Origin of the sequence: Streptomyces sp. MMG1121 (assembly GCF_001280015.1) — a bacterium.
Taxonomy (GTDB): Bacteria; Actinomycetota; Actinomycetes; order Streptomycetales; family Streptomycetaceae; genus Streptomyces.
On sequence record NZ_LGDV01000085.1, the window covers coordinates 57,451 to 288,136 of the forward strand.

At 72.8% G+C, this 230,686-nt stretch carries 177 protein-coding genes and 8 pseudogenes (2 of these 185 running past the window's edge); 76 read left to right on the forward strand and 109 right to left on the reverse strand.

From position 1 onward, the window contains the following. The 9 genes from ADK64_RS08930 to ADK64_RS08970 form a co-directional block, all read right to left on the reverse strand. Positions 1 to 7,993: the 5' portion of a type I polyketide synthase gene (locus tag ADK64_RS08930; RefSeq protein WP_053656830.1), read on the reverse strand. Its footprint begins 2,720 nt before the window's first position; the window shows 7,993 of its 10,713 coding nt (coding positions 1–7,993); the start codon lies at positions 7,991 to 7,993; the stop codon falls past the left edge of the window. A gap of 91 nt (positions 7,994 to 8,084) precedes the next feature. Next, complete coding sequence (locus ADK64_RS08935) at positions 8,085 to 9,365, reverse strand: methylaspartate mutase (protein ID WP_053656832.1); 1,281 nt, start codon at positions 9,363 to 9,365, stop codon at positions 8,085 to 8,087. Next, the gene (locus ADK64_RS08940; protein WP_234384506.1) at positions 9,362 to 9,799 is read right to left on the reverse strand and encodes a cobalamin B12-binding domain-containing protein; all 438 of its coding nucleotides are present in this window, start codon (positions 9,797 to 9,799) and stop codon (positions 9,362 to 9,364) included. The genes ADK64_RS08935 and ADK64_RS08940 overlap by 4 nt, the downstream gene beginning before the upstream one ends. A gap of 14 nt (positions 9,800 to 9,813) precedes the next feature. Then, positions 9,814 to 11,061 carry a decarboxylase gene (locus tag ADK64_RS08945; RefSeq protein WP_053656835.1) on the reverse strand — a complete coding sequence of 416 codons (1,248 nt, stop codon included), beginning with the start codon at positions 11,059 to 11,061 and terminating at the stop codon, positions 9,814 to 9,816. Continuing rightward, entirely contained in the window at positions 11,058 to 12,611 is a 1,554-nt protein-coding gene (locus ADK64_RS08950; protein ID WP_053656837.1) for an AMP-binding protein, read from the reverse strand. The genes ADK64_RS08945 and ADK64_RS08950 overlap by 4 nt, the downstream gene beginning before the upstream one ends. After that, positions 12,608 to 14,170 carry an amino acid adenylation domain-containing protein gene (locus ADK64_RS08955; protein ID WP_053656839.1) on the reverse strand — a complete coding sequence of 521 codons (1,563 nt, stop codon included), beginning with the start codon at positions 14,168 to 14,170 and terminating at the stop codon, positions 12,608 to 12,610. Before ADK64_RS08955 ends, ADK64_RS08950 begins: the two co-directional genes overlap by 4 nt. Before the next feature lie 25 nt (positions 14,171 to 14,195). After that, the gene (locus tag ADK64_RS08960; protein ID WP_053656841.1) at positions 14,196 to 14,447 is read right to left on the reverse strand and encodes a phosphopantetheine-binding protein; all 252 of its coding nucleotides are present in this window, start codon (positions 14,445 to 14,447) and stop codon (positions 14,196 to 14,198) included. 26 nt (positions 14,448 to 14,473) lie between these two features. Beyond that, entirely contained in the window at positions 14,474 to 15,409 is a 936-nt protein-coding gene (locus tag ADK64_RS08965) for an ACP S-malonyltransferase (RefSeq protein WP_053656843.1), read from the reverse strand. A 20-nt stretch (positions 15,410 to 15,429) separates the two neighbouring features. Further along, a complete protein-coding gene (locus tag ADK64_RS08970) occupies positions 15,430 to 16,326 on the reverse strand; it encodes a proline iminopeptidase-family hydrolase (RefSeq protein ID WP_053656845.1) in 897 nt (298 codons plus the stop codon). 440 nt (positions 16,327 to 16,766) lie between these two features. On the opposite strand from ADK64_RS08970, the gene ADK64_RS08975 reads away from it, so the two are divergent. Genes ADK64_RS08975 through ADK64_RS08995 form a run of 5 tightly spaced genes read left to right on the forward strand, consistent with a single transcriptional unit; the run spans position 16,767 to position 21,816 of the window. After that, entirely contained in the window at positions 16,767 to 17,999 is a 1,233-nt protein-coding gene (locus tag ADK64_RS08975; RefSeq protein WP_053657112.1) for a cytochrome P450, read from the forward strand. 43 nt (positions 18,000 to 18,042) lie between these two features. Next, positions 18,043 to 19,278, forward strand: a complete 1,236-nt coding sequence (locus tag ADK64_RS08980) for a cytochrome P450 (protein ID WP_053656848.1) — start codon at positions 18,043 to 18,045, stop codon at positions 19,276 to 19,278. A 26-nt stretch (positions 19,279 to 19,304) separates the two neighbouring features. Beyond that, complete coding sequence (locus ADK64_RS08985; RefSeq protein ID WP_053657114.1) at positions 19,305 to 19,496, forward strand: ferredoxin; 192 nt, start codon at positions 19,305 to 19,307, stop codon at positions 19,494 to 19,496. A gap of 6 nt (positions 19,497 to 19,502) precedes the next feature. Next, positions 19,503 to 20,579, forward strand: coding sequence for a methylmalonyl-CoA mutase family protein (locus ADK64_RS08990; protein ID WP_053656850.1), 1,077 nt, complete (start codon positions 19,503 to 19,505; stop codon positions 20,577 to 20,579). Positions 20,580 to 20,604: 25 nt separating this feature from the next. After that, complete coding sequence (locus tag ADK64_RS08995) at positions 20,605 to 21,816, forward strand: NAD(P)/FAD-dependent oxidoreductase (protein WP_199829541.1); 1,212 nt, start codon at positions 20,605 to 20,607, stop codon at positions 21,814 to 21,816. A gap of 36 nt (positions 21,817 to 21,852) precedes the next feature. Here the strand turns inward: ADK64_RS08995 and ADK64_RS09000 are convergent, their stop codons facing one another. From ADK64_RS09000 to ADK64_RS09025, 6 genes are all read right to left on the reverse strand, one after another. Next, positions 21,853 to 22,722: an SDR family oxidoreductase gene (locus ADK64_RS09000; RefSeq protein ID WP_053656852.1), complete on the reverse strand. Its 870-nt coding sequence runs from the start codon at positions 22,720 to 22,722 to the stop codon at positions 21,853 to 21,855. Further along, on the reverse strand, positions 22,719 to 23,480 hold the full coding sequence (locus ADK64_RS09005; RefSeq protein WP_053656854.1) for a thioesterase II family protein: 762 nt from the start codon (positions 23,478 to 23,480) through the stop codon (positions 22,719 to 22,721). Before ADK64_RS09005 ends, ADK64_RS09000 begins: the two co-directional genes overlap by 4 nt. A gap of 118 nt (positions 23,481 to 23,598) precedes the next feature. Beyond that, the gene (locus tag ADK64_RS09010) at positions 23,599 to 24,243 is read right to left on the reverse strand and encodes a response regulator (protein WP_053656857.1); all 645 of its coding nucleotides are present in this window, start codon (positions 24,241 to 24,243) and stop codon (positions 23,599 to 23,601) included. Then, on the reverse strand, positions 24,207 to 25,505 hold the full coding sequence (locus tag ADK64_RS09015) for a sensor histidine kinase (RefSeq protein ID WP_199829542.1): 1,299 nt from the start codon (positions 25,503 to 25,505) through the stop codon (positions 24,207 to 24,209). The genes ADK64_RS09010 and ADK64_RS09015 overlap by 37 nt, the downstream gene beginning before the upstream one ends. Positions 25,506 to 25,597: 92 nt before the next feature. After that, positions 25,598 to 28,108: an FtsX-like permease family protein gene (locus ADK64_RS09020; RefSeq protein WP_053656859.1), complete on the reverse strand. Its 2,511-nt coding sequence runs from the start codon at positions 28,106 to 28,108 to the stop codon at positions 25,598 to 25,600. Next, complete coding sequence (locus tag ADK64_RS09025) at positions 28,108 to 28,911, reverse strand: ABC transporter ATP-binding protein (protein ID WP_053656861.1); 804 nt, start codon at positions 28,909 to 28,911, stop codon at positions 28,108 to 28,110. The genes ADK64_RS09020 and ADK64_RS09025 overlap by 1 nt, the downstream gene beginning before the upstream one ends. A 329-nt stretch (positions 28,912 to 29,240) precedes the next feature. Here ADK64_RS09025 and ADK64_RS09030 point away from each other — a divergent pair, with 329 nt between their 5' ends. Beyond that, complete coding sequence (locus ADK64_RS09030) at positions 29,241 to 29,495, forward strand: hypothetical protein (RefSeq protein ID WP_053656863.1); 255 nt, start codon at positions 29,241 to 29,243, stop codon at positions 29,493 to 29,495. Between the two features lie 87 nt (positions 29,496 to 29,582). On the opposite strand, the pseudogene ADK64_RS09035 reads toward ADK64_RS09030, so the two are convergent. The 4 genes and pseudogenes from ADK64_RS09035 to ADK64_RS09050 form a co-directional block, all read right to left on the reverse strand. Further along, a pseudogene (locus ADK64_RS09035) lies at positions 29,583 to 33,414 on the reverse strand (type I polyketide synthase). 26 nt (positions 33,415 to 33,440) lie between these two features. Next, positions 33,441 to 48,827, reverse strand: coding sequence for a type I polyketide synthase (locus ADK64_RS09040; protein WP_053656865.1), 15,387 nt, complete (start codon positions 48,825 to 48,827; stop codon positions 33,441 to 33,443). 67 nt (positions 48,828 to 48,894) lie between these two features. Next, positions 48,895 to 53,649, reverse strand: a complete 4,755-nt coding sequence (locus ADK64_RS09045; protein WP_420712947.1) for a type I polyketide synthase — start codon at positions 53,647 to 53,649, stop codon at positions 48,895 to 48,897. Further along, positions 53,646 to 59,078 (reverse strand): type I polyketide synthase, encoded by a 5,433-nt coding sequence (locus ADK64_RS09050; protein ID WP_053656869.1) that lies wholly within the window; start codon positions 59,076 to 59,078, stop codon positions 53,646 to 53,648. Before ADK64_RS09050 ends, ADK64_RS09045 begins: the two co-directional genes overlap by 4 nt. Before the next feature lie 259 nt (positions 59,079 to 59,337). On the opposite strand from ADK64_RS09050, the gene ADK64_RS48905 reads away from it, so the two are divergent. Beyond that, complete coding sequence (locus tag ADK64_RS48905) at positions 59,338 to 59,532, forward strand: hypothetical protein (RefSeq protein ID WP_053656871.1); 195 nt, start codon at positions 59,338 to 59,340, stop codon at positions 59,530 to 59,532. Positions 59,533 to 59,610: 78 nt separating this feature from the next. Here the strand turns inward: ADK64_RS48905 and ADK64_RS09060 are convergent, their stop codons facing one another. From ADK64_RS09060 to ADK64_RS09070, 3 genes and pseudogenes are all read right to left on the reverse strand, one after another. After that, positions 59,611 to 59,826 carry a hypothetical protein gene (locus tag ADK64_RS09060; RefSeq protein ID WP_053656873.1) on the reverse strand — a complete coding sequence of 72 codons (216 nt, stop codon included), beginning with the start codon at positions 59,824 to 59,826 and terminating at the stop codon, positions 59,611 to 59,613. Positions 59,827 to 59,855: 29 nt separating this feature from the next. Further along, on the reverse strand, positions 59,856 to 60,470 hold the full coding sequence (locus ADK64_RS09065; protein ID WP_078992564.1) for a DUF3887 domain-containing protein: 615 nt from the start codon (positions 60,468 to 60,470) through the stop codon (positions 59,856 to 59,858). A 91-nt stretch (positions 60,471 to 60,561) separates the two neighbouring features. Continuing rightward, positions 60,562 to 62,028, reverse strand: a pseudogene (locus tag ADK64_RS09070) (PHB depolymerase family esterase). A 352-nt stretch (positions 62,029 to 62,380) separates the two neighbouring features. Between ADK64_RS09070 and ADK64_RS09075 the strand changes: the two are divergent. Next, on the forward strand, positions 62,381 to 62,578 hold the full coding sequence (locus ADK64_RS09075; protein ID WP_053656877.1) for a ferredoxin: 198 nt from the start codon (positions 62,381 to 62,383) through the stop codon (positions 62,576 to 62,578). A 439-nt stretch (positions 62,579 to 63,017) separates the two neighbouring features. On the opposite strand, the gene ADK64_RS09080 is transcribed toward ADK64_RS09075, so the two are convergent. Next, positions 63,018 to 63,842 carry a class I SAM-dependent methyltransferase gene (locus ADK64_RS09080; protein WP_053656878.1) on the reverse strand — a complete coding sequence of 275 codons (825 nt, stop codon included), beginning with the start codon at positions 63,840 to 63,842 and terminating at the stop codon, positions 63,018 to 63,020. Positions 63,843 to 64,206: 364 nt separating this feature from the next. On the opposite strand from ADK64_RS09080, the pseudogene ADK64_RS09085 reads away from it, so the two are divergent. Then, positions 64,207 to 64,796 (forward strand): annotated as a pseudogene (locus tag ADK64_RS09085) (PaaX family transcriptional regulator); the annotation flags it as partial. 20 nt (positions 64,797 to 64,816) lie between these two features. Then, on the forward strand, positions 64,817 to 65,122 hold the full coding sequence (locus tag ADK64_RS09090) for a hypothetical protein (protein ID WP_053656880.1): 306 nt from the start codon (positions 64,817 to 64,819) through the stop codon (positions 65,120 to 65,122). 121 nt (positions 65,123 to 65,243) lie between these two features. On the opposite strand, the gene ADK64_RS09095 is transcribed toward ADK64_RS09090, so the two are convergent. Together ADK64_RS09095 and ADK64_RS09100 are read right to left on the reverse strand one after the other, a co-directional pair. Then, positions 65,244 to 65,888, reverse strand: a complete 645-nt coding sequence (locus ADK64_RS09095; RefSeq protein WP_053656882.1) for a dihydrofolate reductase family protein — start codon at positions 65,886 to 65,888, stop codon at positions 65,244 to 65,246. 114 nt (positions 65,889 to 66,002) lie between these two features. Then, entirely contained in the window at positions 66,003 to 66,503 is a 501-nt protein-coding gene (locus tag ADK64_RS09100; RefSeq protein ID WP_053656884.1) for a peptidylprolyl isomerase, read from the reverse strand. A gap of 203 nt (positions 66,504 to 66,706) precedes the next feature. Here ADK64_RS09100 and ADK64_RS09105 point away from each other — a divergent pair, with 203 nt between their 5' ends. Continuing rightward, on the forward strand, positions 66,707 to 66,919 hold the full coding sequence (locus ADK64_RS09105) for a hypothetical protein (RefSeq protein ID WP_324614385.1): 213 nt from the start codon (positions 66,707 to 66,709) through the stop codon (positions 66,917 to 66,919). A 95-nt stretch (positions 66,920 to 67,014) separates the two neighbouring features. On the opposite strand, the gene ADK64_RS09110 is transcribed toward ADK64_RS09105, so the two are convergent. The 5 genes from ADK64_RS09110 to ADK64_RS09130 form a co-directional block, all read right to left on the reverse strand. Then, the gene (locus ADK64_RS09110) at positions 67,015 to 67,983 is read right to left on the reverse strand and encodes a helix-turn-helix transcriptional regulator (RefSeq protein WP_053656886.1); all 969 of its coding nucleotides are present in this window, start codon (positions 67,981 to 67,983) and stop codon (positions 67,015 to 67,017) included. Between the two features lie 98 nt (positions 67,984 to 68,081). Then, on the reverse strand, positions 68,082 to 68,603 hold the full coding sequence (gene msrA / locus ADK64_RS09115; RefSeq protein WP_053656888.1) for a peptide-methionine (S)-S-oxide reductase MsrA: 522 nt from the start codon (positions 68,601 to 68,603) through the stop codon (positions 68,082 to 68,084). A gap of 157 nt (positions 68,604 to 68,760) precedes the next feature. Then, the gene (locus ADK64_RS09120) at positions 68,761 to 70,344 is read right to left on the reverse strand and encodes an alpha/beta hydrolase (protein WP_053656890.1); all 1,584 of its coding nucleotides are present in this window, start codon (positions 70,342 to 70,344) and stop codon (positions 68,761 to 68,763) included. Between the two features lie 185 nt (positions 70,345 to 70,529). After that, positions 70,530 to 72,884 (reverse strand): GMC oxidoreductase, encoded by a 2,355-nt coding sequence (locus ADK64_RS09125; protein ID WP_199829543.1) that lies wholly within the window; start codon positions 72,882 to 72,884, stop codon positions 70,530 to 70,532. A gap of 65 nt (positions 72,885 to 72,949) precedes the next feature. Then, the gene (locus ADK64_RS09130; protein ID WP_053656894.1) at positions 72,950 to 74,056 is read right to left on the reverse strand and encodes an alpha/beta hydrolase; all 1,107 of its coding nucleotides are present in this window, start codon (positions 74,054 to 74,056) and stop codon (positions 72,950 to 72,952) included. A gap of 204 nt (positions 74,057 to 74,260) precedes the next feature. Between ADK64_RS09130 and ADK64_RS09135 the strand changes: the two genes are divergently transcribed. The 4 genes from ADK64_RS09135 to ppk2 all read left to right on the forward strand — a co-directional run bounded on the left by ADK64_RS09135 (position 74,261) and on the right by ppk2 (position 76,927). Beyond that, complete coding sequence (locus ADK64_RS09135) at positions 74,261 to 75,097, forward strand: alpha/beta fold hydrolase (protein ID WP_053656896.1); 837 nt, start codon at positions 74,261 to 74,263, stop codon at positions 75,095 to 75,097. Positions 75,098 to 75,119: 22 nt separating this feature from the next. Then, positions 75,120 to 75,653: a TetR/AcrR family transcriptional regulator gene (locus ADK64_RS09140; protein WP_053656897.1), complete on the forward strand. Its 534-nt coding sequence runs from the start codon at positions 75,120 to 75,122 to the stop codon at positions 75,651 to 75,653. Positions 75,654 to 75,702: 49 nt separating this feature from the next. Then, on the forward strand, positions 75,703 to 76,029 hold the full coding sequence (locus tag ADK64_RS09145; RefSeq protein ID WP_053656899.1) for a hypothetical protein: 327 nt from the start codon (positions 75,703 to 75,705) through the stop codon (positions 76,027 to 76,029). A gap of 94 nt (positions 76,030 to 76,123) precedes the next feature. Next, positions 76,124 to 76,927, forward strand: a complete 804-nt coding sequence (ppk2, locus tag ADK64_RS09150) for a polyphosphate kinase 2 (RefSeq protein ID WP_053656901.1) — start codon at positions 76,124 to 76,126, stop codon at positions 76,925 to 76,927. Between the two features lie 111 nt (positions 76,928 to 77,038). On the opposite strand, the gene ADK64_RS09155 is transcribed toward ppk2, so the two are convergent. Together ADK64_RS09155 and rodA are read right to left on the reverse strand one after the other, a co-directional pair. Then, positions 77,039 to 77,458 (reverse strand): hypothetical protein, encoded by a 420-nt coding sequence (locus ADK64_RS09155; RefSeq protein ID WP_053656903.1) that lies wholly within the window; start codon positions 77,456 to 77,458, stop codon positions 77,039 to 77,041. A gap of 154 nt (positions 77,459 to 77,612) precedes the next feature. Next, positions 77,613 to 78,812 carry a rod shape-determining protein RodA gene (gene rodA / locus ADK64_RS09160; RefSeq protein WP_053656905.1) on the reverse strand — a complete coding sequence of 400 codons (1,200 nt, stop codon included), beginning with the start codon at positions 78,810 to 78,812 and terminating at the stop codon, positions 77,613 to 77,615. A 259-nt stretch (positions 78,813 to 79,071) separates the two neighbouring features. Between rodA and ADK64_RS45820 the strand changes: the two genes are divergently transcribed. Beyond that, a complete protein-coding gene (locus ADK64_RS45820; protein WP_159046202.1) occupies positions 79,072 to 79,365 on the forward strand; it encodes a hypothetical protein in 294 nt (97 codons plus the stop codon). Between the two features lie 28 nt (positions 79,366 to 79,393). Here the strand turns inward: ADK64_RS45820 and ADK64_RS09165 are convergent, their stop codons facing one another. Together ADK64_RS09165 and ADK64_RS09170 are read right to left on the reverse strand one after the other, a co-directional pair. Continuing rightward, positions 79,394 to 83,416, reverse strand: coding sequence for a tetratricopeptide repeat protein (locus ADK64_RS09165; protein WP_053656907.1), 4,023 nt, complete (start codon positions 83,414 to 83,416; stop codon positions 79,394 to 79,396). Beyond that, positions 83,413 to 83,892: a hypothetical protein gene (locus ADK64_RS09170; RefSeq protein ID WP_053656909.1), complete on the reverse strand. Its 480-nt coding sequence runs from the start codon at positions 83,890 to 83,892 to the stop codon at positions 83,413 to 83,415. The genes ADK64_RS09165 and ADK64_RS09170 overlap by 4 nt, the downstream gene beginning before the upstream one ends. Before the next feature lie 206 nt (positions 83,893 to 84,098). Between ADK64_RS09170 and ADK64_RS09175 the strand changes: the two genes are divergently transcribed. The 6 genes and pseudogenes from ADK64_RS09175 to ADK64_RS09200 form a co-directional block, all read left to right on the forward strand. Continuing rightward, positions 84,099 to 84,938 (forward strand): class I SAM-dependent methyltransferase, encoded by an 840-nt coding sequence (locus ADK64_RS09175; protein ID WP_053656911.1) that lies wholly within the window; start codon positions 84,099 to 84,101, stop codon positions 84,936 to 84,938. Between the two features lie 148 nt (positions 84,939 to 85,086). Beyond that, a complete protein-coding gene (locus ADK64_RS09180; RefSeq protein ID WP_053656913.1) occupies positions 85,087 to 87,393 on the forward strand; it encodes a molybdopterin cofactor-binding domain-containing protein in 2,307 nt (768 codons plus the stop codon). Positions 87,394 to 87,407: 14 nt separating this feature from the next. Continuing rightward, complete coding sequence (locus tag ADK64_RS09185; RefSeq protein WP_053656915.1) at positions 87,408 to 87,884, forward strand: (2Fe-2S)-binding protein; 477 nt, start codon at positions 87,408 to 87,410, stop codon at positions 87,882 to 87,884. Between the two features lie 60 nt (positions 87,885 to 87,944). After that, positions 87,945 to 88,634 (forward strand): M24 family metallopeptidase, encoded by a 690-nt coding sequence (locus ADK64_RS09190; RefSeq protein ID WP_053656917.1) that lies wholly within the window; start codon positions 87,945 to 87,947, stop codon positions 88,632 to 88,634. 66 nt (positions 88,635 to 88,700) lie between these two features. Further along, the gene (locus ADK64_RS09195; protein WP_234384507.1) at positions 88,701 to 89,561 is read left to right on the forward strand and encodes a LysR family transcriptional regulator; all 861 of its coding nucleotides are present in this window, start codon (positions 88,701 to 88,703) and stop codon (positions 89,559 to 89,561) included. A gap of 159 nt (positions 89,562 to 89,720) precedes the next feature. Then, positions 89,721 to 89,942: pseudogene (locus ADK64_RS09200) on the forward strand (NAD-dependent formate dehydrogenase); the annotation flags it as partial. Positions 89,943 to 90,018: 76 nt separating this feature from the next. Here ADK64_RS09200 and ADK64_RS09205 read toward each other — a convergent pair. From ADK64_RS09205 to ADK64_RS09235, 8 genes are all read right to left on the reverse strand, one after another. Continuing rightward, positions 90,019 to 91,236 (reverse strand): alginate lyase family protein, encoded by a 1,218-nt coding sequence (locus tag ADK64_RS09205; RefSeq protein ID WP_053656921.1) that lies wholly within the window; start codon positions 91,234 to 91,236, stop codon positions 90,019 to 90,021. A gap of 399 nt (positions 91,237 to 91,635) precedes the next feature. Beyond that, positions 91,636 to 92,772, reverse strand: a complete 1,137-nt coding sequence (locus tag ADK64_RS09210; RefSeq protein WP_053656922.1) for a site-2 protease family protein — start codon at positions 92,770 to 92,772, stop codon at positions 91,636 to 91,638. A 303-nt stretch (positions 92,773 to 93,075) separates the two neighbouring features. Then, entirely contained in the window at positions 93,076 to 93,252 is a 177-nt protein-coding gene (locus ADK64_RS45825) for a hypothetical protein (RefSeq protein ID WP_159046203.1), read from the reverse strand. 168 nt (positions 93,253 to 93,420) lie between these two features. After that, a complete protein-coding gene (locus ADK64_RS09215; protein ID WP_053656923.1) occupies positions 93,421 to 94,716 on the reverse strand; it encodes an FAD-dependent oxidoreductase in 1,296 nt (431 codons plus the stop codon). 57 nt (positions 94,717 to 94,773) lie between these two features. Further along, positions 94,774 to 95,910 (reverse strand): XdhC family protein, encoded by a 1,137-nt coding sequence (locus tag ADK64_RS09220; RefSeq protein ID WP_053656924.1) that lies wholly within the window; start codon positions 95,908 to 95,910, stop codon positions 94,774 to 94,776. Next, a complete protein-coding gene (locus ADK64_RS09225) occupies positions 95,903 to 98,041 on the reverse strand; it encodes a xanthine dehydrogenase family protein molybdopterin-binding subunit (protein WP_053656925.1) in 2,139 nt (712 codons plus the stop codon). Before ADK64_RS09225 ends, ADK64_RS09220 begins: the two co-directional genes overlap by 8 nt. Then, the gene (locus ADK64_RS09230) at positions 98,038 to 99,030 is read right to left on the reverse strand and encodes an FAD binding domain-containing protein (RefSeq protein WP_053656926.1); all 993 of its coding nucleotides are present in this window, start codon (positions 99,028 to 99,030) and stop codon (positions 98,038 to 98,040) included. The genes ADK64_RS09225 and ADK64_RS09230 overlap by 4 nt, the downstream gene beginning before the upstream one ends. Next, on the reverse strand, positions 99,027 to 99,614 hold the full coding sequence (locus ADK64_RS09235) for a 2Fe-2S iron-sulfur cluster-binding protein (RefSeq protein WP_053656927.1): 588 nt from the start codon (positions 99,612 to 99,614) through the stop codon (positions 99,027 to 99,029). Before ADK64_RS09235 ends, ADK64_RS09230 begins: the two co-directional genes overlap by 4 nt. Positions 99,615 to 99,867: 253 nt before the next feature. Here ADK64_RS09235 and ADK64_RS09240 point away from each other — a divergent pair, with 253 nt between their 5' ends. The 5 genes and pseudogenes from ADK64_RS09240 to ADK64_RS44800 form a co-directional block, all read left to right on the forward strand. Continuing rightward, positions 99,868 to 100,467: a TetR/AcrR family transcriptional regulator gene (locus tag ADK64_RS09240; protein WP_078992565.1), complete on the forward strand. Its 600-nt coding sequence runs from the start codon at positions 99,868 to 99,870 to the stop codon at positions 100,465 to 100,467. 427 nt (positions 100,468 to 100,894) lie between these two features. Then, positions 100,895 to 101,230 carry an antibiotic biosynthesis monooxygenase family protein gene (locus ADK64_RS09245; protein WP_053656930.1) on the forward strand — a complete coding sequence of 112 codons (336 nt, stop codon included), beginning with the start codon at positions 100,895 to 100,897 and terminating at the stop codon, positions 101,228 to 101,230. A 67-nt stretch (positions 101,231 to 101,297) separates the two neighbouring features. Then, on the forward strand, positions 101,298 to 101,468 hold the full coding sequence (rpmF, locus tag ADK64_RS09250; protein ID WP_053656931.1) for a 50S ribosomal protein L32: 171 nt from the start codon (positions 101,298 to 101,300) through the stop codon (positions 101,466 to 101,468). 11 nt (positions 101,469 to 101,479) lie between these two features. Continuing rightward, positions 101,480 to 101,527: pseudogene (locus tag ADK64_RS48910) on the forward strand (hypothetical protein); the annotation flags it as partial. 15 nt (positions 101,528 to 101,542) lie between these two features. Continuing rightward, positions 101,543 to 101,841, forward strand: a pseudogene (locus ADK64_RS44800) (GTP-binding protein); the annotation flags it as partial. Between the two features lie 446 nt (positions 101,842 to 102,287). Here the strand turns inward: ADK64_RS44800 and ADK64_RS09260 are convergent. The 8 genes from ADK64_RS09260 to ADK64_RS09295 form a co-directional block, all read right to left on the reverse strand. Continuing rightward, positions 102,288 to 102,665, reverse strand: a complete 378-nt coding sequence (locus tag ADK64_RS09260; protein WP_053656935.1) for a VOC family protein — start codon at positions 102,663 to 102,665, stop codon at positions 102,288 to 102,290. Positions 102,666 to 102,713: 48 nt separating this feature from the next. After that, positions 102,714 to 103,655, reverse strand: a complete 942-nt coding sequence (locus ADK64_RS09265; RefSeq protein WP_053656937.1) for an urease accessory protein UreD — start codon at positions 103,653 to 103,655, stop codon at positions 102,714 to 102,716. Continuing rightward, on the reverse strand, positions 103,652 to 104,374 hold the full coding sequence (gene ureG, locus ADK64_RS09270; protein WP_078992566.1) for an urease accessory protein UreG: 723 nt from the start codon (positions 104,372 to 104,374) through the stop codon (positions 103,652 to 103,654). The genes ADK64_RS09265 and ureG overlap by 4 nt, the downstream gene beginning before the upstream one ends. Before the next feature lie 55 nt (positions 104,375 to 104,429). Continuing rightward, positions 104,430 to 105,116 carry an urease accessory protein UreF gene (locus tag ADK64_RS09275; protein ID WP_053657122.1) on the reverse strand — a complete coding sequence of 229 codons (687 nt, stop codon included), beginning with the start codon at positions 105,114 to 105,116 and terminating at the stop codon, positions 104,430 to 104,432. Between the two features lie 130 nt (positions 105,117 to 105,246). After that, entirely contained in the window at positions 105,247 to 106,971 is a 1,725-nt protein-coding gene (ureC, locus tag ADK64_RS09280) for an urease subunit alpha (RefSeq protein WP_053656938.1), read from the reverse strand. Beyond that, positions 106,971 to 107,384, reverse strand: a complete 414-nt coding sequence (locus ADK64_RS09285) for an urease subunit beta (protein WP_053656940.1) — start codon at positions 107,382 to 107,384, stop codon at positions 106,971 to 106,973. The genes ureC and ADK64_RS09285 overlap by 1 nt, the downstream gene beginning before the upstream one ends. A 28-nt stretch (positions 107,385 to 107,412) precedes the next feature. Then, positions 107,413 to 107,718 carry an urease subunit gamma gene (locus ADK64_RS09290; protein WP_053656943.1) on the reverse strand — a complete coding sequence of 102 codons (306 nt, stop codon included), beginning with the start codon at positions 107,716 to 107,718 and terminating at the stop codon, positions 107,413 to 107,415. A 4-nt stretch (positions 107,719 to 107,722) separates the two neighbouring features. After that, the gene (locus ADK64_RS09295) at positions 107,723 to 108,676 is read right to left on the reverse strand and encodes an urea transporter (RefSeq protein ID WP_063789879.1); all 954 of its coding nucleotides are present in this window, start codon (positions 108,674 to 108,676) and stop codon (positions 107,723 to 107,725) included. 495 nt (positions 108,677 to 109,171) lie between these two features. On the opposite strand from ADK64_RS09295, the gene ADK64_RS09300 reads away from it, so the two are divergent. Beyond that, on the forward strand, positions 109,172 to 112,018 hold the full coding sequence (locus ADK64_RS09300; protein ID WP_053656947.1) for a LuxR C-terminal-related transcriptional regulator: 2,847 nt from the start codon (positions 109,172 to 109,174) through the stop codon (positions 112,016 to 112,018). A gap of 25 nt (positions 112,019 to 112,043) precedes the next feature. On the opposite strand, the gene rfbB is transcribed toward ADK64_RS09300, so the two are convergent. Genes rfbB through ADK64_RS09320 form a run of 4 tightly spaced genes read right to left on the reverse strand, consistent with a single transcriptional unit; the run spans position 112,044 to position 116,590 of the window. Further along, positions 112,044 to 112,994, reverse strand: coding sequence for a dTDP-glucose 4,6-dehydratase (gene rfbB, locus ADK64_RS09305; protein WP_053656949.1), 951 nt, complete (start codon positions 112,992 to 112,994; stop codon positions 112,044 to 112,046). Further along, on the reverse strand, positions 112,991 to 114,055 hold the full coding sequence (locus ADK64_RS09310; protein WP_053656951.1) for a glucose-1-phosphate thymidylyltransferase: 1,065 nt from the start codon (positions 114,053 to 114,055) through the stop codon (positions 112,991 to 112,993). The genes rfbB and ADK64_RS09310 overlap by 4 nt, the downstream gene beginning before the upstream one ends. 10 nt (positions 114,056 to 114,065) lie before the next feature. Further along, positions 114,066 to 115,283: a cytochrome P450 gene (locus ADK64_RS09315; RefSeq protein WP_199829546.1), complete on the reverse strand. Its 1,218-nt coding sequence runs from the start codon at positions 115,281 to 115,283 to the stop codon at positions 114,066 to 114,068. Between the two features lie 5 nt (positions 115,284 to 115,288). Continuing rightward, positions 115,289 to 116,590 (reverse strand): glycosyltransferase, encoded by a 1,302-nt coding sequence (locus ADK64_RS09320; protein ID WP_078992567.1) that lies wholly within the window; start codon positions 116,588 to 116,590, stop codon positions 115,289 to 115,291. Positions 116,591 to 116,958: 368 nt separating this feature from the next. Here ADK64_RS09320 and ADK64_RS09325 point away from each other — a divergent pair, with 368 nt between their 5' ends. The 10 genes from ADK64_RS09325 to ADK64_RS09370 all read left to right on the forward strand — a co-directional run bounded on the left by ADK64_RS09325 (position 116,959) and on the right by ADK64_RS09370 (position 130,875). Then, positions 116,959 to 118,473, forward strand: a complete 1,515-nt coding sequence (locus tag ADK64_RS09325) for a flavin monoamine oxidase family protein (protein WP_053656955.1) — start codon at positions 116,959 to 116,961, stop codon at positions 118,471 to 118,473. 67 nt (positions 118,474 to 118,540) lie between these two features. Beyond that, complete coding sequence (locus tag ADK64_RS09330; protein WP_053656957.1) at positions 118,541 to 121,804, forward strand: ferritin-like domain-containing protein; 3,264 nt, start codon at positions 118,541 to 118,543, stop codon at positions 121,802 to 121,804. A gap of 48 nt (positions 121,805 to 121,852) precedes the next feature. Next, positions 121,853 to 123,100: a cytochrome P450 gene (locus tag ADK64_RS09335; RefSeq protein ID WP_053656958.1), complete on the forward strand. Its 1,248-nt coding sequence runs from the start codon at positions 121,853 to 121,855 to the stop codon at positions 123,098 to 123,100. 23 nt (positions 123,101 to 123,123) lie between these two features. Next, positions 123,124 to 123,951 carry a class I SAM-dependent methyltransferase gene (locus ADK64_RS09340; protein WP_053656960.1) on the forward strand — a complete coding sequence of 276 codons (828 nt, stop codon included), beginning with the start codon at positions 123,124 to 123,126 and terminating at the stop codon, positions 123,949 to 123,951. Between the two features lie 84 nt (positions 123,952 to 124,035). Further along, positions 124,036 to 125,469: an NDP-hexose 2,3-dehydratase family protein gene (locus ADK64_RS09345; RefSeq protein WP_053656962.1), complete on the forward strand. Its 1,434-nt coding sequence runs from the start codon at positions 124,036 to 124,038 to the stop codon at positions 125,467 to 125,469. 1 nt (position 125,470) lies between these two features. Further along, complete coding sequence (locus tag ADK64_RS09350) at positions 125,471 to 126,511, forward strand: NAD-dependent epimerase/dehydratase family protein (protein WP_053656963.1); 1,041 nt, start codon at positions 125,471 to 125,473, stop codon at positions 126,509 to 126,511. Beyond that, entirely contained in the window at positions 126,508 to 127,617 is a 1,110-nt protein-coding gene (locus ADK64_RS09355) for a DegT/DnrJ/EryC1/StrS family aminotransferase (RefSeq protein ID WP_053656965.1), read from the forward strand. The genes ADK64_RS09350 and ADK64_RS09355 overlap by 4 nt, the downstream gene beginning before the upstream one ends. A gap of 38 nt (positions 127,618 to 127,655) precedes the next feature. After that, on the forward strand, positions 127,656 to 128,282 hold the full coding sequence (locus ADK64_RS09360; protein WP_053656967.1) for a dTDP-4-dehydrorhamnose 3,5-epimerase family protein: 627 nt from the start codon (positions 127,656 to 127,658) through the stop codon (positions 128,280 to 128,282). A gap of 50 nt (positions 128,283 to 128,332) precedes the next feature. Next, complete coding sequence (locus ADK64_RS09365) at positions 128,333 to 129,175, forward strand: SAM-dependent methyltransferase (RefSeq protein WP_053657126.1); 843 nt, start codon at positions 128,333 to 128,335, stop codon at positions 129,173 to 129,175. Positions 129,176 to 129,258: 83 nt separating this feature from the next. Further along, positions 129,259 to 130,875 carry an FAD-dependent monooxygenase gene (locus tag ADK64_RS09370; protein WP_053656969.1) on the forward strand — a complete coding sequence of 539 codons (1,617 nt, stop codon included), beginning with the start codon at positions 129,259 to 129,261 and terminating at the stop codon, positions 130,873 to 130,875. A 40-nt stretch (positions 130,876 to 130,915) separates the two neighbouring features. Here the strand turns inward: ADK64_RS09370 and ADK64_RS47065 are convergent. The 3 genes and pseudogenes from ADK64_RS47065 to ADK64_RS09380 all read right to left on the reverse strand — a co-directional run. Then, positions 130,916 to 131,044 (reverse strand): annotated as a pseudogene (locus ADK64_RS47065) (GNAT family N-acetyltransferase); the annotation flags it as partial. Between the two features lie 5 nt (positions 131,045 to 131,049). After that, entirely contained in the window at positions 131,050 to 132,060 is a 1,011-nt protein-coding gene (locus tag ADK64_RS09375; protein WP_053656971.1) for a hydroxyacid dehydrogenase, read from the reverse strand. A gap of 145 nt (positions 132,061 to 132,205) precedes the next feature. Then, complete coding sequence (locus ADK64_RS09380) at positions 132,206 to 132,625, reverse strand: CBS domain-containing protein (RefSeq protein WP_053656973.1); 420 nt, start codon at positions 132,623 to 132,625, stop codon at positions 132,206 to 132,208. Between the two features lie 160 nt (positions 132,626 to 132,785). On the opposite strand from ADK64_RS09380, the gene ADK64_RS09385 reads away from it, so the two are divergent. After that, positions 132,786 to 133,445, forward strand: a complete 660-nt coding sequence (locus ADK64_RS09385) for a dienelactone hydrolase family protein (RefSeq protein ID WP_053657128.1) — start codon at positions 132,786 to 132,788, stop codon at positions 133,443 to 133,445. Positions 133,446 to 133,467: 22 nt separating this feature from the next. On the opposite strand, the gene ADK64_RS09390 is transcribed toward ADK64_RS09385, so the two are convergent. From ADK64_RS09390 to ADK64_RS09415, 6 genes are read right to left on the reverse strand one after another with little or no spacing between them, the layout of a single operon-like run. Then, complete coding sequence (locus ADK64_RS09390; protein ID WP_053656975.1) at positions 133,468 to 134,589, reverse strand: CapA family protein; 1,122 nt, start codon at positions 134,587 to 134,589, stop codon at positions 133,468 to 133,470. Between the two features lie 31 nt (positions 134,590 to 134,620). Beyond that, positions 134,621 to 135,046 carry a hypothetical protein gene (locus tag ADK64_RS09395; protein WP_053656977.1) on the reverse strand — a complete coding sequence of 142 codons (426 nt, stop codon included), beginning with the start codon at positions 135,044 to 135,046 and terminating at the stop codon, positions 134,621 to 134,623. Continuing rightward, positions 135,043 to 135,789 (reverse strand): class I SAM-dependent methyltransferase, encoded by a 747-nt coding sequence (locus tag ADK64_RS09400; protein ID WP_199829547.1) that lies wholly within the window; start codon positions 135,787 to 135,789, stop codon positions 135,043 to 135,045. Before ADK64_RS09400 ends, ADK64_RS09395 begins: the two co-directional genes overlap by 4 nt. Then, positions 135,786 to 136,550 carry a DUF2071 domain-containing protein gene (locus ADK64_RS09405; protein ID WP_199829548.1) on the reverse strand — a complete coding sequence of 255 codons (765 nt, stop codon included), beginning with the start codon at positions 136,548 to 136,550 and terminating at the stop codon, positions 135,786 to 135,788. The genes ADK64_RS09400 and ADK64_RS09405 overlap by 4 nt, the downstream gene beginning before the upstream one ends. Then, positions 136,547 to 137,470 carry a hypothetical protein gene (locus ADK64_RS09410; protein WP_053657134.1) on the reverse strand — a complete coding sequence of 308 codons (924 nt, stop codon included), beginning with the start codon at positions 137,468 to 137,470 and terminating at the stop codon, positions 136,547 to 136,549. Before ADK64_RS09410 ends, ADK64_RS09405 begins: the two co-directional genes overlap by 4 nt. Continuing rightward, positions 137,467 to 137,844, reverse strand: coding sequence for a DoxX-like family protein (locus tag ADK64_RS09415; RefSeq protein ID WP_053656979.1), 378 nt, complete (start codon positions 137,842 to 137,844; stop codon positions 137,467 to 137,469). Before ADK64_RS09415 ends, ADK64_RS09410 begins: the two co-directional genes overlap by 4 nt. Before the next feature lie 375 nt (positions 137,845 to 138,219). Between ADK64_RS09415 and ADK64_RS09420 the strand changes: the two genes are divergently transcribed. From ADK64_RS09420 to ADK64_RS45830, 4 genes are all read left to right on the forward strand, one after another. Next, positions 138,220 to 138,690 carry a MarR family winged helix-turn-helix transcriptional regulator gene (locus ADK64_RS09420; protein ID WP_053656982.1) on the forward strand — a complete coding sequence of 157 codons (471 nt, stop codon included), beginning with the start codon at positions 138,220 to 138,222 and terminating at the stop codon, positions 138,688 to 138,690. Beyond that, a complete protein-coding gene (locus ADK64_RS09425; RefSeq protein WP_053656984.1) occupies positions 138,687 to 140,165 on the forward strand; it encodes an MFS transporter in 1,479 nt (492 codons plus the stop codon). Before ADK64_RS09420 ends, ADK64_RS09425 begins: the two co-directional genes overlap by 4 nt. Next, on the forward strand, positions 140,162 to 140,758 hold the full coding sequence (locus ADK64_RS09430; protein WP_053656986.1) for a cysteine hydrolase family protein: 597 nt from the start codon (positions 140,162 to 140,164) through the stop codon (positions 140,756 to 140,758). The genes ADK64_RS09425 and ADK64_RS09430 overlap by 4 nt, the downstream gene beginning before the upstream one ends. Positions 140,759 to 140,941: 183 nt before the next feature. Then, positions 140,942 to 141,103, forward strand: coding sequence for a hypothetical protein (locus ADK64_RS45830; protein WP_159046204.1), 162 nt, complete (start codon positions 140,942 to 140,944; stop codon positions 141,101 to 141,103). A 45-nt stretch (positions 141,104 to 141,148) separates the two neighbouring features. Here the strand turns inward: ADK64_RS45830 and ADK64_RS09435 are convergent, their stop codons facing one another. Beyond that, positions 141,149 to 141,376: a hypothetical protein gene (locus ADK64_RS09435; RefSeq protein ID WP_053656987.1), complete on the reverse strand. Its 228-nt coding sequence runs from the start codon at positions 141,374 to 141,376 to the stop codon at positions 141,149 to 141,151. 466 nt (positions 141,377 to 141,842) lie between these two features. Between ADK64_RS09435 and ADK64_RS09440 the strand changes: the two genes are divergently transcribed. Both ADK64_RS09440 and ADK64_RS09445 read left to right on the forward strand, forming a co-directional pair. Next, complete coding sequence (locus ADK64_RS09440) at positions 141,843 to 142,106, forward strand: hypothetical protein (protein ID WP_053656989.1); 264 nt, start codon at positions 141,843 to 141,845, stop codon at positions 142,104 to 142,106. Between the two features lie 142 nt (positions 142,107 to 142,248). Beyond that, on the forward strand, positions 142,249 to 143,148 hold the full coding sequence (locus ADK64_RS09445) for a LysR family transcriptional regulator (RefSeq protein ID WP_053656991.1): 900 nt from the start codon (positions 142,249 to 142,251) through the stop codon (positions 143,146 to 143,148). Positions 143,149 to 143,183: 35 nt separating this feature from the next. On the opposite strand, the gene ADK64_RS09450 is transcribed toward ADK64_RS09445, so the two are convergent. Beyond that, positions 143,184 to 143,936, reverse strand: coding sequence for an SDR family NAD(P)-dependent oxidoreductase (locus ADK64_RS09450; protein WP_107092946.1), 753 nt, complete (start codon positions 143,934 to 143,936; stop codon positions 143,184 to 143,186). A 222-nt stretch (positions 143,937 to 144,158) separates the two neighbouring features. Between ADK64_RS09450 and ADK64_RS09455 the strand changes: the two genes are divergently transcribed. After that, positions 144,159 to 145,628, forward strand: a complete 1,470-nt coding sequence (locus ADK64_RS09455; RefSeq protein ID WP_053656992.1) for a dihydrolipoyl dehydrogenase family protein — start codon at positions 144,159 to 144,161, stop codon at positions 145,626 to 145,628. Between the two features lie 151 nt (positions 145,629 to 145,779). Here ADK64_RS09455 and ADK64_RS09460 read toward each other — a convergent pair whose 3' ends face one another. Next, the gene (locus ADK64_RS09460) at positions 145,780 to 146,376 is read right to left on the reverse strand and encodes a TetR/AcrR family transcriptional regulator (protein WP_053656994.1); all 597 of its coding nucleotides are present in this window, start codon (positions 146,374 to 146,376) and stop codon (positions 145,780 to 145,782) included. 88 nt (positions 146,377 to 146,464) lie between these two features. Between ADK64_RS09460 and ADK64_RS09465 the strand changes: the two genes are divergently transcribed. The 4 genes from ADK64_RS09465 to ADK64_RS09480 all read left to right on the forward strand — a co-directional run bounded on the left by ADK64_RS09465 (position 146,465) and on the right by ADK64_RS09480 (position 151,383). Then, positions 146,465 to 147,733 carry an NADH:flavin oxidoreductase/NADH oxidase family protein gene (locus ADK64_RS09465; protein ID WP_053656996.1) on the forward strand — a complete coding sequence of 423 codons (1,269 nt, stop codon included), beginning with the start codon at positions 146,465 to 146,467 and terminating at the stop codon, positions 147,731 to 147,733. A gap of 161 nt (positions 147,734 to 147,894) precedes the next feature. Beyond that, positions 147,895 to 148,362 (forward strand): F0F1 ATP synthase subunit B, encoded by a 468-nt coding sequence (locus ADK64_RS09470; protein WP_234384508.1) that lies wholly within the window; start codon positions 147,895 to 147,897, stop codon positions 148,360 to 148,362. Between the two features lie 152 nt (positions 148,363 to 148,514). Then, positions 148,515 to 149,261, forward strand: coding sequence for a class I SAM-dependent methyltransferase (locus ADK64_RS09475; RefSeq protein ID WP_053657000.1), 747 nt, complete (start codon positions 148,515 to 148,517; stop codon positions 149,259 to 149,261). Positions 149,262 to 149,673: 412 nt separating this feature from the next. Beyond that, entirely contained in the window at positions 149,674 to 151,383 is a 1,710-nt protein-coding gene (locus tag ADK64_RS09480; RefSeq protein WP_053657003.1) for a carbohydrate binding domain-containing protein, read from the forward strand. Between the two features lie 80 nt (positions 151,384 to 151,463). Here ADK64_RS09480 and ADK64_RS09485 read toward each other — a convergent pair whose 3' ends face one another. The 4 genes from ADK64_RS09485 to ADK64_RS09500 all read right to left on the reverse strand — a co-directional run bounded on the left by ADK64_RS09485 (position 151,464) and on the right by ADK64_RS09500 (position 157,324). Continuing rightward, the gene (locus ADK64_RS09485) at positions 151,464 to 154,220 is read right to left on the reverse strand and encodes an alkaline phosphatase family protein (protein ID WP_053657004.1); all 2,757 of its coding nucleotides are present in this window, start codon (positions 154,218 to 154,220) and stop codon (positions 151,464 to 151,466) included. A 4-nt stretch (positions 154,221 to 154,224) separates the two neighbouring features. Then, the gene (locus tag ADK64_RS09490) at positions 154,225 to 155,592 is read right to left on the reverse strand and encodes an ABC transporter permease (RefSeq protein ID WP_053657006.1); all 1,368 of its coding nucleotides are present in this window, start codon (positions 155,590 to 155,592) and stop codon (positions 154,225 to 154,227) included. Further along, complete coding sequence (locus ADK64_RS09495) at positions 155,589 to 156,530, reverse strand: ABC transporter ATP-binding protein (protein WP_053657008.1); 942 nt, start codon at positions 156,528 to 156,530, stop codon at positions 155,589 to 155,591. Before ADK64_RS09495 ends, ADK64_RS09490 begins: the two co-directional genes overlap by 4 nt. 98 nt (positions 156,531 to 156,628) lie before the next feature. Then, on the reverse strand, positions 156,629 to 157,324 hold the full coding sequence (locus ADK64_RS09500) for a hypothetical protein (protein ID WP_159046205.1): 696 nt from the start codon (positions 157,322 to 157,324) through the stop codon (positions 156,629 to 156,631). A gap of 255 nt (positions 157,325 to 157,579) precedes the next feature. Here ADK64_RS09500 and ADK64_RS09505 point away from each other — a divergent pair, with 255 nt between their 5' ends. Beyond that, positions 157,580 to 158,824: a glycoside hydrolase family 88 protein gene (locus ADK64_RS09505; protein ID WP_199829549.1), complete on the forward strand. Its 1,245-nt coding sequence runs from the start codon at positions 157,580 to 157,582 to the stop codon at positions 158,822 to 158,824. A gap of 182 nt (positions 158,825 to 159,006) precedes the next feature. Here ADK64_RS09505 and ADK64_RS09510 read toward each other — a convergent pair whose 3' ends face one another. The 3 genes and pseudogenes from ADK64_RS09510 to ADK64_RS09515 all read right to left on the reverse strand — a co-directional run bounded on the left by ADK64_RS09510 (position 159,007) and on the right by ADK64_RS09515 (position 160,704). Next, positions 159,007 to 160,071: an enoyl-CoA hydratase/isomerase family protein gene (locus ADK64_RS09510; protein WP_053657012.1), complete on the reverse strand. Its 1,065-nt coding sequence runs from the start codon at positions 160,069 to 160,071 to the stop codon at positions 159,007 to 159,009. Further along, positions 160,068 to 160,349, reverse strand: a pseudogene (locus ADK64_RS48370) (acyl-CoA dehydrogenase family protein); the annotation flags it as partial. The pseudogene ADK64_RS48370 and the gene ADK64_RS09510, both read right to left, overlap by 4 nt. After that, entirely contained in the window at positions 160,327 to 160,704 is a 378-nt protein-coding gene (locus ADK64_RS09515; RefSeq protein ID WP_199829550.1) for a (2Fe-2S) ferredoxin domain-containing protein, read from the reverse strand. The pseudogene ADK64_RS48370 and the gene ADK64_RS09515, both read right to left, overlap by 23 nt. Before the next feature lie 174 nt (positions 160,705 to 160,878). Here ADK64_RS09515 and ADK64_RS09520 point away from each other — a divergent pair, with 174 nt between their 5' ends. Next, a complete protein-coding gene (locus ADK64_RS09520; protein WP_234384509.1) occupies positions 160,879 to 168,915 on the forward strand; it encodes a type I polyketide synthase in 8,037 nt (2,678 codons plus the stop codon). 426 nt (positions 168,916 to 169,341) lie between these two features. On the opposite strand, the gene ADK64_RS09525 is transcribed toward ADK64_RS09520, so the two are convergent. The 3 genes from ADK64_RS09525 to ADK64_RS09535 form a co-directional block, all read right to left on the reverse strand. After that, a complete protein-coding gene (locus tag ADK64_RS09525; RefSeq protein WP_053657016.1) occupies positions 169,342 to 171,039 on the reverse strand; it encodes a DUF885 domain-containing protein in 1,698 nt (565 codons plus the stop codon). 64 nt (positions 171,040 to 171,103) lie between these two features. Continuing rightward, positions 171,104 to 171,934: a M55 family metallopeptidase gene (locus ADK64_RS09530; RefSeq protein ID WP_053657018.1), complete on the reverse strand. Its 831-nt coding sequence runs from the start codon at positions 171,932 to 171,934 to the stop codon at positions 171,104 to 171,106. Positions 171,935 to 171,956: 22 nt separating this feature from the next. After that, positions 171,957 to 172,994 (reverse strand): alpha/beta hydrolase, encoded by a 1,038-nt coding sequence (locus tag ADK64_RS09535; RefSeq protein WP_053657020.1) that lies wholly within the window; start codon positions 172,992 to 172,994, stop codon positions 171,957 to 171,959. 157 nt (positions 172,995 to 173,151) lie between these two features. On the opposite strand from ADK64_RS09535, the gene ADK64_RS09540 reads away from it, so the two are divergent. Next, a complete protein-coding gene (locus ADK64_RS09540; protein WP_078992570.1) occupies positions 173,152 to 174,063 on the forward strand; it encodes a PD40 domain-containing protein in 912 nt (303 codons plus the stop codon). Positions 174,064 to 174,111: 48 nt separating this feature from the next. Here ADK64_RS09540 and ADK64_RS09545 read toward each other — a convergent pair whose 3' ends face one another. The 5 genes from ADK64_RS09545 to ADK64_RS09565 all read right to left on the reverse strand — a co-directional run bounded on the left by ADK64_RS09545 (position 174,112) and on the right by ADK64_RS09565 (position 179,274). Beyond that, complete coding sequence (locus tag ADK64_RS09545; RefSeq protein ID WP_053657024.1) at positions 174,112 to 174,675, reverse strand: hypothetical protein; 564 nt, start codon at positions 174,673 to 174,675, stop codon at positions 174,112 to 174,114. Positions 174,676 to 174,747: 72 nt separating this feature from the next. Continuing rightward, a complete protein-coding gene (locus tag ADK64_RS09550; protein WP_234384510.1) occupies positions 174,748 to 176,949 on the reverse strand; it encodes an FUSC family protein in 2,202 nt (733 codons plus the stop codon). Positions 176,950 to 177,023: 74 nt separating this feature from the next. After that, positions 177,024 to 177,881 carry a biotin-dependent carboxyltransferase family protein gene (locus tag ADK64_RS09555; RefSeq protein WP_053657026.1) on the reverse strand — a complete coding sequence of 286 codons (858 nt, stop codon included), beginning with the start codon at positions 177,879 to 177,881 and terminating at the stop codon, positions 177,024 to 177,026. Continuing rightward, positions 177,878 to 178,525, reverse strand: coding sequence for a 5-oxoprolinase subunit B family protein (locus tag ADK64_RS09560; protein WP_053657028.1), 648 nt, complete (start codon positions 178,523 to 178,525; stop codon positions 177,878 to 177,880). The genes ADK64_RS09555 and ADK64_RS09560 overlap by 4 nt, the downstream gene beginning before the upstream one ends. Continuing rightward, positions 178,522 to 179,274, reverse strand: coding sequence for a LamB/YcsF family protein (locus ADK64_RS09565; protein ID WP_053657030.1), 753 nt, complete (start codon positions 179,272 to 179,274; stop codon positions 178,522 to 178,524). Before ADK64_RS09565 ends, ADK64_RS09560 begins: the two co-directional genes overlap by 4 nt. A gap of 174 nt (positions 179,275 to 179,448) precedes the next feature. Between ADK64_RS09565 and ADK64_RS09570 the strand changes: the two genes are divergently transcribed. The 4 genes from ADK64_RS09570 to ADK64_RS09585 are packed head-to-tail and all read left to right on the forward strand — an operon-like array spanning position 179,449 to position 182,868. Further along, a complete protein-coding gene (locus ADK64_RS09570) occupies positions 179,449 to 180,168 on the forward strand; it encodes a DUF969 domain-containing protein (protein ID WP_053657032.1) in 720 nt (239 codons plus the stop codon). After that, on the forward strand, positions 180,165 to 181,139 hold the full coding sequence (locus ADK64_RS09575) for a DUF979 domain-containing protein (RefSeq protein ID WP_053657034.1): 975 nt from the start codon (positions 180,165 to 180,167) through the stop codon (positions 181,137 to 181,139). The genes ADK64_RS09570 and ADK64_RS09575 overlap by 4 nt, the downstream gene beginning before the upstream one ends. 44 nt (positions 181,140 to 181,183) lie before the next feature. Continuing rightward, positions 181,184 to 181,834, forward strand: a complete 651-nt coding sequence (gene pcp / locus ADK64_RS09580; RefSeq protein WP_053657036.1) for a pyroglutamyl-peptidase I — start codon at positions 181,184 to 181,186, stop codon at positions 181,832 to 181,834. Continuing rightward, complete coding sequence (locus tag ADK64_RS09585) at positions 181,834 to 182,868, forward strand: DUF2891 domain-containing protein (protein ID WP_053657038.1); 1,035 nt, start codon at positions 181,834 to 181,836, stop codon at positions 182,866 to 182,868. The genes pcp and ADK64_RS09585 overlap by 1 nt, the downstream gene beginning before the upstream one ends. Here the strand turns inward: ADK64_RS09585 and ADK64_RS09590 are convergent. The 11 genes from ADK64_RS09590 to ADK64_RS09635 form a co-directional block, all read right to left on the reverse strand. Then, entirely contained in the window at positions 182,865 to 183,413 is a 549-nt protein-coding gene (locus ADK64_RS09590) for an HD domain-containing protein (RefSeq protein ID WP_234384511.1), read from the reverse strand. The genes ADK64_RS09585 and ADK64_RS09590 overlap by 4 nt on opposite strands. A 138-nt stretch (positions 183,414 to 183,551) precedes the next feature. Next, positions 183,552 to 184,064 carry a GNAT family N-acetyltransferase gene (locus tag ADK64_RS09595; RefSeq protein WP_053657042.1) on the reverse strand — a complete coding sequence of 171 codons (513 nt, stop codon included), beginning with the start codon at positions 184,062 to 184,064 and terminating at the stop codon, positions 183,552 to 183,554. A gap of 218 nt (positions 184,065 to 184,282) precedes the next feature. Next, on the reverse strand, positions 184,283 to 184,903 hold the full coding sequence (locus tag ADK64_RS09600; RefSeq protein ID WP_199829551.1) for a class I SAM-dependent methyltransferase: 621 nt from the start codon (positions 184,901 to 184,903) through the stop codon (positions 184,283 to 184,285). A 168-nt stretch (positions 184,904 to 185,071) separates the two neighbouring features. Continuing rightward, positions 185,072 to 185,692, reverse strand: coding sequence for a phosphatase PAP2 family protein (locus ADK64_RS09605; protein ID WP_053657044.1), 621 nt, complete (start codon positions 185,690 to 185,692; stop codon positions 185,072 to 185,074). Between the two features lie 203 nt (positions 185,693 to 185,895). Continuing rightward, positions 185,896 to 186,882: an NADPH:quinone reductase gene (locus ADK64_RS09610; RefSeq protein ID WP_053657045.1), complete on the reverse strand. Its 987-nt coding sequence runs from the start codon at positions 186,880 to 186,882 to the stop codon at positions 185,896 to 185,898. Positions 186,883 to 186,886: 4 nt separating this feature from the next. Further along, positions 186,887 to 187,603 (reverse strand): MFS transporter, encoded by a 717-nt coding sequence (locus ADK64_RS48375; RefSeq protein ID WP_267888534.1) that lies wholly within the window; start codon positions 187,601 to 187,603, stop codon positions 186,887 to 186,889. Next, the gene (locus ADK64_RS48380) at positions 187,501 to 188,121 is read right to left on the reverse strand and encodes an MFS transporter (protein ID WP_267888535.1); all 621 of its coding nucleotides are present in this window, start codon (positions 188,119 to 188,121) and stop codon (positions 187,501 to 187,503) included. The genes ADK64_RS48375 and ADK64_RS48380 overlap by 103 nt, the downstream gene beginning before the upstream one ends. Positions 188,122 to 188,153: 32 nt before the next feature. Further along, the gene (locus ADK64_RS09620) at positions 188,154 to 188,909 is read right to left on the reverse strand and encodes a GntR family transcriptional regulator (protein ID WP_053657047.1); all 756 of its coding nucleotides are present in this window, start codon (positions 188,907 to 188,909) and stop codon (positions 188,154 to 188,156) included. A gap of 337 nt (positions 188,910 to 189,246) precedes the next feature. Next, complete coding sequence (locus ADK64_RS09625) at positions 189,247 to 189,621, reverse strand: ACT domain-containing protein (RefSeq protein ID WP_053657049.1); 375 nt, start codon at positions 189,619 to 189,621, stop codon at positions 189,247 to 189,249. Between the two features lie 58 nt (positions 189,622 to 189,679). Continuing rightward, entirely contained in the window at positions 189,680 to 190,873 is a 1,194-nt protein-coding gene (locus ADK64_RS09630; protein ID WP_053657051.1) for an acyl-CoA dehydrogenase family protein, read from the reverse strand. A 326-nt stretch (positions 190,874 to 191,199) separates the two neighbouring features. Next, positions 191,200 to 191,796: a hypothetical protein gene (locus tag ADK64_RS09635; protein ID WP_234384512.1), complete on the reverse strand. Its 597-nt coding sequence runs from the start codon at positions 191,794 to 191,796 to the stop codon at positions 191,200 to 191,202. A gap of 253 nt (positions 191,797 to 192,049) precedes the next feature. Between ADK64_RS09635 and ADK64_RS09640 the strand changes: the two genes are divergently transcribed. Next, on the forward strand, positions 192,050 to 193,345 hold the full coding sequence (locus tag ADK64_RS09640) for an FAD-dependent oxidoreductase (RefSeq protein WP_078992572.1): 1,296 nt from the start codon (positions 192,050 to 192,052) through the stop codon (positions 193,343 to 193,345). 20 nt (positions 193,346 to 193,365) lie between these two features. Here ADK64_RS09640 and ADK64_RS09645 read toward each other — a convergent pair whose 3' ends face one another. Continuing rightward, positions 193,366 to 194,364 (reverse strand): M56 family metallopeptidase, encoded by a 999-nt coding sequence (locus ADK64_RS09645; protein WP_053657053.1) that lies wholly within the window; start codon positions 194,362 to 194,364, stop codon positions 193,366 to 193,368. Between the two features lie 19 nt (positions 194,365 to 194,383). After that, entirely contained in the window at positions 194,384 to 194,785 is a 402-nt protein-coding gene (locus ADK64_RS09650; RefSeq protein WP_053657055.1) for a BlaI/MecI/CopY family transcriptional regulator, read from the reverse strand. 141 nt (positions 194,786 to 194,926) lie between these two features. Between ADK64_RS09650 and ADK64_RS09655 the strand changes: the two genes are divergently transcribed. From ADK64_RS09655 to ADK64_RS09675, 5 genes are all read left to right on the forward strand, one after another. Beyond that, complete coding sequence (locus tag ADK64_RS09655; RefSeq protein WP_063789880.1) at positions 194,927 to 196,306, forward strand: MGDG synthase family glycosyltransferase; 1,380 nt, start codon at positions 194,927 to 194,929, stop codon at positions 196,304 to 196,306. Continuing rightward, entirely contained in the window at positions 196,303 to 197,097 is a 795-nt protein-coding gene (locus ADK64_RS09660; protein WP_078992573.1) for a polysaccharide deacetylase family protein, read from the forward strand. The genes ADK64_RS09655 and ADK64_RS09660 overlap by 4 nt, the downstream gene beginning before the upstream one ends. An 88-nt stretch (positions 197,098 to 197,185) precedes the next feature. After that, the gene (locus tag ADK64_RS09665) at positions 197,186 to 197,854 is read left to right on the forward strand and encodes a DedA family protein (protein ID WP_053657057.1); all 669 of its coding nucleotides are present in this window, start codon (positions 197,186 to 197,188) and stop codon (positions 197,852 to 197,854) included. A gap of 66 nt (positions 197,855 to 197,920) precedes the next feature. Then, on the forward strand, positions 197,921 to 199,105 hold the full coding sequence (locus ADK64_RS09670) for a hypothetical protein (RefSeq protein ID WP_234384513.1): 1,185 nt from the start codon (positions 197,921 to 197,923) through the stop codon (positions 199,103 to 199,105). A 163-nt stretch (positions 199,106 to 199,268) separates the two neighbouring features. Continuing rightward, positions 199,269 to 200,372, forward strand: a complete 1,104-nt coding sequence (locus ADK64_RS09675; protein ID WP_053657060.1) for a sodium-dependent transporter — start codon at positions 199,269 to 199,271, stop codon at positions 200,370 to 200,372. A 48-nt stretch (positions 200,373 to 200,420) separates the two neighbouring features. Here the strand turns inward: ADK64_RS09675 and ADK64_RS45835 are convergent, their stop codons facing one another. From ADK64_RS45835 to ADK64_RS09695, 5 genes are all read right to left on the reverse strand, one after another. Beyond that, on the reverse strand, positions 200,421 to 200,564 hold the full coding sequence (locus ADK64_RS45835; protein WP_159046207.1) for a hypothetical protein: 144 nt from the start codon (positions 200,562 to 200,564) through the stop codon (positions 200,421 to 200,423). Between the two features lie 116 nt (positions 200,565 to 200,680). Beyond that, the gene (locus tag ADK64_RS09680) at positions 200,681 to 201,256 is read right to left on the reverse strand and encodes a TerD family protein (RefSeq protein ID WP_053657062.1); all 576 of its coding nucleotides are present in this window, start codon (positions 201,254 to 201,256) and stop codon (positions 200,681 to 200,683) included. A gap of 142 nt (positions 201,257 to 201,398) precedes the next feature. Continuing rightward, entirely contained in the window at positions 201,399 to 201,707 is a 309-nt protein-coding gene (tatA, locus tag ADK64_RS42675) for a Sec-independent protein translocase subunit TatA (protein ID WP_078992577.1), read from the reverse strand. A gap of 93 nt (positions 201,708 to 201,800) precedes the next feature. Beyond that, positions 201,801 to 202,496: a hypothetical protein gene (locus ADK64_RS09690; RefSeq protein WP_053657066.1), complete on the reverse strand. Its 696-nt coding sequence runs from the start codon at positions 202,494 to 202,496 to the stop codon at positions 201,801 to 201,803. 271 nt (positions 202,497 to 202,767) lie between these two features. Continuing rightward, positions 202,768 to 203,712, reverse strand: a complete 945-nt coding sequence (locus ADK64_RS09695) for a LysR family transcriptional regulator (protein WP_053657068.1) — start codon at positions 203,710 to 203,712, stop codon at positions 202,768 to 202,770. 109 nt (positions 203,713 to 203,821) lie between these two features. Between ADK64_RS09695 and ADK64_RS09700 the strand changes: the two genes are divergently transcribed. Further along, positions 203,822 to 204,454: a LysE family translocator gene (locus ADK64_RS09700; protein ID WP_053657070.1), complete on the forward strand. Its 633-nt coding sequence runs from the start codon at positions 203,822 to 203,824 to the stop codon at positions 204,452 to 204,454. A gap of 227 nt (positions 204,455 to 204,681) precedes the next feature. Here ADK64_RS09700 and ADK64_RS09705 read toward each other — a convergent pair whose 3' ends face one another. Genes ADK64_RS09705 through ADK64_RS09720 form a run of 4 tightly spaced genes read right to left on the reverse strand, consistent with a single transcriptional unit; the run spans position 204,682 to position 208,451 of the window. Beyond that, positions 204,682 to 205,350: a response regulator gene (locus ADK64_RS09705; protein ID WP_053657072.1), complete on the reverse strand. Its 669-nt coding sequence runs from the start codon at positions 205,348 to 205,350 to the stop codon at positions 204,682 to 204,684. Next, positions 205,347 to 206,603 carry a sensor histidine kinase gene (locus tag ADK64_RS09710; protein WP_053657152.1) on the reverse strand — a complete coding sequence of 419 codons (1,257 nt, stop codon included), beginning with the start codon at positions 206,601 to 206,603 and terminating at the stop codon, positions 205,347 to 205,349. Before ADK64_RS09710 ends, ADK64_RS09705 begins: the two co-directional genes overlap by 4 nt. 58 nt (positions 206,604 to 206,661) lie before the next feature. Then, the gene (locus ADK64_RS09715; protein WP_053657074.1) at positions 206,662 to 207,507 is read right to left on the reverse strand and encodes an ABC transporter permease; all 846 of its coding nucleotides are present in this window, start codon (positions 207,505 to 207,507) and stop codon (positions 206,662 to 206,664) included. Further along, positions 207,504 to 208,451: an ABC transporter ATP-binding protein gene (locus tag ADK64_RS09720; RefSeq protein ID WP_053657075.1), complete on the reverse strand. Its 948-nt coding sequence runs from the start codon at positions 208,449 to 208,451 to the stop codon at positions 207,504 to 207,506. The genes ADK64_RS09715 and ADK64_RS09720 overlap by 4 nt, the downstream gene beginning before the upstream one ends. 544 nt (positions 208,452 to 208,995) lie before the next feature. Here ADK64_RS09720 and ADK64_RS09725 point away from each other — a divergent pair. Further along, positions 208,996 to 209,883, forward strand: a complete 888-nt coding sequence (locus ADK64_RS09725; RefSeq protein ID WP_053657077.1) for an MBL fold metallo-hydrolase — start codon at positions 208,996 to 208,998, stop codon at positions 209,881 to 209,883. 300 nt (positions 209,884 to 210,183) lie between these two features. Here ADK64_RS09725 and ADK64_RS09730 read toward each other — a convergent pair whose 3' ends face one another. The 3 genes from ADK64_RS09730 to ADK64_RS09740 all read right to left on the reverse strand — a co-directional run bounded on the left by ADK64_RS09730 (position 210,184) and on the right by ADK64_RS09740 (position 213,677). Continuing rightward, on the reverse strand, positions 210,184 to 212,376 hold the full coding sequence (locus ADK64_RS09730; protein ID WP_053657079.1) for an MMPL family transporter: 2,193 nt from the start codon (positions 212,374 to 212,376) through the stop codon (positions 210,184 to 210,186). A gap of 197 nt (positions 212,377 to 212,573) precedes the next feature. After that, complete coding sequence (locus tag ADK64_RS09735) at positions 212,574 to 213,227, reverse strand: maleylpyruvate isomerase N-terminal domain-containing protein (RefSeq protein WP_053657081.1); 654 nt, start codon at positions 213,225 to 213,227, stop codon at positions 212,574 to 212,576. A gap of 87 nt (positions 213,228 to 213,314) precedes the next feature. Then, complete coding sequence (locus ADK64_RS09740) at positions 213,315 to 213,677, reverse strand: 5-carboxymethyl-2-hydroxymuconate Delta-isomerase (protein ID WP_053657083.1); 363 nt, start codon at positions 213,675 to 213,677, stop codon at positions 213,315 to 213,317. Between the two features lie 206 nt (positions 213,678 to 213,883). Between ADK64_RS09740 and ADK64_RS09745 the strand changes: the two genes are divergently transcribed. Further along, positions 213,884 to 214,489 carry an HD domain-containing protein gene (locus tag ADK64_RS09745; RefSeq protein ID WP_053657085.1) on the forward strand — a complete coding sequence of 202 codons (606 nt, stop codon included), beginning with the start codon at positions 213,884 to 213,886 and terminating at the stop codon, positions 214,487 to 214,489. Positions 214,490 to 214,631: 142 nt separating this feature from the next. Here ADK64_RS09745 and ADK64_RS09750 read toward each other — a convergent pair whose 3' ends face one another. Together ADK64_RS09750 and ADK64_RS09755 are read right to left on the reverse strand one after the other, a co-directional pair. Beyond that, positions 214,632 to 215,840: an amidohydrolase gene (locus ADK64_RS09750; RefSeq protein WP_199829552.1), complete on the reverse strand. Its 1,209-nt coding sequence runs from the start codon at positions 215,838 to 215,840 to the stop codon at positions 214,632 to 214,634. Further along, positions 215,837 to 217,249, reverse strand: a complete 1,413-nt coding sequence (locus ADK64_RS09755) for an MFS transporter (RefSeq protein WP_234384515.1) — start codon at positions 217,247 to 217,249, stop codon at positions 215,837 to 215,839. Before ADK64_RS09755 ends, ADK64_RS09750 begins: the two co-directional genes overlap by 4 nt. Before the next feature lie 125 nt (positions 217,250 to 217,374). Here ADK64_RS09755 and ADK64_RS09760 point away from each other — a divergent pair, with 125 nt between their 5' ends. Together ADK64_RS09760 and ADK64_RS09765 are read left to right on the forward strand one after the other, a co-directional pair. Next, a complete protein-coding gene (locus tag ADK64_RS09760) occupies positions 217,375 to 218,376 on the forward strand; it encodes an Lrp/AsnC family transcriptional regulator (RefSeq protein WP_159046208.1) in 1,002 nt (333 codons plus the stop codon). A gap of 88 nt (positions 218,377 to 218,464) precedes the next feature. Then, a complete protein-coding gene (locus ADK64_RS09765; RefSeq protein ID WP_420712949.1) occupies positions 218,465 to 219,166 on the forward strand; it encodes a hypothetical protein in 702 nt (233 codons plus the stop codon). 320 nt (positions 219,167 to 219,486) lie between these two features. On the opposite strand, the gene ADK64_RS09770 is transcribed toward ADK64_RS09765, so the two are convergent. After that, a complete protein-coding gene (locus ADK64_RS09770; RefSeq protein WP_234384516.1) occupies positions 219,487 to 220,806 on the reverse strand; it encodes a hydrolytic protein in 1,320 nt (439 codons plus the stop codon). A 255-nt stretch (positions 220,807 to 221,061) separates the two neighbouring features. On the opposite strand from ADK64_RS09770, the gene ADK64_RS09775 reads away from it, so the two are divergent. The 8 genes from ADK64_RS09775 to ADK64_RS46595 all read left to right on the forward strand — a co-directional run. Beyond that, positions 221,062 to 221,754 carry a helix-turn-helix transcriptional regulator gene (locus ADK64_RS09775; RefSeq protein ID WP_078992574.1) on the forward strand — a complete coding sequence of 231 codons (693 nt, stop codon included), beginning with the start codon at positions 221,062 to 221,064 and terminating at the stop codon, positions 221,752 to 221,754. Between the two features lie 186 nt (positions 221,755 to 221,940). After that, positions 221,941 to 225,117 carry a TolB family protein gene (locus tag ADK64_RS09780; RefSeq protein WP_053657093.1) on the forward strand — a complete coding sequence of 1,059 codons (3,177 nt, stop codon included), beginning with the start codon at positions 221,941 to 221,943 and terminating at the stop codon, positions 225,115 to 225,117. Further along, positions 225,114 to 225,818: a DUF4255 domain-containing protein gene (locus ADK64_RS09785; RefSeq protein WP_053657094.1), complete on the forward strand. Its 705-nt coding sequence runs from the start codon at positions 225,114 to 225,116 to the stop codon at positions 225,816 to 225,818. The genes ADK64_RS09780 and ADK64_RS09785 overlap by 4 nt, the downstream gene beginning before the upstream one ends. After that, positions 225,815 to 227,896: an ATP-binding protein gene (locus ADK64_RS09790; RefSeq protein WP_053657097.1), complete on the forward strand. Its 2,082-nt coding sequence runs from the start codon at positions 225,815 to 225,817 to the stop codon at positions 227,894 to 227,896. The genes ADK64_RS09785 and ADK64_RS09790 overlap by 4 nt, the downstream gene beginning before the upstream one ends. A 193-nt stretch (positions 227,897 to 228,089) precedes the next feature. Next, a complete protein-coding gene (locus ADK64_RS09795; protein WP_053657099.1) occupies positions 228,090 to 229,649 on the forward strand; it encodes a phage tail sheath family protein in 1,560 nt (519 codons plus the stop codon). Positions 229,650 to 229,684: 35 nt separating this feature from the next. Beyond that, positions 229,685 to 230,128, forward strand: coding sequence for a phage tail protein (locus ADK64_RS09800; protein WP_053657101.1), 444 nt, complete (start codon positions 229,685 to 229,687; stop codon positions 230,126 to 230,128). Beyond that, positions 230,125 to 230,619 carry a hypothetical protein gene (locus ADK64_RS09805; RefSeq protein ID WP_053657103.1) on the forward strand — a complete coding sequence of 165 codons (495 nt, stop codon included), beginning with the start codon at positions 230,125 to 230,127 and terminating at the stop codon, positions 230,617 to 230,619. The genes ADK64_RS09800 and ADK64_RS09805 overlap by 4 nt, the downstream gene beginning before the upstream one ends. After that, positions 230,616 to 230,686, forward strand: the 5' end (the start) of a protein-coding gene (locus tag ADK64_RS46595; RefSeq protein ID WP_177235491.1) for a DUF6760 family protein. 88 nt of this gene lie beyond the right edge of the window; only the first 71 of its 159 coding nucleotides appear in the window; the start codon lies at positions 230,616 to 230,618; its stop codon lies beyond the right edge, outside the window. Before ADK64_RS09805 ends, ADK64_RS46595 begins: the two co-directional genes overlap by 4 nt.

Genomic DNA, 230,686 nt, shown 5'->3' on the forward strand with positions numbered 1-230,686 from the left:
CGAAGGCGTAGGTGGGCAGGTCGACACAGCGTCCCTGGTACGTGTCGTACAGCACCGCCCAGTCGACGTCCGAGCCTCGCGCGTGGACCGCGGCCAACGCGCCGAGCAGGCCCGGCAGTTGAGCGGTGTCCTTGCGGGCGGTGGAGACGAAGGCGGTGTCCTCGGCGTCCGGCAGGCAGTCGGGGCCCATGGCCGTGAGCACGGGCGCGGCACCGAGTTCGAGGAAGGTGTCGGCGCCCTTCGCGGCCAGGGTGGTGACGGCGTCGGCGAAGCGTACGGTCTCCCGCACGTGCCGTACCCAGTAGTCGGCGGAGCCGAGTTCGGCGGCGGTGGCGGGGGCGCCGGTGAGGGTGGAGACGATGGGCACGGTCGGTTCCGTCGCCACGATGCCCGTCATGACCTCCCGGAACGCGGCCAGCATGGGTTCCATGCGGGGCGAGTGGAAGGCGTGCGACACGCGCAGCCTGCGGGTGGTCGTGACGTGCGCGGCGACCTCGGTGACGGCGTCCTCGTCGCCGGAGACGACCACGGCACGCGGGCCGTTGACGGCGGCGATCCCGCACCGCCGCCCGTCCACCAGCGCTGCGACCTCCTCCTCCGACGCCTGTAGGGCGATCATCGCGCCGCCCTCGGGCAGTGCCTGCATGAGCCGGCCGCGGGCGGCGACCGCGCTCACGGCGTCCTGCAGCGACCAGACTCCCGCGACGTGCGCGGCGGCGAACTCGCCCACGGAGTGGCCGGCCAGCCAGTCGGGGCGCAGCCCGAAGGCCTCCAGCTGCCGGTAGAGGGCGACCTGCGTGGTGAAGAGCGCGGCCTGGGTGTAGGCGGTCTGCTCCAGCGTCTGGGCGTCGTCGCCGAACACGACCTCGGCGAGGGGGCGTTCGAGGTGCTTGTCGAAGAGCGCGGCGGCCCGGTCGAAGTGCTCGGCGTAGAGGGGGAAGGCGTCGTACCAGTCGCGGCCCATGCCGGGTCGCTGGGCGCCCTGACCGGAGAACAGGTAGGCCAGGGTGCCGTCGGTGGCGGAGCCGGTGACGAGCAGGCCCGGTGCGTCGGTGCCGCGGGCCAGGGCGTCCAGCGCGGTGGCGGCCTGGTCGTCGCCGGTCGCGAGGAGTACGGCGCGGTGGGGGTGGGTGCCGCGGGTGGTGGCGAGGGCGAGGCCGAGGTCGGCGGGGGCGGTGCCGGTCAGCTCCAGCAGGCGCCGGGCCTGGCCGCGCAGCGCCTCGGGCGAGCGGGCGGAGAGGGGGAGGGCGAGCACCGGCGGGGCGGTGGCGGGGTCGGCCTGCGAAGACTCGGGCTCGATGAACTCCTCGAGGATCACATGGGCGTTGGTGCCGCTGATCCCGAACGAGGACACACCGGCGCGGCGCGGCCGGCCCGGCGTCTGCCAGGGGCGCTGCTCGGTGAGCAGTGCCACGGCGCCGGCGCTCCAGTCGACCTGGTGGGAGGGCGCGTCGACGTGCAGGGTCTTGGGCAGCACCGCGTTGCGCATCGCCATGACCATTTTGATGATGCCGGCGACCCCGGCGGCGGCCTGGGTGTGCCCCATGTTGGATTTGACGGAGCCGAGCCACAGCGGGCTGTCCTCGGTGTGCTCGGTGCCGTAGGTGGCGAGCAGCGCCTGTGCCTCGATCGGGTCGCCCAGCGTCGTGCCCGTGCCGTGCGCCTCGACGGCGTCGACGTCGGCGGGGGCGAGCCCGGCTGCGGCCAGCGCGGCACGGATGACCCGCTGCTGGGAGGGGCCGTTGGGGGCGGTCAGGCCGTTGGAGGCGCCGTCGGAGTTGACGGCGGAGCCGCGGACGACGGCCAGCACCCGATGGCCGTTGCGGCGTGCGTCCGACAGCCGCTCCACGACGATCATGCCGGCGCCCTCGCCCCAGCCGGTGCCGTCGGCCGCGGCGGCGAAGGACTTGCAGCGGCCGTCGGCGGCCAGCCCGCGCTGCCGGGCGAAGTCGACGAAGGTATCCGGCGTCGACATGACGGTGACGCCGCCGACCAGGGCGAGATCGCACTCGCCCTGCCGCAGCGCCTGGGCCGCCAGATGGAGGGTGACCAGCGAGGAGGAGCAGGCGGTGTCGACGGTGACGGCCGGCCCCTCCAGGCCGAGGGCGTAGGCGACCCGGCCGGAGACGACGCTGCCGAGGCTGCCGTTGCCGAGGTAGGCGGCGAGGTCCTCGGGCACCTCGGCCAGCCAGGTGCCGTAGTCGTGGTACATGACGCCCGCGAACACTCCGGTGCGGGAGCCGCGCAGCCGGTGCGGATCGATGGCGGAGCGCTCCAGCGCCTCCCAGGAGACCTCCAGCAGAAGCCGCTGCTGCGGGTCCATGGCGGTGGCCTCTCGGGGGCTGATGCCGAAGAAGCCGGCGTCGAACTCGGCCGCGTCGTAGAGGAAGGCGCCCTCGCGGGTGTAGGTGCGGCCGGGGGTGCCCGGCTCCGGGTCGTACAGGGCGTCGGTGTCCCAGCCGCGGTCCGCCGGGAAGCCGCCGACCGCGTCGACGCCGTCGGCGACGAGCCGCCACAGGTCCTCAGGGGAGCGGACGTCGCCGGGGTAGCGGCAGCTCATGCCGACGATGACGATCGGGTCGTCGTCGTCCGTCGCGGAGCGGATGCCGGGTGCGGAGGTCTCCTGCGGACCGGTGCCGAAGAGCGTGTCGCGGATGTGGCCGGCGAGGGCGCGGGAGGTGGGGTGGTCGAAGACGAGGGTGGCGGGCAGCCGCAGCCCGGTGGTCGCGTTGAGCCGGTTGCGCAGCTCCACGGCGGCCAGTGAGTCGAAGCCGAGGTCGGTGAAGGCGCGGCCGGGGTCGATGGCGGACGGCCCGTCGTGCCGGAGCACGGAGGCCACTTCGGTGCGCACCAGGTCCAGCAGGGCGCGGTCGCGGTCGGCGGCGGGCAGCGCGGTGAGCTGCGCGTCCGCCGTCACCGTGGTGGTGGTGCCCGCCGTGGCCCGGCGGGCGGCCGGGCGGACGAGGGTGGTCAGCAGCGGGGGTATGCCGTCGGGGCGGCGGCGTACGGCGGTGGCGTCGATCTCCACGGGCACCAGGTGGGGTGCGCGGGAGCGGACGGCCGCGTCGAACAGCTCCAGGGAGCGGGTCGCGGACAGGCCGGGGACGCCGTAGCCCGCGATGCGTTCCAGGGCCGTGGCGTCGAGGGCGGCGCCCATGCCGCTGTCGGTGGCCCACAGGCCCCAGGCGAGCGCGGTGGCCGGCAGGCCGAGGGCGGCGCGGTGCTCGGCGAGGGCGTCGAGGTAGGCGTTGGCGGCGGCGTAGTTGCCCTGGCCGGGGCCGTCGAGGACGGCGGCGAGGGAGGAGAACAGCACGAAGTGGGCGAGGTCGCGGTCCCGGGTCAGGTCGTGCAGGTGCCAGGCGCCCAGCGCCTTGGCGTGCAGGACCTCGTCCACCATCGCGTCGGTGAGGCTGTCCACGACGCCGTCGCGGACGGTGCCGGCGGCGTGCACGACGGAGTCGACGGGGTGCTCGTCGAGCAGGCGGCGCAGTGCCTCGCGGTCGCCCACGTCGCAGGCGGCCACGGTCACCTCGGCGCCGAGCGCGGTGAGTTCGGCGTGCAGTTCGGGTGCCCTGCCGCGGCGCCCGGCGAGGACCAGACGGCGTACGCCGTGGGTGCGGACGAGGTGCCGGGCGAGCAGTGCGCCGAGGCCGCCGGTGCCGCCGGTGACGAGGACGGTGCCCCAGTCCGCGGCGGGTTCTTCCCCGGCGGGCTCCGCGGTCAGCCGCGGCACCGTGAACCGGCCGTCCGCGAGGGCGAGTTCGGGCTCGCCGGTGGCGAGGATCCGGCACAGGTCGGCGTCGGAGGGCAGCGTCTCGTGCTCGACGAGGACGTAACGGCCGGGGTTCTCGGCCTGGGCGGAGCGCACGAGGCCGCGGACGGCCGCGTGGGCGGGGCTGGCGGGCGGGGTGACGACGACGAGCCGGGTGCCGGCGAGCCGCTCGTCCGCCTGCCAGGTGCGCAGCAGCCCCAGTACGTGGTGGACGTGGGCGCGTGCCGCGTCGGCGTCGGCGCCCGCCGGACCGGGCACCCGGTGCACGACGGCGTCCGGGGCGGGGCCGTCGAGGAGGGCGTCCACGGAGTCCGCGAGCACGGCGGTGCGCAGGGGTGCGTTGGTCGCCGGTCGAGGGTACGGCGACCACCGCACGCTGTACAGCACCTCGTCCGTCGCTACGGGGCGGGAGGTCAGGGCCGCGATGTCGGCCACCGGGGCGCCGGTTGCGTCGGCGAGGTGCAGGGCGATGGTGTCCGCGCCGGCCCGGGTGATCCTCACGCGGAGGGCCGGGGCGCCGGTGGCGTGCAGGGTGACGCCGGTCCAGGCGAACGGCACCAGCACCTCGGGGCGCGGCGGGCTGTCGAGGTCGGCGGCGTGCAGCGCGGCGTCGAGCAGCGCCGGGTGCAGGCCGAAGCCGGCCGCGTCGGCGGCGGCTTCCTCGGGCAGGGCGACCTCGGCGTAGACGTCGTCGCCGTGCCGCCAGGCGGCACGCAGCCCCTGGAAGGCGGGGCCGTACCCGTAGCCCTGGTCGGCGAGGTCCGCGTACACGCCCGCGGTGTCGATGGGCTCGGCGCCCCGCGGCGGCCAGACGCTCAGGTCGGCCGGGGCAACGGGGGCGGTGACGGTGAGGACACCCGCGGCGTGCTGGGTCCAGGGGGCCGCCTCGTCGGCGCGGGTGTGGATGGTGACGGCGCGGCGGCCGGCGTCGTCGGGTTCGCCGACGGCGACCTGGACGGCGACGTCCGCGTCGGCGCGCAGCACGAGCGGGGCGCCGAGGGTCAGCTCCTCCAGGGCGGTCGCGCCGGCGTGGTCCCCGGCACGCAGGGCGAGTTCGACGAAGGCGGTGCCGGGGAACAGCACCTGTCCGGCGATGACGTGGTCGGCCAGCCACGGCTGGGTACGGGTGGACAGCCGGCCGGTGAGCACGACGCCCTCGGCGCCGACGGCGACCACGGCCGCGAGCAGCGGGTGGCCGGCGGGAAGCTGGCCGAGGCCCGTGGCGTCGGTGGCGGTGCTCTGTTCCAGCCAGAAGCGGCGCCGCTGGAAGGGGTAGCGGGGCACGTCGACGCGGTGGCCGCCCAGGGAGGCGAAGTGCCGCTCCCAGTCGACGGGGACGCCCCGGGCGTGGGCGGCGGCGAGCGCGGCGACGGCCTCGCGTGCCTCGGGCCACTGGCGCCGCAGTACCGGCAGGAAGGCGGTGTCGGGTACGTCGGTGCAGTCCGGGCCCATGGCGGACAGCACCGCGTCGGGGCCGATCTCCAGGAACGTCCGTACCCCGGCGTCGGCGAGGGCGCGGACGGCGTCGTGGAAGCGGACCCGGGCGCGGACGTGTTCCACCCAGTACTCGGGGTCGGACAGCTCGTCGGTGACGGGTCCGCCGGTGACGGTCGAGACGACCGGCAGCGTCGGCTCGGCGTAGTCCAGGACGTGGGCGATGCGCCGGAACTCGGCCAGCATCGGTTCCATCAGCGGCGAGTGGAAGGCGTGGCTGACCCGAAGGCGCTTGGTGTCGTGGCCGCGCGCGGCGAGTTCGGCGGCGATGCGCTCCACCTCCGTCGCGTCGCCGGAGACCACGACGGCGGCGGGTCCGTTGACGGCGGCGATGCCGGTGCCGGGCGTGAGCAGCGGCGTGACCTCGTCCTCGGTGGCGCGTACGGCGACCATGGCGCCGCCCTCGGGCAGTTGCTGCATGAGCCGGCCGCGGGCGGCGGTCAGGATCGTGGCGTCCTGGAGGGTCAGTACGCCGGCCACGTGCGCGGCGGCTATCTCACCGACGGAGTGCCCGGCGAGCTGGTCCGGGGTCAGGCCCCAGCTCTCCAGGAGCCGGTAGAGGGCGACTTCCACGGCGAACAGGGCGGGCTGCGCGTACTCGGTACGGTGCAGCAGCCCGTCCTCCCCGGTGCCCGGCTCGGCGAACAGCACGTCCTTCAGCGGCCGGGCGAGCTGGAGGTCGAAGTGGGCGCAGATGTCGTCCAGGGCCTCGGCGAACACCGGGTAGGCGGCGGCGAGTTCGCGGCCCATGCCGATGCGCTGGCTGCCCTGCCCGGTGAAGAGGAAACCGAGTTCGCCGTCGGCGCGGCCGGCCCAGGGCGCGGTGCCGGAGGCCAACTCGTCGAGAGCCGCGCGCAGTTCGGCGCGGTCGGCGGCGACGAGCACGGCACGGTCGGGCAGGGCGGCCCGGGTGGTGGCCAGCGAGCGGGCGAGGTCCAGCGGCTCCGTCTCGTCCACCAGGGGCAGCAGGTCGGCGGCGCGGGCCCGCAGGGCGGCCGCGCCGCGGGCGGACAGGGCGAAGGGCAGGGGTGTCCCGGCGGGAAGGGCCGGCCGGCCGTTCGTCACGGCCTCCGACTCCGGTTCGGGTGCCGGCTGTTCCAGGATGACGTGCGCGTTGGTCCCGCTGACCCCGAACGACGACACGCCCGCGCGCCGGGCGCGGCCGGTCTCGGGCCACGCGCGCTGCTCGGTGACGAGTTCGACGGACCCCGCGGACCAGTTGACGGCCGGGGTGGGTGCGTCGATGTGCAGCGTCGCCGGTATCCGCCCGTGCTCCATGGCGAGGATCGTCTTGATCACGCCGGCGACACCGGCGGCGGCCTGGGTGTGCCCGAGGTTGGACTTGACGGAGCCGAGCAGCAGCGGGGCGTCGGCGTGACGGCCCTGGCCGTAGGTGGCGAGCAGCGCGGTCGCCTCGATCGGGTCGCCGAGCCGGGTGCCGGTGCCGTGTGCCTCGACCACGTCGACGTCGGCGGAGGTGAGCCCGGAGTCGGCGAGCGCCCGGCGGATCAGCCGCTGCTGGGAGGTGCCGTTGGGTGCGGTCAGACCGTTGGAGGCGCCGTCCTGGTTGACGGCGGAGCCGCGGACGACGGCGAGCACGCGGTGCCCGTGGCGGCGGGCGTCGCTGAGCCGCTCCAGGACGAGGACGCCGACGCCCTCGGCGAATCCGGTGCCGTCCGCCGTGGCGGAGAAGGCCTTGCACCGGCCGTCGGGCGCGAGGCCCCGCTGCCGGCTGAAGGCGGTGAACACACCGGGTCCGCCCATGACGGCGACGCCGCCCGCGAGTGCGAGCGAGGACTCGCCCTGGCGCAGCGAGCGGCACGCCAGGTGGAGGGCGACCAGGGAGGCGGAGCAGGCGGTGTCGACGGTGACCGCCGGCCCTTCCGCGCCCAGCACGTAGGCGACACGGCCGGAGATGACGCTGGAGGCGTTCCCGGCGAGCAGGTAGGCGTCGAGCCCGTCCGGGGCGTCGTGCAGGCGTGGCCCGTACTCCTGTACCTCGGCGCCGAAGAACATGCCGGCCGGGGTGCCGCGCAGCGCCGTGGGGTCGATGCCGGCGTCCTCCAGTGCCTGCCAGGAGGTCTCCAGGACGAGCCGCTGCTGCGGGTCCATGCCGAGCGCCTCACGCGGGCTGATGCCGAAGAACTCAGCGTCGAACTCGGTGGCGGTGTCGAGGAATCCGCCGCTGCGGACGTAGGAGCTGCCGGGTGTCTCGGGGTCCTCGTCGTAGAGGGCGTCGAGGTCCCAGCCGCGGTCCTGCGGGAAGCCCGACAGCACCTCGCCGCCCTCGCTCAGCAGCCGCCACAGGTCGGCGGGCGAGGAGATGCCGCCGGGGAAGCGGCAGCCGATGCCGACGACGGCGACGGGTTCGTCGGCGGTGCCGTCACCGGCCGGCTCGGTGGGGTCGTCCGCCGTGCCGTGGACCTCGGCGAGCAGCCGGGCGGCCAGGTCGTGGACGGTCGGGCAGTCGTAGGCGAGGGCGACCGGCAGCTCCAGGCCCGTCCGCTCGGCCAGCCGCCGGTGCAGGTCGACCGCGGCGAGCGAGTCGAGTCCCTGCGCGGCGAACGGGGCGGACGGGTCGAGCGAGTCCACGGTGCCCGGCCGGGCCGCCTCGATCGCCTCGGTCACGGCCGTGCGCACCAGTTCGGTCACCAGCCTGCGGTGCTGGGACGGTACGGCGGTGGCGAGCCGTCGTGCCAGAGCTGAGTCGGATCCGGGCCCGTTCATCCACGCATCTCCACTTTCGGCCGACACCGGTTTTCCTCACTTTTTCCACACCGTAGTGACGGCCCCCGAAAGGCCACACCCTTAAGCACCCCTAGGGGCGGACTGGTTCGAGGGCTGTCGCGTCCTCGGGGTCGTGCCGGTCGTACGAACGGCGCACAAAGGACAGGGAGTCGAGCAGATCCGCGGAGGTGATGCGCTGTGCCGGGTGTACGTCGGCGATGCCGTTCAGCGGCATCTTTCCGATGTCGGACCAGCACAGCCGGCCGTCCGTGTCGATATAACTCCGGCTGAATCCCGCGTTGTCCGGATGCAGACAGTACGGAACGTCCAGGAGGCCTCGGGTGAACGCCTCGAGCAGCGCGGCACCAAGGTCGTCGTTCAGTTCAAGTACCGTGCTCACCAGGGCAGATGCCTCGGCGTACGTCTGGGTGCCGGTGCCGTCCAGCGGGGCGCGCCGCGTGCGTGCGGCGGTCGCGGCCGCGTATTCGAGGGCGGCGACGTTCTCGGCGACCGTGGGAATACGACGGGATTCGGCGACGGTTTTCACGATGAGCCGTTCGGAACCGCTGGCGACGGTGAGTTCGGCCGCTTTCCCGAGCAGCCGGTAGACGCCTTCCTCGGTTTCCGGAAACAGGCCCATGTAGGCGTAGACGACGACATGCCAATCGGTGTCCGGCAGGAACCGCGCGCACAGACCGCGCAACGCGGCCACCGCTTCGGCGTCCTGGCGCGGGTCGGTCTGCTGGGCGTAACTCAGCGAAATGCTCCGGATGCCGTGCCGGTGGAAGAACATCGCCTCCAGCACGCTGACGGCGACGAGCAGGCTGGGCGGGCAGAGCTGGCCGAGGACGCAGCCGCCGAAGGTCTCCAGATGCGGTTCGGCGCCCGACGCGCGCAGGGTGGCGAGCAGTTCGCAGGAGGCGGCCCAGTGCGTGACGGACTCGCGCAGCGGGACCCGGCCGTAGGGCAGGCAGTAGGAGACCGGGCCGCCCTCGGAGGCGTCGAGCCCGACGGCCATCAACGCCCGGAAGATGTCCTGCGGCGCGGCCGAGCCGTGCCGGACCTGCACCGGGAAGCCAGGGCCGTGGATTCCGTCGAGCACCTGCAGGGTGGTGGCCTTCTCGTGGCTCACGATCGGGTAGCCGTTGAGGGCGACGTCCTCCAGGACGGCCAGTTTGGCCGACTCCAGGTCGCCGACCCGGGTGTAGCTGTCCAGGGTGATCGTGCCGACGGTGGTCGCCGAGGCGCTCCGGGTGGCGAGCAGCCCGGCCCGCATCCGGTCCGGGCCGCTCATCCCCATCCGGGGCTGGACCACCAGGCGGCCGGCGTCGTGAGCCCGGCGCACGAACGCGCCGAACCCGACGCCGGTCACACCAGGGCCCGCTGGGACAGCGCGTCGAGCATCTGCCGGAAGGCGGCGACGCCCTCGGCGCTGTCGTCGAACACCGCGTCGTAGCCGGCGGCGCGCAGCGCGGCCACCTCCTCGTCGCCGCAGGGTCCCGCGATGCCGAGCTTGCCGCCGATGACGGCGGGCACCTGGTCGAGTTCGGGGTGCTCGCGCAGCCGGGTGACCGTGCGCATGCCGTCGTGGTAGCCGTGGCCGTTGACGCTGCTGACCACGATGAGCAGGGGCCGCTGGGCCAGGGCCTCGGCGATGAGCAGGTCCTCGGGGACGCAGGGGCCGAGGTTGACCACGCGGTGCCCGTGCTCCTCCAGGAGGAGCTGGAGGTAGACGAGGTTCCAGGTGTGGGAGTCGGAGATGCCGCCGGCCACGAGCACGGGCTGGTCGCCGGGGGTGGGGGTCATCGGGTAGGGGCTCATCACAGGGCCTGTCCGTGGGTGAGGGGTTCGAATGTGCGGGTGTGCTGGATGCGGGAGACGGAGACGAGCTCGTCGCCGCGTACGACGATCTCGGCGGGGGCGGGCCTGCCGAGGAACATGAGCAGGCTGGCCGTGGGGCCGTAGGCGCCGGTGTTGGGCAGGCGGAGCAGGTCGTCCGGTGCCGGGTCGGCGAGCGGAACGTTTCGGCCGAGCAGGTCGCCCGGGGTGCACAGGGGCCCGGCGAGGCTCGCGGGGGTGCCGTCCACGCCGACGGACTCGTGCGGTTCGACGGACACGGGCAGGATGCGGCCGAGGCCGGACATGCCGCCGAAGGTGTTGATGCCGGCGTCGAGGACGACATAGCGCTGGTCGCGGCTGTCCTTGACGTTGACGACGGAGGTGAGCAGCGTGCCGCTGTCGGCGACCAGATAACGGCCGGACTCGCAGGCGATCCTCGGGGCGCCCTCGCGCCAGCCGGGGAAGTGCTCGTCCAGCGTCCGGGTCAGGGCGTCGCGCAGCTCGCCGTAGACCGGCCGCTCCCCCTGCACGCCGTACGGCGCGGCGAACCCGCCGCCGATGTCGAGGAGGCGGAAGGTGACGCCGAGGGCGTCCTGGAGGGCGGCGGCGGTGACGACGGTGTGGCGGAACTCGGCGATGAGGCTCGCCTCGTCCTTGGCGTTGCTCAGCGGGAAGAAGTGCAGCCCGGCGATGGTGGTGCCGGGCACCTCGCGCAGTTCGGCGGCGAGGCCGGGCAGGGTCTCGCTGTCGAAGCCGAACTGCGAGGGCACGCCGGTCATGCGGATGCCGGTGGCGGCCGCGCCGGTGGCGTTGTTGACCCGGATCAGGCACTCGGCGGTGAGGCCGAGCTTGAGCGCGGTCTCGCCGACGCGGCGCAGGTCGCCGTACGACTCCGTGGAGAACAGGCGCACGCCGCGGGTCAGCGCCTCGGTCAGTTCCTCGGTGGTCTTGCCGGGTCCGGTGTAGAGGATCCGGTCGCCGGGGAAGCCGGCCTGCAGGGCGGCGTCGAGTTCGCCGACGGAGCTGATCTCGGCGCGGCAGCCGCGGGGGCCGCCGGCGCGCAGTTCGCGCAGCAGCTCGGGGTGCGGGTTGGCCTTGGCGGCGTAGAACACCTCGACCTCGTCGGGCAGCGCGGCGAACAGGTCGTCGCGGGCCGCCGCCACCCGGTCCAGGTCGTAGACGTAGGACGGGGTACCGAAGCGCTCGGCGAGTTCGGTGGGGCCGGTCACGGAGTGGTTCCTTCCAGGAGGCGGGCGAGCTGCTTGCGGTCGTGCTTGCCGTGCGGGGTCAGCGGCAGCTCGTCGACGACGCGGCTCACGCCGGGCACCTTGGCGGGCTCCAGCCGCAGCGACAGCTCCTTGAGCAGGGCGTGCGGGTCGATGTCGCCCTCGGCGAACACCGCGAGGGCGCGGCCTTCGGCGGGCGGCAGGACGGCGGCGGCGCGGACGCCGGGGATGTCGGTGGCGGCGCTCTCGATCTCGGTGGTGCTCATGCGCACGCCCTTGTGCTTGAACATGTCGTCGCGGCGGCCCTCGTAGTACAGGAAGCCGTCCTCGTCGACGTGGCCGAAGTCGCCGGTGTGCAGCCTGAGTCCGCCGTCCGGGGCGGGGCGGAACGCGCGCGCGGTCTGTTCCGGTGCCCGCCAGTAGCCGGGCATGACGTGCGGGCCCTCGACCACGATCTCGCCGGTCTGCCAGGGCGGCAGCGCCTTGCCCTCGTCGTCCACGACGAACGCGCGGGTGCCGGGCAGCGGTCGCCCGACCGAGTCGGGCTTGGCGTCCTGGTGGGCGGCCGGCAGCACGGAGACGCGCTTGCACTCCGTCTGCCCGAACTGGATGACCACCTCCGCGCCGGGGAACGCCGTGCGCAGTCCGTCGGCGGTGGTCTTCGCCAGCGCGGCACCGGTGTTGGTGAACATCCGCACCCGGGACTCCTGGCTCGGTTCGCGCTCGGCGAGGGCGACGATCATGGTCGCCAGGGAGGGCACGATCGGGACGACGGTGGCGCCGGTCTCCCGGATGCGACGCAGCAGTACGAGGTCGGACTCGCCGTCGGCGAGCACGAGTTCGCTGCGGCCGGCGGCGGTGAGCAGCACCTTGTACAGGCCGTAGTCCCAGGAGATGGGGAAGCGGCAGAACACCACGTCGTCGGGGCGGTAGCCGAGTTCCAGGTTGATGGCCTCGGTGGCGAAGACCATCCGGCCGTGCGGGCAGATGACCGCCTTCGGGGCGGCGGTCGAGCCGGAGGTGTAGACGAGGACGGCGAGGTCCTCGGCGCCGACCTCGGCACCGCCGGAACGCGCACCCCGCACCCGCAGCGCGGTGATGTCCTGCCACACCTCGCCGAGACCGAGGACCGGGACGCCCTGCGCGAGGGCGGCGATCCGGTCCACGGCGGGGTCGGTGACGACGACCAGCGCGGGCTCGGAGTTCTCGACGACCGCCCGCAGGTGGAAGTCCTTCATGCCGGTGTTGACGGGGACCAGGACGGCGCCGCGGCGCGCCGTGCCGTACATCAGCGCGACCAGCTCGCGGGTGCTGGGCAGCTGGACGAGGACCCGGTCGCCGTGGCCGATGCCGCGCTCCTCCAGCCAGGCGTCGACGGCGTGGCTGTGGGCGGCGAGTTCCCGGTACGTCCAGCGGCCCGCGGCGTCGGCGACCGCCGGGGCGTCGGGATGCTCGGCGGTGGCCTCGTCGAGCAGGTCGTGCACCCGGGCGTCGGTGCGGGCGTCGCGCACCGGGGCGTCCGTGCGGGCCTGCGCTGTCGGTTGACCGTTCACTGCGACTCCTGCCGCCTTTCGTGAGTGCGTACCGCCCCGGCGGAGTGCCGCATGGCCGTGGCCCGGGTGGCGAGCTTCCTGCGGTCGGTCTTGCGGTTGGAGTTGAGCGGGAGCGCGTCCAGGTGGTGGTAGGCGCGCGGCACGACCGCGGCCGGCAGCAGCTCCCGCAGATGGCGGGCGAGCCGGGCGGGCGGCACTGGCTCTCCGGTGTGGAAGACGGCCAGCTCCACCGTGCCGTCCACGGGCACCGCCACGGTCACGGCGTCCTCGACGCCCGGGCAGGTGCGTGCGGCGGCGTCCACCTCGGCCAGTTCCACCCGCACCCCGTGCACCTGGACCTGTGCGTCCTGGCGGCCCAGATAGAGCCAGCCGCCGTCCTCGGCGCGCCGGACGCGGTCGCCGGTGCGGTAGAAACGGTGGCCGTCCCGCTCCAGGAACCGTCCGGTGTCGTCGGCCGGGTCGAGATAGCCGGGCGTCAACTGGGGCCCGGCGATGCACAGTTCGCCCTCGTCACCGGTGCTGGGCGCGCCGGAGGTGTCCAGCAGCAGCGTCTCGTGGCCCGCGTGGACGGCGCCGATGGGCACCATGTCGTTCAGGTACCGTCCCGGCGTCCAGCGCTGCGCGGTGACGGTGATGGTCAGTTCGGTCGGGCCGTACAGGTTCTCCAGCGTCGCCCCCGGCGCGGCCTCGGCCCAGTCCTCGGCGTCCTTGCAGCTGAGCGCCTCCCCCGCGAAGAAGCTCCACCGCAGCGACGGCAGCGCGCCCGGCTCCAGCCCGCCGGTGCGGCGCACCAGGGTGATCGCGCTGGGCGTGGAGAACCACACGGTCATGCGCTGCGCGGCCACGAACTCCGGCAGGTGCGCGTACGCCTGCGCCGGGACCGGTACGAGGGTGGCGCCGGCGCCCCAGGCGCAGAACAGGTCGAACATCGCGCAGTCGAAGTTGAGGTCGAACGTCTGCGAGAAGACGTCGTGCGGACCGAAGTCGTAGCGCTGGTCGAGGAGGTGGAAGTAGTGCGCGGTGTTGGCGTGGGTGACCGGAACGCCCTTGGGCCGGCCGGTGGAGCCGGAGGTGAACAGCACGTAGGCGACGTCGGACGGCCGGGTGGGCATCGGGGCCTTCAGGGCGCTGTCCGCATCGACGGCGAGCGAGGGCATCGGCTGCCCGCCGGGCGCGAACAGCGTCGGCAGGGTGACTCCGTCCGTGTACAGCGCGGTCAGCGCGGGCAGGGTGTCGTCGGCGGCGAGCAGCGCGCCGACTCCTGCGGCCTCGATCATCTGCCGGGTGCGGGCCGCGGGGAAGGCCGGCTGGAGCGGGACGACGGTGACTCCGCTGTACAGGCCGGCCAGCAGGGCGGCGTACGCCGTGGGTCCCTTGCCGGCCAGCACGCCCACGGCTCCCGGCTGGTCGGGGAGCCCGGCCAGCAGGGAGCCGGCCAGGACCAGGGCGCGTTCGTGCAGTTCGCGGTAGGTGGTGTCGACGCCGTCGGCGCGCAGCGCCGGCCGGTCGGGGGCGAGGGCCAGGCCGCGCATGAACCGGCCGGACAGCGTGCCGTCCATGGTGGGATCCACGGTGGCCGTCCCGTCAGCTCGCGGCGCTGTGCAGCATGCTCTGCACGGTGTCCCACAGAACGCCGGCGGTGCGGAAGGTGTCCATGGTCAGCGCGCTGTCGCGGAAGCGGACCTGGTAGGCGTCCTCCAGCGTGCCGAGCAGCTGGACCGTGGCGAGGGAGTCCAGGCCGAGGTCCTTCAGCTCGGCGTCGGGCGTCAGCTCCTCCTGCGGCGCGAGGAACGGCAGGAAGGGGCGGAGTATCTGGTCGAACTGGTCGTCCCACATGGGGGCCTCCAAGGAGTCGGGCGGGGTCAGGCGGCGCGCGTACGGCGCCGGGGGGTCATCGCCTGCCGCGGCTGCGCGGCGACGACGTCGAAGTTGCGGGTCGCGCAGGGCACCCGGCCGAAGAGGCTGTCCGGTCCGGCCACGCACAGGCGGCGGACGCCGGTGTCCTTGAGGGCCGTCGTGACGCTCGGCCAGTTCATCGGGTGGTCGAAGCCGTCGAGCAGCATGGTGCGCAGTTCCTCGCCGGTGTGCAGCAGCCTGCCGTCCTGGTCGGCGACGACGGGCAGCTTCGGGTCGACGAAGGTGTAGCGGGAGACCACGTCGCGTTCGGCCTTGTCGCGCAGCGAGCGGAACGCCGAGGCGTGCATGGGCGGCCGCATGGTGTACAGCGGAAGGCTGCCGATGGCGCGCAGCCGTCCCTCCATCCACTCCACGCGGTGTTCGGACAGCGAGATCATGTAGAAGCCGTCGTCGATGTGGCAGGAGATCTCGTGCCATTCCCCCGCCTCGCCGAGTTCGGCGAGGATCGTGTCAAGGCCCTCGCGCGGGGCGCGGACGAAGGACAGGGTGACGATGTCCCGGTGCTCCTCGGCGAAGTACTCCTCCAGGCAGCGGGCGATGTCGGCGGTCAGGCGCACCGCGTCGGGCAGCTCCAGGGCGCCGGTGTAGGCGAGGGCCGCCTTCTCGCCGAAGCTGGGACCGGCGACGATGTCGGGTTCCACGCCGAGGTGATCGCGGGCCCAGTGGGCGCAGGCCAGGCAGTTGACGAAGAAGGCGACCTGCGCGGCCTGCGAGTAGTCACCGGCGGAGGTCCGGAAGGCGTCGACGAGGGAGTAGCCGAGGGCCTCGTCGGCGACGGCGACCAGGTCCCGGGCGTAGGGGCTGGCCACCATGAACCTGCCCACCTCGGCGAACGGGACGGGTCCCATGCCGGGGAAGACGAGAGCGGTGTCGTGTGCCATGGCGGGATCCCCGCCCCCTTTCACAGACTCTTGAGGAAGTCGGTCATGACCTCGAAGAACCGCTCCGGTTCCTCCAGGTGCGGAAGATGGCTCGATTCCTCGAAGATCTCCCAGCGCGCCCCGGCGATCCCGTCCTGGTAGGGCTGGACGACCGCCGGGGTGGCCTCGTCGTGGCGACCGCTGATCAGCAGGGTCGGGGTGTGGATCCGGTGCAGCTCGTCGACGATCGACCAGTCCTTCAGCGAACCGATGACGTGGAACTCGTTGGGTCCGTTCATCGCGTAGTAGACGGTCGGGTCGTTGTAGATCTCCATGAAGGAGGAGAGGAAGTCGCGTGGCCAGGGCGTCACACGGCACACATGACGGTCGTAGAAGACCCGCATGGCGGCCAGGTAGTCCGGGCTGTCGTAGCTGCCGTCCGCCTCGTGCCGGCGCAGGGTCTGCTCCACGTCCGGCGGCAGCTCGGCGCGCAGTCGTGTCATCTCCCGCAGCCAGACCGGGTACGAGGCCGGCGCGTTGGCGATGACCAGCCCGCGCAGGCCGGGCGGGCCCGTCATGGCGTGCCGGGCGCACAAGGGGCCGCCCCAGGACTGGCCGAACAGCACGTAATCGTCGGCGATGTCCAACTGGCCCACCAGATTGGCCAGTTCGCGCTCGAACAGCTCGACGGTCCAGAACTCGGCCCCCTTGCCGGGCAGATGGGTCGAGCCGCCGTTGCCCAGCTGGTCGTAGTGGACGACGGGCCAGCCGTCCTCGGCGAGCCGGGCCAGTGGCAGCAGGTAGTCGTGGGTGCTGCCGGGCCCGCCGTGCACGGCGACGACCGCGGGCCGTCCGGCGCCGAGTTCACCGGTCACCCGGTACCAGGTCCGGTACTCCCCGAAGGGAACGGTGCCCTTCGCGCTGGGATCCGGAGACACGCTGATCACCTCTGCTCGGCTGCGGGACGCGGCGGCCGGGGCACTGACACCGGCCGGGACCGGGAGAGCGCCGGGGCGGTGGTCGATCCGGGTCTCTGCCGTGGTCCAGAGCCGACGCTAATCGCCCCCGCGCCGCCGCCAGACCCCTAACCGCCCCTAGGCGCTGTCCGGCCCACCGGACAACCGGGCCCGAGCCCCATCGGGGACGTCCCCGCGTCACCAACGGGACACAGATCCGCTGACGGCGCGCGGGAGGGGCGGCCGAGTGCCCTGCGTACCCCGCCGTATGTCTCCCCAGCACCTAGGGGCGCCTAGGGGTTGGGGGGTCGGTCCGTGGCTGCCTAGCGTGCGGGAGACGGCCGACAGCGCCGCAGCGGCGCCGAGCCCGGGCCCGCTCCGCTGCCGGCGCCATTCGTTCCCTCCCGTGCGAAGAGGACATGATGACTGCACCTGCCGAACCGGCCGACGGGGCCGCGCTGCCGGAGTTCCCGATGCGGCGGGCCTGTCCCTTCAGCCCGCCGGCCGCCTACGCCGAACTGCGCGAGACCGAGCCGGTCTCCCGGGCGCAGCTGAAGGTCAACGGCAAGCACACCTGGCTGGTCACCCGGCACGAGCTGTACAAGAAGCTGCTGGGTGACGCGCGGGTCAGCGCCAACCTGAAGCTGCCCGGGTATCCCCTTCAGGTGCCGGTGCCGGAGGAGACGCTCCAGTCGGTGCCGCTCACCTTCCTGTCCATGGACCCGCCGGACCACACGGTCCAGCGCCGCATGCTGGCCCCCGAGTTCAGCGTCCGGCGGATGCGTGAGCTGCGCGAGCGGGTGCAGCAGATCGTGGACCAGCAGATCGACCAGATGCTCGCCAAGGGTGCGGACGGCCCGGTCGACCTGGTCACCACGTTGGCGCTGCCGGTGCCGTCGTTCGTCATCTGCGAACTGCTGGGCGTCCCCTACGAGGACCACGGCCGGTTCGAGGAGTGGGCGTGGGCCATCATGAACCACGACATCAGCGACGAGGACCGGGGCCTCGCGCACTACGAACTCGACAGGTACGTGGACGGGCTGGTCACCGCCAAGGAGAGCGAGCCCGGCGACGACATGATCAGCCGGCTGATCGAGTTCAACCGGCAGACGCCGGCGGTGGAGCACTCCGACATCGTCAGCATGGCCAAGCTGATGCTGGTCACGGGGCACGAGACCACCGCCAACATGATCGCTCTGGGTGTGCTGGCGCTGCTGGAGCACCCAGAGCAGCTCGCGGCCGTCCGCGAGGAGCCGGAACTGATGCCGAAGGCGGTGGAGGAGCTGCTGCGCTTCTTCTCCATCTCCGACGCGGGCACCGCGCGGGTCGCCCTGGAGGACATCGAGCTGGGCGACGTGACCATCCGGGCCGGCGAGGGCATCCTGCCGCTGAACAACGCGGCCAACCACGACGAGCGCGTCTTCCCGGACCCCGACCGCCTCGACGTACGGCGCGAGGCCCGCAGCCATCTGGCCTTCGGTTACGGCGTCCACCAGTGCATCGGACAGAACCTGGCCCGCATGGAGCTGGACGTCGTCTACACGACCCTGCTCCGGCGCATCCCGACGCTGCGCCTGGCCACCCCGGTCGAGGAGCTCCGCTTCAAGGACGACGCCATCGTCTACGGCCTGTACGAGCTGCCCGTCACCTGGTGACGGACCTCCCCCACTCCGACCGTTCCGTCACCGAAAGGCAGCCATGACCCAGTCCGCCGACGCCGCGCCCGAGGCCGCCGCGCCGCTCCCGCAGTTCCCGATGCGGCGCACCTGTCCGTTCAGCGAGCCGGGCGAGTACGCCGGCCTGCGGGCGAACGAGCCGGTCTCCCGCGCCGCGCTCAAGGTGAACGGCAAGCCGACCTGGCTGGTCACCCGGCACGAGGACGTCCGGCAGGTGCTGGGCGACGGCCGGGTGAGCTCCAACCTGAAACTGCCGGGCTACCCGCACCAGTTCCACATCCCCGAGGAGATGCTGGCGCAGGTCCGGCTGATGCTGCTGAACATGGACCCGCCGGAGCACACCGCACAACGGCGCATGCTCATCCCGGAGTTCACCGCCCGGCGGGTGAAGGAGATGCGTCCGCGCATCCAGGAGATCGTCGACGAGCACGTCGACGCGATGCTGGCCGAGGGCGGCCCGGTGGACCTGGTCACCGCGCTCGCGCTGCCGGTGCCCTCGCTGGTGATCTGCGAGCTGCTCGGGGTGCCGTACGAGGACCACGCCCAGTTCGAGGAGTGGTCGGCGGCGATGATGAACCACGATCTGAGCCCGGCGGAGTACGGGGCCGCGGTGCAGGCCCTGGACATGTACCTCGACAAGCTCGTCACCCTCAAGGAGAACGAGCCGGGCGACGACCTCATCAGCCGTTTCCTGGAGAAGAACGGCACCGAGCAGGTCGCCGACCACGTCGACGTCGTCACGATGGCCCGGCTGATGCTGGTCGGGGGCCATGAGACGACGGCCAACATGATCGCCCTCGGTGTGCTGGCCCTGCTTCAGCACCCGCAGCAGATGGCCGAGCTGCAGGCCGACCCGGCTCTCCTCCCGAACGCCATCGAGGAGCTGCTCCGCGTCTTCTCCATCTCCGACTCCGGCACGGCGCGCGTCGCGCTGGAGGACATCGAGGTCGGCGGTGTCACCATCCGCGCCGGCGAGGGCATCCTCGCCCTGAACAACGCCGCCGACCACGACGAGTCCGTCTTCCCGGACCCGGGCACCCTGGACATCCACCGCAAGGAGGCCCGCAGCCACCTCGCCTTCGGCTACGGCATCCACCAGTGCATCGGCGCCAACCTGGCCCGGGTGGAGCTGGAGATCGTCTACGGCACGCTGCTGCGCCGCGTCCCCGGCCTCCGGCTGGCGACCGAACAGGACGAACTGCGCTTCAAGGACGACGCCATGGTCTACGGCGTCTACGAACTGCCCGTCACCTGGTGACGGCCGACCCGATCGGAGTGCCTCTCATGCGTGTCACCAGCGAACGCGACCGGTGTGTGGGTTCCGGCCAGTGCGTGATGCTCAGCCCGGAGGTGTTCGACCAGGACGACGACGGCCTCGTGGTCGTCCTGCGGGAGGAGCCGGCCGAGGGTCTGCGCGCGGGTGTCCTGCAGGCGGCCGACCTGTGCCCGTCGCGCTCCATCCGCGTCGACGGCTGACGAGCCGTGCCGGAGAGGCTTCGCTCCCCCGCGACGTACACCGGCCGCCGCCTGGGGCCACCACTCCGGTCCGCCTGCTTCGGCACGGCGAAGGAGTCCAACGCCCGCTACCGCCGGCTGGTCGCCCAGGGCGCCGTCGGCCTCTCCCTCGCCTTCGACCTGCCCACCCGGCTGGGCCGCGACTCCGACGCGCCGCTCGCCCGCGGTGAGGTCGGCCGGGCCGGTGTGGCCGTCGACTCCATCGACGACATGCGGGTACTGCTGCACGGCATCCCGCTGGACAGGGTCGCCACGTCGATGACGATCAACGCCCCGGCCGCGCTCCTCCTGCTGCTGTACCAGCTGGTGGCGGAGGAGCGCGGCATCCCGGCCGGCCGGCTCACCGGCACGGTCCACAACGACGTGCTCGGCGAGTGGATCGCGCGCGGCACGTGCGTCTTCCCACCCAGGCCCTCGCTCCGGCTGACTGCCGACCTCCTCGTCTACTGCAAGGCCGAACTCCCCCGGTGGAGGCCGGTGCCGATCTCCGGCCGCCTCTTGGCCGAGGCGGGCGCCACCCCGGCACAGGAGATCGCGTTCACCCTCGCCAACGGCATCGAGTACGTCCGTACGGCGGTGGCGGCGGGCCTGGACGCGGACGACCTGGCACCGCTCCTGGAGGAGATCGCGCGGCTGCGTGAGGCGCTGGTGAGCGACGACGTCGAGCCGGCCGCGCTGGACCTGATGCGCGGGGTCGAGGATCTCGGCGGTGCGCTCGCCGCCCTCGAACTCGGCTTCCAGCAGCGGGAGATCGAGGGCGCCCCCGCGTCCCGCACGGCCCGGCACCGCGGTACGGACCTCGGCGACCGGGTCGTGGTGGCCGATCACGGTGTCGCGGCCCGGCAGGCCGAGCGTCTCGCCAAACTCCGCGCCTGGCGCGACCAGGAGCGGGTGGACGTCCACATCAGCGCCCTGCGCAAGGCGGCGTCGGGGCAGGACAACGTCCTGTATCCCATGAAAGAGGCTCTCGCCGCCGGTGCGACGGTCGGCGAGGTCTGCGACGCGCTGCGCGAGACATGGGCCACCTACGGGGAGGAACCCTGATGAAGGCCGAGACGGAGGCCGAGTCGTGAACCGGATCGTGATCGTCGGGGCGTCGGCAGGTGGTCTGACCGCCGCCGAGGCACTGCGCCGGGCCGGGCACAAGGGCGCGATCACGCTCGTCGGCGACGAGACCGAACCGCCCTACGACCGTCCACCGCTGTCCAAGCAGCTGCTGTGCGGGCAGTGGGGGCCGGACCGGCTCGCCCTGCGCTCGGGTCCCGATCTGGCCGCTCTGGACCTGGAGTTGCGCCTCGGCGTGGCGGCGACCGCGCTGGACCCGCTGGCCCGCAAGGTCACTCTGGCCGATGGTGCCAGGCTCTCGTACGACACCCTGGTCGTCGCGACCGGCGCCCGTGCCCGGCGTCTGCCCGGCACCGGCGGCGTCGCCGGGGTGCACACACTGCGCAGGCTCGAGGACGCGCTGACACTGCGGGAGCGGCTGCGCCCCGGGCGGCGGCTGGTGGTCGTCGGCGCCGGGTTCCTCGGCACGGAGGTCGCCGCCGCGGCCCGTGGTCTCGGCGTCGAGGTGACGCTGGTGGAGTCGGCTGCGGTGCCTCTGGCGGCGGCCGTCGGGGAGGAGGCCGGCCGGTTCGTGACCCGCCTCCACCAGGACCACGGGGTCGAGGTGCGCACGGGTGCCGCGGTCACCGGAGTGCTGAGCGCCGAGGGCGGGGTGACCGGAGTCCGGCTGGCCGACTCCGCCGGAACGAGTGTCGTACCGGCCGACGACGTGCTGGTGGCCATCGGCTGCGCGCCGAACACCGAGTGGCTCGCGGACAGCGGCCTCAGCGTGCGGGACGGCCTGGTGTGCGACGAGTACTGCGCCGCCGCTCCCGGCGTGTACGGGGTCGGCGACGTGGCCTGCTGGTACAACCCGCTGTTCGGCACGGCGATGCGTGTCGAACATCGCACCAACGCCGCCGAACAGGCCCTGGCCGTCGCCGGTGACCTCGTCCGCACCGGCGAGCGGCGCCCGTTCGCCCCGGTGCCGTACTTCTGGTCCCACCAGTACGGCACCAGGCTCCAGGCCCACGGCCACCTGCGCGGCCACGACGAGGCGCTCGTCCTCGACGGCGATCCCACCCGGCGACGGCTCCTCGTCGCCTACCGCACCGGCGACCGCATCACCGGCGTCCTCGCCACGGGACTGAAACCCGCGGCCCTGCGCGCATGGCGCGCGCTCGTAGCGGCCCGCACCCCGTGGGAGGCGGCCCTCGCCGGTTCGAACGCCGCCTGAGGGGGCGCGAACCGGCGTTGATGGATGGGGAGTTGGTCAGGCAGCTCGCGGCGGGACGGGGCGGGGGCCGACGAGGGACTGGGCCTGTTCGACGAAGCTGGGCAGCCACTGCTCGTAGGAGACCGTCAGGAACCGCAGTGCCGCTTCCGCGTCCTCGCCGACCGTCGTGTGCAGCGGAGTGCCGGGGTCGTCGACGGCGGCGACGACCGCCTGGGCGGCCTCGGCGCAGTCGGCGGCGCCCTCCGCCACACGGGCGAGGAACCGGGTCAGCCAGGCGTGGTCGGCGGTGTACGGGCCGGTCCCGGACGGCTGACCGGCAGTGCCGGCGGCGGACTTGCGCTGGATGGCGGAGGCGAAGCTGCCCGGCTCCAGGCACACCACGCGGATACCGAAGGACTGGACCTCCGCGTACAGGGCCTCGCTGAGCGCGCCCAGGGCGGCCTTGCTCGCCGCGTAGAAACCGCCGTGCGGCACGGCGAACGTCCGGCCCGCGAGGGACGAGACGTTGACGATGACGCCGCGGCCCCGCGCGCGCATGTGGGGCAGCACGGCGCGGGACATCCGCAGCGGGCCCCAGAAGTTGGTCTCCATCAGCAGACGCGCCTGGTCGAGCGGCATGGTCTCGGCGGGGCCGGTGCGGTCGATGCCGGCGTTGTTGACCAGGACGTCGACGGGTCCGTGCCGGTCCAGCACCCCGGTCACGGCGGCGGTGACCGAGGCGTCGTCGGTGACGTCGAGCCGGGGGACGTCGAGCGTGAGGTTCTCGGCGCGGGCGCGCCCGAGCAGTTCCTCCGCGCTCGCGGGGTCGCGGACACAGGCGTGCACCCGGTCGCCCCGCCGGGCGAAGGCAAGCGCCGCCTCCAGGCCGATACCGCTGCTGCAACCGGTGACGAGAACGGAGGTCACGGCCGCACCGCCTGCTCCGCCAGGAGGTCCAGGACTGCCTTCGCATGGGTCGTCAGATAGAAGTGGCCGCCCTTGAACACATGGAACTCGAAGGACGTGTCGGTGTGGCGCGACCAGGCGCGTGCCTCGTCCACGGTGACCTTGGGGTCGTCGTCGCCGACCAGGCCGACGATCGGGCAGCGCAGGTTCGGGCCCGGCTCGTAGACATAGGTCTCGGCGGCCCGGTAGTCGGCGCGGATCGCGGGCAGGGCCATGCGGATCAGTTCCTCGTCGTCGAGGATCGCCGAGTCCGTTCCGCTCAACTGCCGCATCTCCTCGATCAGTCCGTCGTCGTCGCGCAGATGGACGTTCTCGTCGCGCGGGCACGAGGGGGCCCGGCGGGCAGAGGCGAACAGCCCGTGCGGGACCACGCCGTGGTCGCGTTCCAGCCGGCGGGCGACCTCGAAGCCGAGCGTCGCGCCCATGCTGTGGCCGAAGAGGAGCAGCGGACGGTCCGTCCACGGCAGCAGGACCGAGGTGACGTGGTCGGCCAGTTCCTGGATGCTCGCGGCGCACGGCTCGTTGCGCCGGTCCTGGCGCCCGGGGTACTGGACGGCGAGCACCTCCACCGATGCCGGCATGCTCGCCGAGACCGGGTGGTAGAAGGTCGCCGAGCCGCCCGCGTGGGGCAGGCACACCAGCCTGGCCGCCGCGTCCGGACGGGGGTGGTAGCGGCGGATCCAGAGACGGTCGTGCTCCTGCTCGGCGAGCGTGGCCATGGGGCGGGCGTGTCCTTCCTGGCGGTGACCGCCGCGCGGGGCGCGGCGCGTGCACCGGCAGTCTCACGCCCGAGGCCGTGCTGAACCACCCCTACCGGCCCCAACAGGTGGGTACGGCTCAGGCGTTGAGGTAGGCCAGCACCGCGAGCACCCGGCGGTTGCTGTCGCTGGACGGAGGCAGCATCAGCTTGGTGAAGATGTTGGAGATGTGCTTGGCGGCCGCGCCCTCGGTGACGGTGAGCCGCTGGGCGATCGCCGTGTTCGAGCAGCCCTCGGCCATCAGCTCCAGCACCTCGCGCTCGCGCCCGGTGAGCGCGGCCAGCGGCTCGTCCCGGGAGTGGCTGGTCATCAGCTGGGCGACCACCGCGGGGTCCATGGCCGTACCGCCGGCCGCGACCCGTCGTACGGCGTCGATGAACTGCTCGTCGTCCAGCACGCTGTCCTTGAGCAGATAACCGATGCCGCCGGTGCCGTCGGCCAGCAGTTCACGCGCGTACATCTGCTCGACGTGCTGGGACAGGACGAGGATGGGCAGACCGGGCTGCTCGCGGCGGGCGCGCAGGGCGGCCTGGAGACCCTCGGTGGTGAAGGTGGGCGGCAGCCGTACGTCGACGACGGCGATGTCGGGCCGGTGCTCGGCCATCGCGGCGGCGAGGTCCGTGCCGTTGTCGACGGCGGCGACCACCTCGAATCCGTACGCCTCCAGCAGTTGGATGATCCCCTGCCTCAGGAGGAAGAGGTCTTCGGCGAGGACAACGCGCACGGTAGCTCCAGATTCATCACGGTCGGACCGCCCGGGGGGCTGTCGATCTCCAGGATCCCGTCAAAGGATGCCAGCCGCCTCCGGATGCCCTCCAGACCGCTCCCGGCCGACACGTCGGCGCCGCCGCGGCCGTCGTCGGTGACACGGGTGTGCAGGACGTCGTCGTCGCACCAGGCGAGGACTTCCACGTGCTGGGCGTCGGCGTGTTTGAGGGCGTTGGTGAGCAGCTCCGACACCGCGAAGTAGACGGCGGACTCGACCGGGTCGGGCAGCCTGCCGGACAGGTCCGCCACCACGGTGACGTCCAGCGGGCTGGCCAGGCCCAGGGCGCGCAGGGCGTCGGCCAGGCCCCGTTCCGCGAGGACCGGCGGGTGGATGCCGCGGACCAGGTCGCGCAGTTCGCTCAGGGCCTGCACGGACGAGGTGCGCGCCTGCCGCAGCAGCTTGCGTGCCTCCTCGGGGTCCTGGGTCATCTTCCGGTCGACGGCGCCGAGTTGGAGGCCCAGGCTGACCAGGCGGGCCTGTGCCCCGTCGTGCAGGTCGCGTTCGATGCGGCGCAGTTCGGCGGCCTGGATGTCGAGGGCGCCGGAGCGGGTCTCCGACAGGTGCTGCACCCGGGAGGCCAGCTCGGACTGCCGGGTCGGGCCGAGCAGGAAGCGGACGAAGTAGCCGTACCCCTTGAGCACCGGCGGGCCGAGGAACACCCAGCCGGTGAGGACGACGAGTGCCAGCAGTCCCGCGGCGAACGCGGCCGGCCAGCTGTCGACCGTCACGGAGGCGTACCAGCGGCCCTGCCCGCCGTCCGCGATGGGCTGCCACAGGCCGCAGGCCAGGAACAGGCCCTCCCCCGCGTAGTACAGAAGTCCGGCCGGTACGAAACCGACCAGGCCGACGACGCAGTTGAGCAGCAGCCACAGCAGGTCCCGCCAGGTCGCGGGGTCGGTGAGGATCCACTTGCAGCGGCGCATCCAGCCGACGATGTCCTTCTCGATCTCCTCCGGTTCGGGGCGGTAGGGCCGCTCCACCGGGACGCCGGAGCGCGTGGCCGCGCGCCGGTTGAGGTCGGCCAGCCAGCGCACCGCCCTGGTGCAGTAGGGCAGCGCGAGAAAGCCGATGCCGATCACGGCGATGACGATGAAGTAGGCGGTGGTGACGAACAGGACGATCGACAGCAGGGCCCCGGTGGCGATCGCCACGCCGACCAGGGTGTCGATCGTGGCGCGGCCGAGTCGGCCGCGCCACGTGACCGGCACAGTCTTCATGTCCTCATGCTCCCATCCCGTGGCGCCGGAACCGGAAAGGGAGGGGCCGCCCCCGCCCGGGGGGAGCGGGGACGGCCCGGTCAGGGGGTGGCTCACGCGGCCTTCACCGTGTCCACGGCGGGGGTGCGCATGCCACGCCAGGAGGGCAGCAGCGTGGCGCCGAACACCAGCAGCAGCGACCCGCCGACGATGGCCAGGTAGATGCCGATGGATCCGGAGGGCAGGTACGAGTCGCTCTTCTTGAGGCTGTACGGGACGATGGTCGTCGCGGAGGCGATGGTGCCGAGGACGGTGGCGATGACGCCGATCAGCAGTCCCTCGACGCTCAGCATGCCGATCACCTGGGCGCGGGTCGCGCCGGTGAGCCGCTGGAGGCCGAACTCCGCGCGCCGTTTGCGGGTGACCGCCACCAGGGTGTTGACGACGGTGATCGCGGCGTACCCCACGATCATCGCGACGATGGTGTAGTTCGCGGACACCAGGATCTGCTGGATCTGGTTGTTCCGGCCGGCCAGTGAGGAGCTGACGTCCAGTTCGGTGCCGGGCACGGCGGCGGCCAGGGCGGCGAGGCGGTCGTGGACCTCGGTGCCGCTGCCGGGCGTGGTGCGGACCAGGATCTGGTGCGCCAGCCCGTCACCGGTGTGCGGGGCGACGGTCTCGGCGGGCAGCGTCAGGTACTCCTGCTTGGGGTTGTCGGCGTAGAGGGCGACGACGGTGGGACGTACGGCGGTACCGTCGCCGAGGTGCATCGGCAGCCGGTCGCCGACCTTCACGCCGTACTCGCCGGCCTTCTTGTCCGACAGGGCCACGGTGTCTGCGCGCAGATCCGTGAGGGAGCCGGCGACGACGGGCAGGTCGAGGCTCTGCCGCACGCCCTCGGCGGAGACTCCGCGCAGGTCGACGTCGGCCGGGCCGCCGGAGGCGTCCACGAAGCCGCGGCTGACGACGAGTTCGGAGGCCGCGGCCACCCCGGGCGTGGCACGTACCCGGTCGACGACGCCGGGGGCGAACCCGCCGGTCGAGGAGTCGAGGACGTACTGCGCGAGGATGTTCTTGTCGTAGGAGGTCCGCGAGACGTGGTCCTCGGTGGACTGCATGTACAGGGTGCCGGTGGCGATGCCGATGAGCAGGACGATCGGTGCGACGGCGCCAGCCATGCGGACGTTGGCGGTGGCGGCGTTGCGCAGGGCGAGCTGGCCGGAGAGTCCGGACAGGGCGCGCACCGGCAGCCGCAGCAGCGCCACCATGGCCCTGGTGATGCCGGGGGCGAGCAGGGCCAGGCCGATGCAGAACAGCACGGAGGCCGGTCCGGCGGTGCTGGCCAGGGTCGGGCCGTCCTGCATCACCGTGGCGGTGGCGATCGCCAGGCCGATGCCGTTGGCGAGGAAGAACAACGCGAGCAGCAGGCGCGGCACGCTGAACCAGCGGGTGCCGGCGGTGGCTTCGGCCAGGGCGGCGACCGGTTCGGTCCGGGCGGCCTTCCGTCCGGCGAACCGGGTGGCACCGGCCGCGGCGAGGACGGTGACGACCGCCCCGACGGCCATCGGGACCCAGCCGGCGTGGTAGACGATCTCCGACGACACCACGCCGCTGGAGGTCAGCACTCCGAACAGCAGCCTGCCGATGGCCCATCCGGGCAGCAGGGCGAGCAGCACGGAGCCCACCGACAGCACGGCCGTCTCGGTGAGGATCATGCGGCGCAACTGCTTCGAGGTGGAGCCGACGGCACGCAGCAGGGCCATCTCGCGGACGCGCTGCTGCAGGGAGAGGCCGAGGGTGGAGGCGACGCCGAACATGACGATCAGCACGACCGAGGAGCCGAAGACCGCCGCGAGGATGACGACCGTGCGCTTGCTCGCGAGGGTCCCGGGCAGTTCGGCCAGGCCCCGGTGCTCGCCGGTGAGCACCTCGGCGCGGTCGCCGACGGCCGTGCGCACCGCGTCCGCGACGGCGCCGACGCTCGTGCCGGGTGCGGGCACGACGCCGATCGAGTCGATCCGGCCGCCGGCGAGCGTGCGCGCCTCGTCGTCCGTGAAGAACACGGCGGCGTGCGGGTTGTGGTCGCCGCGCTGCTCGGCGATGCCGCTGACCCGGAACCTTCGGGTGTGGCCCTGTACGACGATGTCGACCGTGGACCCGGGACGGACGCCGGCGTGCTGCGCCAGCCCCGAGTCGAGGACGACCTCGCCGCCGGCGGCGGGGGATCCACCGGCGGCGAGGGTATAGGGGGTGAGCCGGGCGCTCGCCCAGCCGTGACCGTACGAGTCGGACTTGCCGGTCAGCGGCTTGCCGTCCTTGAGGACGGTGGCCGGGACCGACACGTCGCCGACGGCCGTGCGCACGCCGTCGGCCTTGGCCACCGCGGCGACCAGATCGGGGTCGATGCGGTGACGCTCGGTCAGGGCGGCGGAGTCGTAGCTCTGTTCACCGGTGACGACGACCGAGGCGCCGCCGAGGCGCTGCGGGTCGGCCGCCATGCGGACGCCGGTCTCCATCAGGCCGCCGCAGCCGATGACGATCGCGGCGCCGAGGAACATGGCGAGGAAGGTCGCGACGAAGCTCGTCCTGCGGAACTTCAGGGTACGCAGTGCCAGGCGCCACATCAGTAACGCCCCCCGGAGGCCTGCGGCGTGCTCTGGCGCTGGCTGTCGTCCTCCCAGGCGCCGAGCCTGGTCATGCGGGCGGCGACGGCGTCGGCGGTGGGCCGGTGCAGTTCGCCGGCGAAGGCGCCGTCGGCGAGGAAGACCACGCGGTCGGCGTAGGAGGCGGCGACCGGGTCGTGGGTGACCATGACCAGCGTCTGGCGGGCGGTGTCGACGGACTCGCGCAGCAGGGCGAGCACGGACGCGGCGGTGCGGGTGTCGAGGGCACCGGTGGGTTCGTCGGCGAAGACCACCGCGGGACGCGTCACCAGGGCGCGGGCGATGGCGACGCGCTGCTGCTGGCCGCCGGACAGCTCGGACGGCAGGTGGCCGAGCCGCTCGCCCAGGCCCACGCGCTGTACCACAGTGCGGATCAGGCTCTTGTCGGGCCGCTGTCCGGCCAGTTGCAGCGGCAGCGTGATGTTCTGCATGACCGTCAGCGCGGGCAGCAGGTTGAAGGACTGGAAGATGAAGCCGATCCGGTTGCGGCGCAGCTTGGTCAGCTGGGTGTCGTCCAGGCCGGCGAGATCGGTGCCGCCGACGGTGACCGTGCCGGAGCTGGGCTGGACCAGTCCCGCGGCGCAGTGCAGGAAGGTGCTCTTGCCGGATCCGGACGGGCCCATCACGGCGGTGAAGGTGCCGTCGGCGAAGCTCATGGTGAGCCCGCGGAGCGCAGCCACCTGGCTGTCTCCTCGGCCATAGGTCTTCGACACGGCGTCGAGCCGTACCGCCTCCGCCATGCGAAGGTCCTGTGAAGTGTGCACTGCGGGCTCCCCTATGAGATATCGCGCTTCTCACGCGGTGTCTGCGGACCAGATTAGGAACACTGCGGCTGCGGCACATTGGCATTCTCCAGCCGGTTCGAGGTAGAGGTTTCTCTACCTCGCCACGCCAGGTTTCTCGGCGGGTAGTCGGCGGAGGGTGTGTTCCGTTTGTCAAGGGCGAGAAAAGTTCCCGTGCCTGGATAACTGACCCCACCCTGTCCGAATACTTGACTTCCCCTCAAACAGTTCGGTTAGCACCCGTGTCGACTGGCGCATCTACGGGTACCTTCGGAGCCGTCGGCAAAATCCCCCGAAAGATGGGAAGTCCCATGGCCACGAGGCCTGACCCCGAGCTGACCGCCCAGGTCCGGCCCGACGGATATCTGGAGCTGTTCTCCCGGCGTACCGGGAAGCGGCACCGGTGCGGTCCGCGCGGCACGACGATGTGGCTGGCGCTCCAGCAGAGCGATTGGCAGCCGGAATCGGCCGCGGACGAAATCGCCTTTCAATTAGGAGTCGATCCGGACAGTATCCGTTGCGATATCCATGCATGGTTGTCGCATTTCCGCGAGGCCGCCGAGTGAAGAAGCCGCGGCGCGCGGCCGGCCATTCGGCCGCCGCGCCCCGCGGCATGCCGGGCCCGCGCCGGGCCCGTTACGGGCGGCCCGTCCTCAGCCGGCCGTCCGCCCCGCCGACCACGCCTGGACCGCCTCGGCGGTGGCCGCGGCGAAGTCCTCCAGGATCGTGAAGTGCGTGCCGGGTACGTCGACCGATGCGTGCTCCGTGGGCCAGGTGGCCCGCCAGTCGTCGGCGACGGTGCCGATGCCGGTCGCGAAGGACTCCTCGGGCCGCACGAACAGCACCGGCGCGGCCAGGGCGCCCGGCATGCAGTGCTGGATCAGGTCGCTGTAGCGGCTCATGGCGGCGAGGCGTGCGGTGCCGAAGCCGCCGAGTGCCGACTCGCGGTCCAGCATGCCGTCGAACATCTGCCGCCACAGGTCGTCCTTGCCGTCGTCCCCGGGCAGATACGTGTCCAGCAGCACCACGCCGGAGGCCGGTTGTCCGGCCTTCTCCATGATCTCGGCCGCCGCGTGGGCGAACTGGCCGCCGGAGGAGTATCCGACGAGGACGTACGGCCGCTCGTCCGGGCAGGCCCGGCGGATCCCCTCGACGACCACCTCCACGACCGCGTCGACGGAGCGGGGCAGTGCCTCGCCGGGGGCGAAGCCGGGCATCGCGGGCACCAGGACGTCCCGGCGGCCCTGGAAGTGCCGGGCGAAACGGGCGTACTGGTGGGCGCCGCCGAGTGCCATCGGCGAGGGCAGACAGACGAGCCGCGGCAGGGCGTCGCCGGTGGCCAGCCGCACCGGGTCGGAGACACCACCGAGTTCGGACGGCGACGAGAAGCCGGGGAGGATCTCGGCGACGGTGCGCAGCAGTTCGATGGCCTGTGCCATCCGCCCGTCGGCCGCCGCGCGCCGCACCAGCCCGCTGACCGACTCGAGGTCCGCGGCGCCGCCGGCCGGAGCCGGACCGCCGCCGGCCAGGTGTCCGCGCAGGGCGACGGCGAGGGCGGCCGGGGTGCGGTGGTCGAAGACGGCACCGGCGGGCAGGGTGCTGCCCAGAACGCTGCCGAGGGCGTTGCGGAGTTCGGCCGCGGAGACGGAGTCCATGCCGATCTCCAGGAAGAGGGCGTCGGGCTCGACGGCCTCCGGTCCCGTGTGGCCGAGGATCGCCGCGGTCTGGGCCCGCACCACGTCGGTCAGCAGCGCCTCCTGCTCGGCCGGCGGGGCGTCGGCCAGCCGCTGCCGCAGCGGTTCGGCGTCCACGGGTGCGGCGGTCGCGGCGGGCAGCACCGGCTCGGCGAGGGCACCGGCGGTGAGGGCCACGTCCGCGTCGAGCCAGTACCGGTCGCGCCGGAACGCGTAGGTGGGCAGTTCGGCGCGGGCCGTACCGGGGAAGAGCGCCGACCAGTCGGGGACGAGGCCGTCGGTGTGGAGGCGGGCGAGGCCGGACATGAGTGCCGCGGGCTCGCTGCCGTGGCGCCGGCCGAGGGCGACGAAGACGGCGCCGTCGGATTCCGCGCACTCGCGGGCGAGGCCGGTCAGGACGGCATCGGGACCGACCTCCACGAAACGGCCGGCGCCCGCTGCGGTGAGGGCGCCGACCGCGTCGGCGAACCGGACCGTCTCCCGCACGTGCCGCACCCAGTAGCCGGGGTCGCACAGTTGCTCCGCGGTGGCGGCGCGGCCGGTGAGGGTCGACACGAGCGGGACGCGCGGCTCGCGGAAGGTCAACTTCTCGGCCACGGACCGGAATGCGTCGAGCATGCCGTCCATCAGGGGCGAGTGGAAGGCGTGCGAGACGGCGAGCCGCTTGGTCTTGGTGAAGCCCTCGGCGGCGGCGAGCACCGCCTTCTCCTGCCCCGAAAGGACCACGGACGAGGGGCCGTTGACCGCGGCGAGCCCGACGCGCTCGTCCAGCAGCGGCCGCACCTCGTCCTCGCTGGCCTGTACGGCGACCATCGCGCCGCCTTCCGGGAGCGCCTGCATGAGCCGGCCGCGGGCGGCGACCAGGGTGCAGGCGTCGTCCAGGTCGAGCACGCCCGCCACATGGGCGGCGGCGAGTTCCCCGACGGAGTGCCCGGCGAGGAGGTCGGGCCGCACGCCGAAGGACTCCAGCAGCCGGAACAGGGCCACCTCGAAGGCGAACAGTGCCGTCTGCGCGTACTGCGTGCGGTGGACGGCGGCGGCGTCCTCGCCTGCCAGCAGCCCGGCCAGGTCCAGGCCGAGGCGGGCGTCGATCGCGTCGAAGGCCTCGGCGAACACCCGGTGGTGGGCGCGCAGTTCGAGGCCCATACCGAGGCGCTGGGCGCCCTGGCCGGTGAACAGGAACGCCGTACGGGTCCCGGACCGGGCCCTGCCGGTGACGGCCGTGGGAGCGGGGGCGCCGGTGGCGAGGGCGTGCAGAGCGGCCAGGAGCTGGTCCCGGTCGGTGCCGGTGACGGCGGCGCGGTGGTCGAACGCGGTGCGCCGGGTGCCGAGGGCCCGGGCGACAGCCGCCGGGTGCAGCTCGGGCCGGTCCGCCACAAAGGCGTGCAGCCGCTCGGCCTGTGCGGGCAGGGCCTGTGCGGAACGGGCGGACAGCGGCCATACGACGGCCGGGGCGTCCGGCTCGGTGTCCGCCGGGGGAACGTCCTCCGCGGACGCCTCCTCGATGATGGTGTGGGCGTTGGTGCCGCTGATCCCGAAGGAGGAGATACCGGCACGCCGCGGACGGTCCGCCCGGGGCCAGGGCCGGTGCTCCGTCAGCAGACTCACGTGGCCCGAGTTCCAGTCGACCTTCGTGGACGGCACGTCCGCATGGAGAGTCTTCGGCAGCACGCCCTCGCGCATCGCCATCACCATCTTGATGACGCCCGCGACACCGGCAGCGGCCTGGGTGTGCCCGATGTTGGACTTCACCGACCCCAGCCACAAAGGCACTTCACGCTCCTGGCCGTACGTGGCCAGCAAGGCCTGCGCCTCGATCGGGTCACCCAGCGTCGTACCGGTACCGTGCGCGTCCACCGCGTCCACGTCCGCGGCGGACAGACGGGCCGCCGCGAGTGCCTGCCGGATCACCCGCTGCTGCGAGGGACCGTTCGGCGCCGTCAGCCCGTTGGACGCACCGTCCTGGTTGACGGCGGAACCCCGACCGCTCCAGGACGAGGACGCCCAGTCCTTCGGAGAACCCGGTACCGGCCGCGTCGTCGGCGAAGGAGCGGCAGCGCCCGTCCGGGGAGAGGGCGCCCTGACGGCTGAACTCGACGTAGGTGCCTGGCGAGGCCATCACCGTCACTCCCCCGGCCAGCGCCAGGGTGCACTCGCCCTGCCGGAGTGCCTGGGCGGCCAGGTGCAGCGTGACGAGCGACGAGGAGCAGGCGGTGTCGACACTGAGCGTCGGCCCCTCCAGGCCGAGGGTGTAGGCGACCCGGCCGGAGACGATGCTGCCGGAGCCGAAGCTGCCGAAGTAGTCGTGGTACATGACGCCCGCGAAGACACCGGTACGGCTGCCGCGCAGCGTCGCGGGGTCGATGCCGGCGTTCTCCAGCGCCTCCCAGGAGCCTTCGAGCAGCAGTCGCTGCTGCGGGTCCATGACGAGGGCCTCGTTCGGGCTGATGCCGAAGAACGCGGCGTCGAAGTCGCCCGCGTCGTGCAGGAATCCGCCCTCACGGGTGTAAGAGCGGCCCGGCGCGCCCGGTGTCGGGTCGTACAGGTCCGGGTCCCAGCCGCGGTCGTCCGGGAAGGGGGTGATGCCCTCCGCGCCGTCCGCGACCAGGCGCCACAGGTCCTCGGGGGACCGGACGCCGCCGGGGTAGCGGCATGCCATGCCGACGATCGCGACCGGTTCCCGGGCAGCCGCCGTCAGCGCGCGGTTGCGTTCCCGCAGCCGCTCGATCTCCTTCAGCGAGGCGCGCAACGCCTCGACCATCCTGGTGTCCGGCTTCTCGGACTCGGCCATGGTCCTCTTCCTTGTCGCGGGCGTCGTCACAGGGCGTCGTCGTCCCCGACGAGATCGTCGAGCGCCATGCTGATCAGGCTCTCGGCGTCCATCGCGTCGATCGACGGGCCGCCGGGTTCACCGGCTGCCGCCGGCTGCGGCGCGGACCGCAGTCCGGCGAGTTCGAGCAGGCTGTCCAGCAGTCCGGCCTCGCGGAGCCGTCCCACGGGGATGGCGGCGAGCGCGGCCCGCACGGTGTCCTCCTCGTCGCGCGGGCGGTCCGCGGTGCGCGGGGTCAGCTCGGCGGCGAGGTGGCCGGTGAGCGCGGCCGGTGTGGGGTGGTCGAAGACGAGCGTGGCGGTCAGCCTCAGACCGGTGGCCTCGTTGAGCCGGTTACGGAACTCGACGGCGGTCAGCGAGTCGAAACCGAGGTCCTTGAACGGCAGTTCGTTCTCCAGTTCCTCGATGCCGAGTACCAGCCGGGCCTCGTCCCGCACCAGTCGCAGCAGCCGTTCGGTCCGCTCCTCGGGTGCGAGCGCGGCCAGTTCGGCGCGCAGGGCCGACGCGGCGGCCGATGCTCCGGTCCCGGTCCGGCGCGGCGCGCGCACCAGAGAGCGGAGCAGCGGGGCGATGCGCGTGGCCTCGCGCGGGGCGAGGTCCAGGCGGGCCGGCAGCAGGACCGGCTCGGCCCGGCGCACGCCCGTGTCGAACAGGGCGAGCCCGGCCTCCGCGTCGAGGGCGAGCACCCCGCCATAGGCCATGCGGCGGGTGTCGGTGTCGTCGAGCCGGTCGGCCATGCCGCCGCTGCCCGCCCAGGCGCCCCAGGCGAGCGAGACCGCGGGCAGCCCGAGCGAACGGCGGTGGGCGGCGAGGGCGTCGAGGAAGGTGTTGCCGGCGGCGTAGCCGGACTGACCGGGGCTGCCGAGCAGGCCGGCCGCCGAGGAGAACAGCACGAACGCCGTCAGCGGCCGCTCCCGGGTCAGTTCATGCAGGTTCCAGGCGGCGTCGAGCTTGGGCCGCAGCACCGCGTCGAGTCGCTCGGGCGTGAGCGAGGTCAGGACGGCGTCGGCGAGGACGCCCGCGGTGTGGACGACCGCCGAGACGGGGTGTTCGTCCAGGACCCGGGCGAGAGCGGCGCGGTCGGCGGCGTCGCAGCCGACGACCGTCACCTGTGCGCCGAGTGCGGTCAGCTCCTCGCTCAGCTCGGCCGCGCCGGGCGCCTCGGGTCCACTGCGGCTGAGCAGCACCAGCCGCTCGGCCCCGTGCGCGGTGACCAGGTGGCGCGCGACCAGTCGGCCCAGGGCGCCGGTGCCGCCGGTGACGAGGACGCCGCCGGACCAGTCGGCCGGGACGGACTCGGTCAGGCGCGGCGCCCGCACCAGCCGGGGAACGCTCAAACCTCCCTCACGCAAGGCCAGTTGGGGTTCACCGGAGGCCACGGCGGAAGGCAGCAGCCGGTGTGAGGCGTCCGCGTCGTCCAGGTCGGCGAGGACCAGCCGGTCGGGGTGCTCGGACTGAGCGGAGCGGATCAGGCCCCACGCGGCGGCGGCACCGGGGTCGGTGACATCGCCGGGACCGCTTGCGCCGCGGGTGACCACCACCAGGGTGGTGTCGGCGGACGTGGAGTCGGCCAGCCAGTCCTGCACCTGGCCGAGCAGCTCGCGGACGCCGGCCCGGATCCCGTCCGGTCCGTCACCGCCGGTGTGCATGACCACCAGGGTGTCGGGTGCCTGTTCGGCGGCCTCGGCCAGACCGTCGGCGACGGCGACCTCGGCGACCTCTCCGGCCAGGGCGCCGGCCAGCTCCTCGCGGCCGGAGCCGAGTACGCTCCACCGCCCGGCCTGCGGTGCCGCGGGCACGTCGAGGGGCACCCAGTCGAGGGCGAACAGGTCGTCGTGTCCGCCCGCGGCGGCCGCCGCGATCCGCTGCGGGTCCACCTCCCGCAGCGACAGCGAGGCGACCCGTGCCACCGGCCGGCCGGTCTCGTCGGCGGCCTCGATGCGCACCGCGCCGGTGCCGGCCGGGGCGATCCGCACCCTGAGCGCGCTCGCGCCCGGCGTGTACAGCTCCACGCCGTTCCAGGCGAAGGGCAGCGTCATGCGCTCCTCGGCCCCGGCGCGCAGCCCGATGGTGTGCAGGGCGGCGTCGAACAACGCCGGGTGCAGGCCGAACGCGGCGGTGTCGGTGGGGACCTCGACCTCGGCGTACGCCTCGTCGCCCTGCCGCCAGGCCGCGCGCAGCCCCTGGAAGCGGGACCCGTACTCGGCCCCCAGCTGCGCGAGCCGGTCGTAGACGCCGTCCAGGTCGACCGGTTCGGCGCCGGTCGGCGGCCAGGCGGTGAGGTCGTGGCCCGGGTTCTCCCCGGCGGGCCGCAGCACGCCGGTGGCGTGGGTGGTCCAGGGGGCGCCCTCGACCGCGGCGGCGTACACACGGAAGGCGCGGGCGCCGGTCGCGTCGGGCTCGCCGACCGTGCACTGGAGGCGGACCGCTCCGTCCTCGGGCAGGACCAGTGGTTCGGTGACGGTCAGGTCCTCCACCGTGCCGCAGTCCACACGGGCCCCGGCGGCGAGGGCCATCTCGACGAAGGCGGTGCCCGGCAGCAGCGGCACTCCGCCGACGCTGTGGTCGGCGAGCCACGGCTGGTCGGCCAGGGAGAGACGGCCGGTGTACAGGGTGCCGTCGGCGCCGGCGAGTTCGACGGCGGTGCCCAGCAGCGGATGGTCTGCGGCCGGGCGCGGCAGGCCGAGGTCACCGGTCACCCAGTAGCGGCCGCGCTGGAAGGCGTAGGTGGGCAGATCCGCACCGTCCCGGTGGGGCAGCAGGGCCGTCCAGTCGACGGCGACGCCGTGTACGTGCAGGGCCGCGAGCCCGGTGAGCAGGGCCTCGGTCTCCTCGCGGTCCTTGCGCAGCAGCGGTACGGCGGCCGCCTCCTGCGGCAGGCACTCGCCGGCCGCGGCGGTCAGCGCGCTGCCCGGGCCGGCCTCGGCGAAGTGCCGTACGCCGGCCTCGCGCAGGGCGGTGACGGCGTCGGCGAAGCGGACGGCCTCGCGGGCGTGCCGCACCCAGTAGTCGGGGGTGGACAGCTCGTCGGGGGCGGCCGGGGCACCGGTGAGGGTGGACACGAGCGGGATGCGCAGCGTGCCGTACGACAGCGAGGCGGCGACCTCGCGGAACTCCGCCAGCATCGGCTCCATCAGGGCCGAGTGGAAGGCGTGGCTGACGGCCAGCTCCCTGGTGCGCTCGAAGCGGGCGGCCAGGGCGCGGGCCGGACCGGCAGGACCGGAAACGACCACCGACCGGGGCCCGTTGACGGCGGCGATCCCGACGCCGTCGCCCAGCAGGGGCGCGACCTCGTCCTCGGTGGCCTGTACGGCGATCATCGCGCCGCCCTCGGGCAGGGCCTGCATCAGACGTCCACGCGCGGCGACGAGGGTGCAGGCGTCCTTGAGGTCGAGGACGCCCGCGACGTGGGCGGCGGCGAACTCGCCCACGGAGTGCCCGGCCAGGATGTCGGGCCGGACGCCGAAGGACTCCAGCAGCCGGTACAGGGCCACTTCCACGGCGAACAGGGCGGGCTGGGTGTACTCGGTGCGCTCCAGCAGCTCGGCGGAGTCCAGGACGTCGGCGAGCGGCCGGTCCAGCAGCGGATCCAGCTGGTCCCGCACCTCGTCGAAGGCGGCGGCGAAGGCGGGGAATGCCGCCGCGAGGCGGGTGCCCATGCCCGGCAGCTGCGAGCCCTGGCCGGAGAAGAGGAAGGCGAGCCGGCCGTCGGTGGCGGTGCCGAGGACCCCGGTGGCCGGGGTCCGGCCCTCCGCCACGGCCCGTACGCCGGCGGTGAGTTCGTCACGGGTACGGCCGAGGACGGCGGCGCGGAGGCCGAGCCGGGTGCGGGCGTGGGCGAGCGCGCCCGCGAGGCGGTGCGGGTCGGCGTCCGGGGTGGCGGACAGCTGCTCCAGCAGCCGGGCCGCCTGGGCGCGCAGGGCGTCCGGAGTGTGCCCGGAGAGCAGCCACGGCACGGTGTCGGTGGACGGGCCGCCGGGCACCTCGACCGGCTCGTCGGCGGGCGGGGCCTCGACGATCACGTGGGCGTTGGTGCCGGAGATTCCGAAGGAGGAGATGCCCGCACGGCGCGGACGGCCCGGGTCGGGCCAGCTGCGGGACTCGGTGAGCAGGCGGACGCCCGCGCCCTCCCACTCCACGTGCCGCGAGGGCCGGTCGATGCCGAGGCTGGCCGGCAGGGTCTCGTTGCGGATGGCCTCGACCATCTTGATGACGCCGGCGACACCGGCGGCGGCCTGGGTGTGGCCCAGGTTGGACTTGACCGAGCCGAGCCACAGCGGGCTGTCCTCGGTGTGCTCGGCGCCGTAGGTGGCGATCAGCGCCTGGGCCTCGATGGGGTCGCCGAGGGTGGTGCCGGTGCCGTGCGCCTCGACCACGTCGACCTCGCCCGCCGCGACGCCGGCCGCCTGCAGGGCGCGGCGGATCACGCGTTGCTGGGCCGGGCCGTTGGGGGCGCTGATGCCGTTGGAGGCACCGTCCTGGTTGACGGCGGTGCCGCGCAGCACAGCGAGGATCTTGTGGCCGTTGCGGCGGGCGTCGGAGAGCCGTTCCAGCAGCAGGACGCCGGCGCCCTCGCCGAAGCCGGTGCCGTCGGCCGCGTCCGCGAAGGGCTTGCAGCGGCCGTCCCGGGACAGGCCCCGGTGCCGGCTGAACTCCACGAAGGTGCCCGGGGTGGCCATGACGGTCACTCCCCCGGCCAGCGCCAGCGAGCAGTCGCCCTGCCTGAGCGACTGGGCGGCCAGGTGCAGCGCCACCAGCGACGAGGAGCAGGCCGTGTCGACGGAGAGCGTCGGTCCCTCCAGGCCCAGGGTGTAGGCGACCCGGCCGGAGACCACGCTGCCGGAGCCGAAGCTGCCGAAGTAGTCGTGGTACATCACGCCGGCGAACACACCGGTGTCGGAGCCGCGCAGGGTGGCGGGGTCGATGGAGGCCCGCTCCAGCGCCTCCCAGGAGGTCTCCAGCAGCAGCCGCTGCTGGGGATCGGTGACCTCCGCCTCCTCCTCGTCCATGGCGAAGAAGGCCGGGTCGAAGTCGGCGGCGTCGTACAGGAAGGCGCCGTGCCGGGTGTAACTGGTGCCCGGCCGGTCGAGCGTCGGGTCGTAGAGGTTCTCGACGTCCCACCCGCGGTCGGCGGGGAACTCCCCGATGGCGTCGCGGCCTTCGGCCACCAGCCGCCACAGGTCCTCCGGCGAGCCGATGTCGCCGGGGAAGCGGCAGGCCATGCCGATCACGGCGATCGGCTCGTCGGCGGCGGCGCGGGGAGCGGTGCGGGTGGTGGCCGCGGCGAGGGTGCCGGTGAGTTCGCCGAGCAGATGGCGGGCGAGTTCGGCGGGCGTGGGGTGGTCGAACACGAGGGTGGCGGGCAGCCGGAGGCCGGTCGCCGCGGTGAGACGGTTGCGCAGCTCGACGGCCGCCAGCGAGTCGAAGCCGAGTTCCCGGAAGGGCAGGGTGCGGCCGACGTCCTGGGCGGAGCGGTAGCCGAGGATGGTCGCGACGTGGCTCTGCACCAGTTCGGTGAGGAACGGTTCGCGCTCCGCCTCCAGCAGCCCGGCGAGCCGGTCCCGCAGGGCGTCCGCGCCGCCGGTCGCGCTCTGCCCGGCGGCCGCACCGGCCCGGCGCACGGGCACGAGGGTACGGAACAGCGGGGCCAGGCCGTCGCCCTGTGCGCGCAGGGCGGTCATGTCCAGCTTCACCGGCAGGACGGCGGGGTCGGCGCCGCGCACGGCGGCGTCGAACAGGGCGACGCCCTCCTCGGTCTCCAGCGGGGCGACACCGCCGCGGCTGATGCGTGTGAGGTCCGTCTCGTCGAGGGTGCCGGTCATGCCGCCGGCCTGCGCCCACAGGCCCCAGGCCAGGGAGTGCGCGGGCAGTCCGAGCGCCCGGCGGTGTACGGCCAGCGCGTCCAGATAGGCGTTGGCGGCGGCGTAGTTCGCCTGGCCCGGCGAGCCGAGCGTGGCGGCGGACGAGGAGAACAGCACGAACGCCGACAGCTCCAGGTCCGCGGTGAGTTCGTGCAGGATCCAGGCGGCGTCAACCTTCGGCCGGAACACCGTGTCGATCCGCTCCGCGGTCAGGGAGTCGAGCACACCGTCGGCGAGGACGCCGGCCGCGTGGATCACGGCGGTCAGCGGCCGGTCGGCCGGTACGGCGTCCAGTACGGCGGTGAGCGCGGCGCGGTCGGCGACGTCGCAGGCGGCGCTCGTCACCTCGGCGCCCAGCTCGGTGAGTTCGGCGACGAGGTCGTCGGTGGCACCGCTGCGGCTGAGCAGCAGCAGGTGCCGGACGTTCCGCTCCGCGACGAGGTGCCGGGCGAGGGTCGCGCCGAGGGCGCCGGTGGCGCCGGTGAGCAGGACGGTGCCGGTGCCCAGATCTCCGCTGCCGGGGGCCGTGTCCGGCGCCTCGGGGCTGACGCGCGCCAGCCGGGGCACCGACCAGGCGCCGTCGCGGAAGGCCAGGTGCGGCTCGCCGGTGGCGACGGCCTCGGCGAGGCCTGCTTCGGCGTGCGCCTCCTCCTCGGTCTCGACGAGCACGATACGGCCGGGGTTCTCGGACTGGGCCGAGCGCACGAGGCCGCCGACCGCCGCTCCTGCCGGGTCGGTTCCGGTGACGACGACGAGAGTGAGGTCGCTGTCCGCGAGCCGGGCGCGCAGCTCGTCCAGGACCGTGTCAACGGCCGCCCGTGTCTCGGCGGCGTTCACCCCGGCCGGGGCCCGCATCACTTCCAGTGCCTCGACGGCAGCCGTGGCCGAGGGCGCCGGCACCCAGTCGACGCGGTAGAGCGCACCCGCGCGGGCCGACCGCGCCGCCGCCTGAAGCGCTTCGGTCTTCAGCGGCCGCAGGGTGAGCGAGTCGACGGTGGCGACGGGCGCGCCCGTGGGGTCGGCGAGGGTGAGGGAGACGGTGCCCGCGGCGGTGGGCCGCACGCGTACGCGCAGCGCGGTCGCGCCGGTGGCGTACAGCCGTACCCCGGACCAGGCGAACGGCAGCAGGGCCTCCTCGCCTGCGGCGTCGGTGAGGCCGACCGTGTGCAGGGCGGCGTCCGACAGGGCCGGGTGGAGCCCGAAGCCGTCGGGTGAGGCGTCGGTGGCGACCTCCGCGTACAGGCCGTCCGCGGTGCGCCAGGCGGCGCGCAGACCCTGGAACAGCGGGCCGTAGCCGAGGCCGAGGGCGGCGAGTTCGTCGTACAGGCCGTCGAGCGGTACGGCGTCCGCGCCCTGCGGGGGCCATGCGGTGAGCGGGTCGGCGGTGGCCGGGAGGGTGCCGGTCGGGGCGAGCAGGCCGTCGGCGTGCCGGGTCCACGGGAGTTCCTCGTCGGGGCTCTCCGGACGCGACCAGATGGTGACGGGGCGGGTGTCCCCCTCGGGCGGGCCCACGACGACCTGGAGCTGGACGGCGCCGTGGTCGGGCAGGATCAGCGGGGCGTGCAGGGTGAGTTCGGCGAGGTCGCCGCAGCCGACCTGGTCGCCGGCGCGCAGGGCCAGTTCCAGATGGCCGGTGCCGGGGAAGAGCAGCCGGCCGCCGACGCGGTGGTCCTCCAGCCAGGGCTGGGTGCCGGGCGAGAGGCGTCCGGTGAGGACGGCGCCCTCGCTGTCGGCCCGCACCATCGCGGCGCCGAGCAGGGCGTGGTCGGTGGGGGCGAGTCCGGCGGAGGTGACGTCGGCGCCGCTCGCGGTGGAGTCGAGCCAGTACCAGTCGTGCTGGAAGGCGTAGCCGGGCAGCGGGACGCGGCGCGGCCTGCTGCCCTCGGCGACGGCGGCCCAGTCGACGCCGGCGCCCTGGGTGAAGGCCTCACCGAGGGCGGTCAGCAGCTGGTCCCGGCCGCCTTCGTCGCGGCGCAGGGAGCCCACGGCGGCCACGGAGTCGTCGGTCTCCTGGATGCCGACGGTCAGCACCGGGTGCGGGCTGGACTCGATGAACAGCTGGTGCCCGTCGGTGACGGCGGCGCGGACCGCCTCCTCGAAGAGCACGGTTCCGCGCAGGTTGGTGTACCAGTACTCGGCGCCGAGCCGCGTGGTGTCGATCGCCCCGCCGGTGACCGTGGAGTAGAACGGCACCTGGGTGGCGCGCGGCTCGATGCCGTCGAGGACGTCCGCGAGGCGCTCGCGCAGGGTCTCGACGTGGGTGCTGTGGGAGGCGTAGTCCACGGGCAGGCGCTTGGCGCGCACCTGCTCCTCCCGCAGCCGGGCGAGGAGTTCGTCGAGGGCGTCGGCGTCGCCGGACACCACCGTGGAGGCGGCGCCGTTGACGGCGGCGACCGACAGCCGGCCGTCCCACTCCGTGAGCCGGGCGCGGACCGCGTCGGCGCCCTCGCCGACGGACATCATGCCGCCGGAACCGGACAGCAGCTCGGCGATGGCCTGGGAGCGCAGGGCGACGACGCGGGCGCCGTCCCGCAACGACAGGGCACCGACCGCGCAGGCGGCGGCGATCTCGCCCTGGGAATGGCCGATGACGGCGGCCGGGGTGACTCCGTACGCGCCCCAGGTGTGCGCCAGGGACACCATCACGGCCCACAGCAGCGGCTGGACGACGTCCACGCGGTCGAGGTCGCCGCGCAGCTCGGCCGGGAAGTCCCAGTCGGTGTACGGCGCGAGGGCGGCGGCGCACTCGGCCATGCGGGCGGCGAACACCGGTGATTCTTCGAGGAGTCGGGTGGCCATGCCGGACCACTGGGAGCCCTGGCCGGGGAAGACGAACACGGGCCGGGCGCGGCCGGCCGCGGTGCCCAGGGCGAGGGTACGGGCGGTGCTGCCGTCGGCCAGCGCGGCCAGGGCGCCGCGCAGTTCGGCCGCGTCGGCTCCGGTGATCGAGGCCCGGTGGGCGAAGCGGGCCCGGGTGGTGGCGAGCGACCAGCCGATGTCGGACGGGTCGAGACCGGGGTGGGTGTCGAGGTGGCCCAGGAGGGCCGCAGCCTGCCCGGCGAGGGCGGCGGGGGTCTTGGCGGTGAGCAGCCAGGGGGCGGTGAGCCCCTCGGGTCCGGCGCCGGCCGGTTCGGCGGGGGCGGGCGGGGCCTGTTCGAGGATGACGTGGGCGTTGGTGCCGCTGATCCCGAAGGAGGACACACCGGCCCGGCGCGGCCGGCCGAGCTGCGGCCAGTCCCGCGGCTCCGCCAGCAGCCGTACCCGTCCGGCGTCCCAGTCGACCTTCGTGGACGGCTGGTCCACGTGGAGGGTCTGCGGCAGGACCCCGTGCCGCATGGCCATCACCATCTTGACGACACCGGCGACACCGGCGGCGGCCTGTGTGTGCCCGATGTTGGACTTGACCGAGCCGAGCCACAGCGGCGCGTCCTCGTCGCGGTCCTGACCGTAGGTGGCCAGCAGGGCCTGCGCCTCGATCGGGTCGCCCAGCGTCGTACCCGTGCCGTGCGCCTCCACGACGTCCACGTCGGCGGTGGTGAGGCGGGCGTTCTCCAGGGCTTCGAGGATGACGCGTTCCTGGGAGGGGCCGTTGGGGGCCGTCAGGCCGTTGGAGGCGCCGTCCTGGTTGACGGCGGTGCCGCGGACGACGGCGAGGATCTCGTGGCCGTTGCGGCGGGCGTCGGAGAGGCGTTCCACCACCATGACCCCGACGCCCTCGCCCCACACGGTGCCGCCCGCCGCGTCGGCGAAGGCGCGGGTGCGGGCGTCGGGAGCGAGGGCGCCCTGCCTGCTGAACTCGATGAAGGTCTCCGGGGTGGCCATCACGGCGACGCCGCCGACCAGCGCGAGGCTGGACTCGCCCTGCCTGAGCGACTGGGCGGCCAGGTGCAGCGCCACCAGCGACGAGGAGCAGGCCGTGTCGACGGAGAGCGAGGGCCCCTCCAGGCCCAGGGTGTAGGCGATGCGGCCGGAGATGATGCTGCCGGAGCCGAAGCTGCCGAAGTAGTCGTGGTACTGGACGCCGGCGAACACGCCGGTGCGGCTGCCCTTGAGGGTGTGCGGGTCGATGCCGGCGCTCTCCAGCGCCTGCCAGGACGTCTCCAGCAGCAGCCGCTGCTGGGGGTCCATGACGAGGGCTTCCTTGGGGCTGATGCCGAAGAACGCGGCGTCGAACTCGCCCGCGTCGTGCAGGAATCCGCCCTCGCCGACGTAGGAGGTGTCGGGGCGCTGCCGGGTGGGGTCGACGACACGGTCCACGTCCCAGCCACGGTTGGCGGGGAACGGGGTGATGGCGTCGGTCCCGTCGGCGACCAGCCGCCACAGGTCCTCCGGGGTGCGGACGCCGCCCGGGTAGCGGCACGCCAGACCCACGATGGCGAGGGGCTCGTCCGCGCGGGGCTTGACGGTACGACGGCCGCGGCGCGCCGCGGCCGGGACGCCGGCGACCAGGGTGGCGAGGTGGGCGGCGAGCGCCTCGGGCGACGGGTGGTCGAAGACGAGGGTGGCGGACAGCCGCTGGTCCAGCTCGGCGGAGAGGGAGTTGCGCAGCTCGATCGCGGCGAGCGAGTCGAAGCCGAGGTCCTTGAAGGCCCGGTCGGTCTCCACGCTGTCGGGGTTCGCGTGCCCGAGCACGGCGGCGACGTGCGCACGGACGGTGCGCAGCAGCGCCTCGGCGCGCTCCTCGTCCCCGAGCACGGCCATCCGCTCGGCGAAGGTCTGGCCGGCGTCCTCGGCGGCGGCCTCCCGGCGCACCGGGCGGCCCGCCAGCGCGCGGAAGACGGGTGCGAGGGCGCTGCCCTGGGCGCGCAGCGCGGGCAGGCTGAGCCGCACCGGCGCCAGGGCGGGACGGCCGGCACGCGCCGCCAGGTCGAACAGGGCGGTGCCCTCCTCGGCCGACAGGGCGGTCATGCCGCCGCGCGCCATGCGGGCGCGGTCGGCCTCGTCCAGGGAGCTGGTCATGCCGCCGGACGGGGCCCACGGGCCCCACGCCAGCGACAGCGCGGGCGCGCCCTGTGCGTGACGGTGTGCGGCGAGGGCGTCCAGGAGGGCGTTGGCGGCGGCGTAGTTGCCCTGGCCCGGGGCGCCGACGGTGCCGGCGACGGACGAGAAGAGCACGAACGCCGAGCGTCCGCCCGTCAGTTCGTGCAGGTGCAGGGCGCCGAATGCCTTCGGTGCGAGGACCTGGTCGATCCGCTCGGGGGTGAGCGAGGAGACCACACCGTCGTCGAGGACGCCGGCGGCGTGGACGACGGCGGTGAGCGGGCGGTCGGCGGGGATGCCGGCCAGTACGGCGGCGAGGGCGTCCCGGTCGGCGACGTCGCAGGCGTGGGCGGTCGCGGTGGCGCCGAGGGCGGCGAGTTCGGCGATCAGGTCGCCGGAGTCGCCCGACCGGCTGAGCAACGCGAGGTGACGAACGCCGTAGGTGGTGACCAGGTGCCGGGCGAGCACCGGGCCGAGGCCGCCGGTGGCACCGGTGAGCAGGACCGTGCCCTCGGGGTCGAGGGTCAACTCACCTGATCCGGGCGTTACTTCGGCGCGTACGAGCCGGGCGGCGCGGGCGGCGCGGGCGCGCATCGCGACCTGCGGTTCGCCGGAGGCGAGGACGCCGGGCAGGACGGCGTCCGCGTCCGTGTCCGGTTCGAGGTCGAGCAGCACGAACCGGTCCGGGTTCTCCGACTGCGCGGACCGTACCAGCCCCCATACGGCGGCGCCGGCCAGGTCGGGCACGTCCTCGCCCGAGACGCTCACCGCGCCGTGGGTGACGACGGCCAGCGGGCGGGGGTCCTCGTCCTGGAGGGCCGCGAGCGCGCTGTGCAGGGCCTCGCGTACGGCGGCGGCGTCGGCCCCGGGCACGCTGTGCAGCACCCGGTGGTCGGTGTCGGGGGCGTCGGCCTCCAGGGGCAGCGGCTGCCAGTCGAGGGTGAACAGGGCGTCGGCGGTGGTGTCGCGGGCGGCGCGCAGGTTGGTCAGCGGGCGGGAGGCGAGCGAGGTGACCGTGGCGACGGGGGCGCCGGTGGCGTCGGCCAGGTCTACGGCGAAGGCGTGCGGCCCGGTGGGCACGAGCCGGGCGCGCAGCACGGAGGCGCCGACGGCGTGCAGGGTGACGCCCGCGAACATGAAGGGCAGCCGGGCGGTGTCGTCGGCGGTACCGTCGCCGAGCAGGGCCAGGGAGTGCAGGGCGGCGTCGAAGGCGGCCGGGTGCAGTCCGAAGCGGGGCGCGTCGGCGGCGGGCCGCTCGGGCAGCCGTACCTCGGCGAACACCTCCTCGCCGCGCCGCCAGGCGGCCGTCAGGGCCTGGAAGACGGGCCCGTACTCCAGGCCGGCGGCGGCGTGCCGCTCGTACAGGCCGTCCGTGTCGAGGGGTTCGGCGTCCTCGGGGGGCCAGACGTCCAGGCGGGTACCCGGGGTGTCGGTTCCGGCGGCGAGCAGGCCGGAGGCGTGCAGGGTCCACGGTTCGTCGGCGGGCAGGCTCTCGGCGCGGGCGTACACGTGCACCGTACGGGCGCCGGACGCGTCGGGTGCACCGACGGCGACCTGGACGCGCACCCCGTCGTCCGGAGGCAGCACCAGCGGTATTTCCAGGGCGAGTTCTTCCAGTCCCGTGCAGCCGACCTGGTCGCCGGCGCGGACGGCCAGTTCGACCATGGCGGTGCCGGGGACGACGACCGAGCCGCCGACGACGTGGTCGGCGAGCCAGGGGTGGGTGCGCACCGACAGCCGGCCGGTGAGGACCGCGCCGTCGGAGTCGGCGAGCACGGTGGCCGCGCCGAGCAGCGGGTGGTCGGCGGAGTCCAGGCCGGCGGAGCCGACGTCGCCGACGGCGGTGGCCGTCTCGGGCCAGAACCGCTCGCGCTGGAAGGCGGTGGTGGGCAGGTCCACGGTGCGGGCGCCGGTGAACAGCGCGGTCCAGTCGACCGCGGCTCCGCCGGTGTACAGCTGTGCCACGGCCGTGAGCACGCTCTCCGTCTCGTCGCGCTCACGCCGGGTGGCGGCGGCCAGCACGGCCTCGCCGTCCGTGCCGTCGGCCGCCAGGCACTCGCGGGCCATGGCCGTCAGCACGGCGTCCGGGCCGAGTTCGAGGAAGCGGGTGACGCCCTCGGCGGCGAGGGAGCGCATCCCGTCGTGGAAGCGGACCGCCTCGCGCACGTGGTGCACCCAGTAGTCGGGAGTGGCGAGGTCCTGGGTGGCGAGGGTGCCGCTGACATTGGAGACCACCGGGACCGTTGCCCGGTGGAAGGTCAGGGACGTGACGACCGCACGGAAGTCGTCCAGCATCGGTTCCATGAGCGGCGAGTGGAAGGCGTGCGAGACCTTCAGCCGCCGGCTCTTGTCGAAGCGGGCGGCCACCGCCTCGGTCTCGGCGGCATCGCCGGAGATCACCACGGAGCCGGGGCCGTTGACGGCGGCGATACCGACCCGCTCGGTGAGCAGCGGGCGGACCTCCTCCTCGGTGGCGCGTACGGCGATCATCGCGCCGCCTTCGGGCAGCGCCTGCATGAGCCGTCCGCGCGCGGCCACCAGCGTGGTCGCGTCCTTCAGGTCCAGGACGCCGGCCACATGGGCGGCGGCGATCTCGCCGATGGAGTGTCCGGCCAGGTAGTCGGGGGTGAGGCCCCAGGACTCCACCAGTCGGTACAGGGCGACCTCGAAGGCGAACAGCGCGCTCTGGGTGCGTTCGGTGCGGTTCAGGGGCTCGGGGTCGTCGCCGAACACCAGATCGCGCAGGTCGTCGCCGAACAGCGCGCAGATCTCGTCGAAGACACGGGCGAAGACCGGGAAGTGCGCGTGCAGTTCACGGCCCATGCCGGCGCGCTGCGCGCCCTGCCCGGTGAACAGGAACGCGGTCTGTCCCTTGCGTACGCGGCCCGAGGCGGCGGCCTGACCGCCCTCGGCGACCCGGGTCACGGCCGTCACGAGCGCGTCGCGGTCGGCGCCGAGGACCACGGCCCGGTACTGGTGGGCGGTGCGGGTGGCGGCCAGGGAGTGCGCCACGTCCACCGGGTCCGGCTCACCGGCTGCGGCCGCCAGGCGGGCGGCCTGCTCGCGCAGGGCCCGCTCGGTGCGGCCGGACAGCACCCAGGGCACGAGCGGCGGTGCCGTACGCGGTTCGGCCTCGACCGGCTCTTCGGCGGGAGCCTCCTCCAGGATGGTGTGGGCGTTGGTGCCGCTGGCGCCGAAGGAGGAGACGGCGGCGCGGCGGGGCCGGCCGGGGTCGCTCCAGGGCCGGTTCTCCGTCAGCAGGCGGACCTGGCCCTGGCCCCAGTCGACCTTGCTGGACGGCTCGTCGGCGTACAGCGACTTGGGCAGCACGCGGTGCCGTATCGCCATGACCGACTTGATGATGCCGGCGACGCCGGCGGCGGCCTGGGTGTGCCCGATGTTGGACTTCACCGAGCCGAGCCACAGCGGGGCGTCCTCGGGCCGGTCCTGGCCGTAGGTGGCGAGCAGCGCCTGCGCCTCGATCGGGTCGCCGAGGGTGGTGCCGGTGCCGTGCGCCTCCAGCAGGTCCACGTCGGCCGGGCCGAGCCGGGCCCCGGCCAGCGCGGCCCGGATGACGCGTTGCTGGGACGGCCCGTTGGGTGCGGTCAGGCCGTTGGAGGCGCCGTCCTGGTTGACGGCGGAGCCGCGGACGACGGCCAGCACCTCGTGGCCGTTGCGCCGGGCGTCGCTGAGCCGTTCCAGCACCAGCATGCCGGCGCCCTCGCTCCAGCTGGTGCCGTCGGCGGCGTCGGCGAAGGACTTGCTGCGGCCGTCGACGGCGAGGCCGCGCTGCCGGGAGAAGGCGATGAAGTTGCCCGGCGTGGACATCACGGTGGCGCCGCCCGCCAGGGCGAGGGCACACTCCTTGTTGCGCAGCGCCTGGACGGCGAGGTGCACCGCGACGAGCGCCGAGGAGCAGGCGGTGTCGATGGTGACGGCCGGGCCCTCCAGGCCCAGCGTGTAGGAGATCCGGCCGGAGATGACGGCGGCCAGCACACCGGTGCCGAGCGCCGCCTCGCTGTCCTCCGGCATTTTCGCCAACAGGTCTTTGTAGTCCTGGCCGTTGGTGCCCGCGAACACCCCGATCCGGCCGCCGTGCGCCGAGTCGGGGGCTATCCGGGCCCGCTCCAGGGCCTCCCACGACACCTCCAGCAGCAGCCGCTGCTGGGGGTCCATCGTGACCGCCTCGCGGGGGCTGATGCCGAAGAAGTCCGGCTCGAACCCGGCCGCCTCGTCCAGGAACCCGCCGCGCTTGACGTAGCTCTTGCCGGTGGCGTCCGGGTCGGGGTCGTAGAGCGCGTCGACGTCCCAGCCCCGGTCCTCGGGGAAGTCACCGATGGCGTCGGTGCCGTCGTGGACGAGCCGCCAGAACTCCTCCGGGGTGGTCACGCCGCCGGGGAAGCGGCAGCTCATCCCGACGATGGCGATGGGTTCCCGGTCCTGGGTCTCCACCTCGCGCAGCCGCTGACGGGTCTGGGCCAGATCGGCGGAGACCCGCTTGAGGTAGGAGAGCAGCTTTTCGTCGTTGGTCATCGGGTGTCGCCACTCCTGTGCGAAGAGGTGGACTGCGGTGGGGCCGGGGTGTCGTGGGAGGGTGGGGTCACGCCGAGCCGAGCTCGTTGTCGATGAAGGCGAAGACGTCGTCGGCGGAGGCGTCCTCCAGCCGTCCGGCGACGGCGTCGGCGTCCTGGCCGAGGACCTTGTTCAGATCGCTGAGCAGGGACTGCACGCGAGTGGTGATCCGCCCCTGCTCGATGTCCTCGGCGGTGAGGCCGCCGAGCCGGGCCGCGACCCGGTCGAGTTCGGCGACGACCGAGTCCACGGAGGTGTCGGCGCCCGCGAGTTCGGTGCCCAGGTACTTGGCGAGGGCGGCGGGGGTGGCGTAGTCGAAGATGAGCGTGGCCGGCAGCGGCACCCCGGCGGCGCTGCTGATCCGGTTGCGCAGGTCGACGGAGGTCAGGGAGTCGAAGCCGAGGTCGCGGAACGCGGTGGTCGCCTCGACCGCGTCGGCGCTGCCGTAGCCGAGGACCGCGGCGGCCTGGCCGCACACCAGCTCCTGGAGCGCGCGCTCGCGTTCACCGCCGGTCAGTCCGGCGAGCTTCGCGGCGAAGCCGTCGGCCCCGGCGGACTCCTGCGTGCCCGTGCCGCGCCGCGCCTCGGGCAGCGCGGACAGCAGGGCGCTGGGCCGGCTCGACGTGAACGCGGGCGCGAACACGGACCAGTCGACGTCGGCGACGGTGACGGTGGTGTCGCCGCCGTCCAGGGCGCGGCCGAGCGCGGTGAGGGCGCGATCGGGGGCGAGGAGGGACATGCCCATCGCTCGGGCGGCCGAGCGGACGGTGCCGTGGGCGGCCATGCCGTCGCCGCCCCACGGCCCCCAGGCCACCGAGGTGGCGGGCAGTCCGGCCGCGCGCCGGTGCTCGGCGAGGGCGTCGAGGTAGGCGTTGGCGGCCGCGTAGTTGGCCTGTCCGGCGCCGCCGACGGTGGCGGTCAGCGAGGAGAACAGCACGAACGCCGACAGGTCACGGTCCGCGGTCAGTTCGTGCAGGTGGCGGGCGGCGTCGGCCTTGGGGGCGAGGACGCGGGTGAACCGGTCGGGGGTGAGTGCGTCCAGGACGCCGTCGTCGAGGACACCGGCGAGGTGCATGACGGCGGTGAGGGGGTGCTTCTCGGGTACGGAGTCGAGCAGCGCGGCCAGCGCCTCGCGGTCGGCCACGTCGCAGGCGGCGAGGCTCACCTCGGCACCGGTGCCGGTGAGTTCGGCGACGAGGTCGGCGGCGCCGGGCGCGTCCATGCCCCGGCGCGAGGTGAGCAGCAGATGCCCGGCGCCCGCAGCGGCGAGCCACCGGGCGACGGCCATGCCGACCGCGCCCGTGGCGCCGGTGACCAGGACCGTGCCGGACGGCTTCCAGGGGGCGCCGGCGCGGGCCGGGGCGTGCTCCAGCCGGCGGCCGTAGGCGCCGGTCTCGCGGATGACGACCTGGTCCTCGCCGCCGGCGTCACCGAGCAGTGCGGCCAGTCGGGCGACGGTCTGCGGCCCGATCTCGGCGGGCAGGTCGATCAGTCCGCCCCAGCGGTCGGGGTGCTCCAGGGCGGCGACCCGGCCGAGGCCCCACACCTGGGACTGCGCGAAGCCGGTGATCTCGGCGGCGGAGCCGTGGGCGACGGCGTCACGGGTGGCACACCACAGCGGGGCACTGTTCTCCGCATCCCCAAGTGCCTGGAGCAGGGCGGCAGTTGCGGTGAGGTCGGTGACCGGCGCCAGCAAGGACAGGACGCCGTCCACGCCGCTCCGGCCGGCGAGCAGCCCGGCCAGCTCGGCGCGGTCGGCCGTGTCCGGCACCGTGAGGGTGTCGACGGTCAGACCCTGGTCGGCGAGCCCGGTCAGGACAGCGGTCGTCCAGGGGTCTTCGGCGGCGGGTACGACGGCCAGCCAGTGGCCGCCGAGCGCCGGGGTGGCGGCGGGGGCCAGCGGCTCCCAGGTGACCCGGTGACGCCAGCCGTCGGCGGCGGCGTTGGCCTGTCGCTGCTCGTGCCAGGCGGCCAGGCCCGGTACGACGGCGGCGACGGACGTCTCGTCGGCGACGCCGAGCGTGGCGGCGACGGCGGCCACGTCCTGGTCCCGCACCAACTCCCAGAACGGGTCGGCCGCGTCCCCGCCCGCGCGGGCCGCCGCGGAGCGCTCGGCCTGCAGGATGGGGGCGTCCTCCCAGTGCCGGTCGCGGCGGAACGGGTAGGTGGGCAGAGCGACCTTGCGGCCCCCGGCGAACACCGTCGCCCAGTCGGGCCCCGTGCCGGTCAGGTGCAGCCGGCTGACGGCGTCGACGAGAGCGGCGTCCTCGTCCCGGTCGCGGCGCTGGGTGCCGATGAGGTCGGGCACCACGTCCTGGGCCATGTTGGTGAGCACCGAGTCGGGGCCGACCTCCAGGAAACGGGTGGCGCCCTCGGCGGCCAGGGCGCTCACCCCGTCGTGGAAGCGGACGGCCGCGCGGACGTGCCGTACCCAGTACTCGGGGGAGGTGAGTTCGTCGGCCATGCGGCCCGTGACGTTGGAGACGACCGGCAGGGCGGGCTCGTGGAACGTGAGGCCCGCCAGCACCTCGCGGAACGCGTCGAGCATGGGGTCCATGCGGTGGGAGTGGAAGGCGTGCGACACCTTCAGCCGGGTGGTCTTCTCCACCTGCGCGGCGACGGCGAGCACGGCGTCCTCATCGCCCGAGATGACCACCGCCCGGGGGCCGTTGACGGCCGCGATGTCGACGCCTTCGGTGAGCAGCGGCGTGACCTCCGCCTCGGAGGCCAGCAGGGACACCATCGCGCCGCCCGTCGGCAGCTCCTGCATCAGCCGGCCGCGGGCCGCGACCAGGGCGACCGCGTCCGTCAGCTCCAGGACCCCGGCGACGTGCGCGGCGACCACCTCGCCGATGGAGTGCCCGGCGAGCAGGTCCGGGCGGATGCCCCAGTGCTCCAGCAGCCGGTACAGGGCGGTCTCGAAGGTGAACAGGGCCGCCTGCGTGTAGACGGTCTGGTTCAGCGGGGACGCGGCCGGGTCGGTGGTCTCCTCGAACATCACCTCGCGCAGCGGCCGGTCCAGGTGGGTGTCGAAGGCGGCGCAGATCTCGTCGAAGGCGGCGGCGAACACCGGGAACGCGGCGTGCAGGGTGCGGCCCATGCCGGGCCGCTGGGAGCCCTGCCCGGAGAACAGGACGCCGAGGCGGCCGGGTTCGGGGGTGACGACGGCCGCCTGGCTGCCGTCGGCGACGGCGCGCAGCCCGGCCAGCAGCTCGTCCCGGTCGCGGCCGGTGACGGCGGCCCGGTGGGTGAACCGGGCGCGGGTGGTGGCCAGCGAGTGCCCGACGTCGTACGGGTCGAGGTCGCCGGCGACCGCGAGCAGCCGCTCGGCCTGGCGCTGGACGGCGTCCGATCCCTTGCCGGACAGCACCCACGGGACGACGGGCAGCGCGGCGCGCTGCGGGGCGGTCTGCCCGGTCTCGACGGGCGGCGCCTCCTCCAGGATGGTGTGCGCGTTGGTTCCGGAGATGCCGAAGGAGGACACCCCGGCACGGCGGGGGCGGCCGTCGGGGGTGTCCCAGGTCTCGGCCTCGGTGAGCAGCCGGATGTCGCCCGCGCTCCAGTCGACGGCGGTGCTGGGCTTCTCCACGTGCAGGGTGCGCGGCAGGGTGGCGTGGCGCATCGCCATGACCATCTTGATGACGGCGCCGACGCCGGCGGCGGCCTGCGGGTGGCCCATGTTGGACTTGATGGAGCCGAGCCGGATCGGCTGGCCTTCCGGCCGGTCCTGTCCGTAGGCGGCGATGACGGCCTGGGCCTCGATGGGGTCGCCGAGGGTGGTGCCGGTGCCGTGCGCCTCGACCGCGTCGATGTGGTGCGGGGCGAGCTGGGCGTCGGCGAGGGCCTGCCGGATGACGCGGATCTGGGCCGGGCCGCTGGGCGCGGTCAGGCCGTTGGAGGCGCCGTCCTGGTTGACCGCCGAGCCGCGCACGACGGCGAGCACCTCGTGGCCGTTGTGCAGCGCGTCGGACAGCCGCTCAACGAGCAGCATGCCCGCGCCCTCGGCCCAGGCGGCGCCCGCGGCGTCGTCGGAGAAGGAGTGGCAGCGGCCGTCGGGCGACAGCGCGCGGCGCTCGCTGAACTCGACGAACATCTCGGGGCTGGCCATGACGGCGGCGCCGCCGGCCAGTGCCAGGGAGCACTCCCCCTTGCGCAGCGACTGGATCGCCGAGTGCAGCGCCACCAGCGAGGAGGAGCAGGCGGTGTCCATGGTGACCGCGGGGCCCTCCAGGCCCAGGGTGTAGGCGATGCGGCCGGAGACGATGCTGCCGGAGATGGTGCCGCCGATGTAGTCGTGGTGCATCAGGCCGACGAAGACACCGGTCGGGGTGCCCTTCACCGTGGTCGGGTCGATGCCGGCCCGCTCGAACGCCTCCCAGGTGACCTCCAGCAGCAGCCGCTGCTGCGGGTCGGTGCCGGGCGCGTCCTTGGGGCTGATGCCGAAGAAGGCGGGGTCGCACTCGGCGGCGTCGTGCAGGAAGCCGCCGTGGCGGACGTAGCTCTTGCCGGGGGCGCCGGGCTCGGGGTCGTAGATCGCCTCGACGTCCCAGCCGCGGTCGGTGGGGAACTCGGTGACGACGTCGACGCCCTCGTCGACGATCCGCCACAGGTCCTCCGGAGTGCGCACACCGCCGGGGTAGCGGCAGCCCATGCCGATGATGGCGACGGGCTCGCGGTCCTGCTCCTCCAGCTCCCGTACGCGGCGGCGGGTGCGCTCCAGCTCGGTCGTGGCCCGCTTGAGATAGTCGCGGAGCTTGCCGGCCGTGGCCGAGTCTTCCATCACTGGGCTCCCAGTTCGTTGTCGATCCTGGCGAAGAGTTCGTCGTCGCTGGCTTCCCGGAAGTCCTCTGGCGCCTCGGGCGCGGTGTGACGTCCGTGGGTGTCCTGCCAGCTGCGCAGCAGCGCTTCGAGGCGCGCGGTGACGCGGGCGTGGCTGCCGTCCTGGTCGGGCAGGTCGTGCAGGGTGGCTTCGAGGCGGTCCAGCCCGGCAAGCGCGGACCGGGTGAGGTCGGCGGGTCCGGGCACGAGCGCGGTCTTGAGGTGGGCGGCGAGCGTGCGGGGGGTGGGCTGGTCGAAGACCAGCGTCGCCGGCAGGGTCAGCCCGGTGGCGCCCGCGAGGAGGTTGCGCAGTTCGACCGCGGCGAGCGAGTCGAAGCCCATCTCCTGGAAGGCACGTCCCGGGTCCACGGACTCCGCGCCGGGGTGCCCGAGTACGCCGGCGACGTGGGTGCGGACCAACTCCAGCAGGGCGCGGTCCCGTTCGGCGTCGGGCAGGGGTGCCAGCCGGTCGCGCCAGGAGTCGGCGGGGGCGCCCGCGGCGGGCTCGGCGCCGCGCCGCCGGGCGGGCCGCACCAGGCCGCGCAGCAGCGCGGGGACGCCGTCCGGCCGGGCGCGCAGCGCGGCGGCGTCCAGACGCACCGGCACCAGTACGGCATCCTCGCCGCCGAGGCCGGCGTCGAAGGTGCGCAGTCCCTGAAGGGGGGTCAACGGCGGCAGGCCGAGCCTGCGCAGCCGTTCCAGGTCGGCGGCGTCGATGCCGGCGCTCATACCGCCGGAGCCGGACCACAGGCCGTACGCGAGGGAGACGGCGGGCAGCCCGAGCGAGCGGCGGTGCGCGGCGAGCCCGTCCAGGAAGGTGTTGGCGGCGGCGTAGTTGGCCTGGCCGCCGCCGACCAGTAGACCGGCGGTGGAGGACAGCAGCACGAAGGCCGTGAGGTCCTTCTCGCGGGTCAGTTCGTGCAGGTTCCAGGCGGCGTCCACCTTGGGCCGCAGCACGCGGTCGACCTGGTCCGCGCCGAGGGTGGCCAGGACGCCGTTGTCGACGACACCGGCGGCGTGCACCACGGCCCGTACGTCGTGCTTCGCGAACAGCGCGGAGAGATCGGCGCGGTCGGCGGCGTCGCACCGGGCGAGGGTGACCTCGGCCCCCAACTCCCCGAGTTCCGCGCGTAGTTCGCTGGCTCCGGGGGCGTCCGCGCCGCGCCGGCCGGCCAGCAGCAGGCGCCGTACGCCGTGCTCGGTGACCAGGTGACGGGCGATCAGGGCGCCGAGGCCACCGGTGCCGCCGGTGATCAGGACGGTGCCGTCCGGGTCCCAGGCGAGCGGGCCGCCGGGCTTGGCGCGGGCCAGCCGCGGCACCCGTACCTCGCCGTCCCGCACCGCGGCCTCGGGTTCTCCGGAGGCGAGTGCGCCGGCGAGCGCGGAGTCCGGGGCGGCGCTGCCGTCGCTGTCGATGAGCAGGAACCGGCCGGGGTTCTCGGCCTGCGCGGCGCGCAGAAGTCCGTACAGGGGGGCGTGGGTGAGGTCACCGGTGCGCAGGAGCACGGCGAGCCGCCCGGCGCCGCAGCGCTGGTCGTCCAGCCAGGCGCGCAGGGTGTCCAGCGTGCCGTTCACCCGCTCGCGCACCAGGGCGGGCAGGTCCGTCACGGCGTCCGGTGCGGTCGGTACGGTCAGGACCACCAGCTCGGGCACCGGGCCCGCGGCGACGAGGGCGGCCGGGTCCGGGTACCGGGGTGCGTCGAGACCGGCGTCGTCGGGGCCGCACACGGCCACGGCGGGCACGCCGGCGCTCGCCGGACCCGGCGCCGGGACGAGATCGACCCGGTAGAGCGGGTCGTCGCCGTCCCCGGCGAGCTGCTCGGCGGAGACCGGGCGGGCCACGAGGCTGCGTACGGTCGCGACGGGTGCGCCGGTGGTGTCGGCGAGGGCGAGGGTGACGGCGTCCGGGCCGGACGGGGACAGGTGCAGGCGCAGCGCGTCGGTGCCCGCCGCGTGCAGGGTGACACCGCCCCAGGCGAACGGCAGCACCGCCTGCCCGCCGGGCAGATCGAGCAGGTTGACGTGCAGGACGGCGTCCAGGAGAGCCGGGTGCACGCCGAACGCGGCGGCGGTGGCGCGGGCGCTCCCGGGCAGCGCGGCCTCGGCGAACACCTCGTCCCCGCGGCGCCACATGGCGCGCAGGCCCTGGAAGACCTCGCCGTAGCCGTATCCGGTGCGGGCCAGGCCGGGGTAGAGGCCGTCCAGGTCGACGGGTTCGGCGTCCTCGGGCGGCCAGGCTGTCAGGTCGGCCGGGCCCGTCCCGTCGGCGGGGCGGGCCTCGCCTGCGGGTGCGGTGGTGAGGACGCCGACGGCGTTGCGGGTCCAGGGGGCGTCAGGGGTGTCCGCGGTGTCGGCGCGCCGGGACCAGACGGTCAGCTCCCGCCGCCCGTCCCGTTCGCCGCCGACGGCCACCTGTACGGCCAGGGCGCCCTGCTCCGGCAGGATCAGCGGGGCGTGCAGGGTGAGTTCGTCCACCGTGTCGCAGCCGGTGCGCTCCGCGGCCTGCAGGGCCATCTCGACGAAGGCGGTGCCGGGCAGCAGCACGGTTCCGTGTACGGCGTGGTCGGCCAGCCACGGCTGGGCGGCCAGGGAGAGCCGGCCGGTGAGGACCGCTCCCCCGGTCTCGGGCAGCTCGGTCGCGGCGCTCAGCAGCGGATGCCCGGTGGCGCTCTGTCCGAGACCGTCGGCGTCGCCGCTGCCGGCCGCTCCGGCCTCCAGCCACAGCCGTTCGCGCTGGAAGGCGTAGGTGGGCAGACCGGTGCGCCGGGCACCGTGCGGGGCGAAGAACGCCGCCCAGTCGACGGCGGTGCCGGCCGCGTGCAGCCGGGCCACGGCGGTGACCAGGTCGTGTTCCTCGTCGCCGTCGCGGCGCAGCCCGGCGACGGTCACGCTGTCCTCGGGCACGCAGTCCACGGCCAGGGCGGTGAGGGCCGCGTCCGGGCCGACTTCGAGGAACGTCCGCACGCCCAGCTCGTGCAGGGTGGTCAGGGCGGGGGCGAAGCGCACGGGCCGGCGGACGTGGTCGACCCAGTAGCCGGGGGTGGTGAGTCGGCCGGGGTCGGCGAGGGCGCCGGTGAGCGTGGAGACGATCGGGATCCGCGGCTGGCCGAACGCGCACGTGGCGGCGGCCTCGGCGAAGCCGGCCAGCATCGGCTCCATCAGCGGCGAGTGGAACGCGTGCGAGACCTTGAGTCGCTTGCTCTTGTCGAAGCGGGCGGCCAGGGCATCGACGGCGTCCTCGGCACCCGAGATCACCACGGAGCGGGGGCCGTTGACAGCGGCGAGTCCGACCCGGTCGTCGAGATGGGGGGCGACCTCGTCCTCGGTCGCGCGCAGCGCGGCCATGGCGCCGCCCGCGGGCAGGTCCGCCATCAGGGCACCGCGCGCGAGCACGAGCCGGACGGCGTCCGGCAGCGACAGCACGCCGGAGACGTGGGCGGCGGCGATCTCGCCCACGGAGTGACCAGCCAGGTAGTCGGGGATCACGCCCCAGGACTCCAGGAGGCGGTACAGGGCGACTTCGGTGGCGAAGATGGCGATCTGCGCGTAGTCGGTGCGGGTGAGCAGGTCGGCGTCGGTGTCGATCACGTCGGCGAGCGGCCGTTCGAGACGGCCGTCCGCGAGGGCGCACACCGCGTCGAAGGCCTCCGCGTACACCGGGAAGGCCCGGTGCAGGGTCCGGCCCATGCCGAGCCGCTGTGCTCCCTGGCCGGTGAACAGGAAGGCCGTCTTGCCGCCGACCGGGGTGAGCGGGCTCGCGGCGGCCAGCCGGCCGAGCAGTTCGCCGGTGTCCCGGCCGACGGCGACGGCGCGGTGCTCGAAGGAGGCGCGGGTGGTGGCCAGCGACAGACCGAGGTCGGCCGGGTGGGTGTCGGGATGTGCGTCGAGGTGGTCGCGCAGGCGCGCGATCTGCCCGGCGAGGGCGGGACGCGTACGGCCGGTGACGATCCAGGGGACGCAACCACCCTCCCGTACGGGCGGGTCGTCCTGTTCCCCGGCCGCAGCCGGCTCGTCGGCGGGCGCCTGTTCCAGTACCACGTGCGCGTTGGTGCCGCTGATGCCGAAGGAGGACACGGCGGCGCGGCGGGGTCGTCCGGCGTCGGGCCAGGGGCGGCGTTCCAGGGCCAGTTCGACGGCGCCCGCGCTCCAGTCCACCTGGTCGGTGGGGGCGTCGACGTGCAGCGTGGGCGGAACCTCGCCGTGCCGCATGGCCAGCACCATCTTGATGATGCCGGCGACGCCCGCGGCGGCCTGGGTGTGCCCGAGGTTGGACTTGACCGAGCCCAGCAACAGCGGTTCCGTACGGTCCTGGCCGTACGTCGCGAGCAGCGCCTGCGCCTCGATGGGGTCGCCGAGCGAGGTGCCCGTACCGTGCGCCTCGACCACGTCGACGTCGGCGGCGGTGAGCCCGGCACCGGCCAGGGCCTGTCGGATCACCCGCTGCTGGGACGGACCGTTGGGCGCGGTCAGCCGGCTGCTGGCGCCGTCGGAGTTGACCGCGCTGCCGCGGATGACCGCGAGCACCGGATGGCCGCTCCGCTGGGCGTCGGCGAGCCGTTCCAGCAGCAGCATGCCGGCGCCCTCGCCCCATCCGGTGCCGTCGGCCCCGGTGGCGAACGCCTTGCAGCGGCCGTCCGGCGCGAGTCCGCGCTGCCGGCTGAAGTCGACGAACGTCTCCGGCGTGGACATGACGGTGACGCCGCCGGCCAGGGCGAGCGAGCATTCGCCGGACTGCAGCGCCCGCACCGCCCAGTGCAGGGCGACCAGGGAGGAGGAGCAGGCGGTGTCGACCGTGACCACCGGGCCCTCCAGGCCGAAGGTGTAGGCGACGCGCCCGGAGGCGATGCTGGCGGCGCTCCCGTTGGCGAGGTAGCCGTCGAGGTCGTCGGGGACGGAGGTGAGGCGGGTGGCGTAGTCGTTGTACATCACGCCGGCGAACACGCCGGTGCGGCTGCCGCGCAGGGAGGCCGGGACGATACCGGCGCGCTCGAAGGCCTCGTGGGAGGTCTCCAGGAGCAGTCGCTGCTGCGGGTCCATCGCGAGGGCCTCGCGGGGGCTGATGCCGAAGAAGTCGTAGTCGAAGTCGGCGGCGTCGTGCAGGAATCCGCCGGTGCGGGCGTAGGTCTTGCCGGGCCGCGCCGGGTCGGTGTCGTACAGGGCGTCCACGTCCCAGCCGCGGTCGGCCGGAAAGTCGGACACCGCGTCGGTCCCCGACGCGACCAGCTCCCACAGCTCCTCGGGAGTGCTGACACCGCCCGGGTACCGGCATCCGATACCGACGACGGCGACCGGCCCGTGTGCGCGTTGCTCGTTCTCGCGCAGCCGCCGCCGCGCCTCCCGCAGGTCCGCGGTCGTCCGCCTGAGATAGTCGAGCAGTTGCTCTTCGTTGTTCACCAGCGCGCCATCCGATCGAGATCGAAGTGAGGGCCTCGGCCGTGCGGTTCGCCTCCGGACGGTTTCCGGTCCGCTTCCCCTCCGCAGTCGGAGGCTAGGCAGGGCGCCCCGACGCATGACACCCCTACAGCCCCCAGGGGAGCCTGGAGGGGTAAGGGGGCCGCGGGGAACGCATGGCCTTCCGGCACCGTGAGGGCGGGTGAGCCGGTCCTCGTCCGGAAGCGGGAACCGTTGATCACAGCGACTGCGTCAGGCCCGCATGACGCCACCTCAGACGTACCGGCGCACCACGGCTCCGGACGACGTCGACACCACCACGGATCCGCACACTCCGGCCCGTACGGCGCGGGCCGTGGCGGCGTGTGGGGGGCGTGCGGTCGCACAGCGGCCGCACGCCTCGCGCATCCGGCTGCTCGACCGCCGTGCCCCCTACGGCAGCGGAGGCCTGGCATGACCGGAGGGTCGCTCGCGAAGGACGGGTGATCGGGGTGGTCTACGGGCCCGACCTGGACCTTCCGACCACGCCGGGCCGCTAGCGGTCCTCGCTCCGGCCGAACTTCACATAGCCGACGAACCCGAACACGTTCCCGAACGCACAGATGGCGAGGCATGCCTGAGGTGTCAGGCTCCGGGTGTTCGGGGGTCGAGCGATGTCGATCATGCAGAGGACAGCGGGGAGGAGCGCGATCAGCGGCACGATCGCGACCCCCGGCGCGGACTCTGGCGGGACGCGGGCGTCGGTCACCATGGCCAGCGGCCTCTTTCCGGACGACCGTGCTACGGGGTCTCGGGCGCCAGGATGAAGAGGCCGGCGACCTTCTCGTCGGTGTCGAACGCGACCCGGGCCTTCATGTCGCCGGCCTCGTAGCGCAGCGGAACGTCGACGACCGTGTGGTCGCCGATGCGCCGTACGAACGGCTCCTCCTCCCCGAAGCCCTCGAACGCGCCGACCAGGCCGGCGACCGTGGCCAGGCCGCTGCCCCGCACCTCGTCGGTGAACGCCTCCAGGACCTGGGCGTTGAAGGACTGCCGCGCCTGCTCCATGCGTCCGTCGAGGACGTCCGTGACGATCCTGACGGCGCGCTCCGCGGCGTCGGCCATGCGCACGGTCTTGTCCATGGGTTCTCCCGTCCGGGGATCGATGGGCTTGCCGAACCGCTGGAAGGCGGCCTGACGGGTGACTCCGAGCAGGTCCCCGATCTCCTGCCAGGTGTGGCCGGCGTCCCGACACTGCTGCACGCACAGCTTGAGCACCTGTTCCGCCAGGTCGTCCACGTCCTGGGAGCGTCGGACCAGGTCGAGATAGGCCGGCGCGGCCAGTGGACTGCCCACCGCCTCGGCCAGCACCGAGGCCTGCTCGGCCAACAGCGCGCTCAGCGAAGCGAGACTCATCGAAGCATCGGCCACACGTAAAGGATGCCTTTACGGACTATCGACGTCAAGGAAACCTTTACAACCGATCCGGCCCTGGGCCGGAGCCGGTTCAGCAGCCGGAGTCGGCGACGACGAAGTAGCCCGGAGAGGTCTCCTTCAATGTGTGGGTGACGGCGACGTTGTACAGGCCCATGGTGTCGTCGGAGCCGTTGGCGTAGGTGTAGCCGCCGCTCTGGTGGGCTCGTCCGGCCTGTACCTGGTCGTAGTTGTCGTCGGTGTAGCACTGGAGCGCGGAGCCCGTCGTCGTCGCGGTGACCGACGCGGACGACGCGCCGACGGCGCCGGAGGAGTCGACCGCGGCGACGGTGTAGCCGTAGGCGGTGCCCGCGGACAGGCCCGTGTCGGTGTAGGCGGTGCCCGTCGCACCGCCGACCTCCGCGCCGTCGCGGTAGACGTTGTAGGAGACCGCGCCGCTGACGGGGTTCCAGGACAGCGAGACACCGGTGTCGGTGGTGCCGGTCACCGTGAGGCCGGACGGGGCGGGCAGGGAACCGCTGCCGCCCTGACCGCCGCTGCCGTCCAGGCCCCAGAACTTCGCGGTGTAGTAGCTGGAGCAGATGTAGTTGAGGTAGTACGTGCCCGTGCTGCCGCACTGGTCGGCTCCCGGACCGGGGTTCACGGCGAGGCCGTGCGCCATGCCGGAGACCGAGAACAGGGCGACCGCGGGCTTGCCGCTGCCGTCGTCGTAGATGCTCTCGCTGGTGCCGCCGGTCAGGTTCCGGGTGCTGGAGGCCGTCTGGCCGATGCCCCAGACGTCGGTCCACTGGTCGCGCAGCTCGGTGCCGTTGACCGGGGCGACGGTGGTGTCGGAGGATCCCTGCCAGACGGCGACCCGCGGCCACGGACCCGAGTACCCCGGGTAGGAGTTGCGGACCTTGTCGCCCCACTGCTCCGGAGTGAGGTTCTGGTTGGTGTACTGGCAGCCGGAAGCGGCGCTCTGAGTGGTGGCGCACTGTGCGGGAATGCCGGAGTCGACGGAGCCGCCGGCGAACACGTCCGGATGATCGGCGAGCAGGTCCGCGGTCATGCCGCCGCCGGCGGACAGGCCGGTGACGAAGATGCGGCTGCGGTCCGAGCCGTACTGCGCCACGGCGGTGTCGACCATCTGCATGATCGAGGCCGCCTCGCCCTTTCCCCGGGTGTCCTTGGCCGAGTCGAACCAACTGAAGCAGGACAGGCTGTTGTTGGCCGCGCTGGTCTGCGGGTAGACCACGGCGAAGCCCCACTGGTCGGCGAACTTCTGCCAGCCGGAGTTCGCGTGGTAGTCGCTCGCCGACTAGGTGCACCCGTGCAGAGCGACGACCAGCGGTGCGCCGGCGGGCAGGTTGGACGGGGCGTACTCGTACATCGCCAGGTTGCCGGGGTTCGAGCCGAAGCCGGTGACCTGCTGGAGGGTGCCGGCCGCCGCCGCACTCGAGGCGAGGGGGGTGACGGCGGTCAGGCCCGCGGCGAAGGCGCCCAGTGCGGCGGCAAGTGCGCCGCGTCGGAAGGATCTGCGCCAGGTGGAGTGAAGCATCGTGCGACTCCGATGAGTGGTGGGGACGCTGGGGAGCGCCGACGCGGGGCGCCGCCCGGCAGTGCCACCCCGCCCGGCACCGCGCCGCACCGACCTGCTGTCGTACCGGCTTGCTGAAAGCGGACCGTACGACTCTCCGGCCCACTCGCGACATGTGAGGAACAGCCAGGACCGCGGTGCCCGGCGTGGCTCGCGCACCCATGGTTTCGGCGGTGGCGCTGTGCCATGCGACGGGCCGCGCGAGCCGGCGCACCCGCGCTTGTCCGACGCTTCTCGAAGAGCCTGGAGACACGGCCGCGACACATGCCGGTCTTCGGCTGCCCCAGGGCGGCTCCAACGTAGCCTTGGCAGAATGACGCGGGTATCGATCGACTCCGACCTCTGCATCGCTTCCGGACAGTGTCTGCTGACCGCCCCTGCCGTGTTCGACTCGGACGAGGATGGCTTCGGGGTGGTACGCGCCGGGAGCGAGGACGGCAGGGGGGACCCGATGGTGAAGGAAGCCGTCCGGGCCTGTCCGGTTCAGGCCATCGTGTGGGCGCAGGAGTAGGACGCGGGCGGCTCGACGTCCCGGGCCTCTGGGTGACCTCGGCCAGCGGGCGCTGTGCCCGTCGGGTGCGGACAGGTGCTGACGGGGCACCACGGTGGGATCGGCCGTCGGTCGGCCGCTGTCGGCGGAGGCCGGGGCCGGGGCCCGGGAGGACCGCGCCGTGGCAGCCGTCGCGGGCAGGTCCCCGCCGGCCGCCCAGAGGGCGGACGTCCGGGAACTGCTGGCGGCGATCACCGAGCCGGTGCCCGTGCGGTTGGCGGGCGAGTGCGAGGTGTTGCCGCCGAAGGTCTGCACCACCTCGTACTCGCGGCCCGCTGGCTCAGGCAGTACGCGGCCGGCGCCGCGAGCGTGGACCGGGTGGACCAGAGCAGGGGTCCGTACGTGGCGCCGGCGACGGCGTTCCGCCCGTCCAGGTGTCCTCGACGACGGCCCGCGTCGGTCAGGACGTCCCGGCCGTACCGTCTTCGGACCGAACCGCCGTGACGACGAAGTAGTCCAGGATCTGCCCCTCGTAGGCCCGCAGGAAGTTCCGCGGCCAGGTTCCAGGAGCCCACCAGCGGGCGAGCCAGAGATCCCACCCCGGCCAGACGTACGGCCCGACCGACTCGACGCGCACCTCGCTGAGCCCGGACGCGGTCAGCGCGTCCGTGAGCGCCGTCACCGGCCGCGCGATGTCCAGGCCGTTCGCATACGAGTCCAGCAGGCTCGCGAGCTCCGCGGGCCGGCCCGGAGCGTCGTCCACGGTGAAGAAGCCGGCGACCACCGCTCGACCGCCCGGCCGCAGCACCCGCGACGTCTCGGCTGCGAAGGCCACGAGATCCGGGAAGTGCTGAACGGCCTCCACGCTGATGACGGCATCGAACGCGCCGTCCTCCAAGGGCATACGCTCCGCGGCCCCCTGGACGAACCGCAGCCGGCCCGGCTCCTGGCGCAGCGGTCCGGCGTGCGCGTCGCGGGCCCGCCGCAGTTGCTCGGGGTGGATGTCCATGCCGGTCACCGCGGCGGCAGCGTATTCCCTCAGGGCCAGCGCGCAGCCCATGCCGAGCCCGCACCCCACCTCCAGGGCTCTCTGCTCCTTCAGCGGGCCGGCGGCGTCCAGGACATGCCGGTAGAGATCCTCCTGACTGCGGATCCGCGCCGCCTCGTCGAGCGGGACTTCCAGGTCGATGGCACGCCAGTACCCGAAGTTGATGAACCCGCCTGCGAAGACCGGGTTCCCGCTCAGATCGGCCGCACCGTACGTCTCCTGGACTTCCGGACTCATGGTGGGACACGTCCATTCACTGCCGTCCGCCACTGCGCACACTCCTGAAGACACCTCGGATCCGGCCCCGTCCAGCCGGCCACGCCGACACACACCTCGTTCCCCTCGGGACCGGCCGGCACACAGTGCGACGGCGCGTCGGCATCGTTCACCCGCACATCGACGTGAACCCGTTCACCGCGCTCCGGTCGACAAGGCGTGGATCCTTCACGAGCAGGCGCCCATCGACACAGTGCGCGTGGCAACCGACCGGCGCCATGTCGGCCAGGCGCGAACCAGGGCCGTCATCGACAGCCGGCCGCGGGCTCCGGGTCCCGGCACGCGTGTCCCGTCGCACACGTCCCGGCACGCGGCCTCGTACTGTATCCGCGTGACCGGTCCCGTCCCCCGCCCCCAGTCCCTTCTGTTCAGCTTCCTCGGTGACGAGGTGCTGGGCCGCGGCGTGTGCGTGTACACAGGGAGCGTCATCGAGGTGTTCCGGCGCGCCGGAGTGGGAGAGCAGGCCACCCGGTCCACCTTCACCCGTATGGTCGGCCGCGGTCTGCTGACCCGACGGCGTGAGGGCCGGCGGGCCGACATCGGCCTCACCGACCGCACGGAGGCGATCCTGCGCGAGGGCGAGCGGCGCACCTGGACCACGGGCGCGGTCGACCGGGACCGGGACGGCATCTGGACCCTGCTGGGCTTCTCACTCCCCGAGTCGTGGCAGCGTCAACGGCACGACCTGCGCTCCCAGTTGACCTGGGCGGGCTTCGGTCGCTGTTCAGCGGCTTGTGGATCGCGCCGGGCGAAGTCGACGTCTCCGGGATCGTCGCCGGACTGGGCCTGGCCGCGCAGGTGAAGGTCTTCCGTGCCCACGCGGACGTCGGCACGGACATCGCGGAGATGATCGACGACACCTGGGACCTGCGGGAACCGGCCGCACGGTACCGGCACTTCGAGACGTCCTGGCGCTGAGCCAGGCGTCATCCCGGGTGACCTCCGCACTGGCCGCTTCATCGGCGCTGAACGCGGAATCGAAGGCGGCGGTGCACGAGGTGCTGGGGGAAGGCGGCCCCCTCGCCCAGAACTCCGTCCCCGCCACCTCCCCGCCCGGCGCGGCCCGCGCCTACGCCCTCGACGCCCTGGGCCACGGCTACGCGATCGGGTTCGTGGTGTGCGGCTCGGCCGCGCTGTTCTCGGCACTGCTGGTCGTGACGGCTCTACGCGGACGTACGGCTCAGGACGACACGGCGCAGCCGGAGGACGCTGCGGGGCGGACCTCTCTCACCACGGGATGAGGTCCGCTCGGCGAACCGGGGACGTCGCAGTGACCCGGGCTCCCCGGACGCCTGCCCGCTCGCTCCCCCTCCGGCCTCAGGCAGCGTCCTGCCTGGCCACATCAGCAGGTGGGCCCTTGCGTCACTTGCGCCAGAACAGGTGGTGCGTCACACCGCTCGGGCTGGGCACGACCTCCAGGTGGAACCGGTCGAGCAGCTCATCGGGGGATTCCCACAGCCGCAGTCCGGACCCGAGCTTCACCGGCGAGACCGCCACGTGCAGGGTGTCGACGAGACCGGCGTCGAGGAACTGCCGGATGGTGGACACCCCGCCGCCGAGTCGGACGTCCTTCCCCCGCGCCGCCTCCCGCGCCTGTCCGAGGACCGTGGCCGGGTCGCCGCCGACGAAGTGGAACGTGGTGTCGGAGAGCGTGAAGGAAGGACGTGTGTGGTGGGTCAGGACGAACACCGGGGTACGGAAGGGGGGTTCGTCACCCCACCAGCCCCGCCACTCGTGGTCGTGCCAGGGCCCGCGCTGGGGCCCGAACTTGTTGCGGCCCATGATCTCGGCACCGATGTCGCGTGCGTAGTCCCGCGTGAAGTAGTCGTCGAGGCCCCGGCTCCCGCCGGGGTCGGTACGCATGGGCCAGCTCGCCGTCGCACCGGCCCAGGCGAACAGCCTCGCGGGATCGACATGGCCGAACGGACTCTCGAGGCTCTGCTCCTCACCGGCACCGATTCCGTCACTCGAGACATTGAAGTTCTGGACTCTCAGCAGCTGAGCCACGTGATCCTCCTGTGGTGTCGACAACGGTGGTGAGACTCTCCGGGCCGGGAAAACTCATCGCTGCGTCCGTGACCGGTCAGGAACCGGGGCCTCGGCCTCGATGCGAGACGAGCCTCAAGCGACGCGCTCGGCACGCTCGATGATCACATCGTCCTGGGGGACGTCCTGGTGACCGCCCTTGCTGCCGGTCTTCACGCCCTTGATCGAGTCGACGATGTCCTGGCCCTCGACCACCTCTCCGAAGACCGCGTAGCCCCACCCCTGGGGCGACTTGGACGAGAAGTCCAGGAAGTCGTTGTCGTTGACGTTGATGAAGAACTGGGCGGTCGCCGAGTGCGGGTCGTTGGTGCGGGCCATGGCGACGCTGTAGTGGGTGTTCTTCAGACCGTTGTCCGCCTCGTTCTCGATCGGCGTCCGGGTCGGTTTCTGGCTCATGCCGGGCTCGAAACCGCCGCCCTGGATCATGAACCCGGGGATGATCCGGTGGAAGATCGTGTTGTTGTAGTGCCCCGCGTCGACGTACGACAGGAAGTTCTGGACCGTTCTGGGCGCTTTCTCGTCGTTGAGCGACAGCACGATGTCACCGTGGTTCGTGGTCAGCCGGACCTTGGTCATGAAGCACTCCCTTTGCCATGGGGCTGTTCCGATTTCGGGTAAGTGATCATAAGGCTGCCACGCCGAAAACACGGTCGTACGCCCCGGCTCGGCGACTCGCTCTGACGCACTGGCGCTACAGCGGCCCCGGCCGTGGCATCGGATCGTGTGCCACGGTCACCGTCGCACTGGGCGGCACGAGGACCGACGTCACCGTCGAGGTCGTGGAGGCCGAGGCACCTCGGCGCATCGTCGAACGCAACGTGAGCGCGGGCGGCCGACGCCTCGCCGGCGGCACGTACACCATCGAGACACTGCCGACGGGAGGCAGCCGCATCTCCTTCGCGTACGCCTGGGTGCGCGCGCCTCTCGCCGACCGGCTGTTGGCCCTCGTGGTCCGGGCCACGATGCGGCGCGCCAACGGCAGGGTCATGTGACGGCTGGCCACCGAGCCGGGCCGCCACGTGTCCGGTGCCGGATCCTGACGCCCGACGGGTACGCGTCGTGCCGCGGCGGTGCGCCACCGTGGCCGTCAGTCCGTGTCCGCGGCCGCCCGCAGCCGGTCCGCCAACGCCCGGACGGCCTCGCGCAGTTCCTCCGGTCCCTCGACGACGAACGGCGCGCCGAGTGCCGTCAGTACTTGTGGCACCCAGTCCAATCGTTCGGCGCTGAACCGCACCCGCACCCAGTCGGCGTCCGTGCCGACCGGTTCGAGCGATGCGATCCCCTGCGGAAGGCGAGAACGAATGGCCTCGGTGTCGCCGCGGACCCGCACCGACACCTCGTAGCGCCAGGGCGTGCGAGCGATGCCGGCCAGCACCTGCGCCGCGGGATCGAAACCTGTCGGCACCTCGAACACACCGTCACGTACCGCCACATGCGCGACGCGGTCCAGTCGGAACGTGCGCACCTCACCGCTGGTGGAGTCCTCGGCGGTGACGTACCACCGGCCCGAATGCGCGACGATGCCATAGGGGTGAACGACGCGTGCGCTGCGCACGCCGTCGCGGTCGGTGTAACCGATCTCCACGGGGCTGCGGCCCCGCGCGGCGTCGGCGACCCTGAGCAGCACCTCGGTCTCGGGGACGGTCACCGCACGGGCCGGTGCGGTGAAGTCAACCGTCTCCAGGAGCGCCTTGAGCCGCGCGGCCAGCGGCTTCGGCAGCACCCGGTGCAGCTTGGCCGCCGCGCTCTCGGCAGCGACCGGCGAGGTCGTCACCAGCCCGGCGCGACGGCCGGCCACGAGCCCGAGCAGGACGGCCAGCGCTTCCTCGTCCGTGAGCATCAGCGGCGGCATCCGGTAGCCCGGGGCCAGACGGTAGCCACCGTAGCGGCCGCGCACCGAGTCGACCGGCACGTCCAGGTCGACGAGGTGCGAGACGTAGCGCCGGACGGTGCGTTCGTCCACGCCGAGCCGGTCGGTCAGCTCGGCGGTGCTGTGGGTGCCGCCGGCTTGCAGGATCTCCAGCAGGGCGAGCACACGGGCTGCGGGTCGGGTCATGGGCCCCATGGTTTCCGCTGTACGGGGCGGTTTTCGACCGGTAGCGACTCGCGATGACCGGTCCGCCGCCTCGGGCGCTCGGCCGCTGCCGGCCGGGCTCAGTTCGTCGTGGACGACCCTCGCCGCGGGAGCTTCCAGTTCGGTCGCGGAAAGTGGCAGGTGTAGCCGTCGGGGTAGCGTTCCAGGTAGTCCTGGTGCTCGGGCTCCGCCTCCCAGAAGTCGCCCACGGGCTCCAGCTCCGTGACCACCTTCCCCGGCCAGAGCCCGCTCGCCTCGACGTCCGCGATCGTGTCCACGGCGACGCGGTGCTGCTCTTCGTCGCCGTAGAAGATGGCGGACCGGTAGCTGCGCCCGATGTCGTTGCCCTGGCGGTCCCTCGTGGTCGGATCGTGGACCTGGAAGAAGAACTCCAGGATGTCGCGGTAGCTCGTGACCGTGGGATCGAAGAGGATCTCGATGGCCTCGGCGTGGTCGCCGTGATCACGGTATGTGGCGTTCGGCGTGTCGCCACCGCTGTAGCCGACACGCGTGGACGTCACGCCCGGCTGTTTGCGGATCAGATCCTGCATGCCCCAGAAACAACCGCCTGCGAGTACGGCCCGCTCGGTTCCCACGCTCATCGGTCACTCCTGACACTGCTCGAACCCGGCCCGCCGTTCGGCGTGCCGGTCCTACCGTCACCCAGCCTAAAACATCGCCTCTCCCGGTTGACCCGAGGCCACCGGGCCCGCCGGCCCTCCGGTCGGCGGGCCCGGTGATCAGTGCGGACCACGGGGTTCAGAAGCGGGGCGCCCGCGGTGTCTGCTGCGGAGTCGGAGCGATGCGCTGGTTCACGCCGGGGCTCTGGCGGCCGGAGGCCTTGCAGGTGACGTCCTTGGCCGGGAGCTTGCCGCTGTCGAGGTAGGCGTTGATGGTGCGGTTGGCGCAGGCGCGCTGGTCGTCGGAGTAGACGCCGTGGCCCTCGCCGCCCTGGACGTACACCATGCGCGAGCCCTTCAGTGCGCGGTGCATACCGAGACCGCTGACCAGAGGTGTCTGGGGGTCCCACTGGTTCTGGACGGTGAGCACGCCGACCTTGTTGTCCACCGCGGTGACGCGCTCGGCCGGCTTCCCCCAAAAGGCGCAGGGCGTGATGTTGGAGGCGATGTCGCCGTAGATCGGGTACTTGGCCTTGTCCCGGATCGCGTCCCGCCGGTACTGCCCGGGGTCGCGCGGCCAGGCCGCGGTGTCGCCGCAGACCACGGTCCAGAAGGCGGCGGTGCCGTTGTCGGCGGGCGCCTGTGCGGCGAAGGCCGCGGACCGGCGCGGTGCCCGCTGTTCATCCGGCGCGGGACTGCGGCGGGCGGGCGCACGGCCGTCGGCGGCCTTCTTGAGGCGGACGACCGCCTCGGCCGCCTCCTTGGGGCTGAAGAACTCGGGGCGCAGGGTGGCGCGGATGTCGTCGCCGGTGAGTTTCTGGCCGCCGTCGTCGATGGGAGTGCGGTCGGCCCGGGCGATCAGGTCCCAGAACGTCTTCTTCACCTTGGCCGGGGTGGCGCCGAGCCGGTAGGTGCGGTCGCGTTCGGCGGTCCACTGCGTCCAGCGGGTGAACGCGGGCTCGGTGCCCTCCGCCCACACCTGGATCATGCCGCGCCACACGCGTGCGGGGTCGACCGCGCTGTCCAGGACGAAGCGGTCGGTGCGCTGGGGGAACATCTGCGTGTAGACGGCGCCCAGGTAGGTGCCGTAGGAGTAGCCCAGGTAGGAGATCTTCTTCTCGCCCAGTACGGCGCGGATGACGTCCATGTCCCGGGCGGTGTTGCGGGTGGTGATGTACGGGAGCCTGTCGGCGTTCCTGGCCCGGCACTTCTCGGCGACGGTCCGGGCCCACTTGACGTCGCGGCTGAACGTCTCGGGCCTGTAGGCGTGTTCGAAGTTCTGTTCCGTGTCCGTGAGCCCGCAGGTTACGGGGCTGCTGCGGCCCACGCCACGCGGGTCGAACCCGATGAGGTCGTACTGCTGCAGGACCTTCTTGGGCATCGCGTCCTTCATCATGACGGGCATGTCCAGGCCCTCGCCGCCCGGACCACCCGGGTTGAACAGGATCGCGCCGTGCCGCTTGCCGGGGACGCTGGTCTTCATCCGGGAGATGGCCAGCGTGATGGTCTTGGAGTCGGGGCGGCTGTAGTCGAGCGGGACCTTGATCGTCGCGCACTGGAACGCGGCGGGCGTCGACTTGTCACATCGGTGCCATCCGGGTTTCTGGTTCAGGAATCTCTCCAGCGGTTGTGCCGCCGCAGATGCCTGTGCCGGGGCGAGGGTGGCGACGAGCGCCGCCGTGACCCCCACGGTGAGTAAGGGCGCGATGCGTCCTGTCCGCACGATGGCCGTTCCTTTCGGTCAACTTCCAGGTCGGAACGACCCTTTCGTGTCCCCGGAGGCGTACGAATCCATCTGCGGGGCTGTCTTTCTACGACTCCTGGGGGACAGAAAAAGAGCAGAAAGAGACGTACGGAGGAGAACCCGGACTAGCTGATCCCCGTCCGCCGCAGGGGGCCTTGCGGAGGTCAGGACCTGCCGCCGGTCGGCAACCGGACGTAGCTCTGCCAGAGTTGGCCGAGGAAGAACTCGCCGAAGCGGGCCAGGGCGGCCGCGCCGCCGGGGCCGGTGGTGCGGAAGGTGGTGAGCTGCCGGGCGAGGTCGCCGAGCCGCAGGCTGAGCCGGCCGGCGCCGAGGACGACGGGGTCAGCGGCCGGCGCTTCGGTGGGGTCTGCGGCCAGCAGGCGGAAGGCCAACACGGTGGTGTCCGGCCACAGGCGCAGCGGGACGCCGTGAGTGATCTGCTTGAGTCCGGCCAGGGTGCACGACCGCTCCTCGGCGTCGGTGAAGTGGAGCCGGTAGCGCAGCACACGCCGGACGTCCCCGTCCCGTGCCGTGCCGTACGCCTCCTGTCCGCTGCTGTCCGCGGCCGGTGCGAAGAGGTTGAACCGGCCGTGCAGGACGGGCCGCCGGCCTCCGCAAGCGGGGGACTCCACCCAGCCGTCGGCGCGGGCCTCGTGGTCGGGTTCGTCCAGGAAGGCGTCCACGTCGTCGGCCGTGATGGTGAGACGGAAGGCGAAGGGCTCCCGCTGCCCGCTGTGCTCGGCAGTCGTCGGGTCGGCCGCTCCGGGGACGTAGTAGCCGCGCATCGTCTCGGTGAAGACCAGGGAGGTGCGCCGGGTGTAGGCGGGTCGAGGCGCAGTGGTCGCTCCCCCGCCGGCGCGGCCCTCCAGCAACCGGGTGCACATGCGGTCGGCCAGGGCGGCGATGGTGAGGGAGGGATTGGTGCCGACCGGTCCGGGCAGCGCCGAGCCGTCCGCGATGTACAGGCCCCGGTGCCCGTACACCTCGCCGTACGGGTCGCACACTCCCGTCTCGGGGCGTCGGCCCATCGGGGCACCGCCGAGGGGGTGCACGGTGACGGTCCGTCCCAGGTGCCACAGCGGGTTGTCGGCGTAGCCCGCGTCGAGCGCGTCCGCGATCCGGCGCATCGTGGCGCGGATCCGTCCCAGCACGTCCGCGCTGTTCCGCGCCGTCCAGTTGATGTCCAACCGGCCGTCACGCAGGCGCAGTTCGCCGTCCGGGGTGTCCCGGCCCATGCCGAGCAGGGGCAGCGAGGTGCTGGTGAGCAGGCCGTCGCCGAGCAGGTCGGACAGGTCCTCGGAGAGATGGCGCCGTCGGCCGAGGCCGGCCTGGCGGGCGAGTCCGCGGGCGAGGAACCGGGCCGCGCGGGAGAGTTGGTGCGGTCCCCGGGCGCCCTCCGCCAGCCACTGGACGAACTGGGGGTAGCCGCCGTCCTCGATGTAGCCTCCGCGTCCGGCGCCCGGTATGCCGTCGAGGTCGTCGGGGAGCCGGATCGCACCGGTGATCACCGGCCCCTGACTGGGATTCAGCGGCCGGCCCGCGCCGGTGCGTGCGTCCTTGGCCCTGATCAGGAAGGAGAGCGTGTCACCGTTGCCGGAGAAACGGGTGCCGAGCGCCGGACCCAGCCCGGGCAGCCGGTTGCGCGAACGCAGCAGCAGCCGCGTCGTGCCCAGCGTCCCGGCCGCCAGTATCAGGCGATCGCAGGTGATGGTCCCGGCCGTCGGGCGGCATCCCGGCTCACCGGTCTCCAGCCCGTGATGGCGGACGTAGCCCACCTGGTAGCCGCCGCGCGGGCCGGGGCGGACGGTCTGCACGTCGTGCCCGGTGCGCAGATCGGCGCCCTGCTCCCGGGCGGCCGACAGATACGTGAAGTCGAGGCTGTTCTTCGCGCCTTCGTTGCAGCCGATGTTGCACTCGCCGCACAGCCGGCAGGTGCGGCGGGCGGCACCGTGGAGGTTGCCGTGGTCCGGGCCGGTGAGGGGCAGACCGGGCCGCGGTACGGCATCGGGCGCAGGGGCGAAACTGACGGCCAGCGGCGGCAGCCGGAACTCCAGCCCCAGCGCCGTGGCCGCTTCGCGCAGCGCGCGGGTCTTCGGGGTGTCCGCGTATCCCGGCCGGTGCAGGGGGTAGGGCGTGGCGCCCAGCATCCGTTCCACCGTGTCGTAGTGCGGTTCCAGGTCGGCACGGCCGACCGGCCAGGGTTCACGGCCTCCGCCGGGCAGCGGCTGCTCCTCGGTGAACCAGTGCTCGTCCTTGCGCATCAGCACGTTCGCGAAGATCAGCGAGCCGCCGCCGAGGCCGCTGGCCACCACCGCGTCGCAGCCGCGGAACGACCAGACGTCGAACAGTCCGTACAGGCCGGCGCCCGGGTCCCAGAAGGCGCGGTTCATCTCGGCGGGGGTGCGGGCGAAGCTGCCCGGCGGATAGGCGCGGCCGCGCTCCAGTACGACCACCGACAGTCCGGCCTCGGCCAGTCGGTGGGCCGCGACGGAGCCGCCGAAGCCGGATCCGACGATCACGGCGTCGGCGTGCTCGGTGCCTGAGTCCGCTCGATGTGCCGGTCGGCCCGCCGTCGTCCGCACGGTCATGCCGCCGCCCGGAGCCGCAGGAAGTCGAGGATCCGCGGGAAGACGTCACGGTCCGCGTCCTTGCCGATGATCGGGTCGAGGTGTCCGTAGCCGGGCAGGACGGCCAATGCGTGGCGGTCGGGTGCGTGCGCGGACAGCTCACGGTGGCAGATCACGTTCGAGTCGCCGAAGACGTGGTTCCGGTCACCGGCAAGGAAGAGGATCGGCGTGCCGATGCCGGGGGCGTCGGTGAGGTAGTCGTCGGGCAGCGAGGCGTGCCGCGGGTCGCGGGGGTCGTCCTTCACCGCGTGCCCCGCCCGGACCATCTTCCGCACGTGCCGCAGATAGCTCAGTCCGCTGGGGCCCAGCAGATCGGCGATGCGCTCGTGGGTGACCGGGTGGAGGTTCTCGTGGCTGTAGAGGGCGGGCCAGCCGCAGCCCCACATGAAGCTGATCATGTGGCAGGCGGGGTTGTCGCACTCCTGGTGGACCAGCGAGACGAGCCGGGACAGCGCCCGGCCGGGCGTGAACCGGCGTCCTGTCCGCGCGCGAGGATCCAGTACGGAAAGCCCGAGGACGTGTTCGAGCAGTTCGGGCCCGTACTCCAGCTTCCACCGTGGCCCTGCCGTCAGCCGCGGGGTCAGGGCCACGCTGTTCGCCACGAAGCTCGCGATGCCGTCGACGGTGCCCGCGGACAGGCTCATGGCGAAGGCGACCGACCCGAGGCAGTGCGCGATGACGTGCACGGGCCGAGGGCCGGCGTGGCGGCGCAGCTCGGCGAGCGCCGCCGGGTAGTCGAACCGGGCGAGGTCGTCCAGGCTCTGGCGGCCCGGCTCCGTGTTGTAGGGGAAGCGGTTGCTCATCCGGCTGTCGATGGCCCAGACGTCGGTGAATCCGTGGTCGAGCAGGTAACTCGTCAGGTTGCGGTGCTCCGGCATGATGAAGAGGTCACTCGCGGAGGTCAGTCCGTGCACCAGCAGCACCGGATCGGCGAGCGGCGCGCCGCGCGCGCGGCGGAAACGGGTGAGGCTCAGGCTCAGGCCGTCCTCGGTGGTGAACGGATGATGCGACGCCTCGGCGTCCGCCACGCCCTCGAGCGAGAAGCGCGGGATGCGCTGTGCCATGCCTCCCCCTGTGCATCGCGCTCCGACCAGCCCTGATCGCGCTCTCGTCGGAGAAACAGCCTCACAGGGGACGGTACGCCAGACAGTCGGACCGGTAGGGGGATTTGCCGTAAACCTGCGCGTGCCGGGGTTCTCGTCGTTGACAGGATTGGGTAATGGGATTAGCTTTTAGCTAACAGAGTTAGCCAGCGCTGGGGGGATGTCATGACCGAGTACCTTGCCGTCGACGGCGGCACGATCGCTTACGAAGTGGCGGGATCGGGCCCGCTGGTAGTGCTCGCGCACGGCATGGGCGACAGCCGCGCCGCCTACCGTGCCGTGATCCCGTCGCTGGTGGAGGCGGGCTATCGGGTCGCGGCGGTCGATCTGCGCGGCTGCGGCGAGTCCAGCGTCGGCTGGCCGGTCTGGAGCCGTACCGCCATCGCCGGCGACCTGCTCGCCGTGATCCGCCACCTGGGCGGCCCGGCCGTGCTGGTCGGCCACTCGGTCTCCGGCGGCGCCGCCACCATCGCCGCGGCGCAGGAACCCTCCCTCGTCAGCGCGGTCGTCGAGCTGGCGCCGTTCACCCGCAAGCAGTCCATCCGCCTCGGCGACCTGCGGGTGCGGCGCTTCCGGCAGGGCATGCTGCGGCTGCTCGGCGCGGGCGTGTTCGGCAGCGTGCCGCTCTGGCGCTCGTACCTCGACGTGGCCTGTCCCGGCGTGAAACCGGCCGACTGGGCCGAGCGGCTCGGCCGCATCGACTCCCTGCTGCGCGAGCCGGGCCGGATGAAGGCCATGCAGGGCATGGGCCGCAGCGCCCCGACCGACGCCGGCGCGCAACTCGGCGACGTCCGCTGCCCGGTCCTGGTCGTGATGGGCACGCTCGACCCGGACTGGGCCGACCCGCAGGCCGAGGGTTCGGCGATCGTCGACGCCCTGCCGTCCGGCCTCGGGCGCCTTGAGATGATCGAGGGCGCCGGACACTATCCGCACGACCAGTTCCCCGACGAGGTGGTTTCACTCATGCTCGCCTTCCTCCGATCGGACACCGCTCGTGCCTAGGGCCGGCCTGGACACGACGTCCGTGGTCGCGGCAGGTGCCGCCCTCGCCGACGAGGTGGGCCTCGCCGGCCTGACGATGGGTTCGCTGGCCGAGCGGGTGGGCGTGCGCACCCCGTCCCTGTACAAGCACGTGGGCGGCCAGGAAGACCTCAACCGGCGCATCGCGGTCTTGGCGCTGGGCGAGGCCGCCGACGCCGTCGGCCGCGCCGTCCAGGGGTACGCGGGCCGCGACGCCCTGGCGGCCGCGGCGCGCGCCTTCCGCGCCTTCGTCCTGGCGCACCCCGGCCGCTACGCCGCGACGATCGGCATGGAACCGTCCGGTCCGGACGATCCACTGGCCACCGCGGGCCGCCGGCTGCTCGCCGCGTTCACGGCGGTCCTGCGCGGCTACGAGATCGAGGAGTCCGACGTGGACCACGCCCTGCGCATGCTCCGCAGCCTCTGCCACGGCTTCGCCACGCTGCAGTCGGCCCATGGCTTCCAGTGGAGCACCGACGTCGACGAGAGCTTCGAGTGGCTGATCACCTTTGCCGACCGGGGCCTGCGCGCCATGTGACTCGCCCCCGGTCAGGGGTACCCGTGCGCAGGACAGAAAGGAGCCCGTCATGCCTGCGGGATCGAACGCGAAGCGTGAGCGCCAGTACGAGCACATCAAGGAGAGCGCGCAGCAGCGCGGCGAGAGCATGAAGCGGGCCGAGGAGATCGCTGCGCGCACCGTGAACAAGGAGCGGGCGAGGTCGGGAGAGGCCGAGAACGCCGGCAGAGCATCCGTCCGCGATCCGAAGTCGGCGTACGAGCGGGGCGGCCTGCGCTCGCACAGTGGCGCACAAGGACCTACGAAGGACCAGTTGTACGAGGAGGCCAGGAAGCGGAACATCCGCGGACGCTCCTCGATGAGCAAGCAGCAGCTGAAGGGCGCGCTCGGCCGCTGAGGGGGACCGCCCGGTGGTCCTCGGGCCCCACCGCACTCTCGCGTCCGGCGCCGCCGCGCAGGCCAGGGCGCGGGGTCGAGGGGAGAATGGCCCCATGACGGACAAGAGAGCGGCGACGCTGTCACGCAAGAGGTACGTAGCCGAACTGCTGCGGCTGCAGACCGAGTTGGTGAAGCTGCAGGAGTGGGTGCGCGCCGAGGGCGTCCGGTTGGTGGTCGTCTTCGAGGGGCGGGACGCGGCCGGCAAGGGCGGTGCCATCCGGCGGGTCACCGAGTATCTCAACCCTCGTGTCGCCCGGATCGCGGCGTTGCCCAGGCCGACAGAGCGCGAGCGCACCCAGTGGTACTTCCAGCGGTACGTCGAACACCTGCCGGCCGCCGGGGAGGTCGTGCTCTTCGACCGGTCCTGGTACAACCGGGCCGGAGTCGAGCGTGTCATGGGTTTCTGCACCGCGGAGGAGCACCAGCTGTTCCTGCGCCAGTGCCCGGTCTTCGAGCGGATGCTGGTCGAGGACGGGATCCTGCTGCGCAAGTACTGGTTCTCGGTGAGCGACACCGTGCAGTTGGAGCGGTTCAGACGTCGGCTCGAGGATCCCCTGCGGCGCTGGAAGCTGTCGCCGATGGACCTGGAGTCGATCAGCCGTTGGGAGGCGTACTCCCGGGCGAAGGACGAGATGATGGTGCACACCGACATCGCCGAGGCGCCCTGGTACGTCGTCGAGAGTGATGAGAAGCGGCGTGCGCGGCTGAACATGATGGCCCATCTGCTGGCCTCCGTCCCCTACCACGAGGTACCGCCGCCGGTGCTGGAACTGCCCGACCGGCCGCCGTCCACCGGCTATGAGCGGCCGCCACGTGATCTGCAGACCTACGTCCCCGACTGCACGGCACAGCTGTGAACGCGGCGGCACGACGGCTTGTCGACAAAGATTTCCCTGTACGGGGCGAACACGGTGGCGCCGGGGGCGGGCAGAGCCCGTTCTCCCCCCGGCGCCAGCGCCGTCGAAGACCTAGCGGACCGTCACGTTGAAGACGGGCGAGGCCGTCTTCCCGTTGACCATGCGCAGCTCGTTCTTGCCCTTCAGCCCGAGCTCGACGAGCAGCGAGTAGGAGCCGCTGTGCGAGACAGGCACGGACGCGCGCAGGCTGACCCACTTGCCGTGCTGCTTCTGCTGCAGGGTCACCGTGCTGCCCGCCTTGAGGCCGGTGGTCTTGCCCGTGACCCGGAACTGCTGCCAGGCGCGGACCGAGGACACCGACGGAGTGGCGGTGATGCCGGCCTTGGCGGCCGGGGTCTGCTGCGCGACGGCGGCAGGAGACGCGGTGTGCGCGGCCGGGGTGGCCGCCATCGCGGTGCCCGCGAGGGCGAGGGAGGCCGCGCCGAGGACACCGACGACGGCTATACGCAGGGAGCGCCGCTTCGAGACCATCACAGATATGTCCCTTTCCAGGAGTGAAACATCTCTTTCGCGCCAAAAGAGAGGTACATGTCGATTGGCGTAGTCATTAGAAGTGACGGCAGAGGAGAGGCAGGCGTTCATCGGCGCTTTGTCCCTGTCTTGTAACAGCGACAAAGGCCATCAACTACGCCTGCATCGGTCGCTGTACCTGGATCGACTGCAGCAGCCCCACGGCCACCCACACCGCGAACATCGACGAGCCGCCGTAGGAGACGAACGGCAGTGGAATGCCCGCCACCGGCATGATGCCGAGCGCCATGCCGATGTTCTCGAAGGACTGGAAGGAGAACCAGGCGACGATCCCGGCGACGACGATCGTGCCGTACAGCTCGGTCGTCTCACGGGCGATGCGGCAGGCGCGCCACAGGATGACGCCGATCAGGAAGATGATGAAGCCGGCGCCGACGAAGCCCAGTTCCTCTCCGGCGACCGTGAACACGAAGTCGGTCTGCTGCTCGGGGACGAACTGTCCGGTGGTCTGCGCGCCGTGGAACAGCCCCTCGCCGGTCAGTCCGCCCGAACCCACGGCGATCCGGGCCTGGTTGGTGTTGTAGCCGACTCCGGAGGGGTCCAGGCTCGGGTCCGCGAAGGCGGCGAAGCGGTTGATCTGGTACTGGTCCAGGACGTGCAGCCGCCACACCGCGACGGCACCGAGGACACCGACGGCGAGCAGGCCGAAGATCCAGCGGTTGGAGGCGCCCGAGGCGAGGAGCACGCCCAGGATCGTGACCGTCATGACCATCGTCGAGCCGAGGTCGGGCATCATCAGCACGACCATGATCGGCACGGCGGCCAGGCCCAGCGCCTGCATCACGGTGCGGCTGTCCGGGTACTTCCTGTCGCCCGCGTCGACCTGGGCCGACAGGAGCATGGCCATGCCCAGGACGATCGCGACCTTCACGAACTCCGACGGCTGCAGGGAGAATCCGCCGCCCAGGACGATCCAGTTGCGGTTGCCGTTGATGGTCGCGCCGAGCGGAGTGAGCACCAGGAGCACGCCCAGCACCGACAGGCCGTAGAGAACCGGCACCGCGTTGCGCAGGGCGCGGTGGCCGAACCAGACGGTGCCGATCATCAGGACGAACCCGATGCCGAGGTTCATCAGGTGCCGGATCAGGAAGTAGTACGGGTCGCCCTGGTTGATCGCGGTGCGGTTGCGGGTCGCGGAGAAGACCAGGAGCGAGCCGATGACCGACAGCGCCAGGGCCGACAGCAGTATCGGCCAGTCCAGCCGCCGGACGAGGGAGTCACGGGCGAAGAGCCGTGTCCATCGGGAGCGCTCGGGGCCGTACCCCGAGACGGAGAAGCTCTTCACGCCGGCCATGTCAGCTTCCTCCGGCTTCCCCGCCTGCGCGGTCACCTGTGGGTGGTACGACGGCCTCAGCGGTCCCTGCGGTCAGGAACCCGGTGCCGCGGTGGCACGTGGAAGAGCCCGCCCAGATCCGGAGATCGGGCGGCGCCACTGCCGAGATGATAACTGCATGATTGCGCAATACTGCAACCACGGACCGTGTCGCCGAGGACTGTTCGGGTCCGCGCCATGGACCGGCGCGGCCAGGCCACCGCGCTGACCGACCGGGGCGGTGGCAGTTCTGGAGGCCGCGGCCCCCGGGAGCGGCGCGGTCGGCCCGTACGACGGGGGAACCAGCTCCGCGGCAGCGCGGCCCCGGCGGCGGTCCGCCCGTGCTGTTCACCAGGACGGGCGGACCGGCGCTGCCCGGCACGTCGGGGCTCCCCCGTGCCCGCGCGGCTACCCGCTGCCGGGGCCGATCCCGCCCAGTGCGGTGGTCCTGGCCTGGCGCGCCCGCCGCGACCGCGACGCCGCCCACCGCCGGATCCGCGACCCGATCACCGACACGCGCACCTCCCTGGAGTGACCCCATGCCGGGCCGGCCCAGAGGGCATTCAGTCGGAGCCCCGCCGCCACCGGCGGCGTCTTCCTCCCTCTCCCGGACCGGAACGCAGCGACCGGGACCGCAGGAGCCTGGCGGCCTCCGGATCGCCCGCGGCGGCGGCGCGCTGGAACCACTGCGTCGCCTCTTCCTGCCGGCCGGCGAAGAAGAGCACGCGGCCCATGTTCATCATGGAGTTGACGTCTCCGGCCGCGGCCGCGCGGCGCAGCCAGGGCTCCGCCTCCGGCACCCGTCCGCTCTCGCACAACAACGCCCCCAGCGGGCCCATGGCGCCGGTCTCACCGGCCTCGGCAGCCCGGCGCAGCCACTCCTCGGCCTCCGCGAGCCGGTCCCGGCGGCCCATCAGCAGTCCCAGGTTGACCATCGCGTCCACGTCACCGGCCTCGGCCGCCCGGCGCAGCCACGGCTCCGCCTCCGTGAGGCGGCCCCTTTCGCACAGCCGCAGGCCCACGGCGGAGGCGGCGCGCATGTTCCCGCTCTCGGCGGCGCGCCGGAACCAGTCCTCGGCCTCCCCCCGGCGCCCGGTCCTGTCCAGGAGGACGGCGACGTCGTACAGCGCCCGGTCGAATCCGGCGTCGACGGCGCGCCGGTACCACTGTTCGGCCTCGCGCAGCCGCCCGGTGCCGTACAGCAGGTGACCGAGATTGCTCATGGCGATCGCGTTGCCGGCCGTCGCCGCGCTGTGCAGGTACGGTTCGGCCTCCTGCGGCCGCCCGGCGTCGTGCAGGAGGATGCCGAGCGCGCCCGCAGCGGACACGTGCCCGGCATCGGCCGCGCGCCGGTACCACGGTGCGGCCAGATCCCGCCGGTGAGTCCGTGCCAGCAGTTCGGCGAGCCGGTACATGCTGTCGACGTCCTCGGCCTCGGCGGCCCGGCGCAGCCACGGCTCGGCTTCCGCCGTCCGCCCGGTGTCGGCCAGCAGCCCGCCGTACAGCGCCGTGGCCTGTACGTCCCCGGTGTCGGCCGCCCGGCGCAGCCACGGCTCGCTCTCCTCCCTCCGCCCCGCCTTCAGCAGGTGCCTGATGAGCAGGGCGATCGCCGTGACGTCGTCGGTCTCGGCGGCCCGGCGCAGCCATGCTTCGGCCTCCTCGGCGAGCCCGGCCTCGTCCAGCCCGACCCCGAGATCGAGCATCGCCCGCACGTCCGTGGTTTCGGTCAGTACGGCGAGGACCGTCGGGTCGACGGTCCTCGCCCGGGGGCCGACGGCTCCGCGCAGCAAGCGGGTGTGGTCGCGCAGCCGTTGGGCCTCGTCGGCGTGGCCGAGCGGCGGCCAGACGAGACAGACGACGTCGTACGCGTCGAGGAGCTTGCCGACGTACGGTCCCAGACCGGGGCCCGCGTGTTCGTCGACGAGGTCGCGGTAGACGCCCGCGGCACGGGAGGCCGCCGTGAGCGCGGCCCGCAGGTCCGTCTCCGCCTCGACCCTGACCAGGGCGAACGCCTGCAAGGCGTCGGCCAGACCGAGCAGGTCGGTGTCGGCGTCGCCCATGGGCGACCGTTCGTACAGCTCGACCGCCCGCCGGGAGTCGTCCAGGGCCTCGGCCGCGTGACCCGCACCGGACAGCTCGCCCGCGCGGTCGCGCAGCGCCCGTGCGAGGTCGGGCAGATGGGTCACGGAGCCGTCGGCGAGCCGCTCGTAGAGCTCGACGGCGCGCCGGGAGAGGTCCAGGGACCGTGGCGAACCTCGCTGTCCGGTCATCGACAGATGGCCTACGTGGGTGGTGAGCGCCTGGGCCAGCGCGGGCAGATGCACGTGCGGGTCGACGTCGGCCAGCCGTTCGTACGCCTCGACGGCCAGCGCCGACGCCTCCCGTGCCTTCGTGAGGTCCCCGGCTCTCTCCCACCGGATCGCGTCGTCGTGATGGTGCGCGGCCAGCATGGGCGTGAACGACTGGGGGCGGTCCTGTGCCAGCCGGACCTTGTGCGCGGCGGCGCGATCGGCACAGTGCCGTGCCTCGTCGTGCCGTCCGGCCTCCGCCAGAAATGTCGCGTGGTTGTCGAGGACGCCGGCCAGAACGGGGGTGTACAGCTCCGGGTCGCCCGGGCACAGCTCCTCCAGCAGCGTCAGGGAACGCCGGGAGCAGTCCAGGGCTTCAGTTCCGCGTCCCGCGTCCGCCAGCCGGTTGGCGTGGTTGCCCAGTGCCTCGGCGAGCAGCGGACGACAGATGTCCGGATCGGTCACCGCGAGGTCGTCGTAGAGCGCCACGACCCGCTCCGACGTGCTCAGCGCCTGGGCTCGTCGCCCGGTCCTCGCCTGCGTGACGGCCAGGCCGGACAGCGCTCCGGCGAGATCCCGCCGGAAGGTGTCCGGATCCGTCCGGGCCAGGTCGGCGTAGAGGTCGGCGGACAGTTCGGCGTGCTCCAGGGCCTCCGCCCACCGTCCCGCCTGCTGGAGGCGGACGACGAGGTGGCGGTGCAGGCCCGCGCGCCGGGCCGGGGTGCTCTCGGGTTCCAGGAACTCGGCCCGGCGCAGGGCGATCGCGGCGAGGCCGGTGTCGAGGTCGATGTGCGGTCTGCCGCGCAGCCCCTCGATCGCCGTCGTCTCGATCGCGGCCAGGCTCGCGGCGTCGACGTCCGTGATGTCCGCGAGGGCCACCAGCGCCGCGTTCCCGGCCACGAGGGCGACATCGGGTCGCTCCCTCAGCAGGGGGTACAGGACCCGCTCGCCGACGTGCGGCCACCGGTCGGCGGCCGCGGCCAGCACGGTGACGGCGCGGGTGGCCCAGGCCCACAGGCCGGGTGAGGTCAGCAGTGCCTTCGGGACCGTCGCCGCCGCCGGGTCGGGGCTGTGACCCGTGACCGGGTGGCCGGGTATCGACAGGGCGAGGAAGTCCTCGGCCAGCACGTCGGGGTACAGGGGCTCCAGCACCGTCGCGGGGTCGAGCGGTGGGTAGCAGCGCGCGTGGTCGCGCAGCAGGGACCGTACGGTCTCCGGCGTGCCGGCGATCGCGGTGCTCTCCAGGGCCGCTACGGCGTCGTCCCAGTGCTGGGCGCCGGTGAGGGCGGCGACGAACACGAGGTCGGCCATCTGGGCCGGTGCGGTGGCGAAGTCCAGGCCGGCCGTCCGGTTCTCGTACAGCCGGGTCCAGTTCTCGCGTTCCCGGTCCAGCAGGTACGCCGACAGACCGGCCGCCTCCTGGGGTGGTCTGCGCCCGTGCACCTGGGCGTCCACGGCGACCAGCGCCGCCATGTGCACGGCCAGGGTGAGGCCGAACGCGGGGTCGTCCAACGGGACCGGCGGGGTGACCGCGTCGGCCTCGGGGTGCCCGTACACCTCGGCGAAGCGGGTGCGGGCGGCGGCGAACATCGCGTGCCGCCCGCCCGGATCCTCGGGCAGAGGGGGCAGTTCCCGGTCGGAGGGTGCGGCCCGGTCACCGATCGTGGCGCGCACCGCGGGCCAGGCGTGGGCAGTGCGCGCCAGCAGGAGCACGCGTACCGGAATCCGATGCCTGCCGCCCACGTCGAACATGCTGTTGGCGAAGAGCCAGGTCAGGTCCTGCAGGGGCCAGCGGTCGGCGTAGTCGACCAGGACCAGGAGGCCGTGCCGGTCACCGGCCCGGGCATCGTGGCTGCCCTGGGACTCGGGCACCACTGCCCCGCCGTGCCGGGCCACGACGGTCTTCCATCCCGACTCACCCACGACAGCGGCGAGTTGATCGGCAAGGCGGGTCTTGCCCCGCCCTCCGGGGCCGTGCAGCCACCGGACGGCGAGGTCCGCCCCGTCGCCCGGGCCGCCCTCGGTGCACCAGTCCTGGAGTTCGCGCAGTTCGGTCGTACGGCCGGTGAAGGGCACGACCGCGTTGGCCGCGTTCAGCAGCCGGCTGGGGACGGCGGCCCCGTCGCGGCCGGGATGTCCGGATGCCGGCCGGTGCTCCGTCAGCAGGTACACCGGCCGTCCGTCGCCGTGCACGTGGACGTCCGCGTGGATCGCGCCGTAGGCGAACCCCCCGAAGGCGTAGACGTTCTGGACGATCCTCGCCGCTCCGGCGCCCTCCGCCGGGCCCGGGGCGGTCACCCGGCCGCTCCGGCGCCGGGCCCGTCCTGGGCACCGCGGTCGTGCGGGGCGGCGCCCGGCCCGGCTGCCGATGCGCCGGTGTGGTAGATGTTGCCGCCGATGACGCCCTGTGCGAGGGAGTTGCTGCCGCTGGCCGTGATGTGCTGCGTGGTGGTCTGCCGGACGAGCGCGTGCTCCTGCCGGAGCTCGGCGAGGAGTGCCTCCAGCTCGGGCCGTGCCTCGGGTACGGCGAGGAGCAGATCGCGCAGCCGCGTCTCCCAGGCGATCGCCACCCGGGACCGGGCGATGGTGTCCTCCGGGCCGGCGGACGCCAACTCGCCTGCGGAGCGCTCCAGTTCCGCGGTCATGCGCTCCTCGGCACTGACCCCGCGCCAGAGTTGCGGGATCCGCCGCACCGCCCCCACCAGTCCGGTGGCGAGGGCGGTGACGAGCACTCTTCCGCCCTCGTTGGCCAGGTTCTCCACCACATCCGACATGCCTGCCGCCCTCCTCGCGTCCCCCGCGCCGACCGTGTCCGCAGCGCACCTCGCTCGCCTGCCGCCCGATAGGACGCCGGTTCCGTCGGCGACGTTCCGCCCGACGCTACGCGTTCCCCGCCCCGGCACGCTCGTTCATCGAGCGGGATCGCGCCGGCATGCGAGCTGAGGGACCTGCGCGACCGGCCGGCGCTAGCCTGCCCCTCATGCCCGACGACAGCAGACGCGCGGCGAGGGACGACAGGCCCGAGGAGTCCCGGCGGGACCTTCTGCGGTGGACGTTCGACGAGGACGCGGAGCTGTACGACCGGGCCAGGCCCGGCTATCCGCCCGAGTTGTACGACGACCTCGCCGATCTCGCGGGAGCAGGTCCCGGCAGCCGCGTACTGGAGGTGGGCTGCGGGACCGGTCAGGCGACGGTGCCGCTGGCCCGGCGCGGCTGTCGGATCACGGCCGTCGAGGCGGGACCGCGGCTGGCCGCGGTCGCCCGTCGCAACCTGGCCGGCGTCGCGGCCGTCGAGGTGGTGACCGCGGAGTTCGAGAAGTGGCCGCTGCCCGAGGAGCCGTTCGACGCGGTCGTCTCGGCGACGGCGTTCCACTGGATCGACCCGGCCGTGCGGATGGTCAAGGCCGCCGACGCGCTGCGTCCGGGCGGGTCGCTCGCCGTGGTGCGCACCCAGCATGTGCGAGGCGGCACCGAGGAGTTCTTCGTCGAGGTCCAGCACTGCTACGAGCGCTTCGACCCCGAAACCCCGCCCGGGCTGCGACTGCCCTCGGCCGCCGACGTCGACAGCCGCGACCATGCGGAGGAGGTGGCGCGCGGCGGCCGGTTCGGTCCGACGGTGTTGCGCCGCTACGAGCAGGACCTCACCTACACCACGTCGGACTATCTGGACGTGCTGCGGACCTACTCCGGCCACCGGGCTCTTGCGGAGGCCGCGAGGAACGGTCTGCTGGGGTGCGTCGCGGGCCTGATCGACGGACGGTACGGCGGCCGGGTCACCAAGCGCTGTCTCATCGAGCTGGCCGTGTCGCGCAGGCGGTGACGGCGGCTCGTCGTCCCGCCCCGGTCCTGACTTACGGTCAACCCGGCCCACGGAGCACGTGAAAGTCCGTGATAAAAACCCTGAGTTGGGTGGAATCACAGGTGCGCGGCCGCGGAACGGCCACAGCGCAGGGCGGAGGTTCGCGGACATGACCGGCGCTGATCGTTCGGCTCCTCCGGAATCCGGTGGACATGGTGTCGGGCGCAGACGGTTCCTCGGATACGTGCTGGCGGCGCCGACGCTCGTGGCCGCCGCCCAGCTCGGTCCGGCACCGGCCGCCGAAGCCGGCATCCCGTCACCGGAACCGACGGATCTGCTCGACCTCAACGACGTGATGACCACGGCGGCCCTGCCGACCTCCGGCCTGATCACCGTCGAGGTCCACACGGACGGCACCGTGTCGTTCGCTCTGCCGCGGGCCGAGGTCGGCCAGGGGATCACCACGTCGACGGCCATGCTGATCGCCGAGGAGCTGGACGTACCGCTGGAGCGGATCCGTGTCTCCCTGGCCGACGCACGGCCGGAGCTGTTGTTCAACCAGCTCACGGGCGCGTCGAACACCACCATCTCGACGTTCCACCCGATCCGGGTGGCCGCCGCGGTCGCCCGGGGCCGGCTGTTGCGGGCCGCGGCGAGCGAACTGGGCGCCGCGGTCACCGACCTCACTCTCAGAGCCGGTGTCGTCATCGATCTCGCCGGCCGGAGCATCGGCATCGGCGCGCTCGCCCAGAAGGCCGCGAGCATGACGACGCAACAGGTCGCCGTGGAACTCAAGCCGCGGGAGAAGTTCGGCGTCATCGGCACACCGCGCGGTCGCGTCGACGCGCTGGCCGCGGTCACCGGGCGCAAGACGTTCGCGATGGATCTCGACGTGCCGGACGCCAGGCCGACCATGGTGTGCCGTCCGCCGACCATCAACGGCACCGTCGGATCGGTGTCCAACCTGGCCGAGGTCCGCGCCATGCCGGGCGTCACCGATGTCGCCGTGATCTCCACCGGCGTGGCGGTGCGCGCGGAGACCTTCGGCCAGTGCATCGACGCGGTACGCGCTCTGCACGTCGACTGGCGGCCCGGTACCGCGGAAGGGGAGTCCGACGAGTCCGTGCTGGCGCAGCTGCGCGCCGCCGAGCCGCCCCTCGGACTCCCACCGCTCACCCCGAGCGTGGAGGCCGCGTTCACCTTCCACTTCCGCGGCAACAGCGCGTTGGAGCCCAACTGCGCGGTGGCGGACGTGCGTTCCGACCGCGCCGAGATCTGGGCGTCCCTCAAGGCCCCGATCGTGGCCCGGGCGAGCATCGCCGCCCGGCTGAAGCTTCCGCCGCACGCGGTGACCGTGCATGTCACCGAAGGCGGCGGCTCCTTCGGCCGCAAGCTCTTCTTCGACGCCGCGCTGGAAGCCGCGGAGGCGTCCCAGGCGATGGGCAAGCCGGTCAGACTCATGTGGCACCGTGCCGACGACTGCCGTCAGGGGCGCGCCCATCCCATGGCCACCTCACGCGTCCGCATCGACTATCTCGGCACCACCGTGCTGGGCTACAAGCAGCGGCACACCAGTGTCGCCACCGATCTCAGCCATGGACTCGGCGAGGTCCTCACCGCCCTGGCCGCGAAGCTGCCGGTGGGCGACATCGGTTTCTCCGAGACGTTCTTCCAGCTCACCCAGTCGATGCCCTACGAGTTCGGGGTCAGCAGCCGACTGCTCAACGAGACGAACAAGGGCTTCAACACCGGCAGCATGCGCAACGTCTACTCGCCCGACGTCACCTGCGCCCGGGAGCTGGTCGTCGATGAACTCGCGGTGCGGATGGGCAAGGACCCCTACCGGTTCCGGCACGAGTTCCTGCACGACGACCGCTCCCGGGCGGTGCTGGACCAGGTCGCCGAGGCCGGTGACTGGGGCCGGACCATGCCACCCGGCACCGCGCAGGGGATCGCCTTCCACTCCGAGTACCACTCCGTCAGCGCGGCGCTGGTGGAGATCGACTGCCGGCCGGAGACCGTGAACCGCCCCGTCCGCGACGGCGTGGCCGGGCCCCGCGTCACCAAGGCCGTCTTCGCCGTGGACGTCGGCCTCGCCGTCAACCCACGTGGCCTGGAGGCGCAGATGATGGGCTGTGTGATGGACGGCATCGCCCAGACCCTGACGTCCAGCCTGCACCTGAGCGACGGCCACTTCCTGGAGGCCAGCTGGGACAACTACTTCTACACCCGGCAGTGGAACACCCCGCCCGAGCTGCGGATCATCGTCATGCCGACGAGCACCGGGGAGCCCGGCGGTGCCGGTGAACTGGGTGTCGCCGCGTCGATGGCCGCGGTCGCCTGCGCCTACGGCCGCGCCACCGGCACGATGCCCACCAGCTTCCCGATCAACCACGGCACGCTCTCCTTCACGCCCAAACCGACCGTCCCGCCCGTCCCCCAGTCGCCGACCGACGGCCTGGACCACGCCTTCTGACGCAAGGAGCCCCCGTGCCCAAGCACACATTCCGACTGAACGGCGAACAGGTCACCGTCGATGTCGCCGACGACGTACGGCTGTTGTGGGTGCTGCGCGACGTGCTGGGCGTCACCGGCCCCAAGTACGGCTGCGGCATCAACGTCTGCAAGGCGTGCACCAGTCATCTCAACGGCAAGGCGGTCAACCCCTGCTCGATCCCGGTCGGCGACCTCGAGCCGACCGACGAGGTCACCACGATCGAAGGACTGCCCGCCACGGTGGGTGCGGACCTGCATCCCATGCAGCAGGCCTGGCTCGACCACGACGTGGCCCAGTGCGGCTACTGCCAGCCGGGCCAGATCATGGCCGCCGTGGCCCTGGTCCGCAAAGTGGCCGAAGAGGGCCGCGCGATCACGGACGCCGACCTCGACACCATCCGCAACGTCTGCCGCTGCGGCACGTACTTCCGTATCCGCGAAGCGATCAAGGCCGGGGCCGAGAGGATGTGACCCTGCGATCGGCGCCGCCGGGTGTTGCCGGACGTGATCAAGGTGACTAACTTCGGGCCCATGGCGGATGACGAGACCACACGCGCGGAACGTCTGCTGGACGCCCAGGCCAAGGCAGCTCTGCTCTTCGCGGAGATCGAGAAACGCGGGCTGGTGGCACCGGGCGAGGGCGAGCGCGCGGTCAGCGACCGGATCCGGGATCTGGCGAACGAGCTGTTCGGTACGACCCGGCACTGGCACAAGCGGATCGTGCGGGCCGGACCGCACACCCTCGTGCCGTACAAGGAGAACCCGCCGGACCGGGTGATCAGCGCGGACGACATCGCGTTCGCCGACTTCGGGCCGATCTTCGAGGAGTACGAGGCGGACTTCGGCAGGACCTTCGTGCTCGGCGACGATCCGGTCAAGCACCGCCTGCGCGACGATCTGCCCGAGGTCTTCCAGGCCGGCAAGCGGTTCTTCCGGAGCGATCCGGAGATCACGGGTGCCGCACTGCACGCCGAAGTCGCCCGACTCGCCGCCGAGGCCGGCTGGGAACTGGGTGGATGGCATGCCGGGCACCTGGTCGGCGAGTTTCCGCACGAGCGGATCGACGGCGCGGACGTCGAGTCGTACATCACGCCGGCCAACGGCACTTCGCTGCGGCGCACCGACAAGGCCGGACGGCGCTGTCACTGGATCCTGGAGATCCACCTCGTCGACCGTGAGCGGGGCTTCGGCGGATTCTACGAGGAGCTGCTCACGCTCTGACCGGCGCCGGCCCGACCTCGTCGGTTCCCTTTTCCGCGGGGCTCCCTCTCCGCACGGAGGCCGTGCATGCTGCTGCGTCAGCTGGAGTACCTCGTCGCGCTCGCCAGGGAACGTCACTTCGCCCGTGCGGCGGCCGCCTGCTACGTGTCGCAACCGTCGCTGTCGGCCGCGATACGCAGGCTGGAGCACGAGCTCGATGTGCCGATCGTGCGGCGCGGCCGGCGGTACGAGGGGCTGCCCCCCGAGGGCGAGGTGGTCCTGGCGTGGGCGCGGCGCATGCTGGCCGAGCGGGACGCGCTCCGCCAGGAACTGTCGGCGTTGCGCGGCGGTCTGACCGGCACGCTCCGGCTGGGGGTCGTACCGACGGCGCTCCCGGTCGTCTCCCTGCTGACCACTGCCTTCTGCGACCGCCATCCGCGCGCCGCCGTGACCCTGGGGTCGCTGTCGTCGGCGGAGATCAGGCACGGCCTGGCGGAGTTCGAGCTGGACGCGGCGATGACCTACCTGGACGACGACACCCTGCGTCAGGTCCGCCGCTTCCCGCTCTACGAGGAGCGGTACGTCCTCCTCACCCCGGTCGACGGCCCGCTCGGCGGCGCCGACGCGGCCCGGTGGTCGCAGGCCGCGACCCTGCCGCTGTGCCTGCTGTCCCCCGCGGATGCGCAACCGGCGGATCATCGACGCGTGCTTCGCGGCCGACGCAGCCACGGCCGCCCCCGCGATCGAGTCGGACAGCGTCGCCGGGCTCTACGCCCATCTGCCGGGCGGCCGCTGGTCCAGCGTCGTCTCACATGCCTGGCTGCACATGTTCGGGGTGCCGGAGGGAATGCGGGTGGTGCCGCCGGCGGGCCCCGCGCACGGCCCGCGCGTGGGGCTGGTCGTCGCCCGCAGCGAGGCCGCAGTCCGTCCTGGCGGAGGAGCTGTTGAAGGTGGCGCGGGAGGCGGGGCTGCGGGACGCGCCGGACGAGCGGCTGCGGATCTGCGCGCCTGATAGCCGTCGGCTATACCGGCATAGCGCAGTTCGCTTTGACCGGCGCGAACGACCCCGAGGATCGTGAACGGCACCTTCCCGCAACGCCAGTTGAGGAGCCGGCCCCCGCCGACCACCCCTGGCGCACCATGCCGCACCACGGCATGACCCCGCACATCTCCGGTTCCTCCCTCTCGGCGCAGGCACGCTACGCGGCCGGCACCCGCGAGATCCTGGAGTCCTGGTTCACGGGCCGCCCGATCCGCGACGAGTACCTCATCGTCGACGCGGGCGCCCTGGCCGGCACGGGCGTGCACTCCTACTCGGTCACCACGTGACCGAGGCCGGCGCCACCGGGCTTGCGCCGGCGCTCTTCGGGGCGCCGGCGCAAGCCGGGCCGAACGCCCGCGCCGGTCAGTTCGGGTTGTCGCCGGCGGTGAGGGTCTCCCAGGCCACGAAGAGGTTGTTGGTGCCGGCCGGGCGGTTCTGCTCGGTCAGGGTCTGGGTGTTGGACATGGCGATGCCCAGACGGTTGTGCAGGGCGTTGTAGCCGACCTCGGTGACCGGGCCGAGCCCCCGCTTGACGGATCCGCCGCACAGCCAGCTCGGCACCGCGGCGCCCAGCTCGTACTTGGACTGGAAACCGAGCGCCTGCCGCAGCCGCTCACCCACATCCGTGCCGTAGAGATCCTGCCCCTGGATCCGGCTGGTCTCGGCGACGTGCGAGATGGCGGAGATGCCGTACCCGGTGTGCGTGAAGTCGCGGCACGTCTCCTGGGTGAGTCCGGTCACGAAGGTGGACTGGCCCTGCCAGTAGGAGACGATCTTGTCCCGGGTGTTCAGGTTCTGGCTCGGCACGGTCTTCGGCAGGTCGCCGTCGGAGGAGAGGTACACATAGGCGGCGGTACGGGTACGGAAGCGCGCCATGGCCGAGTCGTAGGAGGCCTTGTCCTCCAGGAAGACGGAGATGCCGACGGCCGCCTCCGTCATCGTCAGCTCCCAGTTGCCGTTGGAGTTGGAGCCGTTGATGACTTCGGGCAGGTAGACGGTGCGGAGCAGGGTGGCGAACCGGCCCTCGTTCGGCCAGGTGCCGGGGTACGTGTACTTGATGAGTTCGGCGGCCTTGGCCCAGGAGGCTCCTGCCCAGGCGGTCTGCAGGGGCGCGTTGCTGTTGGTGTGGCTCGTGAGCGTGGCGGACCAGGCGTCCATCAGGTCGATCGCCTTCTTCGCGTACCGGTCGTCACGGGTGACGTACCAGGCGAGTGCGTCGGTGTAGGCCGCGATGGCGTCCTCGCGCTCGTCCGTGCAGCCGTAGTCGGGGTTGGAGTACGGACCGCACTCGACGACGGCACGGGGCTTGGGGGTACGGCCGAGGCTCGCGTACGGGCTCGCCATCATCTGGTCGTACGCGCCCTTCCACGGCTGGGCGCCGGCCAGCACCTTGCCGCGCGCGAAGTCGAGTTGAGCACGCGAGACGGTGACGCCCGGGTGGACGAAGGCGGCGGGAGCGGCCGCTGCCCGCTGGGTGCCGGGCCAGGAGAGAAGCCCGGTGGTCAGCAGGGCGGCCGCCGCGGTGAACGCCAGAGCGGACCGCGGGGACTTGCGACGACGTGGAGCGGGTATGTCCTGCATGAGACACGTCCTCGTATGTGAACAGGATGCGACTCCCTGAACGGAGCGTCGAGCGAAGACCATAGGTACGGACCAAACGTCCGTCAAGTGGCCTGGAAACGCGGCACGTTCTGGTGGGCAGGATGTCCGGCTCCGACGGCATCGGGCTCGGCAAGACGGCCGGGTTCGGCGCCGCGGGGCGCCCACGTCGACGTTCAAGCGCGGTCAGCACCACGTTGCACCCGGGCGACCACGGCTCCCCCGCCCCGCTGCGCGTCGACCACATCCGCGGGGCCGCCGGCGCACTCATGCCCCACCGGCGCCCCGCTCCTGGCATTGCGAGACAGGAGGGTTCACGGTCCGACAGCCCCCGGCACCGGGGACTTCCGCTGCGCCCCGCGGGTCGCGAAGACCGACGCGTCAAGCGGGACGGGCGCCCGAGAGCGGCCCGGCGTTGCGGCGGGACCGGTCGATGTCGTGCGCGGTGACGATGCCGCACAACCGGCTGTCGTCCATGACGAGGATGGGCAGGAGGCGGCCTCCGGTGGCGAGGCGCTCCAGGGCGGAGTTCAACAACTCGTCGGGCGCCGCGAGCGCGCAGCGTGACAGCGGGGTCGCCAGGTCCCGGACACGCAGTGCTGCCCGCTGCGGGTCGGGCAGGGTGGTCAACCGCCGCAGTCTGACGACACCACTGAGGCGGCCCTCGAAGTCGAGCAGGGGCAGCACCGAGTGTCGCGCCCCGGCCGCCACCTCGGTCAGGAACCGGTCGACGGTCAGCCAGTCGGGACCGGTGACCACCGGCGCGGTCATCGTCTGCCCGACCCGGACGCCCCGCAGGGCGGTGGCCAGCTCGGCCCAGCGCCGCTCGGCCGCGGCCACGGCTGCCACGAAGATGCCGACGAGCATCAGCCACAGGCCACCCGTCAGTCCGCGCGCGAACGCCAGCCAGCCGAGGGCGGCCAGCGCCGTCCCGACGACCTGACCGCAACGCCCTGCCGCCCGCTGGGCCCGGTCGCGATCCCCCGTACGCCACCACAGCAGGGCGAGCAGCACCCGGCCTCCGTCCAGGGGTGCGGCGGGCAGGAGATTGAAGACGCCCAGCAACAGGTTCATGCCGCCGAGCCAGCCGAGCACGGCGACGACGATCCGCCAGCCCAGCGAGGCGTCGACCGCGGCCGCGGCGCCGAGGCCGGCCCCGCCGAGCAGCAGACTGGCCGCCGGTCCGCTCACGGCGACCACGAACGCGGTCCGTGCCGTCGGCGGCCGGTCCATCCGGGTGAAGCCGCCGAGCGCCCACAGGGTCACGTCCCGTACGGACATGCCCGCTCTGCGCGCCGTTAGCGCGTGCGCCAGCTCGTGCACCAGCAGACTCACCAGCAACAGCACGGCCCCGGCCACTCCTGCGACCGCGTACACCGCCGGCGTCATGCCCGGTGCGTACCCGGGCAGTGTGCGAGCAGCCAGGCCGTAGGCGAAGAAGAGCATGACCAACGGCACGCTCCAGTGCGCCCGCACCGCCAGCCCCCACATGGTCCCCAGCCTGGTCGAACCCTTCATCGCCCTCACCACCGACGCATCGCACCCCGACTGCGCTGCCTCTTCCATGGTCCCGCGCCGCCGCGGTGACCGGAAAGGGCGCTCGGCACTGTCCGCGCCGCCGTGCGGGCGGGCGGTGAGCGGGGAGCGTTCGGCGGGGTTGGCGGTGAGGCGGAAGGCCGGCCGGCCGGGCCGTCGGTGTGGCTGATCACGACGGCCCGGTCGAAGTCGCCGAAGAGGCGGACCGGGCCGGCGGTCGGCCGGCCCGCCCCCGCGCGGAAGACCCGCTCGACCGGGGAGCGGGACTCCCGGGCACCGACGCGGTCAGCGCCCGGAGATCGGACGCGCCTCCGCCTTGCCGTCGGGGACCGGGAAGCTCGCCGCCGGTTCGAGGGCGGCGTCCAGGCCCGGCACCCAGACGATCGCGTAGTCGCCGATCGCCTTCTTGGCCTCCATCAGGTGACGGTCAATGACGGTGGAGCGGCCCTGCTCGACCACCACCGTCGTGGCGGTGTCGGGTTCGCGGAGCCGGTTCGACCCGTCGGTCGTCCCGTCGGCGCCGCGGGTCGGGCAGCAGTACGCACTTCGTGGTGTCCTCCTTGGCCATGCCGCCTGTTCATCTTCACGACGAACGAGCCGGCGCCGGCAGGACACGTCCGTCCAGGCGACTCAAGGAGACGCCTTTGCCGTGCGGTCAGGCGCCCCGGGCGGCACGGCGGTGACCGCCCCCGGGCGGCGCAGCGCCGAGGCCGGGGGCCGTTCCCGCCGGGCGCCGTACCCGATGAAGTACGCGGGGATCCGGCGGACCCAGCGCGACCCGGCGAGCAGGTGTGCCAGGCGCCGGGCCCGCCGCGCGCTCCCCAGAGGCGGCCGGCCCTGCAGGACGGGAGCGACGAAGTTGGCGTGCGCCAGCCGCTGGACGGCCTGGGTGGTGACCGTCGCGGGCAGGCGGCGGCGCTGCACCCGGCGTACGTCGCGCAGGCCCACGGTTCCCCGGCGCAGCGGCCCGGTGAGACAGCGGGCGGCGGCCACGGCGTCCTGCACCGCGAGGTTGATCCCGATACCGAAGATGGGGGACATGGCGTGCGCGGCGTCGCCGATGCACAGCAGGCCGGGGCGGTGCCAGCGGCGCAGCCGGTCCAGGCGTACGTCGAGGAGCTTGACCTCGTCCCATGAGCGCAGGGCGCGCGTGCGATCGCCGAGCCAGGGGACGGCGGCCGTGAACTCGGCCTGGAACCGGTCGAGTCCGGCGGCCCGGCGCTCGGCGTCGGTGCCCTTGGGGATGAGTCCGGCGCACTGCCAGTAGTCGCCGCGGTCGATCATCGCGGTCAGGAAGCGGTCGCCGGCGCCGCCGACGAGTCCCTGCGGGTCGCCTTCTTGGCGTGGCAGCCTGAACCACCACGCGTCCATCGGGCAGGTGAAGTGGTGCAGGCCCAGTTCCGGCAGTGCGCGGGCCAGCGATCCGCGGCCGTCGCAGGCGACGGTCAGTCGGGCGCGCAACACGCCGGTGCGGCCTTCGGCGGTGCGGTAGCGCACTCCCCTCACGCGTCCGGACTCGACCAGGAGGGTGGTCGCTTCCGTGTTCATCCGCAGGTGGAAGGAGGGCTCGCGGGCGGCCTCGTCCGCGAGCAGGGCCAGCAGGTCCCACTGGGGCACCATCGCCACGTAGTTGTAGGGAACGGGCAGTACGGAGAGGTCTCCCACCGTGACGTTCGAGCCGCCGGGCCCGACCGGCAGCTGGACGGTGCGGACCCGGCGCTGCGGCAATCGGGCGAAGCGCTCGGCCAGACCGAGTTCGTCCAGCAGCGCCAGGGTGGAGGGGTGCACGGTGTCGCCCCGGAAGTCACGCAGGAAGTCGCCGTGCTTCTCCAGCACGGTCACGTCGACACCGGACCGGGCGAGCAGCAGGGCGAGCACCATGCCCGCGGGGCCGCCTCCCACTACGCAGCACGTGGTCTGTTCCATGGCAGTCCTGCCCATCACGAGAGCAGTAATTCATCGGTCGATGAATATCTTACCCTCTCAGGCGACTGCCCGCCTCCTCCCTTTTCGGCCGTCATGGTGGATGGGCGTCTTCGCGCCGGTCAGCGGGAGGCCGGTCCCGCCCCGCCGGAGCGCGACGATCTCCGCCGCGATCGACAGCGCGGTCTCCTCCGGCGTCCGGGCGCCCAGATCCAGGCCGATCGGCGAGCGCAGTCTGGCCAGTTCCTGCTCGCTCACGCCTTCCGACCGCAGCCGCCGGGTGCGGTCCTCATGGGTGCGCCGTGAGCCCATCGCGCCAATGAACGCCGCCGGCATCCTGAGGGCGGCCGTCAGCAGGGGTACGTCGAACTTCGCGTCGTGGGTGAGCACGCACAGGACCGTGCGGGCGTCGGTACCGGTGCGTCGCAGATAGCGGTGCGGCCAGTCGACGACGACCTCGTCGGCGTCGGGGAAGCGGTCCCGCGTCGCGAAGACCGGCCGCGCGTCACAGACGGTCACGTGGTAGCCGAGGAACCTGCCGGCCCGCGCCAGCGCCGACGCGAAGTCGATCGCGCCGAAGACGATCATGCGCGGGGGCGGCACGTTCGACTCGACGAGCAGGGTGAGACCGCCGGGGCAGTGCGAGCCGTCCGCCGAGAGGTCCACCGTGCCGGTGCGCCCCGCCTCCAGCAGGGCACCGGCCTCGGCCGCCGCCACCCGGTCCAGGTCCGGGTGGCCGTCCAGACCGCCCTCGTACGTGCCGTCGGGCCGGACCAGCAGGGCGCGTCCGAGGAGTCCGGCCGGGCCGCGGGCGACCCGGGCGAGGGCCGCCGGTTCGCGCCGGGCGGCGGCCGACAGGGCCGACGCCGACACCGTCCGCGCCGGTCCGGCCATCGGCGTGATCAGCATGTCGATCGTCCCGCCGCAGGTCAGTCCCACGGCGAAGGCGTCGTCGTCGCTGTAGCCGAACCGTTCGACCCGGCTCTGTCCGGTCCGCAGCACCTCCAGGCACAGGTCGTACACCGCGCCCTCCACACAGCCGCCGGAGACCGAGCCGACGACGGTGCCCGCGCTGTCGACGGCGAGCGCGGCGCCGGGACCGCGCGGCGCGCTGCCGCCGACCGCCACCACGGTCGCGACGGCGAACTCCCGGCCCTCCTCGATCCAGCGCTCCAGCTCCTCGGCGAGATCAAGCATCCGGCGTCCCCGCGGCGGCCGACAGAACCCGGTCCGGCCGGATGGGCAGGCTGCGGTGGCGTACGCCGGTCGCGTGCCAGACCGCGTTGGCGACGGCGGCCGCGGCGCCGACGATGCCGATCTCGCCGATGCCCTTGATGCCGACCGGGTCGTCCGGATCGTCGTCGTCGATCCACTCGGCCTCGACGTGGGGCACGTCGGCGTGGGTCGCCACGTGGTATCCGGCGAGATCGGCGCCGACATGGCCGCCCGAGGCGCGGTCGCGGACGGCCTCCTCGTGCAGGGCCATGGAGATGCCCCAGATCATGCCGCCCCGCAACTGGTTGCGTGCGGTGAGCGGGTTGACGATCCGGCCGGCCGCGAAGACGCCGAGCATGCGCCGCACCCGCACCTCGCCGGTGGTGACATCGACGGCGACCTCGGCGAACTGCGCCCCGTAGGAGTGCCGTTCGGCGGGGGTGAGGGCACCGATGGCCGCGGTGGTGTCCGACCTCACGGTGATTCCCTCGGGCGGGATGTCGGCGCCGAGGGCCAGCCGTTCGAGCAGTTCGCCGGCCGCGACCTTGATGGCCCAGGACCAGGAGCGGGTGCCCATGGATCCGCCGGCGATCATCGCCGGGCCGAAGTCGCTGTCCCCGATGCGCACATGGACCCGCTCCGGCGCGACCTGGAGGGCGTCCGCGGCGACCAGGGTCAGTGCGGTACGGGCCCCGGTGCCGATGTCGGCCGCGGAGATCCGGACGGTGAACGTACCGTCCGGGTGCGCGGTGACCGTCGCGGTGGACGGCCCGGCGCCCGCCTGGAAGGAGGCCGCCGCCATGCCCGTACCGAGCAGCCAGCGGCCGTCCCGGCGCACTCCGGGGCGCGGGTCCCGGTCGGCCCAGCCGAATCTGCGGGCGCCCTCCCGGAGGCAGGCGGGCAGATTGCGGCCGGCGAACGGCAGGCCGGAGACCGGCCCCTTGTCGGGTTCGTTGCGCAGGCGCAGCTCGATCGGGTCGATCCCGCACTTCTCGGCGAGTTCGTCGAACGCGGCCTCCAGCGCGAACGACCCCGGCGCCTCGCCCGGGGCGCGCATGAACGTCGGGGTCGGCACGTCGAGCCGGACGACGCGGTTGGCGGTGTGGTGGGCGGCGGCGTCGTACATCACTCGGGCCACCCCGGCGCTCGGTTCGACGAACTCGTGCACCGTGGAGGTGAGGCTGACCGAGCCGTGCCCCAGTGCCCGCAGCCGTCCGTCGGCGTCGGCGCCGAGCCTGACGTGCTGGCTGGTCGGGCTGCGGTAGCCGGCCAGCGAGAACATCTGACGACGGGTCAGGACCACGCGTACCGGACGCTGCAGCACGGTCGCGGCCATCACGGCGGCCACCTGGTGGGCGCGCAGGCCCTTGCTGCCGAAGCCGCCGCCGACGTGCTCGGAGCGTACCCGCACCGAGCCCGGGTCGAGCGAGAAGAGGCTCACGAGCTCGCCGACGACCCAGGTGGCGCCCTGGTTGGAGTCGATCACCTCGAGACGGCCGCCGTCCCAGAGGGCGGTCGCCGCGTGCGGCTCCATCGGGTTGTGGTGCTCTTCGGGGGTGGTGAACTCGGCGTCCACGACGACGGCCGAAGCGGCCAGCTCGGCGTCGAGGTCGCCCTTCCCGGTCACCCCGGGCATGACGCCGTCCGCCGGGTGGGCGTCCGCGCGCTCACCGGTGAACCCGACGTCGTGCGGCTCCTCGTCGTACCGCACCACGAGCGCCTCGGCGGCCTCTCTGGCCTGCTCGGACGTCTCGGCGACGACCAGCGCCACCGGCCAGCCCAGGAACGGCACCCGGTCGTGCTGGAAGACGGCCAGGGTCGGGTCGGGCAGCATGCCCAGCAGACCCGTGTAGTCGGTGTTCAGACGCAGCGCGTTGCGGTGGTCCAGGACGGCGAGGACACCCGGCATGGCGAGTACCGGATCGGTGTCCAGGGAGCGGATACGGCCGCGCGCGACGGTGGACAGCACCAGCCAGCCGTGCGCGAGGTCGGCGAAGGGCACCTCTCCGGCGTAGCGGGCGGCTCCGGTGACCTTCTCCACCCCCTCGATACGGGTGTGGGCGGTGCCGACGGAGGCCGTCCGCAGAGGTGTTCCGGGGGCGACGGTCGTCATCGTGCGGCCTCCTCGGCGAGTTCGGACAGGACGGCCACCACGAGGTTGCGCATGAGGTCCACTTTGTATCCGTTGTGCGGTAGCGGGCGTGCCGCCGCCAGCTCGGCGTCCGCCGCGGCGGCGAAGGTCTCGGCGTCGGCCGGCGCACCGGCCAGGACCCGCTCGGCCGCGGCGGCCCGCCAGGGACGGGAGGCGACGGCGCCGAGCGCGAGGCGCACGTCCCGGACGAGGCCGTCCCGGACGTCGAGGGCTGCGGCGAGGGAGCCGATGGCGAACGCGTACGAGGCACGTTCGCGCACCTTGCGGTAGCGGGAGTTGACGGCGACCGGGGCCGGCGGCAGCGTGACATGGGTGATCAACGCGCCCGGCGGCAGGGCGGTCTCCCGGTGCGGGGTGTCGCCGACGGGCAGATAGAAGCCGGAGAGCGGCAACTCCCCCGGCCCGTCCTCCGTTTCGAAGTGGACCACGGCGTCGAAGGCCGTGAGGGCCACCGCCATGTCCGAGGGGTGTACGGCGATGCAGTGGTCGCTCGCGCCGAGGATGGCGTGGTTGTGGTGCTCGCCTTCGATGGCGGGGCAACCGCTGCCGGGCACACGCTTGTTGCAGGCCTTGGTGACGTCGGTGAAGTAGCCGCAGCGGGTGCGCTGCAGCAGATTTCCGCCGACCGTGGCCATGTTGCGCAGCTGACCGGAAGCGCCCGCCAGGACCGCCTGCGCGAGCGCCGGGTAGCGGCGCCGGACCTCGGGGTGGGCGGCCAGGTCGCCGTTGGAGACGGTGGCACCGATGCCCAGGCCGCCGCTGGGCGTCGACTCGATCTCGTCCAGCGGCAGTTCGCGGATGTCGACGAGCCGGCCGGGCCGCTCGACACCGGTCTTCATGAGGTCGACGAGGTTGGTGCCGCCGCCGAGGAAGCGTGTGTCCGGGTCGGCGCCGAGCAGCGCGACGGCCCCGGCGACGTCGGTCGCCCGCTGGTAGTCGAACTCCCTCATGCCGCGGCCTCCTTCGCGCCGGCGTCGGCCGTCGTACGTCGCTCGTCGGTCCGGGCCTTGGCCTGGGCCGCGCGGGCCACCGCCTCGACGATCGAGACGTACGCGCCGCAGCGGCACAGGTTGCCGCTCATCCGCTCCCGGATCTCGTCGGCGGTCAGCAGGGGTGGCCCCGCTTCGGGGTGGACGTCCTCGGTGACGGCGCTCGGCCAGCCCGCCGCGTGTTCCTCGATCACCCCGATCGCCGAGCAGATCTGGCCCGGGGTGCAGTAGCCGCACTGGTAGCCGTCCAGATCGAGAAAGGCCTGCTGGACCGGGTGCAACCCGTCCCCGTCGGCCACGCCCTCGATGGTGGTGACCTCGCGGTTCTCGGCCGCGACGGCCAGTTGCAGGCAGGCAACGGCCCGGCGTCCGTCGAGCAGAACGGTGCAGGCCCCGCATTGTCCCTGGTCACAGCCTTTTTTGGTGCCTGTGAGATCGAGGCGCTCACGGAGTGCGTCGAGCAGGGTGGTGCGGTGGTCGACGGGCAGTGTGTATTTCTCGCCGTTGATCTTCAAGGTGATGACACTGGACGTCGATGAAGTCATGAGCTGCTTCTTTCGCATGTACAGGGCAGACGATAAAGGTCCGGCAGTCGGTGTACCGGGCGGCGCCGGGATGCGCCGTGCGGGCCTGTGCCGCGGGGCGAAGCGAAGGTGCGCGATGCTGGGTCCGGACAGTGGCAGCCGGGCAACTGCCGTAGGGCCGCGTCCGCGGCTATCGTGAGCATATCTGGACAGCTGTCCGTTTACCTGAAAACGTAACGGACAGTCGTCCGCTTAGCAAGGGCGGGGTTCGGCCATGGACCCTCGAGGAGGACGAGTGCCACAGCAGAACGACTCACCCCGGCGCTCGGACGCGCAGCGCAACCGCGAGCGCATCCTGGACGTCGCACTCGCCGAACTGTCGCACTGCGCGGACGCCCCGCTGAGCGCGATCGCCAAGAAGGCCGGGGTCGGGCAGGGCACGTTCTACCGCAACTTCCCCAACCGCGAAGCACTCGTCCTCGAGATCTACCGCCACGAGATCCATCAGGTCGCCGCCAGCGCGACCCATCTGCTCACGACCCGGGCGCCCGACGAGGCCCTGCGGGCCTGGATGGACCGGCTCGCCGAGTTCGCGATGACCAAGGCCGGACTGGCCGACGCGATCCGGCAGGCCACCGGCACGCCGGGTGGCCCGACGAAGCCGCCCCACACACCGGTGACGTCCGCGGCGGAACTCCTGCTCCGCGCCAACGAGGACGCCGGCACCATCCGGCCCGGAGTCACCGGGGACGACTTCCTCCTCGCCATAGCGGGCCTGTGGCAGATCGACCCGAACGACGACTGGCGCCCCCGCGCCGCCCGGCTCCTGGACCTGGTCATGGACGGGTTGCGGGCGGGGGCACCGGGACGGTGAGTGCCGCGCCGGCGGTGGGATCCCCCGCCGCCGGCGATACGCGGGCGCGCGCCCGAACGGGCCCGGCGGCCTGCCGCGCTCTCACCGAACGACCTGGCACGGGGTTCGCGAGGGCGGAACGCCACACGCGCCGCACCCGCACTTCGCGCCGGAATCCACGTCCGCCACTCCAACCGTCCGGGGCCACGGGTGGCGCACGGGGCGGAGGCGGTCGCCCACCACCCGCACGGCGTGCGGGCCGGCGATCCGGTCACCTCGGCCGAGGCTCGCCCGTCGCCGGGCGATGACGCACGCGAGGGCCGGCACACCGGTCTCGTCACACCGGTCCGTTCCCCCGCTCCCCGGCCCCTGCGCGACCGCGCCTCCGATCGGGGGAATGCGGAGTCACGCGCGAGAGCACGAGGGCGGTAAGGGGAGAGATCACCCCATGACCGTTACCGTTCACGTCGACACCACCCGGCCCGTGGTGACCCTCATCAACGTCTTCACCGTCCCGCCCGAGCGCCAGGACGAACTCATCAGCCTGCTCGCCCAGGCCACCGAGGAGACGATGAAGCACCAACCCGGCTTCATCTGCGCCAACTTCCACACCTCTCTCGACGGCCGGTGCGTGATCAACTACGCCCAGTGGGAGACCGAGGAGCACTACCGGTCGATGCTCGCCAACCCCGAGACCCACGTACACATGGATCAGGCGGCCACCATCGCGACGGACGTACAGCCACGCCTCTTCGAGGTCCGGTCCGCACACCGCAAGCCCTGAAGGACACCATTGGCAATGGAATCCATTTTTACATAGCGTTCTGCTCGCTCACCCAAGGAGGAGAACCATGGCCGTCCCGAAGCGCAAGCTGTCCCGCAGCAACACCCGTCACCGCCGAGCACAGTGGAAGGCGGCCGCACCGGTGCTCGTCCCGGTCCTGATCGAGGGTGTGCGTCACCTCGTACCGCAGCGCCTGGTCAGGGCGTACCAGCGCGGGCTGCTGCGCCCCGAGGGCTGAGGGGAACGGGCATGACGCGCGACCGACTGCCGGTGACCGTGCTGTCCGGCTTCCTCGGCGCGGGCAAGACCACGCTGCTCAAGCTCGACCTCGTCGACGACGCCACCGCCGGCCGGCTGCGGGCGACGCCCACCCGTCTCAACCCGGTGGCCCGTATCGCGCCCGCCGTCCACGGGCACGTGAGCGTCGAGGACGTGCTCGGTACCCGGCTCTTCGACTTCGAGCGCGCCCAGCAGGCCCCGGCTGGGGCATGGAACTCAACGGCGACCACGTCCCGGAAACGGAGGAGTACGGCATCTCCTCCACCGTCTTCCGCTCCGAACTGCCTTTCCATACCGGCCGGTTGTGGCGGTTCGTCACCGAGGAGCTGGAGTACCGGGCCGGTCCGCCGTCCTGCGTGCGCACCGGTGGCAGGGTGAACATCTTCTCCCGCGCCCGGGGCGGCAGGAGCGCCCCCGTGGACAAGGCGCGCTGGAAACGGAAGAGGCCGGCGGCGGTGGCGACCAGTTCCCCCGCGCCTCATGCGGAGGACTGGTCGTAGACCGTGGTGTCGCGCAGGCTGCCGTCCGTCACCCGGAGTAGCCGTGTACGACGGGCCGTGCAGGCGCGCATCGTTGCCCGGGAGGAGCGTGCCGGTCAGTCCCAGGGGGCGGAGGATCCTGGCGGCGATCACGTCGCCGTAGCGGCGCCCGGTCAGTTTCTCGATCAGCAGGGCCGGAAGCACGTCGAGCAGGTGGCCCACCGCTATGCGGCCGAAGGCCGAGGGCAGGCGCGGGTCGGGGAGGAGGCGGACGATCGTTGCCCCGCGAAGCGCACGCTTCAGGCGCTGCCCCGTTCCGCCGCGCTTCGCTCGACGCACAGTTCGTTGCCCTCGGGGTCGTAGAGCGTGACCCATCCCGTTCCGTCGGGTCGGCGGTGGTCGGCCTGGAGTGTGGCGCCGAGGGCGAGGAGGCGCTCGACCTCCTCGTCCCGGGTGCGGTCCTGGGGCTGGAGGTCGAGGTGGACACGGTTCTTCGACGTCTTGCGGTCCTCGACCCGCAGGAAGAGCAGAGCCGTGGTCGCGGTGGTGACCTGGGCCTCCGGGTCGCCCGGAACGTCGTCGTCCGCGAGCGAACCGTCCAGGACCTGGGCCCAGAACGTGGCCAGGGCGTGGGGATCGGCGCAGTCGATGGTCACGTGACGGATGAGGGAACTCATGCCGCCAACCCGATCACGGATCCTGCCCCGACGTCTACGGACGGGCGGTCAGGTCTTGCGCAGGTCCGGGGCGGGGACGCCGATGAGGCGCAGGCGCAGGGCGTTCCAGGCGGCGCGCAGGGCGTGGGTGATCTCGGGCGGGGAGTCGCCCAGGATCCTCGCCCATGCCCCGCAGTCGTCGGGCAGTACGCTCACGCCGAAGGCCAGGCCGGTGTCCAGCAGTGCCTCGTGCAGGGCGTCGGCCACCTCGGCGGCGGGTGCCAGGGGGGTCAGGGCGTAGAGCGTCGCCATCAGGTCGTGTCCGGCGAAGACCGCGGGACCGGTCACCGAGCCGGGCTCGGCGGGGTCCAGCCGGACGGTGTCCACCAGGAGCGGCTCGCCGTCGGGCCGGGTGATCTCCAGGTCGCTGAACAGTTGCCGGTAGGCGTGCCGTTCACCGCGTGCCAGTCGGCCGGCCGCGACGGTCTCGCCCAGCAGCACGGTGGCCGTGGGGTCCGCGATCACCTGGGTGTGCTGGTAGAAGCGCGCGTCGCGGTACGGGATCAGCGGGTCGGGCAGGTACTCGACGTAACTTCCCGCCTCCGCGGTGAGGTTGACGACCTGGGTGGCGTGGTCGAACTCCGTCCGGTGCAGCTTGGTGGCCGCCTGGGTCGTCAGGTGGACGGCGGTGTCCGGCCCGCAGTGGACGTCGATGCGGTTGCGGTCGGCCTGGACGACACCGCCGCCGGTGGACATCAGATAGGTCACCGGCAGGTCGGGCCGCAGCGGGTCCACGTAGAGCGGGCGCATGATCTGCAGCGGCGACTTCTGGTAGCGGTGGACGAGTTCGGTGCGGTCGCCTACGCGGGCGTACCGCAGTTCCAGCAGGCCGACCTTGCCGGGGCGCCCGGCGGCCAGGGTGTCCGGGGTGCCGGCGAGGGCGAGCATCGGGGCCGGTACCCGTCGGGGTTCGTAGTGTGCGGGGTCCAGCCGCGCGGGCGCCGTGGTCATGCGGTCGCCGCCTCCCGGCCGGTCGCGCGCTCCGCCGCGTGGGCGGCTTCGTGGGACAGCAGGAAGTCGGCGATGGTGTCCAGGCCCTGTCCGGTCAGGGAGTTGGTCAGGACCACCGGCCTTCCGTCCCGGACGCGGTGTGCGTCCGACTCCATCACCGCGAGGTCGCACCGCACGTACCGAGCGATGTCGATCTTGTTGATGACCAGCAGCTCGCACTCGGTGATGCCCGGTCCCCGCTTGCGCGGCATCTTGTCCCCCTCGGCGGTGTCGAGCACGAACAGGAAGAGGTCGACCAGTGCGGGGCTGAAGGTCAGCGTCAGGTTGTCGCCGCCGCTCTCGAAGAGCAGCGTGTCCACCTGCGGGAAGCGTTCGAGGATCTCGTCGGCGGCGGCCTGGTTCATCGTCGGGTCGTCCCGGACGGCCGTGTGCGGGCAGGCGCCGGTCTCGACGCCGACGATGCGGTCCGCGTCGAGGATCCCGTCCAGGGTGCGCCGTACGTGAGCGGCGTCCTCGGAGGTGTAGATGTCGTTGGTGATCACGGCAGGGGTGCGGCTCCGTTCGATCAGCATCGGGACGAGTGCCTCGATCAGCGCGGTCTTGCCGGAGCCGACCGGGCCGGCGACACCGACGCGCAGCACGCCGTCCGCGGGCCGCCGTACGAAGTCGTCGTGATCGTGGTGGTGCTGGGAGCCTCGTACCTGTGTGGGGTCGTGCATGGTGGCGGTCCCTTGTCGAGAGTGGTGTGTTCGAGGTGGCGGGCGGGGCCCGCGGTCAGCTGGCGAACAGCCGGGCCTCGGCGCGTTCGTGGCGGCCGGCCATGATGTCGGCCATGGGCACGCAGCCACCGAGGTCGGCCAGTTCGCGGTCCAGGGCCGCCGCCACGGTCTCCTCGATCACGGGGGCGGCGGTGTGCAGGACGACCTGGGCGCGGCGGTGGTCGGCGAGCCGCAGCCGCAGCGCCGCACCCACGAAGCTGGCCGCGAAGGCGAACAGCTCGCAGGTGACCGCCTGCTCGGCGGTCAGCCCGTTGCCCGCGTGGACGACGCCCGCGACGACGGGCTGGCAACCGCGTACCGCGCCCTCCCGGTACAGCGTCCGGTAGCGCTCGATCTGCGGTGTGCCGTAGACCTCGCCCGCCAGGTCGAGCAGTTGCCGTCCGGTGCGGACGGCCGCCTGCCGGGCCTCGCGGCCGAGCTTGGTGGCGTGCAGTCGCCGCTCCACGGCCACCACCGTGGGCCAGTCCTGTGCCGTCACCGCGCGGTGGGTGAGGGCGAGAGCGGTGGCGTCGGCCGGGCCCACGCCGTGTCGCAGCAGGTCGTGCAGGAGGGCGGGCAGGGTGCGGGGGGTGACCTCGCGGGCCTGCTGGTAGCCCTCCAGGCCGTGGGAGAGGGTGTAGTAGCCGCTGGGGAAGGCCGAGTCGGTGAGCTGGAGGCCGGTCAGCAGCGCCGGGGTCGGCATCGGGTCGTTCACGCCGGGTCGTCCGTTTCTGCCGGGTGGCCGTGCGCCGGGGGCCGGCCTGGGTGGTGGCCGTGGGCGCGGTTGTGCCACGCCCCACGACCCGTCGGGTTTCCGGGGGATGGGGAGGAGGTCAGACGATGTAGAAGAGCTGGTTGAGCGGCAGGCGCTCGGCCGGCTCGATGGTGGCGGGTTCGCCGTCGACGGTCACCTTGTACGTCTCCGGGTCGACCTCGATGCGCGGCAGCGCGTCGTTGCGGACCATGTGCTGCTTGCCGACGGTCCGGCAGCGCTGCACCGGCTCGATCCGCCGGCGCAGGTCCAGCTCGCCGGGGACGCCGGCGGCGATGGACGCCTGGGACATGAAGGTGACGGCGGTGCGCTGCCTGGCGCGGCCGTGGGCGCCGAACATGGGCCGGTAGTAGACCGGCTGAGGGGTCGGCAGGGAGGCGTTGGGGTCGCCCATCAGCGCCCAGTTCACCATGCCGCCCTTGACGATCAGCTTGGGCTTGGCGGCGAAGGAGTTGATGGGCCAGAGAACGATGTCGGCGATCTTGCCGGGCTCCAGCGAGCCGATCACGTCGGCTGCGCCCACCGCGATGGCGGGGTTGATCGTGAGCTTGGCGAGGTAACGCAGCACGCGGGCGTTGTCGTTTCGCTCGCTGTCCTCGGCCAGCGCCCCGCGCACTTCCTTGCAGTGGTGGGCCGTCTGGAAGGCGCGGGCGAAGGACTCGCCGACCCGGCCCATGGCCTGGGAGTCGGAGGAGAAGATGCTGATCACGCCGAGGTCGTGCAGCACCGTCTCCGCCGCGATGGTCTCGGCGCGCACCCGGCTGTCGGCGAACGAGACGTCCTCGGGGATGTCGCGGGACAGGTGGTGGCAGACCATCACCATGTCCAGCAGCTCGTCGACGGAGTTGATGGTGTACGGCAGCGTGGGGTTGGTGGAGGCCGGCAGGACGTTGGGCTCGCCGGAGACCCGCATGATGTCGGGGGCGTGACCGCCGCCCGCGCCCTCGGTGTGGAAGGTGTGAATGGTCCGGCCATCGATAGCGGACAGAGTGTCCTCGAAGAAGCCGCCCTCGTTCAGGGTGTCGGTGTGCACGGCCAGCTGTACGTCGTGCTCGTCGGCGACACTGAGCGCGGTGTCGATCGAGGCGGGGGGGGCACCCCAGTCCTCGTGCACCTTCAGACCGGCCACACCCGCCTCGACCTGCTCGCGCAGCGCCTCGGGCAGACTGCCGTTCCCCTTGCCGAGCAGACCGACGTTGACGGGCAGGTCCTCGGCGGCTTCGAGCATCCGGTGGATGTTCCAGGGGCCGGGGGTACAGGTGGTGCCGTTGCTGCCGTCGGTCGGTCCGGTACCGCCGCCGAAGAAGGTGGTGATGCCGTTGGACAGGCCTTCCTGGGCCTGCTGGGGCGAGATGAAGTGGATGTGTGTGTCCACGCCTCCGGCGGTGGCGATCAGGTGCTCGCCGGAGATGACCTCGGTGCCGGGCCCGATGACCAGCTTGGGGTCGACGCCGTTCTGGACGTGGGGGTTTCCGGCCTTGCCGACCCCGACGATCAGGCCGTCGCGGACACCGATGTCGCCCTTGACGACGCCCAGGACGGGGTCGAGGACCACGACGTTGGTGATGACCAGGTCCAGGGCGCCCTCACGGTTGAGAGCCGCCGGGTCCTGGGCCATGCCGTCGCGGATGGCCTTGCCGCCGCCGTAGACGGCCTCGTCGCCGTAGGAGCCGGCGTTGTGGTCGTACTCGACCTCGACCACCAGGTTGGTGTCGGCGAGGTGGAACCGGTCGCCCACGGTGGGGCCGAACAGGTCGGTGTACTGCCTGCGCGGGATGATCGCCATCAGAGGTCGGACCCCTCGTTGTGGTGGACGGTGTCGCTGTCGTGGGTGTCGGCGAAACCCAAGTGTGCGGCGCGGCGCAGCGCGGCACGCTTGGTGTCGTCGGCGTTCAGGCCGCCGTTGACGAGCCCGGCGAAGCCGACGAGGCGCCGGGTGCCGCCGAAGGCGGCCAGGTCGACCTCGCGGGTGTCGCCGGGCTCGAAGCGCACGGCTGTGCCGGACGGGATGTCCAGGTGCATGCCGTAGGCGGCCTCGCGGTCGAACCGCAGCGCGCGGTTGACCTCGAAGAAGTGGTAGTGGGAGCCGATCTGGACGGCACGGTCACCGGTGTTGGCGACGGTCACGCGCGCCTTGGCCCGGCCGCGGTTGATCTCCACGGGGTCGTCCCCGTAGAGGTAGTGGGCTCCACCCGACATCGTTATCTCCTCGGTTCTCAGACGGTGTTCAGGCGCTGATCGGGTCGTGGCAGGTGACCAGCTTCGTCCCGTCCATGAACGCCGTCTCGACCTGGAGGATCGTGAGCATCTCGCGCACTCCCGGCATGACCTCGTCGACGGTGACGACCTTGCGGCCCAGTTCCATGCACTCGGCGACGGTGTGGCCGTCCCGGGCGGCTTCCAGTACGGCCTCGGTGATCAGGGCGGCGGCTTCGCTGTAGTTGAGCTTGGTGCCGCGGGAGCGACGGCGACGGGCCAGATCGGCCACCACGTAGACGTGCAGTTTGTCGATTTCGCGCGGTGCGAGGTTCATGGCGTCACTTCGCTTTCTCGGACGAGATGCCGGGCCGGTCCAACGCTGGAGCGGCCGCCAGGAAGAGCCAGGTCGTCACGACGAACGGCCAGGTGAAGGCGGATCCGCCGTGGGCCTGGGCGAAGGTGGCCCAGGCCGCGGTGAAGGGGACCGAGGCCACGGCGGCGACGACGGCGTAGCCGGCGGTCCAGGGGGTGAGGGGCAGGAAGGTCGCGCCGAGGGCGATGGCGACCAGCACCGCGCTGTAGCCGTAGAGCCCTTCGCTGATGCGGTCGGCGGGCAGGCGAAGGACACAGGCGGTGAGGACGGCGAGGGCGCTGCCGCAGGCGGCCGCCGCGGCGGCCTTCCGGGAGGCGACGAGCAGACCCGCGAGCAGGATCAGGCCCGCGTACCAGGAGTCGAGGAAGAAGACCTGGCCGATGTTGTCGCAGAAGGCGTGCCCGAGCTGGGCGGCCGTCAGGGTGGTGAAGCCGTCCCGGGCGGCGGGGGCCGCGGGGGCGGGCGCGCCGGTCGGCAGCGCGATCTCGAGCACGCCGGCGACCAGGCAGAAAGGGGCGGTCAGGGCGGGCAGTCCGGCCCGGCCGAGGAGGCGGCCGGCCGCGGCTCCCACCACGGAGCAGATCGCGGCGGCACCGACGGCGAGGAGTGCGGTCTGCCACGAGGCACCGAGCCGGACGACGACGGCGATGCCGGTGAGGCAACCGCAGTAGCCCTCCAGGCCTTTGGTGAGACCGCCCCGGTCGGCGCCCAGCACGGCCGCGGCCCCGGTGGACGACGCCGCGCCGAGCAGCCCGTACAGGCCGATCCGCCAGCCTCCGGCGAACAGCGCGGCGGTGAACAGCAGCCCGGTCCACGGGCTCGCACTGAGCGCGACCTGTGCGATACCGCGCAACGCTATGTGTCCTACATCGGCCGCGGTCCAGCTCCATCGCTGCACCGCCTGCCCTGCTGCAGGCATGGCTTTCCCCCTGAAGGAGACACGTCGAATCCGTCAACGCCCTTGCGGGGCAAGGGCAGATGAGACCCTCTTCAACAACTTGTTGAAGATTACGCCTGAGTTTCGCAAGAGTGAGGCGACTTTCGGTCACTGGCTGGATGCGCTCGGATATCGCCGCAGGTCGCGAGGGTGATGGCACCGTCCTCGCATGTACGAACTTGACCTTGCCCGCGGCAGACTTGGAAAACGCTTGAAACGAACGAGGAGATTCCACTACCCGTCAGGCCTCTTGCGGCCCGGGTGCCCGGGCCGTTGTGCGTGCCGGTCCGGCACCGGGTGAGCGAGGAGTCGGGCCGCCCGCCGGAGCACTGAGGGGCCGGCTGTGCGCCATGAGTTCACCACCTGCGTACCAGTGAGCCCTCCGCGCCTCCCCCATGGCGCTCGCGTCCGTGTACGTCGTGCAGGTACCCGGGTACGTACTAGTCTGCGTCCCTTCAAAATCGGATATGGAGCGTCATGGGACCCACTGCACGGCCGCTGCCTCAGGTGCGCGGCCGAGAACAACAGCTGGCTCAGATCAGCGCGAATCTGCACACGGTGACGAGCACCCGGCGGAGCAAGGTCCTCCTGGTGGAGGCGGCGGCCGGTGCGGGCAAGACCCGTCTTCTGGTCGAAGCCGTCAACTTGGCCGGCGCGAACGGCTTCTCGGTCGTCAACGGTGTCCCGGCCGGCTGTGACGCCCTCCCCAGGGCGGCTCCGGCGCCTTCGGATGCGCAGCCGCCCGCGCCCCGTACCGCCGAGGACGGATTCCACACGCCGAGAGCCTCCTTCGCGATCGAGGCCGCACGGGCACTGCTGCGCAACAGGGCGGAGCAGGTCCGCACCGTCGTCACGCTCGACGATCTGCATCTGGCGAACCTGTCCGATCTGGCGGTGCTGTGCGACCTCGTCGTGGGCCTCGGCGCTCGCCCGATCCTCTGGCTGCTCGCCTTCACGCCGGACAGCGCGGCCACGCCGTACGAGTCGGTGGCGGCCTGTCTCGGCAAGCTGCGGGGCAGGCTTCCGGTGGAACACCTGCGGGAGTTGGAGCCGCTCTCGGGCGAGGAGTTGGGCCGACTGGTCGCCGACTGTGCCGGAGCCGCCCCCGAGCCGTCGCTGCTCGCCCTGGTGGAGAGCGTCAACGACACGCCTCGTGCGGTGATCGAGCTGGTGCGCGGGCTCGTGGAGGACGGCGACTTATGTGTGGTCGACGGCACCTCGCGGTTGCAGCCCGGCTCGGCCGGCAGCGCCCCCGGCGGGGCCGTCGTGTGTCTGCCGGCCCCGGTGCCCAAGCGGTTCTCCGCGCTGGTCCAGAGGGATCTGCGCTCGCTCTCCGAGTTCACCATAAAGGCTCTCAGGCTGGCGGCGGTGCTCGGTTCGCCGTTCGCACCGGAGGATCTGTCGGCCATGCTCGGCGAAGCTCCGGTGGGCCTGCTCGCAGCAGTGGACGAGGCCGTCGACCGGGGGCTTCTGGTCTGCGGTGAGCGCGACCTCGCGTTCCGCAGTGAGCCGGTCTGGCGCGTGCTGCTCGACTCCGTTCCGGCGCCCGTGTGCGCACTGCTGCGCCGGCAGGCGGCGGAGATGCTGCTGTCGCGTCCCGACGGCATCGAGCGTGCCGCCCTCCAGCTGATGCACGTCGCCCGGCCCGGCAACGCGGAGGCGCTGCGCGTCATCGCCGAGGGATCCCAGCGGCTGCTGGCCACCGATCCGTCGACCGCCGCGGCACTGGCGACCCGCGCCATGGAGATGCTCTCCCCCGGGCAGGCCGAACGCGTACGTCTGGCCAAGACCGGGGTCGACGCGTTCACCAGGGCGGGCCACCTGGACCGGGCCATCGCCCTGGCCAAGGACACCATCGACGAGGCCGCGCGGCTCGCCGTCCCCGTACCGCCGGAACTCGCCGCGGACATCGCCTCGCTGCGGACGTCGATGTCCGCCGCGCTGCTTCTGCTGGGCAACGCGCCGATGGCGTACCAGGCCGCGCGGGACGCGCTCGCGGCGCAGGAGGGCGCGTCCCAGCACCGCGAGGTCGTACTCACCCATCTCGCCGCCTCCTACCTGAACGGCGACGACACCGCCGTCCAGCGCGCGCGGAAGATCCTCAGCGCACCCGACCGGCACGGGCGAGGCGTACAGGTCGGCGCGATGACCTTCCACGCGTTCAGCCAGTGGCGGGACGGCCATGTGGCCGACGCGGTGGGCATACTGCGCCAGGCCGTCACGCTCGACCGCGGCGACGAGGACGTGCCGTTCCTCGATCCGCGCTGGTTCCTCGCCTTCACCCTCACCAGGACCGACGAGTACGAGGAGGCCGCGGCCGTCGTCCACTCCTTCGCCCGTACGATCGTCCCGGGGGCGAGGACGCTGGCCGCCGCCGTCCCGGCCGTGCTCCGGGCGCCGTTGCATCTGGCCCAGGGCCGTCTGGACGAGGCCGAGGAGGCGGCGCGTGCCGGTGTGGGCGCGGACGGCCCCAGCGTGCCGATGCTCGCCCCGCAGGCGTGGCTGGTGCTGGCCCTCGCCGCGCTGCGCAGGGGGGAACTCTCCCAGGCCCAGGGGTATGTCACGACACTGGAGAAGGACTTCCCGCAGCATCCGCACAGCCCGTGGTGGGCCGCACGCCTGCTGCTGAACGCGCAGTTGGCCGAGGCCCGGGCGGACGCACGGGTGGCGACGGACGTACTGGCGGAGACCGGGATGCACGCCGGCGCGCTGCGCGAACTCGTTCTGGAGGATTCGGCCGCCGCTGCCTGGTGTGTGCGCTGTGCGCTCGCGGCGGACATGCCGGATCTCGCCGGGACGGTGGTCGAGACGACGGAGTACCTCCGTACGCACAACCCGCGCGTCGCCTCGGTGGTCGCCGCGGCCACGCACGCCCGCGCCCTCGCCGAGAGGGACGCGGACGCCCTGGCCCGCGCGGTCCGGCTGCACCGGAACCCGTGGGCTCAGGCCGCGGCGGCCGAGGACCACGCCGGCGTACTGCTCGACCGTGGTGACCACGAGAGCGCGATCGGCGAGCTGAACCGGTCGATGAGCGTCTACGGCGGCCTCGGCGGCGAGCGGGACGCGGCGCGCGTGCGGGCCCGGCTGCGCCGGCTCGGGGTGCGGCGCCGGCACTGGACCCAGGCGAAACGCCCGGTTTCCGGCTGGGAGAGCCTCACCAAGACGGAACGGAAGGTCGCGGAACTGGTGGCCGACGGCCTCACCAACCGGCAGGCCGCGCGCCATCTGTTCATCTCCTCCCACACGGTCGGGTTCCATCTGCGGCAGATCTACCGCAAACTGGGGATCCGGTCCCGTACGGCTCTGGTCCAGTTCAAGGCGTAGCGCGACCCCGCCCCGCCGCATCGGCTCATGGGACGTGTTCCCTGAGCGGCTCCCACCAGTGGCGGTGAGCGGCGTACCAGTCGACGGTCTCGGCCAGGCCCTGCTCGAACACGATCCGCGGCGCGTAACCGAGTGCCCGCAGCTTGCTGTCGCACAGGGAGTAACGGCGGTCGTGACCCTTGCGATCCGGCACCCGCTCGACGCGCGGCCAGTCGGCCTCGAGCGCGTCGAGGAGCCGGGCGGTCAGTTCCAGGTTGGTCAGCTCGGCGGTTCCGGCGACGTGGTAGACCTCGCCGGCCTCGCCGCGCTCGGCGACCAGCCGGACGGCCCGGCAGTGGTCGTCGACGTGGATCCAGTCGCGGACGTTGCCGCCGTCGCCGTACAGCGGCACGTTCCGGCCGTCGAGCAGCCGGGTGACGAACAGGGGGATGACCTTCTCGGGGTGCTGGTACGGCCCGTAGTTGTTGCCGCAGCGGGTGATGCTGACCGGGAGCCCATGGGTGCGCGCGTGGGCGAGCGCGATCAGATCGCCGCCCGCTTTGGCCGCCGCGTAGGGGGAGTTCGGGCTGAGCGGGGCCGTCTCGTCCCAGGAACCGGCCTCGATGCTGCCGTACACCTCGTCGGTGGAGACGTGCACGACCTTCGGAGTGCCCGCGTCGAGGCAGGCCTGCATGAGGGTCTGCACGCCCAGGACGTTGCTGTGGACGAACGCGCCGGCACCGGCGATCGACCGGTCGACGTGCGACTCGGCGGCGAAGTTGACGACGAGGTCGTGGCCGGGCACCACCTGCTCGAGCAGGCCGGCGTCGCAGATGTCGCCCTGTACGAAGGTGAACCGGCCCTCGACGGGTGCCAGGTTCGCCAGGTTCCCGGCGTAGGTCAGCCTGTCGAGCACGGTCAGGTCGGCCTCGTCGGCGTGGGACCGCACGAAGTGCGAGCCGATGAAGCCGGCGCCGCCGGTCACCAGGATTCTCATGAGGCGACCCGCACGGTGCTGTGGTCGCCGAGGACGAGGCGGTGGGCCCGCAGGATCCGGGGGGTCGAGCTGACCTCGACCTCGCGTCCGATCAGCGAGCGTTCGACGCGCCGCACCCCGACGATGGAGGCCCCGCGCAGCACGATGGAGTACTCGACCTCGCTGTCGATCACGGAGCAGTCCTTGTCGATGGAGGTGAACGGGCCGACGTAGGAGTCGCATATCCGCGTCCCGGCCGCGATGACCGCCGGGCCGACGATCCGCGACCCGATGACGGTCGCGCCCCGCTCGATCACCACCCGGCCGATCAGCTCGCTGGAGTGGACCTCGCCGGAGCAGCCGGCCACGACACCGTCGAGGACGAGGCGGTTGACCTCCAGCATATCGTCGACGTTGCCGGTGTCCTTCCAGTATCCGGAGATGACGGTGGAGTCCACCCGGCAGCCCGAGTCGATCAGTTCCTGGATCGCGTCGGTGATCTCCAGCTCGCCCCGCCACGACGGCTTGAGCACGCGGACCGCTTCGTGCACGCGGGGTGTGAACAGGTAGACGCCGACCAGCGCGAGGTCGCTCTTCGGGTGCTCCGGCTTCTCCTCCAGCCGTTTCGCCCGGCCCCGGCGGTCCAGCTCGACCACGCCGAACGCCCGCGGGTCCGACACCCGGGTCAGCATGATCTGGGCGTCCGGTCGATGGGCCCGGAACCGGTCCACGATCGCGCTGATGCCGCCGACGATGAAGTTGTCGCCGAGGTACATCACGAAGTCGTCGTCGCCGAGGTAGTCCCGGCCGGTGTGCACGGCGTGGGCCAGGCCCAGCGGTGCCTCCTGGGGCAGGTAGCTGACGTCGAGGCCGAACCGCGAGCCGTCGCCGACCGCGGACTCGATCTCGGCGGCCGTGTCCCCGACGACGATGCCGACGTCACGGATGCCCGTCTCGGCGATCGACTCGAGGCCGTAGAACAGGACCGGCTTGTTCGCCACGGGGACGAGCTGCTTGGCCGAGGTGTGGGTGATCGGCCGGAGCCGGCGGCCGGACCCGCCGGCGAGTACGAGCGCCTTCATCGAGGCCCTTTCAGAGCAGCGTCGCGGGCAGGACGGCCAGCCGCCGGATCATCCACTCCGACTCCCACTCGACGGCGCCGGCGGTGCTCAGCCGCGCCCGTGGGAAGCGGCGCAGAAACCCGCGTACCGCGATCTGTGCCTCCAGGCGGACCAGTGAGGCGCCGATGCAGTAGTGCGTGCCGAGACCGAAGCTGAGGTGGCCCTTGCCCTGCCGCCGCGCGTCGAAGCTGTCGGCGCCCTCGTCGCTGTCGCGGTTCGCCGCCGCGATGCTGACCTGGACCGGGGCGCCCCGGGGGATCAGATAGCCGCCGAGGTCGATGTCCGTGAGGGCGAAGCGCCACGTGGGGTGCGGGAACGGCGGGTGCACCCGGAGGGTCTCCTCGACCCACGTCCTGATCTCGTCCTCGGTGTGCGGCCGCTCCTCGGGGGGCCGGCGCAGGGCCTCGTACAGCGATGCGGAGATCAGGCTCCCGGTCGTCTCGTAGCCGGTGATGATCATCCCCAGGGTCCAGACGATGACCTCGCCCTCGGTGACCGCCGCCTCCGGCCCGTCGGAGGAGGCCAACAGCCCTGTGATCACACCGTCGTTCAGCGGGCCCGGCTCACGCACCCAGCCCTCGACCGCCCCGTACAGCGCCCCGACCGCCTCTTTGCGTGCCGGGTAGTCGCAGGAGTAGAGCATGACGTCGGTGATGCCGCGCAGCTGCCGCTGGGCCTCGGGGGGCAGGCCGAGCATCTCGGAGATGAAGGCGAGCGGGATCCGGTGCGTGTAGTCGGTGACGACGTTGACCTCGGCATGCGATCCGGCGGCGGACTCCGCCAACTCGTCCAGGAATCCGTCGACCTTGACGCCGACCCGTTCCCCCCACCTCTCGGTGTTGCGCGGGCTCAGCACCGGCGCGTGCATCCGGCGGATCCGGGCGTGGTTCTCACCGTCGCTCATGATCATGGCCCGGGCGTAGTCCGGGTCCGGCTGGGATCCGACCATCAGGCCCGGCCGGCGCATGAAGTCGGGGACCAGGGTCACGTCCTTGGCCAGCTGGGGGTGGGTGAGCGCGGCCTTCACCAGCTCCGGGTCGCACACCACCCAGGCGTGTCGGCCGAGATAGGGAATGCGGACGACGGGCGCCACCTTCGCGGCCGCCAGCAGATCCGGCATGCAGTCGAAGGGCCCCGGGTCCACGGGCATGGTCGTCTCGGGTGCTTCTTTCAGGCCCGTCTTCGTCATGGCGTTCAACGTGTGACTCCTCCGGTGGGAACCTGGCCCTGCGCAGCGGCCATGGACTCGATCAGGTCGGCGGCCCGGCGCGGGGCGTCGCAACCGCGGTACTCCTGGGCCAGTTCGCGTGCCCGCCGCCGGTAGCGCTCGTCGGTCAGCGCGGTCGTCACGGCGTCCCGCAGGGCGGCTTCGCAGACGGCTCGCCGCCCGAGGACGACACCGGCCCCGGCCCACTTGACCCGTGCCGCCACATCGGGCTTCTCCTCCGAGCCCGGCACGATAACCAGGGGCACCCCCTCGGCGAGGGCCGCGTTGATGCCGTTGTAGCCGCCGTTGCTGACCATCACGTCGACGTGCGGCAGCAGGTGGTGGTAGGGGACGAACCGCTCCAGCCGGACGTTGTCCGGCAGCGGACCGAGCCGGTCGGCGTCGACGGTGCTTCCGGTGGTGACGACGACCAGGACGTCCTGGTCGGCCAGTGCGCACAGGGTGGGGACGAGCAGCCGGTCGACGTCGTTGGCCGTGGTGCCCTGGGTGACCAGCACCACCGGCCGTGTGCCGTGCAGTTCCTCCCACCAGCCGGGCGGTTCGAAGTGTTTTGGGGGCAGTCCGAGCAGCCCGCCCACGAAGTGGGTCCCGGGGTGCAGGTCGCTGCGGGGGAACTCGAAGGACCGTACGGTGCCCAGCAGATAGAGGGCCGGCGGGCGGGCGATGTTCTCCATGGCGGCGGTGCTCAGCCTCGGCAGTCCCACCCGGTCCCGGGTCCGGTCGGCCTCCCGGCGCATGTCCCGCATCACCACCTGGTTCCCGACGAACCTGAGCAGCGCGTTGCGTGCGCGTCCGAGCGGCGACGAACTGGGGGGCAGTCCCCGGCCGAGCGGGGCGGTGTCCCTGCTGCCGAGGATGTAGACGGAGTTGCTCAGCCAGGCCAGCGGGATCCCGGTGTGCTCGGCGGCGAAACAGGCTCCGTAGCACATGTCGTCGGCGAGCAGGCAGTCCGCCGGAAACCGTTCGAGCACCGCCAGCAGATCCTCCATCTGGGCCGGTGCGGTCCGGTAGAAGATGTCCCGGACACCGATCTTGAAGCCGGCCGTCCCGGTCAGCCCGGCGTGGTCGGGGTACGCCTCTTCCCGGCTCTTGCCGCCGAAGTCCAGCTCGGCTCTCATGGGTTCGAAGCGTGCCCCGGCCTGCTCGACCTGTTCCTGGAAGGCCCGCCCGGTGTACCACCGCACTTCGTGGCCGCGTCGAGCCAGTTCGCGCGCGACCTCGAGGATGCCGACGACGTGTCCGGGTGCCGGGGTGGTAGCGATCAACACGCGTGTCAACGTCGCCTCCGTGGTGGGGTGTCGGGTCACCGTGCTGACCGGCCGGCCCGGGCCCGTGGACCCGCCCGCCCTGCGGCGACGCCCACCAGTTTTCCCCTGTCCCGGGTTCGCTACGGCGGGGCGGGGCAAACCCCGCGCGATCGTGCAGGGTGACACCGCCGTGCCACCGCGGGTGTGCGGGCGGATGCCTGTCAAACCATCTGCTCAAAGGGCCGATCGGGGGATATGGGAGCGCTGCCACCGCGCAAACAATGGCCGATGAGAATTTCCGGCATGGCCCTTTCCGGAATTGGGAAAGGCGCCGGGTCCATCCAGGACATCGTTCCGTCCCTGGCCGCCGCGCACTGGAGAGGAAACCTGTGACGAGAACCCTGCAGGAGGTAGACGGACTGGACGGCACCACCGGTGGACCGAAGAACATCACCGTCATCGGCGCGGGCATCGCCGGCTTAGTGGTGGCATACGAATTGGAGCGCCTCGGACATCACGTCCAGATCATCGAGGGCAGCCAGGAGATCGGCGGCCGGATTCACACGCGTCGTTTTCCCGGGGACGGGAAGACCGGGCCGTTCGCCGACCTGGGTGCGATGCGGATTCCCGCCGGACACCGCCTCACCATGCACTACATCGCCGAACTCGGCCTGCAGAAGCAAGTGCGCGAATTCCAGACGCTGTTCTCGGACGACGCCGCCTATCTTCCCAGTTCCACCGGGTATCTCCGGGTGCGGGACGCGCATGAGACCCTGGTCGCCGAGTTCGCCGCCGGGCTGCCGAGCCGTGACTACCGGGAGAACACCCTGCTGTTCGGAGCCTGGCTCGACGCCAGTTTACGGGCCGTCGCCCCGCGCGACTTCTACAGCGCACTGGGCGGCGACATGGGCGTGGAACTGCTGAACTGCATCGATCACATCGATTTGGCGCCCTACCGGTGCGGCACCACGAAGAACCGGATCGATCTGCACGCGTTCTTCGCCGACCATCCGCAGGTGCGTTCGTTCTGTCCGCCGCACCTGGAGCGCTTTCTCGACGACGTACTGGACGAGACCAGCTCCACGATCGTGCGGCTGCGGGACGGGATGGACGTCCTCCCCCGTCGGCTCGCCTCGCGGATCCGTGGACAGATCTCGACCGGTCTCGAGGTCACGGGCATCGACGTCCGGGACGACGCCGTCATTCTGAGGCTCCGTCAGGGCGTCGGCACCCTCACCAGGATCTGCGACTACGTGGTGTGCACCATCCCGTTCACGGTGCTGCGCGGGATCCAGCTGAGCGGTTTCGACCAGGAGAAACTCGACATCATCCATCAGACGAAGTACTGGGCGGGCACGAAGATAGCCTTCCACTGCCGCGAGGCCTTCTGGGAGAAGGACGGCATCAGCGGGGGTGCCTCCTTCACCGGCGGTCATGTGCGGCAGACCTACTACCCGCCCGCCGACGGCGAACCGGCGCTCGGCGCGGTGCTGCTCGCGAGCTACACCATCGGTCCGGACGCCGAGGCACTCGGCCGGATGAGCGAGGCGCAGCGGAACGCGGTCGTCACACGTGAACTGAGCCTGATGCACCCGGAGTTGCGCCGACCGGGCATGGTCCTCGGCGTGGCGGCCCGGGCCTGGGGCTCGCACCGCTGGTCCCGGGGCGCGGCGACGGTCCGCTGGGGCCAGGCGGCCGCCGTCCGCGAGGCGGAGCGCCGGGAGGCCGCCCGGCCGCAGAAGGGGCTCTTCTTCGCCGGCGAGCACTGCTCGTCGAAGCCCGCCTGGATCGAGGGGGCGATCGAGTCGGCGATCGACGCGGCGCACGAGATCGAGTGGTACGAGCCGCGGGCCAGCCGGGTGTTCGCCGCCACCCGGCCGAGCCGCTCGGAGGAGTCGGCGTGAGAATCCCGAGCAGGCCTTCCGGTACGCCCGTCCCGCCCATGCCTCCGACGGAAGGAAGGGCCCGCGCATGAGCGTCTTCGACCTGCCCCGACTGCACTTCCGCGGGGTGGCGACGACCCGTCTGCCCACCGGTGCGGGCAGCGGTCTCGTCGATCTGGCGACGAACACCGCCCTCACCGAGGACGGCCGGCCCTTCCCGGCGCACCGGCCGCCCGCCGAGTACCACGACCACCTCGACCGGGTGGGACCGCCGTTCGACACCATGGGCCGTCCGACGCCCGACGGGCCCTTCAGCGCGGCCAGGGGTACGGACTTCGCCGGCAACGGGCACTTCTCGGTCGACGCGCGGATCGTCAGCGTCGAGGACCGCGCGGGCGGCATCGACACCGCCGACCCGGTCGTCGGGCGCGGTGTCGACATGTGGGGGCACTACAACGGGTATCTGGCCACCACGGTCAACCGGGCCCGGGTCTTCGACGTCGATCCGTCGTCCGACTGGACGACGACGCTGATGGTCGGACAGTTCTGCTTCGGGCGCGCCGGCCGCTCTCACGACGTGGGCTCCATGCTGACCGGTGCCGTGCGCGGCTTCCAGCCCCCCAGATGGCACAACGCCGGCCATGGCGGTGATCCTGGAGACGCTGGCGAACACTCGCTGGCGAGACTGCTGCGCCGGTCCGTGGTCCACCAGTTCGTCGTGACCGGGGACGAGGAGCTGACCTGGCTCGACGAGGCGGCCGTGTCCCCGGTCGTCCGACGCCTGCGTACGGTGTGCGCCTCGCAGGAGACGGGCGGTCTGGTGGTGCAGTTCGCCCTCAGTCACATGTCCGCTCCGCAGGTACCCGACCGGCCGAGCCGGTGGCTGCTGCGCGGGACGATCGCCCCCTGGCGCCCGCACGAGCCGCGCACCTATCCGGCCGGACGTCTGCTCGTCCCGGACCGCCGCGCATCCGGCCGGCCGCCCGGTGGCCTGCACAACCTCTGCGTCGAGCTGACGGACGGCCATGTCACCCTCAACATGATCACCGCGGTACCCAGCCATCCCGGAGCACCGACGGCCCCCTGCACGCTGGTCGACGTAGGCGATCTGGAACTGCGCACGGCGGACAGCGACCGCCTGGTGGCGCGGGTGCCCCGGCAGGCGTACCTCGGTGCCCGGTACGCGCTGACCGCCGGCCTGGTGACGGTTCCCGGCGGGACGGCGGGAGCCGCCGCGGCCGGCGAAGCGCTGTGTCTGGTGGGCACCGGTCCCGACGGTCCGGTGGTGCACCTGCGCGAGAGGGAGACCAACGTCCAGGTCGACGACGCGTGCCTCTTCGTGGAGCATCCCCGGGGCCCCGACGACGCGGACCACGACGTCGAGGTGCTCGTACGGTCGTTCGTGCGCGGCCGTCCGGGCGCCGTCGACGGGATCGGCGTACGGCAGTTCTTCAACCCCAGGGCACTCCCGCGCGATCCGGCCGCCCGCTCCCCCGAGGCGCGGTGCTCCGACATCGACGTCGTCCGGCTGCGCGAGGGCCGGCGGGACGGGTCCGGCACCTGGTCGAACGCCTGCGTCCTGGGCACGGACCACACGGGCCGGGGCTGGTTCACCCTGCGGGGCGCCACCGCCGGCACCGCCCGCGTCCTGCTGTCGGCCGGCGCCGACGACCTGCCGTGCGACCTGGACCTCCCCGGTTCCGCGGCCCTCGGCCACGACGCCGCCGACGCGCTCGGCTTCTGGCCCGGCGCCGGGTACCTCTCGGTGCGCGTGCTCCCCGACGACTGGCGGCTGGCCGGCATCAGGCAGGACGAGGCGACCTTCGAGCTGGTGTACAGGGAGGTCTTCGCGTTCTACGAGCACCTGTACTCCTTCATGAAGGCGGAGGTCTTCAGTCTGGCGGACCGGTGCAGGGTGGAGACGTACGCGAAACTGATCTGGCAGATGAGCGACCCGCGCAACAAGGCGAAGACCTACTACATGCCGCCGACACGGGATCTGTCCGAGCCGAAGGCGCGGCTCCTGCTGATGTTCCTGCGGGCCCAGCAGGTGCCGGACGCGGTTCCCCTGAGCGTGCCCGCGGCCGACCGCGGCAGGAAAGGCATCACCACCCGGGGCCGGCTGCTTCAGGTGCTGCGGGAGGCCGCCACACTCGAACTGGCCGTCATGCTGCAGTACGTGTACGCGGCCTACTCGGTGCCCACCCACGGCACCGGTCTGGAATACGTGCGGCGGGGTGTGTGGACGCCCGAACAGCTCCGGCTCGCCTGCGGCGACGGCGGCAGGACCGCCGACGAGGGCATCCGGGGCATGCTGATGACCATCGCCCGCGAGGAGATGATCCACTTCCTCCTCGTCAACAACGTCATCACCGCGCTGGGCGAGCCGTTCCACGTGCCCCGGGTCGATTTCGCCACCCTCAACCACGAGCTGCCGGTGCCGCTCGACTTCTGTCTCGAGCGGCTGGGGCCCGGCAGCGTCGAGCGGTTCGCGCTGATCGAGCGGCCGGACGACCTCGTCGGCGAGGTGCGGCGCGACGCCACGGCGGCGGCTCCCGCGCCCGGCGACGACCGACACCGGTACGCCTCGCTGAGCGAGCTGTACGCGGACGTCCGCGAGGGCCTGCAACGGGTTCCGGATCTCTTCCTGGTGGAGCGGGGCCGGGGCGGCGGCGAGCACCACCTCTTCCTGCGCGAGTCGCTCAACCGGCGCCATCCCGACTACCAGTTGGAGGTCGACGACCTCTCCAGCGCCTTGTTCGCGATCGACGTGATCACCGAGCAGGGCGAGGGAGGCGTCCTCGGGCCGCGCACCGCCGAGGACTCCCACTACGCCTCGTTCCTGCGGATCGCCGATCTGCTGTCCGGGGCACCGGGCGACGCACGGTGGAACCACCCCGCCCATCCCGTCGTACGGAACCCGACGCTCAGGGAGGGAATCGGGGCGATGGAGACCGTCACCGATCCCGAGGCCCGGTCGGTCATGCGGCTGTTCAACCACTCCTACTTCATGGCGCTGCAGCTGATGGCCCAGCACTTCGGTGAGCGCCCGGACACGAGCCTGCGGCGGTCTGACCTGATGAACGCGGCGATCGACGTGATGACCGGGATGATGCGCCCGCTGGCGGAACTGCTGGTGACCATGCCGTCGGGGCGCCGGGGCTCGACCGCAGGACCGTCGTTCGAGCCGGCCGGACAGCCCGCGCCCGTGGCCCGGCCGGACGTGGCGAGGCGCGGCATCGCGCTCCGCCTGGACCACCTCGCGGCGGCCTGCGGCAAGAGCCCTCTGGTGCCCGCCCGGGTGGGAGGGCTGAGCACCTACTGGGCCGACCGCTTGCGGCCACGCCCCTGAGCACCCCCATGAAGCAGCGACGCCACAGCGCCGACCGAAGGAGACCGCATGCCCTCCCCCACGCTGCCGCGGTTCGACCTCAAGGGCTGGGACAGCAAGGACATCGCCCACCCCTACCCGGTGTACCGGCGCTACCGGGAGACCGCGCCGGTCCATCACGTGCCCTCGGGCACGGACGGCCCGGACACCTTCTACGTCTTCTCCTACGACGGGTGCGTCCAGGTGCTGACGAGCCGGTCCTTCGGGCGCGGCGCGCGCGGGGCGTCCGCCGACGGCACCGCGCCGTCCGTCCCGATTCCCGCCGAGTACCCGGCACTGCGCACCCTTGTCGAGAACTGGCTGGTGTTCCAGGACCCACCGCGCCACACCGAACTGCGCTCCCTGCTGACCACGGAGTTCTCCCCGTCGGTCGTCGCCGGTCTGCGCCCCCGGATCACCCGGATCGCACACGAACTGCTGGCGCGGTTCGGGCGGGAGCGGGAGACCGACCTCGTGGCGGCCTTCGCGGCGCCGTTCCCGGTCCTCGTGATCTCCGAACTGCTCGGCGTTCCGCGAGAACACCACGGCCGGCTCCGCGCCCATGCCGTGGCACTCCAGGAGGCCAGCACCAGCCGTTCGCGGGGCGGCACCGGCGGCTACGTACGGGCCGAGGCGGCCGCGCGGGAGTTCGCCCGCTATTTCCGGCGGGAGGCGGAGCGGCGGAGCGGGGACGACCGCGCCGGTCTGCTCACGCTCCTCGTCCGCGCCCGGGACGCCGGCGCACCGCTGAGCATGGACGGGATCGTGGGCACCTGCGTCCATCTGCTCACCGCCGGACACGAGACGACCACCAACTTCCTGGCCAAGGCGGTGCTGTCCCTCCGGGCACACCCACGGGTTCTCGACGAGTTGCGCGCCGGACCCGAGTCGACACCGGCGGCGGCCGAGGAGCTGATGCGCTACGACTCCCCGGTGCAGGCCGTGACGCGCTGGGCCTGCCAGGACACCCGGCTCGGTGAACACGAGGTGCCGCACGGCAGCCGGGTGGTCGCGCTACTGGGCTCCGCGAACCGGGACCCCGCGCGCTTCGAGCACCCGGACGTGCTGGACGTGCACCGTCCTGCCGACCGGCACCTGGGCTTCGGGCTGGGCATCCACTACTGCCTCGGCGCGACGCTGGCCCGCACCGAGGCCGAGATCGGCCTCAGGACGCTGCTGGACGGCGTTCCAGGGCTGGGCCGGGGCGGCCAACAGGTCGACTACGCCGACGACATGGTCTTCCACGGGCCGACACGTCTGGTCCTGGGCCTGGCGTGACACCGTACGAAAGGAAAGCGAGCGTGACGCAGCAGCCCGACACCACCCCCGGCTCCGTCGGCGAGACATACGACGTGTTCACCGACGCCGGCACCACGGACACCCTCGGCGGCAACATCCACGTGGGCTACTGGAAGGAGGGCCAGGACATCCCGATCGCCGAGGCCACCGACCAGCTCACCGACCTCGTCGCCCACCGACTCGCCCTGCGCCCCGGTCAGCGGCTGCTGGACGTGGGCTGTGGCAACGGCGTCCCGGCGCTGCGCATCGCGACAGCCCACCAGGTGGGCGTGACCGGCATCACTGTCAGCGCTCAACAGGTGGCCCGGGCCTCGGAGTTGGCGCAGGCGTCCGAAGCCCGCGGCCGGGTCGGCTTCCGCTTCGCGGACGCCATGAAGCTGCCCTTCGCCCACGGTTCGTTCGACGGGGCCTTCGCGATCGAGTCGTTGCTGCACATGACCGACCGGACCACCGCCCTCGCCGAGCTGCGCCGCGTCGTGCGCCCCGGCGGCCGTCTGGTCGTCGCCGACCTGTGCCAGCGGCAGCCGTTCACCGGCGGTGACAGGGCGGTGCTGGACGGCATGTTGGACATGTACGAGATCGCCGGGATCAGTACGCCCGACGAGCAGCGCGCGCGGCTGGCCGAGGCAGGCTGGCAGTTGCTGGAGCTGACGGACATCGGCGAACAGGTGCGTGCCAGTTACGGGCACGCCGCTGCCGCCTTCCGGGACCTCGCCGAGTCCCTCGACGCCCCCGCGGCGGCGCGGATCACCGCGGCCGCCGAACTGATGGAGGCGTTCGGGAAGCACCCGCACGCCGGCTACGTCCTCATCACCGCGCAACGGCCCTGACCCGACGAGCCCGGCCGGCCGACCGCAGGCCGGCCGGGCGCAGGCCGCCCCCACTCCGTTGCCCCGCAGACAGGGAGTTCCCCGATGTCGTCCTGCCTCGGTCCACCCCCGGCCTCCGCCACCGCCGTGCGTACCCGCGAGGATCCCGTGCTCGCCGACCGTATCGCCGTGTCGGCCGCGGCCGGCCGCGGGGCGCAGCTGCGGACCGAGGACGTCCATGCCTGGCTGACCGAGCGTCGTGGAGCGGGCGACTTCCATGTGCGGCGCATCCCGTTCGCCGAGCTGGACGACTGGCGGTTCGAGGACGGCAGCGGCAATCTCGTGCACCGCAGCGGGCGGTTCTTCACGGTCGAGGGCCTGCACGTGGTGGAACACGACGGACCCTTCGGCGACGGGCCCCGCCGGGAGTGGCAGCAGCCCGTCATCAGGCAGCCCGAGGTGGGCATCCTCGGCATCCTGGCCAAGGAGTTCGACGGGGTGCTGCACTTCCTGATGCAGGCCAAGATGGAGCCGGGCAACCACAACCTGCTCCAGCTCTCGCCCACCGTGCAGGCCACCCGCAGCAACTACACCAGGGCCCACCGGGGCACGGACGTACACCTCATCGACTACTTCGTGCGGCCCGCGCCCGGCCGTGTGATCGTCGACGTCCTCCAGTCGGAACAGGGCTCGTGGTTCTTCCACAAGTGCAACCGCAACATGATCGTCGAGACCGACGACGAGGTCATCGCGCCGGCCGACTTCCGCTGGCTCACCCTCGGCCAGATCGCCGCCCTGCTGCACGAGGACGACCTGGTCAACATGAACGCCAGGAGCGTGCTGTCCTGTGTGCCGTACCGGGACACGACGCCCGGCGCGCTGCACTCGGACGCCCAGCTCCTGTCCTGGTTCACCGGCGAGCGCTCCCGGCATGACGTCCGCGCGCAGCGCGTCCCGCTCGCCTCCGTGCGCGGCTGGAAGCACGGTGTCGAGGCGATCGAGCACGAACACGGCCGCTATTTCAGGGTGGTCGCCGTGTCCGTGCGGGGCAGCAACCGCGAAGTGGCCGGCTGGACACAGCCGTTGATCGAGCCGGTGGGTCTGGGCGTCGTGGCGTTCCTCGTCCGTGAGCTCGACGGGGTGCCGCACGTGCTGGTCAACGCCCGTGCGGAGGGCGGGTTCCTGGACACGGTCGAGCTGGCTCCGACCGTGCAGTGCACGCCGGGCAACTATGCCCATCTGCCGGCGGCGGACCGTCCGCCGTTCCTCGACGTGGTCCTGGGTGCCGACCCCGCGCGCATCCGCTTCGAGGCCGTCCAGTCGGAGGAGGGCGGGCGCTTCCTGCACGCCAGGAGCCGCTATCTCGCGGTCGACGCCGAGGCGACCGAGGCCCCGCTCGACCCGCCCCCCGGCTTCGTCTGGGCCACTCCTGCCCAGCTCAGGGCACTGACCCGGCACGGGCACTACCTCAATGTCGAGGCCCGCACACTGCTGGCCTGCCTCAACGCCGTGGCGGCGCGGCCCCGGGAAGGGGTGTGACATGACGTCCACACCGGCGGCCCCGGGGCCGCTGATCACCGTGCTCGGCGCCTCGGGTTTCGTGGGTGCTGCGGTCATGCGCGCGCTGGCGCTGCGTCCGGTCCGGCTGCGGGCCGTGGCGCGCAGGCCGGGCGTGCCCGCGCCCGGCCCGGCCGAGACCACCGTCGTCACCGCCGATCTCACCGACCGGACGGCACTCGCCGAGGCGGTCGCGGGAGCGGACGTGGTGGTGCATCTGCTGCTGGCGGACGGCGGTTGGCGGGCGGCGGAGTCCGATCCCGGGGCCGAGCGGGTGAACGTCGGGGTGATGCGGGATCTCGTGGACCTGCTGGGTCCGGGCGCCAGCGCGGCGGTGCCCCCGCTGGTGCTGTACGCCGGTGCCGCCTCGCAGGTCGGCGTGCCGCCGCGGGAACCGCTCGACGGCAGCGAGCCCGACCGTCCCGAGACGGCCTACGACCGGCAGAAGCTGGCGGCGGAGCAGCTCCTGCTGAGGGCCACGGCCGAGGGCCGGGTGCGCGGTGTCAGCCTGCGCCTGCCCACGGTGTTCGGGGAGGGCGCGGCGGGTGGCGGCACCGATCGCGGTGTGGTGTCCGCCATGGCGCGACGGGCGCTCGACGGCCGGCCGCTGACCATGTGGCACGACGGCACGGTGCGCCGCGACCTGGTCCATGTCGAGGACGTCGCGGCGGCGTTCACGGCGGCGCTCGACCACCCTGACTCCCTGGTGGGCGGCCACTGTCTGATCGGCGCGGGCCGGGGCGACACACTCGGCGACGCCTTCCGGCTCATCGCCCGGGCCGTGGCCGACCGCACCGGGCGACGCCCGGTCCCCGTGGAGTGCGTGGATCCCCCGGCGCACGCCCCGGTGACGGACTTCCGCAGCGTGACCATCGACTCCTCCCCGTTCCGGGCGGCCACCGGCTGGCGCCCACGGGTCTCGCTCTGCGAAGGGGTGCGCCGCACGGTCGACGCCCTGGCCCGGCAGCAGGACGAGGACCGCGGAACACAAGTACCTCGCCGTTCTGGAAAGGCTGGCACATGACCACGCGTGTATGGGATTACCTGCCGGAGTACGAGGCCGAGCGTCACGACATCCTCGACGCCGTGGAGACCGTCTTCACCTCGGGCCGGCTCGTGCTCGGCGCGAGCGTGCGCGGCTTCGAGGAGGAGTTCGCCGCCTACCACGGGGTGGGCCACTGCGTCGGCGTCGACAACGGCACGAACGCGATCAAACTCGGGCTGCAGGCGCTGGACGTCGGCCCGGGCGACGAGGTGATCACGGTCTCGAACACCGCGGCGCCGACCGTCGTCGCCATCGACGCCACGGGCGCCACCCCCGTCTTCGTGGACGTCCGCGCCGACGACTTCCTCATGGACACCGCTCACGTGGCGGACGCGATTACCGAACGCACACGCTGCCTGGTCCCGGTGCACCTGTACGGACAGTGCGTCGACATGGCCCCCTTGAGGGAGCTGGCCGACCGGCACGGGCTGGCCGTCCTGGAGGACTGCGCCCAGGCGCACGGAGCCCGCCAGGGCGAGATCCTGGCCGGTACGTCGGGTGACGCGGCGGCCTTCTCCTTCTACCCGACCAAGGTGCTCGGCGCGTACGGCGACGGCGGCGCGGTGATCACTTCGGACGCGTCCGTGGCCGGGCGGCTGGCACGGCTGCGGTACTACGGCATGGAGGACCGCTACTACACCCTGGAGACTCCGGCCCACAACAGCCGTCTCGACGAGGTCCAGGCCGAGATCCTGCGGCGCAAGCTCACGCGGCTCGACACCTACATCGCCGGCCGCCGGGCGGTCGCGCGGCGCTACGCCGACGGCCTCGCCGACACCGAACTCGCGCTGCCCCGCACCGCCCCGGGCAACGACCACGTGTACTACGTCTACGTCGTACGCCACCCCCGGCGCGACGACATCATCGAACGCCTCAAGGCCTACGACATCCACCTGAACATCAGCTACCCGTGGCCGGTGCACACCATGACCGGGTTCGCCCACCTCGGATACGCCACCGGCTCGCTCCCGGTCACCGAGGCGCTGGCCGGCGAGATCTTCTCGCTGCCGATGTACCCCGCACTCCCCCACGACCTCCAGGACAAGGTCATCCACGCGTTGCGCGAGGTGCTGAGCACGCTGTGACGCCCCACCGACCGTTCACCGAGCCACGGAGAGCAGACATGCACGCACGCGAACTCGCCGTCCAGGGGGCACTCGAGTTCACCCCCCGCGTCTTCCCCGACGACCGGGGCCTGTTCATCTCGCCGTTCCAGCAGGAGGCGTTCGCCAAGGCGCACGGAGGCCCGCTCTTCCGGGTCGCGCAGACCAACCACAGCGTGTCCCGGCGCGGCGTGGTGCGGGGCATCCACTACACCGTGACCCCGCCCGGCACCGCCAAGTACGTCTACTGCGCCCGCGGCGCGGCCCTGGACATCGTGGTCGACATCAGGGTGGGTTCGCCCACGTTCGGCCGCTGGGACGCGGTGCTGATGGACCAGCGAGAGCACCGGGCGTCGTATCTCCCCGTGGGCGTGGGGCACGCGTTCATGACGCTGGAGGACGACACCGTCATGTCGTACATGCTGTCCGAGAGCTACGTACCGGAGCACGAACTCGCCCTGTCCGTCCTGGATCCGGCCCTCGGACTGCCCCTGGCCGGGGACGCCGAACCGGTGCTCTCCGAGCGCGACCGGACAGCCCGCACGCTCGCCGAGGCGCAGGAACGCGGCCTGCTGCCGGACTACGTCCGGTGCCAGGAGATCGAGTGGGGACCGGCCCCGGGCCCCGCGGTGATCGCGGACGTCTGAACGCACATCCCTCCACCCTCACGTACATCCCGACCAGAGAGGCCGTTGCCATGACCGATACCGCCCAGACCCCGCCCGTGCCGGGAGCCGTCGGCAAGCTGTACGACCAGCTGACGCTGAACGCGATGAAGGAGGGCACCTTCAACACCAACGTGCACATCGGCTACTGGGACACACCGGACTCCGAGGCCTCGATCGAGGAGGCGATGGACCGGCTCACCGACGTGTTCATCGAGCACATGAAGGTGGACCAGGCCTCCCATGTCCTCGACCTGGGCTGCGGGGTGGGCGGGCCCGGTCTGCGCGTCGTGGCCCACACCGGTGCGCGGGTGACCGGCATCAGCATCAGCGAGGAGCAGATCAAGACCGCCAACCGGCTGGCGGCCGAGGCCGGGATGGCCGACCGGGCCGTGTTCCAGCACGGCGACGCGATGAAGCTGCCCTTCCCGGACAGGTCGTTCGACGCGGTGATGGCCCTGGAGTCGCTCTGCCACATGCCGGACCGGCAGCAGGCCCTCGGCGAGATCAGCCGTGTGCTGGTCCCGGGCGGCCGGCTCGTCCTGACCGACGTGTTCGACCGGGCCCCGCGCGGGCAGGCGCGGCACCCGGGCGTCGACAAGTTCTGCCGCGACCTCATGGCGACCATGGCGGACCTCGACGACTATGTCGCGCTACTGCACCGCTGCGGCCTGCGGCCGCGCGCCGTCCTGGACGTCACGGAGCAGACCACGCTGCGCACCGGCCTGGAGCTGCTGAAGACGGCGAGCCTCGACGAGCGCCCCGAGGCCATGGTCGAGAGCAACTTCGCCTTCGCAGACGATGCCTTCCACCCCTCCGACCTGGCCGGCGTCGACAGTTTCGGCTGCCTGCTGGTCACGGCCGAACGCCCGTGATACCGGGTATCGGGCGACCGCCCCTGCGGGCCGCCCGATACCCCCGCCACCGGAACGGAACCACCAACGAGAGGCGAGGACGAATGACGCGTTCCGACGAGTGGACCGACGTGCTGATCGTGGGCGGCGGCCCCGTCGGAATGGCGTTGGCGCTCGACCTGACCTACCGCGGGATCGACTGCGTCGTCGCCGACGCCGGCGACGGACAGGTCCGGCATCCCAAGGTGAGCACGATCGGTCCGCGCTCGATGGAGCTGTTCCGGCGCTGGGGTGTCGCGGACGCCGTCCGCGGTGCCGGCTGGCCGTCCGACCACTCCCTGGACATCGCCTGGGTCACCAGGGTCGGCGGCCACGAGGTCCACCGCTACCGCCGGGGCACCGCCGGTGACCGCCCGGCCTTCGCGCACACTCCCGAGCCCGACCAGATGTGCCCGGCGCACTGGCTGAACCCGGTACTGATCCAGGCGGTGGGCGTCCACCCGGACGGTCCGCTGCGGCTCCGTACCACCGTCGAGCGGGTACGGCAGACCGACGAGCACGTCGCGGCCGACCTCACCGACCACGCCACCGGCACGACCGGCACCGTCCGGGCACGCTTCCTGGTCGCCTGCGACGGCGCCTCCTCCCCCATCCGCCAGGCCTGCGGCATCGACGCGCCGGCACGCCACCGCACGCAGGTCTTCCGCAACATCCTCTTCCGCGCCCCCGAACTCAACGAGCGGCTCGGTGACCGTGCCGCCCTTGTCTACTTCCTCATGCTGTCGTCCACACTGCGCTTCCCCATGCGCTCGCTGAACGGCCGTGACCTGTACAACCTGGTGGTGGCCGGGGACGACGACACGCCCGACCGGGCCGACCCGCTGTCCCTGATCGGCGCCGCCCTCGCCGTCGACACACCGGTGGAACTGCTGGGCGACGGCGCATGGCAGCTGACCCACCGCGTCGCCGACCGGTACCGGTCCGGTCGCGTCTTCCTCGCCGGAGACGCCGCGCACACGCTGTCACCCTCCGGCGGCTTCGGACTGAACACCGGCATCGGCGACGCGGCCGACCTGGGCTGGAAACTCGCCGCCGCACTGAACGGCTGGGCCGGGCACCTGCTCCTCGACACCTACGACACCGAGCGCCGGCCGATCGCCGTGGAGAGCCTCCAGGAAGCCAACCTCAACCTGCAACGCACCATGCGCAGGCAGGTTCCCCCCGAGATCCACCTGGACGGGCCCGAGGGCGAGCGGGCCCGCCTGAAGATGTCCAAGGTGCTCGAAAGCAGCGGTGCACAGCGCGAGTTCGACGCCCCGGAGATCCACTTCGGCCTCCGCTACCGCTCCCCGGCCGTCATCGAGGACCCCCGGGTGCCGGTACGTCACGGAAAGCCGGACGCCGGCTGGCGCCCCGGCAGCGAGCCGGGCTACCGCGCCGCGCACGCGTGGTGGGACGCCGGCACGTCCACGCTCGACCTGTTCGGCCACGGATTCGTCCTGCTGTGCTTCACCGAGAGCGCCCAACTTCCTTCAGTGGAGCGTGCGTTCGCCGATCGGGGAGTACCGCTCGCGGTTCGCGCCGGGGCCGGTGGGGAGGTCGCCCGGCTCTACGAACGGTCCTTCGTCCTGGTCCGTCCGGACGGCCATGTCGCGTGGCGCGGGGACGAACTGCCCCGGGATCCGGCGGTGTTCGCCGACACGGTGCGCGGTGGCGGCTGAACGGACCGGAACTCGTGTCCGTTTCACGCGGTCGGTGAGGTCACCCCTTCAGGCCGTAGAAGCCCATGGGCGAGTTGGGCCTGAAACCGATGCGGGGATACACGGGTGCCCCCGCGGCGGTCGCGTGCAGGGCGGCGCGGGTCAGGCCGGTGGCCCGGGCGCCCTCGTAGGTTGTCAGGCCAGCTGGGACAGGGACTCGCGGCTGACCGCGCCGAGCAGTGGCTCGCCCGCCGTCCAGCGCGCGATCTCCTCGACCGCGTACGCCCCGAGCCGGCGCACCTCACTGCCCTGGGCGCCGGCGATGTGCGGGGTGACCAGCACGTTCGGCAGGGACAGCAAGGGATGGCCGGGCGGCAGCGGTTCGGGGTCCGTCACGTCGAGGTACGCCTCCAGACGACCGGAGGCGCACTCGCGGGTCAGGGCTTCGGTGTCGACGATGGCACCCCGGGCCGTGTTGATCAGCACACCACCGTCCGGGATGAGCCGGAGCATCCCGGCGTCCAGCAGGCCGGTCGTCTCCGGCAGGAGCGGCGCGTGGACGCTCACCACGTCCGACCGACGGCACAGCTCGGCGAGTTCGACCCGCTCGGCGCCCAGCCGGCGTGCCTCCTCGTGCGACACGTACGGATCGCTCAGCAGCAGCCGGTGACCGGCGTCGGAGCGGCTCAGCCCGGCCAGCACGCCGCGCCCGATGCGGGAGGCGCCCACGATCCCCACCGTGCTCCCGTCGGCGCCCCGGCGGCTCGCGACGGCCGACCAGCCGTCGCCGCAGCCGGCCGCCATGGTCAGGGTGCGCCGCGCGGCGAGTGTGACGAGGGCCAGCGTGTAGGAGACGACCGGGCCGGCGTTCGCATCGGCGGCCGACGACACGACGATCCCGCGTTCCCACACCGCCTCGCTCACCAGCGACTTGACGCTGCCGGCGGCGTGCATCACGGCGCGCAGCCGGGGTGCACGGGCCAACACGTCGGGGGTGAGGCGAGGGCAGCCCCAGCCGCTGATGAGGATCTCCGCCTCGGCCAGCCCGGCGGGGAACGCCGCTCGCGAGGACGGGTGGCCCGGGGCGAACTGGACCAGCGTGGCGAGCCGTTCGCGCAGTTCTCCGGGCAGCACCTGATCGACGATGGCGGGATCCATGACGCACACCGCCCGGGGCAGGTCGGTGCGATCGGTTCGGGAGGTCATGCGGTGCGGCCCTCTTTCGGTCCGTGTATCCGTGGATCCGTATATCCGTGTGTCCGTGCAGACAACGACCGGCCCCCGGCGCGGGCCGGGGGCCGGGGTGAGGGGTATGAGGCGCCTCAGGGCAGGCTTATCACAGGCGGGCGAGCTACGCGTACACCCGCTGTACGAACTCCACGAGTTGGTTGTCGTTGAGGTGCCGGGCTATGTCGGCCTCGCTGATCATGCCGATCACGCGCTTGTTCTCGACCACCGGAAGGCGCTTGATCTGGCGGCCCTGCATCTCTCGCAGGGCATCGGAGATGTCGGAGGCGGCGTCGACCCAGCGCGGTGTGCCCTCGCAGATGTCGCCGCAGGTCACCCGCGCGGGGTCGTGACCGGAGGCGACACACTTCACCACGATGTCGCGGTCGGTGATGATGCCGCACATACGGTCACCGTTGTCGGGGTCACTGACCGGGAGCGCGCCCACTCCGTGGTCCCGCATCAGCTGTGCCGCGCGGTCCAGCGTCTCGTACCGGGGTATCCACTGGGCACCCGGGTGCATGATGTCTTTCGCAGTCGTCATCGCTGTTCCCTCCATCCTCAGCCAGCGTGCACCCGGCGCATGGCGATGTCCTGTTGGGCTTTCAATCGGTAGCCGGACGCGCACCGGGGTAGGTGACATATGCAGAAGGCAGTGACAAACGACCGAGGATCTTCGCGGTCCTCCGGGGAAGTCGATGACCATGATGTCCGAGACGGTCGTGGTGCCCGCCGCCGGCGCCGCGCTCCCTGGTGATCTGGTGGTGCCGGAGTCCGCACGGGCGGTGGTGCTGTTCGCACACGGCAGCGGCAGTTCCCGGCACAGTCCGCGCAACCGGGCGGTCGCCGCCGCGCTGCGGGAGGCCGGGTTGGCCACCTTGCTGATCGACCTGCTGACCGAGGCGGAGGAGCGCCGGGACATCGTGACCGGCGAGCACCGCTTCGACATCGCGTTGCTGGGGCGCCGCCTCGTGGCCGCCATGGAGTGGCTCGGCACCCAGCCCGGCACCCGTGACCTGCCCGTCGTCCTCTTCGGCGCCAGTACCGGCGCCGCCGCCGCCCTCCGGGCCGCCGCCGAGCGCCCCGCGCGCGTCCTGACCGTGGTCTCCCGGGGCGGGCGGCCCGATCTGGCGGGCGACGCGCTGCCCGCCGTACGCGCACCCGTCCTGCTGGTCGTCGGCGGTCAGGACCACGAGGTGCTGCGGCTCAACGAGGAGGCCGCACGGCGGCTCGGGTCCGCCGCTTCCCTGCGGGTGGTCCCGGGAGCCACCCACCTGTTCGAGGAACCCGGCGCCCTGGAGCAGGTCGCCGACACGGTCCGCCGGTGGTGCGAGGAGTGTCTGCGCGAGGCCTCGGCGGAGTAGGAACCGGACGCGGCGGAGCCGCTCACCGGACCGTCCCCGGTCCTGGTACGAGGCTGAGCGTGCCGTCGGGCTCCAGGCCGACGCGGACGCCGTGACTGATCCGGGCGAGGGTCGCGCGCAGCCAGGCACGGTCCTCGTCCCCTGCACGCTCCAGCCGCATCCGCCGCGCCCGGAAGGGGAACAGCCGCACGCCGGTCAGGCACCCGGTGTCCGCGTCCACGGAGACGAGATAGCCCAGTCGGAGGTCGTCGCGGTACTGCTCGTAGCCCGAGATGCCCTCGTAGTCGTCGATGAAGTCGCCGCAGCCGTAGAGGATCAGCCGGCCCCGGTACACCTCGGCGGAGCGGGGGTGGTGCGAGGAGTGCCCGTGGACGATGTCGACGCCGCCGTCGATCAGGGCATGGGCGAAGCGCTTCTGGTCGCGGGGGACGAGATAGCCCCAGTTGGAGCCCCAGTGGACCGACACGACGACGATGTCGCCGGGCCGCCTCGCCCCTCGCACCCGCGCCGCCAGCCGCGTCGCGGTCACGGCCGACGGCTCCCGCAGGCAAGCGACGCCGGGCCGGTCCTCGGTCGCGGCCCAGTCGGGCGGGATGCCGCTGGACAGCGCGCCGAGGGCGAGGACCAGTACGCGGCGGCCGGACCCGAGGGGGACTGTCACGGGCGCGTGGGCCTCGTCGGCGTCGCGCCCGGCACCCACCGTCCGCGTCCCCGCCGCGTCCAGCGCCTCCAGCGTTTCCGCCAGGCCAGGTCGGCCGAAGTCCAGCACATGGTTGTTGGCCAGGACGCACACGTCGGGCCGGGCCACGGTCAGGGCGGGCAGGTTGGCCGGGTGCATGCGGTAGTGGACCGCCTTGCCGGGCGCGAATTCGTCACTGTCCGTGACAGCCGTTTCCAGATTCACGATCCGGGCGTCAGGGGCGAACCGCTCCAGCACCCGGAGCGCCTCGCCCCACGGCCAGGCCGGTTCCACCGGGGCGGGGATCGGGCCGCTGACCGCCTCGGCCAGCTCGACGTACGACCGGGCGTCCGTGACGTAGCCCTCGCGCAGCTCCGGGTTCCCGGGGTGCGGGAGGATCTGGTCGACGCCGCGCCCGAGCATCACGTCACCGCACAGGAACAGCGTCACCGTGCCGCCGCCCATACCCCCACCGTAAGACGGAGACCGCCCTGGCTCAGGCCGCCGCGTGCAGCGTCGCCACGGCGAACACCGCCGTCACCCACGTCCACAGCACGGACAGGGCGACATGTCCCGCCGTCCGCAACCGATGGCCCCGCCACAGACGCGGCGAGAAGTAGGCGAACTCCATCACCCAGCGCACGCCCCAGAACAGTGTCTGCCCGCACAGCAGCACGGTCGGCAGGGGATCACCGCTCAGCAGTTCCCGGGCGAACGCCAGCGGCAGCACGCCGAGCAGGACACAGGTGAGCCCGATGAAGAACAGGTGCGCGTACGACACCTGCCGGGTCAGCAGGCTGGTCCCGCCGAGGTCGCCCGGCCAGCCCAGGATGCGGGGCAGCACCGCATGCAGCAGGCCCATACCGATGAGGGCCACTCCGACCAGGCGCAACTGCGCGGTGAGCGCGAGCAGTTGGGTCATGCGGCGCCCCTGGTGAAGGCGAACGCCGTGACCAGTGCGGCGATCCGGCGCTCGGCCGTCGGACGCAGCCCGGCGTGCGCGGCGAGCCGCAGCCACTCCGAGCGGGGCAGGAAGTGCCAGGCGCCCGGCCCGAAGACGGCCGTGTTCGGGCCGTCCCTGAGGTGTTCCACCAGGACCAGCCGCCCGCCGGGGCGCAGCGCTCGGGCGCATTCCCCGAACAGCCGCTCCCTGTCCCCCGCCCTGCGCAGTTCGTGGGCGGCGAAGACCAGGAAGACGGCGTCCGCCAGGCCCGACGGCACGGGAAGGGCATCCGGCCGGCCGGGCAGGGCCTGCGGCGGCTGAGGCACCCGGCGCCGGGCACGGCGCACCGATCCCTCGGTCATCACGGCCGGGTCGTAGAGGTCGACGGTGGTCTGCCGGGAGGCGGGCCAGCGGACGGCCAGCGCGGCGCTCGCCTCGTCGAGTCCGGTGGCCACCACCAGGTGCGTGGAGGGTGCTTGCGGCAGCAGCGGGTCCAGCCAGTCGTAGTCGTACAGCTCCGAGCGGTCGTAGACGAACCAGCTGGCGGCCGTGGCGGAAGCGAGCAGACCGATCGCGGTTGCCGAGCCCGCGCGGGCGATGGTGCGCAGCGGGTACGGCAGCCGTCGGGCGAGTACGGCACAGGCGGCGGCGGTGGCCAGACCGGCGGCGTACCGCGGCCAGTTGTACGCGATGACGTCCCGGACTCCCGATCTGCGGATCACCGCACGCTCCCGCTCTCGCTGCGGCGCACGCCTCGCTCCCAGCCGTACGCCAGGTCGGCGACGTGGAAGGCGTTGGCGAGGACCGGTCGTGTGCCGGCCAGCGGGCCGTGGTCGAAGAAGGTCAGGCGGCGGACGTCGACCGAGACCGGCTGCGGGTCCCAGTGCGCGCGGAACGCCTTGATCACGATCACCGACCGGGTCTGCGGCTCGTACTCGAAGGTGTACGGGAGCGGCCCGGCGAAGCGGCGGGCGGCGCGGGCGTCCGCGAAGGGGCTGCCCGCGGGCAGCGGTGCCGGGGCGCTGCCGAGATCCGCCCGCACATCGAGGTCCGCGCGGCCGTCGCGGCTGTCCACGCGGAACTCCAGCGAGTCGCCCTCGACGCGGGCACCGATCCTGGCCAGGCGGTAGTTGTAGCGGGTCAGCAGATTGCCTGCGCACATCATCAGCCTGCGGTCGGTGTCGCTGCGCAGGATGCGCAGTCCGCGCATGACGCGGCCGCCCGGAGTGCGGAAACGGGTGAAGACGCGGTAACCGGTCAGCAGATGGTCCGCCCCGAGCCGGGCGGGCAGCACGGCGGGGCGCAGGGCGCGGGTGTCCACCAGCGCGACCGCCACGAACCCGTGCTCCCCGTACGTCTCCAGTTCCATGCCCGGTGGGACCAGCGGGCGCAGCGCCTCGGCGGGCAGCGCGTAGGTCAGCACCAGGGAGTGGGCGAAGTGCGTGCGGATCGCGACGGGATGACGTTGCAGCAGATGCCTCACGGCTCGATTCTCCGGTCCGGGTCGGTGCCGCCCATGCGCACCACGCGTACCACGCCCCACAACACCGAGCGGTCGTGTGCCGCCCAGCCGGGCCCGTGCGGTCCCGGTTCCCGGGCGCTGCGCAGCACCACCACACCGCCGGGGCGCACCGCGTGCCGTACGGCTGCCCGCAGCCGGCGGGCGAAGTCGGGGCCCGGACCGTCCAGCACGTTCGAGAGCGTCACCGCGTCATAGCCGGCGCACGGTGCCGCCTTCAGCACCCGCACCACGTCACCCTCGACCAGGCGGACGCCGGGTGCCCACGGCGCCGGGGTGCCCGGCGGTTCCGCGCCCGCCAGCAGCCGCCACAGCCATGGGTTGTGCGCGTTCGGGTGTGTGGACACGGTCCGTTCGAGGCGCCGGCGCAGCACCTCGTCGAAACGCGCGGGGACGACACCGGCGAAGGACGGCCGCAGCGCCACCGCCAGGGCTCCGCCGGGCCGCAGCGCGACCCGCATCAGCCGCCGCAGGCCCGGGCTGTCCAACTCCTCGCGCCAGCGGCGGGCTTGCTCCACCGGATCGTCGAGTGTGAGGAAGTCACGCAGCTCCGTCCACCGCCACGCGGGCAGCAGGCGTGCCGCGGTGGCCCGGCCCAGGCGCATGACCGACTCGGCGGATCCCTCCCGGGTCGCTCCGCCGGCGAGCCGCTCGCGCGCGTACCTGAGCTGCACCGGATTGACGTCCACAGCCGTCACGTCGTACCCCGCCGCGGCGAGGGCCGCCGTCGTGTCCCCCGCCGAGGCGATGCACAGCACGCGTGCGCCCGGCGGCGGGAACGCAGCCAGTTCGACGCCCCAGTCCTCGTACATCCGCCCGAAGAGCAGGCGCGGTCCGCCGAAACCGCCGAGCAGTCGGCCGTGCGCCCACGGTGTCCCGGTCACGCGTCCGCCGTCCATGTCACCAGCCAGACCAGCGCCAGGAAGGCCAGGTTCTGCGTCAGCAGCCGCCCCGGCTCGGTGATCCGGCCGGGGCTGAAGAGCAGACCGCCGAAGTTGAACGCCACGACGAGCACGGTCTGCACGAGCGCGGCCGACCGGGCCCGCAGGCCGCTCAGCACCCACACACCGATCGCGATCTCCGCCAGGCCGATGCCGGCGAGCGCGCCCGTCACCGTCCAGTGCGGCAGGAACGGTACGTCACCCACGATCTCCCGTTGATCGGCCCGTCCCGGCCAGATCTTGCACCAGAACCCCTCGTAGAACCACACCAGAGCGATCGCCCACCGCGCCGCCCTCCCCCGCCACGTCTTCTCCACACGATGATCATGCCTGCCGCACGACCACGCGCGATCCCCGCCCCCCTGCCCTGGCGGCGGGACGACGCCCCCCCACCGCGATGACCGGCGGTCGTCAGGTGCGCGAGACCCCGTCGGCCCTCGTAGAAGTGCGGGAGTGCTGCTGCACGCCGCGCGCCGGGCATCCGCACTGGGCCTCCGCACTGGGCCTGGGCGCTGACCTGGTCCAGCGTCGGTCACCTCGCCACGTTCGACGCCTTCGCCCGCGTCGGTCTGATCGCGCCGCGCCCCCTAATGATGATCGCCGGCATTCTCCGACGGTCGGCCCTGCCGGCCCTGACGAGAAATTCAACAAGTAACTTGGCAAAGTTGCTTGTCGAGTTCTAGGCTGGGGTCATGACCACGAACCCCAGGCCGCAGCAGTCCGCTGCGACCGCGCAGCGACTCAACGACGCGATCAAGCGGCTGCGCGCACGCCTGCGCGCGGAATCGGGGCAGCATGCGATAGGCCTGACCCTCACGCAGCTCGGCGTGCTGGCGAGCGTCGTACGGGAGGGTCCGGTCACCGCGGCCCGGCTCGCCACGCTGGAGCACGTCAGCCCGCAGTCCATCGCGCAGAGCCTCGCGGTGCTCAAGGCCGCCGGGCTGATCCACAGCGAGCCCGACCCGCAGGACGGCCGCCGGAAGCTGATCAGCGCCGATCCCTCCGCGACCGAACTGGTCGAAAGGCTCCTCGCGGGCCGCGCCGCCTTCCTGGCCCGCGCCATCGACCAGCTCGTCGCCCCGGACGAACGCAAGGACCTGGAGAAGGCCATCGAGCTGCTGGAGCGGCTCGCCGGGACCGACCTCAGCGACGGCACCACATGAGCACCGGCACCACCGAGGCCGACGCCCCGGCGCGCACCCTCACGGACAGGCCCTTCGCGTGGACGTTCACCACCCCGCTCTACGTGGGCTCCAGTCTCAATCCGGTCAACAGCGCGATCATCGCGACCGCCCTGGTCCCCATCGCCGCCGACCTGCACGTCTCGGTCGGCAGCACCGCCGTCCTCGTCTCCTCGCTCTACCTGGCCAGCGCTGTCGCACAGCCCACGGCAGGAAAACTGGCCGAGGTGCTCGGCGCGCGCCGGATCTTCCTCTCCGGCATCGTGCTGGTGCTGCTCGGCGGCCTGGTCGGCGGGCTCGGCAGGAATCTGGCGGCCCTGACCGTCGCGCGGGTCCTGATCGGCATCGGCACCTCGGCCGCCTTCCCCTGCGCCATGGTGCTGATCCGACGCCGTGCCGAGCGGGCCGGGCTGAGCGGTCCGCCGGGCGGGGTGCTCGGCGGCATCGCGATCGCGGGCATGGCCACCGCGGCCATCGGCCCGCCGATCGGCGGGCTGCTGGTCGGCGCCGCGGGCTGGCGCTGGGCCTTCCTGATCAACATCCCCGTCACCGCCATCGCCATGGTGATGGCCGTGCGCTGGCTGCCCGCGGATCCCGCGCTCGACCGCCGCGACAGCGGCCCGCGGCAGGTGGCCGCCCGGATCGATCTGCCCGGCATCCTCGGCTTCGCCGGATCGCTGAGCGCGCTGGTCATCTTCCTGATGCGCCTTCCGCGGGTCGAGTGGTCCGCGCTCGCCGTCTTCGTCGTGCTCACCGTGCCTACGGCCGTATGGGAGCTGCGCAGGACCGCGCCCTTCTTCGACCTGCGCGGTCTCGCCGCCAACGGCGCCCTCACCCGGACCTATCTGCGCCAGGCGCTCACCCTGCTCGGCGTCTACTCCGTGATGTACGGCATGACCCAATGGATGGAGGCCGCGCACGGGATGTCCACCGTCACGGCGGGACTCCTGCTGCTGCCGATGGGCGCCGTCTCCGCGCTGCTGTCCCGGCCGCTCGCACGGCGCAACCTGATGCGCGGACCGCTGATCGCCTCGGCGGTCTCCATGCTGCTCGGCTCGCTCGGCGTCCTGCTGCTCACCTCGCACAGCCCGGCGATCGCCATCGTGCTGGTCTCGCTGGTCTTCGGCGTCACCTCGGCCGCCACGACGGTCGGCAACCAGACCGCCCTCTACCTCACCGCCCCGGCCGACCAGATCGGCACCGCCTCCGGCCTGTTCAGGACCTTCGGATACCTCGGAACCATCACCTCCGCCGTGATCGGCGGCATCGTCTTCCACGACGGGGCGAGCGACCACGGCCTGCACACCCTCGGCCTCGTCCTGGTCGTGGCGGGCCTCGCGGCCCTGCTGTTGACCGTCCTCGACCGCCGGCTGATGGGCCGCGGCACCGACCGGCCCACCGGAACCCCCGACACCCCGCGAACCACCGAGAACCCCACCAAGGAGAATCCCGAGTGAGCACCTCCGCCCTCCCCCCGATCTCCCCCGAGCGGACCGCCCTGCTGGCCATGGACTTCCAGAACGGGATCATCGCCCGCATGCCCGACTCCGACGCGCTCGTCGAGCGCGTCAGGGGAGCCATCGCCGACGTCCGCTCCGCCGGCGGCACCATCGGCTACGTCCGCGTCGCCTTCACCGAGGACGACTGGACGGCCATCCCCGAGACCAACAAGACCTTCAGCGGGATCGCCGCGGCGAAGCAGTTCCACCACGAGGACGCCACCGCCCGGATCGATGAACGGATCACGCCCGAGGACGGCGACGTCGTCGTACGGAAGGTCCGCATCGGCGCGGGCTCCACCACCGATCTCCACGAGCAGTTGAGCGACCGGGGCATCGACACCCTGGTCCTCGCCGGGATCAGCACCAGCGGTGTCGTCCTGTCCACCCTCAACGACGCAGCCGACCGCGACTACCGCATCTACGTCCTCTCCGACGGCGTCGCCGACTTCGACCCCGAGATCCACCGGGTGCTCGTCGAACAGCTCTTCCCGTCCCGGGCCCACGTCATCGACACCACCGAGCTGCGCGCGCTCCTGCACCACGCCTGACGCCCAGCGGGCCCCGGTGCGGCTGACCACCGGGGCCCGCGGCCCTGGACATCGACGAGGACGTACGCCTCCCCGAGTACCGGGCCCCTTCGGGGTGCGTGGGCGGCCCGGCCGTGCCCAAGGTGGGGCTACACGGCGTGGCCGGACATCCAGGCCATCGAGATCCACTCCGACCGGTACGCCGTGACGGACTCCGGGGTGATCGCCGAACACGTTCTGCTCTGCGACCGTGACGGGCGCCGGGTGCTGCTGCCGCACCTCGACGGCAAGACCGTGTGCGCGCTGCGCGAGGGCGTGGCGGAGCCGCGGGCTACCGGCTCGCGCGGGGCAGGTCAACTCCGTTGAGATGAGGGGGAATTACCGGACCCTGATGTTCCCGTTCCGCAGCGGCTACTCCTTCGGGAAGAAGTCCAGTACGGCGTGCCCGTCACGGACCCTTTCCACCCGGAAGCCCAGTCCGTTCACACGGCCGATGCTTCCCTCGCTGACCGACGAGGCCAGGAACGTGCCGGTGCCGGAGGCCTGTACGACCACCGAGCGTGCCGTGATGCCCGTGACCTCCAGCGAGCCCACGCCGAACCGGCTGTCGACCGCGATGCGCGTCGGCTGCCTCGTCACGAGAATCCGGCAGCGCCCGTCGAAGCAGGCACCGACGTCGGTGCCGTGCTCCCCTCTCCCGGCGCCGGATACCGGGACAGGAGCGGACACGGACGGAGAGGCGGGCGGGGAAACCGCCGACGAGGACGGCGACCCGGTCCCCTCCCCCAGGGCGCCACCTCCCGTTCCGGTCACGCCGGCCCCCGATCCGCAGCCCGCGAGGGCCACCGTCATACCCCACCCCAGCACGGCCACGACGCTCCGGTGCGCACCCATCGACCTGCTCCTCGTCCTGTGCCCCGCGCCCGTGCCGCACGGGTCTGTCACGGTGTTTCCGTTCCACGGTCGTTGTCGGGGCACACCGTCGGGACGGGTCCCGAACACAAGAGCGCACCAGGGCCGGACCTACTCGTTCCACCGGGAAACAGGCCGTGGCGTCACCATCCGAGGAGACCGGCGATGCACTTCTGCGACAGCCTGGCACGCGGTGTCGCCCCGACCGGTCCCGGCACCCTGCACGCCCGTACGGGTCACCCGCTGCATCAAGGTGGCGCCGCGGCCCGGCCTGACCGTGTCCTTCGGCCGTGGTGAGGAGCCCGACGTCGATCTGGGCCTCGGCATGGACGACCTGCGGGTCAGCCGACGGCACGGCGAGTCGGCGTACCGCGGACGACAGTGCAACCTGCTCAAGGACCTGGTGGAATCGGCGACGCTGGTCCCGCCGGACCTGGATCTGCTGGAGAAGGACTGACCGGCGGCGGTTGCCGTGCGGCTCGGCGAGGGGTGGCCCGCTCAGGGCGGGCGAAGCGGTCCAGGGTCTTCGACGACGCCGTGCCGTCGGGGGCCGTCGGGGCGTGCGTGACACGCTTCGGGGGGCGTGATGGCATGGGGGCATGGAGCTGCGGGAGTTGCGGGCGTTCGTCGCCGTGGTGGAGGAGGGCGGGCTGTCCGCCGCGGCACGGCGGCTGCACATGAGTCAGCCGGCCCTGTCCCAGACGGTCAGCGGACTCGAACGGCAGCTCGGAGTGAAGCTGCTGGTGCGCGGCCACTCAGGGGCGCGGGCCACGGAGGCGGGCGCCACCCTGCTCGCGGAGGCGCGCGCGGTCCTCGCCCGGCATGACCAAGCCGTGCGCGCGATGGCCCGCTACACCGGCCCGGGCAGCGGGGCGCTGCGGATCGGGATCCCGCTCGAACTGCCCCCGGGTCTGCTGGATCCGGCGCTGGCCGACCTCTCCGAGGCGTACCCGGACACCCGTGTGCAGGCCCGGCACCTGTCCTCGGCCGAACAGCTGGCGGCGCTGCGGGCCGGCGAGCTGGACGTGGGCCTTCTGCGGGAGCGGCCCTCGAGTCCGGAGTTCGACGCGCTGCTCGTCGTACGGGAGAAGCTGGGCGTGCTGCTGGCCACGGAGCAGGCCGCCGAACTCGCCGGACCGGACGGCATCGCACTCGACGCGCTGGCCGGCCTGCAGTGGGTCGGATTCCCGCGCGCCGGCAGTCCCGCCTGGTACGACGAGCTGACCGCGATCCTGCGCGGGCACGGCCTGGACCTGGGTCCGGAGCCCCCGCAGGGGCAGACGCTGATCGCGGACGTGAAACGGGCAGCGGTCGCCTCCGGGCGGGCGTTCACGCTGGCTCCGCCCGACTGGCAGCAGCCCCTGCCCGACCATGTGACGTGGTCGCCGCTGGTCGGGCAGCCGTTGGTGCGGCGCACCTGGGCGGTGTGGCCGGCCGACTCGCGCCGCCGCGACCTCGGGCGGTTCATCGCCGCGCTCGACCGGTCGGTGAGCGGCTGATCCGGTCCCCCCGGCCCGCGGTAGTGCCGGGCGGGTCAGACGGCCGTACGACCTCCGTCGACGGGCAGGACGGCACCCTGTACGAAGCTCGCCCCGTCGCCGGCCAGATAGGCGATCGCCTCGGCGATCTCCCGGGCCTCGGCGGGCCGTCCGGCGGGTGCCTGCGCGGCGAGCGCCCGGAGGTCCTCGCCCATGGCGGCTGTGCCTGCCGTACGGGTCGGGCCGGGCTCCACGGCGTTGACCCGCACCCCGTGCGGGCCGAACTCGGCGGCCCATGCCTTGGTCAGCAGGTTCAGCGCCGCCTTGCTGGAGCCGTACAGCGCCATCCCGGCGACGCCGTACTCGGCGACCATGGTGCTGACGTTGACGATCGCGCCGGACCCGCGCCCGGCCATCGCCGGGGCCAGCCGGGCCACCAGGTGGAACGGCGCCTTCACGTTCAGGTCGTAGACGAGGTCCACGTCGGCGGACGACGCCTGTGCCGTCGGGCCGAACGGGAAGATGCCCGCGCTGTTGACCAGGATGTCCACGCGGCCGCCGCCCAGCTCGGTGGCCTGCTGGGCCAGCCGCCGCGCCGACTCGGCGTCCGCCAGTTCGGCGGCGAGGAAGTCGGCCTTGCCGCCGCGCTCCCGGATGCAGGAGACGACGGTCCCGCCGCGGGCCGCGTCGCGCCCGGCGACCAGCACATGCGCGCCGCGCTCGGCGAGCAGCTCGGCCGTCGCCGCGCCGATGCCACTGGTCGCTCCGGTCACCAGAGCCACGCGCCCGGCCAGATCAAGAGAACCCATGAGAGCTGTCCTTCGTATCGACGAGTGAGGGGACGGGAGTCCGAACCTCCGAAGCCGTGCGGGGATTCCGGACCGGCCAAAGGCGGTACTTATGGCCACCCTTACTGGGGCCTATGGCCGGGGAGCGAGGAACCGCGTGCACGTTGGGGTTACATGACCCGTACGGCGCACGGATGCGATCCCTTGAACGGCTCACAGCACCGATCGTGATGCGAGGACACCATGAGCGAAGCTCGCGAAACCCAGGAAACCGATGCCTACGACGTGATCGTGCTGGGCGCCGGCCCGGTCGGGCAGAACGTCGCCGAGCGGGCCCGCGCGGCCGGCCTCTCCGTGGCCGTCGTGGAACGGGAGCTCGTCGGCGGCGAGTGCTCCTACTGGGCCTGCGTTCCCAGCAAGGCGCTGCTGCGGCCGGTCATCGCGGTAGCCGACGCCCGCCGGGTGGACGGTGCCCGCCAGGCCGTCACCGGCCCGATCGAGACCGAGGGAGTCTTCTCCCGCCGCAACCGTTATGTCACCGACTGGGACGACTCGGGGCAGGCCCGCGGGGTGAAGTCCATCGGCGCCGACCTGTTCCGCGGCCACGGCCGCCTCGACGGGCCCCGCCGGGTCACCGTCACCGGGGACGACGGCGCACGGCGGACCCTGGCGGCCCGGCACGCGGTGGCCGTCGCGACGGGCAGCACACCGGTACTGCCCGACATCCCGGGCATCGAGGAGGCCCGGCCGTGGACGAACCGGCACGGCACCGACTCCAGCACCGTGCCCGCCCGGCTCGCCGTCGTCGGTGGCGGCGGAGTCGGCGTCGAGATGGCCACCCTGTGGCAGGGCCTCGGCTCCCGGGTCACGCTGCTCGCCCGGCGCCGTCTGCTGCCCAGGATGGAACCCTTCGCCGGAGAGCTGGTCGCCCAGGGGCTGCGGGACGCGGGCGCGGACGTCCGGATCGGTGTGCGGGTGACGGCCCTGCGCCGCCCCGACGCCACCGGCCCCGTCACGCTCACCCTCGACGACGGCAGCGAGCTGGAGGCCGACGAGGTGCTGTTCGCCACCGGCCGCGCCCCCGCCACCGGGGACATCGGACTGGACACGGTCGGGCTCACGCCCGGCTCCTGGCTGGACGTGGACACCACCTGCCTGGTGTCGGGCGTCGACGGCGAGTGGCTGTACGCCCTCGGCGACGTCAACCACCGCGCCCTGCTCACCCATCAGGGCAAGTACCAGGGCCGCACCGCCGGAGACGCGATCGGCGCGCGCGCCGCCGGACGCCCACTGGACGACGGCCCGTGGGGCGACCACGCGACCACCGCCGACCAGCACGCCGTACCCCAGGTCTTCTTCACCGACCCCGAGGCGGGCGCGGTGGGCCTGACCGCCGAACAGGCGACCGCCGCGGGTCACCGGATCAGGACCGTCGACCTCGACTTCAACGCGGCCCAGGGCGCCAACCTCTACGCCGACGGCTACCAGGGCCATGCCCGGCTGGTGGTCGACGCGGACCGGGAGGTGCTGCTCGGCGTGACCTTCGTCGGCCCCGGCGTCGGCGAACTCCTGCACTCCGCGACGATCGCCGTCGCGGGCGAGGTCCCGCTCAAGCGGCTCCGGCACGCGATCGCCCCGTTCCCCACCGTCAGCGAGATCTGGCTGTTCCTGCTGGCCGCGTACCGGCGGGAGCAAGCGGCGCGGCGGTCCTGACGCCTCGCGGGCCTCGTCAGCAAGCTCGACGAGTCCGGCCGTCGCTGCCGTGAGCTGCGGCTGGGCCGGCATCCACCGCATGGTCGCGTACGGCGTCCGGCGTGCCTCGTGACCCGGGTCGATCGCCGAGGGAGGCCGGCGTTTCGCGCCGCTACGCCTCCGCTCCGTCGGCCGCGAAGGCGGTGAGCAGTGCCTGGACGGTGGCTTGGACCTGGTGGGCGACCGCCTCGGGGGTGGAGGTGTCGAGTTTGCCGTCGAGGTGCAGGAAGGCCAGACCGTGGACCAGGGCCCACACTCCGGTCGACAGGGCGTGCGGGTCGGCGCCGGGAAAGGCGTGCCGGACCAGGGTGATGACGTACTCGGAGATGGCGGCGGTCGCCTCGGCCCGGTCACCGTCCTCCGGGTCGCAGGGCTCGGCGAACATCACCCGGAACAGGGCCGGGTGGTCGAGGGCGAACCGGACGTAGGCGACGGCCACGGCGGCCAGGTCGTCGGGTGTCGGGGGCGAGGGGTGTGCCGCGGCCAGTTCCGCGGCGAGTTCGCGATAGCCCTCGGCGGCGACGGAGGAGACCAGCGCGTCCCGGTCCGCGTAGTGGCGATAGGGAGCGGTCGCGGAGACACCGGCTCGCCGCGCCACGGCCCGCAGCGACAGCCCGGAGCTGCCGTTCTCCTCGAGCAGCTCCCGTGCCGCTCGCAGGCATGCGGCGCGCAGGTCGCCGTGGTGGTACGAGGCATTCGACTTCGGCATGGCCGCCCCAGGAAAGTTGACGCTGCTTACATTGCCGCCCTAATGTGAGCGGTGCACACATCATATCCGGCCATGAGGAGGTCCCGCGATGTCGCACGCCTTGTTCTCCCCCCTGCACCTGCGATCCGGGGCGGTGTTGAGCAACCGGATCGCGAAAGCGGCCATGGAGGAAGGGCTGGCCGGTACCGGTCAGCTGCCGGACGAGCGGCTGCACTCGCTCTACCGGCGCTGGGGCGCCGGCGGCGCGGGGCTGCTGATCACCGGCAACGTGATGGTGCACACCGAGGCGCTGACCGGCCCCGGCGGCGTGGTGCTCGACGAGTCCTCCCCGCTGAGGCCCTTCGCCGAGTGGGCCAGGGCCGGCCAGGCCGGCGGGGCGGCGATGTGGATGCAGATCAACCATCCCGGCCGCCAGGTGGAGGCCTCGATGCCCGGCGTCGTATGGGGGCCCTCGGCCGTCGGGGTCGAGGTGGGCAGGCACAGCCGCCGGTTCGGGCGGCCCACCGCCATGACGCCGGAGCAGATCGAGGCCACCGTGGCACGGTTCCGGACGACGGCCGTGCGAGCCGAACAGGCGGGATTCGACGGCGTGGAGATCCACGCCGCCCACGGCTACCTGCTGTCGCAGTTCCTGTCCCCGCTGGTCAACCGGCGCACCGACGCCTGGGGCGGGTCGCTGGAGAAGCGGGCCCGGATGCTCTTGGACGTCGTACGGGCGGTCCGGACCGCCGTGTCCCCGTCGTTCGCGGTCGCCGTGAAGCTCAACTCCGCCGATTTCCAGCGCGGCGGGTTCGACGTCGATGACGCCCGGCGGGTGATCGCGATGCTGGAGCCACTCGGCGTCGACCTGGTGGAGCTGTCGGGCGGAAGCTACGAGAGTCCGGCGATGTCGGGCCGCGCCGCGGACGCGCGCACCCGGGCCCGCGAGGCCTACTTCCTGGACATGGCGGCGGACTTGGTCACCACCAGCCCGGTCCCGCTGATGCTGACGGGCGGGATCGCGCGACGGGACACCGCCGAGAGGGTCCTCGCCGGTGGCGTCGCACTGATCGGCGTGGGCACGGCCCTCGCGGTGACTCCGGATCTCCCCGGCCGCTGGCGCCAAGGCCGGGAAGCGGACGGGCAGTTGCGGCCGGTGAACTGGTCGGACAAGATCCTCGCATCGGCGGCCGGCATGGCACTGGTCCGGCACCAGCTGCGCCGGATGGCCCGCGGCCAGGAACCCGCCGTCGGCACCCGGCCCGCCTGCGCCCTCGTGTCCGACCAACTGGTCCAGCGGCGGGCCCTGCGCCGCTACCGTTCATGGCTGCCCACGTCCGCACCGCGTCGCAGTGGGGCGGCGAGCCGCGCCGCGTGATCACGTACCGGACGCCACCGTGCTTCGTCTCAAGCAGCCGAAGCCGGGCCCGAGTTCGGAGCAGACTCTTACCTGAAAAAATCCGCAAAGCTTCGGTCAATCCCTAGGATTCTGGCATGGGCATTCTGACACCACGGTTTCCAGAGACACTCGTGTGCATAGTGACCTTCGCCGTGATCTTCGTTTCCATGGCCAAGATCCTTCTGCCGCGCATCGACAAGGCCCTCGCCGAACGACACGAGGCCATCGAGGGCCAGAGGGACCAGGCCGAGCGGATGACGCGCGAAGCCCATGAAGTCCTGGCCCAATACCGCGAGGAGCTGGCCGAAGCCCGGCACGAGGCGGCTCGCGTACGCCAGGAGGCCTTCGAGCAGGGCACGCTGCTGATCGCCGGTCTCCGCGCCGAGGCCCAGCGGGAACGCGAGACGATGATCGCGCAGTCCCAGGCACGGCTCGCGGCCGACCGGGTTGTCGCGGCGGCGGAACTCCGGGAAAGCGTCGTCGTGTTGGCCACCGAACTGGGTGGACGGATGCTGGGTGAGCCGATCGACGGTGTCGCCCGTGACAGCGACGTCGTTCACCGCTTCTTCGCGGACCTCGACACCCACAGCTCGGCAGGTTCGCAGTAGCCCTGGTGCGGGAGCGCCCCGCCCCCGCGTTCGTGTGACCACCGACCCGGCCACCTGATTCTTCGTAGCTTCCGCCAGTACGGGCCCGCTCCCGGGGGTGGAGAGACTGCCAGGTGTCCAGGGCGCGGACACCACGACGGGAGGAGTGCGCGGTGAGCACACAGGAGACGTACGACGAGATCGGTGAGGCGTTCGAGGGCTTCAAGGCCCTGCCGCTGGCCCAGTACGTGGAAGCGCCCAGCTTCCTTGGCATGGTCGGGGACGTCACCGGCAAGAACGTCATCGACCTGGCCTGCGGTACCGGCTTCTACAGCCGTGAGCTGAAGCGGCGCGGAGCGACGGACGTGCTCGGCGTCGACATCTCCGGCGAGATGGTCCGCGCCGCGGAAGGTATCGAGCGGGCGGACCCGCTGGGCGTGCGCTACGAGGTCGGCGATGTGGCCGATCTGTCGCCGGCGCAGGAGCGATTCGACGTGGCGACCGCGGTGATGCTGCTCAACTACGCGGAGACCGTCACCGAATTCGAGCGGCTGTGTCGCAGGGTGCACGAGAACCTGAAGAGCGGCGGCCGGTTCTTCATGCTCCACCAGACGCCGGAGTACGACTTCTCCGGGCCGTCGCCGCGCCCGTACGGGTTCCTCACCGAGCTGACGGGCGAAGAGTGCGGCATCGGGCCCCGGGTGAAGATCACCGCGTTGCTGGAGGGGGCGCCGATCTCGTTCACGGCCGGTCTGGCACGCCGCGAGGTCTTCGAGACGTGCCTGGCCAAGGTCGGGTTCAGTGAGATCACGTGGGTGCCGACCGAGGTGTCGCCCGCCGGGATCGCCGCGTACGGTGACGAGTTCTGGGCGGACTACCGGGCCAACCCGGCGTTCGAGATGCTGCACTGCCGCGCCTGACGACCGGCCCGGTGCGGGAACATCGGGCCGCGGTGGCGGGCGACGCCGACACGTTCCCTTTCCATGACGGGGATGAACTGCGCGGCGTCGCCCGACCGGCCCGCTCCCCGCCCCGGAGATCTCGCAGGTGTGGCCGGCGGAGACCGGGCGGGCCGGCCGGCATCCCCAACCCCTGCCCGCCGACGCCGGCCTGACTCGTGTTCCGCCGCGACGGACGGGTCCGCAGGCTCCGGGTGGTCTGCCCCGGGGCCCCGCCAAAGGCACCAGGCATCGGAACTCCGGATGGTTCAAATTTGGTCTAGTCCTCTTGACGCACCGCCCCACGCGCTGTTTGGTATGTACCAACGTCGGCCCGGTACGACGCCACCCCATCACCCAACGCCCGAGGGGCATCCCCGAAAGGGGCAATGTCATGCACCTGGCAAGACCTCTACAACTCGCGGCTTCCGCCTGCGCGTTCGCGCTCGCCGCCACCGGCGTGGCCGTCGCGGCGGCTCCCACCGCCGGTGCCGCGGCGGGCAGCGTCTACTCCGTAGCCCCCTATGTCGATATGTCGAACGGTCAGGAAGGCCTGCTCGACACCGCCGTCACCGGACACCACCTCAAGGCCTACACCGCGGCCTTCGTGCTCGGTGAAGGCTGCAACCAGATCTGGGGCGACACCCTCCCCGTCGGCAACGACTCCTTCACCGACCCCGAGATCGCCAAGGCCAAGTCCGAGGGCGCCTCCGTCATCATCTCCTCCGGCGGCGCGAGCGGCGAACCGCTCGCCTGGACGTGCTCCACGCAGAGCAGCATCGACGCCGGTTACCAGGCCATCATCAACGACTACGGCGTCACCCAGCTCGACTTCGACGTCGAGGGCGCCGCCGTCGCGGACACCGCTGCGGCGGCCCGGCAGATGCAGGCGATGAAGGACCTCAAGGCCGCCAACCCCGGCCTGCAGTTCTCCATGACCCTGCCGGTGCTGACGAGCGGGCTCACGGGCGACGGCGTCAACATCCTCAAGGCCGCCAAGAACGCCGGCATCAAGATCGACGTGGTCAACATCATGGCCATGGACTACTACGCGGGCACCGGCACCGAGATGGGCCAGGGAGCCGTCGACGCCGCCAAGGCCACGCTGGCGCAGATGCAGTCCGTCGACTCCGGTTACACCTACGCCAATCTCGGGATCACCCCGATGATCGGCAAGAACGACGACGGCTCCACGTTCACCCTGGCGGACGCCCAGACCGTGGAGAACTTCGCCGCGCAGAACGGTGTCGGACGCCTCGCGTTCTGGGCGGTCACCCGGGACCAGCCGTGCGGCGGAAGCGCCAACTCCCTGCCCACATGCAGCGAGATCAGCCAGAACAGCCTCGCCTTCACGGACGCCTTCGTGCCGTACGAGGGCGGCGGGGGCGGAGGCACGAGCAGCGACTTCTCGCTCTCCCTGTCCCCGGGTTCCGCCTCGGTCGCCCAGGGCGGCTCCGCCACCGCGACCGTCGACACCGCCGTCACCTCCGGCAGCGCCGAATCAGTCACCCTGTCCGCCTCCGGCGCGCCCTCCGGTGTCAGCGTCTCCTTCAGCCCCGGCTCCGTCTCCTCGGGCGGCACCTCGACGCTCACGGCGACGGTCGGCTCGTCCGTCGCCGCGGGCAGCTACCCCATCACCGTCACCGGCAGTGCCGCCGGCGGCAGCCACAGCGCGACCTACACGCTGACCGTCACGTCGGGCGGCGGCGGGGGCGGAGGCGGCGGTTCGCTGACCAACGCGGGCTTCGAGACCGGCAGCCTCGGCCCCTGGACCTGCACGGACGGCAGCGCGGTCGTCTCCAGCCCGGTCCACTCCGGCAGCCACAGCCTTCAGATCACCCCCAGCGCCGCCGGCACGGGCGAGTGCGACCAGACCGTCACCCTGTCCCCCAACCACAGCTACACACTGACCAGTTGGGTCCAGGGCCCCTACGCCTACCTCGGCGTCAGCGGCGGCGCCACCGCCAGCACCTGGTCCAACAGCTCGACCTGGAACCAGCAGTCGGTCGGCTTCACGACCGGCAGCAGTGGAACCGTCACCGTCTACGTCCACGGCTGGTACGGCCAGTCCGACGTCTACGCCGACGACCTCACCCTGAGTTGAGCCCCGTACGGGCCCCGTAACACAGCAGGGCCCCCGGCCGGCGCTGATGCCGGCCGGGGGCCCTGTGCCGGATCGGGCCGTCAGCCGTCGTTCTCCGCGGACGGGATGTACGCTCCCGGCACGTCATCGGGGGCCACGATCTTCTTCTCCCCGGGGTACGGCTTCTTCCAGTCGTGCGACTGGTACCACGTGAAGTGGTTCATCTGCGTGGGGTTGGCGTAGTCGGGCACGGCGTCGGTGCCGGTCAGCCGCTGCTTCGACGTCCAGGTGTCCCACTGGGCGGCGAGCTTCTGCATGTCCGCCGGGACCGTCGCCGTCGGAGGCGCGGCCGCGCTGGGATTCCGCGCCGCCGGGATGTCCACGCCGCAGGACGGCGGGGTCTTCAGACCCGCGGTCAGCGAGGTCCGGTTGGGCAGCGCGGTGAACGGCGTGTCGTCCGCGTGCCGCGTGAAGGCCGCCGTCATCGGGGTGGCCGCGCTGTCCTTCTGGTTCATCGGGTGGATCCCGAGGATCTGCTCGATGGTGCGGATCATGGTGATCTGCGAGTAGTAGTGGCTGTCGACGACGCCGTGCCGGGCCCAGGGGCTGATGATCTGGATCGGGGCGCGGTGGCCGTCGACGTGGTCGAGGCCGGCCTGGGAGTCGTCCTCGACGACGAAGATCGCCGAGTCCTTCCAGTACTTGCTGTGCGAGATCTCGTCCACGATCCGGCCGGTCGCGAGGTCGTTGTCGGCGACCTGGGCGGCCGCGTTCGCCGGTCCGCCGGTGTGGTCGCTGGAGAGCCAGAACATGTTCAGGTTCGCCGGCCCGTTCTTCTCGAAGTCACGCTTCCAGATCTCGGTCCGGTAGATGTCCGGGACGCTGGTGTCGAACTTCGCGAAACCGTGCACCGACACGTCGTTGAGCGACGGGATCGGCGAGGACGAGACCAGGTCGTAGTCGGTGTCCTGCCCGGTCGACCGCATGGTCCTGGCGTCGCAGTACAGGTTCTGCCAGCTCGCGTCCGACGGCTTGGTCAGGAACTGCTGGAACTCGCCGAAGTCCCGCACGGACTTGCCGGCCGCCTGCGCGCCGGTCCACAGGAATCCGGTCCGCTGGTGACCGAGGGCGTCGTCCTCGGTGTCGTAGCTGCGGGCGTACTCACCGGCCGAGGACTCGGTGTACTCCGGATTGTCGGCCTGCATCAGCCAGTTGTGCCCCTCGGCGGAGTTCGTGCCGATGTCGTACGTGTTGTCGTACAGGCCGAACTGCTCGGCCAGGGCGTGCTGGTTGGGCGTCACGTTGTCGCCGAACTCCGCCAGCGACGGGTCGCCGTTGCCCTGGGGCATGTCGCCGAAGAGCTGGTCGTAGGTCCGGTTCTCCTTGACGATCAGGAAGACGTGCTTGATCGTCGAGGGGTCGCCGAGGCGTGCCGGAACGGGCGCGGGCCTGGCGTGGCTCCTGCCCTTGGTCAGCTCGACCGAACCGGGGGTCCAGCCGTTCTGCCGGAAGACCTTGGCCGTCTGGGACCGGATGGTGCGGTCGTCCGGCAGCGTGAAGTGCGTCAGGCTCGACGTGGTGTCGTGGGTGCCGTGTCCGGCGCTGGTGGTGGGCCTGCGGGCGTCGATTCCGCGCGTGTTGGAGACCACCACCTGGTTGCCGACGGTCGCGATCTCCGCGGGGAAGTAGTCCGTCGGCAGCAGGCCGACGTAACTGACCGGCTCCTGCGGGCTCGTGTACCGGTAGACCGCGATCGCGTTGGCGCGGCCGAGCGTCACCAGCAGCCGGCCGTCGTGGGTGAGCGTCACCGCGTCCGGCTCGTAGCCCACCGACGCCTCGGGCCACGGCTGGGTCGCGATGGTCTGGACGACCTTGTTCCGGACGGTGTCGATGACGGACACGTTGTTGGTGGCGGTGTTGGTGACGAACAGCGCACGCCCCTTGGCGTACAGGGCGGTCGGATGCAGACCGACGTCGATGCTGGAGACGGCCGCCTCGGGCTTCGCCAGGTCGATGACGCTGACCGTGCCCGTGGTGGTGGCCGCCGTCACCGGGTCGGCCGGCACCTGGGTGTTGTACGAGTTGATCGTGGTGTCGCCGGGCTTCGCCGGCCGCCCGCCCTCGTTGCTGACGTACAGCTTGGAGCCGACCTGGACCATGTCGCGCGGGGCGTTGCCCACGGCCCAGCTCTGCTCGATGGCGCCGGTCGCCGCGTCGAGGGCGACCACCCGGTTCTGTCCGTTGACCGCGGAGTACACGGTGGAGCCGTCGGAGGAGAACACCGCGGCACCCACGAGCGCGTGCTTGGCGCCGTCCGCCGGGATCTTGACGGACGTCGGGTCGGCGACGGTGCCGTCCGCGTTGACGGTGAACTTCGTGTAGCCGTCGGTCTGGCCGAGCCACAGCTGTGAACCGTCGGGCGAGTACGTCGGACCCTCCTGGCCCACGTCGTTGCCGCTGATGCGCAGGTCCGCCGACGCGGAGTTGCCGACGAGCTGCTGCACCTTCCAGTTCTTCAGGTCCACGATGGACATGGCCATCCCGCCGTCGGTGACCGAGGCGGCGAGATGGGTGCCGTCCGGACTGACGGACGAGGACATGATCTTGCCGTTGTCGATGACGAGACGGTCGCCGTACGGGGCGAGGTACTGGTCACTGGAGATGACCTGGCCCCGGTCGGTGCTCTGGCCGACCTGGTCGGTGCCGAACTGGCGCGTCGAGGCGAATGCGGCGCCGGCGGCGACGAGCGCGAACGCGGTGAGACCTGCCGTGATCAGCGGTATCCGGCGGCCGACGCGTCTGCCGAGCGGGCCGGACCGGCCCTCCTCGGCACCGCGGCGGCGGCGAGTAACCTGCATGGATTCATCCCTTCGCGGTGGCGTGAAGCAGGTCGACATTGCCGTCGAACTGCCAGAGCGGGTTCGGTGCGTCTCCGGTGCGGGTGCGCACCAGGAAGTAGCCGTTCACTTCCTTCGGCCCGTCGCCGTCGGCCACGAACCGCCCGTCTGCGGTGATGTCGAGCTGGTAGACGGCCGTCCCCGTGGCCGCCTGGACACCGGGCAGTTGCCAGGAGACGACACAGCGCCAGTCGTTGCCCGCGCCCTGCGCGTCGTCCTTGACGTCGCCCTTGGTGCAGGCCGCCGTGGACTTCAGCTGTGCCTCGGTGACATCCGGCCGGTTCAGCTGGGCGGTCTGTAGGCGATAGAGGTGGGCGAACTCCTTGGCGAGAGCGTGCTGCACCTTGTCCTGCCGGATCCCGGAGCCCGTACTCGCCCCGGTCAGCGCCGCGACGACCGCGACCGTGACGGCGACGAGCCCGGCGAGCGGCAGGAGTCCGGCGGTGACCGCGCGGCGGGCCGACCCGTCGTCGGTCGCGTTGGTGAAGTCGCGCCTCAGGAAGAGCAGCTGGGCGATCGCCGTCGCGGTCACGGCCCACACCAGGCTGACCACGATGCCGATGACGAGCTGTCCGTGCTCCGCCGGGCTGGTGAACAGGCCGTTCCAGGCGATGAACGCCCAACTGGGCAGGGCGAGTCGTACGGCGACGGGCAGCGGCAGCATCTGGGCGAGCTGCATCGCGAGGGCGACGACCGCGGGCAGCAGCAGTCCCATCGGGGACCGCCCCAGCACGACGGATCCGAGGAGGCCGATCCCGGCGAGGGCCAGGGTCGGGGCGAGCACGCAGGCCCAGGCGAGCAGGACCCTGCCCGCGGCGTCTCCCGGGGAGAGCAGACGGCCGTCGAGCCCGACCAGCGGATGGTTGCCGACCGCGACGAGCCCGCCGACCGTACTCGAACCGGCCAGCCCGACCACGAGCAGCAGGATCACGGTGAGACTCGCCAGCGCCTTCGCCGCGAAGATGCGCCGGGGCGAGCGGACCGCCACGAGCAGGTGCCGCCAGGTGCCCAGCCGGTCCTCGGAGGCGAACACGTCACCGGCGACCACGGAGGTCAGCAGCGGGAGGGCCCAGGTGCCCGAGAAGCCGAGGATCACCAGGGGGCCGGCCCAGCCCGTGGCGAGCATCCAGCGTCCGAAGAGGGTGTCGGAGGGCAGCGTGCTCTGCTGGCTGACTCCCCCGACGAACAGTGCCGGCGCGATCCAGCAGGCGAGGACCAGCAGCCGGATCCGCCACTGCGAGACGAGCTTGACCAGTTCGAAGCGGTAGCCGCGGGCCACGGACACGCGGGCGGTGCCGGCCTCGTGTCCGGGGGCGACGACGGTCGCGGTCATCGGCCGGCCTCCTGCTGCTCGGTCAGGGCGAGGAACGCGGCCTCCAATGGGGACACCACGGGGGCGAGTTCGCGCAGGGCGATGTCCGCGCGGACGAGTCGCGTCACGAGTGCGTCCAGGTCGGGCACCAGTGCGCGGACGACGAGTGCCTCGGCGCCCTGGCGCGCTCCGACGCCGTCGACCGTGCGGATCCCGGGCACGTCGGCGGCCAGCCGGCGGGCGGCCTGGGGGTCGGAGGTGACCAGGCGGTAGTCGAGTTCGCGGTTCTCGGCGGCCAGTTTGCCCAGCGGACCGGAGAAGACGACCCGCCCGGTGGCGATGATGGTGACTTCGGAGCAGAGCGCCTCCAGGTCGTCCATGCGGTGGCTCGACAGCACGACGCCGGTGCCCTGCGCCGCGAGCCGGGTGAGGACGCCGTGTACGTGCCTCTTGCCGGCCGGGTCGAGGCCGTTGGACGGCTCGTCCAGCACGAGCAGTCGGGGCTTGGTGAGCAGGGCGGCGGCGAGCCCGAGCCGTTGGCGCATGCCCAGCGAGAAGCCACGGGCCTTGTCGTCGGCGACATCGGTGAGCCCGACCTGGTCGAGCACGTCGTCGATGCCCGCCGCCTTGGTGTCCTGACCGCGGAGCGCGGCCAGCGCGGCGAGATTCTGCCGTGCGGTGAGCGAAGGGTAGAGGCCCGGCCCGTCCACGAACCCGGCGACACCGTCCGGAGCGGCGAACGCCCGCCCGACCGGCGTGCCGAGGATCTCCAGGCTCCCGCTGTCGGCGACGGCAAGGCCGAGCAGCAGCCCGAGCAACGTCGTCTTGCCCGCGCCGTTCGGTCCTACCAGGCCGTGGATCTGACCCTGCGTCACATCCAGGTCGATGCCGTCGAGTGCGACGACCTCGCCGAAACACTTGGTGATGCCGCGAGCCCGGATCGCGAGGAGTGAGTCCATGAGCCCCTTCTTTCGAAAAGCCTCAAGGAGGTTAAGGACGGCACACAACAGTGACAGGAGTCGCCAGTTGAACGCCAGGGGAACGTGAGCCAACGGGCTTACGCGTAGGGGCCGTTGTACGGGTTCCGTGACGGGGACAGCGACGGGTGGGTGGTGAGCCGGATGGCGTGATCCCGTTTGAGGCGGGCCATTTCGAACAGCGCGATGGCCGTGACCGTCACCGGGGCGCCGAGGATGAACAGGATGCCGAGCCTGAGTCCGAGGCCGTGCAGATCTCCGGTGAGGAGATCGGGCAGGGCCATCAGCCAGGTCGTGACGATGGCGAGCAGGGGCGGCAGACAGCGGTGCACCGCGGCCGTACCGAAGAAGTTGCCCGTGACCCGCAGCGCGCCGGCGCCCACGAACCAGACCAGCCACAGGGCCAGGAATCCGAGCGGGATGACCAGGAGGCCGCCGCCCAGTGCGGTGTTGTTCTGGAGCAGCAGTACGGTCGCCACCACCGAGCCGACGAAGGTCAGCAGCAGTCCGAGCGCCTTCAGCAGCGCGGGCCGCAGCGGTCGGAGGCTGCCGCCGCGCCGCCAGATCCAGAGCATGATCCCGACCGTGAGCGGGGTGACGAGGAGCAGCACACCCGAGGCGACCAGCAGGTTCTGCAACATCTCCGAAAAGGCGAAGCCGCCTTCGACGAAGGTGTAGACACCGACCGCGGCCACGGTTCCGGCGGCGACACGGATCCGCTTGAGCTGCTCGACGGAGGGGTCGAGCGGCTCGGGTATCCAGGCGGGATGGAACACCGCCCGGGCGGCATGATGCGCTTTCAGATAGTTCCGGCTCCTGGGCCCGTCTCCCGTGCGGTTCCGCCACGCGCCGACCATCGCACACTCCCCCGAGTCACAGCTTGCATGATCATCGGCGAGTGTAGCGGGAGAGGGGTGATCGCAAGCTCGCGTTCACATGCATGAACTTGGCACACATGGGTGTACGCACCGCCGTCCGTCGTACCAGACTCGCCCAACATCGGTGCCACATCGCTGAGTTGGAGGCCATCCATGACCATCTCCCGGCGTACCGTGCTCGCCGTGGCAGCCGGTGCCACGGCGACCGCCGCCGCTCCGGCACAGGCCGCGGACACGTCCTCCGGGCAGCAGCCGGGGCCGGTAGCCCGTGTGCTCGGTGCGGCCGCCGACTACGCGGTGACGAAGTTGCGGGCCGTGGCGCCGGGGGTGAGCGGATTTCCCGTCAGCACGAAGTTCGAGAAGTGGGTCGTCTCCCAGAACGGCGACTGGGTGGGCGGATTCTGGCCGGGGACCCTGTGGATGGCGTATCTCCGCAGCGGGGACGAGGCGTTCCGGACGCTGGCGCTCGACTCGGCCCGCAAGCTCGCTCCCCGCCGGTTCGACACCACCACCCACGACCTCGGCTTCCTCTTCTACCCGTCCTGGGCCACCGCCTGGCGCCTGACCGGCGACGACAGCTGGAGCACGGGCGCCGTACAGGCGGCCGACTCGCTGATCCAGCGCTACAACCCGCACGGCCGCTTCATCCGGGCCTGGGGCGCGCTGGACACGCCGCAGAACGCGGGCCGGGTCATCATGGACACGATGATGAACCTCGACCTGCTGGCCTTCGCGAGCCGGCGGACCGGCGACGAGAAGTACCTGAACGTCGCCGTGGAGCACGCCAGGACCGCGCGGCGGTACTTTCCGCGCCCGGACGGCTCGACCCCGCACGTCTTCGATTTCGACCCCGACACCGGAGCACCGATCGGGCCGAACACGGTACAGGGCTACAGCCCCTCCTCCTGCTGGTCCCGCGGACAGGCCTGGGGCATCTACGGCTTCACCACGATGTACCGCCGTACCGGTCACGAACCGTTCCTGGCCACGGCCCGCGAACTCGCCGACTTCGCGGTGGGAGCGCTGACGTCGGACCATGTGCCCGTCTGGGACTACCTCGCACCGCAACAGCCCTACGACATCAAGGACGCGTCGGCGGGCGCGGTCACGGCCTGCGGTCTGCTCGACCTGGCCGCCGCGGCCGGCAGACCCGAGTACCGGCGGGTCGCGATACGGATCCTCACCGCGCTGTCGGAGACCTGCCTGACCCGCAAGTCGACCCGCGCGGACGCGATAGTCGCCCGGTGCACCCGCAACCGCCCGGCCGAGGACGGGATCGAGGTCTCCCTGCCCTACGCCGACTACTACCTGCTGGAAGGCATCCTGCGCGTGTTGCAGCCGAAGGACGTCGACCGGGCCGTCGACCTGTCGAGCACAGTCGCCCGCACCATGCACTGAGGACCGACACCTCACCGGATACGGCACGAACGTGCCGGCGTTCTGGTCGATCCGCAGTGGATGCCCGACGGCCGGGGCGGCGCGCTGGGGGCAGCCGAGGCGTGCGCAGGCGCGGACATGCTGCTCATGGGGTGAGCCTCCCCAGGGGCACGTGCGTCCCTCAGCCTCCTTGGCCAGGCCGCCTACGGGCCGGTGTCGGCTCCGGCGAGCCCGAGTTCGCGCTCGCCCAGCGGGGCGAAGAAGCGGTCCACGTCGGCATCGGTGACCTCGGTCAGGGTCGCCGGGGACCAGTGGGGACTGCGGTCCTTGTCGATGACCTGGGCACGGATGCCCTCCACCAGGTCGGGCGTGCTCAGGGCGGCGCAGGAGACGCGGTACTCCTGGTCCAGCACCCGCTCCAGCGAGCCGAGGAGCCGGGCGCGGCGCACCGCCGCCAGGGTGACCTTCAGCGCGGTGGGCGACTTGGCGAGCAGGGTCTCGGCCGCCTCCTTGGCGCTCGGGTCACCGTGGGCGAACAGCCGCTGGACGATCTCCTCGACCGTGCCGGCGCCGTAGCAGGCGTCGATCCATTCCCGGTGCCCGGCCAACTCGCCCCGCGGCGGCGGCTGTACGTGGTGCGCGAGGGCGCGGTGCACGGACCCTACGGCCAGGTCGTCCACGAAGTCCCGGAGGAAGGCGGAGGGTACGTAGTGGTCGGCGAGCCCGCACAGCAGGGCGTCACCGGCGCCGATCTGGGCGCCGGTCAGCGCGAGGTGGGTGCCCAGCTCGCCCGGGGCGAGGGCGAGCAGACGGGTGCCGCCCACGTCCGGGACGAAGCCGATGCCGGTCTCGGGCATCGCGATGCGCGAACGCTCGGTGACGATCCGGACGCTGCCGTGCGCGGAGACGCCGACCCCGCCGCCCATCACGATGCCGTCCATGAGGGCGACGTACGGCTTGGGGTAGCGGGCGATACGGGCGTTGAGGCGGTACTCGTCGCGCCAGAACGCCGCCGAGGCGGTGCCGTCGCCGTCGCGGGCGTCGTCGTGGATGGTCCGGATGTCGCCGCCCGCGCACAGGCCGCGCTCCCCGGCGCCGGCGATGACCACGGTGTCGATCGCCGGGTCGTGCTCCCAGCCGGTCAGTGCCCGGTCGATACGGCGCACCATCTCGTGGTTGAGGGCGTTGATCGCCCTGGGCCGGTTGAGGGTGATGTGGGCGGCCCGTCCGGCCGTGTGCAGCAGGACGGGTGCCTCGCTGCCGGTCATCCCAGTGCCTCCGTCAGGCCGCGGGCCACGATGACGCGCATGATCTCGTTCGTTCCTTCCAGGATCCGGTGCGCCCGCAGGTCGCGGACGATCTTCTCGATGCCCTGCTCGCTCAAGCGGCCGTAGCCGCCGCGCAGTGGGAGGGCGCGTGCGGCGGCCGGCGCGGACACCCTCGATCCTCGCGGCCCCGGGGCCGGTCGGCGGGCAGCCGCGGCGTGCCGCCCGCGTAGGTCCAGTGGGCGTGCGTCGAACCGATCACACCGTGCGGCGCCGCGGCGGCGTGAAGGCGTACAGGTCGAGGATGTCCGGCATGTCGGCACGGCCCGGGCCGCCCGCCCGTACCCAGGCGATGATGTCCTCGGTCGCGTCCGCATCGTTGACCAGCCCCAGCCAGACCGGCCGCGCGCCGGCGGCACGGGCGGGCGCGGAGGGTTGTACGACGATGACGTTGGCCTGGTCGCACACGTCGAGACAGTCGGAGATGCGCACCGGCACCTCGGCGCGCAGCCGCGCGGTCTGTGCCGCATGGTCGACCCCGATCACCTTGGGGCTGCCGCAGCAGCAGTCCCGGCACACGATGACCCGGCACGGCGCCGGCCCGGACCCCGCGCTCCCACTCCGCCGCTCGCCCATGCCGTCCTCTCCCCTCCCGGGGAGATCCGCCCCGGCGTCCACTGGCGATCATCATTTCACTTCCCGGACCGGGACCCCTCCGAGCCGTTGACGCCGACGCGACCGTGCGAGCCGTACGCTGACCAACAGGCCTACGGAGTAAGGGTGTTGGAGCGAGGGGGGAGCCTGGTGGGTGTGGCTGGGGCGTTCGAGACACGGCCCGTACCGGAGTTGCTCGCCGAGAACTCGCGGCGTCATGGCGACGGGCTCGCGTTCGCCGACGACCGGCGCGCGGTGAGCTGGACCGGACTGGAGCGCAGGACCGCCGGATTGGCGGCCCGGCTGGAGGTGGACCGAGGGGCCACGGTGGCCTTCTGCCTGGACAACAGCGTGGAGCTGGTCGAGGGGCTGCTCGCCACGGTCCGGGCCGCCGCGGTCGGTGCCCCGCTGGGTTCTCGCGGCACCGATGCCGAACTCGCCCGGTCGCTGGCCGACTGCGCCCCTGCCGTGCTCGTCACCGACCGGCGGAATCTGCCGCGGCTCGCCCCGCTGACGGCCGGACGGCCGGTGCGGCTGGTGGTGACCGGCGAGGGCCCGCTGCCGGAGGGCGCCGCGAGCTTCGAGGCCCTGGCGGCCGTAGCGTCGTCCGCGCCCCGCGACGACCTCGGCCTGGACGATCCGGCCTGGCTGCTCTACACGTCCGGCACCTCCGGCACCCCCAGGGCCGCCGTCTCCAGTCAGCGGTCCGCGCTCTGGTCCCCGGTCGCCTGCTATCTGCCCCGGCTCGGGCTCTCGGCGACGGACCGGATGCTGTGGCCGCTGCCGCTCGCGCACGCCTACGCCCATTCGCTCTGCGTCCTCGGCACCACCGTGGCCGGGGCGAGCGCCCGGATCACCGCGTCCTCCGAACCGGCCGCACTGGTACGGCTGGTGGCCGAGTTCGCGCCCACCGTCCTGGGCGGTGTGCCCCTCACCTACCGGCAGCTGCTCGACGCCGGCCTGGGCGCGGTGCCCTCGCTGCGGTTCTGTGTCACCGCCGGCGCGCCCAGCGACCCGGACCTGCGCGAGCGGGTCGCGGCGCGGTTCGGTGCCCCGCTCCTGGACGGGTACGGCAGCACCGAGACCTGCGGAAAGATCGCCATGGAGTCGCCCGACGGGCCGAGGGTGCACGGTAGCAGCGGGACGCCGCTGCCCGGGACGGAGGTCCGGCTCGTCGATCCCGGAACCGGGCGGGACACGGCCGAGGGCGAGATCTGGGTACGCGGCCCCGGCGTCATGCTCGGCTACCACCGCCGGCCCGAGGAGACCGCCGAGGCCCTGCGCGAGGGCTGGTACCGCACCGGTGACCTGGGACGGCTCGGTGAGCACGGCTGTCTGACCGTCACCGGCCGGGTGAACGACCGTATCGTGCGCGGCGGCGAGAACGTCGACCCGGCCGAGGTCGAGCACGTGCTGCGCGCTCTGCCCGGGGTGCGGGACGCGGCCGTGGTGGGGCGGGCCCATCCGCTGCTCGGCGAGGTGCCGGTGGCGTTCGTGGTGCCCGCGCGGCAGGGCCTCGATCCGGCGCAACTGCTGCGGGCCTGCGCCGCGGTGCTGTCCGCGCCCAAGGTGCCCGAGGACGTCCTGTTCACCCCGGCCGTTCCGCGCACCGCGGCGGGCAAGCCACGCCGGGCCCTGTTGCGCGAGGCGCTGGCCGGGCGTCCGGCCGAGCGGGCGCTCGCGCGGCTGACCGGTCTGACGCCCGGCGAGCGGCGGGCCGCGCTGACCGACCTGGTGTGCGCGGAGACCACGGCGATCCGGGGCGCGGCCGCGGACCCCGGTACGGCGTTCGCCGACCTGGGTCTGACCTCCATGGACGCGATGACCCTGTGGCACCGGCTCAGCCTGCGCACCGGGCTGCGGCTGCCGGCGACACTGGTCTGGGACCATCCGAACCCCGGCGCCGTCGCCGCCCACCTGGACGCCCGGCTGCACGGGACACCGGCGCCCCCCACGGCGGTACCGCGGCACGGTCCGGACGCCGAGCCGGTGGCGATCGTGGCCGTCGGCTGCCGTTATCCGGGCGGGGTGGAGTCGGCCGAGGACCTCTGGCGCCTGGTGGCCGAAGGAACCGACGCCACCGGCGAGTTCCCCACCGACCGGGGCTGGGACCTCTCCTCGCTCCACCATCCCGATCCCGACCGGCTCGGCACGACGTACGTGCGTCGTGGCGGGTTCCTCGACAACGTGGCGGACTTCGACCCGCTGTTCTTCGGCATGTCACCCCGCGAGGCCCTGGCCACCGACCCCCAGCAGCGGCTGCTGCTGGAGGTCGCCTGGGAGACGCTGGAACGCGCGGGCATCGCGGCACCGGCGCTGCGCGGCACCAGCACCGGGGTATTCGTCGGTCTGATGCACGTCGGTTACGGCACCGGGGTCTCGCCGCACGAACTGGAGTCGCACATCGGCATCGGATCGTCGGCCAGTGTGGCGTCCGGACGTATCGCCTACGTCCTGGGGCTGCGCGGGCCGGTGCTGACTTTGGACACGGCCTGTTCGTCCTCGCTGGTCGCGCTGGACCTGGCCGCCAAGTCGCTGCGGGCCGGCGAGTGCACGCTGGCGCTGGCCGGCGGGGTGACGGTGCTGTCGAGCCCGCAGCCGTTCATCGCGTTCAGCCGCCTGCGCGGTCTGTCACCGGACGGCCGGTGCAGGTCGTTCGCCGCGGGCGCGGACGGCACGGCCTGGGGCGAGGGCGTCGGTCTGGTACTGCTGGAGAGGCTGTCGGACGCCCGGCGCAACGGGCATCCGGTGCTGGCCGTGCTGCGCGGGTCCGCCGTCAACTCGGACGGCGCGTCGAACGGCCTCACCGCACCCAGCGGTACGGCGCAGCGGGACCTGATCCGGCTGGCCCTGGCCGACGCGGGGCTGCGGGCGGCCGAGGTCGACGCGGTCGAGGGACACGGCACGGGAACCGCCCTGGGCGACCCGGTCGAGGCCGGCGCGCTGCTCGCGACCTACGGACAGGACCGCGATCCGGCCGACCCGCTGTGGCTGGGCTCGGTCAAGTCGAACCTCGGGCACACCCAGGCCGCAGCGGGTGTGGCGGGCCTGATCAAGATGATCGAGGCGATGCGCCACGGCGAACTCCCCGCCTCGCTGTACGCGCAGCGGCCGTCCCCGCACGTCGACTGGTCGGCCGGCGCGGTACGACTGCTCGACCGCGCCCGCCCCTGGCCACGCCGCGACCGGCCGCGCCGCGCGGCGATCTCGTCCTTCGGCATCGGCGGAACGAACGCGCACGTGATCATCGAGGAGGCGGCGGACAGCGACGGGGGAGCCGGTGCGGGTGGCGAAGGCGGTGGTACTCAGGGGCGGGGAGCGGACGCGAGCGACGGAGGGATCGATGCCCACCGGCCCGGACGGAACACGGGCGACGGAGGAGGCGAAACCCACCGGCCCGCACCACACACCGGTGACCAAGCAGACCGTACCCACCGCCCCGCACCGAACACAGGCGACCGAGGAGGCAAAGCCCACCAGCCCGCACCGGACACGGATGGCGGAGAGGGCGGTGCCCACCGGCCCGCATCCGACGCGGGTGGCGGCATCGGACCCGACCGGGTTCCGGACGCCGTAGCGGGTCCGGGCACCGGTGCCGGTGCCGGGGCCGGGGCTGCGGGCCGCCTGCCACTCATGCCCTGGCTGGTCGGTGGCGGTGACGCGGCCGGGCTGCGTGCCCAGGCCGCCCGGCTGGCGGTCGCGTTGGCCGACGTGACCGGCGAGCCCGCCGCGCTGGATGCCGCGTACTCGCTGGCGACCACCCGGGCCCCGCTCTCCCACCGGGCGGCCGTCCTGGCCGCGGACCCCGAGGGCCTGCTCGCCGGGCTGCGGCAACTGGCCGAGGGCGTCGACGGGCCGTCACCGCTGCGCGGCATCGCGCGGACCCGGCCGAAGGTGGCTCTGCTCTGCGCGGGCCAGGGCGGCCAACGGTCCGGTATGGGCCGCGAACTGCGCGCCGCGTTCCCCGTCTTCGACGCGGCGTTCAAGCGCCTGTGCGAGGAGTTCACGCCCTGGCTCGACCGGCCCCTGCTGGAGGTGGTCGACGCCCCGGACGACAGCCTGCTGCACCGGACCGACCATGCGCAGCCCGCCCTGTTCGCCTTCGAGGTCGCCCTGCACGCCCTGCTCGCAGACGTCGGCGTACGACCGGACTACCTGGCCGGTCACTCCATCGGCGAACTGGCCGCCGCGCACATCGCCGGTGTGTTCTCGCGCGCCGACGCGGTACGACTGGTCGCCGCCCGTGGCCGGCTGATGGCGGCCCTGCCGCCCGGCGGGGCGATGATCGCCGTCCGTGCGTCGCTCTCCGAGGTGACCCGCCGACTCGACGCGGAGTCCGCGCGGGTGGCGGTCGCGGCGGTCAACGGTCCGGCGTCGGTCGTCCTCTCCGGCGACGCGGACGCGGTGACGGCGCTGGCCGCCGACCTGGGCCGGCCGGCCCGACGGCTGCGCGTGAGCCACGCCTTCCACTCGCCGCTGCTGGACCCGATGCTGGCCGAGTACCGCGCGGTCGCCGAGTCGGTGACCTACCACCGCCCGTCCGTCCCGGTGGTCTCCACGCTCACCGGCCGCGCCGAGCCGGACGCGCTCGCCACCGCCGACCACTGGGTACGGCAGGCACGCGAGACGGTCCGATTCGCCGACGCCGTCGGGCGGTTGGCGGACGAGGGTGTCACGGCGTTCGTCGAGGCCGGTCCCTCCGCCGCGCTCGGCTTGGCGGCCGAGGAGTGCGTGGCGCCGGACGCGGGCGCGGTGTTCGCGTCATGTGACCGCGCACGCACGGCACTTGAGGCGCTCGCCGCGCTGCATGTGCACGGGGTGCCGGTCGACTGGCCGTCGGTGTACGCCGGCAGGGGCGCCCGGCGACGCGCGCTGCCCACCTATCCCTTCCAGCGTCGGCGCTACTGGATCGACGCGGTCCGGCACCCGGCTCCGGCCGGGCATCCGCTGCTGGGGCAGCCGCAGCCCGACGCCGACGGGCCCAGGATCCGGCACACCGCCGTCCTGTCCACGACCCGCCGCCCCTGGCTCGCCGACCACATGATCGGCGGCCGGGTGCTGGTGCCCGCCACCCTCTTCGCCGAACTGGCCTGCCGGGCCACCGGTGCGCCCGGCGCCGTCCGGCTCGCCGAACTGGCCTTCCACGAGCCGCTCGTGCTCTCCCCGACGGAGCAGACTCTGGTACAGGTGGTGGCCGGGGCACCGGAGGACACCGGCGACCGCCCGGTCACCGTCTGGGCCCGCACGGCCGACACCTCGGGACCGTGGACCCGGCACGCCACCGCGAGGATCACCGCGGCGCAAGCGGCTCCCACCGATGCGCCGCCCGGGGTGTGGCCGCCCGCCGGCGCCGAGCGGATCCCGGTCGACTACGAGCGTCTCGCCGCGTGCGGCGGTCTGCGTTACGGGCCCGCCTTCCGCGCGGTGACCGCGCTGTGGCGCCGGGACGGCGATGTCTTCGCCGAACTGTCCCTGCCACCGGAGGAGGCGGCGACCGCCGGCTCATACACCCTGCACCCCGCCCTGTTCGACGCGGCGCTGCACTGCGCGCTGCTGGCCGGGGCACCGGGCGGCCGGGCGGCCGAGCCCCGGGTCCCGCTCGCCTGCACCGGCGTGACGGTGTACGCACCCGGCGCCTGCGCCGCGCGCGCCGTGGTACGGCGCCTCGGCCCGGACGAGTTCGGGGTCGCCCTCACCGACCTGGCCGGCCGCCCCCTCGCCGCCGTGGAGTCCGTGGTCACCCGCGCGATCCCGACGACGGCGCCTGGGGCGGCCACCGAGACGTACCAGGTCACGTGGCGGCCCACGACTCCGGTCCACGGCACCGTCCCCGAGCACGAGGTGTTCGACGTGGCCGGTCTCGCCGCTGCCCTGCCGGACGACACCCCGGTGCCCGACCGCGTGCGCGGGCTGCTCACGGCCGTACTGGAGCGGGTGCGCGACTGGACCTCCGACGCGCGGCCGGGCTGTCTGCTGGTGCTCACGCACAACGCCACCGGCGACGATCCCGACCCCGCCGAGGCCGCGGTCGCCGGGCTCGTACGCAGCGCCCAGTCCGAGCACCCCGGCCGGATCGTGCTGGTCGACCGACGGGGAGGTTCCGTGCCAGTGGAAGCGGTCGAGACCGCTCTGCGGTGTGGTGAACCCGAGGTCGCCCTGCGCGACGGTGTCCCCGTGGTGCCCCGGCTCGCGCCCGCGGATCCGCCCAGCGCCGAACCGCCCGCCCTGGACCCCGCGGGGACGGTGCTGATCACCGGCGGCACGGGCGCGCTCGGCGCGAGCCTGGCGCGGTATCTGACCGTCGAACGCGGTGTCCGGCACCTGCTGTTGCTCAGCCGCGGCGGCCGGGTACCGGACTGGGCGCACGACGTACCGGCCGTGGTGCGCGTGGCGGCCTGCGACGTGCGTGTCCGCGCGGCCGTCGACGCCGTGGTCAGGTCCTGCCGGCCGGCGCTGACCGCCGTCTTCCATCTGGCCGGGGTCGTGGACGACGGCGTGGTGGACGCCATGACCGCCGAGCGGCTCGCGACCGTGCTCGGGCCGAAGGCGGACGGTGCCTGGCACCTGCACGAGGCGACGCGGGATCTCGGCCTGTCCGCCTTCGTGCTGTACTCCTCGGCCGCCGGCGTACTCGGCCGGCCCGGGCAGTCCAACTACGCGGCCGCGAACGGATTCCTCGACGCGCTCGCCCGGCACCGGGTGGCCCAGGGGCTGCCCGCGCAGGCACTGGCCTGGGGGCCGTGGTCCACCGCGGGCGACGCGGGGATGGCGGGCCGCGTCGCGCCCGACCGCCTCGCCGGCGGCGGCGTCCTGCCCGTCACCGAGCAGGAGGGCATCGCTCTGCTCGACAGGGCGATGCGCGTACCGGCACCGGTGCTGGTGCCGATCCCGCTGGACCTCGCGGCAGCGGGCGACGCCCCGGTCCCGCCGCCCGCCCTCGCCGACCTGCTGCCACGGCCCGCGGCCGCCACCGAGGGTGCCCCCACCGCCGTACCGGCCGCCGTGGCCGTCGGGCAGCCGCCCGGCGCATGGCGCGAGCGGCTCGCCGCCGTCGCCGCGCCCGAACGCGAGGCCGTGCTGGCCGAGTTGATCCTCGCCGAGGTGGCCGCGGTCCTGGGCTTCCCGGACCCGGCCGCGCTTCCCACCGACCGCGCCTTCACGGAGCTGGGCTTCGACTCCCTGACGGCCGTACAACTGCGCAACCGGCTCAGTGCGTTCACCCAGGTCCGGCTGTCCGCGACCGTCGTGCTGGAGCACCCCACCCCGGCCGGACTGGCGGCGCACGTCCACACCGCGCTGATCGACGCGGGCGGGCCTGCGTGGGAGGAGGCGGCAGCGAGGGGGGCCGACACCGATTCCGGCGCCGCACCGGCCTCGTACCGGTTCAGCCCGCTCTACCACCGAGTGCTGTGCGAGAAGGGGCCCTTGGAGGCGATGGGGCTGCGCTTCCTCGCGTCGTACGCCCTGCCCGCCTACTCCGCCGCCGAACGTGCCCGGCATGCGCTCCCGCCGGTCAGGCTCGCCCACGGTGACGGCACGCCGCTGGTGTACCTCCCGGACTACCTCACGCCGCGCCACCGCGTCCCCGCCGCGCTGGCCGAGCGGTTCGACGGCGAACGCGATCTGTTCCTGCTCGAACATCCCGGGTTCGGAGGGCGGCAACGGGCCGTCCCGGACAGCATGGACACGCTGGCGCGGACGCACGCCGACACCGTGCGTGCTCTGCCCACCACGGCGGCCCCCGTCCTCGTCGGCTACTGCGCGGGCGGCGCGGTCGCGCATGCCGTGGCCCAGCAGCTCGCGCGGAGCGGGCAGCCTCCGGCCGGCGTGATCCTGATCGACTCCCATGCGGGCCTGCTGCGCCGCGACGACCCGCGCGGGCTGGCGCTGATCGCCGCCGGTGCCGACCTGCCGGACGACGACGTCGACGAGCTGGACGACTCGTTGCTGATCACGGGTGGCGGCTACGTCCGCGTCCTGGAGAACTGGCGGCCCGAGCCGTCGCCGGTCCCGACCCTGCTGCTCCGCGGCCGCCCCACCCCGCACATGCTGCGGATCGCCCCCGACGCCGACTGGCGGCCGCACTGGCCGCCCGCGCACGACAGCGCGGACGTCCCCGGCGACCACTACTCGGCGCTCCACCGCGACGCGGACAGCACGGCCGAGGCGATCCGCGCCTGGCTGACCAGGTGACCGCAGACGGGTGACCGGACATGAGGACAGGAGACCTCGAATGACGTCGGACCACGATCTCGCCGCGGTGGGCGGCGGGCCGCCGGTTCGACCGCCGCGACGGCGGTGGCCCTGCGAGGACACCGGGTGCTGCTGCTGGAGCGGGAGACCTTCCCCAGGTACCGGATCGGCGAGTCCCCTTCACCCTCAAACGCGGCGGGACGCTGCGCTGGGGCCGTGCCCCCAAGCCCTGCCAGTTCTCCTTCTCCATGACGCCCCGTCCGCCCGAACCCGAGGGCGGGCGGGTGCGCGGTGTCGAGTGCACCGACCGGGGGACCCCGCGCACGGCACGCTCCCGGTTCGTCATCGACGCCTGCGGCCACACCAGCCGGATCCACGGCCACGTCGGCGGGGCGCGCGTGACGGCCCTGCGTCGCACGCCGGTCCCTACAGCGATGCGAGGGTGTCGGCCAGGTCCGCGAGGCCGAGTGAGCCCAGGGTGAGGGCCTTCGTGTGCCAGGTTCGCAGGTCGAAGTCGGCACCGAGTCGGCGTCGGGAGGCTTCGCGGCCCTGGAGCCAGGCGCGCTCGCCCAGCTTGTAGCCGATGGCCTGTCCGGGCCAGCCGAGGTAGCGGTCGATCTCGCTGGTGCGGCGGGCGGTGTCGCTGCCGTGGTGGGCGGCCATGAAGGCGGTGGCGAGGTCCGGGGTCCAGCGTTCGCCCGGGTGGAAGCCGGAGTCGGCGGGGATGGCCAGCTCCAGGTGCATACCGATGTCGACGATCACGCGGATGATCCGGAGCATCTGTTTGTCCAGGTAGCCGAGGCGGCGAGCGGGGTCCGTGAGGAATCCCAGCTCGTCCATCAGACGCTCGGCGTACAGGGCCCAGCCCTCCTTGTCGGCGCTGACGGCGCCGAGGCTGATCTGGTACCGGCTCAGCCGGTCCACGGCGGCGGTCCAGCGCGCGGTCTGCAAGTGGTGCCCCGGCACGCCCTCGTGGTACCAGGTGCTGACGATCTCCCAGGTGGGGAAGGTGTGTTGGCCGAGCGTGGGCAGGTTGGTGTAGCCGGGGCGGCTGAAGTCGAGGCTGGGGCCGGTGTAGTAGGGGGCGCCCGAGCTGCCCGGGGGCGCGATGCGCGTCTCGACGCGGCGGATCGGGCCGGAGATGTCGAAGTGGGTGCCGTCGAGGGCGTCGATCGCCTCGTCCATGATCTGCTGGAGCCAGGCGCGGATGTTCTCCTCGCCCGTGATGGCGTGGCCGTGCCGGTTGAGATGGTCCATGGTCTCGCGGACGGTGGCGCCCGGCAGGATACGCCCGGCCTCGGTTCCCATCTCGGCGTATGTGCGGTGGAACTCCTCCCAGGCCCAGGTGTAGGCCTCGGCCGGGTCCAGGGCGGCTCCGGTGGACCCGCGTGCCGCGCGCAGATAGCGTTCGCTGCCGACGGCGTCCGGGGTGCCGTCCGCGGCGGGCAGGTAGCCGGCCCGCAGCCAGTCGCGGAAGGCGGCCGCAGCGGTCGTCGCCCGGTCGGCGGCGGCGTCCAGCTCGGGCCTGAGGCGCTCCGGCGCACCGGCCACGAACGTGGCGAACCAGCTCGCTCCGCCGCCGTCCTGGCCGGTCCAGGCGGCGAGTTGCCCGCTGACGGCGTGCACCTGGCGGGGCGCGCACAGCAGCCCGCGGGTGATGCCCTCGGCCAGGGTCGCGCGGTAGCCGTCGAGGGCGGCGGGCAGATTGCGCAGCCGCCCCGCCACGGCCGCCCAGTCCTCGTCGGTGTCGGTGGGCATCAGGGTGAAGATGGAACGCACCCTGTGCAGGGGCGAGTTGACGTTGCGCAGTTGGCGGAACTGGTCGCCCGCCTCGTGCTGGGCGAGTTCGGCGGTCAGCCGTTCCCGCAGGAGCCGGGCGCAGTTGCGCTCGGTGTCCTCGAACACCGTGCCGTGCTTCTCGGCGTACCGCTCGCAGGCGTCGAGGGCGGAGAGTGTGCGCCGGGCCACGTCGGCGAGTGCCTCGAAGCCCTCCGGGGACAGATCCGGCTGCCGGTCGTCCTCGGGGTGCAGGCCGAGCCGGGTCGAGATCATGGGGTCGAGGGCGGCGACCCGCGCGACGTGGTCGTCGGCGATACGGCGCGGAGTGCTCGGTTCGTCGGTCATGCCTCATGCTGGCCTACCGTCATGGACCGTGTCAGCAGGGCGTGTTCCGATTCGGCCGGGGCGCTCAGCAGTACGGCGGCTGGTTGGTCAGGGAGGCCGCCACCCGCATCCATATGTAGAACTGCCGGTAGAGGCTGGGCAGTGTGCCCTGTGCCTGGACGGTCCGGCTGTCCGTCGAGGTGACGCCCGGGATTCCGGGCAGGAGGGCGGCCACCGAGGCCGACTGCCAGCGGACCGTGAGAGTGGCCGGGTCGGCCGGGGGCGCGAGGGCGGGCCGGGGGGCGCGGAGGGCGGCGGCGACCGCCTCCTCGATGGCCGTGCGCGCCTCCTCGGCGGGGCGCAGCTCGGCCGCGAAGCGGCCCCGGGCGTACTTCACGGGCACGGTGGTGACTGCGGCGTCCCACTCGGCCGTCTCCGCGCAGGCGCGGTCGTCGCCGGTGAGGACCACCAGGGGAACGCCGATGGCCGCCGCGGTGGCGTGGGCGAGCCCGATCTCGCCGACCGGGCGGCCGTCCAGCCACATGTCCTCGATCTCGTGGCCCATAAAGCTGTGGCTGAGCACTCCGAGCGCGCCGGCCCGGGAGTGGTAGCCGACGCAGACCATGGCGTCGTGCTCGGGCGTGAGGCCTTCGAGCATGCCCATCTGCTTGGGCTTGCCACGGATGAGGCGGGCCGCGGGGTCCAGGTCCTCGGGCAGGAGGTTGCGCATGGGGCCGTGCGCGTCGTTGACGAGGATGTCGGTGGCACCGGACGCGACGGCGCCCCGGACGGCGGCGTTGACGTCCTGGGCCATCATCCGCCGTCCACGTTCGTAGTCACGGCCGCCGGGCTGGACGTCGTCGGCGTCCACGAGGCCGGTGATGCCTTCCATGTCCACGCTCAGGTAGATCCGCACCGTGCGTGCTCCTCGCTCTTGATCAGTTCTCGCTGTGTCCGGTCCCGAGGATGCGCCTGAGCCAGCGGGTGCGGGCGTCGCGGGCGTCCCGGCTGAGGGCCGCCTGCGGGGCGAAGGTGTCGAAGCCGTGGAAGGCACCGGGCCACACGTGTAGTTCGGCCTGGCCGCCGGCCTGCCACAGGGCGTTCGCGTAGGCGACGTCCTCGTCCCGGAAGGTCTCGGCCGAACCGACCTCGATGTAGGCCGGAGGGAGCCGCGAGAGATCGGTGGCGCGGGCGGGCGCCGCGTAGGGCGGCAGGTCCGCGGCGCCGTACCGGTCGCCCAACAGGGCTTGCCACGCGGTCGCGTTGGAGGTGCGGTCCCAGAGGTCGACGCCTGCCATCTGGCGGCTGGAGAAGGTGTCGTCGCGGTCGTCGAGCATGGGGCAGATGAGCAGTTGCCCGACCGGGGCCGGCCCGCCGCGGTCACGGGTGAGCAGGGCGAGTGCCGCGGCGAGTCCGGCGCCGGCGCTCTTGCCGCCGACGATGACACGGCCGGCGTCGATGCCCAGCGCCGCCGCGTTCTCGACCGCCCAGACGAGTCCGGCGTAGCAGTCCTCCAGCGGTCCGGGGTACCGCGTCCGGGGCGCCAACCGGTACTCGACGGAGATGACGGCCAGCTCCAGCGGGTCAGCCCAGGCGCGGAGCAGCTGCGGCAGTACGGACCGGGCGTTGCCCATGATCATGCCGCCGCCGTGCATGTAGTACAGCAGCGGCAGCGGTCCGGCGACCCCGGCGGGCCGGGCGCTCACGAGCGTGACGTCCGGACTGCCCGGCCCTCCCGGCACCCGCAGCTCCGCCACCTCGAAGCGACCGCCGGCCCGTAGCGCCTCCACGGTCGGCCTGGGCCGGGCCGCGGCGTCCCGCTCCTGCCGGGCGGTCAGGTTCTCCGGGGTGAACGGCTCCCTCACCGCGTCCCCCAGAGCCTCCAGCGCCACGCTCAGCTCGGGGTCGAAGGGGGGCGCGTCCGAGGCCGCCGGGACAGCGCCGGGCTCCGGCCCGGACGCAGACGCGAGATCCATGCCCGCAGTCAATCACCCGCCCGGACCGGCCACGGCACCTGGGCCCCGCAAAGCGATCTTGATTCGTGTTACGACCCTGTGACACCAAGCGGACCGTTCGATGATCGTGACCTGTCAGGCTCTGTCTTGCCTGTCCACTTTTCTGGGGGATTCAGCCATGACTACACGAACCCGCACCACCGCAGCAGCCATCGCCGTGGCCGCGGCCGTCACCGGCACCGCGCTGCTGGGTCTCTCCGGCACCGCCTCGGCGGCCGCCACCAGCGCCTCGCACGGGACCCTGACCGTCAGCAACGGCACCAAGTACGTGCTGATCGGCGGGCACCGGGTGAATTTCGGCGTGACCGTCCGTGACCTCGCCTGGTCCCCGAACGGCGCGAAGGCCGCCTTCATCGACGGCTCCGGAAACCTGGACATCGCCAACCCGGACGGCAGCCACCGTGTCGTCGTCGCCAAGAACCCGGGCAACCAGAACTGGTCGCACCCCACCTGGCAGGTGACCGCGAAGGACTCCCAGACCGGCATCCCGGCCAAGGACAATCTCATCTTCGCGGCCCGCGACAAGGGCGTCTCCCGCCTGAAGTACATCTCCGACAAGGCCGTCCACGGCACCCCGAAGACGCTGTCCCTGAACGGCGACCCGGGCCCGGGCGGGGCGATCCCGCAGACCGGCAACGTGTGGCCCAACGTGGGCGGCCACTACGGCAGTTCGGTCTACGCCAACGTCGACACCGGTGCCGTGTACATCCGTGACGACTACACGCGCCAGCAGGGCGGCAAGCTCACCCAGGGCTCCGAGCCCGCGCTGTCCCCGAACGACGAGGAAGTCGTCTTCGTGCGCTCGGTCGCCGGCCACGACCACGTCCTCGTCGAGGACTTCATGCACGGCAACCGCGTCAAGGACCTCACGCCGCACGCGACCACCGACTACACCGAGCCGGCCTGGTCCCCCGACGGCAAGACCCTCGCGGTGCGCACCCCGTCCGGCACGGTGACCCTGCCGGCGAACGGCACCGGCCACCCCACCAAGGTCACGTCGACGGTGGGCCTGGCGGCGTACCGCCCCTGACGTCGGCCGACCGGGCGGGCCGGGCGGGTCCGGGTCGCGGAGTGCGGGTCACTTCGCGGTCCGGGCCAGCTCGGCCCGCAGTTCGTCCAGGTGGGCGTCGGCGGTGTCGTGCGGCAGGAACTCCACGACGTCCAGGAACCGGAACAGCACCTGGCTGCTCGTGACGGCGTACTCGAACTCCGCGAAGCCCACCACCGCGCCCATCGCGCCCCGGACGGCACCGCGCACCACGTGCACGGTCATCTCGTCCGGTTCGGCCGCGGACAGCCCGCGCCGGGCGTTGGGCCGGGCCAGATACGGGCACACCATCGAGGCGTACAGCATGCACGCACGGTGCCCCGGGCCTTCGAGGGTCGGCGCGAGGTTGCGGTACGGCCGATCGGCGGCCAGCGCGTCGGCGATCGCCGCGCTCTCCGCAGCCCCCACCACACGCCACACCGGTCCCTGCGGCATGGGCCGGTTGCACACCGAACACAACCGACCCCGCGCGCACTCGGCGCTGCGGTCGTAGTCGGTCAGGGCGAACCGCGGCTCGTCGTTCTCCCACGGGGTGATCGCCGGAACGGGATATCCGCGCACGTCCCGGGGGCGCGCCTCGACCCCCGCCGGCATGGGGACACTCTCAAATCGCACACGCCATGCCTATCAGGCTCCGCTCCGCGGCACCAGCAAGAGCCGCACTCGTCACGGCCCGGACGCGCCTTGTGCGGGCGTGTCGGCGCTGCCGCGTGCGATCCGGGCGAGGTCCGTCATCAGCGACTCCAGCCACGAGACGGCGGCGTAGTACAGGCGTGGCGCGCCGGGCGGCTCGACGGTGAACCCCGCAAGGGCCGGGTCGATCGGCGGCAGCGGTCCGGTCGGGGTGTCGCCCGCGGGATCGAGCGCCGCCGAGACGAGCAGCATCCGGGCGGCGACCCGGTCCCCGAGCCCGCCGGCGGACTCGGCCGCCGCGGGCCCCAGCACGGCGAGCGGCGGCTCCAGCAGGCGTTCGGACCCCCACAGGGTGTGGTGGCCGGCCATCAGCGTCGCCTGCCAGTCCATGTGGCGTGGCGCGGCACCCCGGGCCGGGCCGCCGAAGGGCGTCGGCTCGCTCTGGAACTGCGCGTACGCGGACTCGGCGAGGACGACCGCGTGTTGCAGCGACCGGTGTCCGGGCGCCTGCGGTGGCGGCCCTCCGATACCGGGGCCCGCCACCGAGGCGCCGGTCGCCACGACGATCTCGGCCGCCCTGCGCAGGAGTTCGGCCGCGGCGTACCGCATCTCGTCATGGGCCCCGCGGGGCCAGGCCAGCAGACCGAAGACGGCGCCGATCGCGCTGCCGATCAGCACGTCCAGCACCCTGACTTCCGCCAACCGCCATGAAGAAGGCTCCAGTTGGGCGAAGACCAGGGCCACCAGCACGGTGAACAGTCCCTGCGCCCAGCCGACACCCTTGACCGGTCCGACGGTGAAGGCGAACAGCATCCACACCGGGAGGAGGACGGCGTAGACCGCGGTGTCACCCTCGACCAGCACCAGTGCCGCGGCGGTGACGAGGGCGCCGGCCAGCGTGCCCACGAGCGCCACACGGATGGTGCTCCAGGTCTCGCCCATCGTGGTCCGGGTGAGACTGAGCGTCGCCAGCATGGCCCAGAATCCGTGCGGCAGCGTGTCCACCCCGGCCACCAGCCGGGCCGCGGTCAGCGCCAGCGCGATCCGGACCGCGTTCTGGAAGAACACCGACCTGCGCCCGGCGTGGCCGCGCACCCGGTGCCACCACAGGACGGGTGCCCGGCTCGTGGCGTACCAGAAGCGGCCCTGGACGATCTCCACGGAGGCGTGCCGGCCGTGTGCGGCAAGGTCGGCGGCCCCGCCCATGGCGAGGGCGGCGTCGGCGATCTCCAGCACGGCCGCGTGCCGGCGCAGCACGGCGGGCGCGAACTGCGGTGTGCGGGCTCCGGGGACGGGCGCGGATGCCGTAGGGGGCGCCGGGCCGGCGGAGACGGCCGACAGGTGGGCGCGTGCCGCGACCAGGTCCTCGTACGGGGCCACCGGCGACGGCCCGGTGCTCAGGCACATCTCGGTCGCCGTGGCCAGCCGTGCCGTCGCGTGCAGTACGGCGGTGACCTCGGGTCCGAGGTGTCCGCCCGGCGGGGCGGGCAGTTGGGCGAGGCGGCTGAGGAGGGTCCGGGCGGCGAGGCCGGTGTGCGCGAGGGCACGGTCGCGCATCCCCGGCCCGGCCGGGCGTTCCGCCTCCGGCACGGTCTGGGACCGCAGCCTGCGGCCGGTCTCCTGGGCCGCCCGGGCGTCCGCGTCGGTCAGGGCGTGGGGCGGTGCGGCGAGGAGGGTCGCGCAGTGCGCGGCCATACCTGCCGCGCGGGCGGCCCGCTCCTGGTACGGCGGCGGGCTTGGCTCGGGGAAGAGCAGCGCCTCGGCGGCCACGAGCAGCACCAGTCCGGTGGTCGTCCCGGCCAGACGCTCGCCGATCGTGCCGGGGGCGTAGGGCGGGAAGGACGGGAGGATGTAGAGGAGTTGCAGGCCCGGTGCCGCTCCCGCCAGGCGCGGGCCGCCCACGGCGGCGAAGGCCAGCAGGAAGCCGACCACCAGCATGCCGACGACGGCGCTCCAGGTCCGCACGGACAGCCAGGTGCCGACGACGACGAGCAGCCAGCACACCGGGAGCAGGCGCAGTTCCAGCGCGGCGCGCTGGCGCCCGGTGCCGGGGGTCCTGGCGATGCCGCCCAGGGACACGGTGGTGAACAGGGCGTAGGTGGCCGCGGTCGGGCGGTCGAGGCCGTAGCGGAAGAGGTAGAAACCGGCCGCGGCGACCAGCGTCACGCGCACCGCCCGTCGGCCCGAGGCAGCGTAGTCCGCCGCGATCCGACGGACGGGGACACGAGGACCCACGGTTACAGCATCGCCCCGTGCCGGGCGCCCGGCACGTCGCGGCCGGGGCCCAGCAGGAGGCGCGGTCGGGTGGGTCAGCCCGGGGTGAAGCGGACCGGCGTCCCCGCCGCGGCCTGGGCGGCCGCCGCCAGGGCGGTCTCCGCGACGACGCCGATCACCGGGTAGCCGCCCGTGGTCGGGTGGTCGTGCAGGAACACCACCGGGCGTCCGTCGGGGGGCACCTGCACCGCGCCGAGCACCATGCCCTCGCTGGGCAGCTCGCCGCCCGGCACGCGCTCCAGCGGCGGCCCTTCGGTGCGCAGGCCGATGCGGTTGCTGTGCTGCGACACACGGTACGTCGCCGAGGTGAGGGTGCGCAGTGCCGCCGGGGTGAACCAGTCGGTGCGGGGGCCGAGCCGCACCGGCAGGGTCAGTTCGGGGGGCGGTGCGGGCCAGGGGGCGAGGTCGGCAGGCACCTCCGGGGAACCCGGTACGCCCAGCGGCAGGACGTCCCCCGCGCGCAGCGGTGCCGGGCCCAGTCCGGAGAGCAGGTCCGTGGAGCGGCTTCCCAGGACGGGCTCGACGGCGATGCCGCCGGCGACGGCGACGTACGCCCGTACGCCCGCCGTCACACCGCCCGCGTCCAGGACGGCACCGGCGGGCACGCGTACGGGCGCTCCCCAGGCCGCGGGGCGCCCGTCGACCGTCACCGGGCAGGGCGCGCCGCCGACCACGACGGTCACGGTGTGGTCGGGGCGCAGGGCGCAGCCGGTCAGGGTGGCCTCCAGGACGGCGGCGCCGGGGGCGTTGCCCAGCAGCCGGTTGGCCAGGGCCATGGCGGGGGCGTCGAGGGCGCCGGAGCGGGGGACGCCCAGGTGGGCGTGACCGCGCCGGCCGAGGTCCTGGACCGTGGTGAGGGCGCCGGGTCGTACGACGGTGAGCCTGACGGTCACGACGCACCGCTCTCGGCCACGAACCGTACGCGCGTGCCCGGGGTGAGCAGCGCCGGTTCGTCGCGGGTGAGGTCCCACAGCGGGGCCGGGTCCGCCATCGTGCCGATCAGCTGCCAGCCGCCGGGGGTGGCGCGCGGGTACACCGCGCTGTAGGGACCGGCGAGGGCCACGGCACCGGCCGGCACCCGGGTGCGGGGCGTGTCGCGGCGCGGCAGGTGCAGCCGGGCCGGCAGGCCGGTGAGGTAGCCGAAGCCGGGGGCGAATCCGCAGAAGGCGACGCGGTAGGTGTACGAGGCGTGCAGGGCGCCGACCTCGTCGCTGCCGACCTGCCACAGGGCGGCCACCTGGGCCAGGTCGGGGCCGTCGTACCGTACCGGGATCTCCACGACTCCCCCGTCGTCGGCGGGGCGGGCCGGTATGTCCCAGCCGGCCATCCGGCGGGCCAGCTGCTCGGGCTGCGGGACCCCGTCCAGGAGTACGGTCCGCGCCCCGGGCACGATCTCCTCGACCGGCGGCAGGGTGCCCGCGGCGCGCCGCCGCAGCAGTTCGGCGTGGAAGGCCCCGGTGTGCTCGGCGTCCGGCAGTTCGACGAGCAGTGCGTGCCGCCCGGCGGGGCGCACCGAGAGGGGCCGGCCGGCGGTCATGCGAAGGCCCCGACCTCGACCCCGGCCGCCTGCAGGGCCGCGCGCACCCGGGCGGCGATCCGGGCCGCGCCCGGGGTGTCGCCATGCACACACAGGGAGCGGGCGGCCACCGGCACGGTCGTACCGTCCACGGCCTCGACGGCGCCGTCCACCGCGAACGCCAGCGCGCGCCGGACCACCGCGTCCTCGTCGCTCACCACGGCGCCCGGCTCGCGGCGCGGCACGAGCGTGCCCGCGGGCGTGTAGGCACGGTCGGCGAAGGCTTCGGGTACGGCCGTCAGGCCCGCGTCCGCGGCGGCGGCGAGCAGCCGTGACCCGGGCAGGCCGAGCACCGGCAGCGTCCCGCCGGCCAGTTTCACGCCCGCGACCACGGCCGCGGCCTGGTCGGCGTCGTGCACGGTGCGGTTGTAGAGCGCGCCGTGCGGCTTGACGTACGCCACCTCGGCACCGGCCGCCTGGGCGAAGACGCGCAGTGCCCCGATCTGGTAGGCCGTCTCGGCCGCCAGTTCGTCGCCGGGCACGTCCATGGCGCGCCGGCCGAAGCCGGCCAGATCACGGTAGGAGACCTGGGCGCCGATCCGTACGCCGCGCTCGGCGGCGAGGTCGCAGACGCGGCGCATCACGCTGGGGTCGCCCGCGTGGAAGCCGCAGGCGACGTTGGCGCTGGTCACGACGGAGAGCAGGGCGTCGTCGTCGGTGAGGGTCCAGCGGCCGAAGCCCTCACCGAGGTCCGCGTTGAGGTCGATCACCTTCCGAACGTAGTCGATTGTTGAACGATCCGACAAGACATCGATTTTTCTGCTCCAACCCTTGTTCGATCGTTCAACGATCCCCTAGGGTCCGTGCATCCATCCACGGACCCGGAACCCCGGATCCGCGTCGCCCGGGCGTCCTGCCCCGTCACGCGTGAAGAAGGCCGCCGCATGATCGTTCTCCTCGGCGTGGTCGTGGTGATCCTCGGATTCGTCACGCGCCGCAATCCCGTCCTCGTCGTGGGCGTCGCCGGTGTCTTCACCGGGCTGATCGGCGGGATGGACCCGCGGGAGGTCCTCGCGGCCTTCGGCCGGTCCTTCGCCGACAGCCGCTCGGTCACCGTCTTCGCCGTCGTCCTGCCGGTGATCGGCCTGCTGGAGCGCTACGGCCTGCGCGAACAGGCCCGCCGGCTCATCGGCCGGCTGGCCGGCCTCAGCGCCGGCCGGTTCCTCGCCGTCTATCTGCTGGTCCGTCAGATCACCGCGGCCTTCGGCCTCAACAGCATCGGCGGTCCCGCGCAGACCGTACGGCCGCTCGTCGCGCCCATGGCCGAGGCCGCCGCCGAACGCACGACGGGCGCCGCGCTGCCCGACCGCCTGCGCGAGAAGGTGCGCTCCTACGCCGCGTCCGCCGACACCGTGGGCCTCTTCTTCGGCGAGGACTGCTTCATCGCGATCGGCTCGATCCTGCTGATCACCGGCTTCGTGAACTCGACGTACCACCAGAGTCTCGAACCCACCCAGCTGGCCCTGTGGGCGGTCCCGCTCGCCGTGTGCGCCTTCCTCGTCCACGGCGCCCGACTGCTGCTCCTGGACCGGCAGTTGCAGCGGGAGATGGCACTCGCCCACGCCGAACACGAGCTGCCGCTGCCGAAGGGAACCGACAAGTGATCAAGGTCGAATGGCTCTACTGGCTGATGGGCCTCGTCTTCGTCGTCATGGCCGTGCAGATGGCCGCCGACCGCAGCAATCCCAGGCGCTGGACCTCCGCCGCCTTCTGGGGCCTGCTCGGGCTCACCTTCCCCTACGGCACCGGAGTCGCCAACGCCACGGCGCCGGGCGGCGGCTGGACCCTGCCCGCCGAACCGCTCGGCGTCGCCGTCCTCGCCCTCATCGTGCTCGCCGGCTTCAACTTCCTCGGCAAGGGCGAGCCCGTCACCAGCACCGCCGAGGAACGCGAGGCCTCCGCGAGCCGGCTCGGCAGCAAGATCTTCATCCCCGCGCTGACGATCCCGCTCGTCGCCATCGTGTGCGCCTCCCTGCTCGACACGTCCGGCCTGTTCGAGACGGGCAAGGCCACCCTCATCGGGCTCGGCCTCGGCTGCCTGGTCGCGCTCGTCGTCGGCATGCTGGTCACCGGCGAGCGCAAGCTGTCCGTACCGCTGCACTCCGGCCGCTCCATGCTGGAGGCGATGGGCTCCGCGCTGCTGCTGCCCCAGCTCCTCGCCGTCCTCGGCTCGATCTTCGCGCTGGCCGGGGTCGGCACCCAGGTCGGCAAGATCGTGCACGACGTCCTGCCGGACAACTCCACGTACCTCGCCGTGGTGGCGTACTGCGTCGGCATGTTCCTGTTCACCGTGATCATGGGCAACGCGTTCGCGGCGTTCCCGGTGATGACCGCGGCGATCGGCTGGCCGGTCCTGATCGAGCAGATGCACGGCGACGAGCCGGCGGTCCTCGCGATCGGCATGCTGGCCGGTTTCTCGGGAACGCTGTGCACCCCGATGGCCGCCAACTTCAACATCGTCCCGGCCACCCTGCTCGAACTGAAGGACCAGTACGGCCCGATCAAGGCCCAGATCCCGACGGCGCTCGCGCTGCTGGTCTGCTCCACCGTGATCATGGCGCTCTGCGCGTTCTGACCCGTGCCGGCTCCTGCCCCTGTGTTCCTCGTGAAGGAAGTGCCATGACCCGTGTGCTCGTCACCGGCTTCGCCCCCTTCGACGGCCAGAGTGTGAACCCGTCCTGGCAGGCGGCCTCGCTCGTGGCCGCCGAGCCGCCCGCGGGGCTCACGGTCACCGCCACCGAACTGCCCTGTGTCTTCGGCGAGTCCGTCGAGGTACTGCGCGCGGCCGTCCGCGCCTCGGCCCCCGACCTGGTCCTGTGCCTGGGCCAGGCGGGCGGCCGCCCCGGTGTCACGGTCGAGCGCGTCGCCATCAACCTCGACGACGCGCGGATCCCCGACAACGCGGGCCGCAGGCCCGTCGACGAGCCCGTGGTCCCGGACGGCCCCGCCGCGTACTTCTCGTCCCTCCCCGTGAAGACCTGCGTCGCCGCCCTGCGCGCGGCCGGGGTCCCGGCCGCCGTCTCGCACACGGCCGGCACGTTCGTCTGCAACCACGTCGCGTACGGCCTCGGCCATCTCATCGCCACCGAACTCCCGCACGTCCGGGGCGGTTTCGTGCACGTGCCGTGGGCGCCGGAGCAGATCACCGACGGCACCGCCCCGGCCCTGGAGCCCGCCACGGTCGCGCGCGGCCTGCGCGCCCTGCTGGGCGCCGCGGCCACCACCCCCGCCGGCCAGGACCTGAGGGTCACCGAGGGAGCCACCCACTGATGCCGCTCACCGCCCACGCGGCCCCCTTCGCCCGGATCGCCCTCGCGAACGTCATGCGGGAGTACCCCCACTCCCTGACCCATCTGATGACTTCACCGGACGAGGAGGTACGGCCGAGAGCCCTGCACCCCGCCTTCCACGGCGCCTACGACTGGCACTCCGCGGTCCATATGCACTGGCTGCTGGTCCGTCTGCTACGCCGCCACCCAGACGCGCCCGCCTTCCCGGAGACCGCGCCGGCCCTGGCCGTCCTCGACCGGCACCTCACCTACGGGAACATCGCGACCGAGGCCGCCTACCTGCGGGCTCGCCCCTCCTTCGAGCGGCCGTACGGCTGGGCCTGGCTGATGGCGCTCGCCGCCGAATGCCGGGCGTACGGGGGTGCGGCAGGCGCCCGTTGGACCAAGGCCCTGGCACCGGGAACCGCCGCCGTCGAAGCCCTGCTGGCCGAGTGGCTCCCCAAGGCCACGTATCCCGTGCGCCACGGCAACCACCCCAACAGCGCCTTCGCCCTCGGGCTCCTGCTCGACACGGGCGAGCTGTCCACCGCGACAGCCGAGGCCGTACGACAGCGTCTGCTGGCCTGGTTCGCCGACGACCACGACGCTCCCGTGCACTGGGAACCCTCCGGCCAGGACTTCCTGTCCCCGGCGCTGACCGAGGCGGACGCGATGCGCAGGGTGCTGGACGCGGGGCGGTTCGCGCGGTGGCTCGACGGCTTCCTGCCCGCGCTGCGCACCGGCGCGCCCTGCCCGCCGCTTGAGGTGCCCGCCGTCTCCGACCCCGCCGACCCGCAGATCGGCCACCTGCTGGGCCTCACCCTCAGCAAGGCGGCCGCGCTCCGCTCGATCGCCGGGGCACTGCCCGAGGGCCCGGTCCGCACCCGCCTGACGGAGGCGGCCGAGGCCCACCTGGCGGCCGGGCTGCCCGCCGTGACCCGCGACGACTTCACGACGGGCCACTGGCTGGCCACCTTCGCCGTGCTCGCCCTGAACGCCGGATCCGGTCCCGCCCGGGTCCCCGCGTCCGGCTAACGCCCGGCCGCGACCCGACGCACCACCGGACGCCACGACTCCAACGGCGCCGCCCGAAGACCCACCACCTTCCCCGCGTCATCGGCGCGACGCAGGGCGACGGCCGACGCGAAGTCGGGATCCGCCTCGAAGGCGGCGACTTCCTGCGGGGTCATGGGTCCGCCCTGGCAGCCGAGTGTGCGGGCGCTCTCCGGTGACAGCACGAGCTGCGGGTCGGCCACCGCCAGATAGCGCTTGGCCGGGATGTGCGCGGCGACGAGCCGGGCGACCCGCGCCCCCAGGAGCCCCTCGACCGCCGTCGCGGCATGCCGGCCGTGCCCCTCCTCATCGGCGGGCACCAGGTAGTGGCCGATGTCGTGGACGAGCCCGGCCACCTGGAGTTCCTCGTCGTCCGGGTGGCGCTCGGCCAGCACGGCGGCGACCTGGAGACCGTGGTCGAGGATGTCCACGGGATCACCCGACCGGTCCGGCGTGTCCCAGACATCCTCGCAGTCGGCCAGCAGGGTCATGAGCGCGTCCACGGACGCTATGGGGTCGTACGTCACACGGCCACACTGCCGCACTCGGGCGGACGGCCGGTGACGTCAGGGTGTACGCCCGCTGCCCGGCGACGTTCGGGGCCGTCCCCGGGCAGGCGGGCTGAGCCGGGCGGGGGCCGGGCTGCCCCCGCCCGGCGGGGCGGGTCAGATGCCGAACGGGGCGGCGTAGCGGACGGTGCCGCTGGGCAGCGGATGGCCGTCGCCGAGGGCGAGGGCCATCAGTGCCTCGTCCGGAACATCGATGCTGATGCCGATGCCGTGGGCCGAGGCCCGGGTGAAGCCGAAGCGCGGGTAGTACGCCGGATGTCCGAGCACGACGACGTACCGCTCGCCCAGGTCCCCGGCGGCCAAAAGGACGGCGCGTACGGCTGCCGTACCGGCGCCGGTGCGCTGGTGGGCGGGGCGTACGGCGACGGGCGCCAGACACAGAGCCGGGACGTCGTCGATGTGGCAACGGGTCAGCAGGGCGTGTCCGACCGGCGTGCCGTCGTCGTCGGTGCTGACGACGGACAGCCCCTCGATCCACGCGGCCGGGTCCCCGCGCAGGGCGTCGACGAGGTCGGCCTCCTCGGCGGTGGGGAACGCGGTCAGGTTGATCTCACGGACGGCGGAGATGTCGGTGCCGGTCTCGGCACGCGTGATCCAGTGGTGACGCATGAGGGATGAGGTTCCGTTTCGCTGTGTTCGTACGGGGCCCCGCGGGCTCACGCTCCCGGCAAGGGCGGACAGAACGAGGTCAGGCCACGGCCCGGGACGTGAGGGAGACCCGGGCACTGCGCAGGGTGGCCTCGAACGCGGTCATCAACCCCACCTCCCCTGCTTCGCGGCTCCGGCTCACATACGAACCCGGGCAGTCTAGCGGGCCCGTTCCCTCGTCATCGCGGCGAGCCAGGCCTGGATGCCGGCCCGTCCAGGATGATCTCGATGGTGGCGGGCACCGTGCAGTCGACGTGCAGGCCGTCGGCGAACGTGTCCGTGAGGTCGTCCCGCGTCAGCCGGTGCGGGCCCGCGGTGCCGAGGGTCCGGGGCTCCCGGTCGCTGAAGCACAGCGGCAAGGAACGGCCGCCGGGGTGCAGCACCGCTCGCAGGCCCGCGGTGAAGGCCGGGCGGTCGTCCGGATCCGGCAGATGGAGCATGCCGCAGTCCAGCACCGTGTCGAACCGCTCCCCCAGGTCCGCCGGACTGCGTGCGTCGTGGTGCGGAAACCGGGCGTGGGCGCAGTACCGACGCGCCTTGTCCCCGGTGGTGCGCGGAGCGGTGGCCGCAAGGTCGATGCCGGTCGCGTCGAGGCCGAGGCCGGCGCACATGAGCACGTGCTCCCCGGTCCCGCAGCCGACGTCCAGGACCCGTCCCCGGACGGCGCCGGACCGGGCGAGGCCGAGAAAGGCCGACGGGGGGTGTCCGCTCCCCCAGGGCGGGCGGACGGTGTACGGGTCGTCCGGCCACTGCCAGGGGTGCGCGGCGTCCGCGGCGCCACGCGAGGCGGGTCCGGTCATGCCCACGGCCTTCCCGCGCTGCCGCCGCACGGAGCCGTCCCCGGGTTCCCGTGCCGGCAACGCCCGGTCCATCGACCGTAGCGCCGGACCGGACGGTCCCGGCTCGGCGCCGGGGCTGCGACGCGCACGGCCGTGTACGACCTCCCGGCGCTCGCGGCGGCTCCGACCCTACGAGCCGAGCAGCGGGCGCAGCGCTCCCTCGCGCAGCCGGTCCACCAAGGGTGGCGCGAAGCGGCGTGCCACGAGGATCCCGACGAGGGCGACGACGCTGCCGACCAGGGCTCCCACCGCGACGTCGTGCGGGTAGTGGGCACCGACGTAGACGCGTGAGGCCGCCATCACGACGGCTGCGAGCAGGGCGACGGAACCGAGCCACCGGTTGAGGAGGACGAGTGCCACCGCGAAGGCGAAGGCGACGGTGGTGTGGTTGCTGGGAAAGGCGTAGTCGTCGGGGGCCGGGCACGCCTCGATGAGGAAGTCGTGGGGCAGCGCGCGGCACGGCCGCGGTTCCTGGAAGACGACCTTGATCCCGCTGTTGAGCACATAGGCGAGGACGACGACGAACGGCGTGGCCAGCACGGCGGCCATCGCGGCACTCCCCTGGCGCCGGGCCCGCCACCAGGCGATCAGCAGGAGCAGCACGAAGACTGCGAAGCCGTACGTGCCGTACGCCGACGCGATCCCGTTCAGCCAGTGCGTGTGCCGGGCGAAGTCGGTGACCTCGGTGTACAGGCCGCCGTCGATGGCCGCGCCGTCGAGCGCCTGGGCAGTCGGGGAGGAAGTCGTCATCAAGCGGATCTCCGGGCCGTGGTTCACGTGCGAGGTGCGCCCCAGAGAAGGCAGGGGGGCACCGAGTGGACGTACAGATGACTCGCAGCCGTCCGAAACATGAACGTCTACAGGTACGTAGACGCTATCAGGTGGAGATCGGTTCACTCACCGGGAGATCCGGCAGCAGCTCCCCTGGGGCGGACGCCCGGTACCGCAGGCGGTCAGCCGTCGACGTCCGTGCGCAGGACCGCGCGCCGTCCGCGCAGCTCGCCCCGCTCCAGCCTGGCGTGCACGCCGGCGGCCGCGCTCAGCGGGAGCACCTCGATCCGGCGCGGGTGCAGGGCACCCCGGCCGAGCAGATCGTTGAGGTACCCGGCGGCCTCGGCGAGTTCGTCGGAGGTCGCGTGGGAGATCACGAACCCCACGACGGAGCGGTCGTTCATGTACAGCGGGCCGACGGGCAGCACGGGGCGGGTGCCGGCGCCGGCCAGCAGCACGATGCGGCCCCGCCGGGCGAGCAGCTCGACGGAGGTCTCCAGGTCGTTGACGCCGGCGGTGTCCAGGTAGAGGTCGACGCCCGACGGAGCCGCGGCGCGGATCCTCGCGGCCAGGTCCGGGGCACGGTAGTCGAACACCTCGGCCGCGCCCGACTCCGCACAGTACGACGCGTCGTGTGCGCCGGCCGTCGCGAGGACACGGGCGCCGGCCCGCGCCGCCATCGTCACCAGCGCACTGCCCACCTGGCCCGCGGCTCCCGCGACCACCACGGTCTCACCCACGCTCAGGCGCCCGTGCGTGAACAGCGCCAGGTACGCGGTCGCCCCCGGATGGAGGACCGCCACGGCGGCACAGGGGTCGACGCCGTCGGGCAGGTGGTACAGCCGGTCGGCCGCCACCACCGCCTGCTCCGCCGCCGCGCCCTGCCGGCCCTCGTGTCCGAGGCTGTTGCACCACACCCGTTCCCCGACCCGGAACCCGGTGACGCCGGGCCCCACCTCGGCCACCGTTCCGACCAGGTCGCGGCCGACGACGAAGGGGAAGGCCAGCTGGGTGGGGAAAAGCCCCGAACGGACGAACGTGTCCACGTGGTTGACCGCCGTGGCCAGGACGTTCACCCGTACGTCGGTGGGACCGGGCACCGGTGCCGGCACCTCGCCGTACCGGATGACGTCGGCGGAACCCAGCTTCTCAATGTAGGCAGCACGCATGACATCACATGGTTCCACCTGGGCTTGCGCCGTGAACGGCAGACCCGGCACGGCACCCGGACCAGACCCGGCGGCCGGGCAGGAAGCTCAGCGTCATGCCCACCGCGCCGATCCACAGCGTGACCGTCGCCCCGCACACCGAACCCGAGACTCCGCCGAGGACTCCCCCCAGCGGAATACCGCCCCAGGACACGAACCGGGCCGTCGCGCTCATCCGGCCCAGCAGCCGGTCCGGTGTCAGGGCCAGCTGGAGGCTCGACTGGGCCACGAAGCTGACGACTCCGCCCAGGGAGAGGGCGGCGAGCCCGATCGCCGCCGCCCACACGCTCCAGCCCGGCCGCGCCAGCGGCATCAGGGCGGTCGGCGGACAGGTCACCAGCGGTGCCAGCCAGATGACCCGGCCCTGCCCGAGCCGGCGCGCGAGCCGGCCCGCCAGCAGGGCGCCCAACAGGGCACCACAGCCCATGCCCGAAAGGACGAGTCCGATGGCGAAGGACCCGAGGCCGATATTCCTCTCCAGGAAGACCAGCAACATGGTCTGGTACATGATCAGGAAGAGGTTGAACATCGCGTCCCCCGTCATGGTCGCCAGCAGGGCGGGATGCCGGCGAACGAACTTCAGCCCTTCTGTGATGTCTCGCGACCATGCGCGGTGCTCGCCCGGCTCGGGCCGCTCCTCCCGCGAGCGGATGCCGATGGTGATGAGCCCCGATGCGGCCATTCCGACCGAACTCGCCACCAGCGCCACGGGGCCCCGAACCAGCCGACCAGCGGGCCCGCCACCGCCGGCCCGCCGATGCTGGTCACCGAGCGTATGGCCGAGAGTTTCGCGTTTCCCTCCACCAGGTGGTCGCGCCCCACCAGATGCGGCAGACAGCTGACGTACGCGACATCGAAGAAGACGGTCAGCAGGCCGTGTGCCAGAGCCAGTGCGTAGAGCCACCGGATCGTCAGCAGGTGCGCCCACCACGCCAGCGGTACCGACAGCAGGAGCAGCGCGCGCACCAGATCGGTGCTGATCATGACCGAGCGCTTCCGCATGTGGTCCACCCATGCGCCGGCCGGCAGCCCGACCAGGAGCGAGCCCGCCGTGGTCATCGCGGTCAGCATGCCGACCTGGAATTCGTCGGCGTTCAAGGCCACGATTCCCACCAGCGGCAGAGCCAGGAAAATGATGCGGTCGCCCAGCTGGCCCAGCGCCGTGGCGGCGGACAGCCGCCTGAAATCCGGATCGCGCAAGAGCCCGAGCCGCGAGGGGGTGGACCTCGGACTCACCGTTCGGCCCCGAACGCGTAGACGACGGCCCGGCGTACGTCCGGAATGACGATGTCGGCGGTTTCCACCGGGCGTCCGTCCGCGTCGTAGAGGGTCCGCTCGATCTGGAGCACCAGGTCTGCGACGCCGATGCCGAGCAGGTTAGCCTGCTCCTGGGTGGCGCGGGCCGGGCGCGGCAGTTCGACCACGGTGTCGATGACCACGCCGATCGAACGCATCCGCGCGGGCACGCCCTGTCCCGCCAGGGGTCCCCTCTCGGGCAGCACGATCGGCGTTCCGTCCGTGAGGGCCATCGGCTCCCAGGATGCGGAGAGCTGCACGGGCTGCCCGCCGGCGAGGAACTCGTAGTGCGTGGTGACGCAGGGTTCCCCGGGGCTGATGGCGAGGCGCTCGGCGATGGCCTGCGGAGCGGGGACGCGCACCTGGCTGTGCGCGTCCCAGGCGTCGGCCCTGCCCGGCTCCCGGGTGCCGGCGTGGAAGGGGGCGCCGCCCCGGCGTTCCTGGTGCCGCGAGCGGACCAGCCGCAGGCGCTCGCGCGGCACGCGGACGTAGGTGCCCGAGCCGGCACGCCCCTCGAGGAGACCGTCGCTGATCAACCGGTCCATGGCCCGCTGCACGACATTGCGCCCGACCCCGTACTCCTCGGCGAGCCGTGCCCGCGACGGCAGGCGCTGTCCGACGTCCCATTCCCCCGAGAGAAGGCGGGCGCGCAGCGCGTCGGCCATCGCGAGATACGGCGCTTGTCGGGGCATGCGTGACTCTCCGGCGGTTTCGCTGAGCGACAGCTGGTGATTCCAGACGGAGTCGAGAAGCTAACGCACCCGGCGAAAGCTACTGGAGCAGCAATACGCTCGGTGGTCATGCGCCCCCGGACGGGCGCCACACCCGTCGTGCCGGTCACCCACGCCGGATCCTCTTCCGTCGCCCGGCAGTTGGCGTCCCCGGGCCACATCCGCGTCGGCCGCGCCGGTGGGGTGGTGACCGAGGCGGCCCGCGCCCGCGGGCGCCCCGTGGTCGCCGGCGCCGGCGCGCGGGCCCGGGAGTCCCGCGACGGTGTGGAGGTGGCCCGTGCGGCTGACGGCCCCCGGCTCAGGCAGGGCCGGTCACCTCGTGACCGGCGTTCGTGAGTACGGTGAGCGCCTCCGCCAGCCGCGCGTGCGGTACGAGGATCACGTCCGAGTGGTAGGTGGAGGCGACGAACACCGGGATGCCCCGCGCCCCGAGGGGCCCCACGACAGCGGCCAGCATGCCCGGCGCGTCCAGATCGTGGGCGTCGTCGCCGTACAGCCCCGCCCAGTCGTCCCGCGTCTGCTCGCCTGGGCGCACCTCCTGTACGACGGTGAGCCCCTCCGGTCCGCGAACAGCCGCGAACCAGCTCTCGTCCACAGGATGCGCCCCGTCTTCCAGCAGGGCCACGCCGAAGCGGCCCGGCAGTACGCGCAGTCGTCTGCGCAGCTCGCTCATCACGGGAGGCTACCCGTCGCGGGGTGGCGGCAGGCGCGCCGCCGCCACCCCTGCCGAGTCAGCGCCCGCGCTCCGTGCCCTCGGCGCCGAGCGCCCAGGCGCCGAAGGCCGCCCCGGTGGTCTCGAAGTCGAAGATCACATGGGAGGCGGCGGTGTTGACGTCCCGCCAGAACCGCTGGACGGGGTCGGACTCGAAGTGGGCCGTGGTCCCGCCGGACTTGAAGATCCGGTCGACGGCCGCGACCAGCAGTTCCACGGCCAGCGCGAGGTCCCGCGGCCCGCGGACCGGCGCCTCGCCCTCCCGGGTCTGCTCGATGCCGTCGGCAACTCTGGCGGCCCGCTGCATGAGGAGTTCGGCGGCGTCCACCTCGGCGGCCGAGCGGGCCAGCTCGATCTGCGCCGGCGGCTTCTCCCGCACCGGCACGCCCCGCCGGTCGACCCGTAGAACCGTCTGCTCGGTGCCGACGCGCAGCGCCCCCCGGGCGGCCCCGAGCACCGGAACGGCGAGGGGCAGGGCGTTCAGGGCGTCCACCGGGACGGTGTGGCAGCGGGCCTCGGAAGCGGTGGCCCGGCCCGCGTTGATGTCGAACCTCGACAGCGTGCGGTGCTCGGGTACGAGGACGTCGTCCAGGACCATGGTGTCGCTGCCGGTCCCGCGCATGCCCATCGTGAACCAGGTGTCCTTCACGGTGACGTCCGCCCGCGGCACCGCGAAGAACCGCACCTCAGGGCGTCCGTCGGGACCCGGCTGACCGTTGGGTACGGCGGAGCAGGCGAAGACCCAGTCCGCGAAGCGGACTCCGCTGATGTACTTCCACTCGCCGCTGAGCCGCCAGCCGCCGGCCACGGGCTCGGCCTTGCCGGCCGGCATGAGCGCGCCCGCCATCAGGGCGTTCGGTCCGTCGGCCCAGATCTCGGCCTGTCCCTCCAGGGGCAGGAAGGCACCGTAGCGGGCCGCGTACGCGGACAGCGAGGCGGCCCAGGCAGCCGAGGCGCAGCCCTGGCCGACCACCGTGACCGCCGAGGTCATGTCCGTGAAACGGCCTTCGGCACCGCCGTAGGCGGCGGGCACGAAGTGCCGGGCGAACCCGGCCTCCCGCACCGCCTCGACCGCCTCGGGCGCGAGCCGTCGGGCGGCCTCCGTCTCCCCGGCGCACCGCGCCGCGATCTCCGCCACGCGCGGTGCGCCGGCGACGACCTCCGCCACGAGCGGCCGCTCGGCCACGAGCGTCGTTGTTGTGTCGCTGAGCATCCTGTTCGCCACCTCCACTGGGATGGCGGCAGTCTCTCCGGCCGAGCCCACCACAGGCCGCACCCGAGCCCGGGACCGGCCCGTCGATCACCCGACTGGCTTCACGACACACCGTCACCCCGCTCGGCGGGACCGTGCGGCGGGTGGCGGGTGGCGGGTTCAGGACGTGGGCAGCCAGGCCCGCATGCGGCCGTCGGCGCGGTTGGCCCAGGCCTGCCCCGCTCCTTGAGCTGGAACCAGGTGTTGAGGTAGCCGTCGGGCTGCTGGGCGGCGGCCACGAGGGCGGTGATCCGGTCCACCTCGGCGGCCAGCGCGTCGTCGTCGGCCTACTGCGCCCAGCGTCCCATGGCCGGCGCGGTGCCCACCAGGCACTCGACGTCGGCCGGGAAACCGGCCAGGGCGTAGGCGGTCAGGCGCAGGTGGCCTTCCAGACACACCAACCGCTCGTGTCCTTCGCCGACAAGGATCAGAGGCGAGAACCGCTCCCCTCTCGTGAGCGCACGAGCGGCTTTCACGAACCGTTCGTTGGGCACGTCGAACGCCCGGACGCCTGCCCTGACGCGTCCGGCCGCATCGGCCGGCCGACGGCTGCCACCCGACAGTTCCACCCAGTAGGAATAGTTCATGTAACGCACCTGGGCCACCTCGGCAGCGGAGAGCACCGCCCTGGTCCAGGTGACACGAGCCGGGAAGTTCTCGAACAGCTCACGGTCCTCGCCGTACCCGCGCGTCGCCGCGAGCAGGGCGCGACGTGCGGCGTTCGCTCCGGCGTCGGAGAGGTCCGGACGAGTGATCAACTCCTCGGTCTGCCCGCATGCCACCAGGCGGGACCGGATGTCACCGCCGAACCGCTCGCTGGACAGCTCGCCACCCAGGAAGCAGGCGACCATCTCGGCCTCGTTGCTCACGCCCAGCACGCGCATGACTGTCAGTATGAAGCGGACGAGCACGTGATCGCGACGGTGGCCAGGTAGTTCCGACGGGGGCGCGCGGCAAGGCAATGCACCTCATACGGTTCGACCATGTTTCGGGCAACGTGCGCCGATTCCGCACGCCGGTGACGGGCGGCGGGTCACACTCGGCGACGGAGGGGGGACGCGTGCGGCGGCGGTCGCACCATCCCTACGTGTCGCGCCGCCCGGGGGAAAGGCGGCGAGCGGACCAGCAGGGGGATGCATGACGCAGTCTCTTCCGGGTCAACACCCCACCCCTGAGCGGGTGTTCACCGGACGCGGAAGGCTTCCGGTCGTCGTGGTCGGGGCGGGACCGTACGGACTGTCGGTGGCCGCGCACCTACGGGCGGCCGGGGTGCCGGTGCTCGTCTTCGGGGAGGTGATGGGCAGTTGGCGGCATGCCATGGCCACCGGGATGTTCTTGAAGTCGACACCGGCGGCCACCGATCTGTCCGCACCCGAACCGGGCGCGCGGCTCGCCGACTTCCGCCGGCGCCAGGGCGAGCCGGAGCTGACCGAGCTGACGCCGATTCCGTGCGACGTGTTCGTACGCTACGGGCAGTGGTTCCAGAAGCAGTACGTCGGTGACGTCGATCCGGCCCGTGTGGTGTCCCTCGACCGGGACGGGACCACCGCGGGCTTCGCGGTCCGGCTGTCCGACGGGAGGGAACTGGCCGCCGCGGCAGTCGTCGTGGCCACCGGTCTGAACGGACTCGCCCACGTCCCCGAGGAGTTGCGCCGCCTGGCGCCCGAAGGTCCCGGCCCCGACGCCCCCGTGTCGCACACCAGCCACCACACCGACCTCTCGTGCTACGCCGGGCAGCGGGTCGCCGTGATCGGCGGCGGCCAGTCCGCGCTGGAGAGCGCCGCCCTGCTGCACGAGGCCGGCGCCGAGGCGCGGGTGCTGGTCCGGGAGAGCCGGGTGCGGTGGGGAACGACGCCCGTCCTGACCCGTCCCTGGCCCCAGCGTCTCGCCCGGCCGGCCTCGCCGTTGGGCACCGGCTGGGTCCTGGCCACGGTGTGCGCGGCCCCCTACGCCGTACGGCGACTGCCGGCGTCCGCCCGGCTGCTGCTCTTCCGGCGCGCGCTGGGCCCGTCGGGCGGCTGGTGGCTGCGGGACCGGGTCGAGGGCGTCGTACCGGTGCACACCTCGTGCCGCGTCACGCGCGCCGAGGTGGCGTCGGGGGGAGCCGTGCGCCTCGAACTCGCCGGTCCCGGCACCACCGCGCCCGCGCAGTTCCACACCGTCGACCACGTCCTCGCGGCCACCGGGTACCGGCTCGACCTGGACGCGCTGCCGTTCCTCGCACCCACGCTACGGCAGGCGCTGGTGTGCGTGCCGGGGTCCGGGGCTCCCGAGCTGAGCGGCACGTTCGAGTCGTCCGTGCCCGGTCTGTACTTCACCGGGTCGCTCGCCGCCCCGATGTTCGGGCCCATGATGCGGTTCGTCGCCGGGACCGGGTTCGCCGCCACCCGCATCGCCGCGCACGCAGGGCACCGAAGCCGCGCCGCCCGGTGACCGCGGGGGCACGGATCACGCTACCGGCGCCGCTCGCCCGCCCTGTGGTGCCGGCAGCAGCCGTCGAAGTCCCCGGGGTGCGCCGCGCCCAGCTGCGCGGCCATCGCGACGCACTGGGCGCGCTGGGCGTCGTCGACCATCTTGTCGCTGTCGGAGGCGGCGTTGGCGAGGCCCGCGCAGCACACGGTCAGCAGCAGGGCGCCGCCCGCGATGGGGAGGGTCCGGCGGGGCGGTGGCGGGGCGAGCAGGGCGCGGACCCGCTGGGGTACGGCGCCGCCGGTGACGGCGAGCGCCGGCGGGCTCGACGTGTGGGCCGAGGCGGCGAGCGCGGCCCGCCCTACGGCGCGGGCGACGACCCTGCGGCTGCCGACGTGCGCCGCCGCCTCCTCGTCCGCCCACCGCTCCAGGACGAAACCGCCCGCGTCGGCCAGGGGCCGCAGCAGCGGATTGACGGCCGCGGTGAGCCGCCACACGGTCTGGAACAGATGGTGCCGGCCGCGCAGATGGGCGCGTTCGTGCGCCAGCAGCGCCTCGCGTTCCTCGTCGTCGAGGCAGCGCAGCATGCCTCGGGAGACGACGATGCGGCCGGGCGCGCCGGGCAGGGCGAACGCCTGGGGCGCGGCGGCGTCGATCACGGCCAGCTCGCCGTCCCCGGGCACGCGGGCGCACTCGCGCCGGGCCCACAGCAGATGGCGGAGCTGCCGTACGGCGGCGAGGGCCAGGGAGGCGACCCCCGCGAGCAGGACGAGCGCGCCGACGACCGCGACGGTGAGGTGGACCGGGTTCTCGGCCCGCAGGACGGCGACCGACCAGCGGCCCTCCGCCGCCACTTCGGGTATCTGGGCGATCCCGGTGAAGGCCAGCAGGGCCAGCGAGCCCGTCCAGCCGACGGTCGTCACGAGCGCGGTGCAGGCGAGCGCCCAGGCGGCGGGGCGCGGAGCGAGCCGGCGGGCCGGCCGGGGCGCGAGGACGCTCAGCACGGCCGTCACGACGAGCGGGACATAGACGCTGATCAGCACCGGCTCACTTCCCGTCGTCTCAGTGTCCGGCGCCGTCGCGGCCGTCGGGTCCGGACAGCAGCTGCTGGAGCAACCGCTCGTCCCGTGCGGACAGTTCGGAGACGAAGCGGGCCAGTACCGCCTCGCGGTCGGAACCGCCCTCCAGCAGCGACTTCATGCGGTGCGCGGTGTGGGAGGCCTCGTCGCGGGCCGGTTCGTAGGCGTATCCGCGGCCCTCGCGACGGCGGACGAGCATGCCCTTGTCGTAGAGCCGGGACAGGATCGTCAGGACCGTCGTGTAGGCCAGGTCGCCCGGCAGGCGTCCCAGGACCTGCCGCGCTGTCAGCGGCCCGTCGGCGGACCAGAGGGCGGCGAGCACATTGCTCTCCAGTTCGCCGCGCGCCCGCCTGCCGGGTGTGCCGATCTCCCTGAAGCCGTTCACCGTTCGCCTCTCCGTCGCCTTGCCGTAGGACAGGCTACCCGGCCCTCTCCTACTAGTCGTAGGAGGTATGCTCCGAGCTTTGAACCGCGAACTACTACAACTTGTAGTTTCGCGTCCTTCCACCTGCGCAGAGGACAGCTCATGGTCAATCCCGGACGTACGCTGCCGCGGCGCGCGGCAGCGGGTCTCCCGCCGGCGCCCCGCGACGCGGCGCCGGCCTCGCGCCGGGTCGCGATCGTCTCGGCGAGCGTCGGCGCCGGTCACGACGGGGCCGCCGCCCAGCTGGAGCGGCGCCTCGGGGCGGACGGCTTCGCCGTCGACCGGTACGACCTGCTGGACCTGCTGCCCGCCGGACTCGGCCGGGTCGTCCGGGACGGCTACCACCGCATGCTCGTCGCGGCCCCCTGGGCCTACCAGCGGATCTACGCCGGCACCGAACGCGCCGGCGGCAGCGGCCCCGCGGCACGGGCGCTGCTGCGCGCCGCCGAGGACCGCGTCCTGCGCGCCCTGGGGCCGGACGTCGGGGCGGTCGTCTCCACCTATCCCGGCGCCAGTCGCGTCCTGGGCGGTCTGCGTCTCGACGGACGCCTGAGCGTCCCCGTCGTGACGTATCTGACCGACTTCTCGGTGCATCCGCTGTGGGTGGCGGACGGGGTGGACGTCCATCTCGCGGCCCACGCGGTGCCCGCCGCCCAGGCGCGGGCGGCCGGGGCCCGGGACGTGCGGGTGTGCGGACCGGTCACCGACCCCCGCTTCCGGCCCTGCGACGCGGCGGAACGCGCCCGCGCGCGGGCGCGGTTCGGACTGCCGGAGCACGCCCCGCTCGCGCTGCTGGTCGCCGGGTCGTGGGGGGTGGGCCCCGTCCGGCAGGTCGCGCGGGAGCTGCGCGACTGCGGGGCCGCCGTCCCGGTCGTCGTCTGCGGCCGCAACCAGGCCCTGGTACGGCACCTGCGCGCGGACGGCATCGAGTACGCCTTCGGCTGGGTCGACGACATGCCCGGCCTGATGCACGCGGCGGACGTGCTCGTCCAGAACGCGGGCGGGCTGACCTCCCTGGAGGCGTTCGCCGCGGGCCTGCCCGTGGCGAGCTACCGCTGCATACCGGGCCACGGACCGGCCAACGCCGCCGCCCTGGACGAGGCGGGCGCGGCCGTCTGGATCCGGGATCCGGCCGACCTCGAGAGCGTGTTGTGCGAGCTGGTCGACGGCCCGTTGGGGCTGCGGCAGCGCGAGGCCGGGCTCGCCCTGTTCGCGCGGTCCCCGGGCGAGGGCCCCGCGGCCGAGATAGCCCGCCTCCACCGCCCTGGCCCGCCGCCTCCACCGCCGCCCACCGCGCGGCGCCGCCCCCGCTCCCGGCGGCTCGCGGTCACCACCGCCGCGGCCTGCGCGGTGTGGGCGTGCGCCGTCGGCACCGGGGTCGCGTCCTCGTACGACGCACCCGCGCTGATGCACGCGCTCGGCCACGGCCTCGACCTGGACCGGCTCGCACCCGCCCTCGACCAGGAAGGACACCACTCGTGACGACGACCCACCCGCTGCGCAAGGCCGCTCTCGCCGCCCTGCCCGCCGCCCTCGCCGCGGTCCACTGCGCGCCCGTCGTCTCCACCTTCGGGCCGCTGCGCAACCGCACCATGCCCCGCCTGTCCGGCCGGGGCCGCCCGGACCACGTCGCCCTCACCTTCGACGACGGACCCGACCCGCTGTCCACCCCCTTCTTCCTGCGCCTCCTCGAACGGCGCGGAGTGCGCGCCACCTTCTTCCTGCTCGGCAGCGAGGCACACCGCTCCCCCGGCGTGGTGCGCGAGATCGCCGCGGCCGGCCACGAGATAGGTATCCACGGCTGGCTCCACCGACCCCTGCTGCTGCGCGGCCCACGCGCGACGTACGACGACTTCGCCCGCGCCCGCGACACCGTCGCCGACATCACCGGAACCCGGCCCACGCTCTTCCGGCCGCCCTACGGCGTCATGTCCACCGCAGCCCATGTCGCGGCCCGGCGCCTCGCGCTCACCCCGGTGCTGTGGACCTGCTGGGGCGAGGACTGGACGGCACGGGCCACACCCGAGTCGGTCCACCGGACGGTGACCGCGGACCTCGACGGCGGCGGCACGATCCTGCTGCACGACTCGGACTGCACCTCCGCCCCCGGCGCCTGGCGTTCGGCCCTGGGCGCGCTCCCCCGCATCCTCGACACCTGCACGGAGCGGGGCTACCAGGTCGGCCGGCTGTGCGACCACGGGTGGCCCGGACCCGGCCCGGTCGATGACGTTCACCCTGCCGGTACCGGTGCTCCGGGCCGCTTTGGCCGTTAGGCACCGGGAAGGCAGCGCGCTTTCCACTCGTCTACGATGCACGAATCGTCTACATGCTTGTAGTCACTCTTATGGAGGCTCGGGGCCTATGACCACACCGATGCACCTCGCGTCGCAGCTGGCCGTCAACGTACTGGACGCGCGATCGCTGCTGTCCGCGTTCGGCGTCCTGGGCGTCGGCGTGGTGATGTTCGCCGAGACGGGACTGCTCGTCGGCTTCTTCCTGCCCGGCGACTCGCTGCTGTTCACCGCCGGTCTGCTCTGCACCGGCTCGGCCGACCAGAGCCTGCACCTCTCGCTCGGACCGCTGCTGGTCTCGGCGGCCGTCGGCGCACTGGCCGGCGCCCAGTGCGGGTATCTCCTCGGCCGCAAGGCGGGCGGGGCCCTGCTCACCCGCAGCCGCTCGAAGAAACTGCACGAGGGAGCACAGCGCGCCGAGGAACTGCTGGAGCGCTACGGACACGCGAAGGCCGTCGTCCTGGCCCGCTTCGTGCCGGTGGTACGGACCGTGCTCAATCCGATGGCGGGCGCCCTGGGCGTGCCGGCGCGGACGTTCACGATCTGGCAGGTGGCCGGCGGTCTGGTGTGGAGCCTCGGCCTGACCCTCGGCGGATACGCGCTGGGCTCCTCGATCCCGAACGTCGACCGCTATCTGCTGCCGATGGTCGCACTGATCGTCGTCGTGTCCCTGATCCCGCTGCTGGCCGAGGTCCTGCGCTCCCGCCGGGCCGCTCGGACGCAGGAGGAGCGCGGCTGACGGCATGGCCCGCCGGCGGGCGGGCTCCGGATTGCGCCCGCGTGCCCGGCCGCTCATGGTCGGAGAGTGAGCACGTCCTCCGCGCTGAGGCGATCCGACGCTCCCCGCGGAGGCGGACGTCCACCGGTCGGGAGTCCGCCCGGAGTCCTGCGGGCCCTCGCCCTGTTCACCGTCGTCCGCCTGGCCGGTGTCGTCGTGGTGGTGGCGGTCGACCGGGTCGCCGGTCGCGCCTTCGGCAAGAGCCTGGCTCATGCCTGGGACTCGGTCTGGTACCTGCACATCGCCGAGCACGGCTACGGAACCCGTGTCCGCATCACCTCGACGGGCGCGGTCCAGACCGACTGGGCGTTCTTTCCCCTGTATCCCGGCCTCATCCGTGCGCTGAGCGGCCTCCTGCACCTGACCGCCGGGCAGGCCGGACTGCTCATCGCCTGGGGCTGCGCGCTGATCGCCGCGTACGCCGTCTACGCGATCGGCCACCACCTCCACGGCCGGGACGTCGCCATCGCTCTGGTCGCCCTGTGGGCGGTGCTTCCGCACGCGGTCGTGCTCGGCCTGGCCTACACCGAGCCGTTGTTCACCGCGTGCGCGGCCTGGTCCCTGTACTGCGTGCTGAGGGGCCGCTGGTTGGCCGCGGGCTCGTTCGCGCTGCTGGCGGGCCTGTCCCGGCCGAGCGGCATCGCGGCCGCCGCGGCCGTCACCACCGCGGCCGTGTACGAGGCCGTACGGCGGCGAGGGCGCGTGCCACCCGGGCTGTGGGCCGGCACCGTGCTCGGTCCGCTCGGCTGGATCGGTTATGTCCTGTGGGTGGGAGGGCGGACGGGGGACCTGCTCCACGGCTACTTCCGTGTGCAGAGCGCCTGGAACTCCCGGCTGGACCTCACCGTAGGACCCCTGCGCCTCCTGCGCTCGATGCCGCTGCACGGCACAGGACCGGCCTACCCGATGGCCGTGATCGTCGTCCTGGCGGGCATCCTGCTGTTCTGCCTGTTGTGCCTGGACCGCGCGCCGCTGTCGCTGGTGGTGTTCTCGGGGGTCCTGCTGCTGCTGGTGGTCGCGGTGTCCGGACCCTTCTCGTCCAAGCCCCGTTTCCTGGTCCCGGCGTTCCCCCTGCTCCTGCCGGCGGCCCGGGCCCTGGCGACGACCTGGCGAACCCGGCGGCCCCGGGCCCACCGGGTGTACGGCGCCCTCGCCGCCGTATCGCTGCTCTACGGCGGCTACCTGGCCACCCTCGCCCCCAAACCGCTCTGAGCCGCCGGGCCACCGCGAACCTGAACGCATCCTGACTGCCGCACCGTGTCACTGGCCCCACCGTTCCCCCACCCGCACCATGGCGCCATGCACCTGTGCGCACCCCTGTCCCGTATAGCGGCCTTCCGTACCGCCCCTGCCCCCGCGACGGAAGAGAACCGCCTTGAACGCTCCGGCCCCCACCCCCGCGTCCACTGACCGCGCGACCGCCTGGCTGCGGCGCCGGCTGGGCCGCGCCGTCCTGCTGTCCTACGCCGGCGCCCTGCTCCTGCCCGGCCCCGGCCTGTGGTTGCGCCACCCCCACGCCCTGCCGCTCGGTCCCCTCATCCGCCTGCCCCTGGCCACGGCCCCGGTGCTGCTGTCCCTGGTGCTGTTCTCGGCCGGACTGCAGGTACCGGTCCGCGCGATGGGCCGTGTGCTGCGGCGTCCCCGGGCCCTGCTGGCGGGGCTCGTGCTGCATCTGGCGATCCCGCTGCTGGTCATCCCGTTCGTCGCGGTCATGCTGTCCACGTCACCGGACGCCGACGGCGGCAGCGGCCTGATCACCGCGATGATCCTGATCGTGGCGATGCCGGTCGCGGCCGGGGCCACCGTCTGGACCGGCAAGGGAGACGGCGACCAGCCGACGATGGTGGGGCTGGTGCTCACCTCCACCCTGCTGAGCCCGCTGACCGTCCCCCTGCTGATCGGCCTGCTGTCCCCACTGCTCAGCGGCGGCTACGCCCGCTCCCTCGCCGCGAGCGGCCACGCCCTCGGCGGCGGCTTCGCCCTCCTCGGCGTGGTGCTGCCCTGCGCCGCGGGCATCCTGGTCAGGCTCGCCCTGCCCCCGTCCTGGGCGGGCCGGATGCTGGGCCTCGTCGTACCCGCGGCCCTGGTCGGCTCGCTCCTGCTGACGTACGTCAACGCGAGCGGCGCCCTGGGCTCCTTCCTCGCCCGGCCGCGCCCGCTGCTGTTCGGTGCGGCGCTGGCCGTGGCGGCGCTGGTCTGCGTACTGTCCTTCGTGCTGGGCCGCGGCGCGGCGCGGCTGCTGCGCCTGGACCCGCCCGCCGCCTCCTCGCTCACGCTCGCCTGCGGCATGAACAACAGCAGTGCCAGTGCCGTCCTCATCACCGCGGCGCTCCCCGACAAACCGCATCTGCTGCTGCCGGTCCTCGCCTACGGCCTGCTGCAGAAGACGGCCGCGAGCCGGGTCGTACGGACCCGCCGCCCCCACCCGGTGTGCCCGACGCCTTCGCCATCGCCGTCGCCGTCGCCGTCGCCGAGCTGAACGCGGGCTGTCGGGTCTACTCCGGACCGGCCGGACCGGCGGTGCTGCTCAGGGCAGTTCCCGAACGAAGTCGTCGTCGGCCAGCTCGGAGACGTAGGGCCGGAAGGCTGCGCGGAGGGTGCCGAACCCCACGTCGGGCAGGAGGAACAGGAGTTGGACGATCTTGTCGGGGTAAGCAGTGCCGGACGCCACCTCGGCCGGTGACGGGACTGTCGGTGAGGGGACGCGACGAGGCTTGTCCTGTCTCTGGAAGTCGCTTGCCCTGGGGGCGAGTTCGGCTGTCCAGTGCGTCAGGAGAGGCGCCGGTCTCAGACGTTCACACCGAAGTCGGCGGCGATGCCGCGCAGTCCTGAGGCGTAGCCCTGGCCCACGGCGCGGAACTTCCACTCGCCGCCGTGCCGGTACAGCTCGCCGAAGACCATCGCGGTCTCGGTCGAGGCGTCCTCGGACAGGTCGTAGCGGGCGATCTCCTGGTCGTTCGCCTGGTTCACGACGCGGATGAACGCGTTGCGCACCTGGCCGAAGCTCTGGCCGCGCGCATCGGCGTCGTGGATGGAGACCGGGAACACGATCCTGTCGATCTGGCCGGGTACGGCGGCCAGGTTCACCTTGATCGACTCGTCGTCCCCCTCGCCCTCGCCGGTGAGGTTGTCCCCGGTGTGCTCCACCGAACCGTCGGGGCTGGTCAGGTTGTTGTAGAAGACGAAGTGCTGGTCGGAGACGACCTTCCCGGAGGCGTCGCAGAGCAGGGCGGAGGCGTCCAGGTCGTAGTCCGCGCCGGTGGTGGTCCGGACGTCCCAGCCCAGTCCGACCACTACGGCGCTCAGTCCCGGCGCCTGCTTGCTCAGCGACACGTTGCCGCCCTTGCCCAGGGAAACTCCCACGACTCGTCCTCCCGACCGTGCGTCTACTGTCCGCTCACTCGGTTTGAACGTCATCCCCACCGTCACGGTTCCAGGAATTGCGCAAAGGTTGGACCGTGGGAGACCGGCGGGCGCCGGCCCCGGGACGGCCGCGCGGCTCGCCTCAGCGGGCGGCGCGGTTCTCCGCCGCCGGTGAGGCGGTCTCCGTCGCCTCGGACGCGGCCTTGGCGAGCCGGGGCTCCGGCGCACCGGTCGCGGTCGTGTCCTCGGTGGGGGCGGCCGTGTCCTGCGCGGGGGCGGTCGTGTACGAGGTGACGACCTCGTCCTTCATGGCCTTGGCCTCGCTCTTGAGGATGCGCATGGACTTGCCCAGCCCACGCGCGGCCTCCGGCAGCTTCTTCGAGCCGAACAGCACGATGATGACGATCGCCACGATCAGCAGGTGCCAGGGTTCCAGCCCATTGCGGAGCATCGCGCCCACCCCTCTCCAGATTGCCCTTTCGCGCAACAGTACAACCGTGTGCGGTCCTCGTCGGCGGCCGAGTGCCGGAGCGGGCGTATCGCCTCAGCCCGCGCCGACCGCCTTTCCCGCCTTCGCCCAGTTCGCGTGCAGGCGGTCCAGATAGGAACGGGCCTGGCTGCCGGGCGCCGCGCCGTGGGCGAAGGCGAGCATGTTGCCCGCGCCGGTGTTGTAGCCGAGCGCCAGGAGATCGTTCCTCGAGTACGCGGCGGGCAGGCGGTCGGGCAGTCGGGCCGCCAGGTCGTGCAGGTACCAGGCCTCGGCCTCGATGGCGAGGTCGCGGTCGTCCGGCAGTTCGTCCCAGCCGCGGTCCGCGAAGTCCCGGCCCAGCTTGACCTCGTCGAAGGTGGCGCGGTGCATGTTCGCGATGCCGAAGGCGGCGTCGGGTTTGTACTTCTGCCAGGCCCGTTCGAAGGCCGGGTCGTGGGGTTTGTACGCCTCGTTGTAGAGGATCGCCATCAGCAACTGGGGGCTGACGGCGGTCTGCCGGGCCCGGGTCCGCACCTGTGCGGCGTAGGCGGCGGGGTCGTACACCGTGGTGGCCGAGGGCGAGGGGACCGGGGTGCCGGACGCGCCGGACGACGGGGTCGGCGCGGAGGTCGACGCCTTCGTCGGCGGCGGGGTGCCGGCGCTGTCGTCGCCGCCGAAGAGTCCCGCGGCGCGCAGGACGACGTACAGCGCCACGGCGAAGACCGCCGCGGCGAGCCAACGGCGACGCCTCGGCCGCACGGAATCCGGCATGCCCGTCCCCTCTGGGAGTCGGCCGTGCGTGCTGATGAGACCGCCGGGCGGACGGCTCGGCGCACACACGCCGGGCCAGTTTAAGCGCGCGCCCCCCGGCCGGCTCCGCACAGGCCCTGCGCGCCGCGCTCCCCGAGCAGTCGGTCCCCAGCGGCGCCGAACAGCACCTGCTCCGCCAGTGGCTCGACCGCCTTGCCGCCGAGGACTGGACCGGCCCGGTGCACTCGTCCCGGCCGGCCAAGAGGTCGTGTTCCCCCGAGCGAGCCGGCCGTCAGCCGTCCGCCGGCGGCTCCTGCCAGGTGGCGGCCCGTTCGTGGGCGACGTCGCGGAGCAGGCCGAGGAACACCTCGACCAGTGGGGTGAGTGTCGTGTCGGCCTGGGTGAGCGCGTGGATCTCGCGGTACGGACGGGGGCGGGCCAGCTCGCGATGTGTGGTGCCCGGCGTACCGGTCAGGGCCAGGCGTGAGACCAGGGCCACGCCGCTGCCCGCGCCGACCAGCGCCTGGGCGACGTCGTAGGACTCCGTCTCGAACCGCACCCTGGGGCGGAAGCCCGCGTCGCCCGCAGCCCGGTCGAGCTGTTCGCGGGCGGTGTGGCCGGCCAGGATCGCGACCCACGACTCGTCGCGCAGCCGCTCCAGGCGCAGCGCGCTGCCCGGTGGCGAGTCGACGGCCAGCGGGTGGTCGTCGGGCAGCACCACGACCATGGGGTCGTGCAGCAGCCGGTGCGCGCGGACCCGTGGCGGCAGTTCGGGTGTGGGGCCGAAGAAGGCGACGACCGCCAGGTCCAGCCGGTTGGCGGTGATCTCGCCCAGGGCCCGGGCCGACACCAGGTCGACCACGGAGACGTCGGCGTCCGGGTGGCGGTGGCGCAGGGCGGTCAGCGCGGGCGGCACCAGATGCAGGGCGGCGGCCTGGAATGCGCCGACCCGCAGCCGCAGGGACAGATGGCCGAGGAGCGCCGCCATGTCGGTGGCGGCCTGCTCCGCCGCCGCGTCGACGGTCCGTCCGTGATGGGCGAGCAACGCACCGGCCTCGGTCAGCGTCGCCCCGCGCGGCCCGCGCAGCACGAGCGGCACCTGCCAGTCCCGCTCGGCCCTGGTCACCTGCTGGGTCACGGCGGCGGGGGTGAGCCGCAGGGCGTGGGCGGCCGAGGTGAGCGAGCCGTACTCCTCGATCAGGGCGAGCAGCCGCAGCTGCCCGGGGTCCGCGAGCATGCACTCACCTTAATGCTGCATCGAAGACTCTTAACTTCCCTTAAGTGTGCGGGTCGGCGAGCCTGGAGAAGTCCCCGCGCCCGACAGTCCCGGAAGGGAAGGCCGTCCCGTGCCCAGCCATCTGCCCGCGTTCCTGATCACCACCTGGCTGCTGGCCATGCTGCCCGGTGCCGGTCAGGCCGTCATGATCCGTCAGGTGCTGGCGGGCGGTCTGCGGACGGCCCGGGGGACGATCGCGGGCAACGCGACCGGCCTGCTCCTGTGGTCCGTCGCCGCCGCGGCCGGTCTGTCCGCCGTCCTGCTCGCCAGCCCCCGCGCCTACGCCGTGATCCGGATCCTGGGCGGGGTCGTGCTGGTCACGCTGGGGGTCAGGACGCTGCTGGCCGCGCGCCGGCCCGCCTCGGCCGCCGTGGACTGCGGCTCCCCCGTCCCCGCCGTCGACACCGGTTTCCGCAGCGGCTACGCCATGGGGATCGGCACGAGTCTCGGCAACCCCAAGGCGGGGGTGTTCGCCGTGTCGGTGCTGCCCCAGTTCGTCACGGCGTCCGGGCCGGTCTTCCTGTCCAGCACCGCGCTGGGCGGAGTCTGGGCCCTGGTGACCGCCTGCTGGTATCTGCTGTTCACCTGGCTCGTCCAGCGCGGGCGGGCCCTGGTCACCAGGCCGGCGGTCAGCAGGGGGCTGGGGCTGGCCACGGGTGTCGTGCTGCTGGTCCTGGGGGTGGCGGTGGCCGCGGGCGCGTGACGCCGCGCCGGCCTTCGGCTGACTTCTCCCACCCGGCCAACACGCCAACCGGCCGAAGAGGCCAGGAAGTTCCTGCTGGCCCATGACGTACCGGCCGACGCCGTCCGGCGGGTGTGGACGGCGCTCGCCCTGCACACCGCCCGGGGCGTCCCTGGGTTCATGGAACCTGCGGTCGCCCCCCGTCACGGCGCCGGGGTGACCGTCGAGCGGTTCACCCGGCGAGGGGTTCACCCGGCGTTCGGGCGGGCGAGTCCGTGGTCGTAGGCGAAGATCACGGCCTGGATGCGGTCGCGGGCGCCGATCTTGGCCAGGACGCGGCCGACGTGGGTCTTGACCGTGGATTCGGACAGGACGAAGTGGCCGGCGATCTCCCCGTTGGTCCAGCCCTTGCCGACGGCGACGAGGATCTCGCGCTCACGGTCGGTGAGGGAGCGCAGCCGGGCGTCGTCGGTGCTGTCGCCGCCGGGCACGGGGCCGTAGCGGGCGAACTCGTCGAGGAGGCGGCGGGTCAGGGACGGCGCGATGACGGCGTCTCCGGCGGCGACGGCGCGGATCCCGGCGAGGAGTTCCTCCGGGCGCGCGTCCTTGAGGAGGAAGCCGCTGGCTCCGGCGCGGAGCGCGGCGTGGACGTACTCGTCCAGGTCGAAGGTGGTCAGGACGAGGACGCGCGAGCGGTCGCCGGCGGCGGTGATCCGCCGGGTGGCCTCGATGCCGTCCATGCCGGGCATGCGGACGTCCATCAGCACGACGTCGGGGCGCAACTCGGCGGCCTTGCGGACGGCCTCGGCACCGTGCGCCGCCTCGCCGAGCACCTCCGTCTCGGGGACGGCGTCGAGGAGCATGCGGAAGCCGAAGCGCTGCAGGGGCTGGTCGTCCACGACGAGTACGGTCGTCACGCGGCACCGCCCTCGGGTGCCAGGTCGAGGGTGGCCTCCACGGCCCATCCCCCGCCGGGCGCGGGTCCGGCGCTGACGTGCCCTCCGTAGAGCGCCGCCCTCTCTCGCATGCCCACCAGGCCGTGTCCTTCCTCGTTCTGCGGCCCCGAACGTGCCGCCGCGCCGTTGTCCCGGACCCGGATGATCAGCCGGGCGTCCTCGACGACGACCGACAGGTTCACCCGCGTCTCGGCCCCGGCGTGCTTCAGCGTGTTCGTGAGGGCTTCCTGGACGATGCGGTAGACCGCCAGCTGCACCCCGCTGTCCAGGGCCTCCACGTCGCCGACGGTTCGGTAGACGACCTCCAGGCCGGCCGTGCGGACACCATCGCACAGCGTCTCCAGGTCGGCGATGCCGGGCTGGGGGCTGAGTTCGGGCGTCCTGGCGGGGCCGTCCGAGGCCTCGCGGAGCACGCCGAGCACGCGCCGCAGCTCGCCCAGGGCCATCCGGCCGGTGTCGCCGATGAGTTCGAGGGCCTGTTTGCCGCGTTCGGGGGCCGCGTCCGTGGCGTACGCGCCGGCGTCGGCGAGGGTGATCATGACGGAGAGGTTGTGTCCGACGATGTCGTGCATCTCACGGGCCACCCGGACCCGTTCGGCGGCCGCCGCGAGCCTGCTGCGCTGGTCGCGCTCGATCTCCAGGCGGGCCGCGCGGTCCCGCAGACCGGCGAGCTGGGCCCGGCGGATGCGCACCACCAGTCCGAGTGCCAGGGCCGCGATGGCCGTGCTCAGCAGGAAGAACAGCGCGTCCCAGACGGACACCGCCGCCGATGCGCGCACGGCGACCAGGATCATGCCGGCCGCCATGATCCCGCAGGCCCACGGCAACTGCCGCAGGGTTCCGTGCAGGGCCAGGCTGTACAGGGCGATGAACAGGGCGACGTCCGCGCGCAGCACGGCGCCCAGGGACCACTGCAGGACGAAGACGGCCGCGATGACGCCGAAGGCCACCATGGGCCTGCGCCGCCGCCACAGCAGGGGCAGTACGAGCCCCAGCTGCAGGGCCAGCATGCCCGCCGGGGGAAGCTGCCTGAAGACGAGGCGGAGACGACGGGGGCCGTCGCCGTCGCCGGCGTGGCCGTGCAGCAGGTCCGGCAGACAGAACATCAGGAAGACGACGACCACCACCGCGGTGTCGAGCACCCAGGGGTGGGCGCGGTCGGCCTGGCGCAGCCGCTGGCCGGCCCGGGACATCCGGGCGACCAGCGGGCCCATGCCGCTGACGTCGTCGGTGGTGGTCGTCAAGGGTGTCACCTGCCCATGGTGCAGGCGGTCAGACGTCGCTGCGCACCAGCCGGTACGCCGCCCCGGCCAGCGCGAGCGCGGTCCAGCCGAGGAAGACCAGCAGTCCGGCCGTGGGCGAGAGGGTGGTCGTGTCGTGGGTCAGGGCGAACATCGACTCGCCGGCGTTGCTCGGCAGGTAGGGGCTGATGTTGTCCTGCCAGGAGCTGGGCAGGAGCGAGATCAGGCCGGGGATCAGCATCAGGGTGGCGATCAGGACCGAGATGCCGCCGGCGACCGAGCGCAGCAGGGCGCCGAGGGCGGTGCCGATCACGCCGACCAGGCCGAGGTAGAGCCCGGCGCCCAGCAGGCTCCGTACGACGCCCGCGTGGGAGAAGCCCATACCCGCGGGTGTGCCGGAGACGATCTGGCTGCCGAACCCGAACGCGACGAACGCGCCGAGGGTCGCGACCGCCAGTGCGACCAGCCCGAAGACGGCCGCCTTGGACCACAGGACGGGCAGCCGGCGCGGCACGGCGGCGAGCGTCGACCTGATCATGCCGGTCGAGTACTCCCCCGCCGTGACGAGCACGCCGAGGACGCCGAGCGCCAGCTGGGCGAAGTTCGTGCCGAACAGGGACAGGCTGACGGCGGTGGCCCGGGCGAAGTCCCTGTCCATGTGGGGCGAGCCGATGTTGGACTTGTAGCGGGAGGCGGCGATCAGCCCGAACGCGATCAGGAACAGCAGACCGAGGCCCAGGGTGATCCAGGTCGAGCGCAGCGACCAGAGCTTGGCCCACTCCGAGGACAGCACGCGCCGGCCGGTGACCCGGTAGGCGGGGCGCGCGGGAGCGGTCGTGGGCGTCTCGTCGGTCGCGGTGGTGGTCAGGACGCTCATGCGGGCCTCCCGGCGGCTTCCAGGCTCTCGATGCCGGTCGTGGAACCGTGGTACTCCACGGCGTCCCTGGTCAGGTTCATGAAGGCTTCCTCCAGAGAGACCGTGCGCGGGCTCAGCTCGAACAGCGCGATGCCGTGCTCGGCCGCCGTCAGTCCGATCTCACGGGCGCTCAGGCCGGTGACCCGCAGTTCCTCCGAGCCGATGCGGCCCGTGATGTCGACGCCGGGCCCGGCCAGGACGTCCCGCAGCCGCGCCGGGTCCTGCGTGACGACCTTGACGGTGTCGCCGCCGGCCTCGCGGATGAGGTCGGGCACGGTGGTGTCGGCCAGCAGCCGGCCGCGCCCCACGATGATGAGGTGGTCGGCGACCAGGGCCATCTCGCTCATCAGGTGGGAGGACACGAACACGGTCCGGCCCTCGTCGGCGAGCGCCTTGAGCAGGTTGCGGATCCAGAGCACGCCTTCCGGGTCCAGCCCGTTGACAGGCTCGTCCAGCATCACCGTCTGGGGGTCGCCGAGCAGCGCGGCGGCGATGCCGAGCCGCTGGCCCATGCCGAGGGAGAAGGCTCCGGCGCGCTTCTTCGCCACGCTGGCGAGTCCGGCGAGGTCGATGACCTCGTCGACCCGGCGCCGGGGAATCCCGTGGGTCAGCGCGAGCGCGTGCAGATGGTGGTAGGCCGAGCGGCCCGGGTGGATCGACTTGGCCTCCAGGAGCGCCCCGACCTCCTGAAGGGGGGACCGGTGCCGGGCGTAGGAATGGCCGTTGACCGTGACGGAGCCGCTGGTCGGGGCGTCGAGCCCGACGATCATGCGCATGGTCGTGGACTTGCCGGCGCCGTTGGGGCCCAGGAAGCCGGTCACGGTGCCGGGCTTGACGGTGAAGTCCAGCCCGTCGACGGCTGTCTTCTCGCCGTACCTCTTGGTGAGCTGCTGTGCCTCGATCATTCGCGTTCTCTCTGTCGGACGCGGCGCCCACCGATAGCCCGTGGCGCCTCACCGACCACGCTACGATCGCCCACCGCCGGATCCGGTCGTACCGGGGGCTGAACCGCTATGGGGGCGTGGTACCCCGGTACTACGTGAGCGGCTTCCGCCGTGGCGGGCCCGCCACGGGCGGGGTACGAGGACGGGGACGGCGCCGACGGCCCGTTCCGCGGGGCCGCCGGGCCGGTTGACGGAGCCTGCGCAGGAGGCGACCACGGCCGCCGGGCCGAAGACGCGCGCGTCGCCGGTGCCGGAGGCCGCGCGGGGGCCCGTGGCGCGCGGCCGGGTCGAGGGCTCACGCACGTCAACCTCCGTCGTGTCCGGAGCGGTGCGGCTCCGAGAGAGAGGAACGTCACCGGTGACAACGATGGCGTCAAGGTCGCCCGCAGAGCAGCGACATCCCGTATGTACAAGGTCCGGACCCTCTTCCGGTTTCCGCTCGGCGCGGGATACCTCTAGAGAGTCGGAAGCCGGTCGGCGAGCACCGTGCGGAGAGGAACGAGCCATGAGTGAAGAGCGGTTACGGGACGGCTGGTACGTGGACGAACGGTGCACGAACTGCGACGTCGCCCGGCAACTGGCCCCGGAGCTGATCGGAGAGGTCGACGGCCGCTCGGCCGTGTTGCGCCAGCCGCGCACCCAGAGCGAGGTCCGGCAGGTCCACGCGGCCGCGCACGCCTGCCACACCCGCTCGATCCGCCCCGCGGCCGGGCGGCTGGACACGGCACTGGATCCTTTCCCTCTGGCCCTGGACGACACCGTGCTCCTGTGCGGGCACAACTCCCCGCACACCGCCGGCGCCAACTCCTACCTGCTGCGCCGCCCCGACGGCACGGCGATGCTGGTCGACACACCGCGCTGGAGCACCTCGCTCGCCGCGCGCTACGAGGCGCTGGGCCCCGTCACCGACGTCCTGCTCACCCACCGCGACCACGCCGCGCACGGCCGCCGGTACGCCGACCGTCTCGGCGCCCGGCTGTGGATCCACGAGGGCGATCTGGATGCCGCCCCGGACGCCGACCACGTCCTGAGCGGCACCGATCCGAAGGAGATCGCCGAGGGAGTGATCGCCTTCCCGCTCCCCGGACACACCAAGGGCAGCGTGCTGTTCGTCGCGGACGAGCGGTACTGCTTCAGCGGTGACAGTTTCTACTGGTCACGCACCACCGGGGACATCGAGGTGGCCGAGAGTGTCACCTGGTACTCCATCGGCGAACTGGCCGCCTCCCTGGGCCGGACCGCGGACCGGCTGCGCTTCGAGTGGCTGCTGCCGGGCCACGGCGACCGACGTCACCTGCCCGCCGACGACATGGCCGAGCGACTGCGGCGGCTGACGGCACGCACCCGTGAACTGCGGCCCCGCCCCGTCGACTTCACTGCGGTGCGCTGGTAACGGCGTCGTGCTCACGGCGGCACCGCGCGAGCAGCCCGGCCGCCGACTCCTGGAAGCCGCGGGCGTCGAGGCGGAACGGACGCAGGCGCTCCTCGACGTCGACCCACCGCCTGCCCGACCCGCGCCGGGACGCGGGTGGCGCTCCGTTCCGGCCGGGGACTTCGCGTGTCCCGACGCCCGCCGACCGTCCGCCGACCGCCTGCCGACCTGGTGCCGATCGGCGGTCCGCCCGGATACGGCGGAAGGGAGTCCTGCCGGGCCGGTGCGGCTCGGCAGGACTCCCCTGTGATCGCGTCGGGGCTAGTGGCGACGTCCCGCCGGATCGTGGGCGAAGGAGTCCCGGTCGGTGCCGGGAACCGCGGCGGAGCCGTAGGTCCCCGCACCCGTTTCGGCCGTCGTCTTGGCGGCCCGGTCCCCATGGCCCGGCCACCATGCCGCGTGGCCGATCAGGGCGGTGAGGCTCGGAGTGAAGAACATCGCCATGACGAAGGCGGCGACGATGATGCCGAAGGAGACCGCGAAGCCCATCTCCGTGAGCAGCGAGTTGCCCGCCAGCATCATGGTGGCGAAGGTCGCCGCCAGGATGAAGCCGGCCGCGGCCACGGTCGGTCCGGCGTGCCTGAGCGCCATACCGGCCGCCTCACGCGGATCGCGGCCCTCACGGGCCTCCTCGCGAAGCCGGGCGATCATGAGGATGTTGTAGTCGGTACCGATGGCGACCACGAAGAGATACATGATCACCGGCAGCATGAACATCAGACCCGAGTGTCCCTGCCCGTTCTGGAAGATCCACACGGTGGCACCGAGCGTGGCGCCGAAGCCGAGGCCCACCGAGGCGATCAGGTACCAGGGGGCGACCACACTGCGCAGCAGCAGGCCCAGGATGACCATGATGAGGAGGGCCGCGACCGGGAAGACCGTACGGTAGTCGTGGTTGACCGCGCTGTTGATGTCCTTGTAGATCGAGGACATGCCGCCGACGACGGCCTTGCTGCCGTCAGGTGCGTCGGTGTGGGCGGCGTCCCGTACCTTGCCCACCGCGTCGATCGCCTTGTCCGTCGAGGCCTCGTACTTGAGCGTGACGGTGAAGTCCGCGGTGGTGCCGTCCCGGCTGACCTGGGTCATACGGGCACTCGCGACCCCGTCCACGGCCCCCAGCTTCCGCGCGTACGCGGCGAAGCCGGCCTTGTCGAGCGGCTTGCCGTCGGTGCTGGTCAGATAGACGTCGGTGGGTGCCGCGGCGCCCGCCGAGTACGCCTTCTGCATCTGGTCCTGGACGACCATGGACTCCTTGGTCTTCGGCATGGAGCCGGACGCCAGGTCGAAGGTGGCCTTGTAGCCGAGCGTGCCGAGCGACAGGGCGACCAGGATGAGGCCGGAGACCGCGGCGGTCAGCGCCGGGCGTCGCTGCACACCCCGGCCGAGGGCGGCGAACCGGGCGTTCTCCGGTTCCCGCTGCCAGGACTTCGACGGCCAGAAGACCTTCGGTCCGATGAGCGACACCACGGCCGGGATCAGGGTCAGACCGGCGATCAGGGTGGCGCCGACCGCGATGGCGAGCGCCGGGCCCATCTGCTTGAGGAATCCCAGCGTGGACAGCGCCAGCGCCAGGAAGGCGATGATGACGGCCCCGGCGGCCGACGCGATGGCTTCGCCGACCCGGTCGACGGCGTTGATCATGGCCAGTTTGGGTTCGTCGCCGGCGCGCAGACGCTCGCGGTAACGGAACATCAGGAACAGGAAGTAGTCCGTACCCACGCCGAAGAGCACGACGATCAGGATCGACGAGATCGAGCTGTTGGCCTGCAGACCGAACAGCTTGGTGGCGTACGCGATCAGTCCGTTGGCGACGGCCGAGACCAGACCGATGAGCACCAGCGGCAGTACGGCCAGGATCGGCGCCCGGAAGATGATCAGCAGGGTCACCAGGATGATCGCGAAGGTGCCGATGCCGATCAACGCCTGGCCGCGCTTGGACGAGTCCTGCTGGTCGAGGGCCTGCGCGGCGGAGCCGCCGAGCTTGACGTCGAGGTGCGTGCCCTTGGCCAGTTGTTTGATGTCGTCGCGCAACACCTTGGCCGCGTCCGCCTGTTTGGGCTGACCGGCGTTCTTGCTGTCCATCTGGACGAGCGTCAGGTCATACCTGCCGTCCTTGGACGGCTGGCCGGGGACGACCTTCTGTACCTGGTCGATGTGCTTGTTGCCCAGTTCCGTGGTGATCCGGGCGACGTCCTTCTTGTCGGTGGCGGTCAGTTCGCCGCCGTCGGTGCGCTGGTACAGCGCGATCGCGGACGGCGTGAAGGCGCTGGGGAACGCCCTTTCCTGGAGATCCGCCGCTTTGATGGATTCGTAACTCTTGGGCAGGAAGCTGCTCTCGTCACTGTTCGAGGGCAGACTCGGGGCGGTGGCGACGATCGCCACCGCGGCTATCAGCCATGCCACGATCGTCCACACGGGATGTCGGACGACGGTGTTGCCAATACGTCGGAACATGCGGAAGGTCCTCCTGGACAGGAAGATCACCGCAGCCCGGGGAGCGGTCCCTGGCATCGGCGACCCAGGCCGGAACGCATCGAACGGTCCGGCCGATCGGTTGTCTTGAGGCCACATGGTAGTGACCGGATACGACAGTCATCTCATCAGGTGCATCGGGTAGGGGTAGGCCCGAGGCGGAAGAGGCAAGGGACTGCTCAGCCGAGAATGAAGGGGAGCTTCGCGGCGAAATGGCCCAGTGCGTCTTCCTCTTGGCCGGTCGGCGCACGCCGACCGGTTCCGACCAGCAGCGCGTCCGTGTCGGAGAGCGAGGCGGGAAACGCGGATCCCGCGATCTTCTCCAGCGACGCGCGTGCCGCCGCGAGCGCCTCGGCGGGCGGCCCGGGCGCCGACGGCAGGTGCGCGATCAGGTCGAGGTGGTGCAGGGTCCATTCGACGACGTACGCGGACAGGTAGTCGCCGACGGTCAGTACCTCGCCCTGGGTGCTGACGCGCGCTGCCGGATCGGCCAGTTCGGCCGCACGGCCGGCGGCGGAGCCGACGTCGTCCAAGTGGAACGTGAGCCACCGCGGCTCGCCGTAGGCCGCGGCCAGCCGGGGAACCAGCGCGTCGAGCGGATCCTCACCCGTCGGAGGCTCGACGAGCTTCCAGTACGTGACCGCGTCCACGGTCGGTTCGCCCGTCGCGGGCGTGACCAGGGTGATCAGCACGTCCTGCGCGTCGATGACCAGGTGGCAGACCAGGTCCCGCACCAGCCAGCCGGCACAGCCGGAGGGCCGCTCGAAGTCCTCGTCCGCGAGTTCGGCGACCGCCGTGCGCAACGCCGTCCAGGAACGTGAGAAGAGATCCACCCGGGCAACGTAATGCGGGACGGGAACTGCGCTCAACCGAATTCGGGCGGGGCGAGGACGGGGGGCACCGGTACGGACCCCGGGCTGTCAGCGCGCGGACGGCGACAGGCGGTAGGAGCCGGCGAGGTCCCGTACCTCCGCCGACAGGACCGCGTCCGGTGGCACACCCTCGACCCGCAGGTGCTTGTCCAGCAGCGCCAGCACGCCCTCGGCCAGGCGCGCCTTCAGCACCTCGGGACGGCCGGGCATGAGCCCCACCTCCACGTGCACGAAGGCCGCCTCCCGGCTCGGCCGGTCCCCGACATACGTCTCCGCCGGGCGGAGCAGCGTCTTGCACACCCCCCTCGTGCCGGACTCCTCGACCACGAGCGGGTGCAGCTCCTCCACCAGGGCCGCCGGGTCGAAGGAGCCGACCAGGTGGGCGGAGTAGTCGATGGTGAGGTGTGGCATGGAGGACCTTTCACATGACCCCGCTGGTTTCACTAGGCAACTATTTTCCCTGATGCCGTCCACGCTTCGCACCGCACCCCCCGATAGCGGCGGACGACGGCGCGGGCACGACGGTCGGGACGGGCCGGGGCCGGACCGGCAACGCCCGCGTGTGCCCGTAGGCTGAGGCGGCCAGGTCGATGGTCCTGCGTGGTGAGGAGCGGGTGATGGTGATCGAGGTCGCGGGCGTACGAGCCCCCTACGGGCGAGCCGCCGAGTCGGCGCTCTCGGTGTGCCGGGAATACGCGGACCAGGCGCTGTACCACCACTCGCTGCGCTCGTACTTCTTCGGCGCGGCCTGGGCACGGACCCGCGGGCTGGAGTTCGACGCGGAACTGCTCTTCGTCTCCGCGGCGCTGCACGACCTGGCGCTCACCCCGGCCTTCGACAGCCACACGCTCCCCTTCGAGGAGGCCGGTGGTCAGCTGGCCCGGGTCTTCACGGCGGGACTCGGCTGGCCGGCCGAGCGGCGCGACCGGGCCGCGGAACTCATCGTGCTGCACATGCGGGACGACGTGGATCCCGCACGGGATCCGGAGAGCCGGCTGCTTCAGGTGGGCACCAGTGCCGATGTCTCCGGAGCGGGACTGGACGCGTTCGACCCGGCCTTCACCGGAGCCCTGGTCACCGCCTACCCGCGCCTGGGCTTCGCCGCCGACTTCGTCCACCGCTTCCGTGACCAGGCGAAGCGCAAGCCGGACTGCGCGGCGGCCCGACTGGTCGCCGGGGACTGGCCGCGCCGCGCCTTGGCCAACCCGCTCGAACGCTTCTGAGCAAGCGGTACGACCGCGGCGGCACACGGGGGCTCCAACTCCCCTGTGACAGCGCCGACTTCAGGCCGTAGCGTCGAGGGGGAGGCAACGTCTCCGGGCCCGCAGGACTCCCTCCCCCGAGGCCGTTGCCCGTGCCCTCGCCTCACACCGGGTCGGCCTGCGCCTGCCGTTCGGCCACCCGGGCCAGGAAGCTGTGGCGTTCGACGGGATCCGTGGCCAGTTCCACGGCCGTGTGGGCCAGGGCGATCGCGCCGTCCAGGACGGCCCGGTCGGCGCCGGGGCTGATGCCGTGGCGGGCGAACGGCTCCGTGTGGTGCAGGGCGCCCTGGGTGTCGTAGCCGATGGTCGGATGGAGTGCCGGTACGAGGTGCGAGACGTTGCCCATGTCGGTGGAGGCCATGACCTCGCCCTGGCGCGGCACCGGCTCCCGGCCCAGCGCGCGGGCGGCACGCACGTAGGCGGCGGTCAGGAACGGATCCTGGCGCAGGTCGGCGAAGTCCAGGCCGCGTGCGGCGATGTCGAGTTCGGCGCCGGTGGCGAGGGCACCCGCCTCCAGGCAGGCCCGGACGCGGCGCCGGGCGTGGGCGAGGTCCTCGGCGGTGCGGGCGCGCAGCTCGTAGCGGGCGCGGGCCAGTTCGGGGATGACGTTCACCGCGCGCCCCGCCTCCAGGACGATGTCGTGGACCAGGGTGCCGGGCCGCAGTTGCTGGCGCAGCAGTCCGACCGCGGTGTGCGCCAGGGTCATCGCGTCGAGTGCGTTGACGCCCTCCCAGGGGGCGAGCGCGGCATGGGCCGGCCGGCCCCGGTAGGTCACGTCCCAGGCGCCGACGGCGAGCGAGGAGGCGCCCACCGAGTCCTCGGGCGCGGCGTGGACCATGAGGGCGGCCGCCGCGTCGTCGAAGACACCCGCGTCCAGCAGCAGCACCTTCCCGCCGATGTCCTCCTCGGCCGGCGTGCCCACGAGCTTGACGGTGATGCCGACGGCGTCCGCCACGGCCGCGAGGCCCAGAGCGGCGCCGACCACGGCCGCGCCGTTGACGTTGTGCCCGCAGGCGTGGCCGATGCCGGGCAGCGCGTCGTACTCGGCGCACAGGGCCACCACCAGGTCGCCCGTCCCGTACGTGCCGACCAGGGCGGTCGGCAGGCCCCCGGCCTCGCGGGTCACCGAGAATCCGGCGTCGTCGAGGACCGCCGCGATCTTGGCGGCCGACTTGTGCTCCCGCATCGCGATCTCGGGTTCCGCGTGCAGGCTGTGACTGAGTCCGACGAGCACCCGGCGCGCGGAGCGGACGGTGTGCGCGGCCGTGGTCATGGCCGGCGTGCGCGTGGGAGCGGTGTGCTCGTGTGTCATGCGGTCTCTCCGCTCGGCGCGAGAAGGGGGGAACGGGCCGGTGCGCGGGTGCCGCGGAACAACAGCCCCAGGGCCGCACCGGCCAGGGCGACGGCCGCGCACACGGACCACGCCCACAGATAGCCCGCCGGGGCGACCCCCGCACCGTGCACGGTGTGCGCGGCGAACAGCGCGCCGATCACGGCCGCGCCGATCGCCGCGCCCAGGGAGAGGGCCAGTTCGTTGATACCGACCGACAGCGCGGTCTCCGAGTACTGGACGACCTCCGCCGACAGCGTGCGGGTGACGGCCTCGAACATGCCGGTCGCCAGCCCGACCACGAGGACGCCGGCGAGGTACTGCGGCAGGGAGCGGTGGAAGAGCGCCAGGGACAGGAAGCCCGCCGCCCCGACGGTCCCGCCCAGCGCGAGCGTCGTACGGTCGCCGGCCAGCCTGGCCAGCCGGGGTGTGGCGGTGGATCCCGCGCAGCCGACGACGACCATCGCGAGCGAGACCAGGGCGATCGCCTGGGACCCCAGCCCCATGCCGTAGCCGTCGCCGTCCGGCCGCGCTCCCAGGAACACGGCGTTCGCGCCGAGGAAACCGATGGTGCCGAACGCGGCGCAGAACGTGTGCGCGCTGACGACGGCGAGCCGGGGGTTGCGCAGCAGCCCGACGTCGACCAGCGGATGGGCCGAGCGCCGCTCGACACGCACCCACGCCGCGAGGCAGACCACCGCGGTCGCCGCGGTCCCCGCCGACGGCAGCGAGCCCCACCCCCAGGTGCCGCCCTGCGCGAGGACCAGCACCAGCGCGCCCAGCCCGGTGGTCAGCAGCGTCGCCGCCAGGGCGTTGAACCGGCCCGCGCGCGGTGTCGTACTGTCGGGCAGCGCCAGCGCGGCGGCCAGCGCGAGGAGGGCGAACGGCACCGCGGTCCACAGCCCGGCCGAGGCGTGCCGCTCGCTGAGCGAACCCGCGACCAGGCCGCCGACGCCGATGGACAGCAGCAGCGCGCCCACGAGCACCGACATCCCGACGCGGCCGCGCTCCGGTGCGCGGGAGCGCAGGATGCCAGCCAGCAGCGGGAAGAAGCCCACGACGGCGCCCTGGAGCACCATGCCCACGGCGAGTGTCGCGGTCGTCGGCCGTACGGCGACGATCAGCGAGCCGGCCGCGACCATGGCGACGGAGATCCGCAGCAGCCTGCGGTGGCCGTGGATGTCGCCCCAGCGCGCCAGCAGCGGGGTCAGCGCGGCGAACGCGAGCTGGGACAGCAGATACAGGTTGTTCTGGCCGACGCCCGAGATGCCGACCTCGCGCCCGATCACGGGCAGCAGTGGCGTCAGATAGCCCTGGACGACCCCGCTGCACACCACGACCACGGTCATGGTCGCCAGCAGTCCGTGGCCACGGCTGGTTGCTCCGGTCACTGTCACACCCTCTTCCCTTGGCTGGAATCCGAGGTGGTGGATACAGTGCGGCCGCGGGACGAACCGGTGGAGAACTTCATCGAAATCATGCGCGGAGGGCGGGTCGGGTGATGGATTCGGACATCGTGAGCGAGCTGGATCTCGCCCTCGTGCACGCGCTCCAGATCCGCCCGCGTGCGGCCTGGTCCGATCTCGCACCCTTGCTGGGTGTGACGGCGGTGACGCTGGCCCGACGCTGGGAGCGGCTGACCCGGGAGGGGCTGGCCTGGCTGGCGGCGGTACCCGGACGGACCTTCAGCCGGACCCGGTGCACGGCGTTCGTGCTGCTCAGCTGTGCGCCGGTGGACCGGGAGCGGCTCGCGGCCCGCGTGGCGCAGCTGACGGAGGCGGTGACCGTCGAACTCACCGCGCCCGGTGGTGCGGACCTGTTGCTCGACGTGCTGGCCCCGACGCCCGCCGCGCTGCACGAGTTCGTCACCGGGCGGCTGGCCCGGCTGCCCGAAGTGACCGGCGTGGAGTGCCTGTTCGCCACCTCGCTCTACGCCGACGGCACCCGCTGGCGGCTGGGCTCGCTCGACGCCTCCCAGCTCATGGCCCTGGATCCGGCCGGGAACGGGGACCGTGACGCCGGCGGGGCCCCGGCAGTGGACGCGCTCGACCGCGAACTGCTCGGGGCGCTCGCCGAGGACGGCCGGCTCGGCCTCGCGGAGCTGGCCCAGCGCACCGGCACCAGCGCCGCCACGGTCCGGCGGCGACTGCACCGTCTCACCGGCGCCGACGTGGTCGCGTTCCGCTGCGACGTGGCGCCCGCCCTGACCGGTCTGCCGGTGGCGGTGACGTTCCGGGGCCGGGCGCCGGTGCGGGACGTGAACGCCCTGCACCGCACCCTGGGCACGCTGCCCGAGTGCCGGCTGGTCGCCGCCGTCACCGGCTCCGCCAACATCCTCGCCACCTACTGGCTGCGCGACATCGGAGCCGTCCAGCACCGCGAGACCACGATGTGCGCGCGGCTGCCCTCGCTGGAGATCACCGACCGCGTGCTGGGCGAACGCACCGTCAAACGGATGGGGCACCTGCTCGACGCGGACGGCCGCCGTACGGGAACCTGCCCGATCCGCCCCTGGTAGCCGCCCGACGGGTGCGGAGTGCGTTGGTTCGCTCGGCTATGGTGATCGCCGACCCATGACCCGGGTCGTTCAACGGGGGATGATCTGCGTGAGCGCGATTCTGTTCAATGTGACGACGGCTGCCCTGATGGTGCTGATGTTCAAGGCCGGGGTGTTTCTGATCGGGGAGGACACGGTCCGCCGGAGACCGGTGCCGTACACGGCCGTCGCGATCACCGCCGTGGCCGTCGGCGCGGTGGTGCTCCAGCTGTGCTGGTCGGGCGCGATGGACGCGCTGGACAGCGACCCGCGCAGGTCCGGCTGGTGGCGTGTGGTGACCTCGGTGTTCATGCAGAACGGCGGGGTGTTCGGGGACGCCTGGAACATCGTCACCCTCGCGGTGATCGCCGCGCTGGCGCAGTGGTTCTGGGGCGGCCCGCTGACACTGGCGCTGTTCGCCGCCGGCATCCTGCTCCCCGAGCACATCGACGCGCTGTTCGGCGAGACCTCCCGCAGCACCGATCCCCGTAATTTCGCGGGCAGTTCGGGCGCGACGTACTTCCTCGCCGCGACGCTCGCGGCGGCTCTCGTGCTGTCCTCCTCGGCCGCCAGGGAGCGGCTGCTGGCGGTGTGTGTGCCCGCGGCCGGGCTCGCCATGTGGCTGGCCCAGGAGAACGGGCACGGTCTGGTGTCCTGTTACGGGTTCGTCCTCGGCGCGGCCGTACTGCTGATCGCCCGCCGGTTGCCGCTCCGGATCCTCCCGGGGACGACGCCGACGGCCGGCCGGACCGCGGACGCCACGGGGCACTGACCCGCCTCGGCCGGGGTCTCTGCTCGATGTGGCGAGACCCCGGCCGACGTCCCGTGGTCAGCGTGTCCCGGTGGGTGCTGGAAAAGGCGTTCGCCGTCCTGCGCACGCAGGACGGCGAGACGTAAACCAGCCAATTCCGCTTCCGCGACGGCTCACTTCATGTCATCTGCCGTGTATGCAGGGAGGCTTGTGTTTCGGGGGCGCGTGGTGGGACCTGTAACATGCCCTTCACCTGCGCACTCGTATCGTTTTTCGGCCGGACTGACAGTCCCCTCTTCCCCTGTCGCCACACAAGGCGAACGATGTCCGGTGGAACCACTTCACCGTGCGACGTCGCTGAGCACACCACTCACGTTCAGGACCTCATGACACTGCGTCGCCTGCTGCCCGGTGGCCGGAGTGCCCGGCTTCGCACAGTTCACGTTCATGGTGACGGTGGCGTCCTCGGGGATTTTGATGGGAGTGACCCAGTGGTAGTCCTGGTTGCGGAAGGTCTCCAGCGCGATCGTGGTGATCTTCCGGTCCCCGAAGTTGATGGTCAGGACCCCTTCGTCGCCCTGGAAGTTGGCGACAACGATATCCGTGATGCCGAAGATCTTGCCCTTGGGGACGACATAGGTACCCGTCTTGGTCGCCCCGCCCGACGTCTGTACGTCGATCGTCGTCGAGCTCTGCTGCCCGGCCCCGCCCGACGTTCCGTCAGGACCTCCGCCACCCGGCGACGTGGTCGAACCACCGCCGGGCTGGGACCCGTTGCTCTTGCCGGTACCGGCGTCCGGCGACTGCCCGTTCTGACCTCCCCCGGGCGTGGGACGGGGCTGGACCACCTCGTCGGCGGCCTGCTTGGCGGCGCTGCGCACCGCCGGGCGGACCAGCGCGAACCAGGCCACGATCAGCGCGATGAGCGCCGCGAGCACCGCCAGCAGCCACTTCGGGAAGATCGGGATCTGGACGAACTCCGCCTCCAGCGGCGGCCGTACGAGGGCCCCGGGGCGCTCGGCCTCCTCCGCCGCCGCGGTGTCCGTGGCGCGCACGGTGAACGGCCACACCACGGGCTTGCCGAACCAGACGGGCTTGCCGATGCGCACCCGCAGCCGGGTCTCCGCCGACTCGCCGGGCTCCAGGGCCAGTTCCGCGGGTGTGAATCCGAACCGCAGCTCCTCGCCGCGCTGTTCCGGGGTGAAGGCCACCTGGGCCGGGGTGTTGCCCTCGTTGCGCACCGCCAGCCGGTAACGGCCGCGCAGCCAACCGCGCCGGCGGTGCGGCTGCATCTCGGTGCGCAGCTCGTGGAACGCCTCGATGTGCACGGTGGTCTCGGGGACCGTCACCGAGTCGGGGTGCTCGGCCGGCAACACCCTTACGGCCAGCGGCACATCGCCCGCCCGCACGTCCGGCGAGCGCGGCGGGGCGAGCCGGATGGTCACCGTCTCGGAGGTGCCGGGGTAGAGCGAGACCCGCGCGGGTTCGACGGTGGCCCAGGCCGCACAGTCGCCCACGACCTCCAGGGTGTACGCCTCGACGATGTCGCTGTCGTTGCGGACGGTCAGGCTGGTGGAGGCGTTACCGCCCGGCGTCACCGTAACGGCGGGGATGTCGAGGCCTGGCGCCCCAGGTCCGGAAGAGGCTGCAGATGGCGTCACGCCACGACCGTAGAACCGGATCCGGGGTGTCACGAGAGGTGCGAGGGCAACACCCGGGCAGTCGATGTGCCCCCAGCGGTCAAGGTCAACTCCACCGATCGGCACGCCTGTTGAGACCGGCACGCGCGGCACGTGCCCCACCGGCCGCGGTAGCACCCGTTCCGCGCGCCGCCTTGGCCGCCTGCATCTCTTTCCGCTCTTCTCGTCATGAAACAGGTAACTCAGTATGTCCGGCTCCGTGAAGGAGAACCGCCCATGACCGCGCCAACGCCACGCGCGACCAACGCCGCTGTGACCACCCGTCGAGCCGTCCACGAGGGCCGGCCGCACCGGGTGTCCGTCGCGGTCTACGCCCAGGACCTGGTGCTGCGCATAGGTGTCGTCCACCAGTTGCGCCAACGCCCTGAGGTGGAGCTGGTCGACGACGCCGAGGCGGACCGGGCGCACACGTCCCTCGTGGTCGTCGACGCCGTGGACGACGACGTCATAGCCCTGCTGCAACGATTGCAGCGCAACACGGGCACCCGCACCGGGCTGGTGGTCGGCACGTTCGAGTCCGCCGCGCTGCAGCGGGTCATCGAATGCGGTGTCGCGGCGGTGCTGCGGCGCACCGAGGCGGACCAGGACCGGCTGCTCCACCTGGTCCTCGCGATGGCCAACGGTGAGGGAGTGCTCCCGGGCGACCTGCTCGGCAAACTCCTGCATCACGTCGGAGGTCTGCAGCGTTCCGCGCTCGATCCGCGCGGCCTGGCCCTGTCCACGCTCACCGCGCGCGAGGCGGACATGCTGCGCCTGGTGGCGGAGGGGTTCGACACCACGGAGATAGCGCAGAAGACCGCCTACTCCGAACGGACCGTCAAGAACGTGCTGCACGAGATAACCACCCGGCTGCAACTGCGCAACCGGGCGCACGCGGTGGGCTACGCGCTGCGCAACGGGCTGATCTGACGCCGATGCCCGATCCGGGCGCGCTGCGGGCATCCCCCCTCCCGCAGCGCGCCCGGCACCGGCAACTGCCCGAAAGCGCAACCCGTACTTCCCCCGGGCACGGCCCCGCCGCCCTGCCGCGCGCCACGCGCGCGGGTGCAGAGTGACGGGGCACACCCTGGTGTTCCAAGACTGCGAGGTGGAACCTTGAACGGCACCGCTGGCCCCGGCGGGCAGCGCCGGCTGGGGAGATTCGGCGCGTCGTTGCTCCTGCTGGTCCCGCTGCTCGCGCTGACGGCGGCCTCGGGCCCGGGTACCGCCGAGGCCCGGCCGCAGACAGCCGCCGACTCCGCCACCCGGATCGCCTTCGCGGGCACCGGGCACCGCAGTCTCGGCAGGGTGGCCGGCCAAACCGACAGCGAGCCGCTGTTCGGTACGGGTCCGGCGCACTTCGACGTCCAGCCGTCGGCACTCGGCGACACGATGGTGTTCGCGAGCCGCCGCGACGAGAAGAACCCGCAGATCTACCTGCGCGCCCCCGACGGCTCCGTGACCAAGCTGACCAGTGGCCGGGACGCGGCGCATCCGCGGCTGACCCCGGACGGCAAGTCGGTGGTGTTCGACTCGGCGGAGCCCGGCGGACCGGACGGCAAGAAGCAGCGCGATCTGTGGCTGGTGCACACCGACGGCACCGGTCTGACCCGGCTGACCAACACTGCGTCGAACGAGGAGAGCCCGACGGTGTCCCCGGACGGGCAGCGGCTGGCGTACTCCTCCGACAGCGACACGGTGCTCAAGGACCAGATCTACGTACAGCCGCTGGCCGGGGGCACCGCGACCCGGGTGACCGGCACACTCGGCGGCGGCACGGCGACCGAGCCCGTGTGGAACCCGGTCAACGACGAGGCGCACCGCGATCTCATCGCGTACACCTACACCGCCGACTCCTCGACGGGCCCGCGGCTGCGGGTGACCGGCGGTGCGGCCGGGGACCAGCCGTTGCTCACGGGCACGTCGACCGACTGGCGGACCCACGGGGCATCCTGGTTGCCCGATGGGGCCGGGGTGCTGTTCCTCAGCCCGGACCGCAGCTGTGGCTGCGAGGGCGACTGGGACCACGTGTACCAGGTGGACAAGACCACGGACGCCCCCCGACTGGTGCTCAGCGAGGACCGCGAGGTCGGTACGGCGACCTGGGTCGGTCCGCGCGACGGCGGCTACGTCGTGGTGGACCGCACCACGCAGAAGGGCAGCGGCAAGCCCGCCGGGTGGCACGGCGAGCACGTGGTGAGCCTCCAGGACGTCCGGATGGACGGCGCCGACCCGCGCGACCTCGGGGTGACCATCTCGAACGAGGACCCGGCGGCCGACACCAACACCGATCCGACGAAGGATCCGCTGTTCAACCCCGCGGCCGGGTACGACCCGTGGACCGAGCGGCAGAACTACACACCGGACGGCCGACGCATCGTCGTGACCCGGTTCGAAGGGGACGCCGACAACCGGATCGAGCGGATCTGGACGGTGGACGCCGACGGCACCAACCCGACGGCGATGCCGCTCGCCGGGCGCGGACCGAAGGACTGGGACACCGACCCCACGTTCTCGCCCGACGGCAAGTACATCGCCTTCACCCGGACTTCGCCCGGCGGTGTCGGCTCCGCCTCGGGTCCGGGCCGCATCCTCATCGCCGACGCGACGACCGGTGCGATCGTGCACGAGATCGTCCCGCCGGCCGGACAGCAGACCGGCGGCGACGCACAGCCCACCTGGTCCTCCGACGGCACCACGCTCGCGTTCACCCGCAACATGACCATCGACGGGGGCGGCGGCAACAAGCACATCTGGACCGTGCCGATCGACCACCTCGACCAGCAGCACGACCTGAGCGCTTCGATCTGCCCCGGCAACTGCTCGGTCATCGACGACAGCCCCGCGTTCTCCCCGGACGGACGTCAGATCGCCTTCAACCGCAAGGACGGCGGCGGCCGGGTCAACGAGAACAACGGCCTTCTGGTCACCTCCGTGTCCGGCGACAGCTGCCGGGTGCTGCTGCCCGAGTCGGCGCGGGACGCCGCGGACGGCTGCCACCAGGAGCTGCCCGACACCACGGTCACCGGCCCGCACCAGCCGCGCGACGCGGCCTGGACGGCGGACGGCAACGGGATCGTCTACAGCTCCCGCACCGACGCACCGGTCAACTGCCCCGAAAAGCTGCACCTGTTGAACGTCGCGACCGGCCAGGAGACGCCGCTCACCCTGGAACTGCCGGGGCGTCAGAAGGAGCCCAGCGTCCAGCAGTCGGTGAACCTGGCCGTGCACGCGCCGAACACCGTGCCCGCGGTCACCATCGGCCACTCCACGGACATCCGCGTCGACGTCATCGACAACGGCCCGGCCGCCTCCCCCGGCACCCGGCTGACCATCGCGCCGCCGGTCGGTGTCTCCGTCACCCGGATCAGCTACCCGGGCGGCACCTGCGACGCCGTGACCCTCCAGTGCGACATCGGGGTGGTACCGCCCGGCACGACCGTGCCGGTGACCGTGACGGTGACCGGGCGCGCCATCGGCGACCAGCCCATCGACTGGTCGGTCACCGGCAGCGTCATCGACCCGGAGCCCGGCGACAACACCGCCCGGACCGTGGTCCCGGTGCACCAGGTCACCCCGCCGACCCCCACCCCGACACCGACCCCGCCGACTCCCACACCGCCGCCCCCGACGCCGCCCGCGCCGAAGGCGGGCCCCGGGGTCCGGGTCACCGCCCAGCCCAACCCGGGCTATGTCGGCGGCCGGGTCGTGGTGACGTACACCGTGCGCAACGGACGTAACGCGCTGGCCACCGGGCTGCGGCTGCGGATCGGGCTGCCCGCCGGGATTCCCAACGGTGGACCGCCGGCGGGCTGCGACAGCGGCTGGGTGTGCGCCCTGCCGGACCTGTCACCGGGCGAGAGCACGGTCGTACGGGTGGTCCTCTCCCCGGACCACGCGCTGACCGGCCGGGCCACCGGTGTCCTGACCACCACCGGTACGGACGCCAACCCCAAGGACAACAGGACGCGTACCACGCTGCGGATCCTCCAGCCCCGGATCGTCGCCGTGCCGCCGATCGGCAAGCCCGGCTTCGTCACCTCGGTGCGCGGCAAGGACTTCCCGCCGGGCGTGCCGGTGCGGTTCACCTGGAAGCCCGGGATCACGGCGGCCGCGGCACCGACCGTGCCGCAGCCCGACGGCACCTTCATCGGCCAGCTGCTGATCCTCGCCAAGGACCAGACGGGCCCGCGAACCATCACCGCGAGCGGCCCCGGATTCTCTCCGGTGAAGACCGACTTCCTGGTGGTCAACGGCAGTGTGCAGCCGCCCGACGAGGTGACCCGGCGATGATCCACGAGGTCGACGAGGCGCTGCGCGGCCTGCTCGGCGAGTCCGGGCTGGAGGCGTCCGGGGTCGAGGTCGTCTTCGACGCGCCGACCCGCGACTGGGCGGCCCGCCGCACCGCGCCCACCGTCTGCGTGTTCCTGTACGACATCCGGGAGGACGCGACCCGGCGCGGCAGCGGTGCCGGGGAGGTGTACGACGCGGACGGGTACGTGGTGGCGCGGCGCACCCCGCCGCGCTGGTTCGAGCTGACGTACCTGGTCACGGCGTGGGCGAGCCGACCGCAGGACGAGCACCGGCTGCTGTCGCAGGTGCTGGCCACCCTGGTGGCCGCCGACGCGCTGCCCGAGCGGCTGCTCACGGGCTCGCTCGCCGAACTGGGCCTGTCCGTCTCCCTGGACACCTCCGGAACCACGCTCGACGCGCCCGCCGCCTCCGATGTGTGGTCGGCGCTCGGCGGCGAACTGAAGGCGTCCCTCGGCGTACGGGTGCGTGCGCCCCTTGCCGGGACGAACCGGGCCGCCGCGCCGCCGGTCACCGAAGGCCTCGTGGTGCGGTCGGCGCAGGGGCAGCAGGACGAAGATCCGGTGCCCGGACGCCGGCTGCGGTACGAGGGGGTGAGCGACCCCGGGCCGGACGGGTTCGCCGGTCCGCGCGAGCGGCGTCCGGCCCCCGCGCGCCGCCGCCGGGGAGACCGCCAGCCGTGACGTACCTGGAGGAGCCGACGGTCACGGACGCCGGCGCGGAATCCCTGTGGGGGCGGCTGCGCCTGGTCGAGGAGCGGGTCCGGTTCGCGGTGGCGGCCCGGCGCTCCGTCGATCCCGACCCCGACGACCCGTACCGGGGGCAGTACCTCAGCCCGGAGGCGGCGCAGCGGATCCTGGACGAGCCGGGTGGCCTCCAGGTGCCGGGACACGACCCGGACCCCCTGCCGCCCGACTCCGTGCTCGGCACGCTCGCCGCGCGGTTCGGCCTGTCGCCGCTCGACATCGATCTGCTGCTGATCGCGCTCGCCCCCGACCTGGACGCCCGCTTCGAGCGCCTCTACGGCTATCTCAACGACGACCTGACCCGCCGTCGGCCCACGGTCGGACTGGCGCTGGAGCTGTGCGCTCTCGCGTCGGCGTCCCCCGTCCGGTTCCGGCTCTCGCCGGGAGCGCCCCTGGTCGCGGGCGGGCTGCTGGAGGTGACCGAGCCGGAGCGTCCGCCGCTGTCGCGGGTACTGGTGGTCCCGGACCGGGTCACCGGGTACCTGCTGGGCGACACCGAACCCGACGCCCGGCTCGCCGGAGTCCTCGGCACGGCCGCGCAGGACCCGACGGCGGAGGCGGACGAGGTCCGGTGGGCGGCCCGCGCGGCCCGGTCCGGACCGGGCCCGGTGCATCTGCTGGACCGGGGCGGTGACGCGCCCGGCCTCGCCGCCGCGGCCCTGCGCACGGCCGGGCTGGGCACACTGGTGCTGGACGCGGCGGCACTCGCCCGGCGCTCCGCCGACCTGCCCGCGCTCGCCCGGGTCGCGGCGCTGGAGGCCCGGCTCACCGGGGCGGGCGTCATCATCGGCCCGCTGGAGGAACTGCCCCCCGCCCCCGCCGAACGGGCCCGCAGCACGGGCGAGTTGTGCGCGGCGCTGCGCGGCATCCCCCTGTTCACCCACGGCACCGAGGGCTGGGATCCGGCCTGGGCGGCCGACACCCCGGCCGTCCTGCCGGTGGCCCCGCCCTCTCCCGCCCGGCAGGCCGCGCGCTGGCGGCACGCGCTCGCCCTGGCCGGTGCCGACGGCTCCGCGCGCGGCGAGGCCGACGCGCTCGCCGAGGCCGTCGCCGCGCACCGCCTCGACGGCGGACAGCTGCGCCGCGCCGCGAGCGCCGCCGTCCGCACCGCGGGCCTCGCGGGCCGCCCGGTCTCCCCCGACGACCTGCGCGCGGCCGTACGGGCCCAGAACGGCGCGGGACTGGCCCGGCTGGCCCGGCGGGTCGAGCCGGGCGTCGGCTGGGACGATCTGGTGCTGCCCCCGCCGACCCGGCGCAGACTGCGGGAGCTCGCCGTACGCGCCCGGCATCGCGAGCAGGTGCTCGGGCAATGGCGGATGCGGCCGGGCGGTGGCCGGGGGCGCGGGGTGATCGCGCTGTTCGCGGGCGAGTCGGGCACCGGCAAGACCATGTCCGCCGAGGTGGTCGCAGCCGACCTCGGCATGGACCTGTACGTGGTCGATCTGTCCACGGTCGTCGACAAGTACGTGGGCGAGACCGAGAAGAACCTGGAACGGATCTTCACCGAGGCGTCCGCCGTCAACGCGGTGCTGCTCTTCGACGAGGCCGACGCGATCTTCGGCAAGCGTGCGGAGGTCAAGGACGCGCACGACCGGCACGCCAACATCGAGTCCGCGTATCTGCTCCAGCGCATGGAGTCCTTCGACGGGATCGCCGTCCTGACCACCAACCTCCGGGCCAATCTGGACGAGGCGTTCACCCGCAGGATCGACGTGGTCGCGGAGTTCCCCGTGCCCGACGCGGCCCAGCGTCTTGCCCTGTGGGAACGCTGTCTGGGCGAGCTGCTGCCGCGCGCCGCCGATCTCGACCTCGGTTTCTGCGCGGACCGTTTCGAACTGGCCGGCGGATCGATCCGGGCCTGCGCGGTGACCGCCGCGTACCTCGCGGCGGAGTCCGGAGAGCCGCTCGCCATGCGGCAGTTGGTGGCTGCGGTGGTACAGGAGTACCGCAAGCTCGGCCGGCTGGTCCTGGAGAGCGAGTTCGGGCCGTATCTGGCGGACGTCGTCGACGCGTGAGCGGCCCTGCCGGCCTGCCGCGCGGGGAACTCGCCCCACCCGGGCCGAGGTTCCTTCCCCCGTGGTCCGCGCGGGCGTCCGGAAAGGCAGCGCGATTGCCCCCTGCAAGGTACCCACGCCCCTGTCGCCAGGCCTGATCCGCCTCGGAGACTCGGCATCGACGCAGGTGACCGATGAACGTGAAGGAGCGAGCATGCCGACGTACCTCACCCCGGGCGTGTACGTGGAGGAGGTGCAGTCCGGTGCCCGCCCGATCGAGGGGGTCGGCACCGCCGTCGCCGCGTTCGTCGGATTCGCCCAGACAGGGCCTTTCCACGAACCGACCCTGGTGACCAACTGGGACCAGTACACCCAGCTGTTCGGCGGCTTCACCGAGGGCACCTACCTCGCGCACGCCGTGTACGGCTACTTCTCCAACGGCGGCGGCGCGGCCTACGTGGTGCGCATCGGCGGCTCCGGTGACGACGCCTCCGCCGCGGTCGGCGGCGGCCGGGGAGCCCGGGAGATCCGGGCGGCCGCCCCGGTCGCGCTCGGCGGATTCCACATCACCGCCAAGGCCGGGGCCTCCGGCGTGTCGGTGGAGGTCGCCGACGCGGAGGGCGAGAACCCGCCCGAGGACCGCTTCAAACTGCTGGTCCGTCAGGGCGAGCAGGTCGTGGAGACGTACGACGTCTCCACCCGCAAGAACGTCAAGGGCTATGTGGTCACCCAGCTGCGCGCCTCGAAGCTGATCGAGGTCACCGAGCAGCGCGACGCCACCCAGACCCGCCCGGCGAGCCAGACGCTGGCCGTGCCCGACGCCCCGGCCTCGCCCGCGGTGCCCGGCTCCGGCGCGGCGTCCCGGCTCGACCCGGCCGAATACGTCGGTGACGCCGCCGCCCGCACCGGGTTCGGCGGTCTGGAGGCCATCGACGAGATCACCATGGTCGCGGTCCCGGACCTGATGGGCGCCTACCAGCGTGGCGACATCGACGCCGAGGGCGTGCGCACCGTCCAGCTCGCGGTCATCTCGCACTGCGAGCAGATGGGCGACCGGGTCGCGATCCTCGACTCCCCTCCCGGGCTCAACGCCCAGCAGGTGCGCCACTGGCGCAACGAGGAGGCGGGCTACGACTCCCGGTACGCCACCCTCTACTACCCGTGGGTGCGGGTCTTCGACCCGGCGGCCGGCCGCAACACCACGGTCCCGCCGAGCGGTCACGTCGCCGGCGTGTGGGCGCGCAGCGACGCCGAGCGCGGCGTGCACAAGGCGCCCGCCAACGAGGTGATCCGCGGCGCGGTGGACCTGGAGATCCGGCTCAGCAAGGGCGAGCAGGACCTGCTCAACCCGATCGGCGTGAACTGCGTACGCGCGTTCCCCGGCCGCGGCATCCGGATCTGGGGCGCCCGTACCCTGTCCTCCGACCCGGCCTGGCGCTACCTGAACGTGCGCCGCCTCTTCAACTACCTCGAGGAATCCATCCTGCTGGGCACCCAGTGGGTGGTCTTCGAGCCGAACGACGACCGGCTGTGGTCGAGCATCCGGCGCAACGTCACCGCGTTCCTCACCGAGGAATGGCGCCGGGGCGCGCTCTTCGGCCGGACCGCCGAGGAGGCGTTCTACGTCAAGTGCGACCGCGACAACAATCCGCAGACCTCCATCGACCAGGGTCGGGTCGTCTGTGAGATCGGCGTCTCCCCGGTCAAGCCCGCCGAGTTCGTGGTGTTCCGGCTGGCCCAGTTCTCCGACAGCACCAGCCTCATCGACGAGTGACCCGCGGGTCAGCCAAGGAAAGGTGACAGACAGTCATGCCCCAACCGGGAGATGCTCTTTCCACCCACGTCTTCGGCGTGCAGCTCGGCGGGTACATGGTCGAGTCGATCCAGGAGATCAGCGGATTCTCCGTCGAGGAGGAGGTCGTCGAGGTCAAGCAGGTCAGCTCGACGGGCAAGCAGATCATCCGCAAGCAGCCCGGCGCCCGGCAGGCCGGTGAGATCACGATCACCCGGGGACTCGACCAGAGCAGCGAGTTCACCAAGTGGATCAAGGAGACCCTCAACGACGGTGCCATCGACACCGCCCGGCAGAACCTGACCATCGAGATCATGGACACCAAGGGGTCGACGGTCCGCCGCATCCAGCTGACGAACGGCTGGGTCTCCAAGTGGGAGGGCCCCTCCCTCAAGGCCGGCGAGTCCTCCCCGGCCACCGAGACCGTCACGATCGTGTTCGAGGAGATCTCCGTCGAATGAGGCGTCGTACAGTCACGGCGGGCAACCTGGAGGAGATCCTGGAGCTGACGGCGCCCGCCGCCGAGGCGGGCGAACAGCCCCAGGCTCCGGCCGCCCGCCCCGCCGCGCCTCAGGACCACGGGCTGCGCACGGAGTTCGAGTTCGAGCTTCCGCGCGGCTACGTGGACGAGGCGGGCACGCTCCACCGGCACGGCGCGATGCGCCTGGCCACCGCCCGGGACGAACTGCGACCCCAGATCGATCTGCGGGTCAAGGAGAACCCGGCGTATCTGAGCGTGGTGCTGCTGAGCCAGGTCATCACCCGGCTCGGCACCATCACGGACGTGCACGCGGGCGTCGTGGAGCGGATGTACGCCACCGACGTCGCGTTCCTCCAGGACTTCTACCGCCGCGTCAACAGCGAGGGGCACACGCGCGCGGCGGTGACCTGCCCGCACTGCGAGGGCTCCTTCGAGGTCGACCTCTCGGGTGGGCGCCTGGGGGAATCGTGACGTACGCACTCCCCCGGCTGCGGGAGGAGATCGCGTACATCGCCTACCACTTCCACTGGCAGCGCGA

What these genes read in the sequence shown, in the direction of transcription:
- ADK64_RS09210 (WP_053656922.1), bottom strand. Translation starts at nt 92,772, where the DNA reads ATGAAGGGTTCGACCAGGCTGGGGACCATGTGGGGGCTGGCGGTGCGG.
- ADK64_RS08955 (WP_053656839.1), bottom strand. Translation starts at nt 14,170, where the DNA reads ATGGACGGCACGCTGTCCGGCCGGTTCATGCGCGGCCTGGCCCTCGCC.
- ADK64_RS09750 (WP_199829552.1), bottom strand. Translation starts at nt 215,840, where the DNA reads ATGACACACGAGCACACCGCTCCCACGCGCACGCCGGCCATGACCACG.
- ADK64_RS09480 (WP_053657003.1), top strand. Translation starts at nt 149,674, where the DNA reads ATGCACCTGGCAAGACCTCTACAACTCGCGGCTTCCGCCTGCGCGTTC.
- ADK64_RS09775 (WP_078992574.1), top strand. Translation starts at nt 221,062, where the DNA reads ATGACCGCGCCAACGCCACGCGCGACCAACGCCGCTGTGACCACCCGT.
- ADK64_RS09040 (WP_053656865.1), bottom strand. Translation starts at nt 48,827, where the DNA reads ATGACCAACGACGAAAAGCTGCTCTCCTACCTCAAGCGGGTCTCCGCC.
- ADK64_RS09260 (WP_053656935.1), bottom strand. Translation starts at nt 102,665, where the DNA reads ATGAGTTCCCTCATCCGTCACGTGACCATCGACTGCGCCGATCCCCAC.
- ADK64_RS09345 (WP_053656962.1), top strand. Translation starts at nt 124,036, where the DNA reads ATGTCGTCCTGCCTCGGTCCACCCCCGGCCTCCGCCACCGCCGTGCGT.
- ADK64_RS09195 (WP_234384507.1), top strand. Translation starts at nt 88,701, where the DNA reads ATGCTGCTGCGTCAGCTGGAGTACCTCGTCGCGCTCGCCAGGGAACGT.
- ADK64_RS09665 (WP_053657057.1), top strand. Translation starts at nt 197,186, where the DNA reads ATGACCACACCGATGCACCTCGCGTCGCAGCTGGCCGTCAACGTACTG.
- ADK64_RS09360 (WP_053656967.1), top strand. Translation starts at nt 127,656, where the DNA reads ATGCACGCACGCGAACTCGCCGTCCAGGGGGCACTCGAGTTCACCCCC.
- ADK64_RS09245 (WP_053656930.1), top strand. Translation starts at nt 100,895, where the DNA reads ATGACCGTTACCGTTCACGTCGACACCACCCGGCCCGTGGTGACCCTC.
- ADK64_RS09350 (WP_053656963.1), top strand. Translation starts at nt 125,471, where the DNA reads ATGACGTCCACACCGGCGGCCCCGGGGCCGCTGATCACCGTGCTCGGC.
- rodA (WP_053656905.1), bottom strand. Translation starts at nt 78,812, where the DNA reads ATGGCCGGCGTGAAGAGCTTCTCCGTCTCGGGGTACGGCCCCGAGCGC.
- ADK64_RS09380 (WP_053656973.1), bottom strand. Translation starts at nt 132,625, where the DNA reads ATGACGACTGCGAAAGACATCATGCACCCGGGTGCCCAGTGGATACCC.
- ADK64_RS09275 (WP_053657122.1), bottom strand. Translation starts at nt 105,116, where the DNA reads ATGCCGACCCCGGCGCTGCTGACCGGCCTCCAGCTCACCGACTCGGCC.
- ADK64_RS08975 (WP_053657112.1), top strand. Translation starts at nt 16,767, where the DNA reads ATGACTGCACCTGCCGAACCGGCCGACGGGGCCGCGCTGCCGGAGTTC.
- ADK64_RS09215 (WP_053656923.1), bottom strand. Translation starts at nt 94,716, where the DNA reads ATGGAACAGACCACGTGCTGCGTAGTGGGAGGCGGCCCCGCGGGCATG.
- ADK64_RS09370 (WP_053656969.1), top strand. Translation starts at nt 129,259, where the DNA reads ATGACGCGTTCCGACGAGTGGACCGACGTGCTGATCGTGGGCGGCGGC.
- ADK64_RS09495 (WP_053657008.1), bottom strand. Translation starts at nt 156,530, where the DNA reads ATGGACTCACTCCTCGCGATCCGGGCTCGCGGCATCACCAAGTGTTTC.
- pcp (WP_053657036.1), top strand. Translation starts at nt 181,184, where the DNA reads ATGACCCGTGTGCTCGTCACCGGCTTCGCCCCCTTCGACGGCCAGAGT.
- ADK64_RS09080 (WP_053656878.1), bottom strand. Translation starts at nt 63,842, where the DNA reads ATGAGTCCGGAAGTCCAGGAGACGTACGGTGCGGCCGATCTGAGCGGG.
- ADK64_RS09290 (WP_053656943.1), bottom strand. Translation starts at nt 107,718, where the DNA reads ATGAACCTCGCACCGCGCGAAATCGACAAACTGCACGTCTACGTGGTG.
- ADK64_RS09655 (WP_063789880.1), top strand. Translation starts at nt 194,927, where the DNA reads ATGGTCAATCCCGGACGTACGCTGCCGCGGCGCGCGGCAGCGGGTCTC.
- ADK64_RS09560 (WP_053657028.1), bottom strand. Translation starts at nt 178,525, where the DNA reads ATGACCGCCGGCCGGCCCCTCTCGGTGCGCCCCGCCGGGCGGCACGCA.
- ADK64_RS09620 (WP_053657047.1), bottom strand. Translation starts at nt 188,909, where the DNA reads ATGCCCCGACAAGCGCCGTATCTCGCGATGGCCGACGCGCTGCGCGCC.
- ADK64_RS08940 (WP_234384506.1), bottom strand. Translation starts at nt 9,799, where the DNA reads ATGACCCCCACCCCCGGCGACCAGCCCGTGCTCGTGGCCGGCGGCATC.
- ADK64_RS09005 (WP_053656854.1), bottom strand. Translation starts at nt 23,480, where the DNA reads ATGGCCACGCTCGCCGAGCAGGAGCACGACCGTCTCTGGATCCGCCGC.
- ADK64_RS09485 (WP_053657004.1), bottom strand. Translation starts at nt 154,220, where the DNA reads ATGCAGGTTACTCGCCGCCGCCGCGGTGCCGAGGAGGGCCGGTCCGGC.
- ADK64_RS09315 (WP_199829546.1), bottom strand. Translation starts at nt 115,283, where the DNA reads ATGACGAAGACGGGCCTGAAAGAAGCACCCGAGACGACCATGCCCGTG.
- ADK64_RS09145 (WP_053656899.1), top strand. Translation starts at nt 75,703, where the DNA reads ATGCCTGCGGGATCGAACGCGAAGCGTGAGCGCCAGTACGAGCACATC.
- ADK64_RS48905 (WP_053656871.1), top strand. Translation starts at nt 59,338, where the DNA reads ATGACGCCACCTCAGACGTACCGGCGCACCACGGCTCCGGACGACGTC.
- ADK64_RS09425 (WP_053656984.1), top strand. Translation starts at nt 138,687, where the DNA reads ATGAGCACCGGCACCACCGAGGCCGACGCCCCGGCGCGCACCCTCACG.
- ADK64_RS08960 (WP_053656841.1), bottom strand. Translation starts at nt 14,447, where the DNA reads ATGTGGGACGACCAGTTCGACCAGATACTCCGCCCCTTCCTGCCGTTC.
- ADK64_RS09065 (WP_078992564.1), bottom strand. Translation starts at nt 60,470, where the DNA reads ATGAGTCTCGCTTCGCTGAGCGCGCTGTTGGCCGAGCAGGCCTCGGTG.
- tatA (WP_078992577.1), bottom strand. Translation starts at nt 201,707, where the DNA reads ATGCTCCGCAATGGGCTGGAACCCTGGCACCTGCTGATCGTGGCGATC.
- ADK64_RS09355 (WP_053656965.1), top strand. Translation starts at nt 126,508, where the DNA reads ATGACCACGCGTGTATGGGATTACCTGCCGGAGTACGAGGCCGAGCGT.
- ADK64_RS09180 (WP_053656913.1), top strand. Translation starts at nt 85,087, where the DNA reads ATGACCGGCGCTGATCGTTCGGCTCCTCCGGAATCCGGTGGACATGGT.
- ADK64_RS09030 (WP_053656863.1), top strand. Translation starts at nt 29,241, where the DNA reads ATGGCCACGAGGCCTGACCCCGAGCTGACCGCCCAGGTCCGGCCCGAC.
- ADK64_RS09390 (WP_053656975.1), bottom strand. Translation starts at nt 134,589, where the DNA reads ATGGGCGGCGGCACGGTGACGCTGTTCCTGTGCGGTGACGTGATGCTC.
- ADK64_RS09795 (WP_053657099.1), top strand. Translation starts at nt 228,090, where the DNA reads ATGCCGACGTACCTCACCCCGGGCGTGTACGTGGAGGAGGTGCAGTCC.
- ADK64_RS09375 (WP_053656971.1), bottom strand. Translation starts at nt 132,060, where the DNA reads ATGACCTCCCGAACCGATCGCACCGACCTGCCCCGGGCGGTGTGCGTC.
- ADK64_RS09265 (WP_053656937.1), bottom strand. Translation starts at nt 103,655, where the DNA reads ATGACCACGGCGCCCGCGCGGCTGGACCCCGCACACTACGAACCCCGA.
- ADK64_RS09020 (WP_053656859.1), bottom strand. Translation starts at nt 28,108, where the DNA reads ATGTGGCGCCTGGCACTGCGTACCCTGAAGTTCCGCAGGACGAGCTTC.
- ADK64_RS09330 (WP_053656957.1), top strand. Translation starts at nt 118,541, where the DNA reads ATGAGCGTCTTCGACCTGCCCCGACTGCACTTCCGCGGGGTGGCGACG.
- ADK64_RS09220 (WP_053656924.1), bottom strand. Translation starts at nt 95,910, where the DNA reads ATGCTTGATCTCGCCGAGGAGCTGGAGCGCTGGATCGAGGAGGGCCGG.
- ADK64_RS09585 (WP_053657038.1), top strand. Translation starts at nt 181,834, where the DNA reads ATGCCGCTCACCGCCCACGCGGCCCCCTTCGCCCGGATCGCCCTCGCG.
- ureG (WP_078992566.1), bottom strand. Translation starts at nt 104,374, where the DNA reads ATGCACGACCCCACACAGGTACGAGGCTCCCAGCACCACCACGATCAC.
- ADK64_RS09730 (WP_053657079.1), bottom strand. Translation starts at nt 212,376, where the DNA reads ATGTTCCGACGTATTGGCAACACCGTCGTCCGACATCCCGTGTGGACG.
- ADK64_RS09300 (WP_053656947.1), top strand. Translation starts at nt 109,172, where the DNA reads ATGGGACCCACTGCACGGCCGCTGCCTCAGGTGCGCGGCCGAGAACAA.
- ADK64_RS09740 (WP_053657083.1), bottom strand. Translation starts at nt 213,677, where the DNA reads ATGCCACACCTCACCATCGACTACTCCGCCCACCTGGTCGGCTCCTTC.
- ADK64_RS09610 (WP_053657045.1), bottom strand. Translation starts at nt 186,882, where the DNA reads ATGCGTGCTGCCTACATTGAGAAGCTGGGTTCCGCCGACGTCATCCGG.
- ADK64_RS08965 (WP_053656843.1), bottom strand. Translation starts at nt 15,409, where the DNA reads ATGGCACACGACACCGCTCTCGTCTTCCCCGGCATGGGACCCGTCCCG.
- ADK64_RS09515 (WP_199829550.1), bottom strand. Translation starts at nt 160,704, where the DNA reads ATGGGCGAGCGGCGGAGTGGGAGCGCGGGGTCCGGGCCGGCGCCGTGC.
- ADK64_RS09100 (WP_053656884.1), bottom strand. Translation starts at nt 66,503, where the DNA reads ATGACCAAGGTCCGGCTGACCACGAACCACGGTGACATCGTGCTGTCG.
- ADK64_RS09450 (WP_107092946.1), bottom strand. Translation starts at nt 143,936, where the DNA reads ATGGGTTCTCTTGATCTGGCCGGGCGCGTGGCTCTGGTGACCGGAGCG.
- ADK64_RS09640 (WP_078992572.1), top strand. Translation starts at nt 192,050, where the DNA reads ATGACGCAGTCTCTTCCGGGTCAACACCCCACCCCTGAGCGGGTGTTC.
- ADK64_RS08985 (WP_053657114.1), top strand. Translation starts at nt 19,305, where the DNA reads ATGCGTGTCACCAGCGAACGCGACCGGTGTGTGGGTTCCGGCCAGTGC.
- ADK64_RS09710 (WP_053657152.1), bottom strand. Translation starts at nt 206,603, where the DNA reads ATGGGCCCGCTGGTCGCCCGGATGTCCCGGGCCGGCCAGCGGCTGCGC.
- ADK64_RS09630 (WP_053657051.1), bottom strand. Translation starts at nt 190,873, where the DNA reads ATGCTCAGCGACACAACAACGACGCTCGTGGCCGAGCGGCCGCTCGTG.
- ADK64_RS09310 (WP_053656951.1), bottom strand. Translation starts at nt 114,055, where the DNA reads ATGAAGGCGCTCGTACTCGCCGGCGGGTCCGGCCGCCGGCTCCGGCCG.
- ADK64_RS09170 (WP_053656909.1), bottom strand. Translation starts at nt 83,892, where the DNA reads ATGTCGGATGTGGTGGAGAACCTGGCCAACGAGGGCGGAAGAGTGCTC.
- ADK64_RS09460 (WP_053656994.1), bottom strand. Translation starts at nt 146,376, where the DNA reads ATGCCGAAGTCGAATGCCTCGTACCACCACGGCGACCTGCGCGCCGCA.
- ADK64_RS09490 (WP_053657006.1), bottom strand. Translation starts at nt 155,592, where the DNA reads ATGACCGCGACCGTCGTCGCCCCCGGACACGAGGCCGGCACCGCCCGC.
- ADK64_RS09295 (WP_063789879.1), bottom strand. Translation starts at nt 108,676, where the DNA reads ATGCCTGCAGCAGGGCAGGCGGTGCAGCGATGGAGCTGGACCGCGGCC.
- ADK64_RS09230 (WP_053656926.1), bottom strand. Translation starts at nt 99,030, where the DNA reads ATGAGGGAGTTCGACTACCAGCGGGCGACCGACGTCGCCGGGGCCGTC.
- ADK64_RS09535 (WP_053657020.1), bottom strand. Translation starts at nt 172,994, where the DNA reads ATGGATCTCGCGTCTGCGTCCGGGCCGGAGCCCGGCGCTGTCCCGGCG.
- ADK64_RS09595 (WP_053657042.1), bottom strand. Translation starts at nt 184,064, where the DNA reads ATGCGTCACCACTGGATCACGCGTGCCGAGACCGGCACCGACATCTCC.
- ADK64_RS09625 (WP_053657049.1), bottom strand. Translation starts at nt 189,621, where the DNA reads ATGAGCGAGCTGCGCAGACGACTGCGCGTACTGCCGGGCCGCTTCGGC.
- ADK64_RS09785 (WP_053657094.1), top strand. Translation starts at nt 225,114, where the DNA reads ATGATCCACGAGGTCGACGAGGCGCTGCGCGGCCTGCTCGGCGAGTCC.
- ADK64_RS09505 (WP_199829549.1), top strand. Translation starts at nt 157,580, where the DNA reads ATGACCATCTCCCGGCGTACCGTGCTCGCCGTGGCAGCCGGTGCCACG.
- ADK64_RS09510 (WP_053657012.1), bottom strand. Translation starts at nt 160,071, where the DNA reads ATGACCGGCAGCGAGGCACCCGTCCTGCTGCACACGGCCGGACGGGCC.
- ADK64_RS09455 (WP_053656992.1), top strand. Translation starts at nt 144,159, where the DNA reads ATGAGCGAAGCTCGCGAAACCCAGGAAACCGATGCCTACGACGTGATC.
- ADK64_RS09420 (WP_053656982.1), top strand. Translation starts at nt 138,220, where the DNA reads ATGACCACGAACCCCAGGCCGCAGCAGTCCGCTGCGACCGCGCAGCGA.
- ADK64_RS09525 (WP_053657016.1), bottom strand. Translation starts at nt 171,039, where the DNA reads ATGACCGACGAACCGAGCACTCCGCGCCGTATCGCCGACGACCACGTC.
- ADK64_RS09110 (WP_053656886.1), bottom strand. Translation starts at nt 67,983, where the DNA reads ATGACCCGACCCGCAGCCCGTGTGCTCGCCCTGCTGGAGATCCTGCAA.
- rpmF (WP_053656931.1), top strand. Translation starts at nt 101,298, where the DNA reads ATGGCCGTCCCGAAGCGCAAGCTGTCCCGCAGCAACACCCGTCACCGC.
- ADK64_RS09800 (WP_053657101.1), top strand. Translation starts at nt 229,685, where the DNA reads ATGCCCCAACCGGGAGATGCTCTTTCCACCCACGTCTTCGGCGTGCAG.
- ADK64_RS09605 (WP_053657044.1), bottom strand. Translation starts at nt 185,692, where the DNA reads ATGACGACTTCCTCCCCGACTGCCCAGGCGCTCGACGGCGCGGCCATC.
- ADK64_RS09060 (WP_053656873.1), bottom strand. Translation starts at nt 59,826, where the DNA reads ATGGTGACCGACGCCCGCGTCCCGCCAGAGTCCGCGCCGGGGGTCGCG.
- ADK64_RS09715 (WP_053657074.1), bottom strand. Translation starts at nt 207,507, where the DNA reads ATGAGCGTCCTGACCACCACCGCGACCGACGAGACGCCCACGACCGCT.
- ADK64_RS09635 (WP_234384512.1), bottom strand. Translation starts at nt 191,796, where the DNA reads ATGCGCGTGCTGGGCGTGAGCAACGAGGCCGAGATGGTCGCCTGCTTC.
- ADK64_RS48375 (WP_267888534.1), bottom strand. Translation starts at nt 187,603, where the DNA reads ATGGCCGCATCGGGGCTCATCACCATCGGCATCCGCTCGCGGGAGGAG.
- ADK64_RS09600 (WP_199829551.1), bottom strand. Translation starts at nt 184,903, where the DNA reads ATGACCGGACCCGCCTCGCGTGGCGCCGCGGACGCCGCGCACCCCTGG.
- rfbB (WP_053656949.1), bottom strand. Translation starts at nt 112,994, where the DNA reads ATGAGAATCCTGGTGACCGGCGGCGCCGGCTTCATCGGCTCGCACTTC.
- ADK64_RS09240 (WP_078992565.1), top strand. Translation starts at nt 99,868, where the DNA reads ATGGACCCTCGAGGAGGACGAGTGCCACAGCAGAACGACTCACCCCGG.
- ADK64_RS09545 (WP_053657024.1), bottom strand. Translation starts at nt 174,675, where the DNA reads ATGCCGGCGGGGGTCGAGGCGCGCCCCCGGGACGTGCGCGGATATCCC.
- ADK64_RS09690 (WP_053657066.1), bottom strand. Translation starts at nt 202,496, where the DNA reads ATGCCGGATTCCGTGCGGCCGAGGCGTCGCCGTTGGCTCGCCGCGGCG.
- msrA (WP_053656888.1), bottom strand. Translation starts at nt 68,603, where the DNA reads ATGAGCGTGGGAACCGAGCGGGCCGTACTCGCAGGCGGTTGTTTCTGG.
- ADK64_RS09695 (WP_053657068.1), bottom strand. Translation starts at nt 203,712, where the DNA reads ATGCTCGCGGACCCCGGGCAGCTGCGGCTGCTCGCCCTGATCGAGGAG.
- ADK64_RS08980 (WP_053656848.1), top strand. Translation starts at nt 18,043, where the DNA reads ATGACCCAGTCCGCCGACGCCGCGCCCGAGGCCGCCGCGCCGCTCCCG.
- ADK64_RS09365 (WP_053657126.1), top strand. Translation starts at nt 128,333, where the DNA reads ATGACCGATACCGCCCAGACCCCGCCCGTGCCGGGAGCCGTCGGCAAG.
- ADK64_RS09745 (WP_053657085.1), top strand. Translation starts at nt 213,884, where the DNA reads ATGGTGATCGAGGTCGCGGGCGTACGAGCCCCCTACGGGCGAGCCGCC.
- ADK64_RS09395 (WP_053656977.1), bottom strand. Translation starts at nt 135,046, where the DNA reads ATGACCCAACTGCTCGCGCTCACCGCGCAGTTGCGCCTGGTCGGAGTG.
- ADK64_RS09075 (WP_053656877.1), top strand. Translation starts at nt 62,381, where the DNA reads ATGACGCGGGTATCGATCGACTCCGACCTCTGCATCGCTTCCGGACAG.
- ADK64_RS09190 (WP_053656917.1), top strand. Translation starts at nt 87,945, where the DNA reads ATGGCGGATGACGAGACCACACGCGCGGAACGTCTGCTGGACGCCCAG.
- ADK64_RS09445 (WP_053656991.1), top strand. Translation starts at nt 142,249, where the DNA reads ATGGAGCTGCGGGAGTTGCGGGCGTTCGTCGCCGTGGTGGAGGAGGGC.
- ADK64_RS09155 (WP_053656903.1), bottom strand. Translation starts at nt 77,458, where the DNA reads ATGGTCTCGAAGCGGCGCTCCCTGCGTATAGCCGTCGTCGGTGTCCTC.
- ADK64_RS09725 (WP_053657077.1), top strand. Translation starts at nt 208,996, where the DNA reads ATGAGTGAAGAGCGGTTACGGGACGGCTGGTACGTGGACGAACGGTGC.
- ADK64_RS09465 (WP_053656996.1), top strand. Translation starts at nt 146,465, where the DNA reads ATGTCGCACGCCTTGTTCTCCCCCCTGCACCTGCGATCCGGGGCGGTG.
- ADK64_RS09540 (WP_078992570.1), top strand. Translation starts at nt 173,152, where the DNA reads ATGACTACACGAACCCGCACCACCGCAGCAGCCATCGCCGTGGCCGCG.
- ADK64_RS09385 (WP_053657128.1), top strand. Translation starts at nt 132,786, where the DNA reads ATGATGTCCGAGACGGTCGTGGTGCCCGCCGCCGGCGCCGCGCTCCCT.
- ureC (WP_053656938.1), bottom strand. Translation starts at nt 106,971, where the DNA reads ATGGCGATCATCCCGCGCAGGCAGTACACCGACCTGTTCGGCCCCACC.
- ppk2 (WP_053656901.1), top strand. Translation starts at nt 76,124, where the DNA reads ATGACGGACAAGAGAGCGGCGACGCTGTCACGCAAGAGGTACGTAGCC.
- ADK64_RS09015 (WP_199829542.1), bottom strand. Translation starts at nt 25,505, where the DNA reads ATGAAGACTGTGCCGGTCACGTGGCGCGGCCGACTCGGCCGCGCCACG.
- ADK64_RS09135 (WP_053656896.1), top strand. Translation starts at nt 74,261, where the DNA reads ATGACCGAGTACCTTGCCGTCGACGGCGGCACGATCGCTTACGAAGTG.
- ADK64_RS09720 (WP_053657075.1), bottom strand. Translation starts at nt 208,451, where the DNA reads ATGATCGAGGCACAGCAGCTCACCAAGAGGTACGGCGAGAAGACAGCC.
- ADK64_RS09225 (WP_053656925.1), bottom strand. Translation starts at nt 98,041, where the DNA reads ATGACGACCGTCGCCCCCGGAACACCTCTGCGGACGGCCTCCGTCGGC.
- ADK64_RS09805 (WP_053657103.1), top strand. Translation starts at nt 230,125, where the DNA reads ATGAGGCGTCGTACAGTCACGGCGGGCAACCTGGAGGAGATCCTGGAG.
- ADK64_RS09335 (WP_053656958.1), top strand. Translation starts at nt 121,853, where the DNA reads ATGCCCTCCCCCACGCTGCCGCGGTTCGACCTCAAGGGCTGGGACAGC.
- ADK64_RS09285 (WP_053656940.1), bottom strand. Translation starts at nt 107,384, where the DNA reads ATGTCGGGTGGAGCCCACTACCTCTACGGGGACGACCCCGTGGAGATC.
- ADK64_RS09570 (WP_053657032.1), top strand. Translation starts at nt 179,449, where the DNA reads ATGATCGTTCTCCTCGGCGTGGTCGTGGTGATCCTCGGATTCGTCACG.
- ADK64_RS09175 (WP_053656911.1), top strand. Translation starts at nt 84,099, where the DNA reads ATGCCCGACGACAGCAGACGCGCGGCGAGGGACGACAGGCCCGAGGAG.
- ADK64_RS09130 (WP_053656894.1), bottom strand. Translation starts at nt 74,056, where the DNA reads ATGGCACAGCGCATCCCGCGCTTCTCGCTCGAGGGCGTGGCGGACGCC.
- ADK64_RS09205 (WP_053656921.1), bottom strand. Translation starts at nt 91,236, where the DNA reads ATGCAGGACATACCCGCTCCACGTCGTCGCAAGTCCCCGCGGTCCGCT.
- ADK64_RS09235 (WP_053656927.1), bottom strand. Translation starts at nt 99,614, where the DNA reads ATGACTTCATCGACGTCCAGTGTCATCACCTTGAAGATCAACGGCGAG.